Annotated in this window: 207 protein-coding genes, 3 tRNA genes and 6 pseudogenes (2 of these 216 running past the window's edge); 88 read left to right on the forward strand and 128 right to left on the reverse strand. The window is 62.5% G+C overall.

Features of this window, described 5'->3' with window-relative positions; all coding sequences use genetic code 11:
* From A9K68_RS21230 to A9K68_RS21295, 15 genes and pseudogenes are all read right to left on the reverse strand, one after another.
* Positions 1-440, reverse strand: partial view of an ABC transporter permease gene (locus A9K68_RS21230; protein ID WP_065008276.1) — the start only. The gene continues 724 nt to the left of window position 1, outside the view; 440 of the gene's 1,164 nt are visible here — the first part of the coding sequence; the start codon lies at positions 438-440; the stop codon falls past the left edge of the window.
* Positions 441-690: 250 nt separating this feature from the next.
* Positions 691-1,602 carry an ABC transporter substrate-binding protein gene (locus A9K68_RS21235; protein WP_065008055.1) on the reverse strand — a complete coding sequence of 304 codons (912 nt, stop codon included), beginning with the start codon at positions 1,600-1,602 and terminating at the stop codon, positions 691-693.
* A gap of 278 nt (positions 1,603-1,880) precedes the next feature.
* A complete protein-coding gene (locus A9K68_RS21240; protein ID WP_065008054.1) occupies positions 1,881-3,101 on the reverse strand; it encodes an MFS transporter in 1,221 nt (406 codons plus the stop codon).
* Complete coding sequence (gene nusB, locus A9K68_RS21245) at positions 3,098-3,598, reverse strand: transcription antitermination factor NusB (RefSeq protein ID WP_065008053.1); 501 nt, start codon at positions 3,596-3,598, stop codon at positions 3,098-3,100. Before nusB ends, A9K68_RS21240 begins: the two co-directional genes overlap by 4 nt.
* Positions 3,595-4,089: a 6,7-dimethyl-8-ribityllumazine synthase gene (ribH, locus tag A9K68_RS21250; protein ID WP_065008052.1), complete on the reverse strand. Its 495-nt coding sequence runs from the start codon at positions 4,087-4,089 to the stop codon at positions 3,595-3,597. Before ribH ends, nusB begins: the two co-directional genes overlap by 4 nt.
* Before the next feature lie 88 nt (positions 4,090-4,177).
* A pseudogene (locus A9K68_RS31840) lies at positions 4,178-4,306 on the reverse strand (CopG family transcriptional regulator); the annotation flags it as partial.
* A gap of 35 nt (positions 4,307-4,341) precedes the next feature.
* A complete protein-coding gene (locus A9K68_RS21255; RefSeq protein ID WP_065008051.1) occupies positions 4,342-4,959 on the reverse strand; it encodes a riboflavin synthase in 618 nt (205 codons plus the stop codon).
* Entirely contained in the window at positions 4,959-6,089 is a 1,131-nt protein-coding gene (ribD, locus tag A9K68_RS21260; protein WP_065008050.1) for a bifunctional diaminohydroxyphosphoribosylaminopyrimidine deaminase/5-amino-6-(5-phosphoribosylamino)uracil reductase RibD, read from the reverse strand. Before ribD ends, A9K68_RS21255 begins: the two co-directional genes overlap by 1 nt.
* A gap of 2 nt (positions 6,090-6,091) precedes the next feature.
* Complete coding sequence (gene nrdR / locus A9K68_RS21265) at positions 6,092-6,568, reverse strand: transcriptional regulator NrdR (RefSeq protein ID WP_065008049.1); 477 nt, start codon at positions 6,566-6,568, stop codon at positions 6,092-6,094.
* A 148-nt stretch (positions 6,569-6,716) separates the two neighbouring features.
* The gene (locus A9K68_RS21270; protein ID WP_156768303.1) at positions 6,717-7,304 is read right to left on the reverse strand and encodes a hypothetical protein; all 588 of its coding nucleotides are present in this window, start codon (positions 7,302-7,304) and stop codon (positions 6,717-6,719) included.
* 82 nt (positions 7,305-7,386) lie between these two features.
* The gene (glyA, locus tag A9K68_RS21275) at positions 7,387-8,700 is read right to left on the reverse strand and encodes a serine hydroxymethyltransferase (RefSeq protein WP_065008048.1); all 1,314 of its coding nucleotides are present in this window, start codon (positions 8,698-8,700) and stop codon (positions 7,387-7,389) included.
* Positions 8,701-9,064: 364 nt separating this feature from the next.
* The gene (locus A9K68_RS21280) at positions 9,065-10,318 is read right to left on the reverse strand and encodes a L,D-transpeptidase family protein (protein ID WP_065008046.1); all 1,254 of its coding nucleotides are present in this window, start codon (positions 10,316-10,318) and stop codon (positions 9,065-9,067) included.
* A 328-nt stretch (positions 10,319-10,646) separates the two neighbouring features.
* Positions 10,647-11,162, reverse strand: coding sequence for a winged helix DNA-binding protein (locus A9K68_RS21285; RefSeq protein WP_027154640.1), 516 nt, complete (start codon positions 11,160-11,162; stop codon positions 10,647-10,649).
* Positions 11,163-11,417: 255 nt separating this feature from the next.
* Positions 11,418-11,840 carry a DUF6163 family protein gene (locus A9K68_RS21290; RefSeq protein ID WP_065008045.1) on the reverse strand — a complete coding sequence of 141 codons (423 nt, stop codon included), beginning with the start codon at positions 11,838-11,840 and terminating at the stop codon, positions 11,418-11,420.
* On the reverse strand, positions 11,837-12,880 hold the full coding sequence (locus tag A9K68_RS21295) for an enoyl-CoA hydratase/isomerase family protein (RefSeq protein WP_065008044.1): 1,044 nt from the start codon (positions 12,878-12,880) through the stop codon (positions 11,837-11,839). The genes A9K68_RS21290 and A9K68_RS21295 overlap by 4 nt, the downstream gene beginning before the upstream one ends.
* A 207-nt stretch (positions 12,881-13,087) precedes the next feature.
* Between A9K68_RS21295 and hemB the strand changes: the two genes are divergently transcribed.
* Together hemB and A9K68_RS21305 are read left to right on the forward strand one after the other, a co-directional pair.
* Positions 13,088-14,119 (forward strand): porphobilinogen synthase, encoded by a 1,032-nt coding sequence (hemB, locus tag A9K68_RS21300; protein ID WP_065008043.1) that lies wholly within the window; start codon positions 13,088-13,090, stop codon positions 14,117-14,119.
* Between the two features lie 218 nt (positions 14,120-14,337).
* Positions 14,338-14,982 carry a dihydrofolate reductase family protein gene (locus A9K68_RS21305; RefSeq protein ID WP_065008042.1) on the forward strand — a complete coding sequence of 215 codons (645 nt, stop codon included), beginning with the start codon at positions 14,338-14,340 and terminating at the stop codon, positions 14,980-14,982.
* 232 nt (positions 14,983-15,214) lie between these two features.
* Here the strand turns inward: A9K68_RS21305 and ppk2 are convergent, their stop codons facing one another.
* Positions 15,215-16,135: a polyphosphate kinase 2 gene (ppk2, locus tag A9K68_RS21310; RefSeq protein ID WP_065008041.1), complete on the reverse strand. Its 921-nt coding sequence runs from the start codon at positions 16,133-16,135 to the stop codon at positions 15,215-15,217.
* 259 nt (positions 16,136-16,394) lie between these two features.
* Between ppk2 and A9K68_RS21315 the strand changes: the two genes are divergently transcribed.
* Positions 16,395-17,438, forward strand: a complete 1,044-nt coding sequence (locus tag A9K68_RS21315; protein WP_065008040.1) for an aldo/keto reductase — start codon at positions 16,395-16,397, stop codon at positions 17,436-17,438.
* Positions 17,439-17,450: 12 nt separating this feature from the next.
* Here the strand turns inward: A9K68_RS21315 and A9K68_RS21320 are convergent, their stop codons facing one another.
* Positions 17,451-18,443 carry a glycosyl transferase family 90 gene (locus tag A9K68_RS21320; RefSeq protein WP_348640692.1) on the reverse strand — a complete coding sequence of 331 codons (993 nt, stop codon included), beginning with the start codon at positions 18,441-18,443 and terminating at the stop codon, positions 17,451-17,453.
* Between the two features lie 201 nt (positions 18,444-18,644).
* Here A9K68_RS21320 and A9K68_RS31380 point away from each other — a divergent pair, with 201 nt between their 5' ends.
* Positions 18,645-18,803 carry a hypothetical protein gene (locus tag A9K68_RS31380; RefSeq protein ID WP_023798419.1) on the forward strand — a complete coding sequence of 53 codons (159 nt, stop codon included), beginning with the start codon at positions 18,645-18,647 and terminating at the stop codon, positions 18,801-18,803.
* Between the two features lie 55 nt (positions 18,804-18,858).
* Here the strand turns inward: A9K68_RS31380 and A9K68_RS21325 are convergent, their stop codons facing one another.
* A complete protein-coding gene (locus A9K68_RS21325) occupies positions 18,859-19,119 on the reverse strand; it encodes a DUF982 domain-containing protein (RefSeq protein WP_065008039.1) in 261 nt (86 codons plus the stop codon).
* A gap of 58 nt (positions 19,120-19,177) precedes the next feature.
* Entirely contained in the window at positions 19,178-19,843 is a 666-nt protein-coding gene (locus A9K68_RS21330; RefSeq protein ID WP_065008038.1) for a GntR family transcriptional regulator, read from the reverse strand.
* Positions 19,844-20,006: 163 nt separating this feature from the next.
* On the opposite strand from A9K68_RS21330, the gene A9K68_RS21335 reads away from it, so the two are divergent.
* Positions 20,007-21,266 (forward strand): multidrug efflux MFS transporter, encoded by a 1,260-nt coding sequence (locus A9K68_RS21335; protein ID WP_065008037.1) that lies wholly within the window; start codon positions 20,007-20,009, stop codon positions 21,264-21,266.
* 41 nt (positions 21,267-21,307) lie between these two features.
* Positions 21,308-21,682, forward strand: coding sequence for a DUF423 domain-containing protein (locus tag A9K68_RS21340; RefSeq protein ID WP_065008036.1), 375 nt, complete (start codon positions 21,308-21,310; stop codon positions 21,680-21,682).
* 49 nt (positions 21,683-21,731) lie between these two features.
* Here A9K68_RS21340 and A9K68_RS31385 read toward each other — a convergent pair whose 3' ends face one another.
* Positions 21,732-21,893 (reverse strand): hypothetical protein, encoded by a 162-nt coding sequence (locus tag A9K68_RS31385; RefSeq protein WP_082982346.1) that lies wholly within the window; start codon positions 21,891-21,893, stop codon positions 21,732-21,734.
* A gap of 61 nt (positions 21,894-21,954) precedes the next feature.
* Positions 21,955-22,098, reverse strand: coding sequence for a hypothetical protein (locus tag A9K68_RS31390; protein ID WP_082982370.1), 144 nt, complete (start codon positions 22,096-22,098; stop codon positions 21,955-21,957).
* A 141-nt stretch (positions 22,099-22,239) separates the two neighbouring features.
* On the opposite strand from A9K68_RS31390, the gene A9K68_RS21345 reads away from it, so the two are divergent.
* Positions 22,240-23,322: a LacI family DNA-binding transcriptional regulator gene (locus A9K68_RS21345; RefSeq protein ID WP_065008035.1), complete on the forward strand. Its 1,083-nt coding sequence runs from the start codon at positions 22,240-22,242 to the stop codon at positions 23,320-23,322.
* 10 nt (positions 23,323-23,332) lie between these two features.
* Here A9K68_RS21345 and opgC read toward each other — a convergent pair whose 3' ends face one another.
* Positions 23,333-24,508, reverse strand: coding sequence for an OpgC domain-containing protein (gene opgC / locus A9K68_RS21350; protein WP_065008034.1), 1,176 nt, complete (start codon positions 24,506-24,508; stop codon positions 23,333-23,335).
* A gap of 204 nt (positions 24,509-24,712) precedes the next feature.
* Between opgC and A9K68_RS21355 the strand changes: the two genes are divergently transcribed.
* Positions 24,713-25,387 (forward strand): alpha/beta hydrolase, encoded by a 675-nt coding sequence (locus A9K68_RS21355; RefSeq protein ID WP_065008033.1) that lies wholly within the window; start codon positions 24,713-24,715, stop codon positions 25,385-25,387.
* Between the two features lie 9 nt (positions 25,388-25,396).
* Here A9K68_RS21355 and sthA read toward each other — a convergent pair whose 3' ends face one another.
* A complete protein-coding gene (gene sthA / locus A9K68_RS21360; RefSeq protein WP_065008032.1) occupies positions 25,397-26,785 on the reverse strand; it encodes a Si-specific NAD(P)(+) transhydrogenase in 1,389 nt (462 codons plus the stop codon).
* A gap of 198 nt (positions 26,786-26,983) precedes the next feature.
* Between sthA and A9K68_RS21365 the strand changes: the two genes are divergently transcribed.
* From A9K68_RS21365 to A9K68_RS21375, 3 genes are all read left to right on the forward strand, one after another.
* Positions 26,984-27,454 carry an RDD family protein gene (locus A9K68_RS21365; protein WP_065008031.1) on the forward strand — a complete coding sequence of 157 codons (471 nt, stop codon included), beginning with the start codon at positions 26,984-26,986 and terminating at the stop codon, positions 27,452-27,454.
* 135 nt (positions 27,455-27,589) lie between these two features.
* Complete coding sequence (locus A9K68_RS21370; RefSeq protein ID WP_029353973.1) at positions 27,590-28,354, forward strand: arginyltransferase; 765 nt, start codon at positions 27,590-27,592, stop codon at positions 28,352-28,354.
* Between the two features lie 127 nt (positions 28,355-28,481).
* Positions 28,482-29,378, forward strand: a complete 897-nt coding sequence (locus tag A9K68_RS21375; RefSeq protein ID WP_065008030.1) for a DMT family transporter — start codon at positions 28,482-28,484, stop codon at positions 29,376-29,378.
* On the opposite strand, the gene A9K68_RS21380 is transcribed toward A9K68_RS21375, so the two are convergent.
* Together A9K68_RS21380 and parC are read right to left on the reverse strand one after the other, a co-directional pair.
* Positions 29,366-30,574, reverse strand: a complete 1,209-nt coding sequence (locus A9K68_RS21380; RefSeq protein WP_065008029.1) for an AI-2E family transporter — start codon at positions 30,572-30,574, stop codon at positions 29,366-29,368. The two genes, A9K68_RS21375 and A9K68_RS21380, sit on opposite strands and share 13 nt — an antisense overlap.
* 284 nt (positions 30,575-30,858) lie before the next feature.
* Positions 30,859-33,111 carry a DNA topoisomerase IV subunit A gene (gene parC, locus A9K68_RS21385; protein ID WP_065008028.1) on the reverse strand — a complete coding sequence of 751 codons (2,253 nt, stop codon included), beginning with the start codon at positions 33,109-33,111 and terminating at the stop codon, positions 30,859-30,861.
* A 264-nt stretch (positions 33,112-33,375) separates the two neighbouring features.
* On the opposite strand from parC, the gene A9K68_RS21390 reads away from it, so the two are divergent.
* On the forward strand, positions 33,376-34,566 hold the full coding sequence (locus tag A9K68_RS21390) for a hypothetical protein (protein ID WP_065008027.1): 1,191 nt from the start codon (positions 33,376-33,378) through the stop codon (positions 34,564-34,566).
* Between the two features lie 268 nt (positions 34,567-34,834).
* Here the strand turns inward: A9K68_RS21390 and aspS are convergent, their stop codons facing one another.
* Positions 34,835-36,625, reverse strand: coding sequence for an aspartate--tRNA ligase (gene aspS, locus A9K68_RS21395; protein WP_065008026.1), 1,791 nt, complete (start codon positions 36,623-36,625; stop codon positions 34,835-34,837).
* A gap of 259 nt (positions 36,626-36,884) precedes the next feature.
* Here aspS and A9K68_RS21400 point away from each other — a divergent pair, with 259 nt between their 5' ends.
* The 3 genes from A9K68_RS21400 to rnd all read left to right on the forward strand — a co-directional run bounded on the left by A9K68_RS21400 (position 36,885) and on the right by rnd (position 40,050).
* Entirely contained in the window at positions 36,885-37,388 is a 504-nt protein-coding gene (locus A9K68_RS21400; RefSeq protein ID WP_163603057.1) for a DUF3280 domain-containing protein, read from the forward strand.
* Between the two features lie 165 nt (positions 37,389-37,553).
* Positions 37,554-38,798, forward strand: coding sequence for an MFS transporter (locus A9K68_RS21405; RefSeq protein WP_065008024.1), 1,245 nt, complete (start codon positions 37,554-37,556; stop codon positions 38,796-38,798).
* 100 nt (positions 38,799-38,898) lie between these two features.
* Positions 38,899-40,050, forward strand: a complete 1,152-nt coding sequence (gene rnd, locus A9K68_RS21410; RefSeq protein WP_065008023.1) for a ribonuclease D — start codon at positions 38,899-38,901, stop codon at positions 40,048-40,050.
* A gap of 42 nt (positions 40,051-40,092) precedes the next feature.
* Here the strand turns inward: rnd and A9K68_RS21415 are convergent, their stop codons facing one another.
* The 3 genes from A9K68_RS21415 to A9K68_RS21425 all read right to left on the reverse strand — a co-directional run bounded on the left by A9K68_RS21415 (position 40,093) and on the right by A9K68_RS21425 (position 42,724).
* Entirely contained in the window at positions 40,093-40,635 is a 543-nt protein-coding gene (locus A9K68_RS21415; protein ID WP_065008022.1) for a hypothetical protein, read from the reverse strand.
* A 25-nt stretch (positions 40,636-40,660) separates the two neighbouring features.
* Positions 40,661-42,163 carry an IMP dehydrogenase gene (guaB, locus tag A9K68_RS21420; protein ID WP_065008021.1) on the reverse strand — a complete coding sequence of 501 codons (1,503 nt, stop codon included), beginning with the start codon at positions 42,161-42,163 and terminating at the stop codon, positions 40,661-40,663.
* Positions 42,164-42,448: 285 nt separating this feature from the next.
* Positions 42,449-42,724, reverse strand: coding sequence for a hypothetical protein (locus A9K68_RS21425; RefSeq protein ID WP_065008020.1), 276 nt, complete (start codon positions 42,722-42,724; stop codon positions 42,449-42,451).
* Positions 42,725-43,068: 344 nt separating this feature from the next.
* Between A9K68_RS21425 and A9K68_RS21430 the strand changes: the two genes are divergently transcribed.
* On the forward strand, positions 43,069-44,490 hold the full coding sequence (locus tag A9K68_RS21430) for an MFS transporter (RefSeq protein WP_065008019.1): 1,422 nt from the start codon (positions 43,069-43,071) through the stop codon (positions 44,488-44,490).
* Positions 44,491-44,582: 92 nt separating this feature from the next.
* Here the strand turns inward: A9K68_RS21430 and A9K68_RS21435 are convergent, their stop codons facing one another.
* Positions 44,583-45,278 (reverse strand): RlmE family RNA methyltransferase, encoded by a 696-nt coding sequence (locus A9K68_RS21435; protein WP_065008018.1) that lies wholly within the window; start codon positions 45,276-45,278, stop codon positions 44,583-44,585.
* The gene (locus tag A9K68_RS21440; RefSeq protein WP_065008017.1) at positions 45,275-46,654 is read right to left on the reverse strand and encodes a Ppx/GppA phosphatase family protein; all 1,380 of its coding nucleotides are present in this window, start codon (positions 46,652-46,654) and stop codon (positions 45,275-45,277) included. The genes A9K68_RS21435 and A9K68_RS21440 overlap by 4 nt, the downstream gene beginning before the upstream one ends.
* Before the next feature lie 290 nt (positions 46,655-46,944).
* Here A9K68_RS21440 and A9K68_RS21445 point away from each other — a divergent pair, with 290 nt between their 5' ends.
* Positions 46,945-47,877, forward strand: a complete 933-nt coding sequence (locus tag A9K68_RS21445) for a lysylphosphatidylglycerol synthase domain-containing protein (RefSeq protein WP_065008016.1) — start codon at positions 46,945-46,947, stop codon at positions 47,875-47,877.
* Between the two features lie 190 nt (positions 47,878-48,067).
* Positions 48,068-48,141 (forward strand) — tRNA-Gln (locus A9K68_RS21450).
* Positions 48,142-48,849: 708 nt separating this feature from the next.
* On the opposite strand, the gene A9K68_RS21455 is transcribed toward A9K68_RS21450, so the two are convergent.
* The 3 genes from A9K68_RS21455 to A9K68_RS21465 form a co-directional block, all read right to left on the reverse strand.
* On the reverse strand, positions 48,850-50,166 hold the full coding sequence (locus tag A9K68_RS21455) for a hypothetical protein (RefSeq protein WP_156768302.1): 1,317 nt from the start codon (positions 50,164-50,166) through the stop codon (positions 48,850-48,852).
* A 760-nt stretch (positions 50,167-50,926) separates the two neighbouring features.
* On the reverse strand, positions 50,927-51,583 hold the full coding sequence (locus A9K68_RS21460) for an acyl-homoserine-lactone synthase (protein WP_065008014.1): 657 nt from the start codon (positions 51,581-51,583) through the stop codon (positions 50,927-50,929).
* A gap of 81 nt (positions 51,584-51,664) precedes the next feature.
* Complete coding sequence (locus A9K68_RS21465) at positions 51,665-52,390, reverse strand: LuxR family transcriptional regulator (protein ID WP_065008013.1); 726 nt, start codon at positions 52,388-52,390, stop codon at positions 51,665-51,667.
* 430 nt (positions 52,391-52,820) lie between these two features.
* On the opposite strand from A9K68_RS21465, the gene A9K68_RS21470 reads away from it, so the two are divergent.
* Both A9K68_RS21470 and A9K68_RS21475 read left to right on the forward strand, forming a co-directional pair.
* Entirely contained in the window at positions 52,821-53,060 is a 240-nt protein-coding gene (locus A9K68_RS21470) for a hypothetical protein (RefSeq protein WP_156768301.1), read from the forward strand.
* Positions 53,061-53,237: 177 nt separating this feature from the next.
* A complete protein-coding gene (locus tag A9K68_RS21475) occupies positions 53,238-53,705 on the forward strand; it encodes a hypothetical protein (RefSeq protein ID WP_065008011.1) in 468 nt (155 codons plus the stop codon).
* Positions 53,706-53,817: 112 nt separating this feature from the next.
* Here A9K68_RS21475 and A9K68_RS21480 read toward each other — a convergent pair whose 3' ends face one another.
* From A9K68_RS21480 to metH, 3 genes are all read right to left on the reverse strand, one after another.
* Positions 53,818-56,397, reverse strand: a complete 2,580-nt coding sequence (locus tag A9K68_RS21480; RefSeq protein ID WP_065008010.1) for an EAL domain-containing protein — start codon at positions 56,395-56,397, stop codon at positions 53,818-53,820.
* A 354-nt stretch (positions 56,398-56,751) separates the two neighbouring features.
* Entirely contained in the window at positions 56,752-57,618 is an 867-nt protein-coding gene (locus tag A9K68_RS21485; protein ID WP_065008009.1) for a class I SAM-dependent methyltransferase, read from the reverse strand.
* Positions 57,619-57,860: 242 nt separating this feature from the next.
* Positions 57,861-61,670 (reverse strand): methionine synthase, encoded by a 3,810-nt coding sequence (metH, locus tag A9K68_RS21490; RefSeq protein WP_065008274.1) that lies wholly within the window; start codon positions 61,668-61,670, stop codon positions 57,861-57,863.
* Between the two features lie 489 nt (positions 61,671-62,159).
* On the opposite strand from metH, the gene A9K68_RS21495 reads away from it, so the two are divergent.
* Positions 62,160-62,594 carry a hypothetical protein gene (locus tag A9K68_RS21495; RefSeq protein ID WP_065008008.1) on the forward strand — a complete coding sequence of 145 codons (435 nt, stop codon included), beginning with the start codon at positions 62,160-62,162 and terminating at the stop codon, positions 62,592-62,594.
* Between the two features lie 99 nt (positions 62,595-62,693).
* On the opposite strand, the gene A9K68_RS21500 is transcribed toward A9K68_RS21495, so the two are convergent.
* Positions 62,694-63,380 carry a D-lyxose/D-mannose family sugar isomerase gene (locus tag A9K68_RS21500; protein WP_065008007.1) on the reverse strand — a complete coding sequence of 229 codons (687 nt, stop codon included), beginning with the start codon at positions 63,378-63,380 and terminating at the stop codon, positions 62,694-62,696.
* 150 nt (positions 63,381-63,530) lie between these two features.
* Between A9K68_RS21500 and A9K68_RS21505 the strand changes: the two genes are divergently transcribed.
* Positions 63,531-64,589 carry a D-TA family PLP-dependent enzyme gene (locus tag A9K68_RS21505; RefSeq protein WP_065008006.1) on the forward strand — a complete coding sequence of 353 codons (1,059 nt, stop codon included), beginning with the start codon at positions 63,531-63,533 and terminating at the stop codon, positions 64,587-64,589.
* Between the two features lie 34 nt (positions 64,590-64,623).
* Here A9K68_RS21505 and A9K68_RS21510 read toward each other — a convergent pair whose 3' ends face one another.
* The 10 genes from A9K68_RS21510 to hutI all read right to left on the reverse strand — a co-directional run bounded on the left by A9K68_RS21510 (position 64,624) and on the right by hutI (position 84,894).
* A complete protein-coding gene (locus A9K68_RS21510; RefSeq protein WP_065008005.1) occupies positions 64,624-66,255 on the reverse strand; it encodes a sulfotransferase in 1,632 nt (543 codons plus the stop codon).
* Positions 66,256-66,300: 45 nt separating this feature from the next.
* Positions 66,301-66,981, reverse strand: a complete 681-nt coding sequence (locus A9K68_RS21515; protein ID WP_065008004.1) for an outer membrane beta-barrel protein — start codon at positions 66,979-66,981, stop codon at positions 66,301-66,303.
* Between the two features lie 205 nt (positions 66,982-67,186).
* On the reverse strand, positions 67,187-67,948 hold the full coding sequence (locus A9K68_RS21520; RefSeq protein ID WP_065008003.1) for a heme ABC transporter permease: 762 nt from the start codon (positions 67,946-67,948) through the stop codon (positions 67,187-67,189).
* 108 nt (positions 67,949-68,056) lie between these two features.
* Positions 68,057-69,829 carry a glucan ABC transporter ATP-binding protein/ permease gene (locus A9K68_RS21525; RefSeq protein WP_065008002.1) on the reverse strand — a complete coding sequence of 591 codons (1,773 nt, stop codon included), beginning with the start codon at positions 69,827-69,829 and terminating at the stop codon, positions 68,057-68,059.
* 358 nt (positions 69,830-70,187) lie between these two features.
* Positions 70,188-78,749, reverse strand: coding sequence for a glucoamylase family protein (locus A9K68_RS21530; protein WP_065008001.1), 8,562 nt, complete (start codon positions 78,747-78,749; stop codon positions 70,188-70,190).
* A 247-nt stretch (positions 78,750-78,996) separates the two neighbouring features.
* Positions 78,997-79,584: a HutD family protein gene (locus A9K68_RS21535; RefSeq protein ID WP_065008000.1), complete on the reverse strand. Its 588-nt coding sequence runs from the start codon at positions 79,582-79,584 to the stop codon at positions 78,997-78,999.
* 8 nt (positions 79,585-79,592) lie between these two features.
* The gene (gene hutU, locus A9K68_RS21540; protein ID WP_065007999.1) at positions 79,593-81,263 is read right to left on the reverse strand and encodes a urocanate hydratase; all 1,671 of its coding nucleotides are present in this window, start codon (positions 81,261-81,263) and stop codon (positions 79,593-79,595) included.
* Positions 81,264-81,302: 39 nt separating this feature from the next.
* The gene (gene hutG / locus A9K68_RS21545) at positions 81,303-82,124 is read right to left on the reverse strand and encodes an N-formylglutamate deformylase (protein ID WP_156768300.1); all 822 of its coding nucleotides are present in this window, start codon (positions 82,122-82,124) and stop codon (positions 81,303-81,305) included.
* Positions 82,121-83,662, reverse strand: coding sequence for a histidine ammonia-lyase (hutH, locus tag A9K68_RS21550; protein WP_065007997.1), 1,542 nt, complete (start codon positions 83,660-83,662; stop codon positions 82,121-82,123). The genes hutG and hutH overlap by 4 nt, the downstream gene beginning before the upstream one ends.
* Complete coding sequence (gene hutI, locus A9K68_RS21555) at positions 83,659-84,894, reverse strand: imidazolonepropionase (RefSeq protein ID WP_065008273.1); 1,236 nt, start codon at positions 84,892-84,894, stop codon at positions 83,659-83,661. The genes hutH and hutI overlap by 4 nt, the downstream gene beginning before the upstream one ends.
* A 100-nt stretch (positions 84,895-84,994) precedes the next feature.
* Between hutI and A9K68_RS21560 the strand changes: the two genes are divergently transcribed.
* A complete protein-coding gene (locus A9K68_RS21560; protein WP_065007996.1) occupies positions 84,995-86,347 on the forward strand; it encodes a formimidoylglutamate deiminase in 1,353 nt (450 codons plus the stop codon).
* Positions 86,344-87,090, forward strand: a complete 747-nt coding sequence (gene hutC, locus A9K68_RS21565) for a histidine utilization repressor (RefSeq protein WP_065007995.1) — start codon at positions 86,344-86,346, stop codon at positions 87,088-87,090. Before A9K68_RS21560 ends, hutC begins: the two co-directional genes overlap by 4 nt.
* 171 nt (positions 87,091-87,261) lie before the next feature.
* On the opposite strand, the gene A9K68_RS21570 is transcribed toward hutC, so the two are convergent.
* A complete protein-coding gene (locus A9K68_RS21570; RefSeq protein WP_065007994.1) occupies positions 87,262-87,606 on the reverse strand; it encodes a RidA family protein in 345 nt (114 codons plus the stop codon).
* Between the two features lie 224 nt (positions 87,607-87,830).
* Here A9K68_RS21570 and aztA point away from each other — a divergent pair, with 224 nt between their 5' ends.
* The 4 genes from aztA to A9K68_RS21590 all read left to right on the forward strand — a co-directional run bounded on the left by aztA (position 87,831) and on the right by A9K68_RS21590 (position 90,965).
* Entirely contained in the window at positions 87,831-88,637 is an 807-nt protein-coding gene (gene aztA / locus A9K68_RS21575; RefSeq protein ID WP_065007993.1) for a zinc ABC transporter ATP-binding protein AztA, read from the forward strand.
* Positions 88,637-89,512, forward strand: coding sequence for a zinc ABC transporter permease AztB (gene aztB / locus A9K68_RS21580; RefSeq protein ID WP_065007992.1), 876 nt, complete (start codon positions 88,637-88,639; stop codon positions 89,510-89,512). The genes aztA and aztB overlap by 1 nt, the downstream gene beginning before the upstream one ends.
* A 22-nt stretch (positions 89,513-89,534) precedes the next feature.
* A complete protein-coding gene (gene aztC / locus A9K68_RS21585) occupies positions 89,535-90,473 on the forward strand; it encodes a zinc ABC transporter substrate-binding protein AztC (RefSeq protein WP_065007991.1) in 939 nt (312 codons plus the stop codon).
* 153 nt (positions 90,474-90,626) lie between these two features.
* Positions 90,627-90,965, forward strand: a complete 339-nt coding sequence (locus A9K68_RS21590; RefSeq protein ID WP_065007990.1) for a TIGR01244 family sulfur transferase — start codon at positions 90,627-90,629, stop codon at positions 90,963-90,965.
* On the opposite strand, the gene A9K68_RS21595 is transcribed toward A9K68_RS21590, so the two are convergent.
* A complete protein-coding gene (locus A9K68_RS21595) occupies positions 90,962-91,429 on the reverse strand; it encodes an Lrp/AsnC family transcriptional regulator (protein ID WP_065007989.1) in 468 nt (155 codons plus the stop codon). The two genes, A9K68_RS21590 and A9K68_RS21595, sit on opposite strands and share 4 nt — an antisense overlap.
* A gap of 142 nt (positions 91,430-91,571) precedes the next feature.
* Between A9K68_RS21595 and hppD the strand changes: the two genes are divergently transcribed.
* Positions 91,572-92,684, forward strand: coding sequence for a 4-hydroxyphenylpyruvate dioxygenase (gene hppD, locus A9K68_RS21600; RefSeq protein ID WP_065008272.1), 1,113 nt, complete (start codon positions 91,572-91,574; stop codon positions 92,682-92,684).
* A gap of 17 nt (positions 92,685-92,701) precedes the next feature.
* Here hppD and A9K68_RS21605 read toward each other — a convergent pair whose 3' ends face one another.
* From A9K68_RS21605 to hmgA, 5 genes are all read right to left on the reverse strand, one after another.
* Positions 92,702-93,238, reverse strand: coding sequence for a DinB family protein (locus tag A9K68_RS21605; RefSeq protein ID WP_065007988.1), 537 nt, complete (start codon positions 93,236-93,238; stop codon positions 92,702-92,704).
* A gap of 4 nt (positions 93,239-93,242) precedes the next feature.
* Positions 93,243-93,488, reverse strand: a complete 246-nt coding sequence (locus tag A9K68_RS21610) for a hypothetical protein (protein WP_245316539.1) — start codon at positions 93,486-93,488, stop codon at positions 93,243-93,245.
* 52 nt (positions 93,489-93,540) lie between these two features.
* On the reverse strand, positions 93,541-94,554 hold the full coding sequence (locus A9K68_RS21615) for a fumarylacetoacetate hydrolase family protein (protein ID WP_065007986.1): 1,014 nt from the start codon (positions 94,552-94,554) through the stop codon (positions 93,541-93,543).
* A gap of 92 nt (positions 94,555-94,646) precedes the next feature.
* Positions 94,647-95,519: an MBL fold metallo-hydrolase gene (locus tag A9K68_RS21620; RefSeq protein ID WP_065007985.1), complete on the reverse strand. Its 873-nt coding sequence runs from the start codon at positions 95,517-95,519 to the stop codon at positions 94,647-94,649.
* Positions 95,516-96,829 carry a homogentisate 1,2-dioxygenase gene (gene hmgA / locus A9K68_RS21625; RefSeq protein ID WP_065008271.1) on the reverse strand — a complete coding sequence of 438 codons (1,314 nt, stop codon included), beginning with the start codon at positions 96,827-96,829 and terminating at the stop codon, positions 95,516-95,518. Before hmgA ends, A9K68_RS21620 begins: the two co-directional genes overlap by 4 nt.
* 135 nt (positions 96,830-96,964) lie before the next feature.
* Here hmgA and A9K68_RS21630 point away from each other — a divergent pair, with 135 nt between their 5' ends.
* Positions 96,965-97,402, forward strand: coding sequence for a MarR family transcriptional regulator (locus A9K68_RS21630; RefSeq protein ID WP_029354053.1), 438 nt, complete (start codon positions 96,965-96,967; stop codon positions 97,400-97,402).
* 4 nt (positions 97,403-97,406) lie between these two features.
* Here A9K68_RS21630 and tdh read toward each other — a convergent pair whose 3' ends face one another.
* Positions 97,407-98,441 (reverse strand): L-threonine 3-dehydrogenase, encoded by a 1,035-nt coding sequence (tdh, locus tag A9K68_RS21635; RefSeq protein ID WP_163603058.1) that lies wholly within the window; start codon positions 98,439-98,441, stop codon positions 97,407-97,409.
* A gap of 52 nt (positions 98,442-98,493) precedes the next feature.
* Positions 98,494-99,681: a glycine C-acetyltransferase gene (locus tag A9K68_RS21640; protein WP_065009706.1), complete on the reverse strand. Its 1,188-nt coding sequence runs from the start codon at positions 99,679-99,681 to the stop codon at positions 98,494-98,496.
* 291 nt (positions 99,682-99,972) lie between these two features.
* Here A9K68_RS21640 and A9K68_RS21645 point away from each other — a divergent pair, with 291 nt between their 5' ends.
* The gene (locus A9K68_RS21645; protein WP_065009705.1) at positions 99,973-102,042 is read left to right on the forward strand and encodes a GGDEF and EAL domain-containing protein; all 2,070 of its coding nucleotides are present in this window, start codon (positions 99,973-99,975) and stop codon (positions 102,040-102,042) included.
* Positions 102,043-102,096: 54 nt separating this feature from the next.
* Here A9K68_RS21645 and A9K68_RS31845 read toward each other — a convergent pair.
* Positions 102,097-102,322 (reverse strand): annotated as a pseudogene (locus A9K68_RS31845) (VapC toxin family PIN domain ribonuclease); the annotation flags it as partial.
* A gap of 41 nt (positions 102,323-102,363) precedes the next feature.
* Entirely contained in the window at positions 102,364-102,789 is a 426-nt protein-coding gene (locus tag A9K68_RS21650; protein ID WP_065009704.1) for a MarR family transcriptional regulator, read from the reverse strand.
* Positions 102,790-102,906: 117 nt separating this feature from the next.
* Here A9K68_RS21650 and A9K68_RS21655 point away from each other — a divergent pair, with 117 nt between their 5' ends.
* Positions 102,907-103,314 carry a hypothetical protein gene (locus tag A9K68_RS21655; RefSeq protein ID WP_065009703.1) on the forward strand — a complete coding sequence of 136 codons (408 nt, stop codon included), beginning with the start codon at positions 102,907-102,909 and terminating at the stop codon, positions 103,312-103,314.
* Between the two features lie 140 nt (positions 103,315-103,454).
* On the opposite strand, the gene A9K68_RS21660 is transcribed toward A9K68_RS21655, so the two are convergent.
* Positions 103,455-105,500 (reverse strand): NADH:flavin oxidoreductase, encoded by a 2,046-nt coding sequence (locus A9K68_RS21660; RefSeq protein WP_065009702.1) that lies wholly within the window; start codon positions 105,498-105,500, stop codon positions 103,455-103,457.
* A gap of 134 nt (positions 105,501-105,634) precedes the next feature.
* Between A9K68_RS21660 and queF the strand changes: the two genes are divergently transcribed.
* Complete coding sequence (queF, locus tag A9K68_RS21665) at positions 105,635-106,096, forward strand: preQ(1) synthase (RefSeq protein ID WP_065009701.1); 462 nt, start codon at positions 105,635-105,637, stop codon at positions 106,094-106,096.
* 29 nt (positions 106,097-106,125) lie between these two features.
* Here queF and A9K68_RS21670 read toward each other — a convergent pair whose 3' ends face one another.
* From A9K68_RS21670 to A9K68_RS21690, 5 genes are all read right to left on the reverse strand, one after another.
* A complete protein-coding gene (locus A9K68_RS21670) occupies positions 106,126-107,310 on the reverse strand; it encodes a mandelate racemase/muconate lactonizing enzyme family protein (RefSeq protein ID WP_065009700.1) in 1,185 nt (394 codons plus the stop codon).
* 7 nt (positions 107,311-107,317) lie between these two features.
* Complete coding sequence (locus tag A9K68_RS21675; protein ID WP_065009699.1) at positions 107,318-107,872, reverse strand: hypothetical protein; 555 nt, start codon at positions 107,870-107,872, stop codon at positions 107,318-107,320.
* A 4-nt stretch (positions 107,873-107,876) separates the two neighbouring features.
* The gene (locus A9K68_RS21680; RefSeq protein ID WP_065009698.1) at positions 107,877-108,356 is read right to left on the reverse strand and encodes a DUF3828 domain-containing protein; all 480 of its coding nucleotides are present in this window, start codon (positions 108,354-108,356) and stop codon (positions 107,877-107,879) included.
* Between the two features lie 97 nt (positions 108,357-108,453).
* Positions 108,454-110,103: an ABC transporter substrate-binding protein gene (locus A9K68_RS21685; protein ID WP_065009697.1), complete on the reverse strand. Its 1,650-nt coding sequence runs from the start codon at positions 110,101-110,103 to the stop codon at positions 108,454-108,456.
* Between the two features lie 43 nt (positions 110,104-110,146).
* Positions 110,147-111,697 carry a trimethylamine methyltransferase family protein gene (locus A9K68_RS21690; protein WP_029354079.1) on the reverse strand — a complete coding sequence of 517 codons (1,551 nt, stop codon included), beginning with the start codon at positions 111,695-111,697 and terminating at the stop codon, positions 110,147-110,149.
* Positions 111,698-111,789: 92 nt separating this feature from the next.
* On the opposite strand from A9K68_RS21690, the gene A9K68_RS21695 reads away from it, so the two are divergent.
* Entirely contained in the window at positions 111,790-112,704 is a 915-nt protein-coding gene (locus A9K68_RS21695) for a LysR substrate-binding domain-containing protein (RefSeq protein WP_065009696.1), read from the forward strand.
* Positions 112,705-112,710: 6 nt separating this feature from the next.
* Here A9K68_RS21695 and A9K68_RS21700 read toward each other — a convergent pair whose 3' ends face one another.
* Positions 112,711-113,700: a zinc-dependent alcohol dehydrogenase family protein gene (locus tag A9K68_RS21700; protein ID WP_065009695.1), complete on the reverse strand. Its 990-nt coding sequence runs from the start codon at positions 113,698-113,700 to the stop codon at positions 112,711-112,713.
* Between the two features lie 104 nt (positions 113,701-113,804).
* Here A9K68_RS21700 and A9K68_RS21705 point away from each other — a divergent pair, with 104 nt between their 5' ends.
* Together A9K68_RS21705 and mutL are read left to right on the forward strand one after the other, a co-directional pair.
* Entirely contained in the window at positions 113,805-114,707 is a 903-nt protein-coding gene (locus A9K68_RS21705) for a LysR family transcriptional regulator (RefSeq protein WP_065009694.1), read from the forward strand.
* Between the two features lie 81 nt (positions 114,708-114,788).
* A complete protein-coding gene (mutL, locus tag A9K68_RS21710; RefSeq protein ID WP_065009716.1) occupies positions 114,789-116,663 on the forward strand; it encodes a DNA mismatch repair endonuclease MutL in 1,875 nt (624 codons plus the stop codon).
* A gap of 203 nt (positions 116,664-116,866) precedes the next feature.
* Here mutL and A9K68_RS21715 read toward each other — a convergent pair whose 3' ends face one another.
* Positions 116,867-117,760, reverse strand: a complete 894-nt coding sequence (locus A9K68_RS21715; RefSeq protein WP_065009693.1) for a DMT family transporter — start codon at positions 117,758-117,760, stop codon at positions 116,867-116,869.
* 89 nt (positions 117,761-117,849) lie between these two features.
* Here A9K68_RS21715 and A9K68_RS21720 point away from each other — a divergent pair, with 89 nt between their 5' ends.
* Positions 117,850-118,776, forward strand: a complete 927-nt coding sequence (locus A9K68_RS21720; RefSeq protein ID WP_082982519.1) for a LysR substrate-binding domain-containing protein — start codon at positions 117,850-117,852, stop codon at positions 118,774-118,776.
* Positions 118,777-118,919: 143 nt separating this feature from the next.
* A complete protein-coding gene (locus tag A9K68_RS21725; RefSeq protein ID WP_029354089.1) occupies positions 118,920-119,153 on the forward strand; it encodes a DUF2093 domain-containing protein in 234 nt (77 codons plus the stop codon).
* A 25-nt stretch (positions 119,154-119,178) separates the two neighbouring features.
* On the opposite strand, the gene lpxK is transcribed toward A9K68_RS21725, so the two are convergent.
* From lpxK to A9K68_RS21755, 6 genes are all read right to left on the reverse strand, one after another.
* Complete coding sequence (gene lpxK, locus A9K68_RS21730) at positions 119,179-120,207, reverse strand: tetraacyldisaccharide 4'-kinase (protein ID WP_065009692.1); 1,029 nt, start codon at positions 120,205-120,207, stop codon at positions 119,179-119,181.
* A gap of 1 nt (position 120,208) precedes the next feature.
* Positions 120,209-121,525, reverse strand: a complete 1,317-nt coding sequence (gene waaA, locus A9K68_RS21735; RefSeq protein ID WP_065009691.1) for a lipid IV(A) 3-deoxy-D-manno-octulosonic acid transferase — start codon at positions 121,523-121,525, stop codon at positions 120,209-120,211.
* Positions 121,522-122,310, reverse strand: coding sequence for a lysophospholipid acyltransferase family protein (locus A9K68_RS21740; protein ID WP_065009690.1), 789 nt, complete (start codon positions 122,308-122,310; stop codon positions 121,522-121,524). Before A9K68_RS21740 ends, waaA begins: the two co-directional genes overlap by 4 nt.
* Positions 122,311-122,315: 5 nt before the next feature.
* Entirely contained in the window at positions 122,316-122,561 is a 246-nt protein-coding gene (locus tag A9K68_RS21745) for a DUF4170 domain-containing protein (RefSeq protein WP_065009689.1), read from the reverse strand.
* 76 nt (positions 122,562-122,637) lie between these two features.
* The gene (locus A9K68_RS21750) at positions 122,638-123,444 is read right to left on the reverse strand and encodes a 3'(2'),5'-bisphosphate nucleotidase CysQ (protein WP_065009688.1); all 807 of its coding nucleotides are present in this window, start codon (positions 123,442-123,444) and stop codon (positions 122,638-122,640) included.
* Positions 123,431-124,774: a TldD/PmbA family protein gene (locus A9K68_RS21755; protein ID WP_065009714.1), complete on the reverse strand. Its 1,344-nt coding sequence runs from the start codon at positions 124,772-124,774 to the stop codon at positions 123,431-123,433. Before A9K68_RS21755 ends, A9K68_RS21750 begins: the two co-directional genes overlap by 14 nt.
* Before the next feature lie 334 nt (positions 124,775-125,108).
* Between A9K68_RS21755 and A9K68_RS21760 the strand changes: the two genes are divergently transcribed.
* Genes A9K68_RS21760 through A9K68_RS21770 form a run of 3 tightly spaced genes read left to right on the forward strand, consistent with a single transcriptional unit; the run spans position 125,109 to position 127,282 of the window.
* Positions 125,109-126,182 (forward strand): glycosyltransferase family 2 protein, encoded by a 1,074-nt coding sequence (locus A9K68_RS21760; protein WP_156768409.1) that lies wholly within the window; start codon positions 125,109-125,111, stop codon positions 126,180-126,182.
* A complete protein-coding gene (locus A9K68_RS21765) occupies positions 126,157-126,849 on the forward strand; it encodes a class I SAM-dependent methyltransferase (RefSeq protein WP_065009686.1) in 693 nt (230 codons plus the stop codon). Before A9K68_RS21760 ends, A9K68_RS21765 begins: the two co-directional genes overlap by 26 nt.
* Complete coding sequence (locus A9K68_RS21770) at positions 126,842-127,282, forward strand: GtrA family protein (RefSeq protein ID WP_065009685.1); 441 nt, start codon at positions 126,842-126,844, stop codon at positions 127,280-127,282. Before A9K68_RS21765 ends, A9K68_RS21770 begins: the two co-directional genes overlap by 8 nt.
* Here A9K68_RS21770 and A9K68_RS21775 read toward each other — a convergent pair.
* The 7 genes from A9K68_RS21775 to A9K68_RS21805 form a co-directional block, all read right to left on the reverse strand.
* On the reverse strand, positions 127,279-127,911 hold the full coding sequence (locus A9K68_RS21775; protein WP_065009684.1) for a hypothetical protein: 633 nt from the start codon (positions 127,909-127,911) through the stop codon (positions 127,279-127,281). The genes A9K68_RS21770 and A9K68_RS21775 overlap by 4 nt on opposite strands.
* Positions 127,898-129,061, reverse strand: a complete 1,164-nt coding sequence (locus A9K68_RS21780; RefSeq protein WP_065009713.1) for a hypothetical protein — start codon at positions 129,059-129,061, stop codon at positions 127,898-127,900. The genes A9K68_RS21775 and A9K68_RS21780 overlap by 14 nt, the downstream gene beginning before the upstream one ends.
* 110 nt (positions 129,062-129,171) lie before the next feature.
* The gene (locus A9K68_RS21785) at positions 129,172-131,181 is read right to left on the reverse strand and encodes a glycoside hydrolase family 127 protein (RefSeq protein WP_065009683.1); all 2,010 of its coding nucleotides are present in this window, start codon (positions 131,179-131,181) and stop codon (positions 129,172-129,174) included.
* Positions 131,182-131,208: 27 nt separating this feature from the next.
* Positions 131,209-132,066, reverse strand: a complete 858-nt coding sequence (locus A9K68_RS21790) for a carbohydrate ABC transporter permease (RefSeq protein WP_065009682.1) — start codon at positions 132,064-132,066, stop codon at positions 131,209-131,211.
* On the reverse strand, positions 132,066-132,992 hold the full coding sequence (locus A9K68_RS21795) for a sugar ABC transporter permease (protein ID WP_065009681.1): 927 nt from the start codon (positions 132,990-132,992) through the stop codon (positions 132,066-132,068). The genes A9K68_RS21790 and A9K68_RS21795 overlap by 1 nt, the downstream gene beginning before the upstream one ends.
* Before the next feature lie 377 nt (positions 132,993-133,369).
* Entirely contained in the window at positions 133,370-134,623 is a 1,254-nt protein-coding gene (locus A9K68_RS21800; RefSeq protein ID WP_065009680.1) for a sugar ABC transporter substrate-binding protein, read from the reverse strand.
* 130 nt (positions 134,624-134,753) lie between these two features.
* On the reverse strand, positions 134,754-135,809 hold the full coding sequence (locus A9K68_RS21805) for a LacI family DNA-binding transcriptional regulator (protein WP_065009679.1): 1,056 nt from the start codon (positions 135,807-135,809) through the stop codon (positions 134,754-134,756).
* A gap of 442 nt (positions 135,810-136,251) precedes the next feature.
* Between A9K68_RS21805 and A9K68_RS21810 the strand changes: the two genes are divergently transcribed.
* Positions 136,252-137,982, forward strand: coding sequence for an adenylate/guanylate cyclase domain-containing protein (locus tag A9K68_RS21810; RefSeq protein ID WP_065009712.1), 1,731 nt, complete (start codon positions 136,252-136,254; stop codon positions 137,980-137,982).
* Between the two features lie 157 nt (positions 137,983-138,139).
* Here A9K68_RS21810 and A9K68_RS21815 read toward each other — a convergent pair.
* A pseudogene (locus A9K68_RS21815) lies at positions 138,140-139,035 on the reverse strand (HNH endonuclease).
* Between the two features lie 202 nt (positions 139,036-139,237).
* Between A9K68_RS21815 and A9K68_RS21820 the strand changes: the two are divergent.
* On the forward strand, positions 139,238-139,777 hold the full coding sequence (locus tag A9K68_RS21820; RefSeq protein WP_065009678.1) for a dihydrofolate reductase family protein: 540 nt from the start codon (positions 139,238-139,240) through the stop codon (positions 139,775-139,777).
* An 88-nt stretch (positions 139,778-139,865) separates the two neighbouring features.
* Here the strand turns inward: A9K68_RS21820 and A9K68_RS21825 are convergent, their stop codons facing one another.
* Positions 139,866-140,684 (reverse strand): phosphosulfolactate synthase, encoded by an 819-nt coding sequence (locus A9K68_RS21825; RefSeq protein WP_065009677.1) that lies wholly within the window; start codon positions 140,682-140,684, stop codon positions 139,866-139,868.
* A gap of 134 nt (positions 140,685-140,818) precedes the next feature.
* Here A9K68_RS21825 and A9K68_RS21830 point away from each other — a divergent pair, with 134 nt between their 5' ends.
* On the forward strand, positions 140,819-141,964 hold the full coding sequence (locus tag A9K68_RS21830; RefSeq protein WP_065009676.1) for a CapA family protein: 1,146 nt from the start codon (positions 140,819-140,821) through the stop codon (positions 141,962-141,964).
* Between the two features lie 18 nt (positions 141,965-141,982).
* Here the strand turns inward: A9K68_RS21830 and A9K68_RS21835 are convergent, their stop codons facing one another.
* Both A9K68_RS21835 and A9K68_RS21840 read right to left on the reverse strand, forming a co-directional pair.
* Positions 141,983-142,390, reverse strand: a complete 408-nt coding sequence (locus A9K68_RS21835; RefSeq protein ID WP_065009675.1) for a c-type cytochrome — start codon at positions 142,388-142,390, stop codon at positions 141,983-141,985.
* A 90-nt stretch (positions 142,391-142,480) separates the two neighbouring features.
* Entirely contained in the window at positions 142,481-142,840 is a 360-nt protein-coding gene (locus A9K68_RS21840) for a hypothetical protein (protein WP_065009674.1), read from the reverse strand.
* Positions 142,841-143,196: 356 nt separating this feature from the next.
* On the opposite strand from A9K68_RS21840, the gene A9K68_RS21845 reads away from it, so the two are divergent.
* Complete coding sequence (locus tag A9K68_RS21845) at positions 143,197-144,348, forward strand: helix-turn-helix transcriptional regulator (protein WP_065009673.1); 1,152 nt, start codon at positions 143,197-143,199, stop codon at positions 144,346-144,348.
* A 10-nt stretch (positions 144,349-144,358) separates the two neighbouring features.
* Here A9K68_RS21845 and A9K68_RS21850 read toward each other — a convergent pair whose 3' ends face one another.
* Positions 144,359-145,060 carry a response regulator transcription factor gene (locus A9K68_RS21850; RefSeq protein WP_065009672.1) on the reverse strand — a complete coding sequence of 234 codons (702 nt, stop codon included), beginning with the start codon at positions 145,058-145,060 and terminating at the stop codon, positions 144,359-144,361.
* A gap of 292 nt (positions 145,061-145,352) precedes the next feature.
* Here A9K68_RS21850 and A9K68_RS21855 point away from each other — a divergent pair, with 292 nt between their 5' ends.
* The gene (locus A9K68_RS21855) at positions 145,353-147,896 is read left to right on the forward strand and encodes a PAS domain-containing sensor histidine kinase (protein WP_156768406.1); all 2,544 of its coding nucleotides are present in this window, start codon (positions 145,353-145,355) and stop codon (positions 147,894-147,896) included.
* Positions 147,893-148,606, forward strand: a complete 714-nt coding sequence (locus A9K68_RS21860; RefSeq protein WP_082982518.1) for a response regulator transcription factor — start codon at positions 147,893-147,895, stop codon at positions 148,604-148,606. Before A9K68_RS21855 ends, A9K68_RS21860 begins: the two co-directional genes overlap by 4 nt.
* 42 nt (positions 148,607-148,648) lie before the next feature.
* Here A9K68_RS21860 and A9K68_RS21865 read toward each other — a convergent pair whose 3' ends face one another.
* Positions 148,649-149,359, reverse strand: a complete 711-nt coding sequence (locus A9K68_RS21865) for a hypothetical protein (RefSeq protein ID WP_065009670.1) — start codon at positions 149,357-149,359, stop codon at positions 148,649-148,651.
* A gap of 249 nt (positions 149,360-149,608) precedes the next feature.
* Between A9K68_RS21865 and A9K68_RS21870 the strand changes: the two genes are divergently transcribed.
* Together A9K68_RS21870 and A9K68_RS21875 are read left to right on the forward strand one after the other, a co-directional pair.
* Positions 149,609-150,055, forward strand: a complete 447-nt coding sequence (locus tag A9K68_RS21870; protein WP_156768405.1) for a hypothetical protein — start codon at positions 149,609-149,611, stop codon at positions 150,053-150,055.
* Between the two features lie 95 nt (positions 150,056-150,150).
* Positions 150,151-151,014: an ADYC domain-containing protein gene (locus A9K68_RS21875; protein ID WP_065009668.1), complete on the forward strand. Its 864-nt coding sequence runs from the start codon at positions 150,151-150,153 to the stop codon at positions 151,012-151,014.
* 65 nt (positions 151,015-151,079) lie between these two features.
* On the opposite strand, the gene A9K68_RS21880 is transcribed toward A9K68_RS21875, so the two are convergent.
* The 5 genes from A9K68_RS21880 to A9K68_RS21900 all read right to left on the reverse strand — a co-directional run bounded on the left by A9K68_RS21880 (position 151,080) and on the right by A9K68_RS21900 (position 157,602).
* Entirely contained in the window at positions 151,080-151,964 is an 885-nt protein-coding gene (locus A9K68_RS21880; protein WP_065009667.1) for a patatin-like phospholipase family protein, read from the reverse strand.
* A 20-nt stretch (positions 151,965-151,984) separates the two neighbouring features.
* Positions 151,985-153,307 (reverse strand): pitrilysin family protein, encoded by a 1,323-nt coding sequence (locus A9K68_RS21885; protein ID WP_065009710.1) that lies wholly within the window; start codon positions 153,305-153,307, stop codon positions 151,985-151,987.
* Positions 153,308-153,497: 190 nt separating this feature from the next.
* The gene (locus A9K68_RS21890; protein WP_065009666.1) at positions 153,498-154,856 is read right to left on the reverse strand and encodes a pitrilysin family protein; all 1,359 of its coding nucleotides are present in this window, start codon (positions 154,854-154,856) and stop codon (positions 153,498-153,500) included.
* Positions 154,857-154,952: 96 nt separating this feature from the next.
* Complete coding sequence (gene rsmD, locus A9K68_RS21895; RefSeq protein WP_065009665.1) at positions 154,953-155,507, reverse strand: 16S rRNA (guanine(966)-N(2))-methyltransferase RsmD; 555 nt, start codon at positions 155,505-155,507, stop codon at positions 154,953-154,955.
* Positions 155,488-157,602 (reverse strand): pseudouridine synthase, encoded by a 2,115-nt coding sequence (locus A9K68_RS21900; protein WP_065009709.1) that lies wholly within the window; start codon positions 157,600-157,602, stop codon positions 155,488-155,490. Before A9K68_RS21900 ends, rsmD begins: the two co-directional genes overlap by 20 nt.
* A 180-nt stretch (positions 157,603-157,782) precedes the next feature.
* Here A9K68_RS21900 and A9K68_RS21905 point away from each other — a divergent pair, with 180 nt between their 5' ends.
* Positions 157,783-158,235 carry a nucleoside deaminase gene (locus A9K68_RS21905; protein WP_065009664.1) on the forward strand — a complete coding sequence of 151 codons (453 nt, stop codon included), beginning with the start codon at positions 157,783-157,785 and terminating at the stop codon, positions 158,233-158,235.
* 29 nt (positions 158,236-158,264) lie between these two features.
* Here A9K68_RS21905 and A9K68_RS21910 read toward each other — a convergent pair whose 3' ends face one another.
* Together A9K68_RS21910 and ileS are read right to left on the reverse strand one after the other, a co-directional pair.
* The gene (locus tag A9K68_RS21910) at positions 158,265-158,942 is read right to left on the reverse strand and encodes a hypothetical protein (protein ID WP_082982516.1); all 678 of its coding nucleotides are present in this window, start codon (positions 158,940-158,942) and stop codon (positions 158,265-158,267) included.
* Between the two features lie 188 nt (positions 158,943-159,130).
* A complete protein-coding gene (gene ileS, locus A9K68_RS21915; protein ID WP_065009708.1) occupies positions 159,131-162,115 on the reverse strand; it encodes an isoleucine--tRNA ligase in 2,985 nt (994 codons plus the stop codon).
* Positions 162,116-162,170: 55 nt separating this feature from the next.
* Here ileS and A9K68_RS21920 point away from each other — a divergent pair, with 55 nt between their 5' ends.
* The gene (locus tag A9K68_RS21920; protein ID WP_065009662.1) at positions 162,171-162,386 is read left to right on the forward strand and encodes a hypothetical protein; all 216 of its coding nucleotides are present in this window, start codon (positions 162,171-162,173) and stop codon (positions 162,384-162,386) included.
* Between the two features lie 36 nt (positions 162,387-162,422).
* On the opposite strand, the gene A9K68_RS21925 is transcribed toward A9K68_RS21920, so the two are convergent.
* Positions 162,423-163,235, reverse strand: coding sequence for a MipA/OmpV family protein (locus tag A9K68_RS21925; protein ID WP_065009661.1), 813 nt, complete (start codon positions 163,233-163,235; stop codon positions 162,423-162,425).
* A gap of 209 nt (positions 163,236-163,444) precedes the next feature.
* On the opposite strand from A9K68_RS21925, the gene A9K68_RS21930 reads away from it, so the two are divergent.
* Positions 163,445-163,999, forward strand: a complete 555-nt coding sequence (locus A9K68_RS21930) for an HdeD family acid-resistance protein (protein WP_029354161.1) — start codon at positions 163,445-163,447, stop codon at positions 163,997-163,999.
* Between the two features lie 2 nt (positions 164,000-164,001).
* Here A9K68_RS21930 and A9K68_RS21935 read toward each other — a convergent pair whose 3' ends face one another.
* The 3 genes from A9K68_RS21935 to A9K68_RS21945 form a co-directional block, all read right to left on the reverse strand.
* Positions 164,002-164,985 (reverse strand): bifunctional riboflavin kinase/FAD synthetase, encoded by a 984-nt coding sequence (locus tag A9K68_RS21935; RefSeq protein ID WP_065009660.1) that lies wholly within the window; start codon positions 164,983-164,985, stop codon positions 164,002-164,004.
* A gap of 9 nt (positions 164,986-164,994) precedes the next feature.
* The gene (locus tag A9K68_RS21940; RefSeq protein ID WP_065009707.1) at positions 164,995-165,855 is read right to left on the reverse strand and encodes a TIGR01459 family HAD-type hydrolase; all 861 of its coding nucleotides are present in this window, start codon (positions 165,853-165,855) and stop codon (positions 164,995-164,997) included.
* Positions 165,856-165,941: 86 nt separating this feature from the next.
* Positions 165,942-166,127, reverse strand: a complete 186-nt coding sequence (locus tag A9K68_RS21945; protein WP_065009659.1) for a hypothetical protein — start codon at positions 166,125-166,127, stop codon at positions 165,942-165,944.
* 75 nt (positions 166,128-166,202) lie between these two features.
* On the opposite strand from A9K68_RS21945, the gene A9K68_RS21950 reads away from it, so the two are divergent.
* Together A9K68_RS21950 and A9K68_RS21955 are read left to right on the forward strand one after the other, a co-directional pair.
* The gene (locus A9K68_RS21950; protein ID WP_065009658.1) at positions 166,203-168,164 is read left to right on the forward strand and encodes a pilus assembly protein TadG-related protein; all 1,962 of its coding nucleotides are present in this window, start codon (positions 166,203-166,205) and stop codon (positions 168,162-168,164) included.
* Between the two features lie 154 nt (positions 168,165-168,318).
* Positions 168,319-168,951, forward strand: coding sequence for a LysE family translocator (locus tag A9K68_RS21955; protein ID WP_065009657.1), 633 nt, complete (start codon positions 168,319-168,321; stop codon positions 168,949-168,951).
* Between the two features lie 90 nt (positions 168,952-169,041).
* Here the strand turns inward: A9K68_RS21955 and A9K68_RS21960 are convergent, their stop codons facing one another.
* Positions 169,042-169,869, reverse strand: a complete 828-nt coding sequence (locus A9K68_RS21960; protein WP_065009656.1) for a DUF2189 domain-containing protein — start codon at positions 169,867-169,869, stop codon at positions 169,042-169,044.
* Between the two features lie 288 nt (positions 169,870-170,157).
* Here A9K68_RS21960 and A9K68_RS21965 point away from each other — a divergent pair, with 288 nt between their 5' ends.
* Positions 170,158-170,940 carry an SDR family oxidoreductase gene (locus A9K68_RS21965; RefSeq protein WP_065009655.1) on the forward strand — a complete coding sequence of 261 codons (783 nt, stop codon included), beginning with the start codon at positions 170,158-170,160 and terminating at the stop codon, positions 170,938-170,940.
* 121 nt (positions 170,941-171,061) lie between these two features.
* On the opposite strand, the gene A9K68_RS21970 is transcribed toward A9K68_RS21965, so the two are convergent.
* On the reverse strand, positions 171,062-171,766 hold the full coding sequence (locus tag A9K68_RS21970) for a glutathione S-transferase family protein (RefSeq protein WP_065009654.1): 705 nt from the start codon (positions 171,764-171,766) through the stop codon (positions 171,062-171,064).
* A gap of 107 nt (positions 171,767-171,873) precedes the next feature.
* Here A9K68_RS21970 and A9K68_RS21975 point away from each other — a divergent pair, with 107 nt between their 5' ends.
* Both A9K68_RS21975 and A9K68_RS21980 read left to right on the forward strand, forming a co-directional pair.
* Entirely contained in the window at positions 171,874-172,239 is a 366-nt protein-coding gene (locus A9K68_RS21975; protein ID WP_065009653.1) for a helix-turn-helix domain-containing protein, read from the forward strand.
* A 499-nt stretch (positions 172,240-172,738) separates the two neighbouring features.
* Positions 172,739-173,935: an MFS transporter gene (locus tag A9K68_RS21980; RefSeq protein ID WP_065009652.1), complete on the forward strand. Its 1,197-nt coding sequence runs from the start codon at positions 172,739-172,741 to the stop codon at positions 173,933-173,935.
* A 325-nt stretch (positions 173,936-174,260) separates the two neighbouring features.
* On the opposite strand, the gene A9K68_RS21985 is transcribed toward A9K68_RS21980, so the two are convergent.
* Positions 174,261-175,340: a mechanosensitive ion channel family protein gene (locus A9K68_RS21985; RefSeq protein WP_065009871.1), complete on the reverse strand. Its 1,080-nt coding sequence runs from the start codon at positions 175,338-175,340 to the stop codon at positions 174,261-174,263.
* Between the two features lie 443 nt (positions 175,341-175,783).
* Here A9K68_RS21985 and A9K68_RS21990 point away from each other — a divergent pair, with 443 nt between their 5' ends.
* The gene (locus tag A9K68_RS21990; protein WP_065012403.1) at positions 175,784-176,299 is read left to right on the forward strand and encodes a CAP domain-containing protein; all 516 of its coding nucleotides are present in this window, start codon (positions 175,784-175,786) and stop codon (positions 176,297-176,299) included.
* A gap of 180 nt (positions 176,300-176,479) precedes the next feature.
* Here A9K68_RS21990 and A9K68_RS21995 read toward each other — a convergent pair.
* A pseudogene (locus A9K68_RS21995) lies at positions 176,480-177,199 on the reverse strand (HlyD family secretion protein); the annotation flags it as partial.
* A gap of 254 nt (positions 177,200-177,453) precedes the next feature.
* On the opposite strand from A9K68_RS21995, the gene A9K68_RS22000 reads away from it, so the two are divergent.
* From A9K68_RS22000 to A9K68_RS22020, 5 genes are all read left to right on the forward strand, one after another.
* Positions 177,454-178,587 carry an efflux RND transporter periplasmic adaptor subunit gene (locus A9K68_RS22000; RefSeq protein WP_065012401.1) on the forward strand — a complete coding sequence of 378 codons (1,134 nt, stop codon included), beginning with the start codon at positions 177,454-177,456 and terminating at the stop codon, positions 178,585-178,587.
* Positions 178,584-180,158, forward strand: coding sequence for an FAD-dependent monooxygenase (locus A9K68_RS22005; RefSeq protein ID WP_156768605.1), 1,575 nt, complete (start codon positions 178,584-178,586; stop codon positions 180,156-180,158). The genes A9K68_RS22000 and A9K68_RS22005 overlap by 4 nt, the downstream gene beginning before the upstream one ends.
* Positions 180,159-180,279: 121 nt before the next feature.
* A complete protein-coding gene (locus tag A9K68_RS22010; protein WP_065012400.1) occupies positions 180,280-183,381 on the forward strand; it encodes an efflux RND transporter permease subunit in 3,102 nt (1,033 codons plus the stop codon).
* Between the two features lie 73 nt (positions 183,382-183,454).
* Complete coding sequence (locus A9K68_RS22015) at positions 183,455-183,865, forward strand: hypothetical protein (protein WP_065012399.1); 411 nt, start codon at positions 183,455-183,457, stop codon at positions 183,863-183,865.
* 28 nt (positions 183,866-183,893) lie between these two features.
* Positions 183,894-184,223 carry a hypothetical protein gene (locus tag A9K68_RS22020; protein ID WP_065012398.1) on the forward strand — a complete coding sequence of 110 codons (330 nt, stop codon included), beginning with the start codon at positions 183,894-183,896 and terminating at the stop codon, positions 184,221-184,223.
* Here A9K68_RS22020 and A9K68_RS22025 read toward each other — a convergent pair.
* Positions 184,199-185,785, reverse strand: a complete 1,587-nt coding sequence (locus A9K68_RS22025; protein WP_246811209.1) for a winged helix-turn-helix domain-containing protein — start codon at positions 185,783-185,785, stop codon at positions 184,199-184,201. The genes A9K68_RS22020 and A9K68_RS22025 overlap by 25 nt on opposite strands.
* Before the next feature lie 153 nt (positions 185,786-185,938).
* Between A9K68_RS22025 and A9K68_RS22030 the strand changes: the two genes are divergently transcribed.
* Entirely contained in the window at positions 185,939-186,772 is an 834-nt protein-coding gene (locus A9K68_RS22030) for an AraC family transcriptional regulator (RefSeq protein WP_065012397.1), read from the forward strand.
* Between the two features lie 251 nt (positions 186,773-187,023).
* Here A9K68_RS22030 and A9K68_RS22035 read toward each other — a convergent pair whose 3' ends face one another.
* Positions 187,024-187,959: a helix-turn-helix domain-containing GNAT family N-acetyltransferase gene (locus tag A9K68_RS22035; RefSeq protein WP_065012396.1), complete on the reverse strand. Its 936-nt coding sequence runs from the start codon at positions 187,957-187,959 to the stop codon at positions 187,024-187,026.
* A gap of 322 nt (positions 187,960-188,281) precedes the next feature.
* Between A9K68_RS22035 and groES the strand changes: the two genes are divergently transcribed.
* Positions 188,282-188,578, forward strand: a complete 297-nt coding sequence (gene groES / locus A9K68_RS22040; protein ID WP_006203049.1) for a co-chaperone GroES — start codon at positions 188,282-188,284, stop codon at positions 188,576-188,578.
* 62 nt (positions 188,579-188,640) lie between these two features.
* Positions 188,641-190,296, forward strand: coding sequence for a chaperonin GroEL (gene groL / locus A9K68_RS22045; protein ID WP_029354200.1), 1,656 nt, complete (start codon positions 188,641-188,643; stop codon positions 190,294-190,296).
* A gap of 396 nt (positions 190,297-190,692) precedes the next feature.
* Here the strand turns inward: groL and A9K68_RS22050 are convergent, their stop codons facing one another.
* Positions 190,693-191,292: a TetR/AcrR family transcriptional regulator gene (locus A9K68_RS22050; RefSeq protein WP_065009004.1), complete on the reverse strand. Its 600-nt coding sequence runs from the start codon at positions 191,290-191,292 to the stop codon at positions 190,693-190,695.
* Between the two features lie 119 nt (positions 191,293-191,411).
* On the opposite strand from A9K68_RS22050, the gene A9K68_RS22055 reads away from it, so the two are divergent.
* Positions 191,412-191,861: an OsmC family protein gene (locus A9K68_RS22055; protein ID WP_065009003.1), complete on the forward strand. Its 450-nt coding sequence runs from the start codon at positions 191,412-191,414 to the stop codon at positions 191,859-191,861.
* 17 nt (positions 191,862-191,878) lie between these two features.
* The gene (locus tag A9K68_RS22060; protein ID WP_065009021.1) at positions 191,879-192,265 is read left to right on the forward strand and encodes a nuclear transport factor 2 family protein; all 387 of its coding nucleotides are present in this window, start codon (positions 191,879-191,881) and stop codon (positions 192,263-192,265) included.
* A 10-nt stretch (positions 192,266-192,275) separates the two neighbouring features.
* On the opposite strand, the gene A9K68_RS22065 is transcribed toward A9K68_RS22060, so the two are convergent.
* Positions 192,276-192,887 (reverse strand): LysE family translocator, encoded by a 612-nt coding sequence (locus A9K68_RS22065; protein WP_065009002.1) that lies wholly within the window; start codon positions 192,885-192,887, stop codon positions 192,276-192,278.
* Between the two features lie 222 nt (positions 192,888-193,109).
* On the opposite strand from A9K68_RS22065, the gene A9K68_RS22070 reads away from it, so the two are divergent.
* The 3 genes from A9K68_RS22070 to A9K68_RS22080 all read left to right on the forward strand — a co-directional run bounded on the left by A9K68_RS22070 (position 193,110) and on the right by A9K68_RS22080 (position 195,726).
* A complete protein-coding gene (locus A9K68_RS22070) occupies positions 193,110-193,676 on the forward strand; it encodes a methyltransferase domain-containing protein (protein ID WP_082982448.1) in 567 nt (188 codons plus the stop codon).
* Between the two features lie 12 nt (positions 193,677-193,688).
* Entirely contained in the window at positions 193,689-193,952 is a 264-nt protein-coding gene (locus A9K68_RS22075; protein ID WP_156768370.1) for a hypothetical protein, read from the forward strand.
* A gap of 475 nt (positions 193,953-194,427) precedes the next feature.
* Positions 194,428-195,726 carry an amidohydrolase family protein gene (locus A9K68_RS22080; protein ID WP_065009020.1) on the forward strand — a complete coding sequence of 433 codons (1,299 nt, stop codon included), beginning with the start codon at positions 194,428-194,430 and terminating at the stop codon, positions 195,724-195,726.
* A gap of 9 nt (positions 195,727-195,735) precedes the next feature.
* Here the strand turns inward: A9K68_RS22080 and A9K68_RS22085 are convergent, their stop codons facing one another.
* The 5 genes from A9K68_RS22085 to A9K68_RS22100 all read right to left on the reverse strand — a co-directional run bounded on the left by A9K68_RS22085 (position 195,736) and on the right by A9K68_RS22100 (position 197,481).
* Positions 195,736-196,119: a YkgJ family cysteine cluster protein gene (locus tag A9K68_RS22085; RefSeq protein ID WP_082982447.1), complete on the reverse strand. Its 384-nt coding sequence runs from the start codon at positions 196,117-196,119 to the stop codon at positions 195,736-195,738.
* A gap of 5 nt (positions 196,120-196,124) precedes the next feature.
* Positions 196,125-196,292, reverse strand: coding sequence for a hypothetical protein (locus A9K68_RS31395; protein ID WP_082982446.1), 168 nt, complete (start codon positions 196,290-196,292; stop codon positions 196,125-196,127).
* 1 nt (position 196,293) lies between these two features.
* Positions 196,294-196,701 carry a hypothetical protein gene (locus A9K68_RS22090; protein WP_065009001.1) on the reverse strand — a complete coding sequence of 136 codons (408 nt, stop codon included), beginning with the start codon at positions 196,699-196,701 and terminating at the stop codon, positions 196,294-196,296.
* Positions 196,701-196,928 (reverse strand): hypothetical protein, encoded by a 228-nt coding sequence (locus A9K68_RS22095; protein ID WP_065009018.1) that lies wholly within the window; start codon positions 196,926-196,928, stop codon positions 196,701-196,703. The genes A9K68_RS22090 and A9K68_RS22095 overlap by 1 nt, the downstream gene beginning before the upstream one ends.
* 343 nt (positions 196,929-197,271) lie before the next feature.
* Positions 197,272-197,481, reverse strand: a complete 210-nt coding sequence (locus tag A9K68_RS22100) for a cold-shock protein (RefSeq protein WP_010915421.1) — start codon at positions 197,479-197,481, stop codon at positions 197,272-197,274.
* Between the two features lies 1 nt (position 197,482).
* Between A9K68_RS22100 and A9K68_RS22105 the strand changes: the two genes are divergently transcribed.
* Positions 197,483-197,923: a hypothetical protein gene (locus tag A9K68_RS22105; RefSeq protein WP_065009000.1), complete on the forward strand. Its 441-nt coding sequence runs from the start codon at positions 197,483-197,485 to the stop codon at positions 197,921-197,923.
* A pseudogene (locus A9K68_RS32505) lies at positions 197,898-198,002 on the forward strand (CsbD family protein); the annotation flags it as partial. The gene A9K68_RS22105 and the pseudogene A9K68_RS32505, both read left to right, overlap by 26 nt.
* Before the next feature lie 70 nt (positions 198,003-198,072).
* Here the strand turns inward: A9K68_RS32505 and A9K68_RS22110 are convergent.
* Positions 198,073-199,201: pseudogene (locus tag A9K68_RS22110) on the reverse strand (metallophosphoesterase).
* 125 nt (positions 199,202-199,326) lie between these two features.
* On the opposite strand from A9K68_RS22110, the gene A9K68_RS22115 reads away from it, so the two are divergent.
* Positions 199,327-199,914, forward strand: a complete 588-nt coding sequence (locus A9K68_RS22115) for a hypothetical protein (RefSeq protein ID WP_065008999.1) — start codon at positions 199,327-199,329, stop codon at positions 199,912-199,914.
* 36 nt (positions 199,915-199,950) lie between these two features.
* Here the strand turns inward: A9K68_RS22115 and A9K68_RS22120 are convergent, their stop codons facing one another.
* The gene (locus A9K68_RS22120) at positions 199,951-200,637 is read right to left on the reverse strand and encodes a TetR/AcrR family transcriptional regulator (RefSeq protein WP_065009017.1); all 687 of its coding nucleotides are present in this window, start codon (positions 200,635-200,637) and stop codon (positions 199,951-199,953) included.
* Positions 200,638-200,731: 94 nt separating this feature from the next.
* Between A9K68_RS22120 and A9K68_RS22125 the strand changes: the two genes are divergently transcribed.
* From A9K68_RS22125 to A9K68_RS22140, 4 genes are all read left to right on the forward strand, one after another.
* On the forward strand, positions 200,732-201,514 hold the full coding sequence (locus tag A9K68_RS22125; RefSeq protein ID WP_065008998.1) for an NIPSNAP family protein: 783 nt from the start codon (positions 200,732-200,734) through the stop codon (positions 201,512-201,514).
* 145 nt (positions 201,515-201,659) lie between these two features.
* A complete protein-coding gene (gene fumC, locus A9K68_RS22130; protein ID WP_065008997.1) occupies positions 201,660-203,057 on the forward strand; it encodes a class II fumarate hydratase in 1,398 nt (465 codons plus the stop codon).
* Positions 203,058-203,179: 122 nt separating this feature from the next.
* Positions 203,180-203,602, forward strand: a complete 423-nt coding sequence (locus tag A9K68_RS22135) for a DoxX family protein (protein ID WP_065008996.1) — start codon at positions 203,180-203,182, stop codon at positions 203,600-203,602.
* Positions 203,603-203,770: 168 nt separating this feature from the next.
* Entirely contained in the window at positions 203,771-204,193 is a 423-nt protein-coding gene (locus A9K68_RS22140; RefSeq protein ID WP_065008995.1) for a DoxX family protein, read from the forward strand.
* A gap of 28 nt (positions 204,194-204,221) precedes the next feature.
* Here the strand turns inward: A9K68_RS22140 and ppx are convergent, their stop codons facing one another.
* Together ppx and A9K68_RS22150 are read right to left on the reverse strand one after the other, a co-directional pair.
* Entirely contained in the window at positions 204,222-205,757 is a 1,536-nt protein-coding gene (gene ppx / locus A9K68_RS22145) for an exopolyphosphatase (protein WP_065008994.1), read from the reverse strand.
* Positions 205,757-207,958 carry an RNA degradosome polyphosphate kinase gene (locus A9K68_RS22150; RefSeq protein ID WP_065008993.1) on the reverse strand — a complete coding sequence of 734 codons (2,202 nt, stop codon included), beginning with the start codon at positions 207,956-207,958 and terminating at the stop codon, positions 205,757-205,759. Before A9K68_RS22150 ends, ppx begins: the two co-directional genes overlap by 1 nt.
* A gap of 318 nt (positions 207,959-208,276) precedes the next feature.
* Between A9K68_RS22150 and A9K68_RS22155 the strand changes: the two genes are divergently transcribed.
* A complete protein-coding gene (locus A9K68_RS22155; protein WP_065008992.1) occupies positions 208,277-208,522 on the forward strand; it encodes a zinc-finger domain-containing protein in 246 nt (81 codons plus the stop codon).
* A 16-nt stretch (positions 208,523-208,538) separates the two neighbouring features.
* Positions 208,539-209,762 (forward strand): FAD-dependent monooxygenase, encoded by a 1,224-nt coding sequence (locus A9K68_RS22160; RefSeq protein WP_065008991.1) that lies wholly within the window; start codon positions 208,539-208,541, stop codon positions 209,760-209,762.
* A 9-nt stretch (positions 209,763-209,771) separates the two neighbouring features.
* Here A9K68_RS22160 and A9K68_RS22165 read toward each other — a convergent pair whose 3' ends face one another.
* The 5 genes from A9K68_RS22165 to A9K68_RS22185 all read right to left on the reverse strand — a co-directional run bounded on the left by A9K68_RS22165 (position 209,772) and on the right by A9K68_RS22185 (position 214,824).
* Positions 209,772-210,455, reverse strand: a complete 684-nt coding sequence (locus A9K68_RS22165; protein ID WP_203546854.1) for a TIGR02117 family protein — start codon at positions 210,453-210,455, stop codon at positions 209,772-209,774.
* Positions 210,456-210,557: 102 nt separating this feature from the next.
* A complete protein-coding gene (locus A9K68_RS22170; RefSeq protein ID WP_065008990.1) occupies positions 210,558-211,361 on the reverse strand; it encodes an amino acid ABC transporter ATP-binding protein in 804 nt (267 codons plus the stop codon).
* A 21-nt stretch (positions 211,362-211,382) separates the two neighbouring features.
* Complete coding sequence (locus A9K68_RS22175) at positions 211,383-212,540, reverse strand: amino acid ABC transporter permease (protein ID WP_029354255.1); 1,158 nt, start codon at positions 212,538-212,540, stop codon at positions 211,383-211,385.
* 4 nt (positions 212,541-212,544) lie between these two features.
* The gene (locus A9K68_RS22180; protein ID WP_029354257.1) at positions 212,545-213,732 is read right to left on the reverse strand and encodes an amino acid ABC transporter permease; all 1,188 of its coding nucleotides are present in this window, start codon (positions 213,730-213,732) and stop codon (positions 212,545-212,547) included.
* Between the two features lie 63 nt (positions 213,733-213,795).
* Positions 213,796-214,824, reverse strand: coding sequence for an amino acid ABC transporter substrate-binding protein (locus A9K68_RS22185; protein ID WP_065008989.1), 1,029 nt, complete (start codon positions 214,822-214,824; stop codon positions 213,796-213,798).
* A gap of 445 nt (positions 214,825-215,269) precedes the next feature.
* Here A9K68_RS22185 and A9K68_RS22190 point away from each other — a divergent pair, with 445 nt between their 5' ends.
* The 5 genes from A9K68_RS22190 to A9K68_RS22210 all read left to right on the forward strand — a co-directional run bounded on the left by A9K68_RS22190 (position 215,270) and on the right by A9K68_RS22210 (position 219,159).
* Entirely contained in the window at positions 215,270-216,439 is a 1,170-nt protein-coding gene (locus A9K68_RS22190; protein WP_065009015.1) for a cystathionine beta-lyase, read from the forward strand.
* A 212-nt stretch (positions 216,440-216,651) separates the two neighbouring features.
* The gene (locus A9K68_RS22195; RefSeq protein ID WP_065008988.1) at positions 216,652-217,332 is read left to right on the forward strand and encodes an RNA polymerase sigma factor; all 681 of its coding nucleotides are present in this window, start codon (positions 216,652-216,654) and stop codon (positions 217,330-217,332) included.
* Positions 217,333-217,432: 100 nt separating this feature from the next.
* Positions 217,433-217,957: a DUF4142 domain-containing protein gene (locus tag A9K68_RS22200; protein WP_065009014.1), complete on the forward strand. Its 525-nt coding sequence runs from the start codon at positions 217,433-217,435 to the stop codon at positions 217,955-217,957.
* Positions 217,954-218,283: a cupredoxin family copper-binding protein gene (locus A9K68_RS22205; RefSeq protein ID WP_065008987.1), complete on the forward strand. Its 330-nt coding sequence runs from the start codon at positions 217,954-217,956 to the stop codon at positions 218,281-218,283. The genes A9K68_RS22200 and A9K68_RS22205 overlap by 4 nt, the downstream gene beginning before the upstream one ends.
* Positions 218,284-218,769: 486 nt before the next feature.
* Positions 218,770-219,159, forward strand: a complete 390-nt coding sequence (locus A9K68_RS22210; RefSeq protein WP_065008986.1) for a YkvA family protein — start codon at positions 218,770-218,772, stop codon at positions 219,157-219,159.
* A gap of 53 nt (positions 219,160-219,212) precedes the next feature.
* Here A9K68_RS22210 and A9K68_RS22215 read toward each other — a convergent pair whose 3' ends face one another.
* Complete coding sequence (locus A9K68_RS22215; RefSeq protein WP_065008985.1) at positions 219,213-220,439, reverse strand: anion transporter; 1,227 nt, start codon at positions 220,437-220,439, stop codon at positions 219,213-219,215.
* Between the two features lie 540 nt (positions 220,440-220,979).
* Between A9K68_RS22215 and A9K68_RS22220 the strand changes: the two genes are divergently transcribed.
* A complete protein-coding gene (locus A9K68_RS22220) occupies positions 220,980-222,272 on the forward strand; it encodes an Nramp family divalent metal transporter (RefSeq protein WP_065008984.1) in 1,293 nt (430 codons plus the stop codon).
* 302 nt (positions 222,273-222,574) lie between these two features.
* Here A9K68_RS22220 and A9K68_RS22225 read toward each other — a convergent pair whose 3' ends face one another.
* The 7 genes from A9K68_RS22225 to A9K68_RS22255 all read right to left on the reverse strand — a co-directional run bounded on the left by A9K68_RS22225 (position 222,575) and on the right by A9K68_RS22255 (position 225,823).
* On the reverse strand, positions 222,575-222,775 hold the full coding sequence (locus A9K68_RS22225) for a hypothetical protein (protein ID WP_065008982.1): 201 nt from the start codon (positions 222,773-222,775) through the stop codon (positions 222,575-222,577).
* Positions 222,776-222,850: 75 nt separating this feature from the next.
* Entirely contained in the window at positions 222,851-223,150 is a 300-nt protein-coding gene (locus A9K68_RS22230) for a DUF1236 domain-containing protein (protein WP_065008981.1), read from the reverse strand.
* A gap of 1,197 nt (positions 223,151-224,347) precedes the next feature.
* Entirely contained in the window at positions 224,348-224,557 is a 210-nt protein-coding gene (locus tag A9K68_RS22235; protein WP_029354275.1) for a hypothetical protein, read from the reverse strand.
* Positions 224,558-224,684: 127 nt separating this feature from the next.
* Positions 224,685-224,969, reverse strand: coding sequence for a DUF982 domain-containing protein (locus tag A9K68_RS22240; protein ID WP_065009013.1), 285 nt, complete (start codon positions 224,967-224,969; stop codon positions 224,685-224,687).
* A gap of 65 nt (positions 224,970-225,034) precedes the next feature.
* A complete protein-coding gene (locus A9K68_RS31400) occupies positions 225,035-225,328 on the reverse strand; it encodes a hypothetical protein (protein WP_065008979.1) in 294 nt (97 codons plus the stop codon).
* 51 nt (positions 225,329-225,379) lie between these two features.
* Positions 225,380-225,456 (reverse strand) — tRNA-Arg (locus A9K68_RS22250).
* 61 nt (positions 225,457-225,517) lie between these two features.
* Positions 225,518-225,823 (reverse strand): ETC complex I subunit, encoded by a 306-nt coding sequence (locus A9K68_RS22255; protein ID WP_029354278.1) that lies wholly within the window; start codon positions 225,821-225,823, stop codon positions 225,518-225,520.
* Between the two features lie 990 nt (positions 225,824-226,813).
* Here A9K68_RS22255 and A9K68_RS22260 point away from each other — a divergent pair.
* Positions 226,814-226,890: transfer RNA gene (locus A9K68_RS22260), tRNA-Pro, on the forward strand.
* Between the two features lie 132 nt (positions 226,891-227,022).
* Here A9K68_RS22260 and A9K68_RS22265 read toward each other — a convergent pair.
* Positions 227,023-227,850, reverse strand: coding sequence for an alpha/beta hydrolase (locus A9K68_RS22265; protein WP_065008977.1), 828 nt, complete (start codon positions 227,848-227,850; stop codon positions 227,023-227,025).
* Positions 227,851-227,949: 99 nt separating this feature from the next.
* On the opposite strand from A9K68_RS22265, the gene A9K68_RS22270 reads away from it, so the two are divergent.
* Positions 227,950-228,366 carry the 5' portion of a GlxA family transcriptional regulator gene (locus tag A9K68_RS22270; protein WP_065008976.1) on the forward strand. 555 nt of this gene lie beyond the right edge of the window, so only the first 417 of its 972 coding nucleotides appear in the window; it begins with the start codon at positions 227,950-227,952; its stop codon lies beyond the right edge, outside the window.

Consider the following 228,366-nt stretch of genomic DNA (forward strand, 5'->3'; position numbering starts at 1 on the left):
ATTGCCAGCGCAGCTATGACGAGCCCGCCGAGGCGTGCCCATGGCGACAGATTCAATCGCGTCAGCACATCGGCAAGCAAAAGCGTGAAGGCGAAGATGAGCAGCCAGAAACCCGAGGCGGGCGAAATGCGCGCGAACGTATTACCCTCAGGCGTCAGGAAGCGGCCGGCGACGCCGATCAGGACGGCAAGGGCTGCAAGCGCGATCACGCTAGCCGCAAGGCGCAGGACGAGCGGCGTTTTCAAGAGCGCGATGATTGCCGCGATGACGAGGATCGCCAGCAGTAATGGGCCGACCGCCGCCGGCAAGGAATCAAGGATCGAGCGCGCCTCGCCGGGCACGATGCGGTTGGCGCGGAACGTGGCGAAGGGTGCTGCGAACGCCGCATAGGCAACGATCGCGGCAATGACCACGCCGAGCTTGTCGAACCGGACTGTCATGACTTGCATGTGCGATCGCGGCGACTTGAGGATCTGACGTCAGGACCGTCGCGCTCCGTCGCGTCCCCCTCTGTCCTGCCGGACATCTCCCCCTCAAGGGGAGAGATTGGCAGCGTCAGCGCCGGTATACACCTTGCACAGCTGAAAGGTGGCGAAAGCCGTCGCGACATCTGATCTCCCCCCTTGAGGGGGAGATGGCCGGCAGGCCAGAGGGGGTCGCCGCGCACCGATGTCACGATTCAGGAACGGCCTACTTCAAGAACCCGTTCTTCTTCAAAAAGTCTTCGGCGACGCCCTTGACCGGCTCGCCGCCGACCTGCACGCGGCCGTTCAGTTCCTGCAGGGTGACGAGGTCAAGCTTGGCGAAGACCGGCTTCAGCAGCGTCTCGATCTCGGGATGTTCCTTCAGCACCGCCTCGCGGATGATCGGAGCCGGCTGGTAGACCGGCTGCACGCCCTTGTCGTCATCGAGCACGACCAGGCCGGACGGCGCGATGCCGCCATCGGTGCCGTAGACCATGGCGGCATTGGCGCGGTTGGTCTGGTTCGCCGCAGCGGCGATGGTCGCCGCCGTATCGCCGCCGGACAGCGTGATCAGCTGGTCCGGCTTAAGCGTGAAGCCATAGGTGGTCTGGAAGGCCGGCAGCGCGGCAGCCGAATTGACGAACTCGGCCGAGGCCGCCAGCACGACCTGGCCGCCGCCGGAGACATATTTGCCGAAGTCGGACAGCGTCGCCAGCTTGTTGGTCTCGGCGACATCCTTGCGCAGCGCTATCGCCCAGGTGTTGTTGGCCGGCGACGGCGACAGCCAGACGATCTTGTTGGCGTCGTAGTCGAGCTTCTTGGCCATTTCATAGCCCTTGGCGGCATCCTTCCACACGGGGTCGTCGGCCTTTTCAAAGAAGAAGGCGGCATTGCCGGTGTATTCCGGGTAGATGTCGATCTCGCCGGCGGTGATCGCCTTGCGCACCACAGGAGTGCCGCCGAGTTGGATGCGGTCGGTGGTCTGGATGTTGTTGGCGTTCAGCACCTGCTGGATGATGTTGCCGAGCACGCCGCCTTCGGTGTCGATCTTCGACGACACGACCACCTGAGCGCTCGCCGAGGCTGCGGTGATGCCAAGCGCCAGTGCCGCGCCGGCCAGAACCTTGACAGAAAACATTTCACAAATCCCTTGCTGAGAACCGGACTACGGCTGCCGCATATGAGCATGGCTTCAATGCCCCGTCGGGGTACACGGTTTCATAAGAAAGGGGATGGGGGCAATAATTTTGTTCGGATGCGGGTGAATCCGCTGCAGCCTGATCCCGACAGCGTCATGTCACTACAGCGCCGCGCGTCCGTTTGAACGCGCAAAGGACGCTGTAGCACTTTTGATTTTGCGCATGATCCCCAGCGAAATCGATTCCGATTTCGCCGAAGCGAACCTTCGGTTCGGGGTCATGCGCCGGTCGGCCGCGCTCTCGTCATCTTCAGCACGCCCAGCGCCATGAAGCACAGCACCGTCACCGGGAAGATGATCCAGTTCAGCATCTCCCAGCCCCAGGCATTGTAGACGGCGCCCGACATCAGAGAGGCGAAAGCGACGGAGCCGAACAGGACGAAGTCGTGAAAACCCTGAACCTTGCCCTTTTCGGATGGCCGGTAGCTGTCGGCGACCATGGCGGTGGCGCCGATGAAACCGAAATTCCAGCCGAGGCCGAGCAGGATCAGCGCCGTCCAGAACTGCCACAGTGCCAGGCCCGACAGCGCCACCACGGCGCAGCCGATCAGCAACACAAGTCCGGTTGCGACGATCCGTTCGGCGCCGAAGCGATAGATCAGCGAGCCGGTGAAGAAACTCGGCGCGAACATCGCCATGACATGCCAGGAAATACCAAGCGTGGCGTCGTCCGTCGACAGGCCGCAGCCGACCATGGCGAGCGGTGCGCCGGTCATGACGAAGCTCATCAGCGCATAACTGCCGACGGCACAGAACAGCGCTGCCACGAAGCGCGGCCTGCTCACGATCTCCGAGAGCGGCCGTGCGTCGCTGTCGGTGATATCCGCTTTGCCGGCTGCCTTGGCCGGGATGCGCAGGAGCGACAGGACGGCAGCGCCGACCGCCGCCAACACCAGGATCGACGCGAACGAGCCGGCAAACATCACCGGGGCAAACAGTTCGCGGGTGAAGATAACGATCTGCGGCCCAAGGATGGCGGTGACGATGCCGCCGGCCAGCACGAAGGAGATGGCGCGCGCCTTGAATTCAGACGGCGCGTTGTCGGCGGCGGCGAAGCGGAATTGCTGGACGAAGGCACCGCCGATGCCGATCACCAGCAGGCCGAAGGCGAACAGCCAAAAGCTGGCCTGGAACAGCGCCAGCGTGGCGATCAGACCACCGAGCGCAGTGACGATCGTGCCAGTCATGAAGCCGTCACGCTGGCCGAGCCGGCGGATGATGGCGGCGGCCGGCAGGGCGCCGAGCGCCACGCCGACGTTGAAGCCGGTGATCGGTGCGGTCGCCAGCGACTTGTCGGAGCCGAGCAGATAATGTCCGGCCAACCCACCCACGGAAATGGCGATGGGTGCGGCCGAACCGATGATCGCCTGCGAAGCGGCAAGGATAAGCGCCGTGCGGCGTGCTTCCCTGCCAGCCTCGGCGATAGCGGCAGCCGTCATGAAGCGTCCTTGCCGCGCCCCTCGCCGCGCACCCGGCGCGACACGCGATCAAGCACCGCGTTGACCAGCTTCGGCTCGTCTTCTTCGTAAAACGCCTTGGCGATATCGACATATTCCGAAACGATGACAGCCACCGGCACGTCCTCTCGCTTCATCAGTTCGTAGACGCCGGCGCGCAATATGGCGCGCAGCGTCGAATCGAGCCTGGACAACGGCCAGTCCTCGGTCAGCGCCTGGCGGATGATCGGATCGATGGTCTTCTGGTTCTCGACGACGCCGACGAGTATGGCGCGGAACCATTGTGCGTCGGCCTCGCGATAGAGCGCGCCGTCGACTTCCTTGCCGAGCCTGAACGCCTCGTATTCGGCGGTGATCTCGAAGACGCCGCTGCCGGCCACATCCATCTGGTAGAGCGCCTGCACGGCGGCCAGACGGGCAGCACCGCGCTTGTTGGCGTGGCGCACCGCGGGCTGGCCGGGTGATGCGGGTTCGCTCACGATCGCTCTCCCAACTGTTGCTTGAGGGCAATCATAGTCAGCGCCGCACGCGCCGCAAAGCCGCCCTTGTCGCCTTCCGAACGCCTGGCCCGCGTCCAGGCCTGCTCGTCGTTTTCGGTGGTCAGGATGCCGTTGCCAATGCAGACCGCTTCCTGCACGGACAGGTCCATCAGGGCACGGCTGGATTCATTGGCGACGATGTCGAAATGATAGGTATCACCGCGCACGACGGTGCCGAGGGCGACAAAACCATCATAGCTTGGCCCGCCTTCGGCGGCGCCGTCGAGCGCGAAGGAAATCACTGCGGGAATTTCGAGTGAGCCCGGAACGGTGACGAGATCGTATGTAGCGCCCGCTTCCTCGAGCGCGCTTGTCGCGCCTTCGAGCAGCGCATCGGCAAGATCGTCATGGAAGCGTGCCTCGATGATAAGAAGGTGGGCCTTCTTCTTCGGGCGAATGAACGCTTTGCCGTGTTGGGATGTGCCAGCCATAGATGTCTCCGGGATCGCCGGTGACTTAGGCCGAAGCCGGTTTGATCGCAAGCAGAAGATTGGTGGAGATGCGGGAGGTCTGCCGAAACTATTTTATTTCCCGGCGCGGCGTCTGACGCGGATTCCTGGGATCAAGGCTCAAAGCCCAAGCCTGCACGACCTGGTGGTCAATCACATTACCGGCGTCAACATCAGCTAACGCTTCGCGCGTCAGTTGCTCTTCCTGTCTGGAAGTCCTTCTGCCCTCAATCATCAAAGCCCCACTTTCGCGGCCTCGGCCAATCGCGCCGCGTAGCGAGCCATGGTGTCGATCTCAAGGTTGACCCGGTCGCCGACCTGGCGTTCGCCCCAGGTGGTCACCGTCAGCGAGTGATGGATCAGAAGCACGTCGAAGCGCGTGCCCTCAACCTTGTTGACGGTGAGCGAGGTACCGTCGAGCGCGACCGAACCCTTGGGCGCGATAAATTTGGCCAGGTCGCGCGGCGCTTCCAGCGTGAAGCGCACAGCATCGCCCTCGTCCTTGCGTTCGATGATCTCGGCCGTGCCGTCGACATGGCCTGAAACGATGTGGCCACCAAGCTCGTCGCCGATCTTCAGCGCCCGCTCCAGATTGATTCTCGTGCCGGATTTCCAGCCCATGGCCGTAGTCAGCCTGAGCGCCTCTTCCCAGGCCTCGACCTCGAACCAGCGCGCATTGGCGCCGCTTTCCGGCAAGGCCGTCACCGTCAGGCAGACGCCGCCACAACAAATCGAAGCACCGATGGCGATGGTCTGCGGGTCATAGGCGGTGTCGATGCGCAGGCCGACGCCCTCTCTCAGCGGCTTCACCGCAGCGACGGTGCCGACATCGGTGACAATCCCGGTAAACATCAGATGTCCCTTATCCACTCCGCGTAGCTGTCTTCGCCGAAACGCATGTCGCGCAATTTGCGAAATCCTGCCGGGATATGGTTGGCGTCGATGGGCGATACAATGCCGCTCCTGCCGATCGGCTCCTGCCCCTGGAACAGCACGATGCGGTCGACCAGCCCTTCGGCGAGGAAGGCCTTGGCCACCTTGGCGCCGCCCTCGACCAGCACGCTCGCCATCCCAAGCGCCGCCAGATCCTCGAGCAGTTCCGGCAACGCTATATCGCCTTCATACGTCTCGGTGCCGATGAAGCGCACTCCGGCGCGTTCGAGTGCGGCCCGCCGGTATGGGTCGGCTTCGGCGCAGGCGGCGACATAGAGCGGAACCCGGTCGACGCCGGCGACCAGCTTCGATGTTTCCGGCAGCCTGATCTGGCGGTCGAGCACGATGCGCGCCGGCGAACGGTTTTCCAGCCCCGGCAACCGCACCGTCAGCGCCGGATCGTCCTCCAGCGCCGTGCCGATGCCGATCAATATGCCGTCGGCTTCGGCCCGCATCAGGTAGACTTCGCGCCGGGCGATGTCGCCGGTGATCGAGACTTGCCCCTCGCCTTCCATGCCGATCTTGCCGTCGCTGGAAAGCGCAAATTTCAGGATCACTTCCGGACGTTTTTTCAGAGATCGAATGAGATAGCCGGCCATCTGCTCGGCGGCTTCTGCCGCGAGCACCCTTTCGACAACCTCGACACCGGCGGCACGCAGGATCGCATAGCCCTTGCCGGACACGCGTGGATCGGGGTCGCTCACAGCCCCAACCACCCGCGTGACGCCGGCATTGAGCAGTGCATTGGCGCAAGGCGGCGTGCGGCCATGGTGGGCGCAGGGCTCCAGCGTGACATAGGCGGTGGCGCCGCGTGCGAGCTCGCCGGCCTCGGCCAGCGCCTCGGTCTCAGCATGCGGCCGGCCGCCGACAGCGGTGACACCGGTGCCGACGATCATCGGTCCGCTGCCGTCGTCACGCACGATCAGCGTGCCGACGGAAGGGTTGGTCGCGGTCCGCCCGGCATTTTTGCGCGACAGCCTGAGTGCTGCCGCCATGAAGCGGCGATCAAGACCCTCTTGTTCGGCTTGGCTGCGCCCGGGCCCTGCCATGCTCAGCCGGCGTCCTCTTCCTTGAGCTCGTCACCTTTGAGCTCACCCAGCACCTCGTGAAAATCCTTGGCCTCGCGGAAATTGCGGTAGACCGAGGCAAAGCGCACATAGGCGACGTCGTCGAGCGATTTCAGCGCCTCCATCACCAGGCGGCCGACCTCGCCCGAGGCGACCTCGGTCTCGCCCGAACTTTCGAGCTGGCGCACGATGCCGGTCACCGCGCGGTCGATGCGCTCGGGATCGACATTGCGCTTGCGCACCGCGATCTCGACCGAGCGCAGCAGCTTGTCGCGGTCGAACGGCACCTTGCGTCCGGACTTCTTCACCACCACGAGGTCGCGCAACTGCACACGCTCGAAGGTGGTGAAGCGGCCGCCGCAATCGGGGCAGACGCGCCGCCTGCGGATCGCCGCGCCGTCTTCGGCGGGGCGCGAATCCTTCACCTGCGTATCTTCGGACTGGCAGTAGGGACAGCGCATGGACAGCCTTATGTTCGCGATTCTTGTGGAGCGAAAGGCTTAGAGGTTTTTGCCGCGATGGCAAAGTATCGGGGTGGTCTCTCGCCCCTCAGAGATAGCGAGGCGCGAGGAAAATTGCCAGATCATACCAGACGGCAACACCGGCCGATTACGGCGCGACGTCGACGGTTGGGAATCCACATGACACGCCGAGGCTGCGATAGGCCTTGGTGAAGCCGTCCATCGATACCGTCGCGACCGGTGTGTCGGCGAAGATCACATCGAGTGCGCTGGCGCGGCGCATGGCACGCAGCAGCGCCAGGCTGATCTCGGGCTTGTTTTTCAACATCCATTTTCCGCCGGCACCGGCCATGGCATCGACGGTCGCCTTTACCTTGCCGTTGCTGTCGCCGAACACCGCCGGAATGTTCTCGCCAGTCGGCAAGTCCTTGTTCTTCATGGCGATGACAAGGGTTGGATAGCCATCGGGCGGCAGTGCATCACCATTCGAGATGGCGAGCGTGAGGGTGCCGCTGGCACCGCTCGCGTCGAGAAAGGCGGTCGAGGCGACACAGGTCCTGCGCAGATCCTCACCGGTATCGATCTCGTCCACAGTGGTGGACCACTTGCCGAAGGTTTCGGTCTTCGGTGCGGCTGGGGTGGGCGCAGACTGTGCCAAAGCGGACAGCGGCAAGGTGGTCAGTGTCGCCAACACGCCAAGCGCGGCAAAGCCAGCGACACGGAAAATCTGCATCATCGTCAAGGCTCCTGTCCGGACTCCGTTCCCACTGAAACAGTGCTTTTCGTCCGGCTGATAAGGGACGACACTTTGCGTGAGCTCAACCGAGATAGGGATAGAGCGGAAAACGATCCGTCAGCGCGGCCACCTTCGCCTTCACCGCTGCCTCGACGGCTGCATTGCCTTCGTCGGAATTCGCGGCCTTGAGCCCGTCCAGTACCTCGGCGATCAGCTTGCCGATCTCGCGGAACTCGGCCTGGCCGAAACCGCGCGTGGTGCCGGCCGGCGTGCCGAGCCGCACGCCCGAGGTGACGAACGGCTTTTCGGGATCGAAAGGGATGCCGTTCTTGTTGCAGGTGATGTTGGCGCGGCCAAGCGCTGCCTCGGCGCGTTTGCCGGTGGCGTTCTTCGGGCGCAAGTCGACCAGCATCAGATGGTTGTCGGTGCCGCCGGAGACGATGTCGAGACCGGTCGCCTGCAGGCTGGAGGCAAGCGCCTTGGCATTGGCGGCAACGCTCTCGGCGTAGAGTTTGAAGCTTGGCTTCAGCGCTTCGCCGAAGGCCACCGCCTTGGCGGCGATGACATGCATCAGCGGGCCACCCTGCAGGCCCGGAAACACGGCCGAATTCATCTTCTTGGCGATATCCTCGTCGTTGCACAGGATCATGCCGCCACGCGGGCCGCGCAGCGACTTGTGCGTGGTGGTGGTCACCACATGGGCATAGGGCAGCGGTGACGGATGCACGCCACCGGCGACCAGGCCGGCAATATGAGCCATGTCGACCATCAGATAGGCGCCGATCGAGTCGGCGATCTCGCGAAAGCGCTTCCAGTCCCAGACGCGCGAATAGGCGGTGCCGCCGGCCAGGATCAGCTTCGGCTTGGTCTCGTGGGCGGTCTTCTCGATCGCATCCATGTCGAGCAGATGATCGTCCCTGCGCACGCCGTAGGAAACTACCTTGAACCATTTGCCGCTCATATTGACCGGCGAGCCATGGGTCAGATGCCCGCCCGAGTTCAGGTCGAGACCCATGAAGGTATCACCGGGCTGCAGCAGCGCCAGGAACACTGCCTGGTTCATCTGGCTGCCGGAATTCGGTTGGACGTTGGCGAAGTTACAGCCGAACAGCTTTTTCGCACGCTCGATGGCTAGTTCCTCGGCCACGTCGACGAACTGGCAGCCGCCATAGTAGCGCTTGCCCGGATAGCCCTCGGCGTATTTGTTGGTCATGATCGACCCCTGCGCTTCCAGCACGGCGCGGGAGACAATGTTTTCCGATGCGATCAGCTCGATCTCGTGGCGCTGGCGGCCGAGTTCGTTGCGGATCGCGCCGAAAATCTCCGGGTCGGCATCGGCAAGCGTGGTTTCGAAGAAGGATTCGAATTTGTTCGACACTGCCGCTGCTGTTGCCATCCTTGAGATCCTTGTTGTCCGGGGGTCTGCCGCGCCATTAACACAGTTGATTTCGCCCCGCCACGTTTGCGGCGCGAAATTTGCTGGTCGGATTGCGGCAGCCAGGTCAAAGAGCCACCTATTTTCTTGCCTGCCGGCCGTTCAGCAACGCCTCGGTGAGCGTGATCTCGGTCAGCAGCGCCTGCTTCGTATGGTCGTTGATCTCACGGCTGCGAAACATGGCGAGCACCGCGCCTTGGCCGCGTGGCGACTTGCATGGCTCTGTACCGAACGGCGCTTTCCGGACCCGGCGCGAAACGCGCCCTCCAGCCGGATACAAAAGGCCGCCCTCACCGGCGGCCTTTCAGCAAAAAAGATCAGTCGCTTAGAGCGCAGAGGTGATTTGCAGCTCGTTGGCTCCGTCGAGCCCGTAGATGTCGTCGCGGAACTGCACGACGCCAGGCCCCGTCGACCAGGCCGAGATGTAAAGGAAATAGACCGGCACCGGATTGGTGACCTGCACCGGGATGTTCTCGCCGCTCTTGATCGCCGACTCGAAATACTGGCGGTTCCAGCCCGGCGTGTCGCGCAGGATCCAGGTGACGAGGTCGCGCACGTTCTGGACGCGCACGCAGCCCGAGGAATCGAAGCGCATCATCTTGCCGAACAGGCTCTGCTGCGGCGTGTCGTGCATGTAGACGCCGTCCGGGCTCGGGAAATTGATCTTGACCGAGGCCATCGCGTTGCCGGCACCCGGATCCTGACGGAAGCGGTATTTCTCCGCGTCGTCGGTCGACCAGTCGACGGTCAGTGGATCGACCTCGCTGCCATCCGGTGCGAACAGGCGGATCTTGCTATCCTTGAGGTAGTTGGGGTCCTTCCGCATCAGCGGAATGATATCCTTGCGCACGATCGATACCGGCGCGTTCCAGTAGGGATTGACGATGATCTCGTTGATCTTGGAATCGACGATCGGCGTCTGGCGGTCGATCTTGCCGACAACGGCGGTGTGGCGCAGCACGACGCGGTCGTTCTCGACCGCCTCGATCTGGGCGCCCGGGATGTCGACCAACACATAACGGTTGCCCAGCGTGCCGGCGCGTTCGTTCAGCCGCTGCAGATTGGTCTGCAGTTGGCCAAGCCGGACCTGCGCCGAAACATTCATCGCCGCATAGGTATATTGGCCTAGGGTCCCGTCGGAAGGCAGGCCATGGCGCGCCTGGAAGCGTTTGACCGCCGCATCGACATAGGAATCGAAGGCCTCTGACAGGCCGGCGCTCTGCGCCAGGTCGCCCGAAATCATCAAGCGCCTGCGCAATGGCACCACGTCGGGGTCGACAACACCGAGCTGCAATTTCTTGGTATCCGGGACCGGCTCCCAGCCGCCCTGCGCGACAATGTTCTGATACTGCGCTATCGCCTGCTCGGTGTACGCAACGGTCTGCAGGCTGACGATCGGCAGCGTCGAGGCCACCTTGCCGCCCTGGCTGGCGCGGGCGTCGAACTGGTCGTTCCAGTTGCCGCGGCCTGAAGATTTCAGGATATCCGCGATCACGTCCTGCGCGCTGGCACCACCGGCAAGCATCGTCGCGGCCAACGCGGAGGCTCCGGAAAGGAAGAAACGGCGACTGGTTCTCATGTACGCTCCAGACATTCCTGTAACAATTTCACCGGGCGATGCCGCCCGCACTCTAGGGTTGGCATTGTTAACAATTCGCCAACCATGACCCCTATCACTTCGCGAGAGCGCGCCGGGGGCGACGCGCGTTCAGGGAGACGCCGGCTTTCGCCGCAACATCACCCGCAACCTCGCTTTCACCGGGAATATGGCGGCAACGTGGCCCTGACCGTGATTTGGATCGGCCGGTATCACGAAACGGAAAGACCGATGCTTTTCGGCACCGGTCCTTGATTGGCTGTCCCCGACCGCGCTTCTATGGCGCGGCTCCCGATCTCGATGCGGCGCCTTACATCCGATACGCAATCGTGTCGTTCCAGAACCGATCCAGCCGCTGCAGGGCGCGGTTCATCTGCTTGAATTCTTCCGTGTTGATGCCGCCGACCTGCTCGATCGAGCCGACATGGCGCTCGTAGAGGCCGGCGACGACTTCCGCCACCTCACTGCCCTTCGGCGTCAGCGAAACCCGCACCGAACGGCGGTCGATACGCGAGCGCTGGTGGTTGATGAAGCCGAGATCAACCAGCTTCTTCAGATTGTAGGAGACGTTCGAGCCGAGATAGTAGCCGCGCGAGCGCAGTTCGCCGGCGGTCAGCTCCGAATTGCCGATGTTGAAGAGCAGCAGCGCCTGGATGGCGTTGATGTCGGAACGGCCGTTGCGGTCGAATTCGTCCTTGATCACGTCAAGCAGACGGCGGTGCAGCCGCTCCACCAGCTGCAGCGATTCCATGTACAGCGAACGGATTGCCTCGCGGCGGTCATCGGATACGTTGGCGGTCTTCGCCGCCGGACGGGAATTGATCATTGTCTTTGCCTCTCGTTTGTCGCCTGGTGATTTTTTGTTTTTCACCTTGATCGCGACACTATCGAATACTCATAAAATTCGACTTAAACGCTAGGGCTAACAAGAGCTTACCGGTAAGAGGTTTCGAAAGAGGCTTAACGAAGGGTCACCCGAACAAGGATGATTAACCTAAAGATTTAGCCAATGATTCCGGGCGAAATTTGCGCGTCCAATGGGACGCGCGGCGCTATTCTTGTTGAGTGTCGGTCCGATGCTCTATTGGCGGCTCTGGCGCTTCTGCATCCAGATCACCACGCGAAAGACGATGTAGAGCAGCGCCACCGCCGCATGCGAGGCGAGGATCAGCGGCCGGTGGCCGAAGAACTCGGGAAAGCCGGCATACATGACGATCTCGGTCGCCGCGCAGATGAACCAGATCACCGGCCCCCAGGAGGCCAGCATCCACAGACCGGCGGCGGCGAAGGGGAAGAAGACGGCGAGCATCACCGACGCCACCTGCCAATGCACCGGCATCAGGTCGAAGCGCCACAACGAGCCGGGATAGAAGCCGATCAGCCGGATCCAGTACAAAATCCCGAACAACAGGCAGTAGCCCGATATGACGCGCTGGAACCAGGCGAAGATGACCTCGACCGTCGAGGGCTGGAGCACGACGCGTCTCGACGTGACGTCGCTCACAGCTCGAGTTCCCGTTCGCCAAGCGGAGCAAAATAGGCATCGACCTCGGCAGCACTGACGTCGTCGATGCCTGCCGGCCGCCATTGCGGCGTCGAGCCCTTGTCGATGATGGCAGCGCGGATGCCTTCGTAGAAATCGTGGCCGGCTAGCATGCGGTTGAGGATGCGGAATTCCATCCGCATGCACTCGTCCATCGATAGCGTCAGCCCGGCGTTGATCTCGCGCCAGGCGACATGCAGACCGGTCGGCGAGCGGGTGCGGATCGTCGCCAGGGTCTTTGCCGCGAACGCATCGGCTGGTGCGGCGCGCTCCAGGCTGCTGATGACGTCACCCAGCGACGTTTGCGCGAAATGCCGGACGATCGCTTCCAGCGTCCGACTGTCAGTCTCGCGGCGGGCCGGGACGGAAAAGCCGCGCAGCGCCGATTCCGGGTCGCCGGTCGCGACCAGCCGGTCGAGAAAACCGGCCTGGTCCTGCGCCTTGATCGTATGCGTCGCCAGGCCCGACCACAAAGCGTCGCCATAGCGGATGCGGTTTCCGGTCAGGGCCAGATACATGCCGAAACTGCCGCCAAGGTTCGGCAGGAGATGACTGGCGCCGACATCCGGGAAAAAGCCGATGCCGACTTCCGGCATGGCGAATTGGGCGTTTTCGGTTAGCACCCGATGCGAACCGTGGAACGAGATGCCGACGCCGCCGCCCATGACGATGCCGTCGATCAGGGCGACATAGGGTTTTTTGAACCGCGCGATGCGGGCGTTCAGCCGGTATTCGTCGGCGAAGAAATCGACCGGCGGCTTTCCCGCCCGGCCGGCCTCGTAGATGTGGAGGATGTCGCCGCCGGCCGAAAACGCCCTGCCCTCGGCCTTGACGGCGACGACGTCGACGCCGTCGTCCCGCTCCCAGGCGCGCAGCGCCTTGTCGAGCGCCTTGACCATGCGGTGGGTGACGGCATTGAGCGCTTGCGGCCGCGTCAGCGTGACGATGCGGGCCCTGTCCAATCGTTCGAAGCGGATCTCGTCGCTGCCGCCAAAATCCATCGCCTGACATTCCCTCCCCTGCGCCGCCGGGACTGAAGTGCTAAAGCGTGGCGCATGGGTGCGTCAACGCCAAGGTCAATCCTGTCCTGTAACGGTCAGCCGGATTTGGCATACCGATATCCAGGTAATGCCAGCCTGGCACAATCGTGGCGCATTGGTAAGCGGCGGAAGCTCGTGGTAAAAGCTGCCGATCCCGGAGTTTTCGCGATGAACAAATTCACCCCAGCAAAGCCTGCCGGCGCGCGCAGCGTCGACGAGATCACCGGCAGCCGCCGTTTGCGCCGCATGCGCAAGGCCGACTGGTCGCGCCGCCTCGTCCAGGAGAACCGGCTCTCCGTCGACGACCTGATCTGGCCGATCTTCGTCGTCGATGGGAAGAATATCCGCGAACCGATCGCCGCCATGCCCGGCGTCTTCCGCCTGTCGCTCGACCTTGCCGTCAAGGAGGCCGAGCGCGCGGCAAAGCTCGGCATTCCGGCGATCGCCACCTTCCCGAATGTCGCGCTCGGCCTGCGCGACCAGACCGGCTCGCATATCCTCGATCCGGAAAACATCATCAACCGCGCCACGCGCGCCATCAAACACGCGGTGCCAGAGATCGGCATCATCACCGACGCAGCGCTCGATCCCTTCACCTCGCACGGCCACGACGGCATCTTGCGCGACGGCATCATCGTCAACGACCAGACCGTGGAGCAGGTCACTGCGGCTGCCGTCATCCAGGCGGCGGCCGGCGCCGATATCATTGCCCCTTCCGACATGATGGACGGCCGCATCGGCGCCATCCGCGACGCGCTCGACGCCAATGGTTTTCAGGATGTGGCGATCATGTCCTACGCGACGAAATTCGCCTCCGCTTTCTACGGGCCCTATCGCGAGGCGGTCGGCACCGCCGGCCTGCTCAAGGGCGACAAGAAGACCTACTATCTCGACCACGCCAATTCCGACGAGGCCGTGCGCGAGGCCGAGCAGGACCTCGCCGAGGGCGCCGACATGCTGATGGTCAAGCCCGGCCTGCCCTATCTCGACATCATCCGCAGGCTGAAGGACGAATTCCGGATGCCGACCTTCGCCTATCAGGTGTCGGGCGAATATTCGATGATCAAGGCGGCTGCCGCCAATGGCTGGATCGACGGCGACAAGGCGATGTTGGAATCGCTGCTAGCCTTCAAGCGCGCCGGCTGCGACGGCATCCTCACCTATTTTGCGCCCGAAGTGGCGGCGATGCTGGAGGGGTAGCATCCCCTTCAGCCGAACATGGGTTCGCGGCGCGAACAATAGCCGGCGATCCGCTTCGACATACAGGACAATTTCAGTTTCCGGCCGGTGAAACGCAGCGAGAGTCGCCTGGCCCTTCGCTTTCGCCTTGCCGTGTTCCAAACACCGCTTGCAAATCGCAATCAGTTAAGCTACCAATAACTGATTGCATAACGCAACTGGTTATCGAGGAGGCTCTCATGTCCAAACTTCGCGTCAACGCTTTCACCCTGTCGATCGACGGCTTCGGCGCCGGTCCTGACCAGGATCTCAGCAATCCTCTCGGTGTCGGCGGAGAAGATCTGCACAAATGGATGGTCGGCACCCGCACATTTCGTCAGATGGTTGGCAAGGAGGGCGGCACCATGGATACCGACGAGGCGTTCACCGTGCGCAGCTTCGAAAATGTCGGCGCCTGGATCCTGGGCCGCAACATGTTCGGCCCGATCCGCGGCGAATGGCCTGACGAGAACTGGAAAGGCTGGTGGGGCGACAATCCACCATACCACGTACCGGTCTTTGTGCTGACCCACCATCCACGCGACCCTATTGTGATGGAAGGCGGCACGACTTTCCATTTCGTCACCGACGGCATCCACTCGGCGCTGGAACAGGCGAAGGCGGCGGCCGGCGGCAAGGATGTTCGGGTCGGCGGCGGCGTCGCCACCATCCGGCAATATCTGCAGGAGAAGCTGATTGACGAGATGCACCTGGCGGTGTCGCCGCTGCTGCTCGGCAATGGTGAGAACCTTTTTGCCGGCCTCGACATGCTCAAGCTCGGCTATCAGTGCACCGAACAGGTGGCGACGCCGCTTGCCACGCACGTCATCATCAAGCGGGCTTAGCGGCACTTCTGCAACGTTGGTGATTGGCGAAAGCCCATTTCTCCCCGTCACTATACGGGGAGAAATGCGCGGCAGTGCAAAGAGGGGCGGCGCGATCGATCGAAGATTGCGTCAGAATGAGCTTGGCCCACGCAGTAACTTGGCCGGGTTCAACTGCCGAGGTCGGCGCCGCCCCTCATCCGCCGGCCGGCACCTTCTCCCGGTATACTGACGGGGAGAAGGGAACCCTGCCTCAATACTTCTCCGGTACATACAGCTCGCGCGGCAGCACCTGGCGCTCGTATTCGGGATTGAAGACGCGGTCGGGCAGCGTGATCTCTTCGTGCGGCACTTCTTCATAAGGCATCTGCTTGAGGAGATGATCGATGCAGTTCAGCCGCGCCCGCTTCTTGTCGTTGCCTTCGACGATGAACCAGGGGGCTTCGGGAATGTTGGTGCGGGCGAACGTCTCTTCCTTGGCCTTGGTGTACTGCTCCCAGCGCACGCGCGACTGCAAGTCCATCGGCGACAGCTTCCACTGCTTCATCGGATCATGGATGCGCATCTGGAAACGCATCTGCTGCTCCTCGTCGGTGATGGAAAACCAGTATTTGACCAGCGTGATGCCGGAGCGGACGAGCATGCGCTCGAACTCCGGCACGTCGCGAAAAAACTCCTCGACCTGATCCGGTTCGGCAAATCCCATCACCCTTTCGACGCCGGAGCGGTTGTACCAGGAACGGTCGAACAGCACGATCTCGCCGCCTGCCGGCAGATGCGGGACGTAGCGCTGAAAATACCATTGCGACTTTTCGCGTTCGGTCGGCGCCGGCAAGGCTACGACGCGGCAGATGCGCGGATTGAGCCGCTGGGTGATGCGCTTGATGACGCCGCCCTTGCCGGCCGAATCGCGGCCCTCGAAAACCACGACCAGCTTCTTCTTGTGATATGCCACCCAGGACTGCAGCTTGATCAATTCGGATTGCAGCGTGATCAGGTCGCGAAAATATTGCTGGCGATCCATCGAGGGCGGATGCGCTTTCTTGTAGATCTTGGCGATCTCCAGCGACAGCGCCGGTTCCGACATTTCCAGCTCGTAATCTTCGTCAAGCGTGTCGGCGAGCTCCGCCTCCAGCCAGTCCTTGGCAGGAGAATTCTGTTTTGCTTCGGTCATTTATGCTGCTCCGCGTGCGAGCCCCTGTCGGCGTCCGGCGTGCCGGCCAAGATCGAAGACCTTGAGCCGACTTGCATACAGGCCGGCAATGACGGTTTTATTGCAGCCGGCCTGTGTGCCGGTCGCGCAAATCCGTGGAATGTGATCGATCAGCCTCCATGGCATGCACGACAAGCGGCTCGAATTGTCCTACAAATGCCAGGCTCCCCTCGGGCGGCCTTCGAAGCAGCCCTTCTCAACGCAATTGCGAGGATCTGACATGGAATACCGCACTCTCGGCCGTTCCGGGCTGAAGGTTTCGACGCTGACCATGGGCACCATGACCTTTGGCGGCGCCGGCGCATTTTCGGCGGTCGGCAAGACCGATCTCGACGAGGCGCGCCGGATGATCGACCTCTGCATAGATTCTGGCATCAATCTCATCGACACCGCCAATGTCTATTCGAACGGGCTTTCGGAAGAGATCATCGGCGAAGCGCTCGGCGGCAAACGCAAGGGCGATGTGCTGATCGCCTCCAAGGCGCGGATGCGGATCGGCACGGGCCCCAACGACGAAGGGCTGTCGCGCTATCATCTGATCCGCGAGTGCGAGAAGAGCCTGAAGCGCCTCAGGACCGACGTCATCGACATCTATTTCCTGCATGAATGGGACGGCACGACGCCGCTCGAGGAGACCATCGCCGCGCTCGACACGCTCGTCAGCCAGGGTAAGGTCCGCTATGTCGGCTGTTCCAACTATTCCGGCTGGCAAGTGATGAAGGCGCTGGGGATCAGCGACCGCCAGCACCAGCCGCGCTTCGTCACCCAGCAGATCCACTACACGCTGGAAGCACGCGAAGCCGAATATGAACTGCTGCCGATCTCGGTCGACCAGGGGCTCGGCGTGTTGGTGTGGAGCCCGCTCGCCGGTGGACTGTTGTCCGGCAAATACCACCGCGACCAGGCCACCTCCCGCCAGCTCAGCGGCTGGACGGAACCGCCGATCCGTGATGAGGACCGGCTGTGGCGGATCGTCGATGTGCTTGCCTATATCGGCAAGAGCCATGGCGTCTCGGCAGCGCAGGTGGCGCTTGCTTGGCTGCTCGGCCGGCCGGCCGTCAGCTCGCTGGTGATCGGCGGACGGACCGAAGCGCAGTTCAAGGACAATATCGCCGCTGCAAGCCTGGTGCTGACCAGCGATGAGCGCGCACGCCTGGACGCTGTGAGCCGCCCACCCGTTCTGTATCCCTACTGGCACCAGCAATTCACGGCAAAGGACCGGTTTGGTCCGGCCGATCTGGTTCTTGACCGGGAAGATATCTGACAACGGTCCTGATCAGGTCGAAGGTCGCCGCGGGTTAGCCTGAGATAAAACGCCAGACCTCGGGATCAGGCTCGATCTGGCCGCTGAGCACGAAGTACTTGTAGAGCACGAGCAAGCAGATCGCTGCTCGGCCCGTTCGTCGGCGAACTTGCGGCAATAGGCGTTGGCGGCGGCAACGACACGCTCGGCCTCAGTCGGATGACGTTCGAGATATTGCACCCGCTCGGCAAGATCCGTGAAATCAGGTTCGAGCGGCACATAGTGAACATCGGCCACGAGTTCGCTTTCGGCGAACCATGTCTCATATGTCGGCGGCGGCATCAGGCACAGCGAATTCGAACTCATGATCCATTTTAGGTTGGTCGCCACATCGTTGCCTTCGAGCGAAATGATATAGCGACAGCGCCGCTGCTGATCGATGCTCAGATAAGATTTGCGATATTCCGGCGCTGCCGTCGGTTTGGGCGTGCCGACATCGCAAAAGGGCAGATCGCGCGCGGCCTCCAGAAGCAAGGTCCTTATCGGGTTGTTGAGCTCGCCGCGCCACACCGCAACCGGAAGCTTGTCCGCGAAGGCTACATCGTCGGCGGGCATGTGGAAGTGGCGGAACTTGTTGAGCTTGAAGAGGACCCCGTTCCTGTTGTCGCAGGCGATCGGCCGATCCTTGACGATCGACGGCATCGCAGGCACTTCAATGACGTCGCCGAATTCGAAGTCGATGCGCAAATCGGGATCGAAGTAGCGGGCAAATTCCTTCAGATCGTAGTAATACATGCTCCGGCCTCTCGGCAGCCGGCTGACCGGCACGGCGCCGGCGCTCGGCGCGAAAGGGTCCTGCAACCTATTGTAATAATCGAGACGCGCGCGGACCGATCCATCCGAAAGCCTGGCCTGATCGAGCAGCCCGGCGAGCCTGCGGCGGAACAGCGCCTGCGGTGCAACATCGCGTACGGCATTGCGCGCATAGTAGAATAGCTTCTGTACGTTTCTTTGTAGGGTGGCCATCGGTCACTTGATAAAAAGTCGGCTTGTGATTTGCCCCCGGGCCCCTCCTACACCATTGTGCCGACCTTCTTGCAAGCCACAGAACCGTGTTCAGCTAGCCTGCCGGCTGTGTATGGAGCCGATCGCTCTTTGCGGTGTTGTGTTTGGAGCCCAATGCTCCTAGGCAGGGCTAAGAACCTTGGGATTGTGAAAGGAAGAGATATGGCGCGAGCACCGAATTACGGCCAGGAACGCAAGGAACGCGACCGGCAGAAGGCCGCCAAGAAGGCGGAAAAGCAGGCGGCCAAGGTGGCAGCCAAGGAACGTTCGAAACCCGAAGACGAGACCACGTCCGAGACCGAAACGGAAACGGCAGAGTAAAACGCATCCGGCCCGCGAGGCGGATCGGATTTGGCCTAGGAATCCCGCTGCGTCTTCAGGCCGGCGCCTTGTCGCTGACGAACACGTTCACCTCGCGCGCCGCGGCGATGAAGGCGCGCCTTGCGGTCATCGCCGGTTTGTCGCCGGCCAGCGCATCATGGCAGGCCTGCAGCGCTTCGCGATGCTTTGGACTGCGCTTGCCGGGCCAGCTGTTGAGGAGGTAATCGGAAGCCTGGCGGACGGTACGCAAGAGCTGAGTGGTTCCCTCCGCGCCCGACTTGACGGTCACGGGTGTTTCAAATCGGTTGTTTTCCATCGCCGCTCTTACGCCATCGGCGCCCGCGAAGCGAGGGCGAAAGTGGTTGCCTCCGCAATCACGCCGCGACGACGGCAAATCCCCTGGCGCGCAGGCCGCGCCGGTCATTGTGCAATGACATCACCAGCCGGTCGCGGCTGCCGACGATATGGGCCGAAAGCCGCCGTGCCGCCTCATCGGCATCGCCGGTCCGCACCGCTGCCAGAATGGCACGGTGTTGGGCCCAGGCACGGCCGAGTGCCGCCTCGTCGCGCACCTCCAGCCAACGGGCGCGTGACAGGCGCGTCATGGCATCGCGAACCGCCCTGAGCAGGAACTCGTTGCCGGACAGGCGTGCCAGCTCGATGTGAAAATCCATGCCGACGCGATGCCATTCCTCGCGCGGGGTGCCGGCGTCACAGGAGTCCAGCATCGCCTCGATGACGTCGACGGCGCTCCTCTCCTCCAAGGCACAAGTCAGCTTGACCGCCGCCACCTCGACCGCCTCGCGGTAAACGGCGATCTGCTCGAGCTCCGTGAGGTTGATCGGCGATACCGTCCAGCCGCGCCCGTCGCGGCAGACCAGACCTTCCGTCTCGAGCCGCAGCAATGCTGCCCTGACCGGCGTACGCGAGGCCCCGAAGCGGCTTTCGATCCAGCGCTCCGTCAGCCGCTCGCCCGGGCCGATCTCGAGGCCGAGGATCATTCCGCGAAGGTGTTTTTCGACATTCTGCATCTGCGACATGGTGTTCCGTTCTGGCTATTTGTTCTGGCTATCTGGTCGCTGCTCAGCGTTGAGAGCGCCGCATTGACAGCCGTCGAGCTTGCGTCCATGACGGATACCAACTTGGTATCCCAAAACGGTATCTGCAGCAAGCCGCCGACAGACTTGCCGGACAGGACAGGACATGCCGCAAGACGCCACCCCTGCCACGCAAGGCGCCCACAACATCCACTGGCGCCGCAATCTCGCCGTGTGCTTTGCCGGCTCGTTCAGCACGCTTGTCGCGATGACGCTGCTGTTGCCCTTCCTGCCGCTTTACGTCGAGCAGTTGGGTGCCGAGGGGCACGCGGCGATCGTGCAGTGGTCCGGCATCGCCTATGGCGCGACGTTCTTCGCCGCCGCGCTGGTGGCGCCGCTGTGGGGACGGCTGGGCGACCGCTACGGCCGCAAGCTGATGCTGGTGCGTGCCAGTTTCGGCATGGCCGTCTGCATGTCGCTGACCGGCATGGTGGAGACTGTCTGGCAGTTGGTGCTGCTGCGCCTGCTGATCGGTTTCGCCGGCGGCTATTCCTCCGGCTCGACCATTCTCGTCGCCATGCAGACGCCGAAGGACCGGTCAGGCTGGGCGCTTGGCGTGCTGTCGGCCGGCATCACCGCAGGCGCCCTCGTCGGCCCCCTGCTCGGCGGCGCGCTGCCGCCTTTGATCGGCATCCGCGCAACCTTCCTGCTCGCCGGCGGCGTCATTTTTCTGGCGTTCCTGGCAACGACTTTTCTCATCGAGGAGAACCCTCGCCCGGTAGCCGACAAATCAGCATCGACTGAGAAGCCGAAACGCGGCTGGTCGCAAAACTCGGACAAGCGGCCGGTCGTCGCCATGCTGGCGACCGGCACGCTGTTGAGCTTCGCCACAATGTCGATCGAGCCGATCATCACGGTCTACGTCCAACAGCTCATAGAGGATCAAAGCCGCGTCACGCTGATCTCCGGCGTCGTCATGTCGGCGGCAGCACTTGGCGCCATTCTGTCGGCCCCGCGTCTCGGAAAACTCGCCGACCGCGTCGGCCATTGGAACGTCATCATTGGGGCGCTTGCCGTCTCGGCGCTGCTGCTCATCCCGCAAGCCTTCGTCACGCAGGGCTGGCAGCTCGTCGGCCTGCGTTTCCTGATGGGGCTGGCGCTTGGCGGTCTTTTGCCCTGCATCACCAGCGTCATCCGCCACAATGTTCCGGAAGGCGTCGGCGGCAATGTGCTCGGCCTATCGATCTCGGCGCAATATGTCGGACAGGTCGCCGGACCACTGCTCGGCGGCTTCGTCGGCGGTCATTTCGGCATGAGCGCGGTGTTTCTCGGCACATCCGTGCTGATGGCAGGCGGAGCTGCGTATAACTGGGTGGTCCAGTCGCGACGCGCGCGCGACATGCTGGTGCAGGCTGGCAAGTCGTGACACCGTTCGCGAGCTATCATTACTTGACGGAGACCAGAGACATGAGCACGGCCGAGCAGCCAGCAAGCGGCAGTGGCCGCATTCTCATTTTCACCGGCGGCCTGTGCGGCGCGGCCGGCGTGGCACTCTCCGCCGCGGCCGCGCACCTGGGCGGCGCTTTCGTCGGCACGGCCGCATCCTTCCTGCTCATGCATGCGCCGGTCTTTCTTGCCGTCGGCCACGTCGGCGCAAACCGGATCCTGCGAAGCGCAAGCCTTGTCCTTCTTGTCGGGCTTGTATTGTTCTGCAGTGATCTCCTCGCCCGTGACTTTGTCGGCTCGCGGCTTTTCCCGATGTCGGCGCCGATCGGCGGCACCCTGCTCATCGCCGGCTGGCTGGCGGTTGCAGCCTCGGCGCTCATGCGCCCGCGCTCCTGAGATGGCGCCTGCGGGCAAACGGCCGGGGCCCGTTTCCGCCAAACGACGATCAGGCAGACGATGACCAATCCTGCCGTTCGGGCCGGACCGGCAGGTCGCGATTGCGTGCAGCCGGCTTGGTCAGGCGGCGCCGCTCCGGCCTATCGATGGCCGGCGAGATGCCCCAATAGTTGCGATAGATGTCTTCGAACAGATGATTGATCGGATGCATGGCCAGGCTCCTTTTTCAACTTGAATCGATCCAATCGACAGGCCCGAAAATGCCGTGCCGATCAGCTCCGCTTGCGCTCCACGAGAAAACGCAGATCGCGGATCCACGGGCCGGCCCTGCGGCGCCGTGTCCGGGTCACCGCGTTCGAGGTTATGCTCCAGTCGTTGCGAAAGATGTCTTCGAAAAGATAGTTGACGGGGTGCATGGCTGTCTCCTTCCTGATTCGATCCAATCGACAGTCGGCATTTGACTTGGATCGATTCAAAATATACCCAACCGCACCGATGTCAAGCAAAAATTTGAATCGATCCAACGAACGTGCTAGAGAGGAGTCTGGAGGCAAAAAATGGCGTCATCCACCGAAAGCAATACAAGACCCATCCGGCTGGCCGACATCGCCAAGGCCGCCGGGGTTTCGCACGGCACCGCCTCCAACGTGTTCAGCCGCCCTGAGGTCGTGCGCGAGGAGGTCCGCGAACGGGTCAAGGCGGCCGCCGAGGCGCTGGGTTATGCCGGGCCCGACCCCAAGGGCCGGCTGCTGCGCGCCGGCAAGGTCAACGCGATCGGCGTCGCCACGACCGAGCCCCTCGCCTATTTCTTCGACGACCCCTTCGCCCGCGCGATGATGGCCGGGATTTCCGAGGCATGTGACGCCACCGGCGCCGGCATCGCGCTGGTATCGGCCGGCAACCAGGAGAAGCTTGCCTGGAACATCCAGAGCGCCCTGGTCGACGGCTTCATTCTTTTCTGCATCGAGGGAGGTCCGCGCCTCGTCGAGCTGACGCGCGAACGCAAGCTCCCCTTCGTGGCGCTCGAGCTCGGTTCCGAGGACGACACCGTCTCGGCGATCGGAGTCGACAATGTCGTCGGCGCTCGCATGGCGGCACGCCATCTGGCGGAGCTTGGTCATCGCCGTTTCGCCGTGCTGTCGCTTGCCCTCGCCGACGGTCGCACCGGTCTGGTCACACCAGAGCAGGTCCGCTCGGCGGTCTACACGGGAACACGCGACCGCTATGCAGGCTATTTCGAGGAGCTCTCCCGCTTCGGCGTGGATACAGCCAGCGTACCGGTCTTCGAGACCGAGAACGACGAGGCCAGCACCAGAGCGGGCCTCGAAACGGTATTCGCCTCGGCCGAGCCGCCCACCGCCATCCTGGCGATGTCGGACAGGATCGCCATGATCGCCATCGAGTGGCTGAAGGCACGTGGCTTCTCGGTTCCCGGCGACGTTTCCATCGTCGGCTTCGATGGCGTGCCGGACGCGGCGCTTTGCGATCCTGCGCTCACCACGATCGCCCAGCCGATCGCCGAGATCGGCCGCCGGGCGGCACGAACGATCCTTGATTTCGACGGCACGGTGCGGCGTGAGACGCTCGGCGTCGAGCTTGTCATCAGGGCATCTTCCGGACCGCCGCCCAAAACAGCTTGAACCCGGACGCTTACGGATTGCTAGTCGCCATAGCTCCCACACCAAAGGACGTATGGACAGGCGGCGCCTCATTGCGGACCGGCTTGCTCTTGCCGGACCGTCCAATACCCGACAGCCATTCAAGATAATAAGCGAGCGCGAACTGCATGGCGATGCCGGCGGCGATCAGCAAACTGTCATAGGCAAACCCGCCCGGGTTGATCAGCTTCATCACCTGCGCCACCATAGCGATCACCGTGCCGGCGATGAAAACCGGCAGCGAACGTTTGCCCAATATGGCGAGCGGATGGTCGCGACTGGTGCGGAACAGGTTCGAGACAGAAGGAAAGGCCACAATCAGGTAGCTCACCGCCAGGATGTGGACCAGCCTCGGCAGCGACAGGAATGTCTTGTCGAAGCCAGTCAGGACCACGGGCAGGTTCAGCCACGACACGTGCCCCCATAGCGGGCTGTGCACCCAAATCAATGCCGCCGCGACATAGACCGCCGCCGTGCCGAGCAGCCAACGGTTGACCGGAATGGTGCCGCCGCGCTTGATATGCAGCATACTCGCAAGGCCGATGTTGAAGAGGAACTGCCACGACAGCGGATTGAGGAACCAGAAGCCGGGCTCAGGATAATTGGGCGGCGCGATCTGATAGATCCCGGCAACCAGCCACAGAGCTCCCGATATCGCGAGCGCCGCCACGGGCCTGTAGCTGATGAACAGCAGGAAGGTTGGCGTCATCAGCAGCAGCACCGCATAGACCGGCAGGATGTTGTTGTAACCGAGCTGATGGCCAAGCGTGACGATGCCGATCAGCACTTGCTGCGGGTTCCTGATCAATGGTTCGATGTTGATCAGCGTCAGCATGTCCGGCCGCTTCTCGAACACCGCCGCCGCGCAGAAAATGGCCACCACCACCATCGTCGTGACGATGTGGGCGACATAGAGCACACCGGCGCGACGCCACAATTTCAGAATCGCCATGAGCCAGTTTCCGGTCTGGAATTTTGAGCCATAGGCGAGCGCAACGGACATCCCGGAGATCAGCACGAAGGCTTCCGCGGCATCCGAAAAGCCGAAATTCTTGTAGGTCAGGGTTTCGAAAACCGTGCCCGGGACATGGTCGACAAATATGATCAGCAGAGCGAGAGCGCGGAACACATCGATACGCGTATCGCGTTCCGAATTTGGCATGGTCATCGATAAAAGGCCTCAAAGCTGGTTGTTCATGCCGGCGATCGATGCGACCGCCCGTCGCACCGCTTCGATTCCTCCCGCAGGAGCATATCGCGAACAAACGGACTGAAATGCGCCCGGTTCAATCAACTTTGAAGGAGCCCGAAAATATTCCGTTTTGAAGCCGGCAAATGAACAAAAACAACGCGAAATCAAAAGGATGCAACTATGGCCGAAAAACCTCCGGACGACGGCTTTTTGCGGCGCGACCTGCCGTTTTTCTATCGCCTCCACAGACCAGCAGAACCAACCGGCGAATGCCTTTTTCTTCTACATGGATCCGGTGTCGACGAGACGACGCTGGTGGCGCTGGGGCAGCAAATCGCACCGCACGCGGTGTTGGTGGCAGTGCGTGGCCGTATCGCCCAGGAGGACGGTTTCCGCTGGTTCAGACGCATCTCGCCCATACGCTTCGAACAGGGTAGCATCCGCAAGGAAGCGGCCGCTTTCGCTGACTTCATCACGGAAGCCGCGAAACGCCACGGCCTCGACCTCTCCCGGGCAATTTTTCTCGGCTATTCCAACGGCGCGAACCTGGTTTCAAGCGTGATGCTGCTGCATCCGCAACTCATCGCGCGAGCAGCGTTGCTGCGGCCCATGCCCGTGCTGGACGAGGTGCCGCCGGCGGACCTCCGCAAGACACGGGTGGCAATCATATCCGGCGCCGCCGACCTGACCTACGGGCCCTTCGCACTCGCGCTGGTCGGACTGCTCAGCCGGCATGGCGCCGAGGTCGACGCCCACACCGTCGCCTCCGGTCACGAAATCGGCGATCGGGATGCTGAAATCGTCAGGCAATGGCTGGCAGGCCCGGCAACGGTCATCGCGCAGGCAAATCGATGAGCCGAGATTTTACCCTCGCCCCATCCGGTTCCAGGCGTCTAGCCCGGCGATCTTGTAGGCTTCGGCCAGCGTCGGATAGTTGAAGGTGTTGTTGACGAAGAAATCGACGGTGCCACCGAGATTGATCACCGCCTGGCCGATATGGATCAGTTCGGTCGCGCCCTCGCCGACGATATGCGCGCCGAGCAGCCGGCGCGTTTCGATCGAAAACAGAAGCTTCAGGAAGCCGGTGTTGACGCCCATGATATGGCCGCGCGAGGTCTCGCGGAAGCGCGCCACGCCGACCTCATACGCGCCGCCACCCTCGCGCACCTGCTCCTCGGACTGGCCGACGGTCGAGATTTCCGGCACGGCGTAGATGCCGTAGGGAAAGGTTTCCGGCGGCGGCGGCAAGGGCACGCCGAAGGCATGGCAGGCGGCCACCCTGCCCTGTTCCATCGAGGTGGAGGCGAGGCTCGGAAAGCCGATGACGTCACCGGCGGCATAGATGTTCGGCGCACTGGTCCGGAAGGTCTGCGGATCGACCTTGATGCGGCCCCGGGAATCAGCCTCGATGCCGACCACGTCCAGACCGAGCGCGCCGACATTGCCGGTGCGCCCCGCGGCATAAAGCACCATCTCCGAGCGTATGGTGCGGCCGTCGGCAAGCGTCACCTCGGCATAGTCCGGTTTCGAGGCGATCTCCTTGATCGCACTGCCCAGCCGGATCGTCATGCCGCGGTCGCGCATCTGATGGATGAAATCGTCGACGATCTCGCGGTCGACGAAATCGAGGATGGTGTTGCGCGGTTCGACCAGCGTCACCGGCACGTCGAGCGCCGAAAAGATCGTCGCGTACTCCACGCCGATGACGCCGGCGCCAATCACCGTCAGTGTCCGCGGCAGGCGCTCGAGCTCCAGCATCTCGTCGCTGTCGAAGACACGAGTCTTGTCGAAGGGCACGTCGCGCGGCCGGTGCGGGCGGGTGCCGACCGCGATCAGCGCATGCGCAAAACCGACTTCGCTATAGTCGCCCGTGTCCGTCGTCAGGCTCGCTCTGTTGGGACCGAGAAACTTGACAGCGGCGCGTGCGCTCTTGACCGTGTTGCGCATGAACTGGTGCTGCAGCACCTCGACCTCGTGATCGAGCGTCTTGTGCAGACGTTCGATCAGATCGCCGACCAAAATGTCCTGCTTGACCCGGTAGCCGCGCCCGTAGAAGCCGCGCTCGCGCCAGCCGGAGAGGTTGAGCACAGTTTCCCGCAGCGTCTTCGACGGGATGGTGCCGGTGTGCACGGAGACACCGCCAAGCCGCCGGCCCCTGTCGACCACCAGCACGGCTTTGCCGAGCTTGGCCGACTGCACTGCGGCGCGGCGCCCGGAAGGGCCGCTGCCGATGACCAGCATGTCGTAGTCCATGTCGCCCTCGCCTGCGCTTTGTTGCGCTGCGGCAAGCTAACGCCATCGGCGCTGCAAATTCAACCGATTCGGGCTGTGCCCGGCGCTGCTTCCCACCGCATGTCGCGGAAAGGCTTGATCTTGATTCCGCAGCAAGACTTCACCATTTCAACACCAGGCGGCCCGCACCTATCCCGGGCCTGATTACGAGGAAATGACATGAACGCGCGCGTTCTCGACGGCGAAATCATCACCACCAGGCTCGATGATATCAGGGCCTATGATGGCGTGCGCACGCGGCGTGTCCTCGCCTTCATCATCGACTATTGCATCGTCGCGCTGCTCACCATCCCGTTCGCGATCCTGGTGTTCTTGCTTGGGATTCTGACACTCGGCCTCGGCTGGATGCTGTTTTCCGTCCTCGTGCCGGCCGTCGCCATCCTCTACATCTGGAACACGCTCGGCAGCGCCGACCAGGCCACGACAGGCATGAAGATGATGGGGATCCGGCTCGACCGTCTGGACGGCACCCGCATCGACGGGCTCACGGCGGTGGTGCATTCGGTGCTGTTCTGGGCCGGCAACGTCATCCTGACGCCGCTGGTCCTTCTGGTGTCGCTGTTTGCCGACCGCAAGCGCACGCTGCACGACCTGCTGCTGGGCACGGTGGTCAGCCGCAGTGACCGCTGAAACAGCTTTTTTACGAGTCCCGCGCGCATTTGTGTGCAAAGTGACGGCTTCCGATCACCCACGCCTTCACAATCCTGTTGAATTTTTCGCCGTGCGCGCCAAAGGTATGATTCGCAGGAGTGTTTCCAAGGTTCGATGACGCACCATCCTACCCAGTCGCCGCAGTTCTTCCTGACCGCGCCGTCGCCGTGCCCGTATCTTGAGGGCCAGTTCGAGCGCAAGGTGTTCACGCATCTGGTCGGCGACAAGGCACCGGAGATGAACGACCTATTGACGCAAGGCGGCTTCCGGCGATCGCAGAACATCGCCTACCGGCCGGCCTGCGAGACCTGCCGCGCCTGCGTTTCGGTACGCATCCTGGCCCAGGAATTCACTGCCAGCCGCAACATGAAGCGGGTGATACAGCACAATTCAGACCTCATCGGCGCCATGCACGACGCGCAGCCATCCACCGAGCAGTATTCGCTGTTCCGCAGCTATCTCGATGCCCGCCATCGCCGCGGCGGCATGTCCGACATGACGGTGCTCGACTACGCCATGATGGTCGAGGACACCCATGTTGATACCAAGGTCATCGAATACCGGCGCCGCGGCCCCGACAGCTTCATCACCGGCAAGGGCCAGGGCGAGCTGATCGCGGTGGCGCTCACCGACAAGATGGCCGACGGCCTGTCGATGGTCTATTCCTATTTCAATCCGGACTTCGAGGACCGCTCGCTCGGCACCTTCATGATCCTCGACCACATCGCCCGCGCCAGGGCGATGGGCTTGCCCCATGTCTATCTCGGCTACTGGGTCAACGGCTCGCGCAAGATGAACTATAAGATGCGCTTCATGCCGCAGGAGCATCTCGGCCCGAAAGGCTGGGAACGCTACGACCACGAAGCGGTTTCGCGCTGATCCGCCCTTTCGCCAACCATCCTTAAAACTGTTTCAAGGAGGATGCCGCTGGTTTTCGGCCGCTTGGCTGGAACGACAGACGCTGGGCCAATTTTGCGCCTGCCTCCACATCATTGCGAGAATTGCCATGTCGTCCCACAACGATCACCAGAAGGGCCTTCTCATCACCGCCATCGGCGGGCTGATGCTGACCATCGACATTCCACTGATCCGGCTCGCCGACGGCGGCGCGTGGACGATCCTCCTGCTGCGCACAGGCACCACCTTGGTCGCGGCGCTGATCATCTGGGCCGTCTGGCGCTCGCTGAGCAGGAACGCGCCGCAGCTCGTCCCCGGCTGGTCGGGGCTCGTTGTCGCGATATGCTATGGGCTGACCTCGGTCACCTTCGTCACCAGCATCTATTATACCACAACCGCCAATCTGGTCTTCATCCTGGCCTTCAACACCGTGTTCGCGGCACTGCTGTCCTGGCTGTTCCTGAGGGAGCGGCCACGACTGGTCACGGTGGCCGCGATGCTGGTCATGATTGTCGGCGTCGCGATCATCGTCGGCGATTCGATCGGCACCGGGCACCTGTTCGGCGATCTCATGGCGCTGTGCTCGGCTTTCTTCATCGCGCTGGCCATCACCATCTCGCGCGCCAGCGGCAAGGACATGGGGTTCACATCGCTGGTCGGCGTGATCCTGCCCCTGGCCGTCGCAGTGTTCATGGTCTCAGGCGAAGGCCTTCAGGTGAACGCGCCGTGGTGGATCATCTTCAACGGCGCCGTAATCATGCCGATCTCGTTCTTCTGCCTCGCCAACGGGCCGAAATATATTTCGGGACCGGAAGTGGCGATGTTCTATCTACTCGAAACCGTGCTGGCGCCGGTCTGGATGTGGATGATCTTTGCCGAGACGCCGTCGCGCAACAGCCTGATCGGCGGCGCGATCCTGATCGTCACGCTGGTCGCCCATTCGCTGTGGCAGCTGCATGAGGGGCGCAAGCGCCGCGCAAGCCTTGCGGTCAGTCACCCGGCCTGAGACTTCTTCTCGGCAACGATTTCGATTTGCGGCGGCGACCCTTCCATCTCCGCCGGTGCTGCGGGGGCGAGTTCGTCGGCCAATTCCACCTCGCGCAGCCATTCGCGCCAGATCGCGACCAGCAATGCCATCAGCACCGGGCCGATGAACAGGCCGAGAAAGCCCATCGTCTTGACGCCGCCGATCAGGCCGAAAAAGGTCGGCAGGAACGGCAGCTTTATCGGGCCGCCGACCAGTTTCGGGCGCAATGTCTTGTCGACGATGAACAGTTCGACGCTCCCCCAGATGAACAGCGCCAACCCGGCCATCGGCGAGCCGCTGGCAGCGAGATAGATCGAAACAAGCGTGAAGGACAGCGGTGCGCCGCCGGGGATCAGGGCCATGATGCCGGTCAGGGCGCCGAGCGTCACCGGCGACGGCACGCCGGCCAGCCAGTAGGCCACGCCCAGCACTACCCCCTCGCCGATGGCGATAATGGTCATGCCGGTTACCGTCGAGGAAATCGTCGCCGGCACGACGCGTGAAATCCGCTCCCACCTGGTCGGCAGGATGCGTTCGCCGAGACGGTCGACCTGCCCGGCAAAATGCTCGCCGTCGCGATAGGCAAAGAACAGCGCGATCATCATGAACAGCAGCGCCAGCAGAAGGCCGAAGGCGCTGCCGCCGGCGGCCAGCACGCCGCGGTAAATGCTGCCGATGTTGGCGCCGCTGATCAGCTGGATCAGTTCGCCGATGCCGCCCGGATGGCCGAGATTGCGCGTCCACTGCTCGTTCAGCCAGTCGCCCACCACAGGCAGCGTGGCGATCCAGTGCGGCGTCACCGCGCCTTCGCGGTTGGTCTCGATCGCCCAGCCGACCCATTCGCGGACTTCGTTGCTGGCGTAGGCGCCGGCGAGCGCGATCGGCACCACCAGGAAAGTGAGGATGAACAGGATCGCCAATGTCGCGGCGATCGTGCGGTTGCCGCCGACAGCAGCAAGCAGCCGCCGATAGAGCGGCCAGCTGGCAAAGGCGATGACGAGAGCAGCCAGCACCGGGACCAGGAAACCATGAAAGAAATAGACCCCGGCGGCAACGATCAGCACCAGGAGCCAGCGCGCCGCCGACAGCGGCGGAATGACCGCGGATCTGACCGGCGTCGACAGGCCGAACAAGCGCTGCTGCCCTTCCGGTTTCTTAATCCTGGCTTCTTTCAAATGCCCATTTCTCCCAAAGGCGTGTGTCCCCGCCTTATGTAGCGATGCTTATGTACCATGATAGTGCAGCAATCGTGACGACATTCCAAATGTTTGCATGGAGGCGCTAATCTCCCCGCTTGAGGGGGAGACGTCGCCGAAGGGCGACAGAGGGGTCGGGACGTTCAGGCGCGACCTCTTATTGCGAACAGGGAGGCTGGCGCTTTATGCGCGGGGACCCCCTCTGGCCTGCCGGCCATCTCCCCTCAAGGGGCCCTCAAGGGGCCCTCAAGGGGGGAGATTACCTACCCAAACTTCCCCGCCCTCGGGAATCCCTTCGGCACCATGCGTCCGGCCGAGGCTCGAGCACCGATCCACTCAATCAGCTCTTCGCGTGATTTGACGAAGGTGCGGTCGGCCGAATCCTGCCAGGAGAAACCGCCTGCGAGCGCGAAGGTCTTGAGGTCGAGGACGCCGCCATCCTTGTATTTCTGCAGGCGAACGCCCTTGCCGCGACCCATCTCAGGGATCTCGGCGAGCGGGAAGACCAGCATCTTGCGGTTCTCGCCGACGATGGCGAGATGGTCGCCGGCGACCGGCACACAGCGCTGGGCCTCGTCGGGCGCCTTGACGTTCATCACCTGCTTGCCCTTGCGGGTGTTGGCGACGACTTCCTCTTCCGGCACGATGAAGCCATTGCCGTCGTGAGACACCAGCAGCAGCTTGCGTTTGGGATCATGGACAAAGGCGGTGACGATGTCCTGGTCGTTGTCCATGTCGACAATGATGCGGATCGGTTCGCCATGGCCGCGCCCGCCCGGCAGCCGGTCGGCTCCGATCGTGTAGAACTTGCCGCCGGTGGTGAAGACCAGCACCTTGTCGGTGGTCTGAGCGTGGAAGGCGAGCTTGAGGCTGTCGCCCTCCTTGAAGGTCAGCAACGAATGATCGGTCAGGTGACCTTTCATCGCCCTGAGCCAGCCCTTTTCCGAAACGACCACGGTGACCGGCTCGCGCTCGATCATCGCATGGGCGATGTCGGTCAGGTCATGTTCGGGCGCGTCGGCGAACTGGGTCCGGCGCTTGCCGAGCTCGGTCTCCGGTCCGAATTTCTCGCGGATGCTGGAGACTTCCCATTTGATCGTCGACCACTGCCTGGCGTCGGACGCAAGCAGCGCCTCGATCTGCTTTTTCTCGATAGTGAGGCCGTCGAATTCCTTGCGGATCTCGAATTCCTCGAGCTTGCGCAGGGCCCTCAGCCGCATGTTGAGGATGGCTTCGGCCTGGTTGTCGGTGAGCGACCAGCGCGCCATCATCACTTGCTTGGGCTCGTCCTCCTCGCGGATGATCCTGATCACCTCTTCGATGTTGAGATAGGCGATCAGATAGCCGGCGAGGATCTCCAGCCGCCTTTCGATCTCGGCCAAGCGATGCCTGGAGCGGCGGATCAGCACCTCGCGGCGGTGCTCCAGCCATTCCTTGAGCACGCCTTTCAGCGACAGCACGTTGGGTATCTTGCCGCGCGACAGGACGTTCATGTTGAGCGGAAAGCGGCTTTCGAGCTCGGTCAGCTTGAACAGCGATTCCATCAGGATGCCGGGATCGACCGAACGGCTCTTCGGCACCAGCACGACGCGGACGTCTTCGGCGCTCTCGTCGCGGATGTCTTCGAGCAGCGGCAATTTGCGCGCCATCAGAAGCTCGGCGATCTTTTCGATCAGCCGCGCCTTCTGGACGCCGTAGGGGATTTCGGTGACGACGATGCTCCAGGTGCCCCTGCCCTGGTCCTCCTGGCTCCATTTCGCCCGGAGGCGGAAACCACCGCGACCGGTTTCATAGGCTTCGAGGATCGAGGCCCGGCTATCGACGATGATGCCGCCGGTCGGAAAATCCGGACCTTGGACGAAGTCCATCAACGCCGTCACCGGCGCATCGGGGTTCTCGATCAGATGCAGCGCGGCGTCGCAGAGCTCGGCGGCATTGTGCGGCGGGATCGAGGTCGCCATGCCCACGGCAATGCCGGACGAGCCGTTGGCGAGCAAGTTTGGGAAGGCGCCGGGCAGCACGACCGGCTCCTCGTCCTCCTCATTGTAGGTTGGCCGGTAGTCGACCGCATCCTCGGTGATGCCGGACAGCAGCTCGGTCGCCACATCGGTCATGCGCGCTTCGGTGTAGCGCATGGCGGCGGCGTTATCGCCGTCGATATTGCCGAAATTGCCCTGCCCGTCGACCAGGGGATAGCGCATCGAAAAATCCTGCGCCAGCCGCACCAGCGCGTCGTAGATCGACTGGTCGCCATGCGGATGAAACTTGCCCATCACCTCGCCGACGATGCGGGCGCATTTGGCGAACCCCTGGTCGGGGTTGAGCCTGAGCAGCCGCATGGCATGCATGATGCGGCGATGGACCGGTTTCAGCCCGTCGCGCACGTCCGGCAGCGCCCGGTGCATGATGGTCGACAGCGCATAGGCGAGATAGCGCTCTTCCAGCGCTTTCTTCAGATCGACCGGCTCGATGTTGTCGCCACCGCCATCGCCAGGCGGCAAAAGCCTTTTTCCCATGGGCTGGGACTAGCCGAGCGGGTGATTCGCGGCAAGAGGCGCTTGACTGCGCCTCCTTCCGCAACACGAACTGGATGCACTGCTGCGCCGACCAACATCAATCGGTTACATCCCGGCTCTATGGCAATGGATCGGATTTGCCTTTCGCCATGGTTTTCGACCATTGTGCGGGAGAACGCCTTTTTCCCGTCCAGTTCATCACGGAAGGGTGACGGCGCAACGAGTTGAAAAAACAATCTTCAGGACACTCTCAGGGGACTTGCGATGACGATCAGACGCTCGACACTCAACAAACTTGCTTTTTCGACGTTTTTGCTGACGCTGCCGCTGAACGCGGCCTTGGCGCAGGATGCGGCGGTCGCCGACCGGCTGAAGGCGGCTCTCGCCGCCCAGGGCGTCGACATCTCCTGGACCGGGGTGACGGGCGATGCCTCCAGCATGGTGCTGCAAGGCGTGGCCTTCAAACCGGCGGCCGAAAAGGAAGCGTTCAAGATCGGCGACGTCACACTCGAAGGCGTGACCGAAGCCAATGGCGGCTATGAAATCGAAACCGTCTCGACTGCGGCGTTCCGGCACAGCGAGGACGGCGTCACGGTCGACCTCAGCCCCTTCATCATCCACTGCATGACGGTTCCGGCCGACGGCGCCACAGGCCCGCTGGGCTCAATGATGATGTATAAATCGGCCGAACTCGACAACATGACGGTCAAGGTTGCCGACAAGACCGCATTCTCGATGGACGGACTCGCCATCGAAATCACCCCACCGGCCGACGGCAAGGCGATGGAATTTTCCGGAACCACGGAAAAGTTCAATGCCGACCTGACGCTGGTCGAGGACCCGAAGTCCAAGGACGTGATCAACGCGCTCGGTTACCAGAACATCACCGGGAACCTTGAAATGAAGGGCACCTGGCAGCCTGCGGACGGCAAGATGGAGCTGTCGAAATACGACATCTCCGTCGACAATGCCGGAACGCTTGGCATGACCTTCGGTCTCGGCGGATACACGTTGGACGTCATCAAGTCGCTGCAGGAGATGCAGAAGAAGATAGCGGCTCAGCCCGAAGGCGCCGACAACTCGGCGCAAGGCATGGCCATGCTCGGCGTCCTGCAGCAGCTTTCATTCAACAGCGCTTCGATTCGCTTCGACGACGATTCGCTGACCAACAAGGTGCTGGACTACGTCGGCAAGCAGCAAGGCATGTCCGGCAAGGACATCGCCAACCAGGCCAAGGCGATCGTGCCTTTCGGCATGGCGCAGCTCAACAATCCCGAATTGACGGCGCAGGTGTCGGCGGCAGTCGGCAAATTTCTCGACGATCCGCAGAGCCTCGAGATCTTGGCCGAGCCGCCGGCGGCAGTGCCGTTCGCGCTGATCATGGCGGGCGCCATGTCCAACCCGCTCGACCTGCCGAAGACGCTTGGCGTGACGGTCAAGGCGAACGAAGACTGACCGGCACGTCTCTGGCCGGTTCTGAAAAATGCGCTTACATTGGAAGTGTCAGCGTCGCCCCACCTCCGCCTGCCGGCACCTTCTCCCCGTATAGTGACGGGGAGAAGGGAAATGGCCGCGACCTTGGCGCCAATTTTGCAACGCAGGCAGCTGGCGAAACCATTCGTGACGGCGTCTTTCTCCCCGTCACTATACGGGGAGAAATGCCCGGCAGGGCAATAAGGGGCAGCGCAGACCGACAGTGTTTAGAATCGGTTGCTGGAGGTTTTTAAGCCTCTTTCTTGGTCACGGCGACGCGCAGCGATAGATCGCGGAGCTGCTGCGGGCTGGCTTCCGACGGCGCGCTCATCAACAGGTCATAGGCCTGCTGGTTCATCGGGAACATCGTCACTTCGCGCAGGTTTTTGGCGCCGACCAGCAGCATGACGACGCGGTCGATGCCGGCCGCCATGCCGCCATGCGGCGGTGCGCCGTACTGGAAGGCGCGGTAGAGGCCGCCGAAGCGCTCCTCGACCGTCTCGCGGTCCAGCCCGACAGTCTCGAACGCCTTGACCATGGTTTCCGGCAGATGGTTGCGGATTCCGCCAGACGCGATCTCGAAACCATTGCAGACCATGTCATACTGGAACGCCTTGATCCCAAGCAGATCCTCGCCATTGAGCGCGTCGATGCCGCCTTGCGGCATGGAAAACGGATTGTGGGCGAAATCGATCTTTTTCTCGTCCTCGTTCCATTCGAAGAAGGGAAAGTCGACGATCCAGCACAGTTCGAAGCGGTCGCGGTCGACAAGGTTCAGCTCCTCGCCGGCGCGAGTGCGCGCCGCGCCCGCGAACGAGACGAATTTCTTTGGGTCGCCGGCGACGAAGAAGGCGGCGTCGCCATCGGCAAGACCGAGTTGCTGGCGGATCGCCTCGGTGCGCTCCTCGCCGATGTTCTTGGCGAGCGGCCCGGCGCCTTCGAGCTTCTCACCCTCCTTTCGCCAGAAGATATAGCCGAGGCCCGGCTGGCCCTCGCCTTGCGCCCAGGAATTCATGCGGTCGCAGAAGGCGCGCGAACCGCCGGTCTTGGCCGGAATGGCCCAGACCTCGGCCTTCGGGTCGTTGGCGAGGATATTGGCGAACACCTTGAAGCCGGAACCGCGGAAATGATCAGAGACAGCCTGCATCTCGATCGGGTTGCGCAGGTCCGGCTTGTCGGTGCCGTATTTGCGCATGGCGACGTCATAGGCGATGCGCGGAAACTCCTGCGTCACCGGCTTGCCGGCGGCAAAGGTCTCGAACACACCGCGCATCACCGGCTCCATGGTCGCCAGCACGTCGTGTTGCTCGACGAAGCTCATTTCCACGTCGAGCTGGTAGAATTCGCCCGGCAGGCGGTCGGCGCGCGGATCCTCGTCGCGGAAGCACGGCGCGATCTGGAAGTAACGGTCGAAGCCCGAAACCATGATCAGTTGCTTGTATATCTGCGGCGCCTGCGGCAGCGCGTAGAAGGTGCCGGGATGGATGCGCGACGGCACCAGGAAGTCACGCGCCCCTTCAGGCGACGAAGCGGTCAGGATCGGGGTCGAGAATTCGGTGAAGCCGACCTCGCCCATGCGCTTGCGCATCTCGGCGATGATTTTCGTACGAGCCACGATGTTCTTGTGCAGCGTGTCGCGGCGGAGATCGAGGAAGCGATATTTGAGACGTATGTCCTCGGGATAATCCGGCTCGCCGAACACCGGCAGGGGCAGTTCCTTGGCCGCCGACAGCACTTCGATCTCGCGCGCGAAAACCTCGATCTCGCCGGTCGGCAGGTTCGCGTTCGCGGTCTCGGCCAGGCGCGCCTTGACCTCGCCGTCGACACGGATGACCCACTCGCCGCGCACCGTCTCCGCGATCTTGAAGGCCGGCGAATCCGGATCGGCGACGATCTGGGTGAGGCCATAGTGGTCGCGCAAATCGATGAAGAGCAGGCCGCCATGATCGCGCACGCGATGCACCCAGCCCGACAGGCGAACGGAAGAGCCGACGTCGCTCTTCCTCAACTGGGCACAGGTATGGCTGCGGTAACGATGCATTGTCATTGATAAGTCCGGATGTTGATTGCGGCCAAGGCATGATGGCCCGGCCCGAAAATTTGGGCGAAAAGCACATGAGAGGCCGCCTTTGTCAAGGCAGGCGGCGCACGGGCAGCATCTCTCGGTTTGAACTTCGACTTGGAAACCCTGGCTGTGTGAAAACTCCACACCACAGTCAAAGCGTAAAATTTGCTCCGCTTGATCGTGATCGGGGGGTCAAGCGGTGTACAATGGCCATTACACGGACGGGAGGACTACCATGAGCATTCGCACATTGACTGTCCTGGTGACGCTGCTTGTTGGCACCTGCGCATTTGCACACGCTCAGACAAAGCCGATGTCAATCGAGGTGTTTCCATTCGAATTGGAGGACAAGAGCGCTGGGGCGGGAATAATTCAGCCGGATGAACACGATAGGCGCTATCTGTCCGAGTCGGCACAAGTGGCGAAGGACATGCTCTCCCAGTCCGGACGTTTTACAGTGGTTGATGCGCCGGCGACAGATGAGCAGGCGGTTGCACCGCACGGATTGCGCAATTGCGGTGGCTGTGAAAGCAAAATCGCCAAAGAGCACGGCGCATCTCTTGCCTTGCTCGGCGTCGTAACACGCGTCAACCGAACAGAACATACCATGTTCATTCGCATCCTCGACGCTGAAACCGGGAAACCTGTTTCGCAGGGCTTTACCGATCTTCGCATGGGTCCGAACCACGCGTGGCCCCGCTCCGTGAAATGGCTGATGACAAACAGAATTCTGCGGTAGGACGCCCACCACCCCAGCGCGCCATCGGGAACGCGAAAGATCGCCCCTCAGCTAAAAATCAAACCGAGAAACTGATTGTCGGCGCTGGTCTGCTAATCGCCGGGAATTGCAGCTGGCATTGGCGCGGGCGATGGTTCAAGAAGGATCAACGACAGGCCGTCCTTCATGTCCTCCATGCGCCCGCTGATCCCGCTCCTTATTGCCGCCGGCATCCTGCTCGGCGGCAACGGCCTGCAGAGCACCCTGATCGCGCTGCGCGGTGCGCAGGAGGGATTTTCGGCCTCGACCATCGGCCTGATGGGCACGTTCTATTTCGCCGGCTTCCTGCTCGGCTGCCTCGCCGTCACCCACATCATGAAGGCCGTCGGCCATGTCCGCGCCTTTTCCGCGCTGGCGGCGATCGCTTCCGCCGGGACATTGCTTTTGGTGCTGGTCGTCGACCCGGTCATGTGGTGCGTGTTGCGCCTCGCCGGCGGCTTCTGCTTCGCCGGCCTGTTCACCATCATGGAAGCCTGGCTCAATTCCGGGGCAGCCAACAAGGATCGCGCGCGGGTGCTGGCCATCTACCGGATGGTCGACATCGGTTCGGTCACAGGCGCACAGTTCCTGATCCCGATCGTCGGCGCCGGCGGTTTCGCCATCTTCGCCGTCATGTCGATCATGATCACGCTCTCGCTGGTGCCGGTGTCGCTTGGCGACCGCTCCAACCCGACCCCGCCGGAGGACGTGAAGCTCGACCTGGCCCGCGTCTGGCGGATTTCCCCGCTCGGCTGCTTCGGCTGCATTGCCGTCGGTGTCACCAACAGCGCCTTCCGCACATTGTCGCCGGTCTATGCCGAACAGATCGGCATGTCGGTTACCGACGTCGTCACCTTCGTCAGTGTCGGCATCTTCGGCGGCGCCATCATCCAGTATCCGCTCGGCTATCTGTCCGACCGCTGGGACCGGCGTTCCGTGCTGCTGATCACGACGTGCTGCGCGATGCTCGTATCGCTGGCGCTGGTGTTCTGGGCGGGCAGCGACCCGTCGCTCAACTTCGTGATCGTCTTCATCTTCGGCTGCTTCGCCATGCCGCTCTACTCGCTATCGGCGGCGCATTCCAACGACCGCGCCGACAAGGGCGAGTTTGTGCTGGTCAACGCGGCGCTGATGCTGTTCTATTCCTTCGGCGCCATTGGCGGGCCGTTCGCCGCCTCGACGGCGATGCAATATTTCGGGCCAAGCGCGCTGTTCGTGTTCACCGCCATCGTCTACGCCATCTTTGTCATCGTCATCCTGTACCGGATGCAGGTGCGATCGGGCGTGCCGGCCGGCCATCGCAGCCGTTTCATCGGCCTTTTGCGCACATCGACGGTCTTCGCCCGGCTAGCCAAGCGCAACGATGATTCCGACGGGCCTGCGAAGCAATGATGATGGCCCCCTATGTCTTGAACCCGGGGCTGCCGCTTGACGAAAGCCCGCGCGGCTGAAATTGAAGGAGACCTTACCCCCTTTTGCCAAAAGCGATTTGATGCACGTCATATCAACCCAAGAAGAACTTGAGACCGCTGTTGCCGCGTTCGAAAAGTCGGATTTCGTCACCGTCGACACCGAATTCATTCGCGAGACGACGTTTTGGCCGATCCTCTGCCTGATCCAGATGGCGGCGCCCGGGGTGACGGCGCTGATCGATCCGCTGTCACCCGATATCGACCTGAAGCCGTTCTTCAGGCTGATGGCCAACGAGGCCATCGTCAAAGTCTTCCATGCTGCGCGCCAGGACATCGAGATCATCGTTCATCTCGGCGACCTGGTCCCGCATCCGGTGTTCGACACCCAGGTGGCGGCGATGGTTTGCGGCTTCGGCGACAGCGTCTCCTATGATCAGCTCGTCCAGAAGATCACCGGCGCTCGGCTCGACAAGTCCTCACGTTTCACCGACTGGCGCCACCGGCCGCTTTCCGAAAAGCAGCTCGACTACGCGCTCGCCGATGTCACCCATCTAATCGAGGTCTACCAGCGACTCAGCGCCGAACTGGTGCGGGAAAACCGCGCTCATTGGCTGAACGAAGAGATGGAGGTGCTGACTGCGCGTGAGACCTACGATCCGCATCCGGAGGATGCCTGGAAGCGGCTGAAGATGCGGCTGCGCAAGCCGCAGGAGCTGGCGATCGTGCAAGCGGTGGCGGCATGGCGCGAGCGCGAGGCGCGCGAACGCGACGTGCCGCGCGGCCGGGTGCTCAAGGACGACGCCATCTACGAGGTAGCGCAGCAGGCGCCGCGCGATGCGGCAGCACTCGGCAAGCTGCGCACCACGCCGAAGGGTTGGGAACGGTCGGCGACGGCAACGGCGCTGCTTGGCGCGATCAACAGCGCGCTTGCCTTGCCCAGGGCAGAGATGCCGAAGCTGCCGAAGAGTTTTCAGCCGCCCGAAGGCTCCAATGCCGCCGCGGAATTGTTGAAAGTCCTGTTGCGGATCGTCGCCGAAAAGGAGGGCGTCGCTTCGAAGGTGCTGGCCTCCAGCGACGACATCGACCGCATCGCCGCCGAGGGCGAGGCCGCCGACGTGCCGGCCTTGCAAGGCTGGCGACGCGCCGTGTTCGGCGAGGCCGCGCTCAAACTGGTGCGCGGCGAGATTGCGATCAAGTTCGACAAGCGCAAGATCGCGCTGTTCGATTTGTAACGTCTGCCACATCCTTCTCCCTTTGTTGTGGGAGAAGGAAAGTCAACGCTGGCGCGGCTGACCGGTCAGGTGGAAAACGGCGATGACGATCACCGGTATCGCCAGAAGCGCGAATTTGGTGACGATCAGCGCCGAGGCGAAGGACAGCGAATCCGGATTGGCCGACAGGAAATCCGAGAGCAGGCGGGCCACAGCGATGTTCTGCGCATAATCGGCAAGCGTGTAGGGCAGCACCAGGACAAGCGCGAACAGCGACTGGAGCTGCGCGGGCAGAGCCCGGAAGTTCTTCAGCCGCCGCCCCGTGGCCAGGATCAAGCTGACCAGCGTCAGCGACAGCAGCGCCGGGAACAAGAGGTCGAAGGTCAGGTAGTGCCAGACCAGAATGATCTCGCTGCCGCGCCGGCCGAGCGCCGTCAGCCAGGCCATGCCCTCATCCGGGGTGAAGCCGGTCCAGCACAAATCGAGTGACGGCAGGCCACCACTCAGCTGGCGGAAATAGAGGAATTCCATCGCGGTCATGGCGACGAAAACCGCCGCGCAGGCAAAACAGAGCGCGGCAGCGTGGCGCGACAGCCGCAGCATCATTGCCGTCAGGCTTCGTGCGGATTGGTTAGGCTCCGCCGGGGTAATTCGGGCTTTCGCGGGTGATCGTGACGTCATGGGCGTGGCTTTCACGAAGTCCGGCGTTGGATATGCGTACAAAGGTGGCGCGGTCGCGGAAATCGGCAAGATCGCGCCCGCCGACATAACCCATAGCGGCTTTCAGGCCGCCGGCAAGCTGGTGCAGCACGCCGGACACAGGTCCTTTGTAAGGCACCTGCCCTTCGATGCCTTCCGGGACCAGTTTCAGCGTGTCGCGCACCTCGGCCTGGAAGTAACGGTCGGCGGAGCCGCGGGCCATGGCGCCGACCGAGCCCATGCCGCGATAGGCTTTGAACGAGCGTCCCTGGTGCAGATAGACTTCGCCCGGGCTCTCGTCGGTGCCGGCCAGCAGCGAGCCGATCATGGCGGCACTGGCGCCGGCGGCGAGCGCCTTGGCGAGATCGCCGGAATATTTGATGCCGCCATCGGCAATGACCGAGACGCCCGATTTCTGCGCTGTCTCGACCGCCGACATGATTGCCGAAAGCTGCGGCACGCCGACGCCGGCGACGATGCGGGTGGTGCAGATGGAGCCGGGCCCGATGCCGACCTTGACGGCATCGGCGCCGGCATCGATCAGCGCCAGCGTGCCTTCTGACGTGGCGACGTTGCCGGCCAGGATGCGGACCGAATTGGACAGCTTTTTAGCCCGCGTCACGGCATCCAGAACACGTTGCGAATGACCATGGGCGGTGTCGATCACCAGAAGGTCGACGCCGGCATCGATGAGGCGCTCGGCGCGCTCGAACCCGTCATCGCCGACGCTGGTGGCGGCCGCCGCGCGCAAGCGTCCCTGCACGTCCTTGGTGGCGTGCGGGTTGAGCTGCGACTTCTCGATATCCTTGACGGTGATCAGCCCGACGCAATTGCCGTCGCTATCGACCACGACCAACTTTTCGATGCGGTGCTGGTGCAGGAGCCGCTTGGCCTCGTCCTGATCGACATTTTCCTTGACCGTGATCAGGTTCTCACGGGTCATCAGCTCGTAGACTTTCTGGGCCGGATCGGAAGCGAAGCGCACGTCGCGGTTGGTCAGGATGCCGACCAGCCGTCCGACCTTATGCCCGCCGGCGCCGCCATTCTCGACCACCGGAATGCCCGAGATGCTGTAGGTGCGCATCAGCCCCAAGGCGTCGGCGAGCGTCGCGTCGGGGCCGATGGTAACGGGGTTGACCACCATGCCGGATTCGAATTTCTTGACCTGCCGCACCTGCTCGGCCTGTTCGGCCGGCGAGAAATTGCGGTGGATGACGCCAATACCGCCAGCCTGGGCCATGGCGATGGCAAGACGCGCCTCGGTCACGGTATCCATGGCGGCGGACAGGATCGGCACGTTGAGGTCGATGTCGCCGGCAATGCGGGTGCGGATGTCGGTCTCGCCCGGCATGACCTCGGAATGACCCGGCTGCAGCAGCACATCGTCAAAGGTCAGCGCCAATGCGCCCGTGGACGTTTCGATAATCTTTGCCATGGCCAGCCCTCGGAATGCATGAAAAGCGCTGGACCGGATGGACAGCGCCGACTCGTCTTCTTCCCTTTCAGGATTGGCGCTGGCTCGTAACACGTCCCGTCGCCGATGAAAAGCCGATTGCTTGTGCACGGCAGGGCTGCGAACTCAGCTTGGTGCCTTCGCGGTGACGGATTGGTGACCGGCATTCGCCGCTGCTCTGCGAGCGCAGCGGGAGAATACGCGCTCGGGTAGTCGCTCGGGTAGTGGGTCGGGTTGAAATTTGAGCTCCGGCAGGCGATGGATGGCCTAATAGTAATCGTAAACGCGCCGCTTGCCCCGCTTGCACTTGATCTCTTCCTTGTATTCGTCACCTTCCCACTTGCGCTCGATCGTGCAGTTGCCGCGCCAATATTCCTCTTTGTAGCTGTAGCGTTCCCGCTTCCGCTCATAATTATCTTCGTATCGGTAGCGGTCCTGCCATTTTCCATGGCCGCTCTCGTCCTTCCACGGATCGGCAGCAGCCACGCTGTTGCCTCCGACGATTGCAACCCACGCGGCAAGCATGGTGCCTAGCATCTTCATGACGCATCTCACTTCAAAGGGGTTTAACCCGGATAAACCGGTTCCGGTTCCCGGCGCTTCCGCGCTCGTGATCCGTTGGCAGTTATGCTATGGCAGTTATGCTATTGATTTGTGCATGGTGCTGATTTGCGCCAACCGACCCACCGCCGAGGCGGGTCTTTTATTTTAAGCGCCATTCTTCGCAAGGCTTCGGACTGGCACGGCTGCCAGGGTCGCACAAATGTGACGGCAAATTAAGGCGACATCCGACCCAACCCGTGGTAACCCGCCCTGCCTGTCGGCCTGCCCCTCCCCTGGACCGGCAAAGCAATCGACGACGCAACATTCAAATCCGGACGCGTTCCATGAACCGCACCATTCCGCTTATCCTGGCGGTCGCTCTGTTCATGGAAAACATGGATTCGACCGTTATCGCAACGTCGCTGCCGGCGATCGCCACCGACCTCCAGACCAGCCCGGTCGCGCTGAAGCTGGCGCTGACCGCCTATCTGGTGTCGCTGGCGGTCTTCATTCCGATCAGCGGCTGGATGGCCGATTGTTTCGGCGCCAAGAACGTGTTTCGGGCGGCGATCGCCGTGTTCATCGTCGGTTCGGTCGCTTGCGCCGTGTCCAATTCGCTGCCGGCTTTCGTGATGTCGCGCTTCCTGCAAGGCATTGGCGGCGCCATGATGACTCCGGTGGGACGGCTTGTGCTGGTGCGCGCCACGCCGAAAAGCGAGCTTGTCGCCGCCATGTCCTGGCTAAGCATCCCGGCCCTGGTCGGGCCGCTCGTCGGTCCGCCGGTCGGCGGTTTCATCACCACCTATTTCACCTGGCACTGGATTTTCCTGATCAATGTGCCGATCGGGCTGATCGGCATCTGGCTCGCTACGCGTTTCCTGCCGGAGACCGAATCGGCGCAGACGCCGCCCCTCGACTTCATCGGGTTCCTGCTGAGCGGGCTGGCGGCATCGGGCATCGTGTTCGGCCTGTCGGTGGTCAGCCTGCCCGCTTTGCCGCCGATCGCCGGCTTTCTCACCGTGGCTGTCGGGCTGGCGTCAGCTGTGCTTTATCTCCTGCATGCGCGCCGCACCAAGAATCCGCTATTGGCGCTCGAGCTGTTCCGCAACCAGGTGTTCCGCTCCTCGGTTCTCGGCGGCGGGCTGTTCCGCATCGGCATTGGCGCCGTGCCTTTCCTTTTGCCGCTGATGTTCCAGATCGGTTTCGGGCTGACGCCGTTCCAGTCGGGAATGATCACCTTCGTGGCGGCGATCGGCGCGATCGGCATGAAATTCGTCACGGCGCTGATCTTCAGGGTCGCCGGCTTCCGCCGGGTGCTGATCTTCGGCTCGCTGATAGCGGCGGCGTCGATCGCCATCAACGGCTTGTTCACGCCCGACACGCCCTATGTGCTGATCCTCGCCGCCCTGCTCGTCGGCGGCTTCATCCGCTCGATGTTTTTCACCGGCATCAACGCGCTTGCCTATGCCGAGATTTCGACCGCCGACACCAGCAAGGCAACGCCGATCGCCGCGGTGTTCCAGCAACTGTCGATCGCGCTCGGCGTGGCGCTGGCCGGCGGCATCCTGGAAGTGTCGACGACAATCCATGGCGGGCCGCTGACGCTGAGCGACTTCCACATCGCGTTCTTCATCGTCGCGGCAGTGTCGGCGGCCGCATCGCTGTCATTCATGCGGCTGGCGCCGGACGCCGGCAACGCCGTGTCAGGATATGGCGGGCTGACGGCGCCCAAGACGCTGGAGTCGGGTCCACCGGCGGGGCAGTGAGCCCTTCACCACCCGGCCCTTCGCAGGCTCAGGGCGTTCGAAGCTCGAAAAGCCAAGCAATTGGCTTTTCGTCCGCTAACGCGGACCGCTTCTCACCCCTTAAAATCCTTCGCCAGCAGATAAAGCTCTACCGACTCATCCCGTGAGGCCGGCGGCTTGACGTGATGGACCGAGCGGAAATTCTGCTTGAGCCTGGCGAGCAATTCGTTCTCGGCGCCGCCCTGAAACGTCTTGGCGAGGAAATGGCCGCCCGGCTTCAACACCGAAAGGGCGAAATCAGCCGCCACCTCGCACAGATACATCGTGCGGATGTGATCGGTCCGGCGGTGGCCGGTCGTCGGCGCCGCCATGTCGGACAAAACGATGTCCGGTTGGCCACCGAGCGTTTCGGCGAGCTTTTCCGGGGCCTGCGGGTCGAGAAAATCCATCAACAGCACCGGCGCGCCGGGCACCGCGTCCATCTCCAGATAGTCGATGCCGACGACATGCGGGTGTTCGGCCGTCGATTTGGTCCGCGCGGCGGCGACCTGGCACCAGCCGCCGGGTGCTGCACCAAGGTCGATGACCTTCATGCCGGGCTTGAGCAGATGGTGCTTGTCGTCGATCTCGATCAGCTTGTAGGCCGCGCGCGAGCGGTAGCCGTCGGCCTTGGAGCGCTGGACATAGGGATCGTTGATGTGGCGCTGCAGCCAGCGGCGCGACGACTCCTTCAGGCCGCTCTTCTTCTTGATCCGCGTCTTCAGCACGCGAATGCCGGCTGAGCCTGGTTTTTCCGGCTTCTTGGTCATCGCCTATCACGCCCATTGCTGCGCCAGACGCCGTCGTCGGCCATCAATTCGCTCAATATGCCCTCGCGCAGGCCGCGGTCGGCGACACGCAGCCGCTCCGACGGCCACACCGCGCGGATCGCTTCCAGGATGGCGCAGCCGGCCAGCACCAGATCGGCGCGATCGGCGCCGATACAAGGGTTGGCGACGCGCTGCTGGAAATCCCAGCCGACCAGCTTCTCGACCATCCGGTCGACGCTGTCGCGGTCCATCCACAGCCCGTCGACCCGGCGGCGGTCGTAGCGTTCCAGGTCAAGGTGGACGCCGGCCAGCGTCGTCACCGTGCCCGAGGTGCCGAGCAAATGAAATTTCGGGCTGGCGAGCACATGGCTGAGCCGGTCGCGCCCATCGAAGGCATGCAGGCGCACAGCCACATCTTCGACCATGGCGGCGAAACCCTCGCGGGTGACGGTGCGGCCGCCGAAGCGCTCGGCCAGCGAAACCACGCCGACCGGCAGCGACGTCCAGGAGACGATATGGTTGGCGAGCCTCGGCGAGCGGTGGCCGGTGAGGTCGATCAGCGCGATTTCCGAGGAGCCGCCGCCGATGTCGAACAGGACGACGCCTTGCGTGTCGCGGTCGACCAGCGAGCCGCAGCCCGACACCGCCAGCCGCGCCTCGGTCTGGCGGTCGATGATCTCGAGCTTCAGGCCCGCCTCGCGCTCGACGCGGTCGAGGAACTCGGCGCCGTTCGCGGCAGTACGGCAGGCTTCGGTGGCGATCAGCCGGGCCTTCCTGATCTTGCGGCTGCGCAATTTGTCGCCGCAGATCTTCAGCGCCTCGACCGCACGGTCCATCGCAGGCTGCCCGAGCCGGCCATTGGCGGTGAGGCCCTCGCCCAGCCTGACGATACGCGAGAAAGCGTCGATGACGCGGAACTGGCCGTGGCGCGTCGGCACAGCCACCAGCAGCCGGCAATTGTTGGTGCCGAGGTCGAGTGCGGCAAACACCGGCAGTTCCTGCGCCGGCGAGCGGCGAACATCCTGCTCCGGCCCGCTTGGCGCAGCTGAGGGCAAAGGCGCGACGATCGCCTCGGGAGGAGGGCTGGCTGGAGCGCTGTCGGCGGCCGCCGACAGCCCGGCCGCCGCGAGGTGTGCGTCATCGCGCACGAAAACCTTGCGGCCGCGCCGACGTTTGCGCCGCTTCCTGGTCTTGGCCTTCTGATTTTGGCCATTCTGATGCTGGGACGCGTCGCCTGCCTGTCCGTGACCGGACCAAGGCTGCACCGGGTGGCCATTCTGCCGACCGGCGGATGGGCTTGCCTGGCCTGAAGGCGGCGGCGAAGCCCTCGACACGCCCACTTCCGGCGCGCCAGCGCCGGTGTCGTGGTCTTCCACTTCAGTTCCTTCCGGCGCCGCGCGAACCGGAGATCGGACGCAGCAGGCGCTTTCATGTGTTCTAAGTTGCCGCCAGACTAGCAGCGCCGGGCCGGATCACCAAGAGCGCAGGGGCCGAATTTTGCCAGCGGCATGAAGCGGCAGCAGGAAGAGCCGCGCGTTGCCGGTTGAATAGCCGGCTTCGATAAGGCATTTCTGAAATGGCGGAATGGAACATCCGGAATCGCGGCCAGTTTCCTTGACGCGAACCGAAAGAGGGCAACGGGGCTGCAACGCATGATCGTCACGCCATGAACTGGAGGCGCTATTTCTGGCCGGTCGTCGGCATTGCGGCGGTCGTATTCTCGCTGTGGCTGCTACTGCACGAACTGCGCGGCATCTCGCTCGACGATGTCTGGGACGGCATCGTCGCCATCCCTGCCCGCGGCTGGATGCTCGCCGCGCTGAGCTCGGTCATCGCTTATGCATCGCTGGCCGGCTACGACCACATCGCGCTCCTGCATATCGGCAAGAAGGTCTCTTGGCTCTTCGTCACCTTCTGCTCATTCACTACCTACGCGCTGTCGCACAACATCGGCGGCTCGGTATTTTCAGGCGCGGTGATCCGCTACCGCGCGTACGGAACCAGGGGCCTCACCGGAAAGGATGTCGGCGTGCTGGTGGCGATCTGCTGGATCACCTTCGTGCTGTCGACGATCCTCGTCTCCGGCCTCGTGCTGGTCTTCGAGCCTGAAATCATCGACCGGTTCTCCGGCGCACCGCATCATCGCCTGACCATGGCCGCGGGCGTCGCCATGCTGCTGCTGGTGGCGGCCTATGTCTTCGGCAGCTGGCTGCATCTCAGGCCGCTGAAGATCGGCAGCTTTCAGATCCATTATCCGGCGCTGCCGATCGTCGCGCGGCAATTGCTGATCGGCCCGATCGAGCTTCTGGCGGCGGCGGCGATCATCTTCTTCGCCCTGCCCGCGGCTGGTAATCCCGGCTATTTCGTCGTGCTCGGCGTCTTCCTGGTGTCGTTCTCGGTCGCCCAGATCTCGCATGCGCCGGGCGGGCTCGGCGTGTTCGAGGTCGTCTTCCTCGCCGGGCTTTCGCATATGGACCCGGTCGGCGTGCTGGCAGCGCTGCTGGTGTTCCGGCTGTTCTACCTGATCATCCCGCTAGTGATAGCGCTCGGCGTCGTGCTGTATTTTGAGCACTCGCAGCTTGGGCGGAGTGAGAATTGAGATGCCGGATCGCGCCCGAGCGCCGATGTCCGACGTGGCGCCGGAAACGGGCTGACGAAACGTGGCGATTGAACTGCTCTGCAGGCTTGACTATTTTCCGCTGGCAGCTACAAGGCAGCGCTCAAGCGGCTTGAGCCGCTAGAACCGCGCGATTTTCACGTTTATCCGTGACATTCACGATCGTGCTTGCTGGGGAATAGGTTAACGGTAGACCCACGGACTCTGACTCCGTTAGTCCTGGTTCGAATCCAGGTTCCCCAGCCAAACTGGATGCTCTGCGGATAAGGCATCGCTGCTTTCAATCGGCACAGCGTCCGTCGTTTCCGCAAGTAAAGCAAAACGTTGCCTGTAGGCAGCACCGACCCCGTCTTGACTCGATTGGCTGTTCGACAGGACTAGATTCAGAATTTTTTTCCTGCGGAGGCGGCCCGACGAGGCTTCGAAAACATGCCTCGCCAGGAGTTCAACCCGCACTATGATCAAAATGCGATAGCTACAAGCTTCGCCTCGCTGACCGAGGTGCTGTGCGGCCCGCCACTGATAGACGCGTGAGCTGCTCGTGCTTGCATCGTGTAGACCTGAACCCCTACAGGAGGCGTATCTAACGTCGACAAGGCAGAACAGGGCAGCATGAGTGTCTCCCGATTTCCCGCCGTGTTGAGAGAGGTTCCGATTGCCATGGATGGAAGTGCGGTACCATCGCGAGCAAACCGGAAAAAGCCAAAGGAAGCGGGCGCCCCTTGATTATTACAACCTATATATCCGGTGGGTTCTCCAGCTCCTGCAGCCACCAATTGGATAGGGACAGGACCCCCTGAAGTCGTTACCTGTATTCTCAGGTTAGTAACGTCTTGAAACTGATCATGGTTGGTGAACCAGTTTCCGCTCGATTCACTCTCAGCAAAATGCATTGCTATCGTATCCCCTATCCACAGTACTTCTCCAAAAACTTACCATCACATCACTACTGGTCTATTGCCTAGGGGGCGGAGAAAGCTCTAGAATTTCCTTTCCAGCGCTGTCACTCATCGGAGCATGACACATTGGGCGTTTGTAGGAGCCGCTAGATCGGCAGACGGTTGGAGTAGGTCCCGAGAGATCTCCTGCCTCACATGCGCGACACATGCGAAACATCGCAGCCTCGAGTTGAAGGGAGTAGTCCAGCGCGGACGCCGCCGGCTCGGCAGGTTGAAAGAGATGCCCCCCCTTTATGTTCTGGAACCACGTATCGACGTGAATCTTCACCTTCGTTGAATCCCAAATCTCCGCCATGTTGAAACCACTGCCAAGGATGCCAAGAGAAGATCGCGGCGTCCGAGCGGCTGCATGACAGGACAGGCAAGAGGAGCGGACATTGTCCGCGGGCCCATTCGCGCGACCCATGAAACCCATAGTAGGGCGGCTTGCCCATCCAAAGGTAATGTTACGAAGATCTAAGTTGACCCAGGTTTCACGCAGGGACGTGTTATACACACCAGGGTCATTACCCCACTGCAACGAGACCGGCACCAAGTTGTCAAACAGGTTGTCACCCTTGGGAGGGCCAACCCATGCGAAAGTACCAAATACCCAGCCAGTGTCCGTTGCTCTGGGGTCTTTCACTGCGATGTCAACCTGCAGCAGATGCAAAGTTCGAAGCGATCGCTGTACGACAGGACGAGAATCGCTACCTGAGCCCGCAGCATCGATAATTGCGTCAAACTCCGGAGCGCCCTTGAGATAGGCAACATCGTTCGTTGAGGCGTCAGTGAACAGAAATTTCACCGAGGCAGTGTCTGCCGGAAACTTCAACGCTACAGGCAGTGAGGGATTGCACGGTTCGGCAAAGATGTCCCCCAAAATGGCAGCCCCCGGACGGTTATAAAACCCCACGGCCCAAACCTGATATCCACCGGCACTTGTTTGAGAAAGATCACCAGGGTTCGGGCCGCGCTCTTTCGTGAGACCCATGCGAGGTTCTCGGCCCGATGTTCCGTAGTCGAGCCACTCCGAAACCCACCAGGGTTCTTGCCCAGTGCCTACCAACCGCCGATCCTTGAGGCCGAAGGAATCTCGGGCACCTTTTAAAACCGCGTCCATATATTCCACGGGCTGGGCGACGAAGTTAAAACGCTCCCATGCCTGCTTGTCATTTGGGTCGGGATACACAGCTGGGTAATCGGTGCGCCAGTTGGCAGGGACCTCCCTGTGTCCCTTCATTGTGCTTCCGACAAATCTTTGACAAGACTCAGCTTTAGCCGACGCACAGGCAAACAATACCGATGCAATGGCAAACAGGACACGTCTCATGGATACCTCCTGACCTCCCCGAAGCTATTGCCACTACCCGCCAAACAAAAAGGGCTTGCTCTGGCGCGCGCAGGAACTTGCTCCGGGGCAGGCGGTGGAGTCGGACGTAGCAACCCGTTCCCGTAAGACGTGCAGCAGGCAAGTGTCCCATATTCATCTTTGATTCTGGCCCTTGCCTTTGCAGGAGACGCTTTAAAAAAACGGAGCCACGGGGACGTTACCTTGCGCCCCTAGCGTACTCGCTTATCGGACCGCCATCGCATAGACGATCTTCAGGATTGATAACTTGTGCTATTCGCAACGCGTTGTTCCGACACAATAGCAAACGCCAGGGCAGGTAGCGGGGAAGCCACTACATTCGGAAGGACACGTATTTGGTATAGCGTCTGAAATGGCTTTAAAACTCATTTTTGACGGTGGATACCATTTTACTGCCACCGCTTCTTCCGCTCTTGTAACACAGTCTTTATACGATACATTGTCCACCGGTACCTTCGTATATTTCTGACTTCCCTTTGCTGGATCAGGGAGCAAGAACACACAAGTGCCGTCCGAATCGGTGGCAAGCGAGTTTGAAAGAAGGGATGCCTTTATTTCGGGATCTGTCTGATCCTTGAGCCCACAATTCCCTTGAGCAGCCGCCGCGGTTGTCAACAGTGCTAGGGCACAACCTAAAACACACATGAACGCTTTCATCTTACCCTCCAAGAGTTAAATCATTCGCCATACGGCAGCATCACTTGCGCCAGGAGCGAGTTCGTCAAACAGCCTCAAGAATTTCTGGGAAGCTCTTGATAAATGGCGACTGCGTTCCACGCCGAACAAGCAAACTCCGTTCAATCCCAAGTATCTTCCGCACACTCGCCAGCGCCGCCTCATTCACCTCGATATACGCGACGATGTACCACTCGCCGTTTTCTTCCCTCGCCATGCCCATCGGCTCGGCGCGCCATTTGAGGGCACCGTGGTGGGGCATGAAGTAGGTTTCCTGGACGCCGCCGACGGCGCTGAGGCCTTCGTCGAGGGCGTATTCCATTACCGCGCAGCAGAGCTGCGTCAGCGTGCCTCGCAACCCCGTCGAGCGTTTGTCGGGAACGACGAAAGTGCGGGTCCATTCGGCCCAATCGGGACGTCTGGGGACGCCTGATTTTTCGCACATATGAGAAAAGACCTCCGAGACCATGTGCGGCTCGCTCGTTGGGATCAATCGAGCCGAGGTCACGACGCGACCTTCTTCAATACCGAGCAGGTAAGTCGCCGCGTCCGTATCGAACTGGTCTAGCTCGCGACCGTCCGGGCTCGGAGGGCGCCAGTGTTTTTGATGCACGAAAAAATCGTGCCGCCGGCGCAGGAATTCGTCGAATTCGTTCTCGTAGAGATGCTTGTTGTACGCATTGACAACATGGGCAGTAATCATAGCGCGCCCCCGATCGTTCTCGGAGGGATAGTTGCAGTCTTCCTAATATAGATCACCTGTCCGATCGGACAGTTGACGCGTTCAGGGATGAATCAGGCGCCTGCGTACTGCTTCAATGACGGCTTGCGTGGTTGTAGCAACGCCAAAAGCCTCGCGAGCTTGCATCGAGTGCCATTTGACGGTGCGCTCGGTCAGTCCGAGAATTTGTGAGGTTTCGGATGAGGTCTTGCCGGCAGCTGCCCACAAGAGCACTTCCTTTTCCCGATCGGTCAGCGGACCTTCGTCTTCGCCATCCTCGTCATTCGACAGGGCCTGGATCGACATGCCGGCATAGACCGCCATGGTGACCAGTTGTACTTGATGTCGCGGCGACAGGATGCAGGATTTTGCAGACGACGCAAACGACAGCACGGACTGCCAATGGTGGACGCTGAGCATCGGGACGGCAAAGCCGCTCCAGATGCCGAACTCCGTCGCCTCGCCGGCGACGCGCCGTGAGCCTTCTGTATCTGACCACTTTGCCGGGACTTCGGACCAAAGGAACGGCTTCAAGGTCTTTGCCGAGTAGATGCAAACACCATCGACCGCGGCATGCTCGGCTTCGACATAGCGTTCGAACCAGCCGGCCGGCCAGCCATTCAGTTCAACCATCGGCGCAAGCTTCTGCCCACCGAGCGGCACGCCGCTAAGGATGAGGTGCTCGAAGCCGAGATTCCTCACGGTTTCGAGCAGGTCGCTCAGCAGCGCCCCGGTAGCTGTGTGCTTCCTGCAGCGTTCGACAAAGTCGAACACGTCTGAATCGATCATGCCAGAGGCCCCGTCTCCTCCCCGAAATATTAGCATACCTCAAATTAGAACCTTCAAATATACCATCGCTACACTTACGTGAGAAGAGAGTGGATCGCTTCAATCTCGGCACCCGTCGGCGACCCATCTCCGGTGCAACGCTGCGCGCAGCAGTAATTCTTCAAAGCCGCCGCTGAGATCAGCAAACGGACTCTCGATGCTATCTTCGCCATAGGCAGGCACATCGGCCGAACGAATGAGAAAGGCCCGCGCCTCTGGCGGAGAGCGGGCGCGATCGGATTAGGCCCGACCTGCAGCGGGGAAGCGCAAGGTGGCGCCCCCAACTGCTCACAGACAATCATTAGAGATCACTAATTTTCTGCTTGACGACCGCTTCGCCGGCACCAAAATCTTGGTCTTAAGCTCAAGCGTTCGGACGGGGGATATCGCCATGCCTGACGGCATCGAAATCTACTTCAGTGCGAGCCTGGCGCCGGGTCAGCGCGAAATAGTCGAGCAGTCGATCGCGTCGGCGGCAGAGCGCACGCGTGCGGAGGCCGACGCCGCGCGCGAGCGAGCGGTCGAGGAGGACAAGCTGCATGACGCGATCACGGCGCGCCTTGCGAAGCCGAGCGGACCCCGGAGTTGCAGGGGCGCTCGAAGGGGTCGGCATGCGGCCATTCAAGGCTAAGGACAGCCTGCGCCTGCAGGGCCCGCCTGGCGGAGGGCGCGATCACGTGATCCCTGCGTCGCCGACCGACAGCAGCGTCGAGCAGCGGCTTCTCCTTACGACTTCGCCTGGAGATGGCATCACAACGGAGGGGCACCTCCGTTCAGCCAGAACGGCGACCAACGGGGACGCCTCGGCGTGGATGCGCGGGCCGGCGGCGGAGTCGCGGGCGGCGCCAGCCGTTTTGTCCACGCACACATCGGCGTCGGCTGCATCGTGCGGACCGATCGTCCGATCGCGGTCGAGTTGTTCGCGCCGCGCTCATCGCGCCATTCTTTCACCATTGGCGCACGCAGCATTGGTGCGAGCGCCACCTCGGAGGGTGGCCTGGAGACGACTTTTATGAACGGTGGCCAGGTCTTGATGGCGGGCGCCTTTCCGTGGTGGCGCAGACGCGTGAGCGGCCTCTCAGAGAATGAGAGCGTTCGGACTGGCTTCACGAGCGTCTTCCCCAGTGGCATGGGAGGGCGAATCGACCCCGGCGAATACACCTTCAACGTGGGCATCTGGGCATTCGCCGATTACGCTTCAGGCATTGGAAGCGCGGGAGTGCAGTCGCTGGTCGAGAGCAACATCATCGAGATGCGAATCCATCGCCGAGACTGAGGCCGAAAGACAAATACACGCACCAAGCCAGTCATACACCGCTGCCGTACAAGCTCGTCGTGTGCGTGCAGAGCGGCTTCCCTGCCGGAGGCCTTGAGGCGGACGTCAACAGTTAACTCGCCGTGCGCAGACGCCGAGATCGAACAAAGGCCTTTAGTCCGTCGGAATCCAACGCCTGCCCGAAGGCATAACCCTGCAGTATGTCGCAGCCCAAGCTCTTGAGTGTCTGTGCGTGCTCCATCGTCTCGACACCCTCCGCTACGACCTCAATACCCAGGGATTTGCCGATTTCAATGATCGACGAGACGACCTGCCTTCGTTGCGGCGATTTGACAATTGGGACGACCAGCTGGCGATCTATCTTCAGCCGGCGAGGCTGCAGCTTGAGCAAGCTGACTATTGAGGCATAGCCCGTACCAAAATCGTCTATTTCTACGTCAATGCCGAGCTCTTTTATCTGCTCAAGATTCCAGGTAACAAAATCATCATTTTCGTCAAGGAAGATTGACTCAACGAGCTCGAATGAAATCGTTCCTTTCTTGATATTCAGCTGCCTAAGACTCTTTATGAGTTCCTCATCTTGAAGGCGGCGCGCCGAAACGTTGACTGACACCCGCGGAATGTGAAGATTCGCAGCAGACCACTCTTCGAAATCCAAAAGCGATTGCTCTAATATGGTTCGATCGATGATCGAGACGACATTCAGTTCTTCCGCAATCCTTAGGAATACATCGGGCGCCAAAATACCCTTCTCCGGATGTCTCCATCGCGCCAGCGCCTCAACCCCAACAATTTCGAGCGTTTTTGCGTCAAATTGCGGCTGGTAGAAGGGAATGAACTCGTTGCGCTCAAGGCCGCCGAGAATTTCGTCGGCCATCCGTTTTGTGTCGACGATTTCGCTTTGCATCGCCTCGGTGAAGAATTCGTATCGATTGCGCCCACGCCCCTTTGCTCGGTAAAGCGCGATGTCAGCGTTGACCAGCAGGTGTTTGGCTTCGACATCTTTTCCGTTGTCGACTGCAATTCCCACGCTCACGCCAAAACGGCATCGATGGCCTTGGTAGTAGACGGGTTCGCGCATCTGGCTGATGACCCGGTCAGCGAGCCGCGCCAGTTGCTCGACATCGTCATGCACCACGCACAGGACGATGAATTCGTCTCCTCCGATCCGAGCGACGAATCCCTCACCATCGACCTTGGATCGGAGGACAGTTGACGCGTGAACAAGCATTGCGTCGCCTGCGGCGTGGCCAAGCGTATCGTTGATGTGCTTGAACCGATCCAGATCTATGTGAAGCAGTGCCGCATACCCGCCGGCGCGCCTGGCGTTTGCTGCGTAATCTTCCAGCACTTGGTCGAGGTAACGCCGGTTGGGCAAACCGGTCAGCGAATCGTGGAGCGCAATGTGCTCTATGCGCGCCTTGGCCGACTCGAGTTCTGCATTTTTCGACTCGGAAAGCTGTTTTGCGCGAACCAGGTCCTTGTTCAGCAGGACATCGGCTGTCACATCCCATTCGGCGCCAATCATTTTTGGGGTGTCGTTTGCGACCCGGTGAATTATCGCTTTGGATCGGACATGGCGAATCTCGCCATCCGGCCGAATGATCCGGTACTCCGACAAATATGGCCCGCCGACGGCCATCGCGCTGTCGAAATCGGCGTGGGCGCCAGCCAAATCGTCCGGGTGGATTGCTCCCGCCCAGTCCAGGTAGCCGCGGTGCTCCCCAGTCGGTTTGCCGTATATTTCATTCACGCGGTCATCCCACGTAAGTTCGTTGGTCGCGAGATCGTGTTCCCAAACGCCAATAGCTGACGCTTCCAGGGCGAGTTCCAGGCGTCTCGACAATCGACTCAGTTCCGCATAGTTGCGCTGTCTCTCGCCAATCAGGCGACCCGCAACCAGGAATGGGATCACAACCAACGCCCCGGCCACCGCCATGATTGCGCGCAAGAACCAGGCGTTGTCGGGCGTCGAAGGCCAGCCGTTTTTGGGAATGGCTGCGATCCGCCACGAACCGGACGGGAGCAGAACGTCGGCTGTCACCGGATTGCTTTTGGCGACGCCCTCATTGCCGAAGAATTGATCTCCACTTGGACCGAGAGCGTCCTTACCGATCAGCGCTATGTCAATCCCGAGATCATCGTCAAGCAGGCCGCTCGCCTTATAAAGGCGCTGAACGTCGACAACGGCCGAAATGATGCCCCAGAACCTTTCGGTGTTGCCCGCACTCCGTACAAAAACCGGAATACGACCGACGAAGCCTTGCCCTCCCTGCCTCAAGTCGACGGGACCGGCAAGAATTAGCTCGCGCTCGTCTCGCGCCCTTAGCGCGGCCACACGCTGGCGCTCGTCCTTGCGGTAATCGAGGCCTATCGCCTTCTCGTTGCCCTCCATCGGGTACATCAGGGAAATGACCAGATCGGGCGCGCCGGCAATATTTTTCAATTGCGAGCCCCCGCCAAACAGGTTGCTCGCGAGCGAGGCGAAGCGTTGCTGTCCCATATAGGGCTCAGTCACGACCGCCGCGACCAGGCCCTGCACCAGTTGAAGGTTTCCGTTGATGTTACCTTCAAGCTTGGCGCGGATAAGATTGACCTTGGCCAGGACATCCGCACGGGCGGCTTGATCCGAGACGACTTTGTTCTGGTGGTCCGCGAACGCTGCGCCGACGGCAATAACTATCACCGCCATTGCCGCCGGGATATTTGCCGACGAAAAAACAGCCTTCTTAATACCGCCGAGCCTAGCGCGGAAAAGAGCCAATAGGCGATTCCTCAGCTGCTATTCAGGTTCTCGGGCAACCCGACCAAGGAATATTAGCTATCAATATTTAATTTTGACCTTCACGGGTTCTAAAATTTTTGCACTTTCCGACCGCCTGGTGCCGCCGGAGTGGTTGGAACAGACCTGCGGCTCGCTTGACACCTTAGAATTGCTTGCAGTCGCTGAAGGTGCATGGGTTGCCCTCGTGGAGGGATAACCGTGCTCACCTTTCCGGCATCAGATCGACGAGATGACAATGCAAAATCTGGAATAAGAGCAGGATTAGTGGCCCTCAATCGTCTTGGGGGTAACAAGATATGGGATCTTGCCGACGCTACGCTTCGTCGCGCCAATGGAATAGGCCATCGGGATCTTGGGAGAGTTCTCTGGCAAGCCGTACATATCCTTGCCGGCCCTCACGGCAAATGAAAAGTGCTGCCACGAAACCGTGTCATGCTCATTGAGAAAATCAAGCGTCAGCCCAGCTGAAATCAGCGCGTTCACCACGTCACTGACCGGATGAATCCACTCGTAGTAGCGAGGATGCTTCAAGATGCGGTCGTCCCCGGTATAGGTGAGTTCCTCGTTCCATGCGAGGGGTCGAGCTATTGGCGTTCGCCAGTCATGCTTGAACTCCAGCGCCGCAGCCTTGCGGTCACACTGGAACATCAACGGGTGGCCCTCAGCCAGATAGAGCCGGCCGCCGGGGCGCAGGAGATCGGCAACCACTCGCGCCCAGCGGAACACGTCGTCCAGCCAGTTTACCGATCCCCAGGTAACGTAAGCGATGTCAAAGGTTCGGCCGAGCGCCTCGACTGCCTCGAACAGTGGCGCCTCCACGAAGCGCACATTAGTCCCTGCCTTTGCAGCGAAATCCCGCGCCGCTGCGATCGCTGTCGGTGAAAAGTCGAGGCCGGTCACGCTGCCCGCGCCCAGATTCTTCAAGCTGATTGTGTCGAGCCCGATATGACATTGCAGATGGACGATATCTTTGCCGACAATGTCACCGACCTCGCGCGTTTCCAACTCATAGAGATTGGATCCGCCTGCCAGCACATTTTCTATGTGGTAGCTGCCCGTTGTGTCGGTCGAATGCAGTTCGGCCCGATCATCCCAATTAAGGCGGTTCGCACCCAAAAACGGTTCCAAATTGCCCCCCCAGTCCCTGCCGAGACTAATATTTGGTAAACAGAACGTTAATATACTTTGCAGCTAAAGGATCGCGCGTCAATCCGAGGCGGGCCGGTGCACCACCGCTGCAGGCCAGGCTCATCACCCTGGCCAAGGTGGAGGTGCCCATCACCTGTCGGTGCAGAACGAGCGCGCAATCAGGACAAGGCTGCTGTGATGGAGGTGCCGGCTTCTCGCCCTATCAGCCTCGCGGCGCGATTTCACGCGGCGGCGTCCAGCCCCTGCGCCGGCACATAGTTCAGGATCGGGCCGAGCCAGCGCTCGACCTCGCGGAGCGGCATGCGCTTGCGGCGCGCATAATCCTCGACCTGGTCGCGTTCGACCTTGGCCACGCCGAAATAATAGCTTTCGGGATGCGACAGGTAGATGCCGGACACTGAGGAGCCCGGCCACATCGCAAAACTTTCGGTCAGGCTGACGCCGGCATTGCGCTCGCCGTCGAGCAGGCGAAACAGCGTCGCTTTCTCGGTGTGATCGGGCTGCGCCGGATAGCCGGGCGCTGGGCGGATGCCGCGATAGGGTTCGCCGATCAGCTCGTCCGGCGCCAGATCCTCATGCGGGGCATAGGCCCAGAATTCCTTGCGCACGCGTTCGTGCAGGCGCTCGGCGAAAGCTTCGGCGAAACGGTCGGCCAGCGCCTTGACCATGATCGACGAGTAGTCGTCGTTCGCCCGCTCGAAGCGCTCGGCGATTGCCGCTTCCTCGATGCCGGCGGTGACGATGAAGCCGCCGAGATAGTCGGCCTTGCCGCTGTCAAAAGGCGCGACGAAATCCGAGAGTGCGACATTCGCCTTGCCGTCGCGCTTGGTCAGCTGCTGGCGCAGCGTGAAGAAGGTCGCCAGTTCCTGCGATCGCGTGTCGTCGGTGAACAGCCTGATGTCGTCGCCGACAGCGTTGGCCGGCCAGAAGCCGATGACGCCCTTCGGCGCGAACCATTTTTCCGCGATGATCTTCGCCAGCATCGCCTGGGCGTCCTCGAAGAGCTGGCGTGCCGCCGGCCCTTGAGCCTCGTCGTCGAGGATTTTCGGGTAACGGCCCTTCAGCTCCCAGGTCTGGAAGAACGGCGTCCAGTCGATATAGCGCGCGAGCTCGGCCAGATCCCAGCCCTCGAAGACTTTCACGCCGAGGAAGGACGGCTTCGGCGGCGCGTAGGCCGACCAGTCGATCCTGTGGGCGTTGGCACGCGCCTTGACGAGCGGCAAGCGCTGCTTGTCGGCTTCGCTGCGCGCGTGCGCATCGGCAACCTTCTTGTATTCGGCACGAACGTTGTCGACATAGCCGCCCTTGGTCTCGTTCGACAGCAGTGCCGACACCACGCCGACCGCGCGGCTGGCATCGGTGACGTAGACCGTCTGGCCCCTGATATAGCGCGGATGAATCTTTACCGCCGTATGCACGCGGCTGGTCGTCGCGCCGCCGATCAACAGCGGAATGTCAAAACCTTCGCGCTCCATCTCGGCGGCCATATGCGCCATTTCGTCGAGCGAAGGCGTGATCAGGCCGGATAGGCCGATGATGTCGACCTGCTGCTCGCGCGCCGTCTGCAGGATCTTCGCCGCCGGCACCATGACGCCGAGGTCGATGATCTCGTAATTGTTGCAGGCAAGAACCACGCCGACGATGTTCTTGCCGATATCGTGGACATCGCCCTTCACCGTCGCCATCAGGATCTTTCCGGCGGTCTGGCGCTCGCCGGTGTCGACGCCATTGGCGGCGTTCGCCAGCTTCTCCGCCTCCATGTGCGGAAGCAAGCCGGCAACGGCCTGCTTCATGACGCGGGCGGACTTCACCACTTGCGGCAGGAACATCTTGCCGGCACCAAACAGATCGCCGACGACATTCATTCCTGCCATCAAAGGACCTTCGATGACATGCAGCGGGCGCTCGGCGGCAAGTCGCGCTTCGTCCGTGTCCGCGTCGATGAATTCGGTGATGCCATTGACCAGTGCGTGCGAAATGCGCTGGTCGACAGGCCAGTCGCGCCAGGCGAGATCGCGTTCCTGCGCCTCCTTGCCCGCTGTGCCCTTGAAGCGTTCGGCGAGTTCCAGCATGCGTTCGGTCGCTGTGCCGCCGCCCTTCGGCTGACGGTTGTTGACGACGTCCTCGCAGGCTTCGCGCAGTTCCGGATCGATGGACTCGTAAACGGCAAGCTGCCCGGCGTTGACGATGCCCATGTCCATGCCGGCCTGGATGGCATGATAAAGGAACACGGCATGCATGGCCTCGCGCACCGGCTCGTTGCCGCGAAACGAGAAGGAGAGGTTCGACACGCCACCCGATATGTGGACATGGGGAAGCGTCGCGGTGATCTGCCGTGCTGCTTCGATGAAGTCGACGCCGTAATTGTTGTGCTCGTCGATGCCGGTGGCGATTGCAAAGATGTTCGGGTCGAAAACGATATCCTCGGGCGAGAATCCGGCCTGCTCGGTCAGCAGCTTATAGGCGCGGGTGCAGATTTCGACCTTGCGCGCCTGTGTGTCGGCCTGACCGTCTTCGTCGAAGGCCATGACAACCACCGCCGCGCCATACGCGCGGACGAGCTTCGCATGATGCAGAAAGGCCGCTTCGCCTTCCTTCATGGAAATGGAGTTCACCAGCGGCTTGCCTTGCACGCATTTCAGGCCGGCTTCGATGATCTCCCATTTGGAGCTGTCGATCATCACGGGAACGCGGGCGATATCCGGCTCGGCGGCGATGAGGTTGAGATATTCGACCATCGCCTTTTTCGAATCGATCAGGCCTTCGTCCATGTTGATGTCGATGATCTGCGCGCCATTGGCGACCTGGTCGCGGGCGACTTCGAGCGCGGCGGCATAATCGCCCGCCGTGATCAGCTTCCTGAACCTGGCCGAGCCCGTGACATTGGTGCGCTCGCCGACATTCACGAATGGAATCTCCTTGGTCAACGTGAACGGCTCGAGCCCCGAAAGGCGCATCTTCGGCTCGATGTCGGGAACAGCGCGCGGCGGATATTCCTTTACCGCCTGTGCGATGGCGCGGATGTGGTCCGGCGTCGAGCCGCAGCAGCCGCCGACGACATTGACCAATCCGTCGCGCGCGAACTCCTCGATCTGCGCCGCCATGAATTCCGGGCTCTCGTCATAACGGCCGAATTCATTGGGCAGGCCGGCATTCGGATAGGCGCAAACGAAGGTGTCGGCGACACCGGAAATTTCGTCCAGATGCGCGCGCATGGCCTTGGCGCCCAGCGCGCAATTGAGGCCTATTGTGAACGGGTTGGCGTGACGGACTGAATGCCAGAAAGCCGTCGGCGTCTGGCCGGACAGCGTGCGGCCGGAGAGGTCGGTGATCGTGCCGGAGATCATGACCGGCAGATGCATATCCTTCTCGATGAAGATCTCTTCTGCTGCGAAGATCGCCGCCTTGGCATTCAGCGTATCAAAAATGGTCTCGATCAGGATGATGTCGGCGCCGCCGTCGATCAGACCGCGCAGCTGCTCGCCATAGGCAAGGCGCAATTCGTCGAATGTCACGGCCCGGTAGCCGGGATTGTTGACATCCGGCGACATCGAGGCGGTGCGGTTGGTTGGCCCCAGCGCACCGGCGACGAAACGACGCCTGCCGTCCTCCTGCTCAGCCCTCACCGCTGCCCTACGCACCAGCCGCGCACCGTCGCGGTTCAGCGCGTAGACCGCATCCTCCATGCCGTAATCCGCCTGGGCGATGGCGGTCGAGGAGAAGGTGTTGGTTTCAAGGATATCCGCCCCGGCGATGGCGTATTGATAATGAATCTCCTCGATCGCCTTGGGCTGCGTCAGGATCAGCAGGTCGTTGTTGCCCTGCTGATGGCAGGCGCAATCCGCAAATTTATCGCCACGGAAGTGGTTCTCGTCGAAGCCCAGGCCCTGGATCTGCGTGCCCATGGCGCCGTCGAGGATGAGGATGCGCTCGCGCGCCGCCGCCGTCAGCGCCGCAAGGACTTCCGACCCGTCGGGCTTTGCCGAGACAGGACCGAACAGCTCGTCGAGCGATGAAGGGTTTTGCGACACTTTCAATCCTCAAGGCGACAGTCGCGCTTAAGCGACATAAAGACATCTTTATGTCACTATACGCTATTCGCTTGTTGCTGTCACCCCTGCCGCGGGGAATGCTGCCCGCTGATGCTACGAGGCCGCCTGCGCGTCTTTCAGGCGATCGCCGACGGGACGGCAGGTAAGATCTCCGACGCGGAAGTTGCTTCCTTCATGTGGTAGGCGGGAGCGACCTCTCCCGTCAGGAGAAGATCTCCGCCAGTTCGTCGACGCTGGTGCCTTCCCTAACCTGCCGCAACTCGACATAGCTGACCGCCGTGGCGACCGAGGATCGGACGCAAGATCGGCTCAACGCCGCAGGCGCATGATGCCCGCCCGTTCCTGACGGCGTATTACGGGGAGCTGCGAGCCCATCTCGAGCGAAAGCTGCTGCTGGGCAACCGTAAGGCGGACAAGTCAGCGGTAGCTCTATCTCTTGGCTGACGTCGTCGAGTGCGGACTTGTAAAATGAGACAGTGCTTCCTGAACATTTTGGAAGAAAGAGTTTTCGCAATCCCCATGGTAACCACCCGCGCAGGGTGGGAGATGTTCGTCGGTCCTGTCATTTTTATTGGCGAGCTTCGTTCGGTTTCCGACAGGGAAGTTGGCGCATCAACACTCTACGCCGTCGAAAGTTACTCCAACGATGTACCCGACGAGATCGTAGACACGCTTCTGCTGGACAATTCGATTTCCCGCTATGGCTTCAAGTCATACAAGCCGTTTTTCAAAAAATGCCTGCAAATGTCCGTGGTAGAATACGGCGACAAGTTCGAACTCACGCCTTACGCCAGAGTCACCAAAGGAATAGGAGCGACACCGCTGGATACAGTTCTATTTTCCACGGGAACGCCAGAGGACCTGGGGCGTGCCGTTCGGCAGTGCATTTCCCTCTGCCGTTAACGCCGCCGAAAAGCCGAGACCTGCCATGAACAGAGATCATTGCAGAAGTTCGCGCAGGCTGCGCACTCCTCGATCGGTAGAAGGCAGCAAGGCTGCCTCCTACCCCACCCACTTCTCGTAGTCCGACACGAGCAGGTGCAGCGGCGCGACGTCCTCGTCGATGTCGGCGAAGCGGCCGATCGGGTCGCGGAAGACATTGTCGGTGAGATCGTCGTTGACGGTCGACACCTCGCCGATCAGCACATCCTTGCCCTCGGCCCAGAACGCATGCCAGACGCCCGGCAATAGCGTGACGCTCTCGCCCGGATCGAGCTTCAGCAGCCCGCCCGCCGGCAGCCTGTGGATGGTTCCGTCGACAGGCACCGATACTTCGGCCTTCGGATCGATGCCGCCATCGCGATCGTGCATGAACAGTTCCAGCACCAGCCTGCCGCCACCACGGTTGATGATGTCTTCGGCCTTGATGTTGTGGCGATGCATTGGCGACAGCTGATCCTTGCGCGAGATCATGATCTTTTCGGCATAGAGCATGCCCATGCCCTTCTTCATGTCCTCGTAGCGACCGTTGCGAACGGTGAACAGGAAGAGGCCGAGCTCGTCGAACTTGCCCTGGCCGTAGTCGGTGATGTCCCAGCCGAGCCGGGAAGAGAAGATGGCCGACGAATCCTGCCGGCGAGCCTTCATCTGTTCCGGGGTCCAATAGGCGAAGGGCGGCATGATATAGCCGAACGAACGGATGAAGGCATCGGCGTCGCGGATGATGTCGTTGATGACGGAGCGTTTCATGGTCGTGGTTCCTTCCAGTCGGCCTAGGCGATCTCCAAACCGAATAGCCGAACGCCGGTGCGGTGTCGACGTAAACCGCATGAGCTGGCCTCATGACATCCGGTTCGATCAAGGTCATAACGGCAACCAGTTTCCTGATGGTGGCATTCCATGCTGAGCATAGACGAACTCGATACACCGGCGATCCTGATCGATGTCGACCGCGCCGAAGCCAACATCGCGCGGGCGCAGGCCCACGCCGATCGCCACGGGCTGAAGCTCAGGCCGCACATCAAGACCCACAAACTGCCTTACTGGGCAAAGAAGCAGATCGCAGCGGGTGCGGTCGGCATCACCTGCCAGAAGATCGGTGAGGCCGAGGTGATGGCCGATGCCGGCCTCACCAACATTTTTCTGCCTTACAACATTCTGGGCAGGGCCAAGCTGGAGCGCCTCAAGGCGCTGCACGGCCGCGTGACGCTGTCGGTGACGGTGGACAGCAGTCAGACGCTCGACGGGCTTGCCGGCACCTTCACCGATCCCGGGCACCGGTTGCAGGTGCTGGTGGAATGCGACACCGGCATGGGCCGCTGCGGGGTGCAGTCGCCTGGCGAGGCTGTGGGGCTGGCCAAAGAGATCGCCAATGCCAAGGGGCTCGTCTTCGGTGGGCTGATGACCTACCCGGCCGCCGGTCGCGCCGCGGAGGCCGAAACCTGGCTTGCCGGCGCACGCGATGCACTTGCCGCCTGCGGCCTCGAATGCCAGCGCATCTCAAGCGGCGGCACGCCGGATATGTGGCGTTCGGGCGAGGACAGCGTCGTCACCGAATACCGGCCGGGCACTTACATCTATCTCGACCGCTACCAGGTCGCGAAAGGTGTCGGCAGCCTCGACGATTGCGCATTGACGGTGCTGTCGACGGTGGTTAGCCACCCGACACCGGTGCGCGCGATCCTAGACGCCGGCAGCAAGGCGCTCTCCAGCGACACGCTGGGGCTTGCCGATTTCGGCGAGCTGCTGGGTATTCCTGGCGCCAGGGTGACCGGCCTCAGCGAAGAGCATGGCAATGTCACGCTTTCGGGCGACACAAAACTTCTTATCGGCGAGCGCGTGCGCGTCGTGCCCGACCATTGCTGCGTCGTCACCAATCTGTTCGACGAGGTGCATCTGGTCGACGGCGACAAGGTGCTGGAGACGCTGCCGGTGGCCGCGCGGGGGCGGATGGGGTAAGCTCGATGTCGTTCGGACCGAACGCCCGTTTGGCTCAGGGTTGGACGAGCTGACCCAGCGCAGCCCTCAGCGGATCGAGGGCATCGCCGTACAGTTTCCAGCGCTCTACAGAGGATGAATAGATCGGCTGGCGCACCTGCCAGCGGCTTGGCGTTCGTACCGTGCGCTCGGTTTCGTGGAAATGCAGACATGCATCGTCCCATTCCATGCCGAGAAATCCGATCAATCCACGGGCGCGGGTTTCGAAATCGGCCACGGTTTCTTCGTAAGGCATGTCGTGGATGGCCAGCGGAACGACCTTGGCCCAATGGTGCATCAAGCGATCATATTGCCGGTAGTACTGCCCAAGCTTGGTCAGATCGGCATTGTAGCCGTGGGCATCGGAGAAATTGTGCATGAAACAGGACGTGCAATTGTCCATCGGATCACGCCGGCAGTGGACGATGCGGGCATTTGGCAAAATGAGGCCGATGAAGGCCAGCAACTCGAAATTATGCGGCATCTTGTCGATGACGCGCGCCGCCTTGCCGTTGCGCTTGTTGAGATGGCCGAGATATTTCGAGCCAAGCTCCTTCGCCCTGGTCGGTGTGAGCGAAACCATGGCCTTGGCGAAAATCGCCGGATCAGGCTGGCCGAATCCAAGTTCGCCGGCCAATGAACGGATCGCCGCCAGCTCGCCGGCGCCATAGATATCGTGATGGCTGGCGCATATTTGCTCGGTCAGCGTCGTTCCTGAACGGGGCATACCGACGATGAAGACCGGACGTTCGGACGGATTGCCGAACTTTGGCCGCGTTTCGAAAAAGCCGGTGTCGAAGGTTTCAATGAAGCTGTCATAGAGCCGCGTGTGCAGGGCAATGTCGAAATCATTGCCGGAGATTGCCTTGGCCCTGGCGAAATGGCGGATGGCCAGGCCATACTCGTGCTGGTCGTTGAGGATTTTTCCGGCGGCGTGATGCAGGATAACCCGCTCGCGATCGGTGGTCATCGGCAGTTCGAGGCGGGCCTGCACCAAAGCCAGAGCTGGATCGCCCTTGACGGCCCGACGCGCGAGCGCCAGCCCGGACAGCGCCTCGACATTTGCCTTGTCGATGGCGATGGCACGGCCAAAGCATTCGACCGCCTCGGCTTGCCGGCCCATGTCGGTGAGCAGGTCGCCCATACCGACCAGCGCCGTCAGCGATTGGCTGTCGACCGCCAGCGCACGGCGATAGAAACCCTCGGCGATGTCGCCCTCGAGTTGGCTCCGGTAGGATTTGCCGAGATTGCACAATGCCTCGACAAGCCGGCCGTCGAGCTCGATCGCTTTTCTCAGCTGTTTGCGCGCCAGTTCGATGTTGCCGATCAGGTTGTAGGCGTTGCCGAGATTGTTGCGGAAAATGGCGTTGCCCGGTTCGAGCTTCACCGCACGCTTCATGAAGTCGATGGCCGTCTCATTTTGCTGGGCCTCGATCGCCAGCGTGCCCATCAAATTGAGCGCCATGGCATTTTTGGGCTGACGTCGAAGCACGGTTTGATAGCAGAACTCGGCTTCGCGAAAGCGCTTGCGGCGCTGCAGGTCGATGCCGCGCTGCAATGTCTCCGGCGCCGGCTCGCCAGCGCTCGGCAGTAAATCCTGCGCCATGGCCGGTAGACCGACGGGCTGCCGGCGTGGCAAGAGTGGCATGCTTCACCCCCAATCGCCGGATATCACGGCAATCAGCGTGACCAATCAGAATTTGAACGTAACGCCAAGCTGCAGATTGTGGGAATTCAACTTGCCGTTCGAGAATACAGCATCGCCTTCGCGGGAGGAATCGAAGTCGACGCTGGAGACGGCCTTGAACCTGTAGCCGAAATCGAGGTCGATATTCTGCGCAAGCGCGTAGGTGACGCCGGCTCCCGCCTGGCCGGCGAAACCCCACCCACCAGATCCGTATCCATAGGCGTGACCACCCCAAGTTGTGTCGGCGGTCACATGGGCGGCGCCGATGCCGCCACCGACGTAGAGCTTGGCATCTCCAAAATGGGCAACATCGGCCCAGACGTTGGCGAGCAGATAGGCAGCGGACAAATCGCCGTCAGCCGGAAACCAGGGATGCCCACCTTCCAGATACGAACTCGCCTTGTAGCGGGCATAAGACAGTTCGCCTTCGACGCGAAACACATCGTTGAGCCGCCTACCGACGACGCCGCCGATCACGAAGCCGGTATCGAAGTCCATCGAAAAGTCGTTGTTGTAGTAATCGGCATGTGTTTTCACGCGATTCGGGAAGCTGGCGCCACCAAACAGTGTGACATACCAGAGATCCTGGGCCGCCGGAATTTCGACCGCCGCCTCGGTCGCATTGGCCGAATTCCAGCCAAGCATCAGGGCCAATGCGGACACGCCAGCCAGCAAGCGCACTTTCATCGACAAATCCCCCACGACAATTAACAGGCAAATATCACGTCCAGTGCACGCATAACGTCCAGTGCATGGCTGAACTGTCAACGTGGAAACCAGGGTGGGGTCGACCTGCGGAAATCGCTGTTGCGACGTTGCAACATTTTTACTTGCGCCTCATCGTGTCGGGCGCATTCGAATGAAGGACCAATGACCGGTAGTCAGGGTGCCCCTAGCCGGGCTTGTCTGCCTGCCTCGCCGCGACTCGGCGCATGGAGATGACGCGGCGGCGGCGAATTTCCGTGCGCATCGCCATCAGATGGAGCGCGAAGAACAGCACGGTAAAGCCCAGAGCCATCACCAGCAACGGCCTCAGCATAGAGGGGTCAATGGTCGAGCCACCCATGCGGAACACCGAAGCCGGCTGATGCAGCGTGTTCCACCAGTCGACCGAGAACTTGATGATCGGGATGTTTATGAAGCCGACCAGGGTGATGATTGCGGCGGCCCAGGCGGCGCGCGCCGCATCGTCGAGTGCCTGCGTCAGCGCGATGATGCCGAGATACATCAGAAACAGCACGAACACCGAGGTCAGCCGCGCGTCCCACACCCACCAGGTGCCCCACATCGGCTTGCCCCAGATCGAGCCGGTGATCAGCGCGAGTGCTGTAAAGACGGCGCCGATGGGTGCCGCCGATTTCAGCGCGACATCGGCCAGCGGATGGCGCCATACCAGCGTGCCCAACGCGAAAACCGCCATCAGCGTGAAACACATCATGGCCAGCCAGGCGAAGGGCACATGGATATACATGATGCGCACGGTGATGCCTTGCTGGAAATCCTCCGGCGCAGCGAAGCTCATATAGAGCCCGGCGGCCAAGATGAGTGCGGCGATGGTCGCCAGCCATGGCACCACCTTGTCGGCCAACCAGACAAACCGCGTCGGGTTGGCGAAATCCATCCAGCCGCTGAGGCGTGAAGTCAGGTCACTCATGCGGCTTTACATAAACCGGTGACGCTTTTGGGGCAATCGAGTGGTGGTGTCGCATGCTGCCTTCCCTTCTCCCATAGGACAGGTGAGAAGGGAAGGCAGCCTGGCCGCTCAGGCAGCCTCGTCCGTGATGGTGCGGCTGAGGCGGCGGACTTCCTCGTCGTTGAGCAGGCCGCCGGCGCGCAGCAGGCTGGCGAAGCGGCCATTGCGCATCGACAATTCGGCGAAGCCGCCCATTTCGACCACCTTGCCCTTGTCCATGAACACAACCAGATCGGCATCTCGAACGGTGGTCAGGCGGTGGGCGATGATGAAGGTAGTGCGGCCGCGCCGCAATTCGTCGATCGCTTCCTTGACGCGGTCTTCCGTCTCGACATCGAGCGCGCTGGTCGCTTCGTCGAGCACCAGGATGGGCGAATCCTTCAGCACGGCGCGCGCGATCGCGATACGCTGGCGCTCGCCGCCCGAAAGCTGTCCCCCGCGTTCGCCGACGACCGTGTCGTAGCCGTTGCTCTTCGAGAGGATGAAATCCTGCGCGGCAGCGGCATTGGCGGCAGCGTGGACCTCATCATAGGTCGCCTCGGCGCGCCCGACGCGGATATTGTCCTCGATCGAGCGGTTGAGCAGGCCCGCATCCTGGAACACGGTGGCGATCGAGTGGCGCAGCGACTTGCGGGTCACCGTACGGGTATCGATGCCATCGATCAGAATCCGGCCGCTGGACGGCGCAAACACGCGCTGCAAAAGATTGATGAGCGTGGTCTTGCCCGCGCCCGTCGGACCGACGACGGCGACGGTCTGGCCGGCATGGACCTCGAACGACACGTCGTTCACGCCCTGCCCCGAATTGGCGAATTCGAAGCTGACGTTTTCAAAACGCACATGACCAGTGACGTTGCCGAGGTCACGCAGCCCGTCCGGCTCGGCGGCGTCGGCCGCGGAGTCCTCGAGGCGGTAAAATTCCTCGAGCTTGGCCCTGGCCTCCGAAATCTGGTTGGCGAAGGCCGACATCTGGTCGAGCCGGGCAATCAGCAGCGTTGCAAAGCCGGTAAAGGCGATGACGTCACCGATACGCAATTGGCCACGCATGACCAGATAGGAGCCGATCAACAGCACGACCATCATCGAAATGGTGGACGACAGGCGGTGCAGGGCGTTGGCCAATGCCCACCAGTCGAGCACCGGATATTGGGCATCAAGCAGATTCTTGACATAACGCTTCAAGGCGTCGGTCTCGTGGCCGATTCGATTGTAGCTCTGCAGCACGGCGACGTTGCTGACCGAGTCGCTCACATGCGCGAACACCTGGTGAAAATGCCGCTCCACGGACGCCTGGCCTTCCCTGGTACGACGCATCACCAGCCGCCCGATTCCGACATAGAGCGCGCCCAGCGCCAGCAGGACCATCGACATGCGAATATCCATGCTGAGCGCCGTCGGCACCAGCAGAACCAGTGCCACGACAGTGGACAAATGCTGCCTCATGAACTCGAGCCAGAGGCTGAACAGGGTCTCGACCGCGCGCAGAAGCGTATGCAGAGAATTGGAGGTGCCGCGCTGATGATGCCAAGCAAGGGGCATGGTGATCACGCGCTCGAATGACTGACAAAGCACCTCGCTGCGTCGTGCATGGGCAAAGCGGTCAGCGCCGCGCGCCACCAGAACGAAGGCGACGACGTTGAAGACGCCTATACCGGCCCATACGGCGAGCGTCGAAAAGACCGAGCCGCCGTCCGAAATAGCATCGATCACCCGTCCGAACATGATCGGCTCAAGGATGGCGATAATGGCCAGCGCGACATTCGCCCCGCAGATAAACGCTACGCGTTTTCTGTCGGCAGCGAGATAACCAAGCGCTCTCCAGTAGATCTGCAGAAGGGACACTTCAGCTACTCCGGCAAATTGTTATTGTGCACTGCATCATTTTCTACACGTACCCGTTGACGTGTCGCGAAACAATGCTCGTGTACCCCTTCAGTTCCCAATTCGCGAACAAAAGATGGCGACGCTGCGAAATCTGTCGTGATCACCTAACGGTTTGAGAAAAAAGGTAAAATGTCAGCCCTGCGGCAAAATCGTGGCAGGCTGCAAGCACTGCCGCAATTTTAATCAGCAACTGGTCATGTACGAATCCCTAACGGCTGCACCGGCTTTTGGGAAAGCTCATGCGCAATAGAATTTCTAGAGCAACCTTAAACAACGCGCATCTCCAAGACGTGCAAAAACGCCAAAATCCTTGGAACTACGCCGGTATCCTGACGACCACCTCGGCCTTGTCGCCGGCTTTCGGTTCGAAAGACGAAGCCTTCGTCTTTTTACCATCTACCTCTAACGAGATGGCTTTGACCTTGGCGTCGCGGAGAACGCGAACCCTGAGTTCGGCCCCCAGCACCTTGAGCGTTGCTGTATAACCATTCCAATGGCTGGGGAGTTTCGGCCTGAACCGAATGCGCTCGCCCCTGCGCTCAATGCCGAGGATGCCCTCGACCGCCGCGCGATAAAGCCAGCCGGCCGAGCCGGTGTACCAGGTCCAGCCACCGCGGCCGCCCTTGCCTTGCCCGGCGTAGACGTCGGCCGCGACGACATAAGGCTCGACACGGTAGTGCTCGGCAGCGGCCTCGTCGAGCGCGTGGTTGACCGGGTTGAGCATCGAGAGACAGCGGTAGGCGTCGTCGGTGCGCCCCATTTCGGCGAGCGCAATGACGAACCATGTCGCCGCGTGGGTGTACTGGCCGCCGTTTTCACGGACACCCGGCGGGTAGCTCTTGATGTAGCCTGGATTCTGTTCCGTCCTGGAGAAGGGCGGGGTGAAAAGCTTGACGATCTTGAGCTCGTCGTCGACGAGCATTTTCATCGCCTGCTGCATCGCCGTCGTCGACCGCGCCGGATCGCCCTCGCCCGACAGCACGCTCCACGACTGGGCAATCGAGTCGATCTTGCACTCCTGCGAACCGCGCGACCCCAGTGGCGTGCCGTCGTCGAAGCTGCCGCGACGGTACCATTCACCATCCCAGGCCGTGCTTTCCAGCGCCCGCTTCAGCACGTCAGCGTGTTTTGTCCAGGCTTGCGCGCGCTTGGTATCGCCTTCCGCCTTGGCGACAGGTGCAAAGTCGCCCAGCGTCTTCAGCAGGAACCAGCCCAGCCAGACGCTCTCGCCCTTACCGTGCTCGCCGACACGGTTCATGCCGTCGTTCCAGTCGCCACCGAGGATCAGCGGCAGTCCGGCGGGGCTGCTGCGCTTGATCGCAAGGTCAAGTGCGCGTGCGCAATGATCATAGAGTGAAGCGGTCTTCTTCGAGATCTCCGGGGTGAAGAAGGCGTCGTGCTCGCCTTCTTCCAGAGGCGGCCCGTCGATGAAGGGCAGTTGTTCCCTGAGGATCGCGGTATCGCCGGTCACCTGCAAGTAGTGTGACGTGGCGTGGGCGAGCCAGACAACGTCGTCGGAAATCATGGTGCGGACGCCTGCCTCGGTGCGCGGCAGCCACCAGTGCTGCACGTCACCTTCGGGGAATTGCCGCCGCGCCGCGTTGAGGATCTGGTCGCGCGCCAATTTCGGATCATGGACAAGCAGAGCCAGCGTGTCCTGCAACTGATCGCGGAAGCCAAAAGCGCCGCTCGCCTGGTAAAACGCGGAGCGGGCGCGGATGCGGCAGGCAAGGCTCTGATAGGGCAGCCAGTGGTTGACCATGGCATTGAGCGCCTTGTCCGGCGTCTCGACCTGGATGGTGTCGAGAAATCCCCGCCAGGTGCGTTCGTTGTCAGCCAGCCGCTGATCGAAATCCTTGCTGCTATGATGCTGTACCAGCGCGCTGGCTTCCTCGGCAGAGGCTGCATCGCCGAGCAGCCAGAGCAGCGTCACGTCGCCGCCGGCAGGGATGTCGATGTCGCGTGCAATTGCAGCACAAGGATCATCGCCGGCCTCGACGCGGCCCGACAGGCTGGCGCCGCTGAGCACGGCATGCGGAAGTTCGCTGGTGCCGTGCCGGCCGATGAACTCGCCGCGGTCGGCCGTCACAGAATGTGCCGCGCTGTCGGTGGCCAGGAAGGCGACCCGGTCGCTGAAGTCGAGCCCGTACGGATTTTGCGCCAGCAACGCGCCCGTCACAGCATCCCTGGACGGAACGATGGTCGCCGCCGTGCGCGAACGATGGCTGCCAAGAACCCATTCCGCATAGGCATAAACCCGCAGGCGCGCCGGCACCGAACCCGAATTCTGGATGCGCAATCGGGAGATTTTCACCGGATCGACAGGATCCACCACATGGGTCAGGTCCATCGACAGCGGTCCGCGCTTCGAACGGAAGGTCGAAAAACCCTGTCCGTGCCATGTTTCGTAGGTCATGGCGGGATCGCGCACGACTGCGGCCGCCGGCGAGAACGCCCGGCCGTTGGCGTGATCGTAGATATAGATGCCCTCGCCGGGCCGGTTGGTGACCGGGTCGTTCGCCCACGGCGTCAATTGATAGTCGCGGCTGTTTCGGCTCCAGGTGAAGGCAGCGCCTTCAGCCGAAACATGGAAACCGAACGAGGCGTTGGAGACGACGTTGATCCAGGGCTGCGGCGTCGTACGCCGGCCAGCAAGGCGCACGACATAGTGGCGTCCGTCGCCCTCGAAGCCGCCAAAACCGTTCCACTGATTGAGCCCGCTGCCGTCGGCACTGCCTTCGATCGAGGCCTGGGCAGCCCATGCCTGCGGCGCCGGCGGAGACGGTTCGCGAAGCGCTGCTGCACCTGCCGGCTGCAAAGCGTCCCGTGCTTGCAGCGCAGCGGCCTCGGCGCGCTCGATCTGATCGAAGATGGTGCCGTTTCGCGTGTGCAGGGCGACGCGGGCGACGGCGAGCAGCGTCTTGTAGGTCGTCTCGTCCATGAGATCGCGGCGCACGGCGAAGATGTGCTGGCGGGGTCCGAGCTCCTTGCCGCGCAGACGGCTGTTTTCGCACAGCGTCTCGACTGCCCGTTGCAGGTCCTGCACGTAGGATGAAGCCTGCTCGTTGACCACGACAAAGTCGATCATCATGCCGCGGGCGCGCATATATTCCTGGAAGCGGAGCGCCTGGGCAACGATTTCGAGATCGGCGACATCGCCGATCCTGACCAGGAAAATCGGAAAGTCGCCGGATATGCTGGTCGGCCACAGACTGGACTGCTTACCGAGCCCGGAGGCGATCGATTCGGCCGGAAGGCGCAGGAACGGATCAGGATAGATCAGATAACGCGCCAGATTCTGCACATTGGCGGCATCGGCAAGGCTGAGGCCGAGATGACGGGTCTGCACCTGCGAGCGGGTCCAGGCGAGCATCGCCTGACGGGCGAAGGCTTCCGGATGATCGAGCCGCGCAATGGCATCTTCGAGTTCGGCACGGTTGGCGCCGACGGCAGTCCAGAAGGTCAGCGATATCTTCTTGTTGGCCGGCACGCGCACCTGTCGGCGAAGTGCTGCGACCGGATCCAGCGTGAAGCCGGAATGGCCGCCAAGCTTGGCGCCGGAATCGAAGGCGGCGGCCTCGGTTATGGTGCGGCCGCGGCCGATGAAGGCGCGCCGGTCGGTTTCGGCCTCGGCGTCGCGCGTCGACCCAGACGCGTCGGTGACGAAGTGGACCATGGTGACATCAGGCTCGTCCGTTTCCCGCTTGCGTCTTGTGGCGAAGATCGCCCCGTTATTCGCAGCGATTTCGGTTTCCACGAACATTTTCGAGAAGGCCGGATGCGCGTTGTCGGATGCGTCGTAGCCCAGCACCAGTTCGGCAAAGGAGGTCACTTCGATATGCCGATCGACCGGGCCGTCATTGTAGAGCGTCACCCGCCGGCCTTCGCCGTTTCCTTCCGAGATGACGATGCATTCGACCTCCGAACGCAGTGATCCCACCGACTTGATGAAGCTCGCCTTGTCGTCGGAGAACAGCGTCTGCACTTCTTCGTCGGTGGCACGCTTCGGCTCGGCGGTGGCCGACCACCAGTCGCCGGTGCCGGCGTCGCGCAGGAAGATATAGGAGCCAAGCCGATCCTCGGTTGGATCCGGCTGCCAGCGCGTGACGGCAAGCTCGCCCCAGCGGCTATAGCCGGAGCCGGTCGCGGTGACCATGACCGAGTAGCGGCCATTGGACATGACGCTGGTCGAACGCAGCGCCTTGAGCGGGTTGAGCACGATGCGCGTATCGGGGCTCTCGACTTCCGTTTCGTCCTTCGACCGTTCGTCGGCCTCGGTCCTGACGGTGGCGGTCGGGATGTCGCGCGGCGCTCTTTCCTGCAGCAGCAACTCGGCCGACTCGATCACCGGATCGCTGTGGAAGCGGTCGCGCAGGCGTCCTTCGAAGATGGCGTCGGCAACGGCGGCGATCGACATCCCGGAATGGTGGGCCATGTAGTTCAGCACGACGACATGGTCGGTGCCCTCCGGCACGCGCTGCGGGGTGAAATCGACCGCATCGTAGAAGCCGTGCCGCCCAAGGGCGCCAAGCCGCCTCAGCCGGGCAAGGTTCTGCACCGATTCACGCGGGGTGAACTGCGCCGCCAGCACGGTCGCATAAGGCGCAATCACCGTGTTCTGGCCAAGACCTCGCTTCAGGCCCAGCCCGGGCACGCCGAAATTGGTGTATTGGTAGGTTAGTTCGCGGTCGCGGGCGTTGTAGGCCGCTTCCGAGATCCCCCAGGGCACGTTCTTCGAGCGGCCGTACTGGATCTGACGTTTGATGATGAGCTTGCTGGTCTGGTTGAGGATGCTGCCTTGCGCCTCCTTCATCACCAGCGGCGGCATCAGATACTCGAACATCGAGCCGGACCAGGACATCAGTGCGCCCTTGAACCCGATCTCGACGATCGGCCGGCCGAGGTGGAACCAGTGCTCCGTCGGCAGATCGCCCTTGGCGATGGCGAACAGGCTGGTCAGCCGCGCCTCGGAAGCCAGGAGGTCGTAGCAGCTTTCGTCGAGCTGATGCTCCTCGACCCGGTAGCCGATCGACAGGAGCTTGCGTTCCTTCCGCATGAGGAAGGAGAAATCCATCTCGAAGGCGAAGCGACGCGTGCGCTCGCGCAGCGAAAGAAGCTTGGCCCGCAAGGCTTCGACGGCATTGTCGTCGCTATGCGCGTCATGGACATGCGCTTCGCAGGTTGCTTCCAGTCTCGCCGCCCAGTCGGCGATGGTATCGCTCTGTGTCGATGCGGCCTCGGTATGGATGGCGATGGCGAGCTTGCGAATCTCGCCGGCCAGAACGGCCAGGTTGATGGTGCGGATCGATGCCATCTCGGGCTGTGCTTTGATCGATTCGACCGCGCGCCGCATGCCGTCGAGGCGATCGGCGAGCCGCTGGCGCAACGGCCGCAACTGGCGACGGTCATCAGGCAACTCCGCCAGGCTTTCGTCGAGGATCGTCACCGTATCGAGGATACCCTCGAAGTCGCCCTGAAGGTGGACTGCAGGCGCTTCCGCCCATTCGGCGCAGGCGGCCGCCACCGCCACCAGATGGCCGGCAAGATTGCCGCTATCGACGGCGGAAATATAGAGCGGATAGAGCGGTTTCAGCGTCGTCGTGTCATACCAGTTGAAGAGATGGCCGCGCTCACGCGGCATACTCTCGATGGTCGACATCGTCGCGTCGATGCGGGTGGTCGCGTCGGACAGACTGATCCAGCCGAAGTCGCGCGCTGAAATCACCGACAGGAGATAGACGCCGATATTGGTCGGCGAGGTGCGGGGCGCCACGACAGGCGCCGGACTTTCCTGGAAATTGTCGGGCGGCAGGTTGTGATGCTCGGCCGTCACGAAGGTCTCGAAATAATGCCATGTGCGCCGCGCAACGGTACGCAGCGCATGGATGTCAGCCGCCGATATGCGCAAACGGTCCTCGGTTTCGGCCGAGCGGCTGATCCAGAAAGCGAACGCCGGCGAGCCGATCCAGAACAGCGCGAAGAAGAAGGCGACGAAAGCTCCGGTGGAATCGGCCAGAACCGGGATGGCGAGGCCGACGACCCCGACAATCACCGCGCCGTACATCATGCCGTAATAGGAGCCGAGATCGTTGTCGCCATTCTTGTGCGCCTGCGAGGCGGTGCGCCATTCGAGCAGATTCTGCCGACTGACGAACAGACGGTAGAGTGTGCGAATGATGGCGTCGCCCATCATCCAGGCCAGATGCGCCATCAGCACGATCTTCAGCGCCACCAGGGCGGTGCCGAAGACAACGTCGCGCGCCAGCGCCGAGAAATGGCCGCGCGGCGTCTGGTCGCCGCTTTTCGGCAGGATGGCGTGGACGATATCGAATGTCGGCGCCATGAAAAGCGTGAGGATCAGCAGCGCCTGCCATTGCGCGGCCTGCGTGAAAGGCAGCAACGTCCAGCCGGCGATCGCCCCCATCACCCAGAAGATCGGCGTCAGCGAGCGGCGCAGATTGTCGACCATCTTCCAGCGCGACAGCGCCGGTACGCCGGAGCGCGGATCGAGAATGAAGCCCAGAAGCTGCCAGTCGCCGCGTGCCCAGCGATGGTGGCGCGACGCGTCTACCGAATAGCGGGTCGGATAGTCCTCGACCAGTTCGACGTCCGTGACCAGCGCCGCGCGTGCCAGGGCGCCTTCGAGCAGATCGTGGCTGAGGATGGTGTTTTCATCGATGCGGCCCTTCAGCGCCGCTTCGAAGGCGTCGACATGATAGAGGCCCTTGCCGGTGAAGGAGCCGTCTCCGAAGACGTCCTGGTAGATATCCGAGACGGCAAATACGTAGGGATCAAGGCCTCGATTGGCGGAAAACACCCGCTGGAAGAAGGATGCATCGTCGCCGCTGGTCAGGGAAGCGGTGATGCGCGGCTGCAGGATGGTGTAGCCGGCGGTGACAACGCGCTTTGCCGCATCGTAATGCGGGCGGTTGAGCGGATGGCAAAGCTTGCCAACCAAACTGGCGACGGCATCGCGGGTGGTGCGCGTGTCGGCGTCGAGCGTCATGACATGGATAACGTTTTCTGGCAACGGCACATCCAGCGGCAGGAAGGTGGTGTCGCTGTCACCGCGCAACAGAAGATTCAGTTCGTGCAGCTTGCCGCGCTTGCGTTCCCAGCCCATCCAGGCGCCCTGGGATTCATTGTAGAGCCGCCGGCGATGCAGGACGTAGAAGCGCGGCGCCCCTTCGCTGGGATAGCGGGCGTTCAGCCGTGCGATCTCATCGCGAGCATATTGGAGGATCTCAATATCCGCCGCATCGATTTCGGTTTTGCTGTCCGGCCAATCCGAAAGCAGAGCGAAATGGATTTCGTCCGCCGTGTTGGCCAGGTGATGCACTTCGATATTGCGGATGTTCTCCTCAACGTCGTCGCGCGAGCCGATCAGCGACGGCACCACTACCAGCGTTCGGGCCTCGGGGGGCATGCCGCGTCTGTAGTCGTAGCCGACGAGGCGCGTGGGCTTCAGGAACAACGACACGACAGTGTTGAAGAAGGCAAGCGCGCCTTCGCTGGCTGGCACGGCAAACAGCGCCAGCATCAACGCGATCGACCATTTGGACAGGCCGAGATTGGCAAGGGCGTTGCCGGAGAGGACCAGAAGCAGGACCGTCAGCGCGAACACCGGCAAGACAATGCCCAGCCATCCGATCTTGCGGAACGCCCGTTTGATGGTGACGCTGACGGTCGGCCGATAGCCGATCGCCTTTTCCAGTTCCAGCCGGCGCGGCCCGACCAGAAAGAACCCGACGTCGGTGTGAGCGGTCGGACCGGTGCCGGTGGTATCGGCGACAGCGGCATGGCCGGCGAGTTCGATCGCCTTTTCGGCAACGCGGAATTCGGAACGATCGGAGCGGCGCGCCATTTCTTCGATCGCGGTCCGGTATTGGTCGCGCGAGAAGAAATCGAGCGCGGCGAAATCGGTGCGCTCGCGCAGCAAGCTATCAATGCGGCTGACACCTTCGAACCAAACCGTCCAGTCGATATCGTTGATAAGCCTGAGGCCGCGGATGATGTTGCCGGTGGTTACATTGCCGCCGGACAGCGTGCGATGCTCGCTGATTATGATTTCCTCGGCATCGGAGCCGGACTTTTCGAGTTCGCCCTCCAGCCATTCCAGCGCCCTGCCGGCATTTTGCGACCCGTCGCGCAGGCGGTAGAGCAATTGGGTGGCAAAGGTGGTGTCTTGTGCATGGGCGACGTAGTTCGACAGGATCGCCTGACGGTCGGCGCTGTCGTCGACCGCCAGCACGCGGTCGGCAACCTCGTTGGCAATCTGGCGCATCTGCCGGGTACGATTGACCCGGACCGCGATCCGGCGAAGATTTTCGATCAGAACGAAGCGCAGCAGCGACGGCAGCGCCCAGAGTTCGCCGATCTTCAGTGGCTCGACGGCCTGAAAGCCTTCGACGATCGCCTTGAACATGGCGGCCGAGACGGAACTGTCCGAATGCGCGACATAGGTCCAGGCCAGCGCAAGGGCGCGCGGCACGCTGGCGCCGTCGCGCAGCTTCAGGGTCGGCAACTCCCGATAGAAACGGTGCGGCAGGTCGCGCTTGACCTGGAAGATGGTTTCCTCGACCAGATAGTTGTTGTCGAGCAGCCATTGCGCCGCCGGCGTAATCGTCTCGCCTCTAGCCTGCGCGGCATTGGTCGAGCGGTAGACTTCGAGGACCTTCCTGGCACTGTCGCGGATGCGTGGCTGGAAATCGAACGGCCCCAGGCCGAACAGATCCTTGACGTCGCCCTTGGCGAGGCTTGTACCCAGCGTGCGCAGGCGCTCTTCCGGCAGGAAATTGGAGCGTATCGGCTCTTCCGTGATGGCCGGGAAGCTCGCGCTCGACTTTTCTATTTGGGTGGGGTCTGTTTGGATATTCATCGAAAATTCCGTATGGGGGACGCGTTAGCGGCGTCACCGCCACGGCAATGTCCCTAAAACCGAATGAAATGCAATTGGTTGCATCGAAACAAGGGCCGAAAGTTTGTTTTCGCACCACAACTTACAGACGAACCACCTCTCCCTCCCGCCGGGACTTGATCGACGGAAGGATTCGGGCTTTTTCGTGATCTGGGCTTGAGCTTACGGCATATTTCGCCGGTGCTGTGATCATGTTTCGAAACAGGCGTTAATCGTTTGCAGCAACGCGATCGATGCGGATCACGAACAGCGTCGCCGGTCGCGCAGGCTCCAGGCACCACTTCAAGGCGTCCGGCCCGAGCAACAGCGTATCGCGCGGTCCGATGCGGACAGGCGCCGCGCCGGCCACCGTGATCTCGCCGTCAAAACACAGGATGAGAGTCACATCGGCCACCGAGTGGATGTCCGTCGACGTCGAAATCATCACGCGTTCGACGGCATGGGTTATCCGTCCGCGCCGCGTCATAACATTGAGATCGATAATCGGACCGGCGATCAGCGCCGCCTGCGTCGGCACATCGGCCGGAAAGGAAAGCGGGGCGGAAGCTTTGGTCACCGTAGCGGCCGGGCGGCCGGCGATGTCAAGGACAATCCCCTCGCCTTCCAGCACGGCCAAGGTTCGATCCACTTCGGCAAACCCGGAGAATGGCCCACCGCTTTCGACGCGCGCCATGGAGATGCGCCAGTCGAAATCGTCGAGCGCAGCACCTGCGGGCGAGACTGCGATTTCCGTCGTCACCCCGCCGCCGTTCTTCCACGGCATAGACCGGTATTCGGCTGCCCGGAGAATGCGCAAGGCGCGATTCAGCCGAGGATGCCTGGCAGGTTGAGCTGGTGCTCCCTGGCGCAGTCGATGGCGAGATCATAGCCGGCATCGGCGTGGCGCATGACGCCGGTTGCGGGGTCGTTCCACAGCACCCGCTCCAGGCGTTTGGCCGCTTCGCGCGTGCCATCGGCGACGATAACCATGCCAGCATGCTGCGAAAAACCCATGCCGACGCCACCGCCATGGTGCAGCGACACCCAGGTTGCGCCGGAGGCGGTGTTGAGCAGCGCATTGAGCAGCGGCCAGTCGGACACGGCGTCCGAGCCATCCTTCATCGATTCCGTCTCGCGGTTCGGCGATGCAACCGAGCCGGAATCGAGATGATCGCGGCCGATGACCACCGGCGCCTTGAGCTCGCCCTTCGCCACCATTTCGTTGAAGGCGAGGCCGAGCCGGTGGCGATCGCCGAGACCGACCCAGCAGATGCGCGCCGGCAGGCCCTGGAAGGCGATACGCTCGCGCGCCATGTCGAGCCAGTTGTGCAGGTGGGTGTTGCCGGGCGTCAATTCGCGCACCTTGGCATCGGTCTTGTAGATGTCCTCGGGCTCGCCGGAGAGGGCTGCCCAGCGAAACGGGCCGATGCCGCGACAAAACAGCGGTCGGATATAGGCCGGCACGAAACCCGGGAAGGCAAAGGCGTTCTCGAATCCTTCCTCCTTCGCCACCTGACGGATGTTGTTGCCGTAATCAAGCGTCGGCACGCCGGCGTTCCAGAACGCCACCATCGCCTCGACATGTTCGCGCATCGACGCGCGCGCCGCCCTCTCGACCGCCTTCGGGTCGCTGGTGCGCTTCTCGCGCCATTCGGCGAGCGACCAGCCCTTGGGCAGATAGCCGTTGAGCGGATCATGCGCCGACGTCTGGTCGGTGACCATATCGGGGCGCACGCCACGCCGCACCAGTTCCGGCACGATGTCGGCGGTGTTGCCGACCAGGCCGACCGATTTCGCCTCGCCGGCCCTGGTCCAGCGCTCGATCTTTTCCAGCGCCTCGTCGAGCGTGTCGGCGCGCTCGTCGACATAGCGGGTGCGCAGTCTGAAATCGATACGGTCGGGATCGCACTCGATCGCCAGGCAGCAGGCGCCGGCCATGACCGCAGCCAGCGGCTGGGCGCCGCCCATGCCGCCGAGGCCGCCAGTCAGGATCCATTTGCCCCTGAGGTTGCCGCCGTAATGCTGGCGGCCGGCCTCGACGAAGGTCTCATAGGTGCCCTGCACGATGCCTTGCGTGCCGATGTAGATCCATGAGCCGGCCGTCATCTGGCCGTACATCATCAGGCCTTTCTTATCGAGCTCGTTGAATTTCTCCCATGTCGCCCAGTGCGGCACGAGGTTGGAATTGGCGATCAGCACGCGCGGCGCATCGGTGTGAGTCCGGAACACGCCGACCGGCTTGCCGGACTGCACCAGAAGCGTCTCGTCATCTCCAAGCGTCTTCAGCGAGGCGACGATGCGATCAAAGTCGTTCCAGGTACGCGCCGCCCGGCCGATGCCGCCATAGACGACCAGTTCGTTGGGGTTTTCGGCGACGTCGGGATCGAGATTGTTCATCAGCATGCGCAACGGCGCTTCCGTCAGCCATGAGCGGGCATTAAGCTCGCTGCCGCGTGGGCTGCGGACTTCGCGGATGTTATGACGAGGATCGGTCATGGCGTCACTTTCCTTTCGAATGAGCTGCGCGGCGGAGCGTCAGCGCCCGGCCCAGGCAATCGCGCTTTCCAGGATCCGCTTCAGCGTGGCGCGGATCGGCGCGGCGAATGCGGGGTCATAAGGCACCGGCCAATTGGCGGGCGTCCCCTTGCCCTCGGGCTCGCGCATATAGCCGCGGTTGGACAGTTCCATCTGCAGCGCGTGGACGTTGTTCTGCGGCTGGCCGAAATGGCGCGTGATCCAGCCACCCTTGAAGCGGCCATTTACAACGTATGTCTCGCCGGTTCCGGCGAGGATCTCTTCGACCATCGCCTGCAAGGCCGGATCGGCGCTCTTGCCGTCATTGGTGCCGAGATTGAACACCGGCAGCGTCCCCTCGAACAGCCGCGGCAGCACCGAGCGGATCGAGTGGCAGTCATAGACCACGGCCCTGCCATGAGCGCCCTTTATCCGCGCAACTTCTCCAGCAATTGCGCTGTGATACGGATAAAAAAAGCGACGGCTCCGATGCTCTGTCTCTTCAGCGTCTGGTTCCAAGCCGGGGCGATAGAGCGGATCGCCGTCAAACGTCTCCGTTGGGCAAAGACCGGTAGTGGTTTGGCCGGGATACAGAGAAACACCTGACGGATCGCGATTGACGTCGATGACGCTGCGCGAGATCGACGTCCGAACAACGCTGGCGCCAAGATCGGCCGCAAAGTCATAGAGTTGTTCGATCCACCAGTCCGTGTCGCGACGTGCAAGCCACGGCGAAACGAACCGATCTTCCAAACCAGCCAGATCGGTGCCGGTATGTGGCAAGCTGACAAGCAGCGGCTTGGTTCCCTCATGGACGGTAAGCCAATCGCGCTCGTTCATCATGCGGCTCCAGAAATCGCCGGCAGCGCCACCGCGCTCGCCGCCCTCACCGCCGCGCCGCTGCGCACCATAGCGATGGCTTTTTCCATGTCGGGATGGAAATGCCGGTCATTGTCGAGATGCGGCACCTCGGCCCTGACCAGCCTGCGCACCGCTTCGAGCGGCGCGCTCGATGCCAGCGGCGCATGGAAATCGCAGCCTTGCGCAGCGGCCAGCAATTCGATGCCGATGACGGCCGTCGCATTCTCGACCATGCCGATCAACCGGCGCGCGCCATGCGCTGCCATCGAGACGTGGTCTTCCTGATTAGCCGAGGTCGGGATCGAATCAACGCTGGCCGGATAAGCCTTCTGCTTGTTTTCCGAGACGAGTGCTGCCGCCGTCACCTGCGGGATCATAAAGCCGGAATTCAAGCCGGGCTTCGGTGTCAGGAAAGCCGGCATGCCCGACAGCGCCGGGTCGACCAGCATGGCAATGCGTCGCTCCGACAGCGAACCGATCTCGCAGACGGCGAGCGCGATCATGTCAGCAGCGAAGGCCACAGGCTCGGCGTGGAAATTGCCGCCGGAAAGCGCAGTGTCGTCCTCGGCGAAGATCAGCGGATTGTCGGTAACGCCGTTGGCCTCGGTGCCCAGCGTGTCGGCGGCCTGGCGCAGCACGCTGAGCGCCGCGCCCATCACCTGCGGCTGGCAGCGGAGGCAGTACGGATCCTGCACCCGCTCGTCGCCGAGGCGATGCGATTCGCGAATGGCGCTGCCGGCCATCAGATTCCGCAGCGCCTCTGCCGTCTCGATCTGGCCGGGATGCTTCCTGAGCAGATGGATGCGCGGATCGAAGGGGGCGTCGGAGCCCTTGGCGGCATCGGTCGAAAGCGCGCCGGCCACCAGCGCCGACTGATAAAGCACTTCAGCGTCGAACAGGGCGGCCAATGCATAGGCGGTCGAGAACTGCGTTCCGTTGAGCAGCGCCAACCCCTCCTTGGCGCCAAGCGTGACCGGCTCCAGCCCGTGTGAGACAAAAGCGACCTTGGCCGGAAACCGGCCATGCGGGGTAAAGCACTCGCCGACGCCGATCATCACCGCCGTCATGTGCGACAGCGGCGCAAGGTCGCCGGATGCGCCGACCGAGCCTTGCGCCGGCACCACCGGAATGACGTCATTGGCCAGCATTGCTTCGAGCAACTCAATGGTCTGCGGCCGAACGCCGGAGGCGCCGTGCGCTAGGTTGGCAAGCTTCAGTGCTATCATGAGCCGGCAAACAGCGACCGGCATCGGTTCGCCGACGCCGGCGGCATGCGACAGCACGATGTTGCGCTGGAGCGTCTCGAGGTCGGCGGGGGGAATGCGGACGCTGGCCAATTTGCCGAAACCGGTGTTGATGCCATAGACCGGCTCACCCTTGGCGACGATCCGCGCAACCGCCTCGGCGCTCGCCCTAATCTTCGGCCAGCAGGCAGCGTCCAGCTTCGGCACCGCGCCACGATAGATTTCGCGCCAGTCGGCCAGCGTTGTGTTGCCCGGCTTGAGTTTGAGTTCGCTCATCGTCCTCTCCAGATCCGGGCATGCAGCGGGTTGAAGCCCATGCAGTAGACGAGCTCGGCCGGGCGGTCGATATCCCAGATCGCCAGGTCGGCTGATTTTCCAGCCTCCAGCGTACCGGTCTGTCCGAGCAGTCCCAGCGCGCGGGCGGCCTCGCGGGTGACACCGGCAAGGCATTCGTCAACAGTCAGACCGAACAAAGTCGCCGCCATGTTCATGGTCAGCAGCAGCGAGGTCAGCGGCGATGTGCCGGGATTGCAGTCCGTGGCGACCGCCATTTTGACGCCGTGCTGGCGAAACAGACCGATCGGCGGCTTCTTGGTCTCACGGATGAAATAGTAGGCGCCGGGCAGGATCGTCGCCACGGTTCCTGCCCTCGCCATCGCCGCCGCACCCGCCTCGTCAGTGTATTCGAGATGGTCGGCCGACAGGGCGCCATAACGCGCCGCAAGTTCTGCGCCGTGCAGATTGGACAATTGGTCAGCGTGGAGTTTTACCGGCAGATTTAGCGCTTTCGCCGCGTCGAACACGCGAGAAATCTGCTCGGGCGAAAAAGCGATGCCTTCGCAAAAACCGTCGACCGCGTCGGCCAGGCCCTCAGCAGCGACGGCCGGCAAAATCTCCTTTGCGACCAGATCGATAAAAGCGTCCTTGTCGCCTTTCGCTTCAGGCGGCAGGGCATGGGCGCCGAGGAAGCTCGTCCTTACTGTTACCGGATGATTTTCGCCCAGGAGCCGCGCGGCGCGCAGCGATTTCCTCTCGTTTTCAAAATCGAGCCCGTAGCCCGACTTGATCTCGATGGTGGTGAGGCCTTCCGCGATCAACGCGTTGAGGCGCGGCACCGACTGCGCAACCAGTTCGTGCTCGCTGGCAGCCCGCAGCGCCTTGACCGACGAGACGATGCCGCCGCCCGCTCGAGTCACCTCCTCATAAGTCGCGCCGGCCAGCCGCATCTCGAATTCGTTAGCGCGGTTGCCTGCATGGACCAGATGAGTGTGGCAGTCGATCAGGCCCGGACTTATCCAACGCCCTTCGCAATCTATAATCTCGGCTGCTTGGCCCAGCGCTGCCGGCATGTCGGCTTCCGGGCCGGCGTAGACGATCAGGCCATCGCGCGCGGCGATCGCGCCGTCTTCGACGATACCCAGTGCGGCGGCGCTGTCAGCCATGGTTGCCAGACGCGCATTGCGCCAGAGGCGAACCTCCCCTGCCCGACCTTTGCTCTCTCCTGCCATCATCTTTTCCGTTTCAATCTGCGGCGATTATGTATATACATATTGAGATGCCCTGCAAGTGGTATCATTGCACGGGACACAGGGAATCGGAGAGAAAAACGTGACGGCGATCTTTGCGGAACAGGTGCTTCTGCCCGACGGCTGGCATTCCAATGCCCGGATCGTCGCCAGTGAAGGCCGCATCGCCACGGTCGAACCTAACACCACCCCCCGGCCCGGCGACGAACGCCATGCCATTCTGCTGCCAGGCATGCCGAACCTGCACAGCCACGCCTTTCAGCGCGGCATGGCCGGCCTCGCCGAGTTGCGCGGCCCTTCTGCCGACAGTTTCTGGAGCTGGCGCGAGGTGATGTACCGCTTCGCGCTGTCGATGACGCCGGACCAGGTCGAGGCGGTCGCCGCCCAGCTCTATGTCGAAATCCTTGAGGCCGGGTTCTCCCGGGTCGGCGAGTTTCACTATCTCCACCACGACCGTGACGGCCAGCCCTATGCCAACGTCGCCGAGATGGCTGAGCGCATCACTGCCGCGGCTGCCGACACCGGCATTGGGCTGACGCTGCTGCCGGTCTTCTATGCGCATGCCTCTTTCGGCGGCGCAGCGCCGAGCGAAGGCCAGCGGCGATTCATCAACGATGTGAAGAGGTTCTCGCGGCTTGTTGAGAAATGCCGCGAATCCGTTCGCACCTTGAATCACGCGGTCGTCGGCATCGCCCCGCACAGTCTGCGCGCCGTGACAGCGGAGGAGTTGGAAAACATCGCGGCAATGGTACCCGGCGGACCGATCCACATCCATATCGCCGAGCAAGTGAAGGAGGTTGAGGACTGCCTTGCCTGGTCCGGGGCGCGGCCAGTCGAATGGCTGCTCGCCAATGCCAATGTCGATAAGCGCTGGTGCCTGATCCACGCCACCCACATGACCGAGACCGAGACCGCGGCCATGGCGAAAAGCGGGGCCATCGCCGGCCTCTGCCCGATCACCGAGGCCAATCTCGGCGACGGCACCTTTGCAGCACCTTTGTTTAAACAACATGGCGGCCGCTTCGGCGTCGGCTCCGATTCCAACGTGCTGATCGGCCTGCCGGACGAATTGCGGCAGCTCGAATATTCGCAGCGCCTCGCCCACCGTGCCCGCAACGTGCTGGCGGTCGCCGGCGGTTCGACCGGCCGCGCACTGTTCGATGCAGCGCTCGACGGCGGCAGCGCCGCGCTTGGCGCAGGCCTCTCGCGGATCGCCGCCGGTGCCCCGGCCGATTTCGTCTCGCTCGATGCCAATCATCCCTCGCTGGCCGGCAAGACGGGCGATGCGGTGCTCGACGCCTGGATCTTCGTCAACGGCACCAAGGTCGATTGCGTCTGGGTGCATGGCAAGAAACTGGTCAGAAGCGGCACGCATGCAAGGCGCGATGCCATTGCCGAGCGTTTTCGCAAGGTGATGACGGCGCTTTCGGCATGAGCATGATCGGAACAATCGATGTGGACGTCGGCGAGTCTCTCTCGCTGCATCAGCGCATCCTGTCCGACATCAGCGAGCGGATTCTGTCCGGCGCCTGGGCGCCCGGCCACCGCATTCCGTTCGAGCACGAACTGACGGCCGAGTACAACTGTTCGCGCATGACGGTGAACAAGGCGCTGTCGCAGCTTGCCAAGGCCGGGCTGATCGAGCGCCGCCGCCGCTCCGGCAGCTTTGTCCGGCGGCCGCATTCGCAAGCCGCGGTACTGGAAATCCACGACATCAGGATCGAGGTCGAAGCGCTCGGCCTGCCCTATCGCTACGAGCGTGTGGCGCGACATAAAAGGCGCAGCAGCGCGGAGGATCGCGCCTTGCTGGAACTCGCTTCTGCCGGACCTGTGCTGGCGCTGGAATGCCGGCATTTGGCCGGCAAGCGGCCGTTCGCCCACGAACAGCGGCTGATCAACCTGGCCGCCGTGGCCGAGGCCGCCGACGAGGAATTTCATGCCATCGCGCCCGGGCCGTGGCTGATCGCCCGCGTGCCATGGAGCGCCGCCGAGCACCGCATCCGCGCCGTCGCCGCCGACAGGCACATTGCGGCTGCACTCGACATCGAGGCCGGCGCACCGTGCCTGGTGGTCGAGCGGCGGACATGGAGCGCCGAGCACCCCGTCACTCATGTCCGTTTCACCTATGCGGCCGAGAGCCACACGTTGGTGGCAAGGTTCACGCCTTCGCAGGGGTAACTCTTACCCTCCCCCTTGAGGGGAGGGTCGCGGAAGAAATGCCGCAGGGCGGCATTTTGTGACGCGGGCTGGGCTCGGTGCAACCTCGCCGACCCCACCCCGTCTCGCAGTTTCCGCTTCGCTTCGACCGTTCGCCGACCTCCCCTCAAGAGGGAGGTAAAGCGCTCTGCCTCAGATCGCGGCCGTGACAATGATCTCGACCAGATATTCCGGTCCGGCAAGCTTGGCCTCGCCGGTGGCGCGCGCCGGGGTATGGCCCTGCGGCACCCACTTGTCCCACTCCGCGTTCATCTCGGCGAACGTGCTCATGTCGGCCAGCCAGATGATCGCCTGCAGGATCTTGGTCTTGTCGGTGCCGGCCTGGGCCAGCAATTCGTCGATGGCCCCCAGTATGTCCCTTGTCTGGGCGCCGACGTTTCCGCCCGGCTCGCCGACCTGACCGGCCAAATAGACGGTATTGCCGTGGATGACGATCTGGCTCATGCGCGGGCCAACATCGATGCGACGAATGCTCATGGGACGTTTCCTTCCTTTGTGGGTCGCGCCTCTTTAGAGTCGCGGTCCACCGGGGGCAAGGTTGCATGAGCGAATCCTCTTGAGCCAGCAGGCGTGGGGCGAAAATAGGCACACGCCAAATTGCTCCGGTCGCCGCAATTCCGCCGGATTGACTTGTTGACTAATGTAATAACATCACATATCAACCGCCGCTGCCGTATTAGTCGTGTCCCACGGATCGTCACATGACCAAAACCTGCCTGACCTTCCGCGACCTGACACTGGGCTACAACAGCCATCCGGCAATCCATCATCTCGACGGCACGATCCGCCGGGGATCGTTGACCGCCGTCGTCGGCGCCAATGGCTCGGGCAAGTCGACCTTGATGAAGGGCATCGTCGGTGTATTGAAGCCGATGGCCGGCACGGTTGTCCGCGCGCCCGGCGTGCGCGCCGCTTATCTGCCGCAACAGTCGGAGCTCGACCGCTCCTTTCCGGCCAGGGTCGTCGATCTGGTCTCCCTGGGCCTGTGGCCACGGCGCGGGCTGCTCGGCCGCCATACCAGGGAAGATCGCGATTCGGTCAGCCAGGCGCTGATGGCCGTCGGCCTCGGCGGCTTTGAAAAGCGCCCGATCGACACATTGTCGGGCGGCCAGCTGCAGCGCACGCTGTTTGCCCGCGTGCTGCTGCAGGACGCCGATCTCATCCTGCTCGACGAGCCGTTCAACGCCGTCGACACCAAGACCGTCGGCGACCTGATCACGCTGATCAAGCGCTGGCATGGTGAGGAGCGCACCATCATGGTCGTTGTCCACGACCTGGAACTGGTGCGCCAGAATTTCCCCGAGACGCTGCTGCTGGCGCGCCAGCCGATCGCCTGGGGCGAAACCAAGGCAACGCTGCGGCCGGAAAACCTGTTGCGCGCGCGCCGCTTCCATGAAGCCTGGGAGGAGAACGCGCCCTGGTGCGAGCCCGACAACCACGAGCACGGCGATCACCCTCACGATCATGGGCACAACCATCATCACGGCTCCGGGCCGAGGGCGGCATGATGGACACGCTCTACGGTCTTTTCATCGCTCCGTTTGCCGATTTCGCCTTTATGCAGCGGGCGCTTGCCGGGTCGCTGATGCTGTCGCTCGGCGCCTGCCCGGTCGGCGTGTTCCTGATGCTGCGCCGCATGAGCCTTTCCGGCGACGCCATGGCCCACGCCATCCTGCCAGGTGCCGCCGCCGGGTTCCTGTTCTATGGGCTGGAGATCCTGCCGATGACCATCGGCGGGTTGATTGCCGGCATCATCGTCGCGCTCGGCGCCGGCGCCGTCTCGCGCTTTACCATCCAGCGAGAGGATGCCTCGATGGCGGCCTTCTACCTGATTTCGCTGGCCATCGGTGTGCTGATGGTGTCGATCCGCGGCTCCAGTGTCGATCTCATGCATGTGCTGTTCGGCACCGTGCTGGCGCTCAACAATGAAGCGCTGACGCTGATCGGCGGCATCGTGCTGGTTACGCTGGTCAGCCTCGCCATCTTCTGGCGGGCGCTGGTCGCCGAATGTCTCGACCCGCTGTTCCTGCGGTCGGTCAGCCGGTTAGGCAGTCCGGTGCATTTCATCTTCCTCGGCCTCGTCGTGCTCAACCTGGTCGGCGGCTTTCAGGCGCTCGGCACGCTGCTTTCCGTGGGGCTGATGATGCTGCCTGCGGCCGCCGCCCGCTTCTGGACCATGCGCGTCGAGCCGATGTGCCTGCTGGCGGTGCTGATCGGCTTTGCCTCCTGCGTCGCGGGGCTGCTTCTGTCCTATCACGTGTCGCTGCCTTCCGGCCCGGCCATCATCCTGTCTGCGGGCGTCGTCTATTTTGCCTCGATCCTGTTCGGCACGCGCGGTATCCTGCGCGCCCGCATTATCCATCACCGCCACAGAACCGCCTGATCCCAACAGAGGATAGCTGTCCATGCTGAATTCGATCCGCGCCGCCTTGGCAATGAGTGTTATAACGTTAACTGCCTTTGGTGCGTCATCGGCCCTCGCGGAGCCGTTGAAAGTGGTCGCCAGCTTCACGATCATTGCCGATTTCGCAAAAAATGTCGGCGGCGACCGCATCAATCTGACCACCATCGTCGGGCCGGATGGCGATGCCCATGTCTACGAGCCGAGCCCGGCTGACGCGGTGGCGATGGCGAGTGCGGATGTGGTGCTGGTAAACGGCCTGCATTTCGAAGGCTTTCTGCAGCGCCTGGTCGACGCCAGCGCCACCAAGGCGACGATCGCCGTTCTGACCAAGGGCGTCACGCCGATCAACTTCAAACCCGAATTCGCCGATGCCGATGCCGCTGAAGGCGCCCATACCGATGGCGAAACGGCCACCGATCCGCATGCCTTCCAGTCGATTGCTAATGCCAAAATCTATGTGAAGAACATCGCCGACGCCTTCTGCACCGCCGACGCCGCGGGTTGCGACAGCTACAACGCCAATGCCGCAGCATACACCGCGAAGCTCGATGCGGCCGAAGGCCAAGTGAAGGCGGCAATCCAGTCGATCCCGGAAGAGAAACGCGTGGTCATCACCTCGCATGACGCCTTCGGCTATTTCGAGAAGGCCTATGGCCTCACCTTCCTGGCCCCCGAGGGGGTATCGACCGAGTCGGAGCCGTCCGCTGCCGACGTCGCCAAGCTGGTCAGCCAAGTGAAGCAGGACAAGGCGGCGGCTGTCTTCATCGAGAACATCACCAACGCGCGGCTGATCGAGCAGATCGCCAGCGAGACCGGCATCAAGGTGGGCGGCACGCTCTATTCGGATGCGCTGTCGCAGCCCGACGGCCCGGCCTCGACCTATATCGACCTGATGCACAACAACATCGCCCAGATCAAAGGCGCGATCCTTGGAAGCTGACTCGAGCGTGTCTATGCGATCGGGGCATTATCGCCTCGGTTGGATTTTCCGGCCTGCAATATCTATTTGGCAGAGAATTCCCCCGATGCGGATTGCCGCCCATGCCAGGGAGTGGCAAGACTGCCGCTAAATTCAGGTTGCGAGGACAGAGCCATGGAATACCGTCAGATCAGCGAGGACTATTCGGTCTCCGGCCAGATCCAGCCCGAGGACGTGGCCGCCATCAAGGACGCCGGCTTCAAGAGCGTGATCTGCAACCGGCCCGACGACGAGCAACCCGGCCAGCCATCGGCCGACACCGTCAAGGCAGCGGTGGAGGGAGCCGGGCTTGCCTTCCGCTACATCCCGGTGATCAGCGGCCAGATCACGGCCGAAAACGTCGAGGACCAGGCCGAGGCGCTCGACGAACTCGAAGGCCCGGTGTTCGCCTATTGCCGTTCCGGCGCCCGCTGCACCAATCTTTACGGGCTGATCCAGCAGTTGAAGGGCTAAATCGGCAGCGCGCCGGTTTCCTTCAGCGTTTCGAGCACGATCGCCGTCTTCACGTGCTGCACTGATTCGTGCGGCAGAAGCACGCCGTTGACGAATTCCGACAGTGACTTCAGGTCCGGCGTCACCACCTTCAGGATGTAGTCCATCTCGCCGGTCAGCGCGTGTGCCTCCTGCACTTCCGGCAGCCGCGCTACCAATTCGCCGAAGCGTTGCGCATTGTCGCGGTTGTGGGTGGCGAGCGTCACCGAGATAACGTTGACCAGCGAGAAGCCGAGCTTGTCGCGGTCGAGCACCGCGCGATAGCCCCTGATGTAGCCGTCCTCCTCCAGCCTCTGGCGGCGGCGCGAACATTGCGACGCCGACAGGTTAACCCGTTCCGACAAATCGTTGTTGGTCAGCCGTGCGTCGCCCTGCAACAGAGCCATTATCTTGCGGTCAAACTGGTCGATGCGCGCATTATCCATGAATTACATCCTATGTATGCACAGTCCGCGCATCACCTCATCATTTCAAGCGTTTGAATGCAAGCACCATGCACCCGCTCCGCTCTATAATTGGACTGAAGTGGCCTTTTCCGGCCACGCCAGCTTTTTGGAGGACAATGCCATGGGCCCCTTCCCGCACGACGCACCGCCCGCAAAGATCAGCAAGGCCAATCCCGCCGGAACCGACGGCTTTGAATTCGTCGAGTTTGCGCATCCCGAACCGGAAAAGCTCGCCGAGCTTTTTACCCGCATGGGTTATATGCCGGTGGCCAAGCACCGCACCAAGGACATCACCGTCTGGCGGCAGGGCGACATCAGCTATGTCATCAATGCCGAATCCGGCTCGCATGCGATGAAGTTCGTTGACAAGCATGGGCCGTGCGCTGCCTCGATGGCCTGGCGGGTGGTTGACGCCAAGCATGCGTTCGACCATGCCGTCGCCAAGGGAGCCGCACCCTATGAAGGCAATGACAAGGCGCTCGATGTGCCGGCGATCGTCGGGATCGGCGGTTCGCTGCTCTATTTCATCGACGTCTACGGCAAGAAAGGCTCGGCCTATGATGCCGAGTTCGACTGGCTGGGCGCGCGCGACCCGAAGCCGGAAGGCGTCGGCTTCTATTATCTCGACCACCTCACCCACAATGTCTATCGCGGCAACATGGACAAATGGTGGGATTTCTATCGCGACCTGTTCGGCTTCAAGCAAATCCACTTCTTCGACATCGACGGCAAGATCACCGGCCTGGTCAGCCGCGCCATCACCTCGCCCTGCGGCAAGATCCGCATCCCTCTTAACGAGTCCAAGGACGACACCAGCCAGATCGCCGAATATTTGAAGAAATATAATGGCGAAGGCATCCAGCACATCGCCGTGGGCACGGACGAGATCTACGGCGCCACCGACAGACTGGCAGCTAACGGGCTGAAGTTCATGCCGGGCCCGCCGGAAACCTATTATGAGATGTCCCATGCCCGCGTGCACGGCCATGACGAGCCGATCGAGCGGATGAAAAAGCACGGCATCCTGATTGACGGCGAAGGCGTGGTTGACGGCGGCACGACCAAGATCCTGCTGCAGATCTTTTCAAAAACCGTGATCGGCCCGATCTTCTTCGAATTCATCCAGAGGAAGGGCGACGAAGGCTTTGGCGAGGGCAATTTCCGCGCGCTGTTCGAATCGATCGAGCAGGACCAGATCAAGCGCGGCGTGCTGAAGGTGCAGGCAGCGGAGTAAGCGGCCGGTCGAGTGGCTTACAGTCCCAGCCGCTCGACCTCTTCTTTCCTGAGCTTCAGATCATAGTCCAGGAAGAACTCGTCGAGCTGCGGCGGCTTCACCGACGTGCCGGACAGCATGGCGTGCACCTGGCCGCGATGGTGGATGTCGTGGATGAAGAGGTGGGCGAGCAGATCGCCGATCCGCTCCGGTATTTTTCCGTCCTCGCGCCGGTCGGTGACGACACTGCGGTCGAGATCATCCGCCGACAAATGATCGCAAAAGGCGATCATCCGCCGGTCGGCCGCAACTTGGGCGGCAAGCAGCGCTTGTGGTTCATCGAACGGCACGAAATCGTCATGGGCCGCGGCGCCTACGCCGCCCTCTTCGAGAAAGTCGAGATAGAGATGATCGACCGCCAGGATGTGATTGAGCGTTTCCTTGATTGACGGGAAGAAGCTGGTTCGCTCGGCTTCGAATTCACCGGGCTTAAGCTGCAACACGGCGCGATAGAGCCGGTCGTTCGACCAGAGGTTGTTGCGCGCCATGCGGCGGAAATGGTACAGCAAGTCCATGACTTCACTCCGCTGACTGGACCAAAGACACGCCCGCCCACAGAAGCGCAAATCCGGCGAGAACGATCAGCAGAAGCCGATTCATGCGCCGCCGGATGGCTTGCGTTTCCTCGTCCCGCGCGACGTTCATGTTGGTCACGGTGTGGAACATCATTGCGTTGCGCGGAAAGCCGCTGCGATTCGTCAGGTCGGGAGAGCGCGCCTCGATGCGATAGCTCAGCCGGATGGCCTGAATGAAGATCGCCAGCATGACAAGGGCCCAGACACCGGACAGAAGATAGAATGTCTCGCCTGTCATACTCTTACACCTCGTATTTCTCGACCTTCTGCTCAATCGCACCAAAAACCGAATGTCCGGTCCTGTCCTTCATTTCGATGCGCACCGTGTCGCCGAAGCGCAGGAATGGCGTTTTCGGTTCGCCGGCCTCGATGGTCTCGATCATACGCAACTCGGCAATGCAGGAATAGCCGGCGCCGCCCGCCGAGACAGGCTTGCCCGGGCCACCGTCGAGCTTGTTCGAGACCGTGCCCGAACCGATGATCGTGCCGGCGGCCAGTGGCCGGGTTTTCGCGGCGTGCACAATCAGCGCCGGAAAATCGAAGGTCATGTCGATGCCGGCGTTTGCCCGGCCGAACGGCTTGCCGTTGAGATCGACCAGCAGCGGCAGGCTGACCTTGCCGCCATCCCAGGCATCGCCGAGTTCGTCCGGCGTTACCGCGACCGGCGAAAACGCCGAGGACGGCTTTGATTGGAAGAAGCCGAAGCCCTTGGCAAGCTCTGGCGCAGTAAGGGAGCGCAGCGTGACGTCATTGACCAGCATGACCAGCCGGATCGCGGCCCGCGTCTCATCCAGGCTTGCTCCCATCGGGACATCATCGACAATGACGGCGACCTCCCCTTCCATATCGACGCCAAAGGCCTCGTCGGCCGCCCGGATCGGGTCACGCGGCGCGATGAAGGCGTCCGAACCGCCCTGATAGATCAGCGGATCGGTCCAGAAGCTTGCCGGCATCTCGGCGCCGCGCGCCTTCCGAACCAGCTCGACATGGTTCACATAGGCCGAACCATCCGCCCATTGGTAGGCGCGCGGCAACGGCGAATGGGCGTCATGCTCGTGAAAACGCGCTGACGGCACCGCATTGTTCTCCAGCGATTCCGCTATTGTCGCCAGATGCGTGGCAATGCGGCTCCAGTCGTCGAGCGCGGCCTGCAGCGTCCTCACCAGGAACGTGGCATCGGTAAAGCGCGTCAGGTCGCGCGAGACGACGACCAACTTTCCGTCGCGCGTCCCGTCCTTCAATGTGGCAAGCTTCATGCGGTTTCCTCTCCAGGTGCGGCTTTGGTGCCGCTTTAGATTCTTGTTTTAAGCATGATCTTTTTCCGAAAACCGGTTCCCACTTTTCGGGATCAATGCTTGAGTTCCACAACAAGGCCGTCGCGGGCGATCGTCAAGTCTCCGGCCCATGTTTTCCTGACGGCGGCGATCCAGTCAGCCTCGCCGATCTCGGAATCGTCGGCGGGAATGAGGTGGTTGAGGACCAGTCTGCCTACCCCGGCATCGGTCGCGATTTGCCCCGCCTCCCCGGCAAGACTGTGGCTGGCGAGCAGATGCTCCCTCAGCCGCGCGCCGTTGCCGGTTTTCGCGACGAGCCGCTCGATGCCTTCCTCCAGCATGGCTTCGTGGACGAGGATGTCGGCGCCTTTGGCAAAATCGGCCAATGGCGGAAAGAATGCCGTATCCGCGGAGAACACCACGCTTTGTCCGGCATGCTCGAAGCGCACCGCGAAGCAGTCGGTCACCGGCGGATGGTCGACGCGCAGCGCCGAAACCTTCAGGCCGCGCTCCTCGATCACCCGGCCTTCGCCGAACTCGACAATCGAAACCATATCTTCGATATCAGGCCGGCCTTCGTCGACAATGCGGATCTCGATGTCGAATTCCATCGCCTGGCAAAAACGCTGCCAGCAATGGCCGGTGCCGGGCGGGCCGAACACGGTGACCGGTGTCGCCAGACCCGCCGTCCAGGCCGTGTGGAGCAACGGACCGAGTTCCAGCACATGGTCGGAATGCAGGTGCGTGATGAAGATCAGGTCTAGCGCCTTCAGGCTGATGCCGGAGTCGGAGAGCCCGCGCGTCACGCCAAGCCCGCAATCGACGACGATGTTGCGCCCGCCGATCTCCAACAGCGACGAGCTCGGCCACGGCCCGCCCGGCCGGAGCGCCGGGCCGCCCTTCGAGCCCAGCAGCACCAGCCGATCCCGCGTTGGATCAGCGCTCAAGACCAGTCGCCCTCCGGCGTGCCGTTGAAACGCTTCTTCAGATCGGCCCAGCAGTCGATGTAATTGTCCTGCCGGGTTTCGAGCTCGGCGGCGTAGCGGGTCAGCATCTGCGGGAATCGCGTCTCGAACATGAAGGCCATGGTGTTGTCCAGCTTGACCGGTTTCAGCTCAGCGCGCGAGGCCTTTTCGAAGCCAGACGCGTCAGGCCCGTGGGCCAGCATCAGATTGTGCAGGCTGATGCCGCCTGGAACGAAGCCCTCCTCCTTGGCGTCGTACTGGCCGTGGATCAGGCCCATGAACTCGCTCATGATGTTGCGGTGGTACCAGGGCGGGCGGAACGTGTTTTCGGCCACCAGCCAGCGCGGCGGGAAGATGACGAAGTCGATGTTGGCGGTGCCCTCCTCGCCGCTCGGCGCGGTCAGCACCGTGAAGATCGACGGATCGGGATGGTCGAACAGGATCGCGCCGACCGGCGAAAAGGTCTCAAGATCATATTTATAGGGCGCGTAATTGCCGTGCCACGCCACCACGTCGAGCGGCGAATGGCCGATCTCGGTGACTTGGAATTGGCCGCACCATTTCACGGTCAGCCGGCACGGCGTCTCCTTGTCCTCGAACCAGGCGCAAGGCGTCTTGAAATCGCGCGGATTGGCCAGGCAATTGGCGCCGATCGGGCCACGATCCGGCAGCGTCAGCTTGGCGCCGTAATTCTCGCAGACATAGCCGCGCACTGTTTCATCGACCAGTTCGACCTTGAACATGAGGCCGCGCGGCAGCACGGCGATCTCGCCCGGTCGCAATTCGATGACGCCCATTTCGGTAACGAAGCGCAGGCTGCCGACCTGCGGCACGACCAGCAGCTCGCCGTCGGCGTTGAAGAAGTGGTCGTCGACCATCGAACTGTTGGCGACATAGACATGAGCCGCCATGCCGGTCTGGCCGAGCACGTCGCCAGCGGTGGTGATGCTGCGGATGCCGGCAATGAAGTCGGTCGGCTCCTTCGGCATCGGCACCGGGCTCCAGCGATATTGGCCGAGCGCCAGTTCGTGATCGCCGACATTCGGCGCGCTCTTCCACAGCGGATAGTTCGCTGGTTTGAAGCGGCCGGTGTGCCTGACGCTCGGCCTGATGCGATAGAGCCAGGAGCGCTCGTTGGTGCCGCGCGGCGCGGTGAAGGGCGAGCCGGAAAGCTGCTCGGCATAGAGACCGTAGGCCGGCCGCTGCGGCGAATTCCGCCCCTGCGGCAGCGAGCCAGGCAAGGTTTCGGTTTCGAAGTCGTTGCCGAACCCCGGCATGTAGGAATAGGCCATGGCATCCTCCCTGGAAACTGACAGAGCGCTCCTCGCCTCCAACGGTTGCGGCACGCTGGCATTGACGTAATTGGTTTCATTTGTAACCATCGAAAATGTAACTATCAACCGCGGTGCCTGCCGGGATACAAAATCTTGGACGTCCTCGAACTCGAAAGCTTCCTGCCCTACCGGCTCTACCGGCTCGCCGATGCCGTCAGCCGCGAATTCTCAAGGATTTACAAGGATCGCCACGGCCTGACGCGGCCCGAATGGCGCACGCTGGCCGGTCTAGGACAGCACGGCAGCATGACCGCGACGGCGCTCGGCGAACAGTCGGCGATGCACAAGACTAAGGTTTCGCGCGCCGTCGCCGAGCTCGAACGGCGCCGCTGGCTCACGCGAAAACCGGATGAAAATGACCGCCGAATCGAGCACCTGATGCTGACTGGAGCGGGCCTTGCCGCCTATCGCGAGATGGTGCCGCTAGCAAAGGCGTTCGAGCAGGAATTGCTGGCAAAGCTCAGCGCTGGCGAGCGCACCGCGATCACAAATGGATTGGGTGCGCTCAAGGAGGCTCTGGGCAAGGACTAGGCGCTCACCAGTCCATCACCACCTTGCCCGAATTGCCGCTGCGCATCGCGTCGAACCCCGTCTGGTAGTCGTCGATGCCAATGCGGTGGGTGATCAGGCCGGAGACGTCGAGCGGGCCTTGCACCAGTGCGATCATCTTATACCAGGTCTCGAACATCTCGCGGCCGTAGATGCCCTTCAAATGTAGCATCTTGAAGATGACCTTGTTCCAGTCGATCTCGAAGCCGGTCGGCGCGATGCCCAGAATGGCGATCTTGCCGCCATTGTTCATCGTGTCGATCATGTCGCGGAAGGCATGCGCCGAGCCGGACATTTCGAGGCCGACGTCGAACCCCTCCGTCATGCCTTCCTCGCGCATCACATCACGCAACTTCTCCTTCGATGCGTCGACGACATGATGGATACCCATCTTGCGGGCGAGTTCGAGCCGCACCGGATTGATGTCGGTGATGACCACTTTTCGGGCGCCGACGCACTGCGCCACCAGCGCGCCCATGATGCCGATGGGGCCGGCGCCGGTGACCAGGACGTCCTCGCCGACCAAATCAAAGGACAGTGCGGTGTGAACCGCATTGCCCAGGGGATCGAAGATTGCGGCGATCTCGTCGGGCACGTCGTCGGGGATCGGCACGACGTTGTGCTGCGGGATCGCCAGATATTCACCGAAGGCGCCCGGCCGGTTGACGCCGACGCCGAGCGTGTTGCGGCACAGGTGCCCCCTGCCCGCCCGGCAGTTGCGGCAGTGGCCGCAGACGATGTGGCCTTCGCCCGAAACGCGCTGGCCGACCTTGTATTCGGTCACCGCCGCGCCGAAATCGGCGACCGTGCCGACGAATTCGTGACCGGTCACCATCGGCACCGGCACGGTCTTTTGCGCCCACTGGTCCCAATTGTAGATGTGGACGTCGGTACCGCAGATCGCCGTCTTCCTGATCTTGATCAGAACGTCGTTCGGGCCGATTTCCGGCACCGGCACCTCTTCCATCCAGATGCCCGGCTCGGCCTTGGTCTTGACCAGCGCCTTCATCATGTTCGACATTCTTTTATCCCTTGAATCTCTTGATCCGGAATCGCTTTTCGCTTCCGGCCGTTCAGGAAATCACACCGAGTTCGCGCCCGACCGCGCCGAACGCCTCTACCGCCCGGTCGATGTCGGCGCTGGAATGGGCGGCCGACATTTGCGTGCGGATGCGCGCCTGGCCCTTCGGCACCACCGGAAACGAGAAGCCGATGACATAGATGCCGCGCTTCAGCATGCGCGCCGCCATCTCCTGCGCCAGCGTCGCATCGCCCAGCATGACCGGGATGATCGGATGATCGGCGCCGGCAAGCGTAAAGCCGAGCTTACCCATTTCAGACCGGAAGCGCGCCGCATTGGCATAGAGGCGCTGACGCAGCGCATCGCCATTGCCGATCAGTTCGAAAACCCTGATCGAGGCGCCGGCGATCGCCGGCATCAGCGTGTTGGAAAACAGATAGGGACGCGAGCGCTGCCGTAGCCAGTCCACCGCCTGGCTCTTGCCCGATGTGTAGCCGCCCGACGCGCCGCCCAGCGCCTTGCCGAGCGTGCCGGTGATGATATCCACCCTGCCCTCAACGCCGCAATGCTCGGCCGAGCCGCGGCCGTTCCTGCCAACGAAGCCGACTGCATGGCTGTCATCCACCATTACCATTGCATCGTACTTCTCGGCGAGATCGCAGACGCCCTTCAGATTGGCGATGATGCCGTCCATGGAAAATACACCATCGGTGGCGATCAGCCGAAAACGGCAATCCCTTGCCTCCTTCAGCCGCGCCTCCAGATCGGCCATGTCGTTGTTGGCATAGCGGAAGCGCTTCGCCTTCGACAGCCGCACGCCGTCGATGATCGAAGCGTGGTTCAGCGCGTCGGAGATGACCGCATCCTCCTCGCCGAGCAGCGTCTCGAACAGGCCGCCATTGGCATCGAAGCACGAGCCGTAGAGGATCGTATCCTCCATGCCGAGGAAGCCAGAAATCGTCGCCTCGAGTTGCTTGTGCTCTTCCTGCGTGCCGCAGATGAAGCGCACCGACGCCATGCCATAACCATAGCGGTCGAGTGCCTGCTTGGCCGCGTCGCGCAATTCGGCGCTGTCTGCGAGGCCCAGATAATTGTTGGCGCAGAAATTCAGCACCTTTTCGCCGCCTACGTCGATCTCGGCCGACTGCGTCGAGGTGATCACCCGCTCGGATTTGTAGAGGCCGGCCGATTTCAACCCTTGAAGCTCGCTATCGATATGGGAGAGGAATGCCGCACTCATGATCAGGCCCTGTTGAGATGGAATGGACTGTCGCCCCGCGCGGGCGAAAAATCCACCGCAAAAGCGACCGCTTCGGTGATGCGACGTTCAGTGACCAGAATGTGGCCCCAGAATGCCGCCAACTGGCGGATGCTCAAATGCAGCTGCGGCTCGAAAGAACGCGATAACCATTTCGCGAGCTTTCCACCGCTGCCGCTGTCGCAGCTCTGTCGACTTCCAGAGCTGTTAACACTTTCAAGCCAATGGTTCTCACACCTAACAATCTGTCGGCGAGAGGGACCGCCTCAGAAAATGTCGCAGCACCCGGCGCAAACCATTTCGGGCAGGCTTATACTGTTGATCAAGGCCGGCTATTGGCTGGCGCTGCTGATCATTGCAGCCATGGTGATGGCGTCCTTCATCCTTCTCCAGCAGATGATGGCTGACCAGCGGCACGACGATACGCTGCTCGATATTGTCGGCATGCAAAAGACGCTGTCGCAACGCATTGTCTTCCTTGCCAACGCTGCAGGTGCTGCTTCGCGCAACCAGCAACCGGCTCTGGTCACCGCATTCAAACAGGCCACTGCGGAGTTCGAGAGGAACTACGACCTGCTGCTCGAGCGGGTCGTCGCCGACCCGGCGTCACCGGCAAGGTTCGATCCGAAATCAGTCGAGAGCGTGCTTTTCGCCAAGCCGTTTCATCTCGACTACTTCTCGGTCGGGCTTATCGCCAACGGCCAACGCCTGGTTTCGGCGTTCGAATCACGACTCGGTATGGCCGATAATGGCGGCTACAAGGGCGGCGGCGAACGCGTCAACCTCGACGCTTCCATCGCCAATGCGACCCTGTCGGGCTATGCGGCACTCGGCCAGCGCATCAGCGCCCATGCCGATGCGCGATCGGAAACACTTCTCGATCTCCATCGAACGCTGTTCTACACCACCATCGGCGTCATCGTGCTGGTGGCACTTTTCATCTTCAGGCCGATGTCGAACGCCATCCTGCGCAAGACACACGAACTGATCGATGCCCGCAGTTCCATGGCTTTCATCGCCGTGCATGACGGCCTTACCGGCCTGCACAACCGCACCTTCCTGACCGACCATTTCGATACGCTGATCAAGGGTGCACAGCGTCGGCGAGAGCGGCTTGCGGCGGTCCACCTCGATCTCGACCGGTTCAAGCAGATCAACGACACGCTTGGCCACGCCGCCGGCGACTATGTGCTGGTGGTGACGGAGCAGCGCATGCGCGATTCCTGCCGGGCATTGGATCTCTGCGTGCGTCTCGGCAGCGACGAGTTCGTAATGATCCTCAATGGTGCCGGCGGCACCGAGGACATCAACATGGTCGCCAGGCGCGTGCTGACGCAGATCAACGAACCGATCGTCTTTCAGGGCACGACCATCCGTCCAGGCGCCAGCGCCGGCGTCGCCGTCTATCCGGTCGACGCCGACAATGCGCAAGATCTGCTCGTCCATGCCGACCTCGCGCTCCACTCCGCCAAGAAGCAGAGTGGCAGTCTCTCATTCTTCTCCGAGGAATTGCGGCATGAACTCGATTACCGCAAGCAGCTCGAGCATGACATTAGGATCGCAATCGCGGAGAAGGCATTCCAGGTCTATTTCCAGCCACAGGTTTCGTTGTCGAACGGTACGATCGGCGGCATCGAGGCGCTGGTTCGCTGGGAACATGCCGAGCGCGGCATGATCACACCGGGCGAGTTCATTCCCGTCGCCGAGAAATGCGGACTCATGCCTGCGATCGGCCGCATTGTCATCGTCAAGGCAATCAGCGAGGCGGCCGAGTGGAACCGCGCCGGCGTCGCCTTCGGACGGCTCGCGGTCAACGTATCCGGCAGCGAATTGCGCGAGCCCGATTTCGACGCCTTCCTCTTCGGCGTGCTGGAAAAAACTGGCCTGCCGCCACAAAAACTTTCGCTGGAAATCGTCGAATCCGTCATTCTCGACGACGAGAAGACCGGCATCGCGGCAAAGCTACGGCACATCCGCGCCGCCGGTGTTCATCTCGAACTCGACGATTTCGGCACCGGCTACGCCTCGCTCAGCCACGTCAACCCGAACGAGATCGACCGGCTGAAGATCGATCGCCGCTTCGTCCAGAACATCAATGAGAACGGCGACAACACCAAGATCGTGCGAGCCATCACCGAACTCGCCCGCGGTCTCGGCATCTCGATCGTCGCCGAGGGCGCCGAAACCGAAGCCGAGCTCGACTCGCTGATGGCGATCGGCTGCGACCAGGTGCAAGGCTATTCCATCGCTTTCCCGATGCCGCCGGAGCGGGTGCGCGAATGGCTGGTGGCACGGACGCCGAAGAAAGCCAGGCTAACGCTGCTGCGGGGAAGCCGGGCGTAAGGCGCCAACCTTGACATGCCGTTTCGGAAATGGCGGCCTGACGGGTGAGTCCGGCTAAGGTGCCGCCGACTGTCGCAATGGTGGCAAAGTCTTCAGCGGATTGAGCATCGGCACCCCGAGCGGTGCAAAATGACGCTCGCTGTCCGTCAGAATCGTCAAACCGTGGACCTCGGCCGTCGCGGCGATCGCTATGTCTTCGAACCCTGGCCGATGCGCCCTTGCCCGATCAAGCATGGCCGGCGGCATGTGCGGCACGCAAATCGAAGGGAAGAACCCTCTTTTCCTTGGGCCATTGAAAACAATGCGTTCGGCAGTTTGGGATCAATCGACATTCGCCCGCAGCGCCGCCAGGACCTCCGCGAACTCCGCCAGCCTCTCGTCGGACAACCCGGTCCGCAGCCGCCTGTCGAAGGCGAGGGCTGCCGTGCGCAATTTCAGGAACAGCGCCTCTCCCGCTTCGGTCAGATCAACCTTGTGGACGCGGCGGTTTTCCGGATCGCGGCGCCGGGTCAGCAGGCCTTGCGTCTCCATCGCGTTCAGATGGTGGGTCAGCGTCGCGCCTTGGATTCCGATCATGCCGGCGAGCTCGCGTTGGTTGGCCATCTCGCGCGACTTGATCGACAACAGAGTGACCCAGACCGGCAGCGTGCCGCCAGCCTCGACCAAGGCGGCGTCGAAGGCCTGTGCGACAAGCTTTGCGGTGCGGGCGAGATTCATCCCGACTGGCGGGCGGTCAAAAGGCGTCATGATCCGACACTAGAGCAAGGGAAATGCCGATGGAACCGGGGCTCTTGAATTTACATTGACATCTAATCATTCGATATCTAATCCTATGACAGCGGTGGGGAAAGGAGGAATGCGGTCATGCAGTATGTCTACATCATCGTCCTCGGCCTTCATGTATTGGCCGGTGTGTTCTGGGCTGGAACGACCATCGCGGTCGCCCGCGATCCGGAAATTCGGATCGAACGGTTTTTCCGGCCGCAAATGGGTGGGGCCGGCATGGTTTTTCTGACCGGCGCTCTGCTCTGGTATTTCTTCCACAGCGGCTATTTCGGTTCGATGGAAATGGTTCTGGCCCTGGGTATCGCCACAGCCTTGATTGCCACCGGCGTCCAGGGCGCGCTGGTCGGCTCTGCCAGCAGGCAGCTCGCCGGCGCTGACGCGGCGACGGAAACCCAGCTGCGCGCGAAAATGACAAGGGGCGAACGCATCGCTGGTGGGCTGCTGGTCATCACCGTACTTTGTATGGCTACCGCCAGGTTGTTCTGAGCGGGGCCGCCGCAATTGACAAGATCGTACGATTTCCGGCCGCAAGCCGGCGGCGGTGCGGCGCGCAGATCGGTCCGACTTGCCTGGTGGCTCTCCGTACGGAGGTTCGGCTGCGCGCCACCATCGAGCGGTGACGATCGTCAGATCCGCAATCCAAACCTGATGCCGTCGTAGATTGCGGCGTGGATGTTGCGCGAGGCGACCGCATCGCCGATGCGGAAGAGCACGAAACCGCCTTGCTGATTGCGCGCCGGAAAAATGTCGCCGCCATTGACCAGCCGCTCGTAGTCGACCGCGCCGCCATTCTTCGACAGCGGTTTCAGTGCGAGATAGAGGTCATCGAGCGGCAGCGTGCCGTGCTCGACCACCACCTGATCGACCCGCCGCTCGCCGCGCCAGCCGTCGGCGAAGTCTGAGCCGAGCTCCGCAACCAGTTGATTGCCCTCGCGCCGCACCGAACGCAGCCGCGTGTTGATGGTTATGGTGACGGCCTTTTGCTGGAAGGCGCGCATATACGGCACGTGGTTCATACCGCCCATTTCCGGGGCGAAGAAGCGTTCGGGCGAAACCAGCTCAAGCTTTGCACCGCTATTGGCGATCAATTCGGCCGCACCCATGCCCTGATGGCCGCCATTGTCGTCGTAGAGCAGCACGTTTTCGGCCGGTTTGACGCTACCGGCCATGATATCCCAGCTCGAAGTGACGAGGTTGTCGCCCGCTATCAGGGGCGGGTTCTGCGGCAGGCCGCCGGTGGCGACCACCACCACGTCCGGCGACAGCGCCAGAACATCGTCCTTCCCCGCCCAGGTGTCGTAGCGGATCTCGACGCCGAGCCGGCCGAGTTCGGCCAACCGCCAGTCGATAATGCCGATCAGCTCCTTGCGGCGCGGGTTCTGTGTCGCCAGCCGCACCTGGCCGCCGGCCTGGCTCGATGCTTCCAGCACCGTCACCTGGTGACCGCGTTCGGCCGCGACACGCGCCGCCTCCAGACCGCCGGCCCCAGCGCCGACAACGACCACGTTTCGCTTCGGTCCCTCGGTCCTGGGGATGATGTGCGGGATATCAGCCTCCCGGCCGGTTGCCGCGTTGTGGATGCACAGCGCCTCGCCGCCTTCATAGATGCGGTCGAGGCAGTAAGTGGCGCCGACGCAAGGGCGGATCTCGTGCTCGCGGCCCTCCATCACTTTCCGAACGATGTGCGGATCGGCGATGTGGGCGCGGGTCATGCCGACCATGTCGAGCTTGCCGGTGGCAATGGCGTGACGCGCGGTGGCGACATCGGCAATCCGCGCCGCATGGAAGGTCGGGAATTTCGTCGCCGCCCTCACCTCACCGGCGAAGTCGAGATGCGGCGACGAGCGCATGCCGGTCACCGGGATGACCCTGGTCAGCGCGGCATCGGTTTCGATCGAGCCGCGGATGATGTTGAGGAAATCGACCTTGCCGGAGCCGGCCAGCCGCCTAGCGATCTCGACGCCTTCCTGCTTCGACAGGCCCTTCTCAAAATCCTCGTCGGCGACCATGCGAATGCCGACGACGAATTTGTCGCCGACCGCTGCCCGCACCGCGTCGAGCACCATGCCGGTGAAGCGCAAGCGGTTGTCTAGCGAGCCGCCGAAATCGTCGTCGCGCTGGTTGGTGGCGGGCGACCAGAAGCCGTCCATCAGGTGGCCATAGGCCTCGAACTCGATGCCGTCGAGGCCAGCGGCCTGGCAGCGCTGGGCGGCGGCGGCGTAGTCGGCGACGATGCGCTCTATATCCCAGTCCTCGATGGTCTTTGGGAAGGCGCGGTGCGCCGGCTCGCGCACCGGCGAGGCGGACAGCACCGGAAGCCAGTCGGCCTTGTTCCAGCCGGTGCGGCGGCCGAGATGGGTGATCTGGATCATCACCTTGCAGTCATGCTCGTGGCAGGCATCGGCGAGTTCGGTGAGCCACGGCACGATGCGGTCGTCATAGACATGCAGGTTGCCGAAGGCGGCCGGGCTGTCGCGCGAGACGATCGCCGAACCGGCGGTCATGGTCAGCGCCATGCCGCCTTTGGCCTTTTCGGCGTGGTAGAGCCGGTAGCGCTCTTTCGGCATGCCGTCCTCGGAATAGGCCGGCTCATGGCTGGTCGACATGACCCGGTTCTTCAGCGTCAGATGTTTGAGCTGATAAGGCCGGAGAAGCGGATCGTTGGTGGTCATCGTCTTCCTACTGTTTCAAATTGTGCTAAAGAGCGGCAAATTTTTGTTTTTACGCTCGTTGTCCAAAACCGCTGCGCACCCTCGGGTCTGGCCCCTGGGCAGGCTTTGGGCGACATGCAGTAGGGAACCCGCCCATGACCGATACGAAAAACCTTACCCAGCTCGGCACCAACGTCGAGACGCCACAGAGCCCTGAGGCGGCAGTCCTGGAGACCGTGCCGTTTTCGCGCGGCGACGGGCCCCCGGCCATCGTCCGCTTCACCTGCCCGGAATTCACGTCGCTTTGCCCGGTCACCGGCCAGCCGGACTTCGCCCATATCGTTATCGACTATGCACCCGATACGCTGCTGGTGGAATCGAAGTCGCTCAAGCTGTTCATGACCTCGTTTCGCAACCACGGCGCCTTTCATGAAGAGTGCACCGTCATGATCGGCCGCCGCATCATCGCCGCGACCAAACCGCTGTGGTTGCGCATTGGCGGCTACTGGTATCCGCGCGGCGGCATTCCGATCGATGTGTTCTGGCAGACTGGCGCGCCGCCTGAAGGCGCCTGGCTGCCCGACACCGGCGTCGCACCCTATCGCGGGCGCGGCTGAGCCTGAGTTTCTACGGAAAATACGCTGCATCAGTTGAGCGGCAGCCGCCGGTAGCGGCCAGGGTTGTTCGGGTCGCTGAAATGGCCCATCGGCCCATGCTCGGCGAAGTGCCCCGCCCAGCGCTTCATCGCAGCGGGGTCAAGCTCAACGCCCAATCCGTTGCCCTCCGGCACACGCACCGTGTTGCCCGCCTGCCGGAACGGACCGTCCTTGACAACGTCGCCGATCTGCCAGCGAAACAGCGATTGCGATGCTTCGGTAATCCATGGCGTCGCCGCCACGACATGCAGATAGGCTGATGTCATGATGCCGAGGTCGTTGGAATAGCACCAAAAACCCTTGCCCATCGCCTCACAGGCGGCAATGAACTTCAGGGTTTTCGACAAGCCGCCGAGTGCTGCGAAATTGCAGACGAAGTAATCCGGCGCGCCAAGCGCGACGGCCCGTCTGAGATCCGGGATGTGCGTGGAGAACGGAATGCGCGAATGCTGGCGCAGCGCTGCCATCTCCTCGAAGGTCGCGACCGGATCCTCATAATTGCGGATGTTGAACGGCTCGATCTCGCGCAGCACCCAGCGCGCCGTGGTCAGCGACCACTGCATGTTGGAATCGAGTTTGATCTGCGCCTTATCGCCAAGCGCCTCGCGCAGCATGCGCACGGTCCTGATCTCGAGCTCGGGATCGCCCATGATCAGCTTGCCCTCGAAGATGGTCGAGCCATGCTCCTCGCGCATCTTTAGGCAGTACTCGACGATCGCTTCGGACGTCATTTCGCCGCCCGCTCCATTCTGAGCGGTGCGAAACGAAAAATATTCCGAAAACGGAATGTCCTTGCGCACCGCGCCGCCGAGGACTTTGTAGAGCGGCATGCCAAAGACCTTGCCTCTGATGTCCCACAGCGCCAGCTCGACGGCTCCGAACGCCACGGATGCGGCATTCTCGCCGGTGTTGGCGGTAATCTGCCAGGGCGGCACGCAGCGCGCCTCGCAGTCGGCAATGTCGAGCGGATCGGCGCCGATCAGCGCCGCCGCGATCTCGGCCTTGATCACCTCGCCGAAATGCCACCACGGCGCCTCGCCTAGTCCGACTACCCCTTCGTCCGTCTCGACCTCGATGATCGACTTCGAGGCGCCGCCATAAAGTCCGGCCGTCCACCAGAATGGGGCGTCTAGCGGAACGTTGACATGGGTGACGCGGATGTTGGTGATCTTCATCGTCTGCCTACTCGCATTGGTACTGGCTGAGCGCCCATTCGCCGGTCACCGACAGAAGGTCTGATACCTTCCAGTCGCCGTCGACTTTCCTGAATTTCCACTCCAGCCGGTGCGGATTGCCGGCGACGACGAAGGCGACGACCACCTTGGCTTCGTCGCCCTTGACCGCTTCAATGGTCTTCAGGCTCTTATCGATTTCGGCCTTGTCGTATTCCGCATTGTCCAGCGCCATGTTGGGATCGAGGCATTCGCCCTGTCCCGATTTCCGCAGCGCATCGCTCTTGTCGAGCACCGACTTCGCGGGATCGGCGAAGTGGCTGCGCTGGGCCGGATCGAGCTCGAGCCCGACATGCTCGTAGAACGGTTTCACCACCGCCGTTGGCGAACCCAGCCGCACCGGCGCTGCCGGGGCGCTATCGGTCGGCTGGGACGCGGTCGGCGAAGTTGCAGCATTATCGGCCGGCGCATTTGCGGACGGCGCGCCGAACAGGCCCTGAGCGGCGGTGCTGCTCAACGCCGCCGCCAGCAGGCACACAGTCGCCAGGGCCAAGGCACGGGCCATGGCATCACTCCGGAGTCTGGCCAGCCAGGCATTCGAGCGCACTCAGCGTCCAGCCGCTGGTCTTCGAGGTGATGTCGGCGACCTTCCATTTGCCCTCAACCTTCTTCAGCGACCAGACCATTTCACGTTTGGAGTCATCGCCTTCCGGGAAAAGGTTGAAGGTCACTGTCACGCTGGCGCTGTCGCCATCCACTGCTTCAGACAGCTTCAGTGTCTTGGCGACTGTCTTCTCGTCATAGTCCTGAGCGTCGAGACCGGGGGCGAAATCGATGCAAGGCACCTCGTCCGGCTTGTTCTTCTGTGCCTGGTCGTTGAGGTCGAACAACTTGGTCACCGGCTCGGTGAAACGGTCGCGGTATTTCGCGTCGGGCTCGAATTTGACTTCGGGCATGTAGAAGAACTTAACCGCATTGGCTGCCGGCCCGGCCAGAGCGGCCGCAGGCGCTGCGATCGAGAGAGCGGCGGCAAGCACAGTCAGTCTCATCCGATAATCTCCAGGTTTTCGTGGTGGGAACCGTTCAATACCACGAATCCTGCATCCCGGATTTTTTGCGGCCCATGAAATCCTCTTGGGCGTTAACTCAGGCGTCCAGCCAGACGTTCTGGAGATCCATCTCGAAAGTCTGGTGGACAGCGTAATTCTTCACCTTCTTGTCCATGTGGCTGTACAGCTTCTGCCAGAACGGCTGAATGATGACGCCCGAATCCTGCAGGATCTGCTCGATGTCCTTCATCACCTCGCGCCGCTTCTCCACGTCGACGAGCGAGAGGGCCTGCTTGAGCTTGGCGTCGAAATCGGGATTCGAATACGCCGTCTCATTCCAGGCCTCGCCGGTGCGATAGCCGAGCGCCAGCACCTGAACCCCGAGCGGGCGCATGTACCAGATCGTCATGGAATAAGGATACTTCGTCCAGTCGTTCCAGAAGGTCGAGCCCGGCAGCACCGTTCGCTTCACATTGATGCCGGCATCGCGCAACTGGCCGGCGATCGCATCGCCAGTGTTCTTCTGCCACTCGTCCTCGACGGTGATCAGCTCATGCTCGAAGTCCGCCTGCCCCGCGTCGGCCATCAGCTTCTTGGCGCCGGCCGCGTCCCGCGTCTTCTTGGGCAGCGGATAATATTCCGGATGGATCGGGCTGACATGGTGGTTCTCGCCGACGGTCCCTCGCCCGGCATAGCCAAGTTGCAGCACGGCGCCGTTGTCGACCGCCATCTGCAGCGCGTTGCGCACCTTTTGGTTGTCATAGGGCTTGTGGGTGATGTTGGTGCGGGCAACCAGTGTGGTCGCTGTCGCGACCTCCGATTTCACCAGATCCATCTTGTCGAGGATGTCGATGAAGTCTGCGGGTGTCTCGAAGTTGATGTCGATCTCGCCGGACTCGAACGCGTTCACGGTGGCGTTGAAGTCGGTGCCGTAGTCGATGAATTCGACACTGTCGAGAGGCGCCTCGCCGCCCCACCACTTGCCGTTCTCACGACGCTTGACGACCGCTTTCTGGCCGACATCATAAGAGACAAGCTCGAAAGGTCCAGTACCGATCGGCTTCTTGATCGGGTCGGCGCCGTCGGCGTCAAAGTTGCGGTGGACGACGAGCGCCGGATAGTCGGTGAAGTTCGGGATCAGCGAGATATCAGGCTCGTTCAGCTGCAGCTTGACGGTGTTGTCGTCGACCTTGGTTATGGCGCCATCCCTTGCCTTGCCGGTCTTTGCGTCGATCAGCGCGCCGACGCGCGCGGCCATCGAATTGCCCGAGGCGCCTTTCTCGCACCAGCGCGTCAGATTGAAGACAACGTCATCGGCGTTGAAGGCATCGCCATTGTTCCAGGTCACGCCCTTGCGCAGGTGCAGCGTATATTCGGTGGCGTCGTCATTGACGTCCCAGCTTTCGAGCAGAACCGGTTCGAAGGTGAACTGTTTGGTGTAGCGCACCAGCGGCTCCAGCCAGGTGCGGGTGACGTTTGCCATCTCCACCCAGTCATAAGTGCGGGGATCCTTCTGCGCCTTTACCGACATCGAAACGTGCAGCGTTCCGCCCTTCTTCGGCTCCTCGGCCAAAGCCTGCTCCGGCACGGCCAGACCGATCATGCCGTAGGCAAGGGCCGTCGATGCCCCAAAGGCGCTTGCCAGCGCCAGAAACTCGCGCCGGTCCATCCGGCCTGCACGCGTCTCTGCCGCCATTGCCTCGATCGCATTCGGCACGCGATCGCCGTTGCTTCTGAAGATTGTCATTTTTTCCTCCCGTCTGGTTCCCGTCAGGTCTTCGCCTGTCCTATTAACTAACGCTGTCCGGCAGCTTCTCCTCACGCAGCGCAATCAAATCTTCGAGACCATCGGCAATGCCCTCATCGAGCTTCGGCTCCTCATAATCGGCGAGCATGTTGCGCGCTTTCTCGCGGCCGCGCGTGTCGTGGTCCTTTGCCCCTTCAGCCTTCCACTGTTCGTACGAATTGAAGTCCATGATGCTGGGCATGAAGAAGGCGGACTCGAAATGTTCAAGCGTGTGCTGGGTGCCGAGGAAGTGGCCCTGCGGCCCCACCTCGCGGATCGCCGCCATCGCTTCCTTGAAATCGTCGAACGGAAGGCCGCCAGCATATTTGTACCAGCCAACAAGCTGTTCGCAGTCCGTCGCAAATTTTGAATAGCCACAGGTCAGGCCGGCCTCGAGCCATCCGGCGGAGTGCCAGATGTAGTTGGCGCCGGCAAGGATGGCGGCATGCATCAGCATGTTCGCCTCGTAGCCCGCCTGGGCGTCATTCAGCTTCGATCCGACATGGAAGCCCGACGTGCGCCAGGGCAGCCGGTATTTCCGCGCCAGCGCCCCCATCAGATACATCATCTGGGCCGCCTCAGGCGTGCCGCCCATGGGAGCGCCGGTCTTCATGTCCACCGTAACCATGAACTGCCCGTAGATCTGCGGCGAACCTGGACGGAGGAGCTGTGTGAACGCGACGCCAGCCAGCGCTTCCGCATTGACCTGCGCGACCGCACCTACGGCAGAGGCCGAAGTCGAGGCGCCACAGAGGGCGAACGGCGCCAGGATCAGCGGCTGGTTGTGACGCGCATAGACCTTCATCGCGTCCAGCATGGTGGCGTCCCATACCAGTGGCGAGTTGCAATTGGTTATCGCCACCAACACAGGGTTGTCACGGACGTAGTCCTCGCCGAAAACGATGCCTGCCATCGCCATCGTGTCTTCGGCTCGATCCCTGGACGTCACGATGCCCATGAACGGCTTGTCGGAATGCTTCAGCGCCGAATGAATGATGTGAAGGTGACGCTTCGGCACCGCAATTTCCATCGGCTCGCAGATGATCGAGCTCGACGAGTGCAGCGCTGGCGCCATGTAAGCGAGCTTATGAAAATTCTGAAGGTCGGCGAGCGTGCCATAGCGCCTGTTGTTGTCGAGGTCGCGCACGTAAGGCGCGCCATACATCGGCACGAAGATGGAATTCTTACCGCCGACGCGGACCGAGCGCTCAGGGTTGCGCGCATTGAGCGTGAACTCCGGCGGGACTTTCGAGACGAGTTCCATCAAGAGCGCGCGGTCAATGCGGACGCGCGTCTCAGAGACATCGGCTCCGGCGGCCATCCACAGTGCTATGGCCTCGTCGTCGCGGAACTCGCAGCCAACCTCTTCGAGGATGGCGAGCGACTCCTGGTGGATAAGCTCGACAGCCTCGTCCGGGACCATTTGGTATGCGGGTATGTTGCGAACGAGCGTCGGAAACGACGCCATGGGAGTTCCCCGCAGCGCCTTGCGCCCCAGGCGGCCGCCACCTCGGCGGCTGGCGTGTTCGGTGACTTCGGCGGCCGGTGCGTTCATGGCAACTCTATCCTCCCAGTGATGACCAGCGTAGCGAGAGAAAATATGGCTGTGACGCTGGAAAATCCTGATCTCTTGTATAAGCTCAGCTTATGCGAAGCTTGCGCCATCTGCTGCCGTCGGCCGGCAGCCTGATCGTTTTCGAGGCCGCCGGGCGGTTGTCGAGCTTTACCGCCGCCGGGCGAGAGCTCGGCATGACGCAGGCTGCCGTGTCCTATGCGATCCGCGGCCTCGAAGAGCAGCTGGGCGCCAAACTGTTCCAGCGCCGCCATCGGCAGGTCAGCCTTACCGAAGCCGGCGACCGCTTCCACGCCGACGTCTCGCTCGGCCTGTCGCACATCCGCAGGTCAGCGGAGGACCTGCGCCAGCAGGCGACCGGCGGCCATGTGACGCTCGCCGCGTCGACGGCCTTCGCCTCGTTCTGGATGATGCCGCGCCTGCAGCAGTTTCGCGACGAACTGCCGGGCATCGACCTGCGCATCCAGACCGCCGACCGTGATCTCGACATCATCGCCGAAGACATCCCGCTCGGCGTTCGCGGCGGCGAACCGAGGGAATGGCCGGACTATCATTCGCTGCCGTTGGCCGATGAGGAAATATTCCCAGTTGCGGGCGCGAGCTATGTGGCGCGATTCGGGCTGCCGGAAACGGTCGAGGATCTCCCATCACACCGGCTCATCCATCTCGAAGAGCCGTTTCGCGATGCCGCGAGCTGGGACGAGTGGTTCCAGTCGGCCGGGGTCAACATCACCGATGCCGGGCGCGGCTTGCGCATCAACGATTATGCGCTGGTGATCCAGGCGGTCATGGAGGGCCAAGGCATTGCGCTCGGCTGGGGTCACCTCGCCGAGCGGCTGCTGGCGTCAGGACTTCTGGTGCGTGCGACCGGCCACACGATGACGACCGGCAAGGGATTTCATATCATCTGGTCGAGAAACCGCGAGCTCAGCGACAACGCCCGCAAGGTTCGGGACTGGCTGGCCGCGCAAGCGCGAGGCTCCCATTAATGCTCGTCAGATCGTCACGACGATCTTGCCGAATTGCTCGTTCGACTCGAGAAACCGATGCGCCTCGACGATCTGCTCGAATGGAAAGGTTTTGGCGATCACCGGCCGAAGCGACCCCGACATCAACCCGTCAAGGATGAACGTCTTGGCGGCCTCCAACCGCGCCGGATCGCCAGTGATTTCGTGGACCAGATAGCCGCGCAGTGTCAGCGTCTTGGCCAGCACGGCGAATAGCGGGAACGGCGTTGGCTCGGGGCTCAAGCCGCCATATTCGATGAGAATGCCACCCCGTGCCATCGCCGCCGTCAGAGGCGCGAATATCGGGCCGCCGACTGCGTCGAACACCACTCGGATGTCCTCCGGGCCGGCGATGTCCTTCAGCCGGGCTTCCAGATCTTCGTCCGCTAAAGAAATAACATGGGCGGCGCCGAACTCGAGCAAGGCCTCTCTCTTGGCAGATGTCCGCGTGGCCGCGATCGGGGTCGCGCCAACCATGTTGGCAATCTGGATCGCGGCGAGTCCGACACTGCTTGATGCCGCGGTAATGACGACAAAATCGTCCCTGCCGAGCTTGGCAATGTCGATCAATGCGCCATAGGCGGTGAGATACTGCGTCCAGACGGCTGCCGCCTCTTCCCAGCTGAGCGATGGCGGGTGCTTGACCACGAGGTGGGCGGGATACGTGGCAATCTCACCATAGGCGGGCCAGCGGGCCATCGATAGTGGCGGCACGACACTGACGGCCTCACCTGGCGCAAAACCGCCCACGCCTTCGCCGACCGCTTGGACGACACCGGCTGCCTCAAGGCCAAGACCGGAAGGCAATGGCGGCGTCTGGATATAGGTGCCCCACCGCATCAGCGCCTCGGCCCGGTTGAGCCCCAACGCCTTGACCCGGATCTGAATCTCGCCCCGACTAGGCCTGGGAGTATCGACATTCTCGATGCGCAGAACCTCGGGACCACCATGCTGATGAAAACGAACAACGCGTGCCATCCGGCCATAACTCCAAAATATTTGAACCGAATACGCTATGCCAACAGCCGCCTGGCAGATAAATAGCTGCTTGGGCAAGACAGTAGAAACTGAGAGTTTTGAATATGGATCGCCTTACCAGCATGGCCGTGTTCGTCAAAGCCGTTGATCTGGGCTCGTTCGCGGCGGCTGCTGCCGCTCTCGATCTGTCCGGACCGATGATCGGCAAGCATGTCCGGTTTCTTGAAGAGCGTCTGGGTGTGCGCCTCATCAACCGGACCACTCGCCGCCAGAGCCTGACAGACTTCGGGCGCGCCTATTATGAGCGCTGCCGGCTCGTGCTCGCTGAAGCCGAGGCTGCAGATGCACTCGCGGCCGATCAACTCTCCGAACCACGCGGAAAGCTGCGCGTCATCATGCCTGTGCATTTCGGCCGGCGCTGCGTAGCCCCGATCCTGCTGGAGCTTGCGCAGCGATATCCTGCTCTGGAACTCGACCTGTCGTTCAGCGATCCCATCGCCGATCTTGCAGAGGATGGCTGCGATCTTGCCATCCGGACTGGCAATCTGGAGGATCAGCCCGGCGTGATCGCCCGGCGCATCGCGCGCCAGCGCATGGTCGTCTGCGCGTCGCCATCCTATCTCGAGATGCACGGGTGGCCACGGCAGCTAGGGGATCTCGGCAGCCACCAGGCCATCATCTACCGCCGTTCGGGCCGTGTCGTTCAACCGTGGCTGTTTCCGCGCGATGATCAGGCCGCACTGGAGGTCATGCCGGTCAGCCGCTTGCGGCTCGACGACCTCGCTGCGATCGCCGATGCCGCGGCAGCGGGCATGGGGCTTGCCTGGCTGCCATACTGGCTGGTCCGTGAACACATTCAGGCCGGCGCACTTCTCGTGCTGCTGCCGAAACAGCCGGGATTTCTTTACGACGCCTATGCGCTATGGCTGCAGACGCCTCACTTGCCGCTGAAGGTCCGTCTTGCCGTCGATGCGCTGGCGGCAGCACTGCCCAGGCTGATGACGTGAAATGCAGGAGTGCGGTGGGCGGCGCGGTTTCCTCAATTCTGCCTCTCCCGCATGGGCGGCGAATCCGCGTATAGTGCCTTCATGCCCATCCGCCAGCTTTCCGAAACGATGATCAACCAGATCGCCGCCGGCGAAGTCATCGAGCGTCCGGCAAGCGTGGTCAAGGAACTGGTCGAGAATGCACTCGATGCCGGCGCTGCCCGAGTCGAGATCGTCACCGCCGGCGGCGGGCTCAACCTGATCCGCGTCACCGACGACGGCTGCGGCATCCCGGAGAATGAACTGGCGCTGGCGATCGCACGCCATTGCACCTCGAAGCTCGCCGACAACATTCACGACATCCGCTCGCTCGGCTTTCGCGGCGAAGCGCTGCCGTCGATCGGCTCGGTGGCGCGGCTGTCGATCCGCTCGCGCACGGCCAACGGCGACAGCGCCGCCGAGATTGGCATCGAGGGCGGGTGCGTGTCCGCCGTCAGGCCGGCGGCCGCCAATCGCGGCACCACGATCGAGGTGCGCGACCTGTTCTTCGCCACGCCGGCGCGGCTCAAATTCATGAAGGGCGAGCGCGCCGAAAGCTCGGCGACCAGCGATGTGATCAAGCGTATCGCCATCGCTTTCCCCGCCGTGCGCTTCACGCTGACCGGTTCCGACCGCTCGACGCTGGAACTGCCGGCGACCGACGACAGCCCGGAAGGCCGGCTGCGCCGCGTCGCGCAAGTGATGGGCGCCGACTTTCCGGAGAATGCCATTACCATCGACGCCGTGCGGGACGGCGTGCATCTCGCCGGTCACGTCTCGATCCCGTCGTTCAGCCGCGCCAATGCGCTGCAGCAGTACGCCTATGTCAATGGCCGGCCGGTCCGCGACAAGCTGATCGCCGGCGCTATTCGCGGCGCCTTCGCCGACGTGCTGCCGCGCGACCGCCATGCAGTGACGGTGCTGTTCCTGACGCTCGATCCGGCCATCGTCGACGTCAATGTCCATCCGGCCAAGGCCGATGTCCGCTTCCGCGATCCGGGGCTGGTGCGCGGGCTGATCGTCGGCGCCATCCGCGAGGCGCTGGCCAATGCCGGCATCCGTGCCGCCACCACCGGGGCGGCCGGCATGATGGCGGCGTTCCGGCCGGGCGCGGCGTCCTATGCCCATGCCGGTCCGGCAAACGGCCATCGCAGCTACGAAGCGGCCTACCGGGCCTCCCGCTTCGCCGGTTTCGACGCCTCCCGCTCGCCGCAACGACCGCTGGACATGGGGCTTGAAGACACGGAATTCAGAAATGGTGGCTTCGGCGAAAACGATCAGGCGGCGTTCGACGCCGGACCGCTTCACAGCGCCGACGCGCGTGCCGGGCAAGCCGAAGCGGCGGAGACGCTGCTTGGCATGGCGCTGGGCGCCGCACGCGCGCAGGTGCACGAGAACTACATCGTCGCGCAGACCAAGGAATCGCTTGTCATCGTCGACCAGCATGCAGCGCATGAGCGGCTGGTCTACGAGGCGCTGAAGAACGCGCTGCATGCGCGCGCCGTGCCGTCGCAGATGCTGCTTTTGCCCGAGATCGTCGACCTGCCGGAAGAGGATGCCGAGCGGCTTGCCATGCATTCCAAAACGCTGGCCCGCTTTGGCCTCGCCGTCGAGCGCTTCGGCCCGGGTGCGGTCGTGGTACGCGAGACGCCGTCGATGCTCGGCGAAACCAATGTCCAGCAGCTGGTGCGCGACCTTGCCGACGAGATCGCCGACAACGACACGGTCGACACGCTGAAGGAGCGGCTGGACAAAATAGCCGCGACCATGGCCTGCCACGGCTCGGTAAGGTCCGGCCGCCTGCTCAAGGCCGAAGAGATGAACGCGCTGCTGCGCCAGATGGAGGCGACGCCGGGGTCCGGCACCTGCAACCATGGACGGCCGACCTACATCGAGCTGAAGCTTGCCGATATTGAGAGACTTTTTGGAAGGCGGTAGGGAACTCGCAGGGCGCAGACCCCCGCCCGGACCTTCGGTCCGACCTCCCCACAAGGGGAGGTAGGGAGCTTAGTCGCGGTCGCTTCGCGAAGAGCTTACCCTCCCCCTTGTGAGGAGGGTCGCTGCGAAGCAGCGGGGTGGGATCCGAAAGAGCCGCTGACAGCGGCTCTTTTCGAGTCAAGAGACAGCCCCAACCCTCAGATTCACCTCTTCAAATTCACCACGATCACGCCTCCCAGCGCCAGTGCACCACCGAGAATACCGAGCAGCGTCGGTACCTCGCCCAGCCAGAAGAAGCCGATCAGCGTCGCCACCGGCGAAACCAGATAGAGGAAGTTCGAGGCACGGGCTGCAGGCAGGCGGGAAAGTGCTGTTGCCCAGGCGGCGTAGGCGATGAGGCTGGGCACGATGCCGAGAAAGGTCACGGCGGCGAGGCCGGCGCTATCGGCAACCGCCGCCTGCTTCAGGCTGCTCGGCAGGAAAGGCAGCAGGCAGAGCGCGCCGAGCACCATGTTCGAGGCCGAAATGGTCAGTGGATGATGACGGGCAAATAGCGGCTTTTGCACGATGGTGTTGACGGCCGAGCACAGCGCCGAGCCGAGGATGAGCAGCGCGCCAGTGTTGAAATGCAAGCCTTGCCCCTCGCCCATGGCGATGATGCCGATGCCGGCGAAGGACAGGAATGTGCCGGCCCAGGCCAGGCCTGAGAAGCGTTCGCCGAGCAGCACCATCGCCATGATCGCGGTAAAGATCGGGCTGACATTGATGATGAAGCCGGCAGCACCAGCCGAAACGGTCAACTCGCCGAAATTGAGCATTGCCGTGTAGAGCGCAACGAAGACGGCGCCGCCGAAGGCAAAGCGCCAAATCTCATCGAGCCGGGGCAGCGCCGGCTGCTTGACGGCGAGGAAGATCGCCGCCGGCACCGCCGCGATGGCGAAGCGCAGCGCGCCAAGTTCCAGCGGCCCGAAAGCCACGAGGCCGGCGCGGATCGCCGGAAAGGCGGAGGCCCAGCCAACCACTGTCAGTGCCACAGCAATGACTGCTGTGGTGTCCATCCGCTGTGTCGAATTCAACGTGCCGGTATAGGCGTTCATCTTGTACCCTCGGGCCTTTATTGTCCTGAAGACACAAACGCCTTTCCTGACCGGTTGACAAACGACCAAATCGAGGATCACCTGTGACTATGGATCACAGCTCGGATGCGATGTTGCCGCTTGAAACCCTGCGCGCCTTCGACGCCGCGGCGCGGACGGGCAGCTTTTCGGCCGCTGCCGAAAAACTCAATCTCACCCATGGCGCCGTCAGCCGGCAGATCGCCAAGCTCGAGGACTGGCTCGGGCTGAAAGTGTTCGATCGCGGCGCGCGCGGCGTTTCGCTCACGATCGAAGGCAACCGGCTGCATCTGCGCACCACTGAGGCCTTTGCACTGATATCCAGCAATTCGGACCGCTGGATCGAGCCGCGCGGCACCGCCGTGGTGCGGCTGACCTCTATCCCCTCGGTCAGCGGGCTGTGGCTGATGCCGCGCATGGCTGCGCTGGAAAACAACCCATCCAAGCTGCGCATCGTGCTTGACGTCGATATCCGTCAGGCGGATCTTGCCGACGAGGGCATCGATCTGTCGATCCGCTGCGGCCGCGGCCGCATTCCCAGCCGCGTCTCGGTACAGCTGTTCGAAGAACATGTGTTTCCGGTCGCCTCGCCGGACCTCGCTAGGGAGATCGGCCGTGGCGACCCAGCCCGGCTGCTCAAATTTCCGTTGATCAATGATTCGGACGCTTCGGCCTGGCGCGCCTGGTTTGCCGCCCAGGACATGGACTATCGGCCGCGTCCACAGGACCGCCGCTTCGAGGACTACAATCTGGTGCTCGATGCTGCCGCCCACGGCCTCGGTATTGCGCTGGCGCGGCCGCCAATGATCGAGCATCAACTGAAGTCAGGCCGCATCGTCGCTGTGGACGACCGCATCGTTCTCAGCCCGATATCCTACTGGCTAGACCGGCCTATAGGGCGACCGCGCGCCGCCGCCGCCGAGCTTGCCCGGCGCATTGCGGCCCAGGCCGGGCTGGCGCCGGAAAAGATCGAGGATTTCATCGTAGCCGAGCAGTAGGATGCCGGACATCCACTTAGCCGGCTTGCTCGGCTGGTTGTCGTCTGAAACAGAGCCGACCAAACCCAATCTTGTCTCGCTCCAAGCTTGACCTTGCCGGCATTTTGTGGCGATGACATCCTCATGAACCTTGGCTCCCTGTCATGATGAACCGCTTCGAAGGCCCCGGCGGCAAGGAAGCCCGTATCCGCTACCTAGACGGCGACTTCCAGGTGACCAGCCCCGGCGCCTTCGTGCGCTGCGCGGTCACCGGCGAAAGCATCCCGCTCGATGAGCTCAAATATTGGAGCGTCGCCAGGCAGGAGCCCTATGCGAGTGCCGCGGCCTCGCTGCGCCGCGAGATCGAGGCAAATCCCGAAATGCGCAGCCGGCGCTAAGCCAGCTTCCGGATCGGCTGCAAAGTCAGCCCTGAAGCTTGCGCTGCCGCCAGGCATCCAGCGTCTCGTCGATGATTCGTTCAGGCACGTGGTCGGGATCGAACACGGTGTCGATCTCCAGCACATCGAGCTGTCCGAGGAAATCGGCGGACGCGGCATCATGGCGCAGCCGGGCGGCGTCCTTGGCGGTGGTGATGAGGCCAAGTCCGGCACCTCGCGCTGTCGTTGCCAGTTCGGCAAGCTCGTCCTCGCCATAGAAATGATGGTCCGGAAACGACCGGGTCAGCGCAATCTCGCCGCCGGCCTCACGGACCGTGTCGAAGAATTTGTCGGGATGGCCGATGCCGGCAAAGGCGAGAAATCGCTTGCCGGCCAGCCCCGCCTTGCTGCTTGGCCGTGTACGCGCCTCGAAGATCGGCCGGCCGGCACGCGCCGCCTGGCGGACGACCGCATCGGCAGCAAGGCCCTCACCCATCTTCAGCAGCGCGCTGGTGAAAACCAGTTGGTCGACGATATCAGCCCTGAGCGGACCGCCAGGAATGACGTGGCCGTTGCCGACGCCGTAGCGTGCATCGACGACGACCAGCGCATAGTCGATATGGATGCGCGCGCTCTGGAAACCGTCATCCATGATCAGGAAATCGCAGCCATGCTTTTCCAGCAGAAGGCGCGCGCCGGCGGCACGGTTCGGCGTCACTGCGACCGGCGCGTGCTCGGCCAAAAGCAGCGGCTCGTCGCCGACATGCTTGGCGGCGTCATGATGCGGATCGACGACATGCGGCTGCGCGAAGGAGCCGCCATGGCCGCGCGACAGGAAACCGGGATTGAGCTGCATGCGCCTGGCCTGCCGGGCCAGGGCGATCGCCACCGGCGTCTTGCCGGTGCCGCCGACGGTGAAGTTGCCGACGCACAGCACCGGCGCCTCGACCTTTTCGCGCGCTGCTGAGCGCATGCGGCGGCCGGCAATGAGCGCATAGATCGCGGACAGCGGCGCCAGCGCCAGCGCCCGCCAGTCCGGTTCTTCCCACCAGAAGGGGGGCGCTTCGCTGGCCATTTTAGCGGCCGTTGGCGCCCTTGAGGCGCGACTTGACGACCAACGGCTGGATGTAGGGTTCGAGCGACTTCAACGTGAGCGCCAGCGCGCCGCGCATCTCGTCGACGGTCGCCGCGCCGGCCGCCATCATCTCATGGCGAGCCACCTCGTTGCTCAACAGGAAATTGACGGCGCCGGCCAGCATGTCGCGGTCGCGCACCAGCTTGGCGCCGCCGCTGTCGAGCAGGCGCTGATAAGTTTCGCGAAAATTCTGGACATTGCGGCCGGCCAGCACCGCCGTGTCGAGCATGGCCGGCTCCAGCGGGTTCTGGCCGCCCTCCGAGGTGAGCGAACGACCAACGAAGGCGATCTCTGTCAGCCGGAGATAAAGCCCCATCTCGCCCATCGTGTCGCCGAGCAGAATGTCCGTATCGGCGATGATCCGGTCGCCCTTGCTGCGCCGAGCGACTTTCAGGCCCATGCCGGAAATCTGCGTGGCAAGCGCTTCGGCGCGATCGGGATGGCGCGGCACGACGATCGTCAAAAGACCGTGGTGACGCTTGTGCAGCATCGCGTGAACCTCGGCAGCGACCACCTCCTCGCCGTCATGGGTCGAGATCGCCGCCCAGGTCGGTCGGGCGCCGATCTGGCGCTTCAGCGTGTACAGCGTCCTTTCGTCGGCCGGCGGCGGCGTGGTGTCGACCTTGAGATTGCCGGATACGGTGACCGGCCGGGCGCCGAGCGAGAGGAAGCGCTCGCCGTCGACATCCGACTGGGCAACAACATGGGCGAGATTCTCGAACAGCGCCTCGGCGATGTTGGCGCGTTTCTTCCAGGATTTGAACGAGCGGTCCGACAGCCTGCCATTGACCAGCACCTGGGGCACACGGCGCGCGCCGAGCTCCAGGATGGTCATCGGCCAGATCTCCGATTCGGCGATGATCGCCAGATCCGGCCGCCAATGGTCGAGGAAGCGGCTGACCGCCGGCTTGAGGTCGAGCGGCACATATTGGTGGATGATGCGATCGCCGAGCCGTTCGTCGGCAACCTGAGCGGAGGTGACAGTCCCCGTCGTCAGCACGATGTTGACGCCGTAGTCGAGGATGCTCTCGACCAGCGGCACGACGGCGATTGTCTCGCCGACGCTCGCCGCATGGATCCAGATCACCGGTCCCTCGGGGCGCTCGCGCCCGGCGATGCCATAGCGTTCGCGCCGGCGAATTCGGTCCTCCTTGCCCCTGGAGGTGCGCCAGGCGACATAGGGTCCGATCAGCGGATAGGCGACTGCGCCTGCGAAACGATACGCCATCAGGAAGGTGCGCGCCCAGCGCTCGCTCATTTTGAGCCATCCACGAGGCGATAGGCCTCGGCGGTCGCGGCGTTGAGCGCGGCCGTGACCTCCTGGCGCTTGCGTTCCATTTCGGCCTCATCCGCATTGGCCGGAACGAAAACCGGCGCTCCGACGACAATCGAGGAGCGGCCGAACGGCAGGTTGATCGTGGTCTTGTCCCAGCTGCGCTCCAGCACCTTGCGGCGGCTGGTGGCGATGGCGGCGGGCAGGATCGGTCGGCCCGAAAGCCGTGCCAGGAGAATGATGCCAAGCCCCGCATCGCGCGGCGTGCCATGCGGAATATCAGCGATCATGGCGACGTTCTTGCCGGTGGCGAGTGACTTTTTCAGGGCGATCAGCGCTGTGGCGCCGCCCTTGTCGCGGCGCTTCGAGCTTTCGCGTCCGCCCGAGCCGCGCACCGCCTCGATGCCGAATTTCTCGATCATCAGTGCGTTGAGCTCGGCATCGGCACTACGCGACACCATGGCGACCAGCGGCCGTCCTTTGGGATAGTAGGCCGGAGTCAGAAGATGCTGGCCGTGCCATAGCGCGATGATGATGGGTTCGAACTGCGAGTAGGCGCCGCCCGACATCTGCGCCGACCCGTCGACGACACGGTTGGTCAGGCGGATGATGCGAACGAACTGCGCAAATAGGCTGGCGATGGCGTTCTTGACGAATCGCGATTGCGCCAGCGGTTCACGTATTTTGCGCCAGAATATCTTCGAGGTGCCACCGCGGCGCCCCTTTACCGCGGACCTCGTGGGCGGCCCTTTCACGGCTTCATGATCCATCAATGTCAACCGGCGGCCTTGTTGTCGGGGTCGAGCAACCGGTGCAGGTGAACGACGAAATAACGCATGTGGGCGTTGTCCACGCTGCCTTGGGCCTTGGCTTTCCACGCCGTTTGCGCGGATTGATAATCCGGATAGATGCCGACGATGTCGAGCGCGTCGAGATCACGGAATTCTGTCCCCCCCAGCGTCTTCAGTTCGCCGCCGAACACCAGGTGCAAAAGCTGCTTCTTTCCGTCTTCCGCGGTCATGTCGGTCCTTCACATATCGTGAGTTTGTGACAGGTCTAGACCAAAGCCGCCGACTTTGGAACCATTGATGATATGTTCAACCGTCCAGCCCTGCGATGATGCCGGAGAGCACGGCGAGCAGTTCGCCGCTGCCGGCAACCAGCGCGCCGTGGTGGATCACTTCGCCGGCGTAGCGCGGTGCGCGGCCATTCTGGTCGAGCAATGCGCCGCCGGCCTCGCGCAGGATGAGATCCGCCGCGGCGATGTCCCAGTCATGGGCGTTGGGTTTGACGAAGGTCGCGTCGAGCCTGCCATTGGCGACCATCGCCAGCCGGTATGCGAGTGAGGGAATATAGGGCACGCGGCTCAGCCGGCCCTGCCATTCCGCCGGCATCAGCCCTATCAATGGCTTCGGCCCGCCGATTTCGACCATTGCTGCCGGGCGGCGCACGGCAATGCGACGACCATTGAGGAACGCCCCCTCACCGGGCAGCGCCCAATAGGTCTCCTCGGTGGCGGGACATTCGAGAACGCCGGCAAGGGTGCGACCGTCTTCGACCACCGCGACGCTGACGCACCAGGAGCGAAGGCCTTCGAGGAAGCCGCGGGTGCCATCGATCGGATCGACGACGAAGGTGCGGCGGGCGGCAAGCCTTGCCGGATCGTCGGCAGTCTCCTCCGACAGCCAGCCATAGTCCGGCCGCGCTGCAAGCAAGGTTTCGCGAAGATAGGCGTCGGCGGCGTGATCGGCCTCGCTCACCGGCGAGGTGCCGCCCTTCATCCACACCTGCGGATTGTTGCCGGAATAGCGCATGGCGATGGCGCCCGCCTCGCGGGCGGCGTCGCGCAGCAGTGGCAGATCCTCGCGAGCCCCGGCGGAGGTGACCTGGTCAAGCTCCGGCAAGGGTCATGCCTTCGATCAGAAGCGTTGGTGCGGCGGTGCCGAAATTGCGATCGAGATCGCTCGCCGCAACCATGTTGAGGAACATGGACTTCAGGTTCGAGGCGATGGTCACTTCCGCAACCGGATAGGCGAGCTCGCCATTCTCGATCCAGAAGCCGGAAGCGCCGCGACTGTACTCGCCAGTCACCATGTCGACGCCCTGGCCGAACACTTCGGTGACGAAAAAGCCTGATTTGAGCGACTTGATGAGGTCTTCGGGCGTCCGCTCGCCCGGCTCGATAGCGAGGTTGGTTGATGACGGCGAGACGGAGGAGCCGTTGCGCGAACCGCGCCCGTTGGTGGTCAGCCCCAATTCCCGCGCGGCCGAGGTTGAGAGGAACCAGTGGTTCAAAACGCCCCTCTCAACCATCAGCAGCTTTTCGCCCTCGATGCCTTCACCGTCGAACGGACGCGACGCCTGGCCGCGGAGCCGGAGCGGCTCGTCGGTGACGGTGATCGCGGCCGCCGCCACCTGCTTGCCCATCATGTCGCGCAGAAAGCTGGTCTTGCGCGCGACGGACGCGCCGTTGATGGCGCCGGCGAGATGACCGGCAATGCCGCGGGCGACGCGCGGGTCGAACACCACATCGACCGGCCCGGTCGCCGCCTTGCGCGCGCCGATGCGCCGCGCGGCGCGTTCGCCGGCCTTACGGCCGATGTCCTCGGGCGCGTCCAGGTCGGAGAAATGCTGGCGCGAGGAGAATTCATAATCGCGTTCCATGCCGGTGCCCTCGCCGGCGATCACGCTGGTCGAGCGCGAAAAGCGCGACGCGACGTAGTGGCCGACAAAGCCGTGCGAGGTGGCGAGCACCAGCCCGCCAAGCCCGGCGCTGGCGCCGCTGCCGGCCGAATTGGTAACGCCCTTGACGGCAAGGGCCGCCGCTTCCGCGGCCAGCGCCGCTTCCTTCAACTGGTCGGCCGAGACTTCCGTTGGATCGAACAGATCGAGGTCGCGCGGCTTCTTGACGAGCAAGGCCGGATCGGCGAGGCCCTGATAGGGATCTTCCGGCGAGACTTTCGCCATCGCCACGGCGCGGTCGGCTAGCACTTTCGGGTCGGAGGCAGCGGTTGCCGAGACGCTCGCCACCCGCTTGCCGACGAAGACGCGTAGCGAAACATCCTCGCTCTCGGACGCCTCGGTGCCCTCGACCTTGCCAAGCCGCACCGACACGCCGGTCGAACGGCCGCGCACCGCAACCGCGTCGGCGGCGTCGGCGCCGGCCCGTTTGGCAGCCTCGACCAGGGCCGCGACGCGGTCGGTCAATTTCGCTGAGTCCAGCGTATCGGTCATGTGCATAGTCCTGTTTTCCCGCCGGGCGGCCGCTCCGCACCATCTATTGTTCCGATGTGGCTTGTGCAATGGCAGAAGTGGCAAGCAGGATAGATCGGCCAGCAGACACTCGGCTTTAAGCGGCATGATCGGAGCGGGTCTCAAAGGCTGCTTCGCAGCGATTTCGGACTGGCCGATGGCCCTTTGACGCCGTGCTACGACCACATGCGGACGTGCGATTGCGGTAACGCCTTTGTCCTTTCCACTCATGATCGGCACCTGCCCGAAACCGTTAAATTTAGCGATTTCTTGTGTGTCCTTGGAACTTTGTAGCTTGCGTTCCATTTTCAATCGCATGCGAGACTCTGTGATCCAAAGCATCAGGACTGCGGTGAACGTGTCGCCGCCGCGGTACTCGCTGGTCCTTCCCATATACAATGAAGAACAGGTGCTGCCTCGACTGATCGAGCGGATCAGTTCGCTGATCTGCCGGTTGGACGGCGAGGCTGAGGCGATCTTCGTCGATGACGGAAGCATCGATGGAAGCGTCGAATACCTTCGGAACGTCGTCGCCGTCGAGCCGCGCTTCCGGCTGATCGAGCTTTCCCGCAATTTCGGCCACCAGGTCGCGATCACGGCCGGCATGGACGCGGCTGCGGGTGATGCCGTCATCGTCATGGATGCCGACCTGCAAGACCCGCCGGAGGTGGTTCTCGATCTGGTGGCGAAGTGGAAGGAAGGCTTCGAGATCGTCTATGCCCGCCGTGTCAAGCGTGAGGGCGAATCCTGGTTCAAGCGGTTGACGGCGAGTCTCTTCTACCGCCTGCTGGAGAAGATGACGTCGGTCGACATCCCGCGCGACGTCGGCGATTTTCGCCTGGTCGGGCGCAAGGCTCTGGAAACCTTCAAGCAAATGCCCGAACATGATCGTTTCGTCAGGGGCATGTTCGCCTGGATGGGGTTCAAGCAGACGGCGGTGCCTTTCGAACGCCCCGCGCGGACCCTTGGCCAGACCAAATACCCATTCTGGAAGATGATGCACCTTGCCGTTCACGGCATCGTCAGCTTCTCCGAGAAGCCGCTGCGCATGGCGCTGTGGGCCGGATTGGCCATCTCCGCGCTTGCGCTGGTGTTCGGTACCTTCGCCATCTTCGCCTGGATTTTTGAAACCGGCATCATTGCCGGCTGGACATCCACTGTGGTGATCGTGTCGCTCCTTTGCGGCATCAATCTTTTCATGACCGGCGTGGTCGGGCTCTATGTCGGCGGTATCCACGCCGAGGTCAAACGCCGTCCGCTTTACGTGATCGATCGGGTCGCCGGCTTCGACACGGCAGTGCGTGCTGCCACCCCGGGTGATAGCCGTCGATCGTTTCGGAAACCCAGAAACGGAGCCTCGGCCGATGGCCGAACTCTTCGACAGCTATAAATCAAATTATGGCGAGGCGGTCGCAGGATCCATCCGGTTTTCTGGACTCAAGCACGACTTCTTTCTGATCGCCAAGGCCGACCTGCTGCGGCGTCTCGTGGTCGAGCGAAGGCTTCGGCAGGGTGGTGCCGGTGTGCGGGCGCTGGATGTCGGCTGCGGCGTCGGGTCGCTCCACCCTTATCTCGAAGGCGTCTTCGAGCGCCTGGATGGCTGCGACGTCTCGGAAGAATCGATCCTGCGCGCCGGCCAGGACAATCCAGGTGTGACCTACCGCGTCTGTACCACGCTGAGCCTGCCTTACGAGGACGGCGTGTTCGATCTGGCTTTCGCCAGTTGCGTCGTTCATCACGTTCCGCCCGTCTCCTGGCTCGATTTCTTCCGGGAGATGCGGCGCGTGGTGCGGCCGGGCGGCGTCGCCTGCATCATCGAGCACAATCCCTATAACCTGCTGACGCGTCTTGCGGTGTTTCGGTGTCCGTTCGACCAGGACGCGGTCCTGCTCAACGCAGCCAAAGCAATGTCCCTCTTTCAGAAGACGGGATTCAGGGATATCCGATCCGAGCACTTCCTGCTGCTGCCGTCGGCCAGGCCTTTTGCCAGAAGACTCGAGCGCCTGCTCGCGCCCCTACCGCTCGGAGCCCAGTATTCGTGCAGTGCGCATGTCTGAGGACCGTTCGACTGCCGGCGCCGGGCTGAAGCTGCTGGCGCGCTTCGGGTTGGTCGGCATCGCCGCGACGATCCTGTACGCCGTCTTGGCTATCGCTTTGGTCAAATCGGAATGGATCGGCTTCTCGCCTGTCCAGGCGTCGCTTGCGGCTTACGCCGCGGCTGCCGTGTTTTCGTATTTCGCCCACAAATCAGTAACCTTCATGTCGAGCGGATCGCACCGATCGGAAGCTGCGCGTTTTGTCCTGCTGACGGCGACAGGCTTCGCCGTGGCTTACGCGGCGCCGGCGCTTTTGACGGCGAAACTCGGCCTGCCGCCCATCATTGCCATTCTGGTTACATGCCTGCTTATTCCAGCGATCAATCTGCTCATGCTCGACCGATGGGTTTTTGCGCAGCGTAGACCCGGCCAGCAAGGCGACCGCTCTACCTAATCCACCTCAATGGCATCCAGCCGGAACGACACCAGCTTGATGGAGCGCTTATAGATGTTGCTGGCGGCCGGAGTTGGCGGAATGCCGTCGAGATAATCGAAGGCAATTTCGAGTGTATCGGCCTTGCCGAGCGCCGCCGATGGAATGACGAACGAGACCGTTCGGGGTTCTTTGCCAGACAGCGTCACCGCATGCGCCCGAACACCGTTCACCGAGATCACAACCCTCTGCGTGATCTGTGGAGGACGAATGACGGCGGCCATCTGCAGCGTGGCTGTCAGCCCGTTGCGCAGCGGCGGTATTTTCACGCGGAGCCGCGAGGTCTCGCCCAGGGAATGGGTGCCGTCGGCGACGGGTCCCGACCAGCCGCAGACCTTTATGCCGGCTGCCTGCTTGGCGCCGTCGTTCCGGAACGATATCGTCTGGCCAAGTGTGTAGCTGCCGACGGCATCGCGGTTGAGGCAGGTCGTCGTCCGATCGATGTAATATGCGCGATAATCGGCATTGACGTTCGGATTGAGAGCAAGCGCTAGGATGACGATCTCGGACCCGGCCAGAACCGCCGCGAGCACGTAGCCGCCGAGCGAGGCGGTGCGTCTGTAAGGGCCCAGAGTGTCAGACCAAGGCAAGGTAGCCTCCGATCCACGCCACCGTCGTGAAATAACAGGCGCCGAGGAAGAGAACCAAAGCTGCGACCCAAATGAGCCTCGACGCCGACAACAGGACGGCGAGCAACATTGTCAGAGGCGCAAGCCCAACGATATATCTGACCATCGAGGCCAGGTTGGTGATCAGCGGCAGGATGATGCAGAGCGCGCAGAAGAGTGCCGAGCCATATTGTCTGCGAGCCGCCAGAACTGCCGACAGCGCCAATCCGGTGATCGCGGCCATCGCGCTCCATTGCGGCGCCGTGGGCAGCCATCCGATGGTCGGAACAGTTGAGAGCCCGTCCCATAGAAAGACAAGCGGATTGCCGGCCACGCGTCCGAAGGCGCGCTGGATGTGCAAGAACGCAAAGCCGTCTCCGACGGTGAGGTACAGGAACAGGATGTAAGCGAACAAACCGGCAGGCGAGATGAGGACAGCGACCAGCAAGTCCGGCCGGCCAAACACCCAGCGCAGGAAAGACAGCGTCGACCCGCCCTGCTCGCGGTGCTCCCTGAACATTTGAATCACGGTCGCAAATACGACGAAGACCCCGACGAGCCTGGTCGCCGACAGCAGCGCGGATGAAACACCCGCGGCGAGATAGCTGGAGCGCTTGAGCGCCAGAAAAACGCACGAGGTCAGGAGCACGAAAAGAGGTTCGCTCAGGAAGGTCGTGAAGTGAAAGGAGAACGGGCCGCTCAGCAGAAAAGCGCAATACAGCACATAGGCGCGCATGTTCTTGTCGAGCAGCGGCCATGCTACCAGACAGGCGGCGTAGCTGCAGACAATGGAGGTGATCGTCGCGACCAATATCGTCTGGAAAGGGAAGACAACCCGGATCGCCGCGACCAGCATCGGATAGAGCGGGAAGAAGCCCCAGCGACCGACATTGCTGTGGTCTGGAATGGGAAAGCGCTCGTAACCTTGTTCGCTGATGTCAATATACCAGGCGCAATCCCACCGGCAGAGCGCGTGGGCATAAGCCGCGAAACCTGGTTCCTCCGACACCGAGGCAAATGCTGCATAGCGAATGGCCAGTCCGCTGATCACGAACAGCAACGGCACCGCTGCGGCGGTCAGGAACATGGCGCGAGCGCCAGCGCTCGCACGCGCGACATCTTCGAGCGCCAACTCTGCCTCCACCCATTCGAGTGGCTGGCGCCACTCTCCCCTCTAAATTAGCGCCGCCGGGGCAAATTCAAGACATCCCTTTCGTCGGCGGCACCATCTTCGTCCCCGGATCACGAGTCTCTCAGCCAGACGAGCATCTCGCCGGGATCGCGGTTGTCCCAGGCAAAATAGGGAACGGCGGTGACTTTCGTCTCCTCCACCGCCGGTGGTTCGGTGCGGTAGAGCCCGTCTTTCCAGTTTTCAAAGGCCTCTTTCTCGGCAACTGCCGAGAGCGTGACGACGCCGCCCAACAGGTTCGGCTCCTCACGCGCCTCGATGTTTGCCGTCCGTGGCAAGGCGATGCGGTGCAGCTGGCCGGCATTGTCGGTCTCCTCGACGCAATAGATCAGCGGACCGCGGGCAAGCGCGACGCGGCCGATGTCCTGCCGGACCTCCGGATTGGCGTAGAGACGGTCGACGGCCATTTCGAGGTCGAGCTCGACCTGGTCACCCTTGCGCCACTCGCGCCGGATCGCGGCATAGCCGTCGTTGGTTACGCTACCCAGATCGACTGCCTCCCCGTTCACCTTGAGCGCCGCCTTGCGGCACCAGGCTGGCAGGCGCAGGTGCAAGGTAAACTCGGTCGGCGCCTCGGGCTCGATCGTGATCGAGACTGCCCCGTCCCACGGATAATTGCTGGCCTGGGTCAGCTCTATTTGCGTCCCCGCGATATCGAAACGAGCCGTGCTGTTTCCATAGAGATGGACGGCGAGCGCATCGTCCGACAGACTGTAGAAATAGCTGCCGATCGAAGCCACCATGCGGCCGATGTTGGGCGGACAGCACGGGCAGCGATGCCATTTCCAGCGGTTGTGCTCCCCCCGGCTTTCCAGCGGATTTTCATAGAAGAACAGCGAGCCGTCGAGCGACAGGCCCGAGATCGAGCCGTTGTAGAGAGCTCGCTCCATCATGTCGGCGTAGCGGGCATTCGGACCCATGCCGAGCATGCGGCTTGCCCAGAACACCAATCCGACCGAAGCGCAGGTCTCGGCATAGGCGGTGTCATTGGGCAGGTCGTAGTCGGCGGTAAAACCCTCATTGTGCGAGGACGGTCCAATGCCACCGGTGACGTAGAGGTTCTTGGTCGTGAGATCGTCCCACAGCCGGTCGAGCGCCACCCGCAGCGTGTCGTCGCCATATTCGGTGGCGATATCGGCCATGCCCGAATAGAGATACATCGCCCTGACCGCGTGGCCGACGACCTTGTCCTGATCGCGCACCGGCTTGTGCGACTGGCTGTATTCGTAGGTCTTGAAATGATAGGCTTTCGGGTCGGCGCCGCGGGCACGCGCCTCCTCGTCGAAATAATGCGGCTGCTGCCCGCGCTGGTCGATGAAGTATTTGGCGAGGTCCATATACTTTTGCTGACCGGTGACCCGCGCAAGCTTGACCAGCGCCAGCTCGATCTCCTCGTGGCCGCAATAACCCTTCTTCTTGCCGGGCTCGGGACCGAACGTCTCGGCGATATGGTCGACATAGCGGCACATGATGTCGAGCAACTTGCGCTTTCCCGTCGCCTGGTAATAGGCGACCGCGCCCTCGATCAGGTGGCCGGCGCAATAGAGCTCGTGACAGTCGCGCAGGTTGGTCCAGCGCAAGCCGGGCTGGATACGCTGGTACCAGCTGGAGAGATAACCGTCGGGCTGCTGCAGCTTGCCGTACATGTCGATGACGGCGTCGATCTTCTTCTCCAGCTCGTCATTGCGGCGGCGATACAGCGAATAGGCCGCGGTCTCGATCGTCTTGCCCCAATCGCTGTCCCAGAACATCTGGGTCGTCACCGTAGATCCAGTGAACTCGTTGCCGGCGGTGGCTGCCTCGTCCGGCGAGGGTGAGTGGAACGGAATGACGATGCCCGGCGATGGCCGGTCCGGGTCGATCTGCTCCAGCATGCGCGCCTCGACGCAGCGCTCGTAGAGGATGTCGGCGGTCCTGGTCGCGACGGCATCGACGCGGTCGCCCCAGAAGCCGCGCACATCGACCTGCGGCACGGGCAGCGGACGGAAGGCGAGTTTTGGCTTGCCCAACTTGCTGGTTTGGCCCGGCGTAGTGCCCTGACTGACGGATTGCGATGCGGTCATCAATTTACTCCGGTTCGATTCGATTGGTCACTTCACGGCCCCTGCCATGAGGCCGCGGATGTAGAAGCGCTGCAGCAACAGGAAGAGCACCAGGCATGGCACCATCATCACGGTGACGCCGGCCTGCACCGCGCCCCAGTCGATGGCGCCGAAGCGGCCGGACTGCAGCGCCGTCATCATGATCGGCAGCGTGAATTTGGACTGGTCCGTCATCAGCACCAGCGCCGCCAGAAATTCGTTCCAGGCACCGAGGAATGCGAACAGCGCGATGGTGACGATGCCCGGCCAGACCAGCGGCAGCATCACCCTCAGCAGCATCGTGACATTGTTTGCGCCGTCCATGCGGGCGGCTTCCTCGATCTCGCGCGGCACCGCGTCGAAGGCGTTGCGCATCATGAAGATCGAGAACGGCAGCTGCAGCGTGACATAGACGCAGACCAGCCCGGTCAGCGTGTTGTGCAGGCCGATCTTGGTCAGCACCAGGAAGATCGGCGTCAGGATCGACTGGAACGGGATCATGATCGTCGACAGGATGACGACGAAGAGCAGGTTCTTCAGCGGAAAGCGGAAGCGCGAGAAACCGTAGCCGGCCAGCACGCTGACGATCACCGACAGCACCACCGTCATGACAGAGACATAGATGCTGTTTTGCGCTGGCAGCCAGAGGCCATCGCCGAAAGTGTTGAGCGTGGCGTAATTCTCGACCGAAAAACCCGTCGTCGGCCAGGGCGGCAGCGGCGGCTGACGCGACTCCTGCGCCGGCTTGAACGCCGAAAGCACGGTCCAGACGATCGGCGCCAGGAACAGCAATGAGGCGATGATGCCCGTCGAGTGCTCGGCGATCTGCATGCCGATGCGGGTTCTGCGGCTCCTTGCCTGCGCCATCAGTCCACGCCCTCCGGTTGGCGCAGCAGCCGCAGCTGGATCAGGCTGAGCGCGACCAGGATGATCAGCAGGATCATCGACAATGCGGCTCCGTAGCCGAGCTTGAACGACACGAATGATTGGTTGAAAATCCAGTAGACGGCAGTCAGCGTCTGGTTGCGCGGCCCACCGCGCAGGATGATGTAGAACTGGTCGAAGGCGAGCACCGAACCGGCAACCGACAGGATCAGCGCCAGCGCGAGGGTGCGACGCATCAACGGCAGAGTGATGGCGCGAAACCGCGCCAGCGGCCCTGCCCCGTCGATCATCGCCGCCTCCTGCAGATCCGGCGGGATGGATTGCAGGCCGGTCATCAGGATGATCATGGTGAAGCCCGCCACCTTCCAGACGACCATGGTGATGATCGACCAGAAGGCCGGCTGGAACGTCGCCAGCAGATTGACCTTCTTCTCGGTCAGGCCTAGTTCGAAGGCGGCCGGGCTGAACAGGCCGGAATCGACATTGAGAAGCCAAGACCAGAGCAGGCTGGCCGAGGCGAAGCCGATGACCGCCGGCATGAAGAAGGACGTCCGGTAGAAGCCGGTCAGCGGCCGCGGCCTTTCGATGAAAAGCGCCAGCGGAAAGGCGACGGCGAAGATCGCGATCGTCACCACCACCGTGTAGTAGCCGGTGAATTTGAGTGCGTTCCAGAACCTGGTGTCGCGCAGGATCGCCCAGTAATTGTCGAGGCCAATGAAGCTGTGCGCGCCCATCAGCGGCCAGTTGTGCAGCGACATCCACGCGGTCATGCAAAGCGGGATGATGAAAAAGACGACGACCAGGGCGACGGCCGGCGCGACATAGAGCAGGCCGATCCACTGCCGGCGGCCGGCGCCGACCAGTTTGCGGCGACGCGCTGGGGTGGAAATTGCTGCGATGGAAGTCATGGCTGGCCGCTCGCCTTCCCTTCTCCCCTTGTGGGAGAAGGTGGATCGGCGCGCAGCGCCGAGACGGATGAGGGGTGTTGGACGGAGTGCTGTCGGAGCCAAGCTGGAGCACCCCTCATCCGTCGCCTTCGGCGACACCTTCTCCCACAGGGGGAGAAGGGGGAGCCACGCACTGGCGCGGTGATTGCTGCGATGTAGGTCATGCCTGTTCTTCCGTTGCGCTGCGTCCCCCTCCCCCTTGAGGGGAGGATCCGGTCGAAGGCCGGGGGGTGGGGTCCTCCGCGAAGCGCCGACGCAAAGAGAACGTCGAGCACTGCCGCAACGACCCCACCCGGACCTGCGGTCCGACCTCCCCTCGAGGGGACGTAAGCCGGCGCTTACTGTTGCGGCGCCGAGTCGATGATCGACTGCATGGTTTCCTGCGCGTTGGCGATGGCGCCATCGACGTCTTCGCCGAAGAAGACCTCGTTGACCATCTGGTTCCACGGACCGTTGGCGGAGTTGATCAGGTCGTTGAACACCACCGAATAGGGCGTGCGGCCCTTGGCCATGGCCTCTGCGGCGACCTTGTAGCGCGGGTCGAGCTCCTTCAGCGCCTCATTGGCGATGTCGCCGCGCACCGGAAGGCTGCCATATTTCGCCAGGATGGTCTGGCCTTCGAGCGAATAGGCGAAATCGAGGAACTCCTTCACCACCGTGATCTTGGTGGTGCCCTTGGTGACGACGAAATTGTCGCCGCCGGCGAACGACGACCAGCCGCCATCCTTGCCAGGCAGGAAGGTGACGCCGTAATCGATGTCTGGGTATTGCGTGTTCAGCGCGCCGATGGCGAAGGCGCCGGACGGCGAGATGCCGATATTGCCGGCGGCAAACGCAGCAAAGAAGTTGGAGCCAGTGTCGGTCTGCGCGCCTGCCGGCACCAGGTCCTTCTTGACCATCGAGCGGTAGAGGTCGATGGCGCCGCGCAGCTGCGGGCTGTCGAGGGTCGCCTTCGAGCCGTCCTCGGTGAGGATGTCGCCGCCCGAGGCCCAGATCAGCGGCGTGAAGGTGAAAATGTTGCAGCCGCCGCAATTGCCGGAGAAATAGAATCCCTTGGTGTCGCCGCCAAGCGCGTTGACCTTTTCGGCATAGGCTTCGATCTCGGCCCAGTTGGTCGGGCCCTTTTCAGGGTCGAGACCGGCCTGCTTGAACAGCTTCTTGTTCCAGATCAGCACCGAACTATCGGCGGAGAACGGCAGCCCGTAGATGCGGCCCTTGTAGGTGCCGGTCTTGACATGCGCCGGCGACAGGCTCGCGAAATAAGGCAGGGATTTCGCCCAGTCGGTGATGTCTTCCAACTGGCCGGCGGCAGCGAAGGACGGCGTGTAGATCAGGTCGAGCGACAGCGCATCGGGTGCTGTGCCGCCCGCGGCGGCCGCGCCGTATTTCGGGATGATCTCGGCATTGGGGATGATGTCCAGCTTGATCTGGTTCTCATGCCCCTTGTTGAAGGCGTCGACGATCCTCGGCATGAAATTCGAGCCGTCGGCCCGAACCCAGATATTGGCGGTCTCGGCGGCGGCCGGCGCGACTGTTGCGAGCGTGCCCAAAACGCTCGCGGCAAAGGCGAGCCCGGTAATGATGGTCCTCATGTTCTCCTCCTATTGGTTTTGTGTTCCTGCGGCCGCGCTCCCAAGGGGTGGCTATCGGCACGGCTGCCTTTAGTTTCATGCATGTCGTTATCCCAAAACCGCTATGCACTTTTGGGCGACATGCATTCGTTCAGCCGTCCGGCAGACGGCCGCATGACTGACGCACCACCAGCCGGCACGGCAGTTTTCTTATGCCCGGCTCGGCGGGTTCGCCGCCGACGAGCGAAAGCAAGGTGAGGCCGGCCTCGCGCCCGAGTGCCGCCAGGTTCATGTCAACGGAGGTCAGCGGCGGGCGGGTTGCCTCGGCCACGATCTGCCAGTTGTCGAAACCGATGACGCCGACATCGTCCGGCACGCCAAGGCCGCGCTCGCGCAGCGCGTCGATGACGCCGCGCGCGATCTGGTCGTTGCCGCAAAAGACGGCATCGGGTTGTTCGTCCCCACTCTTCGACAGCTTACTGTCGAAGAGCTTCTTCACCGCCTCGTGACCCCAGGCCTCCGACCACGATCCGAGCAATGGTTCCATGACCGGCAAGCCTTTCTCGGTCAGCACGTCACGATAGGCCTGTGCCCGCGCGTGCACCACCGCAAAACTCGCCGGCCCGGTGACATGGGCGATGCGGCCCCGCCCGAGCCGGCAAAAGTGCTCGACCGCCAGGCGCGCGCCGCCGGCGTCGTCAGACACAAAGGCGACGGCGCCGGGATCGGGCTGGGTGAAGGCATAGATCACGGGAACGCCGAGATTGGACAGGTCGACCGGCAGATGGCGATCGATGCGCTTGCCGGTGGCGATGATGCCGTCGACGCGCTTGTCCAGCATGGCATCGACATGGAGCTGGCCGAGGCGCTTGTCGTCCTCGACGTTGCAGAGAAACACCGAGACGCCCTTGTCGACCAGCGCATCCGAAATGCCCGACATGACCGGCAGCGAAAAGCGGCCGTAGGTGTCGTTGGTCAACAGCCCGACGGTGAAGGAGCGCCGCCGCAACAGGCTCTGGGCCAGGCTGTTCGGGCGAAAGCCAAGCCGCTGCGCCGTCTCGCGAATGCGCTCGCGCGTCTCAGCCGTCATCCGCCCCTGCCCGTTCAGTGCCTTTGAGGCTGTGGCGACGCTGACGCCGGCAGAGGCAGCCACCTCGCGCAGGGTGACGGGGGTCTTGGCAGAGACTGGCTGGGCGTCGGAGGCCATGGTGCGTAGCGAATCCCTTGGTTGGGAAAAGGTTTTCTCTTGTTGGGCCTGCGAGACGCTGATTGGTGAGGTCAGCGGGGTTAGGAGCGCTTTGGGAAAAGGTTTTCTCAGGGGGAGATTAGGGGAAGGTATAGGGGATGGCAAGTGGGATAGATTTGGTTTTGGGCGTGTCTAAGATTTCTTGCTAGGGCGCCATTTCAGACGTCAGTGAATGCAGCCACTATGGTCCCGACTCGGGTTCATATCGGACGTTTCCGGTCTGACGCCGCGCGGATCCCTCCCGCCATTGATGCGATCGAGTTCGCAGCCACCTGGCGAAAGAGGAAGTTTCTGATCCGCCCTTTGTTGCTGCTGCGGTAGGAAGACTTCTTAATTCAGCCGCAAGCCCAAATTGCTGGATTTGGCAGCCCAGGAAGGATAGGCTTGGTTTTTGGTTCAGGCGATGGAACAGAGACTAGCCGCAATTCTGGCTGCCGATATGGCGGGCTACAGTCGGCTAATGGAGGCCGACGAATCCGGCACGCTCGCACGCCTTCGGACTCATCGCATAGAACTGGTCGATCCCGCCATAGCGAAGAACAAGGGCCGGATCATCAAGACCACCGGAGACGGCATGCTCGTTGAGTTCCAGAGCGTGACCGATGCCGTGAAATGCGCCGTGGAAATCCAACAGCGCATGAAACGGCGCAATTCGGATGTGCCGCAAGAACGGCGTATCGAATTCAGGATCGGCATAAATCTCGGCGACATCATTTTCGAAGATGAGGACATTTTCGGCGATGGCGTCAATATTGCCTCGCGCATCGAGCAACTCGCCGACGTCGGCGGTATCTGCGTGACCGCAGCGGTGGCGACCCAAATTGCCGACCGTCTCGAAATTGCCATGGAGGACCTGGGCGAGAAGACGTTAAAGAACATCAGCCGTCCGGTTCGCCTCTATCGCATTGGGTTTGACAGTCCTGTCCTGCCGGAAGTCGAGGCAAAGCGATCCATCTCGAAACCTTCGATAGTGGTGCTGCCATTCAACAACATGAGCGGCGACCCCGAGCAGGAATTTTTCGCGGACGGACTGACCGAGGACATCATCACCGAACTGTCCCGCCACCATGAGCTGTTCGTCATCTCGCGCAATTCCAGCTTCGTCTACAAGAACCGCGCCGTGAATGTGCGCGAGGTGGCCGAGAAACTCGACGTCCAATACCTGGTGGAGGGAAGCGTCCGCAAGATCGGCGACAGGGTGCGCGTGACGGTTCAGCTCATCGACACGGCGAATGACGCTCATATTTGGGCAGACAAATATGACCGGAAGCTGGACGACATATTTGCGATTCAGGATGAGGTGACCGCGGCGATCGCAGCCACGCTGCCCGGTCGTGTCGAGGCGGCTCAGCGGGACCAGCTCGCGCGGGCGAAACCTGCAAACATGGCCGCCTATGAATGTGTGCTTGCTGCCAAGGTGCTGCATCACCGAAGCACGACTGCGGATAATGAACGCGCGCAGACCTTGATAGGCAGGGCCGTCGCGCTCGACCCCGATTATGCTCATGCCCATGCCTGGCGGGCCTGCATCCTTGGCCAGGCCTGGGTCCATAACTGGTGCGAAGACAGGGATGGCGTCTGGAACGACATCATGGCAGCGCTGGACAGGGCGCTGGCGCTGGACGACAACGATGCCGATGTCCACCGCATCCTCGCCGCAGTGAACGTGAACAACAATGAGCTGACCACAGCGCGCTACCATCAAGAGCGCGCCCTCGCCCTCAATCCCAATTACGACCTCGTGGTGGTGCAGCAAGGCGAATTATTGACGTGGCTGGGTAGGCCGGAAGAGGGAATTGAATGGATCCGCAAGGCAATGCAGTTGAACCCGCACCACCCGGAGAGGTTCTGGAGCCATCTGGGAAAGGCGCATTTCGCCGCGCGCCAGTATGGCGAGGCGATCGAAGCTTTCATGCATCTGTCAACCATGGACTCGGTTCAGCATGCTTTCGCCGCTGCCTGCTACGGCTGGCTCGGCGACGAAATAGCGGCCGCGGCGCATCTAGGCAAGATCAGAACGCTCGATCCCCAATTCGACCTCGATTCATTTATCGCCACCCTGCACTTCGCCCAGGAGTCTGATGTGCAGCACGTCCGCGAAGGACTGCTGAAAGCCGGTATTGCCGACCTGTAGCCAGCCCGCAACTGCGAACCACATCCAATCGGGGACAGGCAAAAAGACCGGCGCCCCACCCGGTGCGGACCTTGTGACATGACCGAACGACGGGCGGCTTAGGGTCAGAGGCGGCCGTTCCACTCACCTACCAACACGCTGCCACGCCGGCGGTGCTTCACTGCTTGAAGCAGTGCTCGCGGTGCCATTGCAAGAAACGAGGATGCGGGCGGTCAAACTGTCGGCGAGGCGGAAGCACGCGACGGGTCCTGTTTATGAATGCCTGCACGCTGTCGAGGTCATTGACCTGTCGCGAGATCAGAATTTCCAGATCGTCGGATAGGCTGATCAGCCCGCGATCGAACATCCAATGCGCTGTACCGGATAGTGCGATCCCGTTGTTGATGACATCCGGGCCGTTGGCTTCGACCGGTCGAATATGGGCGGCTGAAACTTCTGCTCGGCCGCCGCCATTTATCAACTTCAGTCCCGTGATCGCGCACCGCTCGCCATAGGCGCGCAAGACGATGCGACGGAAAATGCGGTCCCGCACAATTCGCGATCCGATGTAGTTTACGCGATCACGGCTTTGCTCGAATTCGAATGGCGCCTGCTCATCGTGGAAGCCGGTGCCGGCCTCATCAAGGCGCGGCAGCAACAACTCACTCGTGTCCAGGCCCAGATCGATAATGCGGTTGAAGTCGCCTGGACTGATCTGCCGGACGGCCGATTGGGCGCGACCGGAAATCCGTCCTTGGTCGTTGAGTAGGCCTCGTTCAACGAGACCATCAGGTCCGTTAAATGGAACAGGATTGACGAAATCGAGGTAGGTTCCGGGCTCGATCAGAGCGAGGTACATATCAGGCGTCACAGGATCGGGAATGATCTGTTGGACTTTGGCTACGGCGTAAATAGCGCGGTATCGTTTACCCTGCTAGGCTCGTAGTAAATGATCCAGTCGCCGACGCATTCTTCGACACGACGTAGATACGGGCGAGGAAACTGGTATTGCTCTGCGGGGCGATCGTTGTATCTCGAATCTGAGCGGTGAATGAAGACCCCGAATCCCGTGATCTTCCTGCAATGCGTTCTTCGGGAATATCTGCCTCAGATGTAATACCAATCCGATCTTGGGAACTTAGTCCAGGTCGGAGAAGCTTTTCCCCATGGTATCGGTCCTTTGATAGGGAAAGCCCTCAACAAGCGACCGCACTTTTTTCACGGAACGTGTCGCGAAAGGCCAGTGCGGTCCGTCCTCTGACAAAAGGAGATCGCCATGAGAAAACTTATCGTCACCGAATTCATCAGCGTCGATGGCATTGCCGAGGTCGAGAAGCTGCCCGGCGTGACCTGGAACGATGAAATGCAAAGGTTCAAGGAAGACGAACTTGCCGACAGCGGCGCCATGCTTTTGGGGCGCACGACCTATGAGATTTTTGCTGCCTCCTGGCCCAAGGAAACCGGAGACTTCGCGCAGCGGTTCAACGCGCTGCCGAAATATGTCGCGTCGACGAGCCTGAAGGCACTCGACTGGAAACCGGCCGAGCTCCTGAAGGGCGCCTTGCCGGATGCGGTCAGGGAACTGAAGCAAGGCCGCGGCGGCAACATCTATGTGCATGGCAGCCTCAGCGTCGCGCAGGAATTGCTGCGCCATGGTCTGGTCGACCGCGTCAGGCTGCTCAGCTATCCCGGCGCCGTCGGCCAGGGCAAGCCGCTGTTCCCGCCCGGCGAGCAAGTGTCGCTCGAGTTGATCTCAGCCACGCCATTCAGCAACGGCGTGGTGGCGCTTGAATATGCGCCCGTGAAGGTGCGATAAATTTCGCCTTGAAGAGTAGATCGCTCAGCGGGCGTTCAACTGCAGCAACGCAATGGGGCCAGGTCATGACATTCGCCCGCGTCGCCTCTCACCCAACATTCTGAATCCGCCCCCAGGTGCTCTTGGTTCCCCAGATGCCGGAGCGCAGCGCTTCGAGCTGCACGATCTGGCTGTGGTCGACGAACAGGTTGATCTCGTTGCCGTAGTTCTTGACGTACCATTCGAAGACCGCCGGGTCGGCGGCTTCGAACATCACCTTCTCCAGGCCGAGCTCGTTGATTATGCGGGCCACCACGTCAGTGCGCCAGGACGTCACGTTTTCGGTGATCCCTTCACTCTCGATCATGATGATATCGGCGCCGGCGTCGAAGGCACGCCGCGCCTGTGCGACCAGCCAGCCGACATCCCTGGTGCCTTCGGTTTCGAGCTCGTCGGCCGACGTGTCACCACCGGCCCCGAACTGGATTCCGAGCTCCGGCTTGGCCTTGAGCCCGGCCTTTTTCACGGTTTCGACCAGGCGCAGCAGCGCTTCCGTGGGCAGACTGATGAAGCCGGTGGAGATCTCGATCACGTCGAACCCCAGCGCCTTGGCTTCCTCGACGTAGCGGTCCACGGCGTCCGGGCCGAAACGGAGGACATTCTCGATCCAGCCGCCCGTCGAAACATAGGCGTCGTGATCATGCGCCAGCTTGTTGATCGATTTCACCGCTTCCGGCGGCATCAGGGCGAATGATCCGCCGGCAAACTTGATGCCGTCGATCCAGTTGCCCATGGTTTCCAGGAGGTCGGCCAAATGGCGCGGCCCATAGGCGCTGTAATAGGGTCCGCGAATCTCGGTGAGGCCGGTTTTGCGCGGCTTGGGAGAGCGTGCGGCGCGCGGGATGAAGGAGAAGGCTGTATCGGTCATTTCTGGCCTCGGCTGTCGGTTCTCCTTGGTTAACTCGGTTCTCCTGCGTTAACGACTGGGCGCGCGATCCGATCCGCGCAAATTGGGCTGGAACCCTTGGCGTCACGGGGTGTTGGCGGGGAAGGAGGTCTGGGATGCCGCAGATCGCGAACAATGCCGCCGCAGGACCTGAACGGCCTGTCCGAAGCAGCGCAAAGCTGTTCCTGTGCGGCGACGTCATGCTGGGGCGCGGGATAGACCAGATCCTCGCCAATCCGGGCGATCCGCACCTGTACGAGCGCTATGTCAGATCCGCGGCGACCTATGTCGAGCTTGCCGAACGCATCAATGGCCCGATCCCGAGAAAGGTCGACGATACGTATGTCTGGGGCGATGCGCTCGCCGAACTGGACCGTGAAGCTCCCGACGCGCGGATCATCAACCTCGAGACCAGCATTACCACCAGCCTGTCTTTGGCGCCCAAGGGCATCAATTACAAAATGAACCCCGCAAACATCGGCTGCCTGGCGGCGGCGCGGGTAAGCTGCTGCGTGCTCGCCAACAACCATGTGCTCGACTGGGATGAGCCCGGCCTCGTCGAAACCCTCGATACGCTCCGGCATGCCCGCCTCGCCTGTGCCGGGGCCGGGCTTGACGCGGATGAGGCGGCGGCGCCTGCCGCAATCGAACTGACCGGCGGAGGCCGCGTGCTGGTCATCGGCTTCGCGCTCGAGACGAGCGGCGTTCCAGCTTCATGGGCAGCCGGAGCCTACAAGCCTGGGGTCAACCTGCTGGCGGATGTCTCGGCCCGCTCGCTCTCGCAGATCGCCCGATCCGTGGAGGCCATGAAGCAGCCTGGCGACCTCGCAGTGGCCTCGATCCACTGGGGCGGCAATTGGGGCTACGAAGTCCCCACGGAAGAGCGAGCACTAGCCCATGCTCTCATCGATGTTGCAGGTTTCGACGTCGTGCATGGGCACTCCTCCCACCATCCCAAGCCGATCGAAATCCATGACGGCCGGCTGATCCTTTATGGATGCGGCGACTTCCTCACCGACTATGAGGGAATCACAGGCTACAAGATCTTTCGCGGTGGGCTTGTGCTGATGTACCTGCCGCGGCTCGCGATGCCTGAGGGCAGGCTTCTTTCGCTCGAGTTGGTGCCGTTCGAGCTCCGCAAATTCCGGCTAAACCGCGCCTCGCCCGAAGATGTCGCCTGGCTCGCGGCCGTGCTTGAGCGAGAGAGTTCGCCCTTCGGCACTCATGTGGCGCTCGATAACCGTCTCACTGTCCTTTGGTGAGCTGGCAGCCTGCGATATCTAACGTTCAAGCCGCTCAGGCCGTCCTCGGCCAAGCGCACCGTCGGCGCGGGCCTGCAGATAGGCGTAGATGTCGTCGATGTAAGGAGCGACGTTGGGGTCGTCGGCGAAGCCCTTCATCACTGAAGGGCCGCTACGCACGCCGTCGCGAACGCTGCGCCGGAAGACCTCGATGCCGGGCAGCCGGTCGACAAGGGCCGAGGCGAACGTCGAGCCCATGCCGTCGGGACCATGGCAGTGATTGCAGCTGCCATGGTAGCGACGGAAGCCATTATAATTCCGCGCATCGACCTTGCCGCCGACAATTTCGTAGAACTTGCCCGAGGCCAGCTCGGCTTGCGAAGACGCGCCGAAGCCGGCGGCGACGGTAAAGACGGCGACAGACGGGAGGACGAGCCACAGGGGCATCGTCTGTCGCCCACGTTGCAGGCTCAGCCAGCGCCGTCGCAACGCGCATGCCCCCGGATCACTCGACCTTGGATCACTCGACGGCGGTCATCAATCGACGGCGGGCTTCGGAGAAGAAACCACGATGGCGTCTATCGGTTGTGGGCTGACGACAAGCTTGCCGCCGACACGGGATATCTTGATGATTTGGTCCGACTCTCCCAGCTTGCCCGGCACGGAGACCGCGACTATCTGGTTCTCGGTCAGTGTCGCCACGAAACGCACGGGCAAGCCAGACTCGCCCTGCGCGATTGTGGTGACCACCCGATAGCCGTCCTCCTGAGGCGTATAATAGACGACACCAAGGAAGCCGGCGAGATCGATGCTTTCAGCCTTCATGGCTCCAAGCTCGTCGGCATGCGCGGGCATCGCCGCCATGCAAAGTGCTGCAAAAGCAATGTATCTGTACATAATGCTGCTCCATCCCGAATTGTCCGGGTCGAGCCCGGCTTAACGTTTCAGCAATAGGCGGTCGCGCGCCGTGATAGTCGGCGCACGCAGGCAGAATTCTTGATTAATCCCCCCGGCTGCATCACAGTGGCGAAGGCCCGCGAGCCAGGAACGCGCTGAACCCCACTGGGTGTCACAGCTAAGTGTGACCTTATCTTCTGGGGCGAAAGTATTTCACCGCCCGGGTGCTTGCGCATCCCCTGTTTGGGGGAGATAATCGGAATTTAAGCGATCGCTAAAATTGGAGAGGCGAGAGCACCTGTGAGAGCGCGCTGCTTTCCGCGTCGGACGCGCTGTCGACATGCGGGGGGCCGTCGATGGCCAAGGCATTGTCGCATCATGATCTGTCGAAGCTGATTGGCTCAATCTACGATTGCGCACTCAACCCGGGGCGATGGGAACACGCGCTGGCTGGGATCAGGGATGCGCTCGATGCCCAGACTGCGGTCCTGCACCTTGACGACCTCGCCAACGATCGGCTGCTGATCTACAGGACCGTGGGAATAGAGCCATACTGGCTGGAGCAACAGGCGAAATATATCCCCGAGATCCACGCACGGCAGCTCGAGGATCTCTCGACATGGCCTTCGCTCGATGTGCCGCATGTGGTCTCGCGTCATATCCCTCAGACCTACCTGGAGACCTCCCGATATTTTCAGGAGTGGCTGAAGCCGCAAGGCCTGGTCGACGTCATGTCGTTCTTCCTGATCCACACCCCTACCCGTCTTGCCGGCTTCGCCGTTGCCCGACACAAGCGGCAAGGCATTATCACCGAGCGCGAAATCAAGCTTGGCAGACTGTTGCTGCCGCATGTGCGCCGTTCGGTGATAATCAGCAACATGCTGGACATCGGCACTGTCGAGCGCGCAGGAATGGCCGAGGCGCTCGATGCGCTCACATGCGCCGTGGTCCTCACCAATGAACGTGGCGCCGTCCTGCACGCCAACCGCTCGGCCAAGCACATGCTGCAGAGCGGCGGCCCAATCCAGGATGTCCGGGGCATTCTGCAAGCGAAGATCCCGTCGGCTTCCAGGGAGCTTCACAGCGCCATCATGCTTGCGGCTCAGGATGAGGTCAGCATCGGCAAGACAGGGCTTGCCGTCCTCCTCACCGAATCCGGCCTGCCGCCCGTCTTCGCCCGCGTGCTGCCGATGGCCGGCGGCGACTTGCGCGCCGGCATGGAACCTGCGGCGGTAGCCGCGGTGTTCATCGGCAATGCACCGGACGAGCATGACGCCGCCGGAATGCTGGCGAGAGCCTTTGGGCTTACGCTGGCCGAAACCCGTGTGCTCGCCAGCCTTGTGGCCGGGCACACCCTGGCCGAGACCGCTGCCAGCCTTCATATTGCCAACGCGACCGCCAAGACGCATCTCGACAATATCTTCCAGAAGACCGGCGCCTCCCGTCAGGCCGACCTGATGCGCCTTGTCATGCAAATCGTTCCACCCGCGGGGCAGCCTGGTCCCTGATCACACTCATTCACCGCCTTGGATACAGGTATCCCACACCGCGGATCGTCTTGATCAGTTCCGGCTTGGCCGCGTCCTTTTCGAGCCGGCGGCGCAGCCGGGTGATGCGGCTGTCGATGCTTCGGTCGAACGGCTCGTCGCCCCTGGGCGGCGCCAGATCGAGCAATTCGTCGCGACCAATGACCTGGCCGGCCCGGGTGGCGAAGGCCGCCACCAGATCGAGCTCCATCGGCGTCAGCGGAATGGCAACGCCGTCGGCTTTGATGAGGTTTCTCGCGCGAGCGTCGAACACATAGGTTCCGAAGGCGAATTGCCCGGCCGGCAAAGCGTCGGCATCATTCGACCCCTTCGGCCTGCGTCTGCGCAGCACCGCGGCGATCCGCGCTTCCAGCTCGACCGGTGAAAACGGTTTTGCCAGATAGTCATCGGCGCCGATCTCGAGGCCCGCCACCTTGTCGAACACCGAATCGGCACCCGTGAGCATAAGGATGCCGGTGTCGTGATGCTCGCGCAGCCAGCGGGCGAGGCTAAAGCCGTTCTCGCCCGGCATGTTGAGGTCGAGAACGACAAGATCGGCCTTCGCCGCCGCGATCGCATCGCGCAATTCGGCGCCACCGGATGCCGTGCGAATGCGGTAGCCTTTCGCCTGCAAATAGTCGGCAATCATGAACGCCACGTCGGTCTCGTCGTCCACGATAATGATGTCGGCCATGCGTTCCCCCGCGGCGAGCGACGGCGCAAACCTACAGGGCGCATTCACCCCGGGTCAATCGCAAGGGCAACCCCATCTGCTGGCGATTTCGCGAGGGTTCGACACAATTGAAACAATAGAAGCCGGGAAATCGGTCGTACGGCATCATCGTGAAACATCCCCACGGTTATGTTCAACGACGTCGGGCAGATGGCCGAACAGGCCGGCTTGACAGGCCGTGGGCCGTTCAGTCCACTTGCCGCACGGGAACAGCAACCGTCGTGACGGCGCATCCGTCTGTGGAGACCTCGCCGTGCCGACCTCCTCGAAGCTGTCCAGGCACTACGCGTTGTTGATGGCGGCCTGCGTTTTGCCGCTGCTCGTGCTTGTCGTCGGCATCGGCCTCTACCAGTCCTACGCCCAGCAACAATCGTTTTGTCCTTATGCGGTCATTTTGGTCGGGTTGCTTGTCTCGGTATACGCCTTGCACGGCGTGCTTCTGCGGGAAATCGCCGGCATCTTCGCCGAGAACCGCACGGCGCTGCGCGAACTGGCCGACAGCGAGCAACGCTACCGCAATGTTGTCGAGGCGCAGACGGAATATATCGTCCGGTTCGCGCCGGATGGGCGCATGAGCTTCGCCAATGACGCCTATTGCCGTCTTGTCGGCAAAACGCGTGAAGAGTTGCTGAGCCCGGACTGGCACTATTTCAATTCATTTTCTGCCGATTTCGGCAGCTTCGACGAGATCATCGGTCGAGTAACCCCCGTACGGCCCGTTTGCGAAGTGGACGAGACCGGCGCTCTAAGCAATGGGCGTCAGATCCATATCCATTGGACCGATCGCGGCATCTTCGACGACAGAGGCAAGCTCATCGAAATACAGTCGATCGGACGTGATGTCGCCGAACAGAAACTCGCCCGCCAGGCGCTCGAGGCCAGCGAGCAGCGCTACCGCAGCGTGGTCGAGCTGCAGACCGAATTCGTCGTCCGCATGTCGCCGGAGGGCCATCTGAGCTTCGTCAACGACGCCTATTGCCGAGCATGCCGGATGACGCGCGAACAGCTTCTCGACCCGTCCTGGTGCGAACTCGACGTGCTGCCGCCCAACGAGCGGCGCAGGTTTCTGGACCACTTGGCCCGCCTCACCCCGCAGGCGCCGAATGCCAGCATAGAACTTGTCAATGCGATGCCTGGTGGCGTGAGCAGATGGCTGGCCTGGAACGATCATGGCATTTTCGACAGCGACGGGCGCCTTGTCGAAGTGCAATCCGTCGGCCGCGATATCTCGGACCGCGTCCTGGCCGAGCAAGCCAGAATTGAAGCCGAGAAGCTGTTGGCCGAACGGGAGGCGCAGTTTCGCGCCATCGCCGAAGGCGTGCCGCTGCCGATCACCATCTCGGCAATAGAAGGGCCCGAAATCCTGTTCGTCAACGAACCGGCGCGCAAGGTGCTCGGCATCGAGGTCGGCCAGATCGGAGCCGAAGCGACGGCGACCTGGGAAGATCTCTCGCGACGAGACGATCTCCTGCGGCTGTTGCTGAGAGACGGGATCGTCGATGCGTTCGAAGCCGGCATGACCAACATGCAAGGATCGAGAATCGATACGCTGGTTTCGGCGCGGCTGATCACGCAGGCCGGCCGTTCGGCCATGCTTGCCGCCGTCACCGACATTACCCGCCAGCGCGAAGCCGAGGCTGAGATCGCCCGCCAGCGCGAGACGCTGTACCAGTCGGAAAAGCTTTCCGCCCTCGGGTCGCTGCTGGCCGGCGTGGCGCATGAGCTCAACAATCCGCTGTCCGTCGTCATCGGCTATAGTTCGATGCTGAAGGAGTTCTCGACGGATGAGGCAACCGTGGGACGCGCCGACAAGATCCACGCCGCGGCCGAGCGATGCTCGCGCATCGTCCGAACCTTTCTGGCAATGGCCCGCAAGAAGCCCCCCACACGTGGCGCTGTCGACATCAACGAAGTCGTGGTTGCCTCACTGGAGCTCGCCGGCTACAGCCTGCGTTCGGCCGGCATCGAAATCCGCACCGAACTGGCGGAACCGCTTCCCGACATCTGGGGCGACCGGGACCAGCTTCATCAGGTGGTGACCAACCTGGTGGTCAACGCGCAGCAGGCTTTGCTGCAGGTTCCGCACCCGCGGCGGCTGACCATTGTCACGTCAGGGGAAGGCGATGCCGTCGAAATCGTTGTCGCCGACAATGGCCCAGGCATGCCTGAGACGGTCCGCTCGCGTGCTTTTGAGCCTTTTTACACGACCAAAATGGCCGGTGAAGGCACCGGGGTCGGGCTGTCTGTCTGCCAGGGCATCGTGACTGCCCACGACGGCAGCATAGAACTGGATTCGACGGAGGGCGGCGGTGCACGGTTTACGATCCGGCTTCCGAGCGGCCGAGCCGAGACGGTCGCTCCGTCCGAGGCTGCAGGCAAGGTGCCGCCTGCGCCCTCGGCCGCACGAATTCTGGTGGTGGACGATGATTCCGACATTGCCTCGATGATCGCCGAAATGCTGCGCGGCGATGGCCACGACGTCACCATCGCCGACGACGCGAATGCTGCCCTCAAGGCTGTGCGTGAGGATGGAACAGACCTTTTGATCAGCGACATACGAATGCCGGGCCTCGACGGCCCCGGCCTCTACCGCGCGCTGGAGCAATTGCGCCCCGGACTCGCCAGCCGGCTGCTGTTCGTGACCGGCGACACGCTGGCACCCGAGATCGATCGCTTCATCGGGGAGACGGGCGCGCCGGTGATCGAGAAACCACTCGATCCGCAGACCTTTCGCAGGCTCGTGATGGAACGCCTAAGGGCGATGGAGACCGGCGCAATGGAAGGGGCTAAAGCGTGACAAAACAGAAATTGCTCATCGTTGACGACGAAGCGCCGTTGCGCGAGATGCTGTCGGATTACCTGCTCATGCACGGCTTCGATGTCCGATCTGTTGCGGATGGAGCGGGAATGCACACCGAACTCGATCGCTTTGGCCCCGACTTGGTCATCCTCGACGTCAATCTTGTCGGCGAAAGCGGCTATGACCTCGCCCGCGAAATCGCCAAACAGAGCCGCGCCGGCATCCTAATGCTGACCGCCGTCGGTGACCTGCCCCATCGGCTCGAAGGTCTTGCGGCCGGCGCCGACGACTATATGGCCAAGCCGTTCGAGCCGCGCGAGCTTCTGGCGCGTGTCAGGAGCGTCATCCGGCGCCTGGGCGAGGAAGAGCGGACGCCGGAAAACCGCATCCGTTTTGGCGGTTGCATCCTCGACATGAACGGCCGCACGATGGTCGATCCGGACGGCGCCGACGTGCAGTTGACGTCCATGGAATTCGACCTGCTGTGCGTCTTCGCGCGCCATCCCCGGCAGATATTGTCGCGCGACCAGCTGTGCAGGCTGGCCCACAACCGCGATCTCGAGCCGGGCGACCGGAGCATCGACATCCGCATTACCCGGCTGCGCAAGAAATTCGAGACCGAACCCGACGCGCCGGTGGTCCTGGTGACGGTTCGCGGCGAAGGCTATGTCTACGAGCCCGCTTACGATGAGGCGCGACGCCGCTAGATACAGAGCTTTAAAGAGGCTGAGCCGTCCAGCTGGTACGGTTTATGGCTTTGCCCTACGCGATCGGCCTGCGCGCCCGGCGATATTCCCGTCGCAGGCTTCGAACACGTCCCGCACGACAGGAATGGTCCAGCGCGCGGTCATCGTTGCGATCAGCAATCCGGCAACCGGATCGACGAAGCGGGCAATCATCGTGCCTTTCCAGATCATTGCGGTTGCGAGCGATGCCGCGATCAGCAGGTTCGATGAGAGCTTATCCGAGAACAGACAGATTTGCGCGCGTGCCAGCGCGGAGGCGGCAAGCGCATTGCGCGCTTTCCAGCGGCGCAGGATCCACAAATTGACCACTGCGTAGGTCAGGTTCAGACCCATGGCGAGCAAAACGCCTTGGCCGTGGGGTTCGACACCGCCGGCCGCGATCCGCTGGACGGCGATGCTGGCGACGACCGCCATTGAAAGGCACATGCCGATGGCGGCCAGCGCGTTGACGAGCATCTCGGCCAAGGCTGCCTGACGCTTGCGGCCGGTGCCCCCGCCCTTGCGGCCGCCAGCCACGATCGCGACGGTGACCAGCACCAGCATGTCCATCAAGGTCAGCGCGAGATCGGCGCGGATGGTCAGCGATGTGGACGTCGCCGCTGCATATGCCGTCAAGAGAAGCCCCGGAGTGCCCGCCAGCACCGCCAGCCGTGCCGTGCGGGCAGCCGTCGCCTCGCCAATCGATCGGTCAGTGGTTTTTCGCAAAGGTTGCATCGCCAGAAATCTCCTCGTTTCTGGCGTCACCGATGACGCAGGGATGTTGCGCGGATTTGCCGAATTGCCGGCTAAAGGTTTCCTTTGTGTCGCCGCGCAGGCTCGTCAGGGGCGGCGTCCGGACACATCGCAACAATCGAAACAATTCGGACCGAATTCGGCATTCGTCCGAAACAGTCGGGAGCGAGAAGCCGCCCCATGGAGCGAACCCGACGGGACGGCTCCGCTGAAAACGAAAAGGGAAATCAAATGTTTCGCTTCAAGACTTACTTGGCTGCTGCCTCGGCAATCGTCTGCCTCGCGGCCCCTGCCGGTGCCGCGGGGCCGGAAGGCTCGAACGGCAAATCGCTGAACGGCCTTACGTACAATGCGATAACCACCAATGCGGTGACCAGCAATTCACTCACCAGCAGCGCTATCTTTACGAACGGCCTCGGCGTCCTTGCGCTCAACGGCGTGCATGTTGACGGCATTGTTCTGGCGAAAAGCCTCGCTCCGGCCGGCAAGTCCATCGTCGACCCGAACGTCCGCTCAATCATCGACCCCAACATCCGCGGTTTGCCGGCTGTCCAGAAGGACAATGTCCGGTCATCGACCGCTGGCAAAAAAAGCAACGGCCTTCCGTCTGGCCAGCACGGCACTGGCAACGGCGCCGGGACCAACCATGATCGGCCGACCCCCTCGCCGAGGCGTTAAGGTCCCGCGTCCGTCGTCAATGGAACGGATGGCGTTGTGCCGTCCGTTCTCTTTTGCCGCGCTGCACTCGCAAGATACGCCGTCAGGAGCCCACAATGTCAGCCTACAGGAACCGCCTCGGCCATATCGTCCGCGACGCATTGATCGCCGTCGCCGCTACAATTTCCAGCATGGTCGGGGTGCCTCTCGCAGAGGCCGGGACCGGCCAAGCGATCAGCTCGATCTCCGTTGTCGGCACAAGGTTCGAGGTGACGACGGAAGATGGCCGCACTGTCCCTCAAGACGATCTCGTCGGCGCAGTTCTGACGATTGCTGATGGACAAGACCGGATGCCGCTGCGCATCGACGCGGTCGAGATTGACCCGAGAAATCCGGATGGCGGGATCATGCTCTACGCCATGTCGACCCGTGACACGGCTTCCGGCGGATGGCGCAACATCTGTGAGCCGGATTTCGAAGGCCGGCGCATGGGCTTTCCGCTCGCCGGCACCTGGACGCAGGACGGTCGCCATTTGCCGTCCGACACGGCGTTCAGCATCACCTGCACCGGCGGCGCCCAGGCGAAATGCGTGCGCTTCGGATATCGGCCCTGGGAGACGTCTCCGGACGGCACACCGCTGTGGGATCATCATCAGGCATGCACCCGCATGATTCGCGCCGATTACTGCGGCGATGGCGTCGGCCATACCCGCAACGGGACGCCGATCGTCATCTACGACCGCAAGGGCATCCAACAGGACGAGGCCGCGCCTGATATGTCGTTCGAGGCGGCGTGGGGTGCCGACGGTGCGCTTTGCGTCAGCCACACCAGAATACCCGACGTGCTCTCGATGGAGGGGCTGGCGGCGATCTGCCCGGATGTGCGGCAACAGCCGCGAACAGCGTGCGAAAGCCATGCCGGGGCGCTGATCCTCAACCGTTCGATCGACCTGCGAGCGGTTCAGGCGGCAGCGGAATAGTCATATCGCGAAAGGGTCTGCTGGGCTTATCGCAGTGCGCTCGTTCGATTGAGGCCCACCAAACGTCAGACTTTCCGCGCCACGCCCCCCGCCTGCTTGGTGCGCTTGCCCGTGTCGACCTTGGCCCGCGCCTCCACCGCCTTCTCGATCTCCCGCTTCAGCTCATCTTTGATACCAGCCGTTTCGGCCATCAAGGCGTCGATCTTCATGAAATCGAGCACGCGGTATTTCGACACCGCCGGCCTGACCAGTATGTCCGGCTGGCATTGCCTCAGCTTGGCGGCGATGATCGACTGCATCATCAATTGCGTGGCGCCGAACATCAGATCGACGGAGGTCGGGTATTTGCGCCCGCTTTTGGTCGGCGCTCCAACGACGTCGACGGCGATGATAATATCGGCGTCGTGCTCGATCAGATCGAACGGCACCGGATTGTAGATGCCGCCGTCGATCAGCAGCCTGCCGTCGCGCATCACCGGGCGGAATACCGCGGGAATAGCCGCCGAGGCGGCAAGCGCCGAATGCAGGTCGCCGCCGCTAAGCACGGCGAGCTTATGGCCGAAGAAATCCGTGGCCGTCACCTTCAGCGGTATTTTCAGCTCGGCGAAGCTTTCGGGTATGGCGTCGGGCATGAATGCCTTGAGGATGCGCTCGACATTGAACTGGGTGACACGCAGCCCGCCCTGCAGCGCCTCGGCAAAGGTGCCTGGCCGCGCCCGCCACATGCGCGCCGCCACCTCGGCGCGGCGGCCGAGGATCGAGCGCATATAGTCGTGAATGTCGCTGCCGGCCATGCCCGAAGCCATGCCGGCGCCCATGATGGCGCCGATCGATGAGCCTGATATCGCGACCGGCCTGATGCCCAGCTCGTCCAGCGCCTCGATGACATGGATGTGCGCTAGCCCGCGCGCGCCGCCGCCGCCGAAGGCGATGCCGAAGCTCGGGCTCATTACTTGCCCCCCATTTGGGCTCATTCCTCCTTGGCCTCGCCGTGCTTCGGCCCGACGATCATGATGGCCGGCTCGGCCGAGAGCAGTTTTTTCGCCGCCGCCTTGACCTGATCCAGCGTCACCGCGTTGATGAGGGCGGCGCGGCGCTGCATGTAGTCGATGCCGAGCTTGTCGAGCTGCAGTTCGAGCAGCGTCGCGGCGATGGCGCCGGAGGAGTTCAGATTGTTGATGGCATAGGCGCCGATCAAGTATTTCTTGGTCGCCGCCAGTTCCGCTTCGGTCGGCCCCTCCTCGGCCATGCGCTTCACCACGTCGCGCACGACGGCCAAGGTCTCCGCCGCCCGGTCCGCGCGGGTCGCCGTGGTGATGGCCAGGGCGTTGGCGTGCTGGTGGTCGACCAGGTCGGAGCTGGCGCTGTAGGCCAGGCCGCGTTTTTCGCGCACCTCTTCAAACAGCCGCGAGGTGAAGGCGCTGCCGCCGAGGATCTCGTTCATCAGAACCGCGGCGAAGAAATCCGGCGCACTCCGCTTGACGCCGGGATAGGCGAGTTGCAGCGACGTCTGGGGCTGGTCGTAATTGACCTCGAGCTGCTGGTTGAGTTTCGGATCGACATCGGCGACGGGCGCGAGCGCCTGGTGTTGCGGCAGGCCGCCGAAGACCATATCGAGCTTTTTCTTCAACGTCTCGGCATCGATGGCACCGACCACCGCCACATGCAGACCATCGCGAGCGAAGTTCGCCTTGTGGAAGGCGATGAGATCGTCCGGCGTGATCGTGGCGATGCTTTGCCTGGTGCCCTGGTCGGGCCGGGCATAGGGGTGGGTGCCGTATAGTGCCTCCAGCCATTTGCGCTGGGCGAGCGTGTCGGGGTCAAGCTCGTTGGCGATGATGCCGGACAGCACTTGCGCGCGGATGCGGTCGATTGGCGCCTGGTCGAAACGCGGCTCTGTGACCGCCAGCCGCAACAGGTCGAACGCCGCGTCGCGCTGCTCGGCCAGCATGCGCATCGAGCCGTAGGTGCCGTCGCGCGCCGCCTCGAAGCTCATCTCGGCACCGACGTCGTCCAGTTTTATCTGGAAGGCCTCGCTGTCAAGATCGCCGGCGCCCTCGTCGAACAGGCCGCTCATCAGATTGGCAAGCCCTTCCTTCCCAGCGGGATCCTGCGTCGTGCCGCCGTCGAAGACGAAGCGGATGGCGACCAACGGCACGGAATAGTCCTCAACCAGCCAGGCGGTGATGCCCTTTGGCGACGTCACCTCCTGGATGCTCATGGCCGCGCGAGCGGTGAGTGACGGCAGGATGAGGAAGAATAGGGAGAGGAGCAGGGTGGCCAAAGGGGCTATGCGCGACCTTCCCTTCTCCCCCTGTGGGAGAAGGTGGCCGAGCGAAGCTCGGTCGGATGAGGGGTGTTCCAGCTTGGCACCGATGGCGCTCCGGCCAACACCCCTCATCCGTCTTGGCGCTTCGCGCCAATCCACCTTCTCCCACAAGGGGAGAAGGCAAAACGGGCCGCTATGCTGATTCCTCATCAAATCAATTCCCCGCCGGTATCTGCGGCAAGAGATAGCCTGATGTCGAATGGTTGAGATTGAGATAGCGAGCTGCAACGTCCCTGACTTCGTCGGCGGTGACCCTGCGGATGCGGCCCGGCCATTCCTCGACATCCCTGACGCTGCCGCCGGTGGCGAGCGTCGCGCCGTAGATGTTGGCCATCGAATCCTGCTTGTCGCGGGCGAAGATCATCGAGCGGACGAAACGATCCTTGGCCTTCTCCAGCTCGCCTGACGTGACGCCGTCCTTGGCGATGCGGGCGACCTCGGCCTCGACCGCCGCCTGGACATCGGCCAGCTTGGCATCGCCGCGCGGCGCGCCATAGACGGTGAAGTTGGTGGCATCGAGCATGGTGCCCTGGAAGAAGGCGCCGGCCTCGGCGGCGATGCCCTGCTTGACGACAAGCTGCTGGTGGAGCCGGCTGCGGCTACCTCCGCCGAGGATCTCCGCCAGCAAGTCCAGCGCTTCCGCTTCGCCCGGCTTTGCAGTGTGATAGGAGGGAACCACCCATTGCGTCGAAAAGTTCGGCACACTGACACGCGCGTCAGTGAGCGTCACCGTGCGCCTGGTGTTCTGCTCGGGTTCGACCGGACGGATGCGCGGCGGCAGGTCTGGACCACGCGCAATCTTGCCATACGTCTTTTCGGCCAGCGCCTTGACCACCTCCGGGGCGACATCGCCGGCCACCACCAGCACGGCGTTGTTGGGCGTGTAATATTTGTCGTAGAAAGCCTTGGCATCGGCGCGGTTCAGCTTCTCCATCTCCTGCATCCAGCCGATCACCGGAATGCGATAGGGCTGGTTCTGCCACAGCGTGGCGTCGACCTCCTCGCCGAGCACCGCCTGCGGATTGCTGTCGATGCGCGAGCGGCGTTCCTCCAGGATCACGTCGCGCTCGGTGGCGACGACATTGTCGTTGAGGATGAGGTTGCGCATGCGATCAGCCTCGAAATCCATCATCTGCTCGAGCGCCTGCGGCACCACCGTCTCGTAAAACGCGGTGTAGTCATAGGAGGTGAAAGCGTTGTTCGAACCGCCGATCGCGGAGACGGCGCGGTCGAACGCGCCGGCCGCGTGATTGGTCGTCGCCTTGAACATCAGATGCTCGAAGAAATGGGCGATGCCGGACTTGCCGGGTGGCTCATCCGCGCTGCCGATCTTGTACCACACCATATGGGTGACGATCGGCGCCCGGTGATCGGGAATGACGACAACCTCCATGCCGTTGTCGAGCAGGAAATTCGTTACCTTGCCGTCGTTGTTGTCGGCCAGCACCGGGCCGGTCATCACGAGAGCCAGCGCCAAGAGCGTTCCGCGCAGCCATTCAGCGTGAGGTGTCATCAATGGCTCCGGTTGTCATGGGCGGGACGATAGGCGGGGATGGCGATACAGGCAAAGTGATTTGTTCGTCATTTTCGCGCGCAAAGGAGGCCGAACTCAGGCGGCTTCGATGAAGCGGATAACCGTCTCGCCATAGCTGCGCTCATCGACAACCGAAAAGCCCGGCCCTGCCTCGAACGGCGCCGCTGCCGCTTCCTCGACGACGCAGAGCGCGCCGGGGGCGAGCCAGCCGCCGGCCTTGGCCGAGCGCAAGGCACGCTCACCCAGTCCCTTGCCATAGGGCGGGTCGGCGAACACCAGGCCGAACGCGGCGATCGTGCCCGCGTCGCCCAGGGCCGTAGCGTCGCGACGGAATATCTTGGTACGCCCGGTGAGGCCGAAGGCCTCGACATTGGTGCGGATCAGGCCGCGCCCTTCCGCCGATTCTTCGATGAAGACCCCATAAGATGCGCCGCGTGACAGCGCCTCGAGTCCGAGCGCGCCGGTGCCGGCGAACAGGTCGAGCACGCGCGCGCCGATCAGCCTGTCGGGGAAGCGATGCGCCAGCACGTTGAAGACAGCCTCGCGGGTGCGGTCGGTGGTCGGACGGATGGCGCTTGAGCGGGGCGTCGCCAGCGGACGCCCGCGAAACTCACCGCCGACGATCCGCATTGCCTCCCCTTGATCCCTTGGGGCCGCTGCGCGGCCGGTCGCCGCCTTTGCCGCTATCACTGCTGCCGGAATTGGGGCGTTCGCCACGCGGCTTGCCGAACGGCTTTGCGCCTCCGGGTTTGGCCGGCTTGCCGGAAGACGGCTTGAACGAGGCCTTGCGTTCCTTGGCTTCGGCCGCCTTGGCGGCGTCGGCGTCCGCCCTGCCCTTGCCGATCGGCCGCGCGCCCGGCGCCATCCAGACATTGGCGTTGCGCTGGCCCGGCGGCTCGATCGGACGCTGCTCGCGTTCGGACTTTTTCCCGCCGCCCGGTTTTCCGCCAAAGCCGCCCGGCCTCGGGCCGCGATCGCCAAAGCCCCCGCGTTCAGGCCCGCTGCGTTCAGATTTTGGGCCACGCTCACCAAAGCTCTTTTCCGGCCCAAAGCTTCTACCGGGACTTGTCGACAGCTTGCCCAGCGCCTCGTCGCGGCTGCCTTCGCGGCGTTTGCGGTTCTTGATCAATCCGCCTTCGCCGATCGGACGGCGTTCGCCGTCGCGGGTGAATTTTGGCCGCTCCGGTTCCTCTTCCCGCACCGCTTCGCGCCGCACCGGCCTGTTGGAAAACGGCTTGGTGATGTCAGCGTCGAAATTGGCGCCGGACTCCTCGACCAGGCGTTCGCCGAGTTGGTCGCGCAGCACCCGGCCCTTGATCTCCAGCACATGACCCTCCGGCAGGTCGTCGAGCTGGAACGGTCCGTAGGAAATGCGGATCAGTCGCGTCACGTCGAGGCCAAGCGAGCCCAGTATGTTCCTGACTTCGCGGTTCTTGCCTTCGCGCAGGCCGAGCGTCAGCCAGGCGTTGGTGCCTTGCTCGCGGTCGAGCGTCGCCTCGATGGCGCCATAAAAGACGCCGTCAACGGCAATGCCTTCGCGCAAGCCGGCGAGCGCACTTTCCTCGACCTTGCCGTGGACGCGCACGCGGTAGCGCCTGAGCCAGCCAGTCGCCGGCAGTTCGAGCACGCGCGCCAGTCCGCCATCATTGGTGAGCAGCAGCAGGCCTTCGGTGTTGATGTCGAGCCGGCCGATAGTCATCAGCCGCGGCAGCTCGGCCGGCAGCACGTCGAAGACGGTCTTGCGGCCCTCGGGATCACGGTTGGTGGTGACGACGCCGGCCGGCTTGTGGAACAGGAACAGCCGGGTGCGCTCGATCGGCGGGATCTCCATGCCGTCGAGATGGATGATGTCGCCAGGCATAACATTGAAGGCGGGCGAGGACAGCACCCTTCCATTGACCTTGACGCGGCCGGCCGCGATCAGCTCCTCGGCATCGCGGCGCGAGGCAAGGCCGGCGCGGGCCAGCCGCTTGGCAATGCGCTCACCAGCCTCTTGCGTCGCTTCGGCGGGACGCGGGCGAGGCTTGAAGCCGCCGGCCGATGCCCCTTGGTGCCGATCACCGGCAAAATCGCGCTTGAGGCGATCACTGAAGTCTCCCTTGGGCCGGTCGAAGCGCCTTTCGCCGCGCTCGCCTGCGGCAGCCGCCGGCCGGTCACCGCGTGGCGCATAGGGTTTTCGCGGCCCCTCGCGCTTTTCATAAGGTTTGCCTTCAGGGCGCGGCCCCTTGCCGAACGGCCGGTCGCCACTTTTGAAGTCGCGCTTCGGCCGCTCGCCGTCAGCCGCCATCGGGCGGTCGCCGCGCGGGGCGTATGGCTTGCGCGGCCCCTCACGCTTTTCATAGGGCTTGCCTTCAGGGCGCGGCTCCTTGCTGATCGGCCGGTCGCCGCTTTTGAAGTCACGCTTCGGCCGCTCGCCGTCAGCCGCCATCGGGCGGTCGCCGCGCGGAGCGTATGGCTTGCGCAGCCCCTCACGCTTTTCATAGGGCTTGCCTTCAGGGCGCGGCCCCTTGCTGATCGGCCGGTCGCCGCTTTTGAAGTCACGCTTCGGCCGCTCGCCGTCAGCCGCCATCGGTCGATCGCCGCGCGGCGCGTACGGCTTTTTCGCGCCGAAGGACGGCTTACCGCCCTTGCCGGCAGCGGTATCACGACCACGCGGGCCCGACGGTTTCGGGCCGTTCTTGCGGGGACCCTTTTGGCGCGGGAATTTCTTGTCTTTGTCGTCCATGTGGCTTTTGCTCGTTTGCACTACAGCGTCCTTTGCGCGTCCGTACGGACGCGCAAAGGACGCTGTAGGACTTTGATTTGGCGCATGATCCCTTCCGAAACCGATTCCGGTTTTCGGGGTCATGCGCTAGATAACAGGATCACGCCGGAGTAGCGAGGAGATAATAGGAATGGAAACCGCTTGAAGCGGCCGGATTTCATGGCGCTGGCGCTGAAGGAGGCCGAAGCCGCCGCCTTGCGCGGCGAAGTGCCGGTCGGCGCGGTCATCGCCAGCGGCGATATGGTCATTGCCAATGCCGGCAACCGCACCCGCGAGCTTTCCGACCCCACCGCCCATGCCGAGATGCTGGCGATCCGCGAGGCCTGCCGCAAGCTGTCGAGCGAGCGGCTCACCGGCCATGATCTCTATGTGACGCTGGAGCCCTGCGCCATGTGCGCCGGCGCCATTTCCTTCGCCAGGTTGCGCCGGCTCTATTTCGGCGCCGCCGACGAGAAGGGCGGCGCCGTGGTCAACGGCGTGCGCTTCTTCGCCTCACCGACCTGCCACCATGTGCCAGACATCTATCCAGGCATGGCCGAAAACGACGCCGCGCTGCTCCTGAAGGATTTTTTCAGAGAGCGACGCGAACCGTAGCGTCGCCGGATTTCCCTGGCGCCGGCAGCTTACCACGGCAGCCAGTCGAACATGCCGCCGCTCTTGTTCTTGGCGGCCGCTTCCTTCTTGAGGCGGCGTTCTTTCTTGTATTCGTCCTCGCCGAGGTCGTCCACTGGCGCGGTGGCGGCAGCGGCGCGGTATTGCACCGGCGGCTCGCTGAGATATCTGCGGGTGTTCGGATCACCCTGCTTGGCTTCGGCGAGGCGGCGCTTGACCTCGGCGGCGCGGCCCTTGTCCGAATCCGCGGGCGTCCAGGCCGGCGGATGACTGGAAGCCGACTGCGCCATCGCAGTCTTGACCGCCGACGGATCCGTCTGGACGTCATCGACGATCTGCGCCTGGTAGTCCGGATCGTCCTGATGGAGCGTCGCCTCGGCGCGCAGGCGAGCGCGGCGCTGCTCGGGCGATTCCGGCCAATCGGCGCTTGCCGTCGCGATGCTCTCCTGCGGCGGCGGCAGTTCCTTCTGACCCGGCGCCGGCTTCACCAGTTCGGGGCGCGGCTTGTAGTCGATCTTTTCCTTGTTCTTCGGCATGACTGTGAAAGCGCTGGTGAGATCGCCGGCAAGCTGGGCGGAGGCGGTCTTGTCGGTCCCGTAGGTCGGCGAGCCCATGCAGCCGGACAGGGCCAGGCCGGATACGACAAGCGGCGCCAGCAGCGCAACGCGCGCGCAAGTTCTTTCGGTCATGGCAAAAAGTCCCACTCTAGCAGCCTCTCGATCGCCACCGGCCAAAGGCCCGGTCCCCATCGCCTATGCTTCCGACGGAAATCCGGCGACAATTTGTCGGCCGGAGTTTCGCGTGTTTACCTCAACCACTCGTTAAGGGCAACGAGCGGGGGCTGATCAGCCGCCCGCCGTGGCATTTGTGCACCGCCTTATATACGACCAAGCGCCTTCAATTCATGCAGGACCGCCGCGTCCCGCGCCGAAACGTCGGGGAATTCCTCGTCCTGCCCGACATCGGCCGTGTAGCGCCATGAGCGCGCGCATTTGACTAGGCCCCGGTCCTCGGCCTTCTCGACCACCACGGCGACGCCCTTGACGTCGTCCAGCGTGAAGGCACCAGAAGGCGCGTCGCCATGCGCAATGACCAGATCGCTGGTGATCGCCATTTCGGCCATGTCGACATCTGATATCGCCGCTTCGAGCGCCGCATCGTCGAGCATGACGACCGGCACCGCTTCCAGCGACGAGCCGATGACCTTCTGGGCACGCGCGATCTCCAACGCGCCGGTGACGACACGGCGGACCTGCCGCACCTTGCGCCATTTTTCCGCCAGCGCCTCGTTCTTCCAGTCGGACGGGATTGGCGGGAACTGGTCGAGATGCACCGAGACGGCGTCCGGATGGCGGTCGAGCCAAGCCTCCTCCATAGTGAAGGGCAGCATCGGCGCCAGCCATTTCACCAGGCAGTCGAACAGATGGCGTACCACCTGCACGGACGCCTTGCGCTTTACGCTGGACGGCGCCTCGCAGTAGAGCGCGTCCTTGCGGATGTCGAAATAGAAGGCCGACAGCTCGACCACCATGAAGTCGAGCAGCGTGCGGGTGATGCGCTTGAACTCGAAGGCGTCGTAGCCCGCGCGCACGACTTCATCGAGTTCGGAAAGCCGGTGCAGCATCAGCCGCTCCAGCTCCGGCATCTTGTCCAGCGGCACGTCCTCGCCATCGTCATGGGCAAGCGTGCCCAGCATCCAGCGAATGGTGTTGCGCAGCTTGCGGTAGGCGTCGACATTGGTCTGCAAGACGTTCTTGCCGAGCCGCTGATCCTCCCAGTAGTCGGTCGTCACCACCCATAGCCGCAGGATATCGGCGCCCGACTGTTTGATGACGTCCTGCGGCACCACGGTGTTGCCGAGGGACTTCGACATCTTGCGCCCCTCCTCGTCCATGGTGAAACCATGGGTGACGACGGTGTCGTAAGGCGCCCTGCCCCTGGTGCCGCAGCTTTCAAGCAGCGAGGAGTGGAACCAGCCGCGATGCTGGTCGGAGCCTTCGAGATAGACGTCGGCCGGCCATTTCAGGTCAGGACGATCCTCCAGGGTGAAGACATGGGTCGAGCCGGAATCGAACCAGACGTCGAGGATGTCCATCACCTGCTGCCATTTCGAGGCATCGTGGTTGCCGAGGAAACGCTCCTTGGCGCCGGCCGCAAACCAGGCGTCGGCGCCTTCCTTCTCGAAGGCGTCCATGATGCGCTGGTTGACCGCCTCGTCGCGCAGGACATTGCCGTCGGCATCGGCGAAGACGGCGATCGGCACGCCCCAGGCGCGCTGGCGCGACAGCACCCAGTCGGGGCGCTCCTCGATCATGGCGCGGATGCGGTTCTGGCCGGCGGCCGGCACGAAGCGGGTGTCGTCGATGGCCTTCAAGGCACGGCTGCGCAGCGTCGTGCCGTCGCCGAGCTCCTTGTCCATGTAGACGAACCATTGCGGCGTGTTGCGGAAGATGATCGGCTTCTTCGACCGCCACGAATGCGGATAGGAATGCTTCAGCCGGCCGCGCGCGAACAGCGCGTTGCGCTTGATCAGCTCGTCGATGACCGCCTGATTGGCATTGCCCTTCTTGCCGTTGTCGTCGATCACGCGGGCGGCACCGCCCTCGCGGTCCGGGCCGAAGCCCGGCGCATCCTTGGTGAAGAAGCCGGCGTCGTCGACAGGGAACGGGATCGCCGTGTCGATGCCGCGTTGGCGCAGTTCCGATGCAGCGTCCGTCCAGGCATCGAAGTCCTCGCGGCCGTGACTGGGCGAGGTGTGAACGAAGCCGGTGCCGGCATCGTCGGTGACGTGGTCGCCGGCGAGCATTGGGACGGGGAAGTCGTAGCCGCCATTCAAATCTTTGAAGGGATGAGAAAGGGTAAGGCTTCCAAGCTCTTCGGCCGAAATGCTACGGAAGCGATTCATCGTCACTTTGGCTTTGGCCGCAGCCTCGTCCGCCAACGCGTCGGCGAAGATCAGTCTTTCGCCAGGCTGCGGGCCGAAAGCATTCTCGGCCGCAGTGACCTCGTAGAGGCCATAGTTGATGCGTGGCGAATAGTTTACGGCGCGGTTGCCGGGTATGGTCCACGGCGTGGTCGTCCAGATGACGACATGGGCCTCCAGCAAGTCCAGTAACGTCTGCGTCAGCTTTGGATCCAAGGCCGGCTGCCCATCTTCGACGTTGGTGACCTGACGAGCGAGGCTGACGACCGGAAACTTCGCCCAGATCGTGTCGCTCTCATAGTCCTGGTATTCGACCTCAGCCTCGGCCAGTGCGGTGCGCTCGACAACGCTCCACATCACCGGCTTGGAGCCGCGATAGAGCTGGCCCGACATGGCGAATTTCAACAGTTCGCCGGCGATGCGCGCCTCGGCATGGAACGCCATCGTCGTATAGGGATTGTCGAAGTCGCCGACGACACCGAGCCTCTGGAACTCGCCGCCCTGCACCTTGATCCAGTGCGCGGCGAACTCGCGGCATTCCTTGCGGAACTCGTTGACCGGGACCTCGTCCTTGTTCTTGCCCTTGGCGCGGTATTGCTCCTCGATTTTCCATTCGATCGGCAGGCCGTGGCAATCCCAGCCGGGCACATAGTTCGAGTCGTAGCCGCGCATCTGGAACGAGCGGGTGATGACGTCCTTGAGGATCTTGTTCAGCGCATGGCCGATATGGATGTTGCCGTTGGCGTAGGGCGGGCCGTCATGTAGCACGTATTTTTCGCGGCCGGCGGCGTTTTCGCGCAGCTTGCGGTAAAGGTCCATGTCCTGCCAGCGCTTGACCAGCAGCGGCTCCTTGTCGGGCAAGCCGGCGCGCATCGGGAAATCCGTCTGCGGCAGATAAAGCGTTTTGGAATAGTCGATCGTTTCAACAGTGTCGGTCATTGGGGTATCGGTCATTGGTCTGCCATATGCATTGCCCGGCAAAAGAGCCCGGGCGTTGAACTATCATGATCTGGAAAAAGCGCGAGAGGCCGCGCACAAAATTCCCGGCGGCTCCGGCGGCGCTCAAGCCGTCCGGAACACCGGGCTCGTAATTCGTATCGCAATCGCGAGAGGGCGCGAAACGCTCGTCATGGCTGGGCTTTTAGCCGAGACAGGCGATATTGAAAAGCCCGAACTCTCGGTGCCTTCATTGCAGCTAATGACGTCATAATGCATCCGGCCGATAGGCGATTGCCGGGCTAAGCACTCACATCGAGAAATCGAAGCGATAGGTCGTCGATACGCCGATCATGAACTGATCTCTGGAGCCGCGCTCCTTGACCAGGCTGGAATCGGCCGCCGGGCCCATCAGGCGTGAATATTCGCCGAACAGGCTGGCCGTCATCGGCTCGGTCACTTTCCAGGTCACCGCGCCGCCGAGGCCCGCCGACTTCACGCCGCCGCCCGGACGGTATCGGCTGAGGCCCGAAGCCACGGCTTCCTCGGCGTTGACGCCGTAATAGGCGTCGAAATAGTCTGACGAGGCAAACGAGACGCGCGGCCCGCCCGAAATTCTGATGTCCGGCGTCACATCATAGAATGCGTCGGCGGCGATGTCGGCGACAAAGCCGCTATGGGCGCGAATGCCGCGCCGCAATTCGGCGCGGGCGCGCAACCAGTCAAAAGGATAAAATTCGAAGAAGCCGCCGGCTTCGCCACCCCAGCGCACCGGGTCGAGGCCTTTCAGCTCGTCGGCGTCGTCGCCATCGCGCGAAAACAGCAATTTTCCGGTCAGGCCGGCGCGGAGGCCGCCTTCGTCGATCAACGCCAGCGAAATGTTGTCGTTGCGCGAGGTGAAGCGGGCCGCAGGACCGGCCTTGCCGAGCGAGATGATCGGCTGGGCGCTGAGCAGGTACTTCTTGCCACCCTCAAAGTTCGGCGCGACCATGCCGGTGGCGCCGACCGTCAGATACCAGTCGCCGGACAGCCAGCCCAAAGCGCCCTCGCCGGCTTCGGCGGCACCGGGCGCGCACAGCACGAAGCTGGCCAAGACCACCTGAAACACCCTGACAGAACGCATCGTCACTCCATACGCACGAAACGCCGGCGGGAACAACCGGCCTGGCCAAGAGCCATGGCGCCGGTTCAGTAAACTTTGATTTAAATTCGAAACGCTGCCTCGCTTTTTTGGCGTGCGTCCGGTGCAAGCTGCTCGCTGGACGGGCAAGGCCTTCGGCGCTACCCTCCAAATCGGCAAGATGCCAGGCGACCTCGATGGAGATGGCGGCAATGACCCTGCAAGGCGATGCTTTAAAGGATGCGATTGGTCAGACGCGGGCGAAATGGGGATGGTTCGTCGGGCTCGGCGTGCTGCTGCTGATCCTCGGCGGCATCGCGTTCGGCAATCTGTTCATCGCCACGGTCGCCTCGGTCTATGTCGTCGGCTGGCTGATGCTGATGGCCGGAATCATCGAGATCATGCATGCCTTCGGTGTGAAGACATGGAGCCGGTTCTTTTACTGGCTGCTCAGCGGCCTTCTCTATGCAGTCGCCGGGTTCTTCGCCTTCTATAATCCGCTGCTGGCGTCGGCGGTACTGACCTTCCTGCTGGCGGTCGCCCTTCTCGCCTCTGGCGTGCTCAGGGCCTGGGTCGGGTACAAGCACAGACCGGAGAAAGGCTGGGGCTGGCTGGTGGCGGCCGGCGTCATCAGCGCGCTGGCAGGCCTGGTCATCGCTATGGGCTGGCCAGTCAACAGCGTATGGGTGCTGGGGCTGTTTCTCGCCGTCGACCTGATCTTCCAGGGCTGGGCCTTCATTGCGGTCGGCCTGGCGCTAAAAAAATAAGCTCAAAAAGCAATGGCCGCGTCGAGATCGGAAAGCGGGCGGACGCCGGTAAGCAGCGCCCTCGCCTCGACCTCGTCGCGCTTCATCTGCGCGACCAGCGCATCGAGCCCGTCGAACTTCACCTCGGCGCGCAGGAAACCAAAGAAGGACACAGCGCAAATCTCGCCGTAGAGATCGCCGGAGAAGTCGAAGACGAAGGTTTCCAGAAGCGGCGCGCCGTCGTCATCGACGGTCGGGCGGCGGCCGAAGCTGGCAACCCCATCATGAAGCGTGCCGTCGGCGCTACGGAAGCGGACAGCATAAATCCCTTCCTTCAGAGTGGCTTCCGGCGAAAGCCTCATATTGGCGGTTGGAAAGCCGAGCGTCCGGCCAAGCTGCTGGCCGCCGATCACCTCGCCGTCGACCGTGAAGCGGTAGCCGAGCAGGCCGGCGGCCTCGGCCACCGCGCCTTCGCACAGCAGCGCGCGGATCCGGCTCGACGACACCACCTCGGCGCCCTCGTCGCGAAACGCGTCAACCAGGGTGACGCCGAAGCCGTGGCGTTCGCCGGCCGCCATCAGATAGGCCGGGCCGCCTTGCCTGTCCTTGCCGAAGTGGAAGTCGAAGCCGGTCACTGCGTGACTGATGCCGAGATTCCTGTCCAGCACGTCGGTCACGAACGCTTCCGCCGACAATGCGGCGAAGTCGCGCGTAAACGGCTGTTCGACGAGTGCGGCAAAGCCTAGATACGATAACAGCCGTGCTTTCATCGGCGGCGGCGTCAGCACGAACAGCGGTATCTCAGGCCGGAACACCTTTCTCGGATGCGGCTCGAAGGTAAGCACCAGAGCCGGCACGCCGCGCCGGCGGGCCTCGGCAAGCGCGCGCTCGAGCACCGCCTGGTGGCCGCGGTGCACACCGTCGAAATTGCCGATCGCCACCACGCCACCCCGCAAATGGGCCGGCAGCGGCGAGATTGCAGAAACGCGTTCGAAGGCTTCCGTCATCGAGCGACCCTACTGCAGTCTCGGAATGACCGCGACCGGCCGGTAGCCGTGCCTTTCCAGAAAGGCAATTAGCCTGGCCGGATCCGGTCGTAGCGGATCGCCGTAGTCGCGGGCATGGATGCCGCCCGATACGTAGAGCACGTCGAAGCCGTTGTCGGCAGCACCCTTGATGTCCGTCATCATGCCGTCGCCGATGGCCAGCACGTCCGAGCGCTCGACCGCGCGGCCGAGCAGGTCGGCGATCTCCTTCATCGCGACATCATAGACCGGGGCATAAGGTTTTCCGGCGATCAGCGTCCGCCCGCCGAGCTGGGCATAGTCGCGAGCCAAGGCCCCCGCGCACCAGATCATCCGCTCGCCGCGCTCGACCACGATGTCGGGATTGGCGCAGATGAAGGGCAGGTTCCTGGCGCGTAGCCGCCGAAGAAGATCGGCGTAGTCCTCCGGCTTCTCGACCTCGTCGTCGAACAGCCCGGTGCAGACCACACCGGATGCCTCGAACTCCTCGACGAGCTCGACGTCAAGACCGTCATAAAGCGTGAAATCGCGGTCGGCGCCAATATGGAAGATCTTTCGCGGGCCCTCGATGATCAGGTCGCGGGTCACGTCACCGGAGGTGACGATACGGTCATAGGCCGCAGAAGGAACGCCGATCGCATTCATCTGCGCCACCACATCGGCGCTGCGCCGCGGCGAATTGGTGATCAGCACCACAGGTATCTTCGCTTCGCGTGCGGTCGCCAGCGCCAGAGCGGCGGCCGGAAAATGCCGTTCGCCATTGTGGACCACGCCCCAGACATCGCACAGGATGGCAGAATAGGCTGCAGACAAATCCGCGAGCGAGCCGATGATATCGGGCGAATCCGCCATATCTTTTCCCAGGTCATGATGGTTGCGAGCGCCGCCGCCGACGATCCGCAGCGACCGGACCGCATTAACCGAAGCTCTTCCCCCTGTCACCAGCTTTCGCTGCGTTCAGCATGCCGCCCAGCAATGAAGGCATAATCGCAAAGCACAAAAATTTTCGTTTCCAGAGCTTTAGCCGATTCCGGAGGTTCGGCGGCGATCCCGATCGCGGGCGGCATTGGCCCCAACGGCGGCGTGGTTAACGAGCTTTGAAAAAGTGTGTCGATCTTGGACATATTTTAGCAATCTGAAATTTAAGGATTGGTGGCATCATTCGCCGACAAAGGGGTTCTGGCGGGGTGCTGACGGCAATGATCCGAAAATTCGGTAGGGACCGGCGTGGCAACTATACGCTGATGACGGTCATCACCATGGTGCCGCTCATGGGCGGCTTGGCGCTCAGCGTCGACTACTCGGAACTGCTCCGCCAGAAGAACGCTACGTTGAATGCCCTGGACGGCGCCGGCCTGGCTACTGCTCATAAGATCGTCTCCGGCGCAAGCGACGACGACGCCAAGGCCTATGCCAAGACTTTCTTCGAAGCCAATCTCGGCCCTGTCGATCCGGCCAATACGTTGCTTACCGTCACCCTGCCCAACAGCAATGCGGGTGGCGGCACGTTGAAGCTCTGCAGCGCCCTGACGTATCGCCCCTATTTTCTGCCGGCCGCCGCTATGCTGATGGGCGGCGGGACCACCAGCGATACAACCTTCACGGCGTGCTCGGAAATCCGCCTCAAGAACACGCTGGAAGTAGCCCTTGTGCTCGATAATTCCGGCTCGATGAATAATCTGGGTTCCGGCACCGGGGCCAAGCGAATAGACCTGCTGAAGTCTGCCGCCAAGCAGCTTGTCGATACGCTGGCGCTGCAGGCACAGCAGATGAAGCAGGTCACTAAACCGGTGCAGTTCTCCCTGGTGCCGTTCGCTGCTTCGGTCAATGTCGGTCCCACCCATGACCAGGATAGCTGGATGGACCAGGACGGCATCTCCCCGATCCAGCACGAGGATTTCGACTGGACGAAGATGACCCCCGCGAACGATCCGGACAAATACGCTGAGAAGCTCAACGGCGTCTGGTACAAGCGCGGCGCTGGCTGGGGCGACAGCGAGGATCAACCACTGACCCGCTTCAGCCTTTACGCCGACATTACGGTCGAGTCCGGCCGCGAAGAAGTGCCTAACACGAAACAGTATATCTGCGACACCTATAACAAAAAAGGCAACTGCAGCAGCGGCCACTGGACCACTCCGGAATATATCTACACCACCAGTCGCTATGCGAGCTGGCAGGGTTGCGTCGAGGCGAGGCCGCACCCGTATAATAACGAAGATACGACGCCGAACACCGCCACGCCTGCCACGCTGTTCGTGCCGATGTTTGCGCCGGACGAGGCTGGCACCCTCTGGCTCGATTTCAACCGCGACGGCGCTAACGACGTGACCTATTTGTCCTATGGTTACGGCAACAACTGGTGGGCCGACTGGCCCAATTACACCGACAGCCCAACCGCTTCACAGCGGCAGTCGGACATGCGCAAATATTTCCTGGTCAAGCCTTACGGCTCGCAGTCGGCTGCCTCGGGCGACGGCCCGAATGCGTCCTGCACGACCAACCCGATCACGACGCTCAAAGACGTGAGCCAGCTTGCCCAGAAAGACGAGATCAAGAACGCCATCGACGCCATGGCCCCCAACGGCAACACCAACGTGCCGGAAGGCCTTGCCTGGGGCTGGCGGACGGTGTCGAGCAACGAACCTTTCACCGAGGGCCGGCCGAACACCGAAAGGGGCAACGACAAAGTGGTGATCGTGCTGACTGACGGCGCCAATACCTACAGCGCCGTCAGCGACAGCGGCTATGCCAACAACAGGTCGACCTATGCCGCTTACGGCTACACCGGCCTGACATATCCGGGCTCTGGAAGCGTGACGCGCCTGTTCATGAACACGAGCACGGACATCGGCAAGACCACCTATACCGGCGCCAACTACACCGCCGCTCTAGACGAGCAGATGCAGACCCTTTGCGCCAACGCGAAGAGTTCGAACATTCTCGTCATGACCGTCGCGCTCGACCTGTCGACCACCGATGCCGGCGATAAGAAAGCGCTCGACGCGCTGAGGGCATGCTCGTCGGACTCGCGCTTCCGCATGGATCCCACGGATCCGACCAAACCGGCCAAGCTGTTCTGGAACGCGACCGGGGCGACGCTGTCGGACAATTTCAAGGAAATCGCCAACGAATTGTCGAACCTGCGCATCGTCGGCTGACATGTAAGCGGCGATGCGACGGGCTGGCGCAATGGCTTGCGCTGTCATGCTCTTGCGCCTGCGGACTAGCGAGGGCACTTGGAGCGTTCGCCTGACCGTGCACATCGGATGGAGATCATCGGGAGGCGCGGAGTCGCCATCCGGAGATGCACCTGTGCCCGAAGCCGCCAATCATCTCGCCTTCGCGCTGGTCTGCCTCGGCATGGTGCTGACGCCTGGTCCGAATATGATCTATCTGATCTCGCGATCGCTGTCTCAGGGGCCGAAAGCCGGCCTGATCTCGCTCGGTGGCGTGGCGCTCGGCTTTGTCTTCTACGTGTTGTCGGCGGCATTCGGCATCACCGCGCTGCTGCTTGCCGTACCTTACGCCTATGATGCGCTGCGCTTTGCCGGCGCCTTCTACCTCTTGTGGCTTGCCTGGCAAGCAGTGAGGCCAGGCGGACGCTCGCCGTTCCAGGTCCGGGAACTGCCGAAGGACAGGCCGCGCAAATTGTTCGCCATGGGCCTGATGACCAATCTGCTCAACCCGAAGGTGGCGGTGCTTTATCTTTCGCTGCTGCCGCAGTTCATCAGCCCCGGCAAGGGCCACGTGCTTTCGCAGCTTCTGGTGCTCGGCACCACGCAGATTGCGATCAGCCTCACCGTCAACGCGATCATCGCGGTTACGGCCGGCTCGATCGCCGTCTTCCTCGCCGGCCGACCGCTATGGCTGGTGATCCAGCGTTGGATGATGGGCACGGTGCTGACCGCACTGGCCCTGAAGATGGCAACCGACGCGCAGCGTTAACTGAGAGCATCGGACCCAAAAGTGGGTACCGGTTTTGGGAGAATCCGATGCTCAAACGAAAAGATAGAGCGGCGCCACCGCCGCCGTAGCCTACATCGGCCGCCGGTCCTGCTGCGCCCGCTCCGGTTCGACCACCCTGCGATAGAGGTGCCACGTCGCATGGCCAAGCACGGGCATGACGACGGCGAGCCCGGCAAACAGCGGGATCGAGCCGATGACCAGCAGCACGGCCACCATCAAGCCCCACAGCGCCATCTGCAGCGGATTTGTCGTCACCGCCCGTGCCGATGTCTCGATTGCCGAGACCGCGCCGACATCGCGGTCGAGCAGCAGCGGGAAAGCGACGACGGTCGTCGCCAGCACGATCGCGGCGAAGACGAAGCCAGCCGCATTGCCGAGCAGGATCAGCGTCCAGCCTTTGGGCGTTGTCAGCACCTCGCGCAAAAAGCCGCCGATCGAGGCGGGCGGCTGATTGCCGAACAGGCCGGTGTAGATCGATTGCGCGGTGTACAGCCAGAGCAGGAACAGTGCCACCAGCATGACGCCGATAACCGCGATCGCCGGCAGCGCCGGCGAGTGGCGCACGTCGAGCGCGTGCCACCAGGACGTGTCCATGCCGAGTTCGCGGCGGCGGCTGATCTCGTAGAGGCCGATCGCGGCGAAGGGTCCAAGCAGGGCGAAGCCGGACATCAGGGGATAGAGGAGTTGGATGGCGTTGGAGCCGGATGTCGTCCACTGCGCCAGGATCAATCCGACCACCGGATAGATCAGGCACATGAACACGTAATGCGATGGCTTTGCCCAGAAATCCTCGACGCCGAGCCGTAGCACATCCATCAGGTCTGCCGTGGTGATGCGGCGCACCCTGGGCTGCACGTGCATTCCACGCGCGTCCGACATGACATGAAAGCTGGCCATAACCATTCTCCCGTGTGTCGGGGCGGCCACCGCCGGGATGGCCGCCCGTAGCTGCCATTTCAAAAGCGATGGCATGATAGCCGAATTCGATGTGCTTGTCGCGAATCGGGGTGGTGTCGGGGCAAGCGCCGCGCGGCACAGGGCGCGTCCGTGCCGCGCGGCTGGCGTGTGCCAGTGGTGAAAGTCTGACACTTGGTACCGGTGGATGGCAAGAAACCGCCCATAGCCGGGTGCAATGGCTTTTCCAGACTACAACAGTATAGTGCTCGAAACTGGCGGGGTGGTGTGATGTCGACCATACTTGTGACTGGGGCAACGGGTGGGATCGGGAAAGCAATTTGCGAACGGCTTGCGGCCGGTGGCGCGCGGCTGATGGTGGCGGCCCGCAATCAGGTGCGGCTTGAGTCGCTGGTTTCGACCCTGCCTGCACCAGCCGACGGTTCGCATGAAGCTATACCTGTTGATATGGCATCGGATGCCGCGTTGGGCGAGTTTGATCGACACCTCGCCACGTCGGGCCTCAAGCTTGATGGGGTCGTTCTTATGCCGCCCCAACCGCATTCGACCGCTGACCCTATGCCCGAGCCGGAGGTCTGGCGAACGCTGTTTCAGACAAGCTTCGTTGGGCCGTTGTCCCTGTTGAAGTCGGCAATCGCTCGGATGGAACCGGCCCCTGAAGCAGGCCGACGCTGCAAGGTCGTAATCATTTCCGGCATTTCTTCGGCTCAGGTTCTTAGCCACTACGCCACCGCCAACGTCATCCGCACCGCTTGGCTTGGAGAAGCGAAGACGCTTGCCTTTGCGCTAGGCGAAAGAGGTATTCATGTGAACACTCTTTCACTCGGTGGCACGCTGTCGCCCTGGTATCGGGATGCAATTGGCAGGCGAGCGCAGGACGCCGGCGTGACGTTTGAAGAAAGGATTGCGGTCGAGACCGACAATATTCCACTCAAAAAGTATGGGACGCCGTCTGAAGTTGCCGTCGTCGTCGAGGGCTTGTTGTCGCCCCTCACTGATCACATGACAGGCCTGAACATTCTACACGATGGCGGATTCACTCGGGCTTATTGAGGACGCCCTGGGCGCGATTGCGGGGCTGACCTTCCATCTTGTCCGTGATTGCCTGATTGGCGGTCTTTCAGCCTGAGCTGCCCCACACGTCGGGTACCAGTGTCAGGCTTTTACCACTAGTCTAGGCACCAAATCGTTCAATCACCTCGGCCAGCGGAATGTGGCCAAGGCAGACACCTGAACCCGCCGGCTTTTCGCCATCCTCGATGGCCTGCGCATACCGCACGTCCGGATCGCTTTCGATCCGGCGGCGCAACGCCGCCAGCTTGGGGTAGGCGGCGCCGTCGACCGCCTTGTGGAACTCCGCCCAGCGTGCCACGCCAATCAGCGTGGTATCCGCCAGCGTCAGGCGATCGCCGACCAGAAAGTCCGTGTCGACGATCATCGCCTCAAGCCGGTCATGGCGTTCGGCAACCGCCTTGCGGCCAAAGTCGCGCAAGGTCGCCAGCAGGACCGGCTCGGCCGATTCCATTTCATATGCAGCCCAGAGCGGGGTGAAAGCGGCGGTGAAACCGGTGTTCACGAAAGCCATCAGCTGATGCATCCGGTCCGCTTCCGGCGAGCGAGGATCGAAGCTGATGCGACGTTGCGTGTCGCGGGCTTCGAGCCAAGCGGCAATCGCCATGGTCTCGGTGAGCACTCTGCCTTCGTCCGTGATCAACACCGGCGTTTCCTGACGGCCGTTGATGCTGGCATAGTCGTCGTTCTTCATTTCGGTGAGCATGTCGACGCGACACAGGCGGTAAGGCTGTCCGAGGCGTTCAAAAGCAGCGACAAGCCCCATCGAACTTCCCGCCGGGACGCCGTAAAGGAGGATAGGTTCCATTTCTTTGTCTCTTCCATGTTAAGGGATCACGCTGCGCAGCGAAGCTTGACCCTAAACGCTGGTCGTCCCATGTAAATTACGCACTATTCTGTAACCAGGGACCCGCCATGAAAGATGTCGTCTCACGCTGCCCGATCGAAGAGACCATGCGCGTGCTCAGCGGTCGCTGGCCCACCTTGCTGCTCTACTATCTCAAGGACGGGACCAAGCGCTTCAGCGATCTGAGGCGTGACAACCCGACCGTGTCGCACCGCATTCTGGCGCTGGAACTGCGCAAGCTGGAAGAAGCCGGGATTGTGCGGCGAACTGCGCATGCCGGCTATCCGCTACGTGTCGACTATGACCTCACGGCGCCCGGCCTCAAGCTTGTGCCGCTCATCGACGCCCTGGGCGACTGGTGGGAAGATACCGAGGACGATCGGGCCGGCCAGATTTCATCGACGCCGGAAACCAGGCTCGTCAAGGCGGCCTGACCAGTGGTGAAAACCTGATGCCTGCTACCCGAGGCTGGACACCGCTTTGGGTGGGATTTGCCGTCCGGGCCCAATACCGCAATGCGCGGGTAGCGCCCGAAGCCGTTATTGCCGAGCAGATACTCTAACGTCGCGTTCTGGGCCGCAAGCGGACTTGCGGCTTCGAGGCTCGGAATGTCAGAAGCGGACATTTTGGTGCCATGCGTGCATCGACGTGAACTGACCCCTCTCGGACCTTCCCTAAATGCAAGATGACGAGCAGGTATTCTGACCTCCAATCCCGACCCTTGACAGCCAAGTGCAATATGCGCCAGCTGCGTCTTCGGTCGTTACAAGCCGTTGATGCGATATGAATCAGCATTGTTGGGCGGTAGCCTGAGGATTGAAGCCGATATGCGCTTCGCTGAAATGCCTAATGCGACTCCTCATGATCTTCCGGCCCCGTCGAGCGACGCTGCCAAAGCCGGTGACGCCGAGGTGATGAGGGCAGGCTAGATCAGTGCAGCAGATCCGCCCGGCGACTTTTCTTTTTGCGGCACGAGCCCTGCGCGACATGGGCGACGGCTTCGTGGCAATTCTGTTGCCGGTCTATCTCTTGGCATTAGGCTTCGCGCCTCTGCAGGTCGGCATCATAGCAACCGCATCGCTGCTCGGTTCAGCGCTCATGACCATCGCCGCCGGACTCCTTGGTGCCCGACACGATCACCGCCAACTCCTGCTTGCCGCCGCCAGTCTGATGGTCGCCACAGGTGTGGCCCTTGCTGTGGTCCACGACTACGCGCTGCTTTTGGTGATCGCCTTCGCAGGCACCATCAACCCGTCGGCCGGCAGCGTCAGCGTATTCGTGCCTTTAGAGCATGCCGTGCTCACGCGCGAAGTCACTGATGCCGCCCGGACCAAAATGTTCGCGCGTTACAGCCTGGTGGGTGCGCTCGCAGGCGCGGTTGGCGCGCTTGCTTCGGCGACACCTGATCTTCTGGCTCTAGCCGGCTTCGACCAACTCACCGGCATCAAGGCGATGTTCGTGCTTTATGCATTTCTGGGCCTGCTCGGCGGCCTTCTCTACGCGCGAATCCCGCAGCGCCGTCCAGCGTCGGACTCCGGCACCGCGTCCGCGCTCGGCCCCTCGCGCAATATTGTGTTCAAGCTCGCGGCCCTTTTTAGCCTTGATGCCTTCGCCGGCGGCTTCGTCGTCCAGTCGCTGCTTGCCCTGTGGCTTTTCGAAACATTCGACCTGTCGCTCTCGGAAGCGGGCTTTTTCTTCTTCTGGTCCGGCGTACTTTCGGCGTTCTCATTCCCCGTTGCTGCTTGGCTGTCCCGGCACATCGGGCTCATCAACACGATGGTGTTCACTCACATTCCGTCCAGCATTGCTCTGATGTTGGCGGCGCTTGCGCCCACGCTGCCTCTGGCACTCGCCCTGCTGTTGATCCGCGCTGCGCTTTCGCAGATGGACGTCCCGACGCGATCGTCTTACGTCATGGCCGTCGTCACGGAGGCAGAGCGGGCGACGGCCGCGAGCTTCACATCTGTCCCGCGCAGCCTAGCCGCCGCAGCCAGTCCCGCCTTGGCGGGCGCTCTGTTCGCTGCCTCGTTCCGGGCATGGCCCCTCCTGATCTGCGGTGCCCTAAAAATCATTTATGACCTGCTGCTGCTGATGCAATTCCGGCACCTCAAGCCGCCAGAGGAACGGTGATACAGTGTTGTCGGTTGCGGGTGTGTTATACCAGGACGGCTCGACTGATCAGGCCGGGCCGCGGCCTTGTAAAAGCGGCACCAGCCATCAGGGCTGATTTCATCCGCGACAATCTCGCATGCATTCGGCTCCCGGAAATGGGTGCACCCGGCGAAGAACGGGTGTTGTCATGCATCAAAGCCCCGCCAGCTCGCACTATTGCCCTGCAGACACAGGATCAACGAATTGTCCCCGCGATACATCCATGCACGAGCCCGATCAACGGAGCCCATATAGTCGGTCATCCGGGCTTGCCTGCCGCGACGCGGGCGGGGCGTGAGGAAGTTCACCTCAAATTGCTCTTCGGAAACAGCACGCGATCGGGTTTTGCATTCATTCGCGCCAGCATTTCCTTGATCAAGCGTGTTTTGGTGCGCCCCGCTTCCTTCGGCGGCACGAGGTAACGCACGATGGCCTCGAGCCAGGTGTTTTCACTGACGCGAAAATGAACCACGGGATGCTCCTTCACTTCGAGTTCGTCCACCGGCGTTTGTGACAGGATGTGCTTATAGACCTTCACCTTCTGGCTCATGATGTCGCCGATCTGCTCGTCAACGACCTCTCTCATGGTTTTCGCTACGAATTCCAGATCGCTTTCATAAGCGAGCTGGAACTTGATTTCGTTCCAAACATAGGGAAACAGCGGCCAGGAATAGTTGAAGACCGGCGTGTCAAACACGGTGGAGTTCGGAAACTTGATGACGCGTCCGCTTGGATGATCGGTCCAAAGATGTTCGCCGCCGAATTCCCATAACGTCGTGTCGAGATAGCTGACATCAATGACATCGCCATGGGCATCGCCGATGCGAATGCGGTCGCCAACGCGATAAGGCGCCCTGGCCAGAATATAAATCCAGGCGATGAAACTGGAGATCGGCATTTGCAGCGCAAAGCCGAGAATCAGTGAAATCAGGCCGAGTGAAACAACCGCAGCGTACCAGTTCACAAATAAGACCGAAATGGCCACGAAGACGATGGCGACGACGACGACCAATCGAAAAATACGTTGCAGGTTGAAACGCGAAACACGATTGGGAATTCGGCCAATGAGAAAGACTTCGATAACATTGGCAACGGTCAGCATAACGAAAATGAGAAGGCCGCCCCTGACGTAGTTCAGCACGCGAACGCGCAAAGACGCATCAAGCCATTCTAAGCGCCAATTGATCAGGACTTGGATGCCAAAAAGCAGCAAGGCGGCGGCAGCGAAACCAACCGTCCACCAGACATCTTGCTTGCGAAGGCTGAAGCGGAATTTTTCCTCGGGCTTTTTCGCCTTCTGTTCCAAAGTTTCTGGATCAGCAGTCTGTTGCGCGGCCCGTTCGAGTCGGGAAAGGTTCTCCTGTTCCTTGGCGCGCGGTTCCATGGGTTCACCTCCCGATGTGGCCATCAACACCCAGCCAGTGCCTTCTCGTTCCTCGACGGCGGCATTCCGGCAACGACGCAATGTCAGTCGCTGACCGGTTCCTTGCCGGTCCCCGAAAGCTGGCCTTCATTCCGGCGGCCCCGTCCTTAATGAAATAGGGCGGCAAGCAGAAAGATGCGACGGCGCCGCCATATTCGGCAAATGCCTTATAGCCCGATCCGAAATTAAGCTGAGTTTGGCCAAGTGTCTGCCGGCTAGCGGTCTGCGGCGGGAGTGCTCTTGTCGAGAGCAATGCGGCTATCGGCGGTGGTTGGGTGACTATCTTGGAGAATACCGCGCCATAGCGTGCAGTCAGCAGGGTTCGCGGACGGCTAAGGGCCAGTGAGCGAGTTTTTTGAGCGCCGGCCCGGCAAAAGCCATGATCACCGCTATGTCAGTCGGGCATGACCGTTGCCAAAATCGAAAATTCCGATGCCCGATCAAACTTTAACAGGCGAATGCTATTTAGAGCTGCCGGCCTTGCTGCACTGGCCGGGCTCGCTGCCTGCGCCACTGTGCTGCCCACCGGCGAAGGCGCCGGGGTCTCCGCCTCCGCCGTCGGCACACTGGCGGGCATCCGTGCCTCAGCCGGCCTCGGGCCGCTTCTCCCCGACCCTCACCTCGAACAGGCAGCCCTGCAGCAGTCCGGCTATATGGCGCGCGGCGGCCGCATGACCCATACCACAGGCTGGGGCAAGGGATTCGCCTCGCGCGTCAAGGGCAACGGCATTAGCGGTGCTGCCGCCGAAAACATCGCCGAGGGCCGTTTCGATCAGCAGAAGCTGTTCGACATCTGGATGCATTCGGCCGGCCACCGCCGCAACATGCTCGACCCGCGCTTCACCCGCTTCGGTCTGGCCTATGTGCGGGACGGCCGCGACAGCTCGCTGCGCTACTGGAGCCTTGTTCTGGGCAGATAGGAGGTGTGACCGGCAAGTTGACAAGCCGTCAGCCCATATGCGCGGCGGGACCGGCGGTCGAACCAGCCTTTGGCTTGCGCAGCAGGAAAACAAACGGGATGGCAAGCAGCCTTATGATCGTCAGCAGCTTGAAGTCATTGACGTAGTCTCAGGCTTCATCAGCCGATGGACCGAGGTGGTCTATTGCGCCTCACCCGCCGTGGCGTGGCCGAAGATGCTCGGAAGCCCGCGGGAAACGCCGGTGTCCACCGGTGACGGTCGCACTCATGCCGGTGCGCAGCTCCATCTTGGCGTCGGCATCGGCCAGTTGCAGGCGACCTTGACCCCAGTTGCCGGTGGCGTTTTGGGCGGGCAACAGCGAGAACTCGGCCCCCGTGCCGGCGCCAATCGCCTTGACCGTGGCTTCGAACGTCTTACCCGGACAGGTGTCGACCACGATTTCAGCCTTCTGGCCGGGCTTCATATTGGTGAGCTGGATTTCTTTGAAATTGGCATCGATCCGGGTGTTGCCGGTCTCGACCAGCGAAAACAGCGGCGTACCCGAGCCGACATACTGGCCTTGAACGAGGCAGCCTGGCTGATGATGCCGGCGGCCGGCGCCCTGACCGTGGTCTGCCCCAAATCGTAGGCAGCCTTGTCGCCTGCGGCAAGCGCCGCCATCACGGTCGATGCTTGTCGGTCTCGATATCGGGATTGCCGTCAAGCGCAGCCCTGCCGCTGAGGATGCCCTGCTCGGCCGCGGCCAGTTGCTGCTTGGCCTGTCGAGATCGTTCCTGGCCTCCTCCAGCGACGATTTGGCGTTAATGCCCTTGCGGGCAAGGTCGGCGGCCCGGTCATATGCGACTGCGCATAGTCGACCTGGCTGGCGTCGGAGTTCTCCTACGCTACCAGTGTTCTGGTTTTCCCCGGGCGCCCCATTCGAGGACCTTTCAAAGGGCCAGCATGGAAGAGGCCGGTCGCCAAAACATCGGAAAATTTTCAGAATCCGATCGGGATTTCAGCGCCCGAAAAGCCGAATGAAAGCGTGCTGGTGAACGGGCCAATTGACCTATGTTTTCGCGCCAAGGCGCCCGGCCCCGTCTCCAGTTAAGGATCATTGCCGGCTGTCGCGCCCGTTCCGGCGCGCGCCGGCCGCAACATGGATAGGAGACAACATGACTGCCGCATCCAACAGCAGGTTGAAACGTGGCCTCGTCGGCGTGTCGATCGCAGCGCTCGCCTGCGCCGCCGCCGTCACCTGGTACGCTGCCAAGGGCGAGGCCGCGAGCGCAAAGCCGGATGTGCCGGAAGCGAAGCTGGTCAAGGCCGTGACGGTGAAGCCGGCACCGCAGGCGGATAGCCGCCTCGCCATCGGCGAGATCCGCCCGCAGCGCGAAAGCGATCTCGGCTTCCGCTTGTCCGGCAAGCTCGTGCAGCGCATGGCAGCAGTAGGCCAGATGGTCAGGAAAGGCGAAGTGCTCGCCCGCATCGAGGACCAGGATTATCGCAACCGCTTGCGCAGCGCCGAGGCCGATGTCGCGGCGGCGCAGGCCGTGCTGGTCGAGGCGCGTGCCGCCGAAGCCCGCCTCGGAGCGCTGCTTGCCAAAGGCTTCACGACGCGCGCCAATTACGATGCGACGCTGAAGAATTTGCGCTCGGCGCAAGCCAAGCTGCAATCGGCGAACATCGCCTTCGAGATGGCCGGGGATCAGCTCGGCTACACCGAACTGCATGCGGATTTCGACGGCATCGTCACCGCGACCGGCGCTGAAGCCGGCCAGTCCGTCAATGTCGGGCAGATGGTCATTCGCGTCGCCGACCCCGAGGCTCGCGACGCCGTCTTCTCGATTGCGGAAGCCGTCCTCTCGAACGCGCCGCATGGCGCGCGGCCGCCGGAGGTCAGGGTATCGCTGCTGAGCAATCCGGCAATCGCCACGGCGGGAACCATACGCGAAATCTCGCCGGTGGCGGATGCCGCGACCCGCACCTTCCAGGTCAAGGTCACATTGCAGAATGCGCCCCGCGAAATGCGCTTCGGCTCAAGCGTCGCCGGCCGCGTCGATGCTACGGGCAAACCGGTCGTCGTTCTGCCCGGCAGCGCGCTTTTCGACAAGGAGGGCAAGCCGGCCGTCTGGGTCATCACCGCCTCGTCGGCGGTGGAGCTGAAGCCCGTCACCGTCAAACGATACGAGACCGACCGCGTCGTCGTCAGCGACGGCCTTGTCGAAGGCGACATCGTCGTCACCGCCGGTGTCAACCGCTTGCGTGAGCATGAAAAAGTCCGCACCATTGAAGGAGAAGCAAAATGAGCGTGTCTCAGACAAAGATCCTCATCGCCGGCGCCGGCCCAACCGGCCTGACGCTGGCGCTGTGGCTGACCCGCCTCGGCGTCCCGGTCCGCATCTTCGACAAGGCCGCGGGTCCGGGCGAAACCTCGCGTGCGCTGGCCGTCCAGGCCCGCACGCTGGAGTTCCACCGGCAGATCGGCATCGTCGACGATATTCTGTCGGCGGGAGTGAAGCTGGAGCGACTGACGCTGCACACGCCGGCCGGCGTCGCCGCCAGGCTGCCGCTTTCCGACTTCGGCCGCGGCATCAGCCCTTACTCCTTCGCCTTCGCGCTGCCGCAGGACATTCACGAGCGCGTGCTGATCAAGCATCTGCAGCGCGCCGGCGTCGAGGTCGAGCACAATACGGAGCTTGTCGCCTTCGAGGACAATGGCAATTCGGTCGTCGCCACCTTGCACAAGAACGGCAAGGACGAGACTGTCAGCGCCGCCTATCTCGTCGGTAGCGATGGCGCCCGCAGCGCTGTGCGGCATGGGCTGAATATCGGCTTCCCCGGCGGTACCTACGAACAGGCGTTTTACGTCGCCGACGTCAGAGGCCGCGGCGCGGTGACCCCCAATGGCATGGACACCACCATCAGTACTTACGGCTTCGCCATCGTCATGCCGGTCAGGCAGTCGGGTTCGCTGCGCCTGATCGGCATTGTGCCGAAGGCGCATGAGGCCGACGAGACCATCACCTTCGAGGCGATCCGCGCCGAGGTCGAGCGCGACACCGGCATCACGGTGGACGAGGTCAACTGGTTCTCGACCTACCGCGTCCATCACCGCGTCGCCGAACGTTTCCGCATCGGCCGCGTGTTCCTCTGCGGCGACGCCGGCCACATCCACAGCCCGGCCGGCGGCCAGGGCATGAACACCGGCATGGGCGATGCGGTCAATCTCGCCTGGAAACTCGCCGCCGTCATGCAGGGCCGCGCCGACCAGCGCCTGCTCGACAGCTACGAGCCGGAACGCATCGCCTTTGCCCACAAGCTGATCGAGAGCACAGACAGGGTGTTTCGTTTCGTCACCAGCCGCTCGCGCCTGGTCGGACTGTTCCGTCGCTATGTGATGCCGAGGGTACTGAATTTCCTGCTGCACACGTCGTTCGGCTCACGCCGCTTTTTCGGCCTGATTTCGCAGACCGCGATCGAGTACCACGCCGGTCCGATCAGTTCGGGCAGCGCCGGGCGTATCCAGGGCGGCGATCGCCTGCCCTATGTCGCCTCTGCCAGCGGGGACAATTTCGAGCCGCTGCGTTCGTTGGACTGGCAGGTGCATGTCTATGGCGAGGCCAATGCCGAGTTCAGGGCCATGCTCGCCTCGACCGGCATACCCGTCCACGTCTTTGCCTGGTCAGACGCCGCGGAAGCCAGGGGGCTCCACCGCAACGGCGCTTATCTGGTGAGGCCCGACGGTCACGTCGCGCTGGCCTCGACGGTCCAGGAGGCGGCCGCGTTCCAGCGTTACCTCGCCGGGCTCGCCATCAGGCCAAGGCTGGCCGAGCGCGCGCCGTACCGGATCTCAGGCACCATGCACAGCCTGGCCTGAATGCCGCTGGCACCGGCCTGAAGGCCGGCACCGCCCCAAAGCTCCAATCATTAGGAAACGTCAGCCGGCGCAGGCCGGCCGCGCGCCGGACAAGCGCGCGCAAAGAAACAGGAGTTGCATCATGACCAGCTTCAATCTTTCCGACTGGGCACTGCGCCACAAGAGCTTCGTCATCTACCTGATGATCGCGGCAGCGCTCGCCGGCATGTTCGCCTATACCGGCCTCGGCCGCGAGGAGGATCCGCCGTTCACCATCAAGACTATGGTGGTCAAGACCTTGTGGCCTGGCGCCACGACCAGCGACACGGTCAAGCAGATCACCGATCGCATCGAGAAGAAGCTCGAGGAGCTTCCCAAGCTCGACTACGTCAAGAGCTATACCAAGCCCGGCGAATCCGTCGTTTTCGTCAACCTGAAGGACACGGTCGCCGCGGACGAGGTGCAGCCGCTCTGGTACCAGGTGCGCAAGAAGCTCGATGACATCAAGCCGATGATGCCGTCCGGCGTCCAGGGTCCCTTCTACAATGACGAGTTCGGCGACCCCTATTCACTGATCTACGCGCTCACCGCCGACGGCATCAGCCATCGCGAGCTGAAGGACCTGGCCAGCAGCCTGCGCGCCGGGCTGCTGACGGTGCCCGACGTCGCCAAGGTCGACCTGATCGGCCAGCAGGACGAGAAGATCTATCTCGAATTCTCGACGCAGAAGGTCGCCGCACTCGGGCTCGACGTCGGCACGCTGTCGCAGGCGCTGGAGGCGCAGAACGCGCTGACCCCGAGCGGCACGGTCGATGCCGGCCCCGAGCGCATCGCCATCCGCGTCTCCGGCAGCTTCACCTCCGAGGAGAGCCTGAAGGCGATCAACTTCTACGCCAACGGCCATTACTTCAGGCTGGGCGACGTCGCCGAGGTCAAGCGCGCCTATTCCGATCCGCCGCAGCCGATGTTCCGCTTCAACGGCAAGCCGGCTCTCGGCATCGCGGTCTCGATGACCTCGGGCGGCGACGCGCTGGCGCTCGGCGAAAACGTCAAGGAGAAGGTGCACGAGATGGCGGCCGAGCTGCCGCTCGGCGTCGAACTCGGCCTGGTCGCCGACCAGTCGCATGTGGTGGAGGAATCCGTCGGCGAGTTCACCAAGAGCCTCGGCGAAGCCATCGCCATCGTGCTCGCGGTGAGCTTCCTGGCGCTTGGCTGGCGGCCGGGCATCGTGGTGGCGGTCGCGATCCCATTGGTGCTCGCCATCACCTTCGTCACCATGGAGTATTTCGACATCTCGCTGCAGCGCATCTCGCTCGGCGCGTTGATCATCGCGCTCGGCCTGTTGGTCGACGATGCGATGATCGCGGTCGAGATGATGATCTCGAAGATGGAGGAAGGCTACGACAAGATCTCGGCCGCCACCTACGCCTACACGTCGACCGCTTTTCCGATGCTGACGGGAACGCTGGTGACGATCGCCGGCTTCGTGCCGGTCGGCTTCGCCAAGAGCGGCGCCGGCGAATATTGCTTCTCGCTGTTCGCGGTGGTCGGCATCGCGCTGGTCGTCTCCTGGATCGTGGCGGTCCTGTTCACGCCGCTGACCGGCGTCGCTCTTTTGCCCGAGCGCATCAAGGGCGATGACGGTCACCGGCCGTCGCGCCTGTCACGCGGCTTCCGGGCGATGCTCGAAATGGCGATGCGGGCGAAGTGGCTCGTGCTGTCGGCGACCGCCGGGCTGTTCGCGCTGTCGGTCGTAGCCATGGGCTTTGTCGGGCAGGAGTTCTTCCCGAAATCCGACCGGCCGGAAGTCATGGTCGACCTCACTTTGCCGCAGACGGCGTCGATCAAGGCGACCGGCGAGGTTGTGGCGCGTGTCGAAAAGCTGCTCGCGGCCGATCCAGACATCGACCATTGGAGCTTCTATGTCGGCCAGGGCGCGGTGCGCTTCTACCTGCCGCTTGACGCCCAGCTCGCCAACGACTTCTTTGCCCAGGCGGTGGTCGTGACCAAGGGTCACGCCGTGCGCCAGGCCGTGATCGATCGGCTCGAAAAGTCGCTCAGCGTCGGCTTCGACGACGTCATGACGCGCGTCACACCGCTCGAGCTCGGACCGCCGGTCGGCTGGCCGCTGAAGTTCCGCGTCAGCGGCCCGGACCCGGACAGGACGCGCGCGCTGGCGCAGCAATTTGCGCAGGTGCTGGGCAGCGATGCCGCCGTGCGCAACATCAACTACGACTGGAACGAGCCGGCCAAGGTCATCAAGGTCGAGGTCGACCAGGACAGGGCGCGCGCACTTGGCATCTCATCGCAGCAGCTCTCCGACACGATCAACTCGATCCTGTCGGGGTCGAAGATCACGCAGATGCGCGATGACACCTATCTCGTCGACATCGTGGCCCGAGCCGTACAGTCGGAACGCGCCGACATCGACACGCTGCGCACGCTGACGATCAGCGCGTCGGGCGGACGCCGCGTGCCGCTCGACCAGGTCGCGACGCTCTCCTACCAGACCGAGCCGCCGCTGATCTGGCGCCGCGGCCGCGTGCCGACGGTGACGGTCCAGGCCGACGTCGTTCCGGGCATCGCGCCAACCTCCGTGGTACGCAAGCTCGACAGCGCGATCGCCGCCTTCAAGGCAGAGCTGCCGGCCCGCTACAGCGTCGAACAGGGCGGCGTGATCGAGGACAGCGCCAAGGCGCAGGCCAGCATCTTCGTGGTCTTCCCGCTGATGCTGTTCATCATGGCGACGGTGCTGATGATCCAGCTGATGAGCTTCCAGCGCCTGGTGCTGGTGCTGCTCACCGCTCCGCTGGCGCTGATTGGCGTCGCCGGCGCGCTGCTCTTGTCAGGCGCACCCATGGGCTTCGTCGCCATTCTCGGCGTGATGTCGCTGATCGGCATGGTCATCCGCAACTCGGTCATCCTGATTACGCAGATCGACCAGCACATCGCCTCCGGCGAAGAGCCATGGGCGGCGGTGATCAGCGCCACCGCCCACCGGCTGCGGCCGATCCTGTTGACGGCGGCGGCGGCCATCCTCGGCATGATCCCGATTGCGCCAACGGTGTTCTGGGGTCCGATGGCCTATGCGGTGATGGGTGGCCTGCTGGTGGCGACGGTGCTGACGCTGATCTTCCTGCCGACCCTCTATGTCGCCTGGTTCGGCATCAAGGCACCGGCGGAAGCCATCCCGGCAGCCGAGCCCATCGAGGCGATCGCCGAACCGCAGCCGCTGGCCGCCTGACGCGGCCCGGCAAACAGCACGGCGGAAGAACCGCCGTGGACGCCCTGCAACATTCAAACTGAAAGGAACGAACATGACTCCCGCTTTCGGAAACATCCTCATCCGCGTCAATGCCGGCTTCCTGATCCTCGCATCGGCAGGCGGCCTGATCACCGACGTTGCCGGCTCCTTCTTCGGACGCGGCGCCGAGGCCGCGCTGCTCGCAGACGCGCCGGGTGCCGGCATCGGCTTCATCGAGGCGCACGGCCTGGCCCTGATCATCGGGCTGACCATGTGGCGCATCGCCTATTCCGTGAACTGGCATGCCTTCCTGGCGACCGTCCATGCACTGCTCGGAACGGCAAACCTTCTGTTCTGGCAGTTCTTCATCGCCGCAGACGTGCTCGTCGTCGGCTACGTCACAACCGCGGCACATTGGCTGTTCGTGGTTGCCCACCTCGGGGCACTGGCGGGCGCTGCCCGGCTGGCCGCGCCATCCCGTTAGACTTGCATCAAACATCAGGGAGAGAGACATGCCTACGAAATCCGCCAAGAAAATCGGAGCGATCGCCACGGCGGCTGCAATCGGCCTGGCGGCCATAGAGATCATCGGCAGCACCGTGCCGGCGCTGTCGCTGGTCAGCCAGGCCGAGGCCCGTGTCGGCCAGCCCTGGACGCCGCGCAGCGCGGCAGGGGTCCAGCGGCGCACGAAATGGCGCGTGCTCCGGCATACCACAGCCTGGGTTCCGGCCTTGCCGGCCGGCTGCGTGCGCACCAAGGTCAACGGCTTCGCCGTCTGGCGTTGTGGCGGCACCTACTATCGGGCCTATCAGGGTCGCTATATCGTCGTTGTCGTCGATTGACCGGCGCCGGGCGCAGCCTGCTGTCCGAGGGCAAGCATGACGCCTTCGGCGAGATGGTCCGCGTCGGCCTGGTTCTCGAAGGGGACGCCGCGCTTTGCATAGTCGACCGGCGAAAAGGGATCGCCCTCGTCAATCAGGGCGATCTGCCGTCTCGCCCGCTCCATGTCGCCCATCTGGGCGTAGCAGGCGGCGAGCCGCGTGCGGATCCACGGCGCCGGGCGCGTGGCAAGTTCAAGCGCATCTGCTGCCTGCCGATACTCGCCCATCATGTAAAGCGCCAGCGCGCGATCGAACTGATACCAGTGCGGGTGCAAGGGGTCGATGCGTATACCCCGCGCCAGCCAGGTCATCGCATCGAGCGGGCGCCCGCGCATGGTGAGCAGCATGCCCATCTGCTCGATGCTGTCGGCATCATAAGGATTGAGCTGCAGTGCGATCCGCATGTGGTGTTCGGCCGCCTCATGGTCGCGCATATAGAGCCGCACCAGCGACTGCACCCGATGGCCCGTCGCCTGATCCGGTGACAGCGAAAGACCCTTGTCGGCAAGATCGCGGGCGTTTTCCAGCACCGCGTCGCTGGCACGCCCGAATTCTCCATCCAAGGCGCGAGCCAAAGCGAGGTAGGTGTAGGCCAGACCATAGGTCGGATCCTTGGCGATGGCTGCCTCGAACAACGCCTCGGCGCCTCGCTGGTCGGTCTGGGCAGGATCGCGCAAGAGCGCGAAGCCACGCAGCGCCAGCTCATAGGCAGCGAGGCTGGTGATAGGCTTGCGCGAAGCCTGCTCCAGGCCGGCATTGGTGACCCGCGTGGCCAGCCGGCTGACGATCTGCTCGACGATCTCGCGCTCGATCGCGAACAGGCCGGCACCGCGCGACTGGTAGCGGTCGCCCCAGAGCTGGCTGGCGCTCGCGGTATCGACCAGATTTACGGCCGCCACCACCTGTTCGCCCTGACGGCGCACCGAGCCTTCGACGAGGAAGTCCGCGCCGATGCGCGAACGAATCTGCGGCCACTCGGTGCGCGCGAAAGAGGCGAAGGAAAAGCTCGAATTGCGCGCCAGGACGGTGACCGTTCCGAAGCGTGCCAGCCCGTTGATGATGTCCTCGGCGAAGCCATCGACAATCGCCTCGTCCGCCGGATCGCCGCTCTCATTGCGGAAGCGCAGCACCGCCACAATCGGTTGAGCGCCGATCTCTGGCGATTGCTCGGCTTCGGCCGCCAGCATGTAGCCGCGTTTGGAGACGGTGCGAACCATATCCTCGCCGATCGCCTTGCGGATCTCGCGGATCGATTGCGTCAACGAATCCTCGGTGACGAAAATGCCGGGCCAAGCAACTTCCATCAGCTCTGATTTCGGCACGATGCGGCCCATGTTGCGGGCGAGATGTGTCAGCAGGGTATAGGCTTTGGGACGAAGGAATAGCGGCTCATCGGGGCCGCGCAGTGTCCCCTTAGCCAGATCCAGAGTGAATCCGCCAAATCGAAAGATCTGATCGGAAGTCGCGATCGCCACTGGGATGCCCTCCCTGACGAGCGCATTGACATACCGTATGCGCGTCACGTCAAGAGCCGTGTTAGGGCGAGCAGGAATTTGCGCGGGGCGCAATTTCGATCAAACTGGCGATGCCACGAGACGGCACCATCCTCGTGCCAACTGCGAGGCCGTGCCAATGAGGGCATGTCGGATACCAGGACTGCCAATGCGAGGAGCGATATGAACCCGACCGAAAAAGCGCTGTGGTTCGTGGAAAGCCATTTGCCGGAAGCCATCTCGCTCGACGATGTCGCCAAGAGCAGCGGCGTGTCGCGTTTTCACGTGACGCGGGCTTTCGGTGCGGCGACCGGCCGTTCGGTGATGGGCTATTTGCGTTGTCGCCGGCTTACCGAGGCGGCGCGCAAACTCGCCGCCGGCGCACCCGACATCCTCTCGGTCGCGCTCGACGCCGGCTACGCCTCGCATGAGGCCTTCACCCGCGCCTTCCGCGACCAGTTCGGCACCACGCCGGAACTGGTGCGCGCGCAAGGCTCGCTCGACAACCTCGATCTCATGGAGCCGATCCTGATGGACCAGTCCTTCCTCACCAACCTCGAGCCGCCGCGTTTTGAGACCAGCCGGCCGTTTCTCATCGCCGGTCTCGGCGAACGCTACAGTTGCGAAACCAGCGCCGCCATCCCGATGCAGTGGCAAAGGTTCGGCCCCTATATCGGCAACATTCCTGGCGAGGTCGGCGACGTCGCCTATGGCGCCTGCGTCAACGGCGACGATGCAGGCAATTTCGACTATATCGCCGGCGTCGAGGTGTCCGATTTTTCGGACTTGCCGAGGGAGTTTTCGCGCGTGCGCGTGCCGGCGCAGAAATACGCCGTGTTCGCCCATCGTGACCACATCTCGACCATCCGCCGCACGGTCAATACGATCTGGAACAAATGGCTGCCGGCCTCCGGGCACGAGGTCGCCGATGCGCCCGAATTCGAGCGCTACGGCCCCGAATTCGATCCGCGCAGCGGCAATGGCGGGCTGGAAGTCTGGATACCGGTCAAGGGGTGAGGAAGGGCCAGTTTTCACTTGTGTTGGTGACTAGTGTCGAAGCCGGCTGCGCCTTGTCTTGCCTTCTCCCCTTGTGGGAGAAGGTGGCCGAGCCCACGGGTCTTGCCTTCGGCAAGCCCGAGGACAGGCTCCGCTCGGTCGGATGAGGGGTGCTCCAGCTTGGCCGCGACAGCACTCCGTCCAACACCCCTCTTCCGTCTCGGCGCTGCGCGCCGATCCACCTTCTCCCACAAGGGAGAAGGGAAGCGCTGCTACAGCTCCAGGTTCCAGTTCTGGCCGACCAGATCCTTGCCGAAGGCGTGGTGACGCTCCTCGTCGGCCAATTTGAAACCGGCCGCCTCGTAGATGCGGCGCGCTGAGGTGAGCACGTCATTGGTCCACAGCGTCAACGTCTTGTATCCCTTCGCCCGGGCAAAGCCGATGCATTCCTCGACCAGCCGCCTGCCGATGCCGAGACCGCGCGCCGAGGGTTCGACATAGAGCAGGCGCAGCTTCGCCACCGCGTCCGACTGGCGCACGACAAAGACCGAGCCGACGACTTCGCCCTCCCGCTCGGCGATCCAGCTGCGTTCCCATTTCGGATCGAAGCATTTGACGAAGGCGCCGAGGATTTCGGCGACCAGCGCCTCATAGGTTTCGTCCCAGCCATACTCCTGCGCGTAGAGCAGGCCCTGGCGATGGATGATCCAGCCGATGTCGCCGACCTGCAAAGGCCGCAGCATGTAGGGGACCTTGGGCTCTGCACTCTCGCCCAGCAGGCGCTGCACCGTCTGCATGGCCTTGACCAGCCTGTCCTGTTCTTGAGCGGGAAGCCGGTCGAGCAAGGCCGCGACCTGGTCGTGCGAACCCTGGTTCAGCGGCGCGAAGGCCACCCTCCCCGCCGGCGTCAGCGCTATCGACGAGCGCCGCGCATCGGCTTGCGTCGCGGCGCGCTCGACCAGGCCGCGCTCCTCGAACTTTTTCAGCAACCGGCTGAGGTAGCCGGGGTCGAGACCGAGATCGCGCGCAAGATCGGTGGCGGTCAGGCCATCGCGATGGGCCAGCTCATAGAGCACACGAGCCTCGGTCAGCGAGAAGGCGCTTTTCAGCAGCCCTTCGTCGAGCAGGCCGATCTGGCGGGTGTAGAAGCGGTTGAAGCCCCGCACCGCATCGATCCGCTCCTTGCCGGGTTGATGATGAATCGTCATGGCATCCTCCTGCCGCACAAGATCAACCACTTACTTGACTTAGTCAAGTATTTGTTTGAAGCAGGTCATCCGCATTGTCCGGTGCGAGTCGTGCCGAGCGACTGCTATCCGCTGGCGGAACGATGCTCGCTGTTGGTGCTTGCTTCGCCGGGGCCCAGTAATTCACTGCCGGGCGTTGATCGGCTCACTCAGCGCCTTGACTCTCGCCAGCCGCCGGCTTATCTCACCGCCACGTTAGCACTCGCCATTGGTGAGTGCTAACGTAGGTCCGGCGCCGCCGGATGGAGGAACTGTTCTCACCATTCTCATCGAGGAATAAAAAATGGCAAAGTCGAAGTTCCGCCCGCTTCATGACCGCGTGGTCGTACGCCGGGTTGAATCCGAATCCAAGACTGCCGGCGGGATCATCATCCCGGATACGGCGAAGGAAAAGCCGCAGGAAGGCGAGATCATCGCCGTTGGTTCCGGCGCCCGCGACGAAGCCGGCAAGCTCGTCCCGCTGGACGTCAAGGCCGGCGACCGCATCCTGTTCGGAAAGTGGTCGGGCACCGAAGTCAAGCTCAATGGCGAAGACCTTCTGATCATGAAGGAATCCGACATCATGGGCATCATCGGCTGAATATCGGCCTCACCGTCACTTAAATCTTCGGGCTCAATTCAAGCCCCTGCCAGGAGCTAAAAATGGCTGCCAAAGACGTAAAATTTTCCCGCGATGCCCGTGAGCGCATGCTGCGCGGCGTCAACATCCTCGCCGACGCAGTGAAGGTCACGCTCGGCCCCAAGGGCCGCAACGTCGTCATCGACAAGTCGTTCGGCGCACCGCGCATCACCAAGGACGGCGTCACCGTCGCCAAGGAAATCGAGCTTGAAGACAAGTTCGAGAACATGGGCGCGCAGATGGTCCGCGAAGTCGCTTCGAAGACCAACGACATCGCCGGCGACGGCACCACGACAGCGACCGTTCTGGCGCAGTCGATCGTCCAGGAAGGCCACAAGGCGGTTGCCGCCGGCATGAACCCGATGGACCTGAAGCGCGGCATCGATCTCGCGGTTAGCGACGTCGTCGCGACGCTGATCAAGAACGCCAAGAAGATCAAGACCTCGGAAGAGGTTGCCCAGGTCGGCACCATCGCCGGCAATGGCGATGCTTCGGTCGGCTCGATGATCGCCGAAGCGATGCAGAAGGTCGGCAACGAGGGCGTCATCACGGTCGAGGAAGCCAAGACCGCTGAGACCGAACTCGAAGTCGTCGAAGGCATGCAGTTCGACCGCGGCTATCTCTCGCCCTACTTCGTCACCAACGCCGACAAGATGGTTGCGGACCTGGAAGACGCCTACATCCTTCTCCACGAGAAGAAGCTCTCCAACCTGCAGGCCATGCTGCCGATCCTCGAGGCTGTCGTGCAGACCTCGAAGCCGCTGGTCATCATCTCCGAAGACGTCGAAGGCGAGGCTCTGGCCACGCTCGTCGTCAACAAGCTGCGTGGCGGCCTGAAGATCGCCGCCGTCAAGGCGCCGGGCTTCGGTGATCGCCGCAAGGCCATGCTGGAAGACATCGCCATCCTCACCGGTGGCCAGGTCATTTCCGAAGACCTCGGCATCAAGCTCGAGAATGTTGGCCTCAACATGCTCGGCCGCGCCAAGAAGGTGTCGATCTCCAAGGAGAACACCACCATCGTCGACGGTGCCGGCAAGAAGGCCGAGATCCAGGGCCGCGTCGCCCAGATCAAGCAGCAGATCGAGGAGACCACCTCGGACTACGACAAGGAGAAGCTGCAGGAACGTCTCGCCAAGCTGGCGGGCGGCGTTGCCGTCATCCGCGTCGGCGGTGCGACCGAGATCGAAGTCAAGGAAAAGAAGGACCGCGTCGATGACGCCCTCAACGCGACCCGCGCGGCCGTCGAAGAAGGCATCGTTCCCGGCGGCGGCGTCGCACTTCTGCGTGCTTCGCTGAGCATCAAGGCTGTCGGCGCCAACTCCGACCAGACCGCGGGGATCAGCATCGTGCGTCGCGCGCTGCAGGCTCCGGCTCGCCAGATCGCGTCCAACGCTGGTGCGGAAGCATCGATCGTTGCCGGCAAGATCCTCGAGAACAAGGGCCCGACCTTCGGCTTCAACGCCCAGACCGGCGAATATGGCGACATGATCGCCATGGGTATCGTCGATCCGGTCAAGGTCGTGCGCACGGCTCTCCAGGATGCGGCCTCGGTCGCCGGCCTGCTGGTCACCACCGAAGCCATGATCGCCGAGGCTCCGAAGAAGGAGTCGGCCGGCGGCGGCATGCCTGGCGGCATGGGCGGCGGCGGCATGGGCGGCATGGGCGGCATGGATTTCTAAGGAAATCCATCAGCACGCCCATGAACTGATAATGCTCAAGCCCGCAAGCGGGCTTGAGTGGCGGCATGGATTTCTAAGGAAATCCATCAGCACGCCCATGAACTGATAATGCTCAAGCCCGCAAGCGGGCTTGAGTGGCGGCGTGGATTTCTAATCTAGCCCATCAGCCTTCAGATACGGAAAGGGCGGCAATGCCGCCCTTTTTGTCTGTCACGCACCACAATCGTCGTGCCAAGCCGCGATCGGCGGGCGAGACCTCCTGTACCGCTGTACGCCTTGGCAATAATTGCAGCGGTGCAGAACATGGATCGCAGGGCTGGAGCCATCTCTTGTTCGGCCTTCGGCCCTTTCGGCAGGGCTCCGCGCCGGCTTCGATGCGAAGAAGGCCACAAAATATCAGCTCGCCGTTACCGCGACCTCTTTGGCAGGCAAAGCACCCTCTACCAGCGCGGCTACTTCATCGGCCACCGCCAGCACCGGGGCGCGGTCGCGGGTGGCGCGCGCGATCACCATCAGCCCTTCCAGCGATGATTCGACAAGCAGCGCCAGAGCGCGGGCGCGGCGCTCGGGCACCCCTGCCCTGACGAAGGCCGCCTGCAGCAAGCCGATCCATTGCTCGAAAGCCGACCGGCACAGTTCGGCCAGCTCCGGCACGTCGGTCGGCGAGTCCAGCACCAGGGGCGCGATTGGGCAGCCAAGCGTGAACTGGTTGTCCTCCAGCATGCGCGCGACCGACTGATAGATATGGTGGACGGCCACCGCCGGATCTTTTTCGGCAGCCAGCTCTTCGCCAAGCCTTTGAGACACCTTGTCAACGCTGTCGCGCGTCACTTCGATGACCAGTTGGTCCTTGCCGCCCGGAAAATGAAAATAGAGCGATCCTCGTGGCGCACCGGAGGCGCTCAAAATGTCGTTGAGCGAAGTACCGTGATAGCCGCGCTGCCTCAGCAGCAGCGCCGTCGCCTCGATCATGCGGGTGCGGGTATCGTTGGCCATGTCAACCTCTGTCAGGAGTTCGAATTATAAGCCTTGCGCATACTATGACAATCGGTTTACATAATATGTAGATCAGTCTATATATACCGACGACACTCGTGCAAGAGGAGAACAATAAAATGACCATCCGTGAAGCAGAGGCCCAATGGCAGGGGTCGTTGAAAGAAGGCTCGGGCCGCCTGCGGCTCGGCAGCGGCGTCTTCGAAGGCGCCTATTCCTTCCCGTCGCGCTTCGAAAACGGTCCCGGCACGAATCCGGAGGAACTGATTGCGGCGGCGCATGCCGGCTGCTTTTCAATGGCGCTGAGCGCCATAGCAGGCAGCGGCGGCCATGTCCCCGTACGGATCCACACCGTCGCAAAGGTGCATCTCGGCACCAGCACGGCCGGACCGACGATCACCCGCATCGAGCTTGAAACGGAAGCCGAAGTCCCGGGCCTGGCGCCCGAGGAATTCCAGCGGCTTGCCCAATCCGCGAAGACGACATGCCTGGTCTCCCGGGCTTTGGCCGGCGTGGCGGATATCAGGCTCAAGGCCGACCTCGTCACGGCCGCCGCTGCGGAAAAATGAAATCAGGAGGTGCCAAGATGGAACAGAATAGCATCATGCTCGTCCATCCAGACGACCAATCCAGACGGACGGCCGAGATCATGCGGCGCTTCAACGACGTGTTCCAAAATCATGATCCGTCGGCACTCCCGGGCCTGGTGGCCGAGGACTGCGTCATCGAAAATACCATGCCGGCGCCAAATGGCGCCCGCCATGCCGGGCGGGAGGCGTGCGTCGGCCTATGGTCGGCAATCGCCAGCGAACCCGGCACCCGCTTCGACCTTGAAGAGACGTTCGTCGCCGGTGAACGGGCGACAATCCGCTGGCGTTACTGGCGTGCCGACGGCAACTCCATCCGCGGCGTCAATCTGATGCGCGTAGCGGACGGGCAGATCGTCGAGGCGATGGGATACGTCAAGGGGTAGCCAATGGGTGCTACCGCTCGGTCAGCGCCAGTTTTGCGCCGAGCGCGACGAAGGCGCCGGCGAAGGTGCGGCGCATCCAGGTCAGTACCATCGGCCGCGACACGACATGGCTGCGGATCGAGGCGGCGAAGATGCCGTAGCCGACGAAGACGACGAAGGTCAAAAGCATGAAGACGGTGCTGAGCTCCAGCATCTTCGACAGTGCATGCGGTTCGGTGGTGCTGACGAATTGCGGCAGGAAGGCGAAGAAGAAGATCGACAGCTTCGGGTTGAGGATATTGATGAGGATGCCTGAGGTAATCACCTTGCCGGCCGAGCGCGGCGCGACATCCTGCCCGACGTTCAAGCTGCCGCTCTCTTTCAGCGTGTTCCACGCCATGTAGAGCAGGTAGGCGACGCCCAGATATTTCAGCGTCTCGAAGGCGAGTGCGCTGGTGTGCAGCAGCGCCGCCAGACCGGTGATGGCGGCCGCCATATGCGGAATGATGCCGAGCGTGCAGCCGAAAGCAGCGATGATGCTGGCGCGCGCGCCACGCGAAAGCCCGGCGCTCAGGGTATAGAGAACGCCGGTGCCGGGCGAAGCCACGACAATCAGCGAGGTCAACAAGAATTCGATGCTCACGGATGATCCTCCTGTGACCTGCCCGTCGGCAAGGTAGCCAGCGAACCGCGCGGGCACAAGCCAGCCGGGGGGCCAGGTAGTGTCTCATTTCAAGCATTGCCCCTGAAGCGACATTCGCATTGAGGTCAACAGCCAGTCTGGTGGACCGGCTGCCGCATCGGCGCATAGTCGCCGACTTACGCGATCTTGCCTTTGGGGAACAGTCGTGTGAGGGGGCACGCCATGGAAGTCGCTGATGGCGCACGTGTCGACGTTCACGTCCCGTATATTCTCGTCCATTCCGATCGTGAGATCAGGCGTCTCAGCCATCAGGCGGGCATCATTAACCCGATCACGCGAAGAATCTTGCTGTCTGCGGGTATAAGACCCGGGATGCGCGTGCTCCACGTCGGCTGTGGCGCGGGCGACGTTACATTCCTGGTTTCCGAGATGGTTGGCAGCGAAGGTCAGGTCATCGGCGCAGATCGGGCTCCGGCGGCTCTTGCGGCGGCGGAGGGGCGCGCGACGGTGCATCCGATCCAGAAAGTCAGCTTCCATGAAGGCGATCCCGCGGCACTCTCGTTCGACCGACCGTTCGACGCCGTGATCGGCCGCTATGTTCTGATATTTCAAGCCGATGCTGTGGCCATGCTGCGCGGCGTCGCTCGTCACCTCCGGCCTGGTGGGACCATCGTCTTCCATGAGCCGGATTGGAACGGCTGTCGATCCAGCCGCCAGCGTCGACCTACAACGACTGCTGTCGATGGATCGTCGAGACGTTCCGGCGCAGCGGTATCGAGACCAATATGAGTATCAAGCTCGATGCGGCTTCCGCGCGGCAGGATTGACCGCGCTCTCAATGCACTTGGAGGCGGTTGTTGGGGAACCAGGAGCGGTTTCGACTGGTCACACCAGACCGCTGAACTCATTGTCACGATGCTGCCGGAAATACAGAGCCGGGGAGTTGCGACGGCCGCTGAGGTCGATATTGAAACTTTGGGACAGCGCATGCAGCTCGAAATCGAGGCGGGTAGCGTGATCGTGCGCCGCTCGGAAGTGGGCGCCTGGTCGCGTGCCCCGACCTGAGTGACAAGACTGGAGCGACAGGGTAGCCCGTACCAATCCTTCTCCTGGGTTCTGGGCGGCTGCCTCGCAGGAAAAACCAAGGCGAATATCCCGCTCTTGGCAACGTGCTTGTCCTGGCAGATGAACCGAACGGCTACTTCCCACCCATTCCGGGCGCGCTTCCTCGTCTGATGGCTTCCTCAGGCGAACCATGCGCTGCTTGCCCTGGTCTCACCACGATCGGCCTGACCTTCAAACGACCCTTCACCGCGAAAGAGACCAGTCTGGAACGCTTCTTGACGACCATGCCGTATAGGCTAGAACTTGTCCTTGCGCCGTGACCACCTCCTCCTGAAGCAGGATAACCGTCATGTGTCACAAATCCTTTGGATCGCAGGAGCTGACAAAAAGCGAGGTCGTGGCGCATGCCGTGTCCTGCGCCGCAGCCGTTTTCTCTGCCCGCACGGCTTTCATGATCCTTCGCTCAGGCAGAGAAATGCTTGCGGCAGCCCTCGTGCTCGGACTTTGCGCAACTGCGGCCGCTGAGGACGTGCTTTTCGAAAACGTCCGCATCTTCGACGGAAAAGGCGCTGCACTTTCGGCCCCATCGAATGTGCTGGTCGAGGGCAATGTGATCGCGCGAATCTCGGCAAGTCCCATCGCGGCCGAAGGCGCGCGGCGCATTGCCGGCAACGGGCGAACGCTGATGCCGGGGCTGATCGATGCGCATTGGCACGCAATGCTGATTGCGTCCACGCCGGCAGAGGCGATGGGCGACGTCGGCTTCGCCAATCTTGCGGCCGGCGACGAGGCGACGGATACGCTGATGCGCGGCTTCACCACCGTTCGCGACGTGGGCGGGCCGGCGTTCGGCCTCAAGCGCGCGATAGATCAAGGCATCATAGCGGGACCGCGCATCTATCCGTCCGGAGCCATGATCACCGTGACCAGCGGGCATGGAGATTTCCGCCAGCTCAGCGACTTGCCTCGGACGATCGGCGGCTTGTTCACTCCCATGGAGAGGAACGGCGGCAGCATAGTTGTGGACAGCCCCGACGAGGTTCGTTTGCGTGCCCGCGAGCAGTTCATGCAGGGGGCCGCGCTGCTCAAGTTGACAGCGGGCGGCGGAGTGTCGTCGCCCCACAGCCCGCTCGACGTCACCACCTTCACCGAGCCCGAACTGCGGGCCGCCGTTGAAATTGCCGAGAATTGGGGCACCTACGTCGCCGCGCACGCCTTCACCTCGGATGCGATCCGGAAGGCTATCGCGGCTGGTGTCAAGTGCATCGAACACGGCTTCCTCATGGACGAGGCAACCGCCAAGCTGATCGCCGAAAAGGACATCTGGCTGAGCTTGCAGCCGCTTCCCGAATTGATGAGGACAGGCCTCCAAGAGGGCTCGGTCGAGCGAGCCAAGGCCGATGAGGTGTGGCCGGGCATCGGCAGGACCTACGAACTCGCGAAGAAATACAAGATCAAGACGGCATGGGGCACCGATGTTCTGTTCTCCCGCGCGTTGGCGAAGCAGCAGGGGGCAATTCTGGCGTCGCTCGTGCGTTGGTACACGCCTGCCGAAGCGCTCGTCATGGCGACCGGGACCAATGCCGAGCTCCTCGCGCTGTCGGGCCGTCGCAACCCCTATCCGGGGAAACTCGGCGTGATCGAAGAAGGCGCGCTCGCGGACCTCCTGCTCGTCGAAGGCAATCCGCTGGAGAACCTCGACGTGGTGGCCGATCCAGCCAACAACTTCAAAATCATCATGAAAGATGGCCTGATATACAAAAACACTATCTGAGGCCCGTTATCACAGCGTCGGCAGGCCATGGCTGCGACGCGCCATCAGGCAATCGTCGCCACCGGGCATGCAGGCGCGGCAGACGTCCGGTCGGACCTCGTAGATGCCGCAGGCGGTCGACTTGCCGACCTCGCCGGCAAGCGCCGAGCAACGCACGCCGTCACAGCGCATGCCCGCTTCGTCGGCGGCCACATGGTCTTGCGGGATCCGGTCGAGCTGCGCGTCATCCTCGGTCGAGAAGCGCGGCCATTCGGATGAATAGGAGCAGCAGGCGCCGCAGCTCTGGCAGTCGAAGAGCGGGGCGGCTCGCTCCTCCAGAGGCGAAAAATCTCCGGCGCTCGCTAAGGCAAGCAGCCCTGACGCAACCGGAGTCAGATCGGCGTTTCGCGGCAAAGTCGCTATTTTTTCTTTTTGCTCTTGCGCGACGCCACTTCTGCCGGCGAGTTGAACAGATCGGTCGCGGCCTCGGCGGTAACGTCGGCTTTCGGCGCGGCGGCCGGCTTGGCCAGCTTTGCGGTGGCACCGGATGCCGCCGGCTGGTCCTTGGCGGAAAATTTTATGGCCATATCAATCCTCGTCGGAAAAACGCGATGATGGCGCATTCGGGTTGCGAAGGCGGCCGATCAGCGCCGAGACCGCCGTGATGTTCATTTCCTCGGGTGACCAGTTCCTGGCCTCCTCGATGTGCCGGGGCGCCAGCTCGCGATGCGTGCTGCCACTATAGGCGGCATCCTGATGGGTGACGCGCTCGTGGGTCTTGGCATTTTCGCGGACATACTCGATCAGATAGTTCGGGCATTCGGCGCGGCCACGCACGCCGAGCCTGACCTGGGCATCGCCATGGGCGCGCTTGCAGCGCTCCAGCTTCTCGAGCACCCGGCGGACATATTCGACCGGCTTGTCGAGCTCTCCCACGACATCGGCGATGGTCGAATCGGCGGCGATCGCCTTTTGCGGGACGCGCTTGGTGGCCATCAGCGTTTGCCCACGCGCTTCGGCGAGGCTGCGAGCGCGGCGGCCGCAGCCATCTCGTCGGCTTCCTTTTCCAGGCGCAACTCGCGCAGCCGCGCGGTCTTGGCTTCCCGGGCCTCGCTGACAGCATCCTGTTCGGAAATGATACGGTTGAGCGACATGGACTGGGTCTGGGCCTTGCTGAAGATGGATTCGGCCTGGTCGCGGGGTTTCTTTGAAGAGGCGGTCAAGGTCTTTCTCCCGGTTCGGAGCATGATGCCGCAAAATGGCGAGACCGGTCTTTCGACCAGGACCACGCACAAAGCAATACGGCAGTCGGATTCAAATTGCTGAGCATCCTTAACACGTTCAAGCGAGCGCGCGGTGCTCTTTTCCAATTTGTGAAGCGCGAAATGCAAAAGGCCAGGCATTGCCTGACCTCCCGCTGAAGCGCCGCGTCCAGTTGAACGCGCTGACACTTTCTCACCAGCGCATGATCCTTTCTGGAAACTGATGTTTCCCGGGTCATGCGCTGGAATTCGCCGTTCACCGGTGCCAGTACATCCGTGGTCACCGGCGAAGCTGAATTCCGTTTTAGGCCGCCTTCAACTGATCGGCGGACATCTTGCCCGACTTATTGTCGCGGACCATCTCGTAGCCGAGCTTCTGGCCCTCGACGATGTCACGCATTCCGGCGCGTTCTACGGCCGAGATGTGGACGAAAACGTCGGCCGAGCCGTCGTCAGGCTGAATAAAACCAAAACCCTTGGTGGCGTTGAACCATTTAACTGTGCCTGTGCTCATAATGAACCCTTTCCGTGGCAAATATTCGTTCGCCGTCGCGCGAATGCACAACAGCGTTTGTCTCGATTTTGATGGGGGAAGTTCGTCAAAGGCGCGCCTGGACACGCGGATAACAAATGTCGGTCAAACAAATATCGACGAATTGCTTATGGACTTCTTTTGGCACCGTGTCAATTTTTTTGCTTTCGCCGCCCGGCCGACCGGTCGGCGCAAGCTTGGCTGCGCAGGCAATCCGATAATGGATCTGGCGCCGAACCCGGGCCAGCGTCGGCTGTTAAAAAAATCGCACGATGCCGGGAACAATTTTGGCATCCGTGCATTTTGGGTATCGTCAGCAGTTCATGAGAGCAATCCCAGGAAAGCTGACACAAAGGACGCCTCCCGTGCAATAAAACGCGCGAGGGGCGTTCTTTTATGGCGAGCGGCGATCGCCCCAGGCTGAAGGCGCGGCCGACAAGATCGCCGGCAAGATGCAGAAAGCTTATGGCGACATGAAGGACAAGCTCAGGAAGGTGCTCTGATCCCTGCGCCGCCGTTTCAATGGCAATGAGGAAAGCGGCTTAGGCGGCCATCCGTTTGCTTCAGTTGCCGTTACAAGTTCAGGCTTTTGGAGAAAGCGTTGGTGAAGGCGACTTCGCCATGGTCATCGACAGCTTCGCCAAGCACTATGTCCATGCTGTCGCTTGTCACCCGCGCCACCGCGAAGCCGCCCATATAGGCGGCCTTCGGCTTGAACAGATCGAGCCCATCGCTGCGGTACATCATCGGTGTCTCGTGCTGGTGGCCATGGAAGATGGCGATGACGTTGTAGTCCTTCAGCGCCGCCAGCAGCGCTGCCGGTCCGGCTCGCTCCACCAGTGCGGCGCACCAGTGCCGTCATCGTCGAAGGTTCCTTTGGCGGCATCCCATCTTTCGATCGAAAAATATCCCTGCCATAGTGCTGGAACAGGATGACAGGGCGGCCGTCCGCCGCGTGGGCTGCCAAATCCTGCTTCAGCCATGGCAGGCCGGAGACCGCGCCGTGGCCGGTGTCGCCGACAAAACGGTGCGTCTGGACGAGATGCAGGCCGCCCCAGTCCCACGAATAGCAGTCGGTGTCGACATCGTAGTCGGTTACCGGCACCGGCGGCTTGAAGAACACGCCGGCACGATGGTTGATCTCGACATGATCGCGCATTTCGCGGCGGTACCAGTCGACGTGCTGCGGCGGGCCGTTCTGGTCGAGATCATGGTTGCCGAGCCCGACAAAGACCGGCACATGCACGCGATCGGGGCCGACGCCCTGCTGGTAACGCTGGCTGAACTGGAGCAGCTGCGTGCCTTCGCTGGGCTGGGTGACCTGGCCGCCGCCGTCATCGGTCATGTCGCCGCCGACGACGAGGCCGAGCGGCGTGCCGATGCGGCTGCCGGCTGAGCGCAGGCCGGTGGCTATGCCGTTGATTTCGGCCGGCCAGTCCTTCTCGCCGATGGCGTTCAACGCGGCGACACTGCGCAGCAAGGCGGCGTCGGTCTTGCCTTCCTGCTGACAATTGGGGCTCAGCCCGCTGGCCATGCGGCAGGCATGGACATCGGCGACGAACAGGAAGGTGGCGTCGACAGGCGGAATGCCCTGCCCGGTCCCTCCGAGCGCCGGTCGCACAAGGGCGCCGGCTGCAGCCAACGCTGCCGCCTGTGCCAGGAAGCTGCGCCGGGAGAGTGATCCTGCAGAGATGCGATTCATGACCCGAGATTCAGCACAGCCGGCGCCTCTTCGTCCAGTTGGCTCGAACGGTATGTCGACACGATGCCGCAGGTCTGGCATTCCTTCAGTGTCAGGACTCAACTTGCCGGGCAGACGAGGACGCTATGAAGACTATATCCATCGGCACGGCACTCACCATCCTGGCGAGCGCCGCTCATGGTGCCGAGTGCATCGACGCCAAAGCCGCCAAGGCCGGCTTCATTCTCGAAAGGCCCGGTATCCACAGCGAGTTTCGACCGGCGGCGGCTGGAATGGTGTCGGTTGCCAACGAATACCAATCCCAATCGCCGCAGACGCAGTTTCTGTTCGGCGGCCTGATCGAGGTGTTTCGCGACAGCGAGACCGGTCAGCTTGCCATGATCCCGTTTTCCGATCTCAGAAAGCTGTTTCCGCTCAAGGCCGGGGCGAAGAGCAAGACCATATTCGTCCGTCTCGCAGCAAACAAACAACCGAAGGGCATCGAGACGCTCGAGATCAACGTCAAGGGCAAGGAGACCTTCAGCCTGGGCGACTGCAAATACAACGTGCTCGCCGTCCGGCAGACGATCAAGAACGAGGCCGGCAAGACACAGGATGAATTCACCGCGCTGTACGCGCCCGACCTGCAGGCCGTTCTGGCCAGGCGCTATGACGAAGGCACCAGCGGCGAAAGCGTGGTCGGCTACGAGCTGATCAAACCGTTGCCGAATTAAGTCCCGGCCGGGCAGAGGGCGACTGGCGCTCCGGCATCAAAAGGCTTTGTACTGCCGCAGCACCCTGCGACGTCGCTTCGCTCCTGCTCCGCCCTTGGATGACGAAACTGGGGAAGCTCCCTGCTCCAGCGCGTTCAGGCAATCGCGCAGCACACCAGAATCCTGCGCCGTCTTGGCCATCGACATGGCGCCGGAATAGGTCGCGACCGCAAGCGCGGCGAAGCGCTGCGGATCGGTGTCCTGCTCCCTGCCCGCCTGCTGGTCGGCCCGTACCTTGTCGGCGATAGCCTGGCGCCATGCCGAAAAGATGCCGGCAAGGGCAGCGCGAAAATCCGCATCGGCCAGCGACAGTTCATGCGCCAGATTGTTGAGCGGGCAACCGCGCACGAAACCCTGTTGCTCCAGTTCCGCCGCCACGGCCTGGAACACGCTGCGCACGCCCTCGCGCGCCGAGCCTGCCGCCTGCACCGGCGCGATCCATGTTTCTTCGACGGCCGCGGAGACCCGCTCCTCGATCACCGCCAGCGCCAGCGCCTTCTTGGTCGGGAAATGATGATGCAGCGCGCCGCCGGTGACGCCCGCCGCCGCCATCAGGTCGCCGAGGCTGGAAGCGTGGTAGCCGCGCGCCTGAAAGGAGGCTTCGGCGACATCGAGCACGCGTTTGCGCAGGCCGTCCGGGTCGTTGGTGCGTTTCCCGGGCCGCATCTTCAGGCGAGCGATCATCTCTGCTGACATTTCCATACGATAGCAGATTGACAAAACAGGACAACCGGTCTGTTTGTAAACAGGATGAACACCCTGTTTTGGAGACTGTGCGATGAGCCTGCCCCCGAATGCCCCGTCGAAATCCAGCCTCACCGCCTCGCCGGTCGTCGAGCTCAGGCAATACACACTGAAACCTGGCCGGCGCGACACGCTGATCGACATGTTCGACGGTCACCTGATCGATGGTCAGGAAGCGGCGGGGATGACGATCATCGGTCAGTTCCGTGATCTCGACCGGCCTGACATGTTCGTCTGGCTGCGCGGCTTCGACGGTATGGAAGCGCGGAAAAATGCGCTGACCGCTTTCTACGAGGGACCCGTATGGGCGGCCTGGCGCGATGCCGCCAACGCCACGATGATTTCCTCCGACGACGTGCTGTTGCTGAAACCGGCATGGCCGGGCGCGGGTTTCCAGCTGACAGGCTCACAACGGACAGCCGTGCCGGCTTCCGAAAAGCCAAGCGGAGACAATCGCTTGTCGGATAGTGTTGTCATCAAGATTCATCATCTGCGGCCCGGCGCCGAGGCCGACTTCGCCAGCCGCTTCGAAACCGACGCCATTCCCACGCTGGCGGAATTTGGCGCACGGCCACTTGCTGCGTTTGTCACCGAACATGCCGAAAACAGCTTTCCCCGCCTGCCGGTGCGATCAGGCGAAAACGTCTTCATCAGCGTCACCGCGTTCGACAGCGCGGACGCCCATGCCCGCCACGAGGCAGCCCTTGCCAGTTGCCCGGAGTGGCAGGCACTCGAGCGGGAGGCCCAGTCATGTCTGGCTAGATCGACCAAGACCTTGCGCCTATCTGCAACCTCACAGTCGCTGCTTGGGCAGTGAGAGGCAAGCCTCTTCCTTCTCCCCTGCGGTTGAAGGAAGTGAGGTTCCTTCAACCGATTTGCATCCTTGCGGCTCGCAATCTCCGCTTGAAGCCATTTGTGCAACGCGATACGCCGGTGCCGAATTCGACAGACTGGAGACACAAGTGAGCGCGCCAGAGACCAGAACCGAAACCGACACGTTCGGTCCCATCGACGTCGCCGCCGACCGTTATTGGGGCGCGCAGGCGCAGCGTTCGCTGGGCAATTTCAAGATCGGCTGGGAAAAGCAGCCCGCGTCGATCGTTCGCGCGCTCGGCATCGTCAAGCGGGCGGCGGCCGAAACCAATATGGAGCTGAAGCGGCTCGACCCGGCCATCGGCCAGGCGATCGTCGAAGCCGCTCAGGAAGTCATCGACGGCAAGCTCGACGGTCATTTCCCGCTGGTCGTCTGGCAGACCGGCTCGGGCACGCAATCCAACATGAACGCCAACGAGGTGATCTCCAATCGGGCGATCGAACTGCTGGGCGGCGTCATGGGCTCCAAGAAACCGGTGCACCCCAACGACCACGTCAATATGAGCCAGTCGTCGAACGATACCTATCCGACGGCCATGCACATCGCCTGCGCCGAGCGCATCGTGCACGACCTGTTGCCGGCGCTGAAGCATTTGCATGCGGCGCTTGAAGCCAAGACCAAAGCTTTCGCCCACATCATCAAGATCGGACGCACGCATACGCAGGACGCGACGCCCCTCACCCTTGGCCAGGAATTCTCAGGCTATGCCGCGCAGGTCGCCTCGTCGATCAAACGCATCGAGATGACCCTGCCCGGCCTGCAGGAACTGGCGCAAGGCGGCACGGCCGTCGGCACCGGCCTCAACGCGCCGATCGGCTTTGCCGAGAAGGTGGCGGCGCGAATCGCTGACATCACCGGCATCGGCTTCGTCACCGCGCCGAACAAGTTCGAGGCGCTGGCCGCGCACGATTCCATGGTGTTTTCGCATGGTGCCATCAACGCCTGCGCCGGCGCCCTGTTCAAGATTGCCAACGACATTCGTCTGCTCGGCTCCGGCCCGCGCTCCGGCCTCGGTGAACTGTCGCTGCCGGAAAACGAGCCGGGTTCATCGATCATGCCGGGCAAGGTCAACCCCACCCAGTGCGAGGCGTTGACGCAGGTCTGCATCCAGGTGTTCGGCAACAATGCCGCACTGACCTTCGCCGGCAGCCAGGGCCATTTCGAGCTCAACGTCTATAACCCGCTGATGGCCTATAATTTCCTGCAATCGGTGCAGCTGCTCGCCGACGCCTCCATCTCGTTCACCGACAATTGCGTCGTGGGTATTGAGGCGCGGGAAGAGAACATCAAGGCCGCACTCGATCGCTCGCTAATGCTGGTGACGGCGCTGGCGCCGACCATCGGCTACGACAACGCCGCCAAAATCGCCAAGACCGCGCACAAGAAGGGTACAACCTTGCGCGAGGAAGCGCTGGCCACCGGGTTGGTCAGCGAGGCCGACTACGACCGCCTGGTGCGCCCGGAGGACATGACGCATCCGGGATGATTTTGAGCTGATCGCAAAAACGTTACTGCTGTGAACAATCTGTAACCAAATCTGCATCTTCGGTGAACAGTCGCCCTGCTCTATGTGGATGGGCAACGCAACCCTTCCGGAGAGAGCCCATCATGTCTACCAATACATCCGTTGCCGGTTCCGGCACCGTTTCCAACGCCTCGGCCACCATCCTGCTTGGCCGCGTTCTGCTTTCAGTCATTTTCGTGCTTTCCGGTTACGGCAAGCTCACTGCGATCGCCGGCACCGCCGGTTACTTCGGCAGCATGGGCCTGCCGATGCCGACCGTAACGGCGATTGTCGTCGGCCTGATCGAGCTGCTTGGCGGTCTCGCCATCCTCATCGGCTTTCAGACCCGGATCACCGCCTGGGTGCTGGCAATCTTCACCGTCGCCACGGGACTGGTCGCCCACACCGGCTGGGCCGATCAGATGCAGTTGATCAGCTTCATGAAGAACCTGGCGATTGCCGGCGGCTTCCTCGTGCTGGCTTCCTCAGGCGCCGGCGCCTATTCGGTCGACGCCAAGCGCGGCTGACGCAGGCTTATAACTAGTGCAGCAAGGGGCGCGGAATTTTTCGCGCCCCTTTTTCGTTGTCGATCTAACGACCTTCGATTGGCCGGGCCGAGTGGCCTGGCTCGAATTTCTGCTAAGATCGAGACGTCGGAGTGAGCCAACCGGCTGGCCGACCTCGGAGGTGACCAAATGCCCCGCAATGCGCTGCTACTGCTTTCCCGACTGCTGCTCGCCGCGCTATTCGTTCCGTCCGGCTTTCACGCGCTTAACGACATCGCCGGCACATCGGGCTACTTCGCCGGCCTCGGCCTACCGCTGCCGACGCTTGCTGCCTGGGGCACGGGGCTGTTCGAGCTGATCGCCGGGCTGCTCATCCTCGTCGGCTTCAAGACACCTGTCTTTGCGCTTCTGCTTGCCGCCTTCTGCATCGCGGCAGGCTTCATCGGCCATTATGGCCAGGGCGGCGACGATCCGACGCTGACCTTCATGCATTCACAGATGCTGATGAAGGACATCGCCTTATCAGGCGGTTTTTTGGCATTGGCGATGGCTGGCGCCGGCGCTTATTCGTTTGATGGGCGGATACTTCGGATCGGCCCTGAAACGACTTGACCGGCACAAGCTGTTTGTCTGAGCCAGATTACTTGGCTGGCATATTGGGGCCGCCCTCGACCGCCAGCACCAGCCGGCGGTTGGTGACCCTCGCCAGCTGTGCCAGCCGGCCGGCCGGTCGCTCGCCGTAAAGGTCGGCCAGCGACGCCGGCAGCACCAGCGCAAGCACGCCATTGCCGCGGCTCTCCCATTTCAACCGCGGCATGACGCCCGGCATCGCCGCCGTCAGCAGATAGACGACGCGCATCACGGCGGCCAGCACGCGGGCGCGCTCGATATAGCGTGGCGTCGCCAGTGCCTTGATTTCCGGCGCGATCGATTCGTTGAAGATGCCCTCATGACGGTAGGCGTTTGCCAGCGCCAGGAAGGCGCGGCCGGGATGGTCGACGCCGATGAAGGAGGCGTGGGCAATGATGTTGAGCGATTGCTTGCCGCGATACTCGGGATGTGCGCGCCAGCCGATGTCGGCAAGCAGACAGGCGGCCTGGCGGTAACGCGCCTCGTCGACCGTCTCCTCGATGCCGAAGGCGGCGAAGGTCTTGCCCGTCCACTCGACAAGCTCATGCGCGTGGGTGACCGAGCGCGAACGCAGCCGGGCGAGTTCCTCCGAGGCCGAGATCAGCGGATCTGCCGTCTGCTCGGCTTTGTCGAGCAGCGAATAGAGGAAGCCCTCGCGCACGCCCAGCGCCGAGACGATGATCTTGGACGGCTGCATCGCCGCCATGATCTCCTGCAGCACGATGGCGCCATAGGGCAGCAGCGAGCGGCGGTTCTTTGAGACGCCCTCGATACCCCTTACCTTCTCGATCTCGCCCTTGGCGACCTGCTTGAGGAAGTTCGTAGCGCTGTGGATGCCGATCTCGTAATGGTGCATGACGCTCAGCGGATAGCTGGTCATTTCCATGTACAGCCGGGCGAGGTTTCGCCAGGTGCCGCCGACCGCATAGAACGGCCTGCCCTGCCCGCCTTTCAGCAGCTTTGCCCGTGCCAGTTCGTCGCGCGCTATCTTTGCCGCCTGGGCCAGTGAGTTCTTGGCCATGTCCTGCAGACGCAGGCCGCCCAGCGGCAGCGTGATGCCGTCGCCGATTGCCTCGCCATCGACGTCGACCAGTTCGAGACTGCCGCCGCCGAGGTCGCCGGCGATGCCGTTGGCCGGGTGGAAGCCGGAAATGACGCCAAGCGCGGAATAGTGGGCTTCCTGGCGCCCGCTCAGCACCTGGACCTCGGTCTTGAGTACATCTTCGGCGCGCTGGATGAAATCGGGACCGTTGACCGCCTCGCGGGCGGCGGCGGTCGCGAGCACATACATTTGCTCGGCGCCGACCTGCTCGGACAGCGCGCGGAAACGCCGAAACTCCTCCATCGAGCGGGTCACCGCCTCGGGATCGAGCTTTCCGGTCGAGACGATGCCGCGACCGAGGCCGGCCAGCATCTTTTCGTTGAACAGCGTGGTCGGCGAGCGCGCCAGCCCCTCATAGACGACAAGACGGATCGAGTTCGACCCGATGTCGATGATGGAAAGCGGTCGGCGGTCCTGAAGCCGGCCCTGGGACGTTGAAATCATCAGCCGGTCGCTGCGGCGTTTTTCTTGCGGCGCTTGAACTGCGCGATGCGCTTGGGCGCATGCGATTTCAGCGCATCACCGCGTCCGGAAAGGCTCGGATTGGTCATGAAATATTCCTGCGCGTTGAACGGTTCCTCGCCCTCCTCAAGCGTGGCGCGCCGGGAGGTTCCGTCAGCCAATACGTCGAAACTTTGCTGGTTGTCCATGATGTTGCCCAGCATGATCTGGCCGAGGACTTGTTCATGCACCGTTGGATTGGTGATCGGCACCATGGTTTCGACGCGACGGTCGAGATTGCGCGGCATCAAATCGGCCGATGAGATGTAGACGACCGCCCCGTCCGACGGCAGTCCATGGCCGTTGCCGAAACAATAGATGCGGCTGTGTTCGAGGAAGCGGCCGACGATCGACTTGACCCTTATATTTTCCGACAGGCCCGGCACCTGGGGCCTCAGACAGCAGATGCCGCGCACGACAAGATCGATCTCGACGCCGGCGCGGCTGGCGTCATAAAGCGCGTCGATGATGATCGGATCCACCAGCGCATTCATCTTCATCCAGATGCGGGCCGGCCGGCCTTCCAGCGCATGGGTAATCTCGTCTGAAATATGCTTGAGAATCCGGCTTCTCAGCGTGAAGGGTGAGATAGCCAGCCGCATCTCATCGGTCGGCTCGGCGTAGCCGGTGATGAAATTGAACAGCTGGGCGACGTCGCGGGCGATCGTCGGAGCGGTGGTGAAGAAGGACAGGTCGGTGTAGATGCGCGCGGTGACGGGATGGTAGTTGCCAGTGCCGAGATGCACATAGTTGCGCAGCTTGCCGTCCTCGCGCCGCACCACCAGCGACATTTTCGCGTGTGTCTTCAGTTCGAGGAAGCCGAACACGACCTGAACGCCGGCGCGCTCGAGGTCGCGCGCCCAGCGGATGTTGGCTTCCTCGTCGAAACGCGCCTTGAGCTCGACCAGCGCGGTAACCGACTTGCCGGCCTCCGCCGCGTCGACCAAAGCGCGCACGATCGGGCTGTCGTTCGAGGTTCGATAGAGCGTCTGCTTGATCGCCACGACTTCCGGGTCGGCCATCGCCTGGCGCAGGAACTGCACCACAACGTCGAAGGATTCGTAGGGGTGATGAACGATGATGTCCTTCTCGCGGATGGCGGCGAAACAGTCGCCGCCATGCTCGCGGATGCGCTCGGGAAAGCGCGGATTATAGGGCGTGAACTTGAGGTCGTCGCGGGCGATGGCGACGATCTCGGAAATTTGGCTGAGCGCCAGCGGACCGGTGAGCACACTGATGCGGCTCGACGAGACGCCAAGCTCGCCGGCGACGAACTCGCGCAGTTCGGCCGGCATCAGCTTATCGAATTCGATGCGGATGACCGAGCCACGGCGGCGCCGCTTCAGCGCCGTCTCGAACAGGCGCACGAGATCCTCGGACTCCTCCTCGACCTCGATGTCACTGTCGCGGATGATGCGGAACGTGCCGGAGCCCTTGACTTCGTAGCCGGGGAACAGCTTGCCGATATAGAGGCCGACCGCTTCTTCCAGCGGAATGAAGCGGACATGATGCTTGCGGTCGGGCAAGCGAATGAAGCGTTTCAGCGCCACCGGCAGACGCAACAGCGCGCTCATCTCCTCGCCATTCCTGCGATGGCGCAATTGCAGGGCCATCGAGAAGCCGAGATTGGGAATGAACGGGAATGGATGCGCCGGGTCGATCGACAGCGGTGTGAGCACCGGAAAGACCTGCTCCTGGAAATGATCCTCGAGCCAGGCCTTCTCGTCCTTGGTCAGCCCATCGCGGCTGATGCTCTCGATGCCTTCCTTGTCGAGCAGCAGCATCAGCGCGGAAAGGCTTTTCTGCTGGTCCTCCTGCAGACGCTCGACTTCGCGCAGCAACTGTTCCAGCTGTTGTTCGGGGGTGCGACCGTCCGGGCTCTTCAGCGTGATGCCTTCGCGAACCTGGCCGGCGAGACCGGCGACGCGGACCATGAAGAACTCGTCGAGATTGGCGGCCGAAATCGACAGGAAGCGGACACGCTCGAGCAGCGGATGATTGGCGTTCAGCGATTCCTCGAGGACGCGGCGGTTGAATTGCAGCCAGGAAAACTCGCGGTTCACGAAGCGGTCCGGGTTGCCGCCCTCGGGGCTCGCCACCTCGACAGTGGTGAATTCGCTCTGCACCGGCTTTAGTTCGTTCATGGTTCCTGCTCGTTTCGCACCCGCTGGCCAGAGCATCGCGCGTCTTTCCGGACGCGCAAAGGACGCTCTACCACTCTTAAGCTAGGCATGATCCCCAGCGAAACCGAATTCGGTTTTCGGGAGCATGCCTTAACCGGCTTAGCTTATCCTGTGACAGGCTTTTACGACAGTTTGATTTCATCGATCTTGCAAAGAGACAGCTTATGATCCAGATGCAATCCAGGCTACAGCGCGGCGCGCTCTTGGACGCGCAAAGGACGCGGTGGAATTTTGATTTGCGCATGATCCGGGGTCATGCGGCAGATGTAGGAGACGACGATGGCAGGCAGTTCCATTCCCCATTTCCAGAACGATGCGGGCTATGCGGCGATCGACATTGGTGTCAAGGAATTCATGTGCACCGGTGCCAACCCGCCTTTCGACCATCCGCATGTGTTTCTCGACATGGGCGACGACAATGAAAAGGTCTGCCCCTATTGCTCGACGCTTTTTCGCTATTCGCGAAAGCTGAAGGCGACGGAAACGCAGCCTGCGGGATGCCTCTATATTCATCAGGCAGCCTGAGGCGCACGCCATCCCCATGGACGACATCCGGTCCCGGCAGGTCGTTATCGCCGGAGCCGGCGTCGCCGGACTGACTGCGGCGCTGGCATTTTCCGAACGCGGCTATCTGTTGCGGCTGTTCGAACAGGCGCCGCGCGAAGCAGCCGGCGCCGGGATCCAGCTGTCACCCAACGCAACGCGCATCCTTCGCCAGCTCGGCGTGCTCGACCGGCTGTTGCCGGCGGCGGTGCGGCCAGAGGCCGTCGTGCTCAGGGACGCCGCCACACTGCGCGAGCTGGCGCGGGTGCCGCTTGGCGAAGAAGCCGAAAGGCGCTGGCACGCGCCCTATCTCGTCGCTCATCGGGCCGATCTGCAAGACGCGCTCATGGCGCGCCTTGCCGAACAGCCGGACATCAGTCTCGTCACCGGCGCGCGCGTCGGCGGCATCGCCGCAGGACCGCGCCATACCACGGCAACAGTCGAGATTGCCGGCAAGACGGTCGAAGCCGACGGCTTTCTGCTGATCGGCGCCGACGGCGTGTGGTCGGCTATCCGTGCTCTTCGCGGGTTTGCGGCCAAAAGCCGGTTTTCGGGCGAGCTTGCCTGGCGCGCTACGATCAGTGCAGACAGTGTCGCGGGAGAAGCGCTTGCGGCGGTCGGCGCCGCCAATTGCGTGACCGCCTTCCTGCATCCCGGTTTTCACCTCGTCGCCTATCCGGTCAGCAACGGCACGGCGTTCAACCTGGCCGCCTTCACCAGGGGCGAGATCATCGCCGAGGGCTGGTCGGGCCACGCCGACCCCAACATCCTCGTCGGCGCGATGCGTGGCACCGCGGCAGCACTGGCCCGGCTTGCCGAGGATGCCGGCCCGTGGACCGCATGGCCGATCCATACGGTCGACCAGGCACAGCCATGGACAACGCCCGCCGGCATCGCGCTGATCGGCGACGCCGCGCATGCGATGACGCCGTTTGCGGCGCAAGGCGCGGCGATGGCGATCGAGGATGCCGCAACCCTTGCCGGGTTTGTCGCCGCCTCGCCTGCCGACCCCTGGAGCGCCCTTGCCGCCTGGGAAAAGGTGCGGCGCCCGCGCATCGCCAAGGTCGCCCGCCGCGGTGCTGTCAACCGTCTCGCCTGGCACGCTTCCGGGCCGGTGGCGGTCGCGCGCAACCTGTTTCTGAGATTGCGCTCTCCGGAAAGGCTCGCCGCCGATCTCGATTGGCTTTATGGCTGGCAGGTACCGGAAACCGTCGGACACTAGTGCCAAGCATCAATTATAAATCCGCATCGACAGGTCGAGCGAGGCCGGCAGCGGATTCCACCAGCCTGTCCGCAGGCCGGCGATACGCAGAGCCGCCGCTGTCCAGGTGTTGCAGCCAACCAGCGCGTTGAAATGGCCGTTGGCTTCGTAGAAGCGGTCGAACCTGGAGGCGGCATTCTCGACTGGGATGGGACCGTTCGGCCCTTGCTGGAAACTGGCGGTGATGAAGTCGAGCAGCGCCGCAAAACGCTCCTCGCTGATGTCGAAGCCGGCGACGTCGGGGTGCGGCTCGACAATGTTGCCGGCGACATCGATATGCATCACCGATGCGTCCAGTGTCAGCGCCTTCATCACCGGCACCGCCTTTAGTTCCGACCAGGTCGGCGTCTCCAGATAGAAGGCGCGGCCTCCCCAGCCGAAGACGATGTAGCGGACCCCAGCCATGTCGTCCGGAATGCCGCCATCGACCAGGAAATGGAAGCGCTTGCGCACGTCGTCATCGACCGGGACGGCGATATCGGTGTGGATCGGATTTTTCAGCACCAGGATGTGCCTGGTGGCTACGGGATCGGCGGCGGCCGCCGGCAAGAGCGGCCGTGGAATGAACGTGCCCAAAACCACGGCAAGCACGATTGCCACCACCAGAATGGCGAAAAAACGCCCAAGCTTTTTCACGAGGGACGGCTTTTTCATGAGGGACGGCCTCGCAATCGGGGCGCAATCGCCGGCTGACGGCCCAGATGCAAAAGAGCCCGGCAGGATTCGGCCGGGCTCTTCTGATTCGCGTGAGAGCGATCAGTGCAGGATCTGCGACAGGAACAGTTTTGTGCGCTCGTGGCGCGGATTGTCGAAGAACTCGGCCGGCGTGTTCTGCTCGACGATCTGGCCCTGATCCATGAAGATCACCCGGTTGGCGACCTTGCGGGCAAAGCCCATCTCGTGGGTGACGCAGAGCATGGTCATGCCCTCTTCGGCGAGGCCGACCATTGTCTCCAGCACTTCCTTGATCATTTCGGGATCGAGCGCAGAGGTCGGCTCGTCGAACAGCATGATGCGCGGGTTCATGCATAACGAGCGGGCGATGGCGACGCGCTGCTGCTGGCCGCCGGAAAGCTGGCCGGGATATTTGTTGGCCTGTTCCGGGATCTTGACGCGCGTGAGGAAGTGCATGGCGATTTCCTCGGCCTGTTTCTTCGGCGTCTTGCGCACCCAGATCGGCGCCAGCGTGCAGTTTTCCAGGATGGTCAAATGCGGGAACAGGTTGAAGTGCTGGAAAACCATGCCCACCTCGCGGCGCACTTCGTCGATCTTCTTAAGGTCGTTGGTCAATTCCTTGCCATCGACGATGATCTTGCCCTTCTGGTGCTCTTCCAGCCGGTTGATGCAGCGGATCATCGTCGATTTGCCGGAGCCCGAAGGGCCGCAAATGACGATGCGCTCGCCGCGCATCACCTTCAGATTGATATCCTTCAGCACGTGGAATTCGCCGTACCATTTGTGCATAGCGATGATGTCGATGGCGACGTCGGTGGTGGATACCTGCATCTTGGCGGCATTGACCTTGATCTCTTCCGCGCTGACTGCATTTTCTGTGGCCATGGAAGGTCCCCTTTTTTGTTCTTAGCGTTTGTAGCTGGTATCGAGCCGGCGTTCCGTGAACATCGAATAACGCGACATGCCGAAACAGAACATCCAGAAGACGAAGGCAGCGAACACCAGGCCGGACCTGGCCGTCTGCGGCGTTGCCCAGTTGGCGTCGGAAAAATTCTGTTTGACGACGCCGAGCAGGTCGAACATCGAGATGATTGAGACCAGGCTGGTGTCCTTGAACATTCCGATGAAGGTATTGACGATGCCGGGAATGACCAGCTTCAGCGCCTGCGGCAGCACGATCAGGCCCATCTTCTGCCAGTAGCCGAGGCCGAGCGAATCCGCACCCTCATACTGGCCCTTGGGGATCGCCTGCAGGCCGCCGCGCACCACTTCGGCCATATAGGCAGCGGCAAACAGCGAGACACCGATCAGCGCCCTCAGGAACTTGTCGAAGGTGACGCCGGCCGGCAGGAACAGCGGCAGCATGACGCTGGCCATGAACAGGACGGTGATCAGCGGGATGCCGCGCACCGTCTCGATGAAGATGACGCACAGCATCTTGACGATCGGCATCTTCGATCGCCGCCCCAGCGCCAGCACAATGCCGATCGGCAGCGACACGGCAATGCCGACGAAGGACAGGGTGAGCGTCACCAGAAGCCCGCCCCATAGCGGGGTTTCGACATGCGGCAGGCCGAACACGCCGCCAACCAGCAGGATGAAAGCAACGATCGGCAGCGCCCCGAAGAATAAAATTGCGTTCAGCCCCTTGCGCGGCACCTTCGGGATGAGCAGCGGCACCAGAAGCGCCACGAACAGGATGGCGACGAGGATCGGCCGCCAGCGCTCATCGATCGGATAGCGGCCGAACATGAACTGGCCGAATTTGGCGTTGACGAAGGCCCAGCAGGCGCCCGACCAACCATCCGGCTGGATGCCGCCCTGCGCCACCGTGGCGCAGAACGTACGGTCGGTTCCGGTCCATTGGGCGTTGATGAAAGCCCAGCTGATCAGTTGCGGCAGGATCATTGCGACCAGCACGATGCCGATGATGGTCAGGATCGTGTCGCCGGTCGAAGCAATCAGGTTTTTGCGTATCCAGGCGCCCAGACCGCGCTCACTTGCTGGCGCCGACTGTGCCAGCGCCATTTCGACGCGGACGAAGGAAAGGTCGTGCTCCTGCATGTCGCTACCTCTCCACCAGCGCCATTCTGGCGTTGACCACGTTCATGATCGCCGACGTCAACAGGCTGAGCGCGAGATAGACCACCATCATGATCAGCACGCACTCGATCGCCTGGCCGGTCTGGTTCAGCACCGTGCCGGTCGTCGCCGTCAGGTCCGGGTAGCCGATGGCGATGGCCAGCGACGAGTTCTTGGTCAGGTTCAGATACTGGCTGGTCAGCGGCGGAATGACGATGCGCATGGCTTGCGGAATGACGACAAGCCGCAGAATCGATCCCGGCCGCAGCCCGAGGGCACCGGCTGCCTCGGTCTGCCCCTTACTGACGCCCATGATGCCGGCCCGCACGATTTCGGCGATGAAGGCGGCCGTATAGAAGGACAGCGCCAAATAGAGCGACAGGAACTCCGGCTTGACCTGAAAGCCGCCGGTCAGGTTGAAGGTCGATTGCTTTGGATAATCGAAGCTCAGCGGGAAGCCGCTCAGCGCATAGGCCAGCAACGGCAAGCCGATGATCAAAGCCGCCGATGTCCAGAACACAGGGAATTGCTGGCCGGTCGCCATCTGCCGCTGACGCGCCTTGCGGGCGACGAACCACGCCATGGCGATGCCGAGAAGCAGAGCGACCAGGATCAGCCAGGAGCCTTCGCCCCACACGGCGCGCGGAAAATAAAAGCCACGTTGGTTGAGAAAGGAGCTGAACGGCAAATTGATGCTCTCGCGCGGCGGCGGCAGCACCGAAAGCACGCCTGAATACCAGAAGAAGATGACCAGCAGCGGCGGGATGTTGCGGAAGACCTCGACATAGACCGTGCAGATCTTGCGGATCAGCCAGTTGTGCGAAAGTCGGCCGACGCCGAGGATAAAGCCGATTATGGTCGCGGTGATGATGCCGGAGACGGCAACGATGAGCGTGTTGATGAAGCCGACCAGAATGGCGCGGCCATAGGTGGAATCCGACGAGTAGGCGATGGCGCTGTCACTAATGTCGAAGCCGGCGCGGCCCCTGAGGAACCCGAAGCCTGATGCAATGCGCAGGCGCGTCAGATTGTCGATGGTGTTTTGGACGATCCACCAAACCAACGCCACCAGCACGATGACGACCACCGCCTGGAAGAATATGCCGCGGACCTTCGGATCGTTGATGAAGGAGCCGCGGCTTGGCTCCTCGCGAAGAATTTCCTGCGATGCCATTCGACCATCCCCTGAAAAGAGAAACCGGAAGGCAGACGATCTGCCTTCCGGATCACATTTCGGTCAGCGGATCGGCGGAGAGTACTGCAGGCCGCCCTTGGTCCACAACGCGTTGATGCCGCGCGCGATCTTGAGCGGGCTGCCCGAACCGACATTGCGTTCGAACATTTCGCCATAGTTGCCGACAGCCTTGACGATGTTGACCACCCAGTCATTGGAGACACCGAGGTCGGTGCCGATCTTGGTGTCGGGCTCAGTTCCGAGCACGCGCTTGATCTCCGGGTTGTCCGAGTTCTTCATCTCGTCGACATTGGCCTTGGTGATGCCGAGTTCCTCGGCCTGCAGCAACGCGAAATAAGTCCACTTGACGATGTGGTACCACTGGTCGTCACCCTGACGCACGGCCGGTCCAAGCGGTTCTTTTGAGATGATCTCGGGTAGCACAACGTGGTCGGCCGGGGCGCCAAGCGTCAGGCGGATGCCGTAGAGACCCGACTGGTCGGTGGTGTAGACATCGCAGCGGCCGGCGTCATAGGCGGCGTTGACCTCTTCCAATTTCTCGAAGACGACCGGGTTGTACTCCATCTTGTTCGACTTGAAATAGTCGGCAAGGTTGAGCTCGGTTGTCGTGCCGCTCTGCACGCAAACCGCCGCGCCGGAAAGCTGCAGCGCGGAATTCACGCCCGGCAGCTTCTTGGCGTTGATCATGAAGCCCTGGCCGTCATAATAGGTCACGCCAATGAAGTTCAGGCCGAGTGCGGTATCGCGGTTGATGGTCCAGGTGGTGTTGCGCGACAGGATGTCGATCTCGCCTGACTGCAGCGCGGTGAAGCGTTCCTTGGCACTGAGCGGCGTGAATTTGACCTTGGTGCCATCGCCGAAAACGGCGGCCGCGACAGCGCGGCAGAAATCCGCATCGATGCCTTGCCAGTCGCCCTTGTCGTCCGGCGCCGAGAAGCCGGCCAGACCGGTCGAGACGCCGCATTGGATGAAGCCCTTGGCCTTGACGTCGTCGAGCGTGGCCGCCGACGCGGCCGAAGCCACCAACCCAAGCGCGGCGGCGCCCAGAATGCCGATTGCAATGTGTTTCATAACCCACAGACCCTTTTCTGTTTTTTTCAGGCGAACCTGACTTTTTCCGTGTGAACGCAGCTTTCGGTTCCGGCCCATTCCCGGAACCCCGCATCGCAACCGACGCGCTGCCTCCCATTCACGAACTGCATCGAAGGCGATTATTTCAGTGAGGTCAAGGGAAATGACCTAAACCGAAAGAGTTTGAAAACCAATTGCCGCAAATGCCTGAATTGCAGACAAACGCGCCTGGAAATTAGCCAGCCGTGCGAACAAAGCCGGCAAAGCCCGGTCAACGCAAATCGGGGGCTGGGCCGGCAAAACCCGTCGCTCGGATTTACGGCCCATGACTGACTTGTCGTGCGATGAATTGGCATATCCAAAGCCCGCCGGCTGGCGGGTGGCGAACGGTTGCGCGGCCAATGCCGCCGCACTATGGCTAGCGCTTCATCAGAGGCGAAGCGCAATGGCAAAAGACGGCAACGAAATGGGCATCAACACGCGGCTTGCCCATTCGGGCAACAATCCGCACGACTATTTCGGCTTCGTCAATCCGCCGGTCGTGCATGCCTCGACCGTGCTCTATCCCAACGCGGCGACGATGGCGGCACGCAGCCAGAAATACACCTACGGCACGCGCGGCACGCCGACCACCGACGCGCTTGCCGGCGCGATCGACGCGCTCGAAGGCTCGGCCGGCACGATCCTGGTGCCCTCGGGCCTGGCGGCGGTGACGGTGCCGCTGCTCGCCTTCCTGTCGGCGGGCGACCATGTCCTGATCGTCGATTCCGTCTATCACCCGACCCGCAATTTCGCCGACACGATGCTGAAACGGCTGGGCGTCGAGGTAGAGTACTACGATCCGCATGTCGGTGCCGGTATAGCGGCGCTGATCAAGCCCAACACCAGGGTCGTGTTCACCGAATCGCCGGCATCCAACACGTTCGAGGTGCAGGACATACCGGCCATCGCCAGCGCGGCACACGCCGCAGGCGCGATCGTCATGATGGATAACACCTGGGCGACGCCGCTCTACTTCCGCCCGCTCGACCACGGCGTCGACATCTCGATTCATGCGGCGACGAAATACCCGGCTGGCCATTCCGATGTGCTGCTCGGCACCGCGTCGGCCAACACGGCCTGCTGGAAACAGCTTTGCGAGACGTTCTACACGATGGGCTGCTGCGCCGGGCCGGACGATGTCTATCAGGTGCTGCGCGGCCTGCGCACCATGGGTGTGCGCCTCGACCACCATCAGCGCAGCGCACTGGCCATCGCCGGCTGGCTGGAGGGCCAGCCGGGCGTGGCGCGCGTGCTGCATCCAGCGCTTGCCAGCCACCCCGATCACACTCTCTGGAAGCGCGACTTCTGCGGCTCGAGCGGCATTTTTTCGATCGTCCTAGCTGGCGGCGGCCAGAAACAGCAGCATGCCTTCCTCGACGCGCTCAGGATATTCGGCCTTGGCTATTCCTGGGGCGGCTATGAGAGCCTTGCCGTGCCGGTGTTCCTCGGCGACCGCGTCGTCGCCAAGGGCCCTTATGACGGCCCGCTCGTCCGCTTGCAGATCGGGCTTGAAGACGTCGACGACCTGAAAGCCGATCTGGCGCGCGGCCTCGCTGCGGCGGCGGCTGCTTGAGCGACGGCAGGGTCTTCCAACAGGCGCATCCTCGGCCTGATCACGCAGACCGATCTGCTGGCCGCAACGGCGCGCGCAAGCTGCAGACAAGCTGCTGGTCGAAGCGGTAGCGTAGTCGGGCCGCCGGGAAAAATGTTCGGGAACCTTTTCTCGGTTAGCCCGTCCAATGTTTCGATCGGAGGATTTGCTTCCGGTCAGGAGATTGGCTCGCGATGAGGAAACCGCTCACGGCTGCGACCGTCATGCCCGCCGCATCTGGCGAGATGCAGCTTGTCGGCCGCGCCTTGGCACGCGAGGGCGGAGCCTTCCGCACGATTATCAAGACGCACAACCAGCGGCTCTATCGTATCGCCCGCAGCGTCGTCCGCAACGACAGCGAGGCTGAGGACATCGTGCAGGAGGCCTATGTCAGGGCCTTTGCCCAGCTCGGGGATTTTCGCGGCGAATCCTCTCTCGCCACATGGCTGTCGCGCATCGTCATCAATGAGGCGCTTGGGCGTTTGCGCAAGAGGCGGCGAACGGTAGCGATGCCGCAAAGTCTACAAGCCGAAATCATCAAGTTTCCCCTTAATCCCAGCGACGATCCGGAGCGGACGATGGCGCAACGGCAGATCCTCGAGCTTGTCGAACGGGCGACCGATCGCCTTCCCGATGTCTACCGGACAGTATTCGTGGCGCGGGTGATCGAGGGTCTCAGCATAGACGAGACCGCAGAATTGCTTGATGTGCGGCCCGAAACCGTCAAGACCCGGCTGCACCGCGCCCGCGCCCTCGTCCGCAAGGCGCTGGACGATCAGATCGGCCCGGTGCTGCTCGATGCCTTCCCCTTCGCCGGCCGCCGGTGTGAACGGCTGACCGCCGCGGTGATGCAGCGGCTTGGCTTTACAGACTGATTTTTCCCGAATTCCCGGGAACGTTTGCCCCCGCCCGGCATCCAATCATCGTCAACTGGAAATGCCCGGAGCCATTCGCATCCGGGCGAAGGAGAACGTCATGTTTATTCGATCGACCACCGCACTGGCAGCGCTTTTCCTGCTCAGCACAGCAACGTTGGCGCAAGCCTCCGATAAGCCGAGCGACCCGCAGATCGCCCACATCGCCTACACAGCCGGCGTGCTTGACGTCGAGGCGGCCATGCAAGCGCTGAAGAAATCGAAAAACAAGGAGATTCTCGACTTCGCCAAAGACATGGTGCGAGACCATGAAGCCGTAAACAAACAAGCGCTTGACCTGCTCAAGAAGCTCAACGTGACGCCAGAGGACAACGGCACCAGCAAGGCGCTGACCAAGGCGGCGGACGAGGAACGGGCGAAGCTCGCCAAGCTCGACGGCGCCGCGTTCGACAAGGCCTATGTTGACAACGAGGTCGCCTATCACAAGCAGGTCAACGGCGCGCTCGAAACCCTGCTGATCCCCTCGGCCGAGAATGCCGAACTGAAGAGCCTTCTGGAGACCGGCCTGAAGCTATTCCAGGGCCATGAACAGCATGCCGAACATGTCGCCGGCATGCTGAAATGAGTACAGCATCGACGGTGTCGAAACGGCATCTGTGGATTGCAATGGCGCTAACTATTGCTGCCGCATCCGCCAAGGCCGAAACGATTGAGGTGACGATCGAGAAGCTGGTGTTTTCGCCCGCAAGCATCGAGGCGAAGGTCGGCGACACGATCGAGTGGGTCAACAAAGACGTGTTCGCCCACACGGCGACCGTCACCGGCGGCTGGGAGGTGATGATCCCGCCGAAGACATCGGCGAGCCTGACGCTGAAGAGGGCAGGTTCGTTCGACTATTTCTGCCGCTTCCACCCCAACATGAAAGGCCAAATGACGGTGAAGTCGCCCTAGCCAAGCCAGCAGAGACCGCCCTGCACGCACAGGGCGGTCGGGCGGCATCAAGCCGCCTGGTAGCGAGGCGCCGGCTCGCCGGTCTGCGTCGCGGCGAACAGGGTGGTGCGAACAGGGTGGCGCGGGCAGCGTCGTAGGCTTCCCACAGCGCGCGGTCTGGTAGAGGTCCGCCAGGATGCCCACGACCGGCGAACGAAACATGCTGTGCTGACGCCACTCGGAAAAGCGATACCAGCAGGCATATGTCGTGTCGGTGGAGGCCAACCGGCGCTTCGAGGCGATTTTAGGGGCGGCCGCGGCCGAAAAGCTGAGGAGCCTCGCCGACGACGCCTATGTTTCGAAGCCGGCGAGCAGCACCGAATCGTCGGAGCGATAGAGCACCGCGCATCCTTTGGGACGCGCCACGGACGGTGCGGTCCAGTCTTTCTACGACCATCGACCGCCGCTCGAATGCAGGCGGACGACAATCTGTGCTAAAGTTACCCTATGAAAGCATGGCTGGAAGCGGCAAAGAGCCGGGCGCGCGACATGAAGCTTGATGTCGTCGCCCTGTGGTTCGCCGCACGCGATCCTCGGGTGCCCTGGTCCGCGAAACTCGTGGCGGGGATGGTGGCCGCCTATGCGCTTTCCCCAATCGACCTGATCCCCGATTTCATTCCGGTGCTCGGCTATCTTGACGACCTGATCATCGTACCGCTCGGCGTAATCCTGGCCATAAGGCTTGTTCCGCCGCCGCTGATGGACGAGTTTCGAGCGCAGGCTGCCGCGCTCGAAACACGCCCGCAAAGCAGGACGGGAATGTTCTTTATCGTGGCGCTCTGGCTGGCTTTCGCAGCTTTGCTGATCTGGGCCTTTTGGCCCACCCACGCCAGATAGTCCGATCACGCTTGCTTGCACTTGAAACCGCCCTTGCCTGCTGCGCCGGCGGCCTAAAACCCAAGCGCCAGCCACGCAGTCCCAGCAAGCAGCGTGATCAGCGTCAGCGGCGCTCCGACCCTGAAGAAGGCTCCGAAAGACAGCGCCTTGCCGGCGGCGCGCGCCTGCTCTGCGACAATCAGATTGGCCACCGAGCCGAGCAGCGTGAAATTGCCGGCCAACGTCGAGCTCATGGCGACGACCAGCCAGGCGCGTTCGGGGCTCTCCAGGCCGGGTATGAACGGCCGCAGCGCCAGCACGGCCGGAACGTTGCTCATGATGTTGGACAGCACTGCGGTGAAGCCGGACAGCCGCCAGACATCGTCCAGCCCGAGGTCCTTTGCCGAGGCGATGATCTCGGGGGTGAGAAGCGCCTTCTCGGCGCCGGCGACGACGATGAAAAGGCCGGCGAACATGAACAGCAGCGGCCCGTCTATCTCGCGGTAGATGCGCGCCGGCTTGATGGCGCGGGTCACAAGAAGGATGGCGCCGCCGATCAGTGCGGCCTTGGCAACCGGAACGCCGGCGAAGAAGGCGATTGCCAGTCCGATGCAGACGACCACTGCCTTGAGCACCTGTCCCGGCAGCATGCGGCCGCGATAGACTTCGGGGCTGAGCTCGGTCTTGCGCGCAAATTCGGCGCGATAGACGATGCGCACGATGACGACGACGGCGACGAGGCCAAACAGCGCGACCGGCGCCAGGGCCGCCGAGAAGGCCGGATAGGAAATCCCCGACAGCGCGCCGATGACCATGTTCTGCGGGTTTCCGGTGATGGTGGCGACGCTGCCGCAATTCGACGCCGTGGCGGTGGCGATCAGGTAGGGAATTGGGTTGCGGTTGATGACCCGGGTGACGTGGACGACGATCGGCGCCATGACCAGGCAGATCGCGTCGTTGACCAGGAACGCTGACAGGACGCCGGTCAGCAGCGTCACCATCAGCAGCAGCATAAACGGCGCATGTGCGTGCTCGATGGCAACGGCGCCGAGTGCGCGAAAGGCGCCCGATACCTTCAGATGCGCGACGACGATCATCATGCCGAGCAGCAGCGTGATGGTGTCGAAATTGATGGCGCGGTAGGCGTCCTCCAGGCTGAGCGCGCCGATGGCGATCATCGCCGCACCGCCGAGCAGCGCAACGCCTGCCCGGTCAAGGCGTAAGCCGGGGATCCTGCCGATGGCAACGCCGGCATAGGTCAGGATCAGGATCAGCAGTGCGGCCGCACCCATCAATGTCATTCGTGGGAAAGCCCCGTTCAGATCCGCCCTGCCCTGCCATAACGGTAGCCGGCGCAAGCTATGATTCCTGCCGCCATACTCACCCGAGCTCAATCCGATCGGGCAAGCCTTGGCAATATCAAACATTGATGCGACGCGCACAGCGTCGAACAATCGGAGAGACTGGCGCACCATCGGCCAACTCACCCAGACAATCACACCAGCAGAGTTTCTCGTAAACGCTGGGTATGCTTCCGTCGAAGATGAAGGCTTAGAAGAAGCCCAGGCTCATTGAATCGTGGCTCGATCATGGCGAGGATGGAGACTGTCTCCACCTATGGGCCGGCCGACCAGCAAAGCGAAGAACGCGCCTTCGGCATGGCAAGGCGAGCGCTGAACACCCGACTGACGCTGGAACAAGCAGCCGATTGCGGAGTTGAAACGGCGGTAGAGGTTTGCCGGAATGAGTTCCACTCCCGTGCTGCGGTACATCTATTGGGTAATTGTTCTCGACGTTTCGGTCGTGCTTGCGCCTTACGCTCTTAGCGCGGCGTGGCCGCAATGACGCAGCGCGATCCTAACGCCACTTCACCACAGGAAGACAAGAAGGACGGCATCGGACGAGCACTTGGACTCGGCCTTATCACCGGCGCTGCTGACGACGACTGCTCGGCCATCGGTACCTATGCGAGTGCCGGCGCGCGCTTTGGCCCAGACCTGCTTTGGACCGCTCCTGTAACGCTGCCGATGATGTACACTGTCGTGTATCTCTCGTCGAAGCTTGGACAGGTTTCGGGCCGCGGCCTCTTTCATGCGATCAAGGACTTCTACCCACGGTGGCTGCTCTGGGCTGTTCTTGTGGGCGTGCTGATCGGCAACACTATCGAAGCAGCCGCCGATCTCGGCGGCATGGCTGCATCCATCAACATCTTCCTTCCTGTTCCGATCCCCCTCATTGTGATCGTAGTCGCGGCCGCGATCTTTGCTCTCCAGCTTTGGGGCTCCTACACGCTCATTCGTAACATCTTTCGCTGGCTCGCGCTGGCCCTGCTTGCCTATGTCGGCTCAGCCATCATGGCGAAGCCGGATGCGGCAGCCGTGCTGTGGGGCACCCTTGTTCCGAAGATCGAGTTCAGCCGCGAGTTCCTGTCCATTCTGGTGGCTATCATCGGCACCACCCTTTCAGCGTACCTCTACACCTGGCAGTCGAACGAGGAGGTGGAGGAAGAGATTGCCGAGGGGAGAACGACGCTGAAGGAGCGCAAGGGTGCCACGGACGGTGAACTGCGCCGCTCCCGCCGCGATATCCTGATCGGCATGATCTTTTCCAATCTCATCATGTACTTCATCATCCTGTCGACAGGGTCTACGCTCTATGAAGCCGGCGAGCACGACGTAGAGACCGCCGCTCAAGCAGCCGAAGCTCTCAAGCCGCTCGCTGGTGCAGCCGCTGGCGTACTGTTCGCTGCCGGCGTGATCGGGGTCGGGTTCCTTGCCGTTCCGGTCATGACGACAGGTGCGGCATACGATCTGGCACAGGCAGTTGGATGGAAGCACAGTCTTCATGCCAAGCCGCGTGAGGCGCCAAAGTTCTACATCGCGATCGGCGCCTTCACGCTGATTGCTGTCGGCCTGAATTTCCTGGGTTTCAACCCGATGAAGGCGCTCGTCTGGTCCGGCATCGTGCAGGGCTTTTCTACGCCGCCACTGCTTCTTCTTATCATGCTAATGACGAACAACCCGCGGATCATGGGAGACAAGGTCAACAGCCGCACTACCAACGCTCTGGGATGGGCTACTACGATCGCAATCTTTTCCGCCTCTTTAGGGCTGGTAGCGACCTGGTTTATCTAAGGTCACCATGACGCTCGCGCCATACCCCGGCAATTCGAGCTCACACGTCTCTACCGTGCTCCCGGGGCGGCGTGGCCAAGTGCGCGTGCTTCTGGAAAATCGCAATCTTGTCGGGATAGGTAATCCGGATCTCGCGTCCGCATCCGTCGCACCTGTAATGGGAAACGACCTGAAACCAGCTGCCATTCTTGATGACGGTGAAGTTGCACTGCGGGCATTGGAAAGTCAGGCCAACAGAGAATAGGCTGGGAGAGAGGGACATTGCAGCACTTCGCATTCTGGAGAGTTTTGAGGCAGCTTGGTTAGTCCAGCGTCTCCACGACGAAGGAAACGGCAATTAAATCGTCGGCATCGATTCTGCCCTTGCCGCCCTCCATGACGGCTGCGACCTTTCGAAAGGTCTTCAGTTCACTCTCGGTAATCCGGGCGCCGCGCATCCTCTCATTGAGGTCGGCCACGCGCATTCGCAGCGCCTGGGACGCTCCAATCTCACGGTTCGACATGGTGATCACATTCCTCGTCGCTTGACTTCCCGCCGCACCTTTCGGCACGGCGGGCTGTCCTCCCAGTCGCTTTGGTCATTCTATGACTTTGATGATCTTGCGTGTGCCCGGGTCAACGACAACGGTCCGGTTGTCGACCACCACGTAGCGGTATTTTGCGTCGGGGACTTCATGAAGCTCGACCGTCTCGGGCAGGGTTGAGCCGATATTGAGCTCCACTCCAGGGATTTTCACCGATGCTAGCGGCTGCTTCTTGACATATTCCCTGATGACCGTCTCCTGTTCAGGCTCGATGACTACGTCCTGAGCAGCAACGGCGCCGATACCTGCCAGCAGCAGAAATCCTGCGGCTGCAGTGGAAAGACGCATTCTCATAAGTGCCTCCTCGTGTGGACTCTGTGCGCTGAACGGCATCGTCTTGGCGCCAGGCTCACCAAACCTCAGGCAGTCGCAAACGTTCCCTGGTTGGGCTTCGGTCTGATCCAGACGGGACCTAAGTCTCACCTGTTTTCGCGTAATAGCCCTGACATCGCGCCACCCGGAACTGCCGCTGCTCGCAGTAGTTGCTCGCTGTGAGTTCACGGGAGGAGCCCATGGAGAATAGCGTCCACCAAGCCCGCTGGTTACTCGCTCCGGTCTTCGCCGTCTCCATTGCGTTCCTGGCGATGGGAATGATCGTTAGCTAGGAACAATCGGACGTTGACGGACCGAAGAACGAAATTGAGATCTGCGCAGCTAAGTCCCTTCCTGCGCTGATAAAGGACCACCCGCCACTCCTCGATTTGGCGGGTGGTCCGAGCGAGCGCGACTGAGGCGTCCCCGTCGCTGGAGCCCAGCACCGAGGCGTGGCGCAGCTCTTCCTCGCCACGGAGATGTCTGATGTGGAGCCTCATGCCGGGGCACAGCGCGGTTCGTCGCGTATGGCACTATAAATTACAAAAGGGATATTACGGGCCACGAGTTCTCAGCAACCGAAGAGCTGATGCAGTCCTGCAAGAGCACGTCCAGGATGACGACGTCAGGCTCAACAAGGGCCAAAATTTGTCGTGCACGATTGCAACTTGGCTCTGAGGCCACCGCAAAGCCAGCCTCTGAGTGACGTCTCGATATTCGATGACGATCATCGGCTCGTCCTCAAAGATGAGCGCTAGAGGCTTCTCATGTCCTCCTCCTTGATGGGCAGGAGCACGATGTGCGCTGACCTCCCGGCAACGGCGCCCGGATAGTCGCGTCGCACCTAGTCTTCCCAAAGCCTTGGAAGCGAGCGTGCCGAAGATCGTTGCCGCGCAAGTGCTTCACCCCGGTCTTGATCGGAAGGGGACACCGATCTCGCAGCTTGGTTCACAGGAGATGCCGCAGAAGCCGAAGGCCCTTCCCGAGCCGGGTGTTCCATGCGGAAGTCAAAAAGCCCGCCGCACCTTTCGGCACGGCGGGAGATCAGTCGTTCACCAGGCACAGGGTGGGCGGGGGTGGGTGTGCCCGGATCGTAGGGAATCCTACGCGCGCCGGCTGCGTCTCGTCTACCAACCGGCGGTTGGGAGCGTCAACTCGGTTAGCTTGCATTACCCGGGCCTACCGCCCCAGAGCTTGTTTCGAAGCCGACAGAAGTTCTTCCTCGTCCACCACTCCCGCCATGTAATTGGCAATAATTCGGGAGGCGAGCGACTCGCGCTGTTGTTCCGATTGGCCGTCAATCTTCAAACGATCGAACACGCGGCCAAGTAGCGCCAGCTCTGACGGGTTGAAAACACCCGAATCCTCTGCTCTTCCACGAAGCGGCATGACAAACCCCCTTCGCCCAGAGATTTTGTTCGTGCAGCATTATTATACACAAAAAACGCACCCCGTTGCAGAATCGCAGACGCGAGATGCGCCCTCGCGGAAGATCTGCGAGCGGGCGAGGACGACCTCACATCAGATCTTCAGCAACCCCGTCGAATTTCTTGAGGCCTTCGCTTGGAGGCTTCTGCTTAAGCAGTCCCTGTGCAGTTGCAGCCGCCTCGAAAGCGGCGAACGCAGCTTGGTGACTGCAATGTCCGGCCAGGCATTCCTCGATCATTCGGATTGCTTCAAGTCGGGACGGCTTGTCCATGAATGGCCATGGTTGCTGAAGCGCTTTCGCAGCGTCGGCTATCGACGCGACCACCATCGGCCTGTGATTCAGGTAGATTGTAATCGGGATGAATGCCGTCATTTTGTCGCTCCGCAGATTGAAGGCGGTTAAACGCAAAGACATGGCGGTGGTTGCATGAACGTGCATCATCGCGAATTCAGAGCGCCGGCCCGAGCCACGACGCAATCGGAACTGGCCGAGCGATCAGGGGTATCGGTTCCCATGAGAAGGCCGTCACCGTCACCACCTGCGGGCAAATCTGTTTCGACCGCAAGAATGTCAATCTCAGCCTCGTCTTTGCCGGTCAGACCGTCGGCATCGAACAGGTCGAGGACCGAATCTGGCTGACTAGCTTCATGGACTATGATCTGGGATATTTCGACGATGAGATGCAGGCTGGAACCACTGGACAACCCGTTCGGGCCGAAAGGGGTGCCCATGCCTCCGGTATAAACCGTAACCTATGTGTCCAGAATGGACCCTGAAAATGCTGGCGATCCCGACAGGATTCGAACCTGTGACCATCGGCTTAGAAGGCCGGTGCTCTATCCAGCTGAGCTACGGGACCGCTGGGCCGACGCCAAGGGCCGGCTGAATCACGCGCTGGGACGGCTGCCCGGCATTGCCGGTCAATGCGTCCAGGGCGTCCTGCGGTCATAGCGGAAATTCTCCGCATAGGAAATCTGGCGGCGCTTGGATTCTTTCGGCTCCTCGACACGGAAGGCCAGCCCCTCTTTCTCGGCATAGGCCACCGCCTCTTCCCGGGTGTCGAAGGTGAGCCTGATCTGGCTCCGCATGTCACCCGAAGTGGTGTAGCCCATCAGGGGATCGATTTTCTTGCGCATCTCGGGATCGAATTCCAGCACCCAGTGGCCGGTCTTGGCCTTGCCGGACTGCATCGCGGTTCTGGCTGGGCTGAAAATGCGCGCGGACATGGACACCTCGTTGCTACGGGCAAGCGGCACCGCCGCTGTATTCCCGTCATTACTGCGCAATGCCGCCGGCGGCAAGGCCGATGCCTGCCGTACCTTTCGACACGGCGGGCCACCGACGGTGACCGCGCGACGGTTCACGGCAAAAGACCCTGCCGTTTGTTCCGTTTTCGTCTCTTAGGGGTCGCGCAGCCAAGCCCGGAATCTATAGCCCGCAAGGACTCGGGCCGCGGTAATCAGCAGCGGGAGCCGTTGACGAGCACGTTGTGCCGGCGCCCAAGGCGCTTGGCGAATGCCGATGCAAATCGTTCTCGTCTCGCTTTGGCACAATGGGATTGGCATCTGAATTGCTACATCTGACTTGCTAGTGAGACTCGCCAGAGTGTAGCCACAGCGCTTTGCGAAGGGGGAAGGAAATGGGCTTAGCCGAAGACTTGTCTGATGTTGCGCTCACATTCGAATGTCCGGATTGCTCGCATCCGGCGGTAAGGAAGGGCTCTGCGCTAAGGACGATCGCGCACTTCAGATGTGACGGGTGCAACGCCAAGGTGCGGATCACTTATCCGCAGAAGCTAGCGATCTTCGAAAAGCACAAGCTATTGGCCGCCGGAGGGGCGTTGCAATTGGCTAGCTAAGCCTTTTCCAGATCGTCGGTCGCGCGGATTTCGATGAGCACAAGATTCGCAGAATCCTGGAGGTGGTATCGTTGGTGACGGGCTGAGGATCGCTCAATTCAAGCAGCTTCCTTGCTGGCGAAGCGATTGATGTTCCAAGCACCGCCGCCGGTTGACGCGCCGCCGAGCTAGTTGAACGCGAGCCTCGCTAGCGCCGGAGGGCGACAAGGCGCGGCTACTTCATTTCTCTGCGCGATGAACAGCCGTGCGACTTTGGGGACTTTTCGTGCAACTCCCTGCCACTCTATGGCGTTCGGTCCGTTTTTGTCGTTTCGGGGGTTGCCTTCCAAAGCCCGGAACCCTATAGCCCGCAAGGACTCGGAGTGTAGCGCAGCCTGGTAGCGCATCTGGTTTGGGACCAGAGGGTCGGGAGTTCGAATCTCTCCACTCCGACCATTCATTCACCGCGACGAACAGCAGCCGTGCTGCCGGCGCAGCTGCGCCGGACAGCATCTGCGGCCGACGAAGCACCCAGCGACCGACGGGCAGCCCATATTTCCGCGCGTGCCCGCCTGAAGCTGCGAAGCGTCAGATTTGGATGAACGCCAGGAGATCCGGATTGATGATCTCCGGGTGGGTGGTGCACATGCCGTGCGGAAGGCCCTTGTAGACCTTGAGCGTGCCGTGTTTGACGAGCTCGGCTGCAAGCAGAGCGGAGTCGGCAATCGGCACGATCTGATCGTCATCGCCGTGCATGATCAGGACAGGCACGTCGATCTTCCTCAGGTCCTCCGTAAAGTCGGTCTCGGAAAAAGCCTCGATGCAGTCGTAATGGGCCTTGGCTCCGCCCATCATGCCCTGGCGCCACCAATTATCGACAGCCCCTTGCGAGACCTTGGCGCCCTCGCGATTGAAGCCGTAGAACGGGCCAGCCGGCACATCCCTGTAGAACTGGGCGCGGTTGGCGACCAAAGCGGCACGGAAGCCGTCGAAGACCTCGATGGGCAGGCCGCCGGGCTTGCTGTCGGTCTTGAGCATGATCGGCGGCACCGCGCCGATCAGCACCGCCTTGGCGACGCGTCCTTCGCCACCGTAGCGGGCAACGTAACGCGCCACCTCGCCGCCGCCGGTCGAGTGGCCGATATGGACGGCGTTCTTGAGATCAAGGTGAGCGACCAGAGCCGCGACATCGGCGGCATAGGTGTCCATCTCGTTGCCGGTCGCCGTCTGTGTCGAGCGGCCGTGCCCACGACGGTCATGCGCGATCACGCGATAGCCCTTGTCGAGGAAGAACAGCATCTGGTTGTCCCAGTCATCGGCGCTGAGCGGCCAGCCGTGATGGAACACGATTGGCTGGCCTGTGCCCCAATCCTTGTAGAAAATCTCGGTGCCGTCCTTGGTGGTGAATGTGCTCATCCTCTTACTCCTTGGTGCAGGTGGCTGTGGACAAAGCTATCGCAACGGAGTCATGGTGAGGATTGGCAAAACAGACATTGAACAAGGCAAAACTGACAGATGGGGGCGGCGCGTGATCCGGTCGAAATCGGGCTTGTGGTGTATCCCGGCGTTCAGGAAGCGGCAGTACTGGGCCTCACCGATCTGTTTCAGCTGGCCAACCGGCTGGCTTCCGAACGGTCGCCGGATGCGCTGAGGCTTCGCGTCACACATTGGCAGTGGCAAGAGGCGAGTCAAACGGTCATCCCCACCTTCGACAGCGAGCCCGGCCCTGGCTATGGACCTGCCATGGTCATCTTGCCTCCGACGCTGGGTGATCCGATTCCGCGCGAGGCGGCCGCACCCTATGCCGACTGGCTCAGGGCCCGCCATGCGGCCGGCGCGACGCTCGGCTCGGTCTGCGCCGGCGCCTTCGTGCTGGCCGAGACCGGCCTGCTGTCGGGTCGTGTTGCGACCACGCATTGGGCCTATCGCGAC

This window comes from Mesorhizobium sp. AA22, assembly GCF_001672375.2.
GTDB lineage: Bacteria > Pseudomonadota > Alphaproteobacteria > Rhizobiales > Rhizobiaceae > Mesorhizobium > Mesorhizobium wenxiniae.

Excerpts from the sequence above, each read along its gene's own strand:
- A9K68_RS21235 (WP_065008055.1), bottom strand. The coding sequence starts at position 1,602 with ATGTTTTCTGTCAAGGTTCTGGCCGGCGCGGCACTGGCGCTTGGCATC.
- A9K68_RS21240 (WP_065008054.1), bottom strand. The coding sequence starts at position 3,101 with ATGACGGCTGCCGCTATCGCCGAGGCTGGCAGGGAAGCACGCCGCACG.
- ribH (WP_065008052.1), bottom strand. The coding sequence starts at position 4,089 with ATGGCTGGCACATCCCAACACGGCAAAGCGTTCATTCGCCCGAAGAAG.
- A9K68_RS21255 (WP_065008051.1), bottom strand. The coding sequence starts at position 4,959 with ATGTTTACCGGGATTGTCACCGATGTCGGCACCGTCGCTGCGGTGAAG.
- ribD (WP_065008050.1), bottom strand. The coding sequence starts at position 6,089 with ATGGCAGGGCCCGGGCGCAGCCAAGCCGAACAAGAGGGTCTTGATCGC.
- nrdR (WP_065008049.1), bottom strand. The coding sequence starts at position 6,568 with ATGCGCTGTCCCTACTGCCAGTCCGAAGATACGCAGGTGAAGGATTCG.
- A9K68_RS21270 (WP_156768303.1), bottom strand. The coding sequence starts at position 7,304 with ATGATGCAGATTTTCCGTGTCGCTGGCTTTGCCGCGCTTGGCGTGTTG.
- glyA (WP_065008048.1), bottom strand. The coding sequence starts at position 8,700 with ATGGCAACAGCAGCGGCAGTGTCGAACAAATTCGAATCCTTCTTCGAA.
- A9K68_RS21280 (WP_065008046.1), bottom strand. The coding sequence starts at position 10,318 with ATGAGAACCAGTCGCCGTTTCTTCCTTTCCGGAGCCTCCGCGTTGGCC.
- A9K68_RS21285 (WP_027154640.1), bottom strand. The coding sequence starts at position 11,162 with ATGATCAATTCCCGTCCGGCGGCGAAGACCGCCAACGTATCCGATGAC.
- A9K68_RS21295 (WP_065008044.1), bottom strand. The coding sequence starts at position 12,880 with ATGGATTTTGGCGGCAGCGACGAGATCCGCTTCGAACGATTGGACAGG.
- hemB (WP_065008043.1), top strand. The coding sequence starts at position 13,088 with ATGAACAAATTCACCCCAGCAAAGCCTGCCGGCGCGCGCAGCGTCGAC.
- A9K68_RS21305 (WP_065008042.1), top strand. The coding sequence starts at position 14,338 with ATGTCCAAACTTCGCGTCAACGCTTTCACCCTGTCGATCGACGGCTTC.
- ppk2 (WP_065008041.1), bottom strand. The coding sequence starts at position 16,135 with ATGACCGAAGCAAAACAGAATTCTCCTGCCAAGGACTGGCTGGAGGCG.
- A9K68_RS21315 (WP_065008040.1), top strand. The coding sequence starts at position 16,395 with ATGGAATACCGCACTCTCGGCCGTTCCGGGCTGAAGGTTTCGACGCTG.
- A9K68_RS21320 (WP_348640692.1), bottom strand. The coding sequence starts at position 18,443 with ATGGCCACCCTACAAAGAAACGTACAGAAGCTATTCTACTATGCGCGC.
- A9K68_RS31380 (WP_023798419.1), top strand. The coding sequence starts at position 18,645 with ATGGCGCGAGCACCGAATTACGGCCAGGAACGCAAGGAACGCGACCGG.
- A9K68_RS21325 (WP_065008039.1), bottom strand. The coding sequence starts at position 19,119 with ATGGAAAACAACCGATTTGAAACACCCGTGACCGTCAAGTCGGGCGCG.
- A9K68_RS21330 (WP_065008038.1), bottom strand. The coding sequence starts at position 19,843 with ATGTCGCAGATGCAGAATGTCGAAAAACACCTTCGCGGAATGATCCTC.
- A9K68_RS21335 (WP_065008037.1), top strand. The coding sequence starts at position 20,007 with ATGCCGCAAGACGCCACCCCTGCCACGCAAGGCGCCCACAACATCCAC.
- A9K68_RS21340 (WP_065008036.1), top strand. The coding sequence starts at position 21,308 with ATGAGCACGGCCGAGCAGCCAGCAAGCGGCAGTGGCCGCATTCTCATT.
- A9K68_RS31385 (WP_082982346.1), bottom strand. The coding sequence starts at position 21,893 with ATGCATCCGATCAATCATCTGTTCGAAGACATCTATCGCAACTATTGG.
- A9K68_RS31390 (WP_082982370.1), bottom strand. The coding sequence starts at position 22,098 with ATGCACCCCGTCAACTATCTTTTCGAAGACATCTTTCGCAACGACTGG.
- A9K68_RS21345 (WP_065008035.1), top strand. The coding sequence starts at position 22,240 with ATGGCGTCATCCACCGAAAGCAATACAAGACCCATCCGGCTGGCCGAC.
- opgC (WP_065008034.1), bottom strand. The coding sequence starts at position 24,508 with ATGACCATGCCAAATTCGGAACGCGATACGCGTATCGATGTGTTCCGC.
- A9K68_RS21355 (WP_065008033.1), top strand. The coding sequence starts at position 24,713 with ATGGCCGAAAAACCTCCGGACGACGGCTTTTTGCGGCGCGACCTGCCG.
- sthA (WP_065008032.1), bottom strand. The coding sequence starts at position 26,785 with ATGGACTACGACATGCTGGTCATCGGCAGCGGCCCTTCCGGGCGCCGC.
- A9K68_RS21365 (WP_065008031.1), top strand. The coding sequence starts at position 26,984 with ATGAACGCGCGCGTTCTCGACGGCGAAATCATCACCACCAGGCTCGAT.
- A9K68_RS21370 (WP_029353973.1), top strand. The coding sequence starts at position 27,590 with ATGACGCACCATCCTACCCAGTCGCCGCAGTTCTTCCTGACCGCGCCG.
- A9K68_RS21375 (WP_065008030.1), top strand. The coding sequence starts at position 28,482 with ATGTCGTCCCACAACGATCACCAGAAGGGCCTTCTCATCACCGCCATC.
- parC (WP_065008028.1), bottom strand. The coding sequence starts at position 33,111 with ATGGGAAAAAGGCTTTTGCCGCCTGGCGATGGCGGTGGCGACAACATC.
- A9K68_RS21390 (WP_065008027.1), top strand. The coding sequence starts at position 33,376 with ATGACGATCAGACGCTCGACACTCAACAAACTTGCTTTTTCGACGTTT.
- aspS (WP_065008026.1), bottom strand. The coding sequence starts at position 36,625 with ATGCATCGTTACCGCAGCCATACCTGTGCCCAGTTGAGGAAGAGCGAC.
- A9K68_RS21400 (WP_163603057.1), top strand. The coding sequence starts at position 36,885 with ATGAGCATTCGCACATTGACTGTCCTGGTGACGCTGCTTGTTGGCACC.
- A9K68_RS21405 (WP_065008024.1), top strand. The coding sequence starts at position 37,554 with ATGTCCTCCATGCGCCCGCTGATCCCGCTCCTTATTGCCGCCGGCATC.
- rnd (WP_065008023.1), top strand. The coding sequence starts at position 38,899 with ATGCACGTCATATCAACCCAAGAAGAACTTGAGACCGCTGTTGCCGCG.
- A9K68_RS21415 (WP_065008022.1), bottom strand. The coding sequence starts at position 40,635 with ATGATGCTGCGGCTGTCGCGCCACGCTGCCGCGCTCTGTTTTGCCTGC.
- guaB (WP_065008021.1), bottom strand. The coding sequence starts at position 42,163 with ATGGCAAAGATTATCGAAACGTCCACGGGCGCATTGGCGCTGACCTTT.
- A9K68_RS21425 (WP_065008020.1), bottom strand. The coding sequence starts at position 42,724 with ATGAAGATGCTAGGCACCATGCTTGCCGCGTGGGTTGCAATCGTCGGA.
- A9K68_RS21430 (WP_065008019.1), top strand. The coding sequence starts at position 43,069 with ATGAACCGCACCATTCCGCTTATCCTGGCGGTCGCTCTGTTCATGGAA.
- A9K68_RS21435 (WP_065008018.1), bottom strand. The coding sequence starts at position 45,278 with ATGACCAAGAAGCCGGAAAAACCAGGCTCAGCCGGCATTCGCGTGCTG.
- A9K68_RS21445 (WP_065008016.1), top strand. The coding sequence starts at position 46,945 with ATGAACTGGAGGCGCTATTTCTGGCCGGTCGTCGGCATTGCGGCGGTC.
- A9K68_RS21455 (WP_156768302.1), bottom strand. The coding sequence starts at position 50,166 with ATGAGACGTGTCCTGTTTGCCATTGCATCGGTATTGTTTGCCTGTGCG.
- A9K68_RS21460 (WP_065008014.1), bottom strand. The coding sequence starts at position 51,583 with ATGATTACTGCCCATGTTGTCAATGCGTACAACAAGCATCTCTACGAG.
- A9K68_RS21465 (WP_065008013.1), bottom strand. The coding sequence starts at position 52,390 with ATGATCGATTCAGACGTGTTCGACTTTGTCGAACGCTGCAGGAAGCAC.
- A9K68_RS21470 (WP_156768301.1), top strand. The coding sequence starts at position 52,821 with ATGCCTGACGGCATCGAAATCTACTTCAGTGCGAGCCTGGCGCCGGGT.
- A9K68_RS21480 (WP_065008010.1), bottom strand. The coding sequence starts at position 56,397 with ATGGCGGTGATAGTTATTGCCGTCGGCGCAGCGTTCGCGGACCACCAG.
- A9K68_RS21495 (WP_065008008.1), top strand. The coding sequence starts at position 62,160 with ATGAGACAGTGCTTCCTGAACATTTTGGAAGAAAGAGTTTTCGCAATC.
- A9K68_RS21500 (WP_065008007.1), bottom strand. The coding sequence starts at position 63,380 with ATGAAACGCTCCGTCATCAACGACATCATCCGCGACGCCGATGCCTTC.
- A9K68_RS21505 (WP_065008006.1), top strand. The coding sequence starts at position 63,531 with ATGCTGAGCATAGACGAACTCGATACACCGGCGATCCTGATCGATGTC.
- A9K68_RS21510 (WP_065008005.1), bottom strand. The coding sequence starts at position 66,255 with ATGCCACTCTTGCCACGCCGGCAGCCCGTCGGTCTACCGGCCATGGCG.
- A9K68_RS21515 (WP_065008004.1), bottom strand. The coding sequence starts at position 66,981 with ATGAAAGTGCGCTTGCTGGCTGGCGTGTCCGCATTGGCCCTGATGCTT.
- A9K68_RS21520 (WP_065008003.1), bottom strand. The coding sequence starts at position 67,948 with ATGAGTGACCTGACTTCACGCCTCAGCGGCTGGATGGATTTCGCCAAC.
- A9K68_RS21530 (WP_065008001.1), bottom strand. The coding sequence starts at position 78,749 with ATGAATATCCAAACAGACCCCACCCAAATAGAAAAGTCGAGCGCGAGC.
- hutU (WP_065007999.1), bottom strand. The coding sequence starts at position 81,263 with ATGACCGATCCTCGTCATAACATCCGCGAAGTCCGCAGCCCACGCGGC.
- hutG (WP_156768300.1), bottom strand. The coding sequence starts at position 82,124 with ATGATGAACGAGCGCGATTGGCTTACCGTCCATGAGGGAACCAAGCCG.
- hutH (WP_065007997.1), bottom strand. The coding sequence starts at position 83,662 with ATGAGCGAACTCAAACTCAAGCCGGGCAACACAACGCTGGCCGACTGG.
- hutI (WP_065008273.1), bottom strand. The coding sequence starts at position 84,894 with ATGGCAGGAGAGAGCAAAGGTCGGGCAGGGGAGGTTCGCCTCTGGCGC.
- hutC (WP_065007995.1), top strand. The coding sequence starts at position 86,344 with ATGAGCATGATCGGAACAATCGATGTGGACGTCGGCGAGTCTCTCTCG.
- A9K68_RS21570 (WP_065007994.1), bottom strand. The coding sequence starts at position 87,606 with ATGAGCATTCGTCGCATCGATGTTGGCCCGCGCATGAGCCAGATCGTC.
- aztA (WP_065007993.1), top strand. The coding sequence starts at position 87,831 with ATGACCAAAACCTGCCTGACCTTCCGCGACCTGACACTGGGCTACAAC.
- aztB (WP_065007992.1), top strand. The coding sequence starts at position 88,637 with ATGGACACGCTCTACGGTCTTTTCATCGCTCCGTTTGCCGATTTCGCC.
- aztC (WP_065007991.1), top strand. The coding sequence starts at position 89,535 with ATGCTGAATTCGATCCGCGCCGCCTTGGCAATGAGTGTTATAACGTTA.
- A9K68_RS21590 (WP_065007990.1), top strand. The coding sequence starts at position 90,627 with ATGGAATACCGTCAGATCAGCGAGGACTATTCGGTCTCCGGCCAGATC.
- A9K68_RS21595 (WP_065007989.1), bottom strand. The coding sequence starts at position 91,429 with ATGGATAATGCGCGCATCGACCAGTTTGACCGCAAGATAATGGCTCTG.
- hppD (WP_065008272.1), top strand. The coding sequence starts at position 91,572 with ATGGGCCCCTTCCCGCACGACGCACCGCCCGCAAAGATCAGCAAGGCC.
- A9K68_RS21605 (WP_065007988.1), bottom strand. The coding sequence starts at position 93,238 with ATGGACTTGCTGTACCATTTCCGCCGCATGGCGCGCAACAACCTCTGG.
- A9K68_RS21610 (WP_245316539.1), bottom strand. The coding sequence starts at position 93,488 with ATGCTGGCGATCTTCATTCAGGCCATCCGGCTGAGCTATCGCATCGAG.
- A9K68_RS21615 (WP_065007986.1), bottom strand. The coding sequence starts at position 94,554 with ATGAAGCTTGCCACATTGAAGGACGGGACGCGCGACGGAAAGTTGGTC.
- hmgA (WP_065008271.1), bottom strand. The coding sequence starts at position 96,829 with ATGGCCTATTCCTACATGCCGGGGTTCGGCAACGACTTCGAAACCGAA.
- tdh (WP_163603058.1), bottom strand. The coding sequence starts at position 98,441 with ATGTCGAACATGATGAAGGCGCTGGTCAAGACCAAGGCCGAGCCGGGC.
- A9K68_RS21640 (WP_065009706.1), bottom strand. The coding sequence starts at position 99,681 with ATGAGTGCGGCATTCCTCTCCCATATCGATAGCGAGCTTCAAGGGTTG.
- A9K68_RS21645 (WP_065009705.1), top strand. The coding sequence starts at position 99,973 with ATGTCGCAGCACCCGGCGCAAACCATTTCGGGCAGGCTTATACTGTTG.
- A9K68_RS21650 (WP_065009704.1), bottom strand. The coding sequence starts at position 102,789 with ATGACGCCTTTTGACCGCCCGCCAGTCGGGATGAATCTCGCCCGCACC.
- A9K68_RS21655 (WP_065009703.1), top strand. The coding sequence starts at position 102,907 with ATGCAGTATGTCTACATCATCGTCCTCGGCCTTCATGTATTGGCCGGT.
- A9K68_RS21660 (WP_065009702.1), bottom strand. The coding sequence starts at position 105,500 with ATGACCACCAACGATCCGCTTCTCCGGCCTTATCAGCTCAAACATCTG.
- queF (WP_065009701.1), top strand. The coding sequence starts at position 105,635 with ATGACCGATACGAAAAACCTTACCCAGCTCGGCACCAACGTCGAGACG.
- A9K68_RS21670 (WP_065009700.1), bottom strand. The coding sequence starts at position 107,310 with ATGAAGATCACCAACATCCGCGTCACCCATGTCAACGTTCCGCTAGAC.
- A9K68_RS21675 (WP_065009699.1), bottom strand. The coding sequence starts at position 107,872 with ATGGCCCGTGCCTTGGCCCTGGCGACTGTGTGCCTGCTGGCGGCGGCG.
- A9K68_RS21680 (WP_065009698.1), bottom strand. The coding sequence starts at position 108,356 with ATGAGACTGACTGTGCTTGCCGCCGCTCTCTCGATCGCAGCGCCTGCG.
- A9K68_RS21685 (WP_065009697.1), bottom strand. The coding sequence starts at position 110,103 with ATGACAATCTTCAGAAGCAACGGCGATCGCGTGCCGAATGCGATCGAG.
- A9K68_RS21690 (WP_029354079.1), bottom strand. The coding sequence starts at position 111,697 with ATGAACGCACCGGCCGCCGAAGTCACCGAACACGCCAGCCGCCGAGGT.
- A9K68_RS21695 (WP_065009696.1), top strand. The coding sequence starts at position 111,790 with ATGCGAAGCTTGCGCCATCTGCTGCCGTCGGCCGGCAGCCTGATCGTT.
- A9K68_RS21700 (WP_065009695.1), bottom strand. The coding sequence starts at position 113,700 with ATGGCACGCGTTGTTCGTTTTCATCAGCATGGTGGTCCCGAGGTTCTG.
- A9K68_RS21705 (WP_065009694.1), top strand. The coding sequence starts at position 113,805 with ATGGATCGCCTTACCAGCATGGCCGTGTTCGTCAAAGCCGTTGATCTG.
- mutL (WP_065009716.1), top strand. The coding sequence starts at position 114,789 with ATGCCCATCCGCCAGCTTTCCGAAACGATGATCAACCAGATCGCCGCC.
- A9K68_RS21715 (WP_065009693.1), bottom strand. The coding sequence starts at position 117,760 with ATGAACGCCTATACCGGCACGTTGAATTCGACACAGCGGATGGACACC.
- A9K68_RS21720 (WP_082982519.1), top strand. The coding sequence starts at position 117,850 with ATGGATCACAGCTCGGATGCGATGTTGCCGCTTGAAACCCTGCGCGCC.
- A9K68_RS21725 (WP_029354089.1), top strand. The coding sequence starts at position 118,920 with ATGATGAACCGCTTCGAAGGCCCCGGCGGCAAGGAAGCCCGTATCCGC.
- lpxK (WP_065009692.1), bottom strand. The coding sequence starts at position 120,207 with ATGGCCAGCGAAGCGCCCCCCTTCTGGTGGGAAGAACCGGACTGGCGG.
- waaA (WP_065009691.1), bottom strand. The coding sequence starts at position 121,525 with ATGAGCGAGCGCTGGGCGCGCACCTTCCTGATGGCGTATCGTTTCGCA.
- A9K68_RS21740 (WP_065009690.1), bottom strand. The coding sequence starts at position 122,310 with ATGGATCATGAAGCCGTGAAAGGGCCGCCCACGAGGTCCGCGGTAAAG.
- A9K68_RS21745 (WP_065009689.1), bottom strand. The coding sequence starts at position 122,561 with ATGACCGCGGAAGACGGAAAGAAGCAGCTTTTGCACCTGGTGTTCGGC.
- A9K68_RS21755 (WP_065009714.1), bottom strand. The coding sequence starts at position 124,774 with ATGACCGATACGCTGGACTCAGCGAAATTGACCGACCGCGTCGCGGCC.
- A9K68_RS21760 (WP_156768409.1), top strand. The coding sequence starts at position 125,109 with ATGCGAGACTCTGTGATCCAAAGCATCAGGACTGCGGTGAACGTGTCG.
- A9K68_RS21765 (WP_065009686.1), top strand. The coding sequence starts at position 126,157 with ATGGCCGAACTCTTCGACAGCTATAAATCAAATTATGGCGAGGCGGTC.
- A9K68_RS21770 (WP_065009685.1), top strand. The coding sequence starts at position 126,842 with ATGTCTGAGGACCGTTCGACTGCCGGCGCCGGGCTGAAGCTGCTGGCG.
- A9K68_RS21785 (WP_065009683.1), bottom strand. The coding sequence starts at position 131,181 with ATGACCGCATCGCAATCCGTCAGTCAGGGCACTACGCCGGGCCAAACC.
- A9K68_RS21790 (WP_065009682.1), bottom strand. The coding sequence starts at position 132,066 with ATGGCGCAGGCAAGGAGCCGCAGAACCCGCATCGGCATGCAGATCGCC.
- A9K68_RS21795 (WP_065009681.1), bottom strand. The coding sequence starts at position 132,992 with ATGACTTCCATCGCAGCAATTTCCACCCCAGCGCGTCGCCGCAAACTG.
- A9K68_RS21800 (WP_065009680.1), bottom strand. The coding sequence starts at position 134,623 with ATGAGGACCATCATTACCGGGCTCGCCTTTGCCGCGAGCGTTTTGGGC.
- A9K68_RS21805 (WP_065009679.1), bottom strand. The coding sequence starts at position 135,809 with ATGGCCTCCGACGCCCAGCCAGTCTCTGCCAAGACCCCCGTCACCCTG.
- A9K68_RS21810 (WP_065009712.1), top strand. The coding sequence starts at position 136,252 with ATGGAACAGAGACTAGCCGCAATTCTGGCTGCCGATATGGCGGGCTAC.
- A9K68_RS21820 (WP_065009678.1), top strand. The coding sequence starts at position 139,238 with ATGAGAAAACTTATCGTCACCGAATTCATCAGCGTCGATGGCATTGCC.
- A9K68_RS21825 (WP_065009677.1), bottom strand. The coding sequence starts at position 140,684 with ATGACCGATACAGCCTTCTCCTTCATCCCGCGCGCCGCACGCTCTCCC.
- A9K68_RS21830 (WP_065009676.1), top strand. The coding sequence starts at position 140,819 with ATGCCGCAGATCGCGAACAATGCCGCCGCAGGACCTGAACGGCCTGTC.
- A9K68_RS21835 (WP_065009675.1), bottom strand. The coding sequence starts at position 142,390 with ATGCCCCTGTGGCTCGTCCTCCCGTCTGTCGCCGTCTTTACCGTCGCC.
- A9K68_RS21840 (WP_065009674.1), bottom strand. The coding sequence starts at position 142,840 with ATGTACAGATACATTGCTTTTGCAGCACTTTGCATGGCGGCGATGCCC.
- A9K68_RS21845 (WP_065009673.1), top strand. The coding sequence starts at position 143,197 with ATGGCCAAGGCATTGTCGCATCATGATCTGTCGAAGCTGATTGGCTCA.
- A9K68_RS21850 (WP_065009672.1), bottom strand. The coding sequence starts at position 145,060 with ATGGCCGACATCATTATCGTGGACGACGAGACCGACGTGGCGTTCATG.
- A9K68_RS21865 (WP_065009670.1), bottom strand. The coding sequence starts at position 149,359 with ATGCAACCTTTGCGAAAAACCACTGACCGATCGATTGGCGAGGCGACG.
- A9K68_RS21870 (WP_156768405.1), top strand. The coding sequence starts at position 149,609 with ATGTTTCGCTTCAAGACTTACTTGGCTGCTGCCTCGGCAATCGTCTGC.
- A9K68_RS21875 (WP_065009668.1), top strand. The coding sequence starts at position 150,151 with ATGTCAGCCTACAGGAACCGCCTCGGCCATATCGTCCGCGACGCATTG.
- A9K68_RS21880 (WP_065009667.1), bottom strand. The coding sequence starts at position 151,964 with ATGAGCCCGAGCTTCGGCATCGCCTTCGGCGGCGGCGGCGCGCGCGGG.
- A9K68_RS21890 (WP_065009666.1), bottom strand. The coding sequence starts at position 154,856 with ATGACACCTCACGCTGAATGGCTGCGCGGAACGCTCTTGGCGCTGGCT.
- rsmD (WP_065009665.1), bottom strand. The coding sequence starts at position 155,507 with ATGCGGATCGTCGGCGGTGAGTTTCGCGGGCGTCCGCTGGCGACGCCC.
- A9K68_RS21900 (WP_065009709.1), bottom strand. The coding sequence starts at position 157,602 with ATGGACGACAAAGACAAGAAATTCCCGCGCCAAAAGGGTCCCCGCAAG.
- A9K68_RS21910 (WP_082982516.1), bottom strand. The coding sequence starts at position 158,942 with ATGACCGAAAGAACTTGCGCGCGCGTTGCGCTGCTGGCGCCGCTTGTC.
- ileS (WP_065009708.1), bottom strand. The coding sequence starts at position 162,115 with ATGACCGACACTGTTGAAACGATCGACTATTCCAAAACGCTTTATCTG.
- A9K68_RS21925 (WP_065009661.1), bottom strand. The coding sequence starts at position 163,235 with ATGCGTTCTGTCAGGGTGTTTCAGGTGGTCTTGGCCAGCTTCGTGCTG.
- A9K68_RS21930 (WP_029354161.1), top strand. The coding sequence starts at position 163,445 with ATGACCCTGCAAGGCGATGCTTTAAAGGATGCGATTGGTCAGACGCGG.
- A9K68_RS21935 (WP_065009660.1), bottom strand. The coding sequence starts at position 164,985 with ATGACGGAAGCCTTCGAACGCGTTTCTGCAATCTCGCCGCTGCCGGCC.
- A9K68_RS21940 (WP_065009707.1), bottom strand. The coding sequence starts at position 165,855 with ATGGCGGATTCGCCCGATATCATCGGCTCGCTCGCGGATTTGTCTGCA.
- A9K68_RS21945 (WP_065009659.1), bottom strand. The coding sequence starts at position 166,127 with ATGTCCAAGATCGACACACTTTTTCAAAGCTCGTTAACCACGCCGCCG.
- A9K68_RS21950 (WP_065009658.1), top strand. The coding sequence starts at position 166,203 with ATGATCCGAAAATTCGGTAGGGACCGGCGTGGCAACTATACGCTGATG.
- A9K68_RS21960 (WP_065009656.1), bottom strand. The coding sequence starts at position 169,869 with ATGGCCAGCTTTCATGTCATGTCGGACGCGCGTGGAATGCACGTGCAG.
- A9K68_RS21965 (WP_065009655.1), top strand. The coding sequence starts at position 170,158 with ATGTCGACCATACTTGTGACTGGGGCAACGGGTGGGATCGGGAAAGCA.
- A9K68_RS21970 (WP_065009654.1), bottom strand. The coding sequence starts at position 171,766 with ATGGAACCTATCCTCCTTTACGGCGTCCCGGCGGGAAGTTCGATGGGG.
- A9K68_RS21975 (WP_065009653.1), top strand. The coding sequence starts at position 171,874 with ATGAAAGATGTCGTCTCACGCTGCCCGATCGAAGAGACCATGCGCGTG.
- A9K68_RS21985 (WP_065009871.1), bottom strand. The coding sequence starts at position 175,340 with ATGGAACCGCGCGCCAAGGAACAGGAGAACCTTTCCCGACTCGAACGG.
- A9K68_RS21990 (WP_065012403.1), top strand. The coding sequence starts at position 175,784 with ATGACCGTTGCCAAAATCGAAAATTCCGATGCCCGATCAAACTTTAAC.
- A9K68_RS22000 (WP_065012401.1), top strand. The coding sequence starts at position 177,454 with ATGACTGCCGCATCCAACAGCAGGTTGAAACGTGGCCTCGTCGGCGTG.
- A9K68_RS22005 (WP_156768605.1), top strand. The coding sequence starts at position 178,584 with ATGAGCGTGTCTCAGACAAAGATCCTCATCGCCGGCGCCGGCCCAACC.
- A9K68_RS22010 (WP_065012400.1), top strand. The coding sequence starts at position 180,280 with ATGACCAGCTTCAATCTTTCCGACTGGGCACTGCGCCACAAGAGCTTC.
- A9K68_RS22015 (WP_065012399.1), top strand. The coding sequence starts at position 183,455 with ATGACTCCCGCTTTCGGAAACATCCTCATCCGCGTCAATGCCGGCTTC.
- A9K68_RS22020 (WP_065012398.1), top strand. The coding sequence starts at position 183,894 with ATGCCTACGAAATCCGCCAAGAAAATCGGAGCGATCGCCACGGCGGCT.
- A9K68_RS22030 (WP_065012397.1), top strand. The coding sequence starts at position 185,939 with ATGAACCCGACCGAAAAAGCGCTGTGGTTCGTGGAAAGCCATTTGCCG.
- A9K68_RS22035 (WP_065012396.1), bottom strand. The coding sequence starts at position 187,959 with ATGACGATTCATCATCAACCCGGCAAGGAGCGGATCGATGCGGTGCGG.
- groES (WP_006203049.1), top strand. The coding sequence starts at position 188,282 with ATGGCAAAGTCGAAGTTCCGCCCGCTTCATGACCGCGTGGTCGTACGC.
- groL (WP_029354200.1), top strand. The coding sequence starts at position 188,641 with ATGGCTGCCAAAGACGTAAAATTTTCCCGCGATGCCCGTGAGCGCATG.
- A9K68_RS22050 (WP_065009004.1), bottom strand. The coding sequence starts at position 191,292 with ATGGCCAACGATACCCGCACCCGCATGATCGAGGCGACGGCGCTGCTG.
- A9K68_RS22055 (WP_065009003.1), top strand. The coding sequence starts at position 191,412 with ATGACCATCCGTGAAGCAGAGGCCCAATGGCAGGGGTCGTTGAAAGAA.
- A9K68_RS22060 (WP_065009021.1), top strand. The coding sequence starts at position 191,879 with ATGGAACAGAATAGCATCATGCTCGTCCATCCAGACGACCAATCCAGA.
- A9K68_RS22070 (WP_082982448.1), top strand. The coding sequence starts at position 193,110 with ATGGAAGTCGCTGATGGCGCACGTGTCGACGTTCACGTCCCGTATATT.
- A9K68_RS22075 (WP_156768370.1), top strand. The coding sequence starts at position 193,689 with ATGCGGCTTCCGCGCGGCAGGATTGACCGCGCTCTCAATGCACTTGGA.
- A9K68_RS22080 (WP_065009020.1), top strand. The coding sequence starts at position 194,428 with ATGCTTGCGGCAGCCCTCGTGCTCGGACTTTGCGCAACTGCGGCCGCT.
- A9K68_RS31395 (WP_082982446.1), bottom strand. The coding sequence starts at position 196,292 with ATGGCCATAAAATTTTCCGCCAAGGACCAGCCGGCGGCATCCGGTGCC.
- A9K68_RS22090 (WP_065009001.1), bottom strand. The coding sequence starts at position 196,701 with ATGGCCACCAAGCGCGTCCCGCAAAAGGCGATCGCCGCCGATTCGACC.
- A9K68_RS22100 (WP_010915421.1), bottom strand. The coding sequence starts at position 197,481 with ATGAGCACAGGCACAGTTAAATGGTTCAACGCCACCAAGGGTTTTGGT.
- A9K68_RS22105 (WP_065009000.1), top strand. The coding sequence starts at position 197,483 with ATGAACCCTTTCCGTGGCAAATATTCGTTCGCCGTCGCGCGAATGCAC.
- A9K68_RS22115 (WP_065008999.1), top strand. The coding sequence starts at position 199,327 with ATGAAGACTATATCCATCGGCACGGCACTCACCATCCTGGCGAGCGCC.
- A9K68_RS22120 (WP_065009017.1), bottom strand. The coding sequence starts at position 200,637 with ATGATCGCTCGCCTGAAGATGCGGCCCGGGAAACGCACCAACGACCCG.
- A9K68_RS22125 (WP_065008998.1), top strand. The coding sequence starts at position 200,732 with ATGAGCCTGCCCCCGAATGCCCCGTCGAAATCCAGCCTCACCGCCTCG.
- A9K68_RS22135 (WP_065008996.1), top strand. The coding sequence starts at position 203,180 with ATGTCTACCAATACATCCGTTGCCGGTTCCGGCACCGTTTCCAACGCC.
- A9K68_RS22140 (WP_065008995.1), top strand. The coding sequence starts at position 203,771 with ATGCCCCGCAATGCGCTGCTACTGCTTTCCCGACTGCTGCTCGCCGCG.
- ppx (WP_065008994.1), bottom strand. The coding sequence starts at position 205,757 with ATGATTTCAACGTCCCAGGGCCGGCTTCAGGACCGCCGACCGCTTTCC.
- A9K68_RS22150 (WP_065008993.1), bottom strand. The coding sequence starts at position 207,958 with ATGAACGAACTAAAGCCGGTGCAGAGCGAATTCACCACTGTCGAGGTG.
- A9K68_RS22155 (WP_065008992.1), top strand. The coding sequence starts at position 208,277 with ATGGCAGGCAGTTCCATTCCCCATTTCCAGAACGATGCGGGCTATGCG.
- A9K68_RS22160 (WP_065008991.1), top strand. The coding sequence starts at position 208,539 with ATGGACGACATCCGGTCCCGGCAGGTCGTTATCGCCGGAGCCGGCGTC.
- A9K68_RS22165 (WP_203546854.1), bottom strand. The coding sequence starts at position 210,455 with ATGAAAAAGCCGTCCCTCGTGAAAAAGCTTGGGCGTTTTTTCGCCATT.
- A9K68_RS22170 (WP_065008990.1), bottom strand. The coding sequence starts at position 211,361 with ATGGCCACAGAAAATGCAGTCAGCGCGGAAGAGATCAAGGTCAATGCC.
- A9K68_RS22175 (WP_029354255.1), bottom strand. The coding sequence starts at position 212,540 with ATGCAGGAGCACGACCTTTCCTTCGTCCGCGTCGAAATGGCGCTGGCA.
- A9K68_RS22180 (WP_029354257.1), bottom strand. The coding sequence starts at position 213,732 with ATGGCATCGCAGGAAATTCTTCGCGAGGAGCCAAGCCGCGGCTCCTTC.
- A9K68_RS22185 (WP_065008989.1), bottom strand. The coding sequence starts at position 214,824 with ATGAAACACATTGCAATCGGCATTCTGGGCGCCGCCGCGCTTGGGTTG.
- A9K68_RS22190 (WP_065009015.1), top strand. The coding sequence starts at position 215,270 with ATGGCAAAAGACGGCAACGAAATGGGCATCAACACGCGGCTTGCCCAT.
- A9K68_RS22195 (WP_065008988.1), top strand. The coding sequence starts at position 216,652 with ATGAGGAAACCGCTCACGGCTGCGACCGTCATGCCCGCCGCATCTGGC.
- A9K68_RS22200 (WP_065009014.1), top strand. The coding sequence starts at position 217,433 with ATGTTTATTCGATCGACCACCGCACTGGCAGCGCTTTTCCTGCTCAGC.
- A9K68_RS22205 (WP_065008987.1), top strand. The coding sequence starts at position 217,954 with ATGAGTACAGCATCGACGGTGTCGAAACGGCATCTGTGGATTGCAATG.
- A9K68_RS22210 (WP_065008986.1), top strand. The coding sequence starts at position 218,770 with ATGAAAGCATGGCTGGAAGCGGCAAAGAGCCGGGCGCGCGACATGAAG.
- A9K68_RS22215 (WP_065008985.1), bottom strand. The coding sequence starts at position 220,439 with ATGACATTGATGGGTGCGGCCGCACTGCTGATCCTGATCCTGACCTAT.
- A9K68_RS22220 (WP_065008984.1), top strand. The coding sequence starts at position 220,980 with ATGACGCAGCGCGATCCTAACGCCACTTCACCACAGGAAGACAAGAAG.
- A9K68_RS22225 (WP_065008982.1), bottom strand. The coding sequence starts at position 222,775 with ATGTCGAACCGTGAGATTGGAGCGTCCCAGGCGCTGCGAATGCGCGTG.
- A9K68_RS22230 (WP_065008981.1), bottom strand. The coding sequence starts at position 223,150 with ATGAGAATGCGTCTTTCCACTGCAGCCGCAGGATTTCTGCTGCTGGCA.
- A9K68_RS22235 (WP_029354275.1), bottom strand. The coding sequence starts at position 224,557 with ATGCCGCTTCGTGGAAGAGCAGAGGATTCGGGTGTTTTCAACCCGTCA.
- A9K68_RS22240 (WP_065009013.1), bottom strand. The coding sequence starts at position 224,969 with ATGACGGCATTCATCCCGATTACAATCTACCTGAATCACAGGCCGATG.
- A9K68_RS31400 (WP_065008979.1), bottom strand. The coding sequence starts at position 225,328 with ATGGGCACCCCTTTCGGCCCGAACGGGTTGTCCAGTGGTTCCAGCCTG.
- A9K68_RS22255 (WP_029354278.1), bottom strand. The coding sequence starts at position 225,823 with ATGTCCGCGCGCATTTTCAGCCCAGCCAGAACCGCGATGCAGTCCGGC.
- A9K68_RS22265 (WP_065008977.1), bottom strand. The coding sequence starts at position 227,850 with ATGAGCACATTCACCACCAAGGACGGCACCGAGATTTTCTACAAGGAT.